The 229,979-nt window shown below is 72.0% G+C and carries 183 protein-coding genes, 3 tRNA genes and 9 pseudogenes (1 of these 195 only partly in view); 91 read left to right on the top strand and 104 right to left on the bottom strand.

Features of this window, described 5'->3' with window-relative positions; translation table 11 throughout:
• Positions 1-526 carry the 5' portion of an ectoine/hydroxyectoine ABC transporter substrate-binding protein EhuB gene (ehuB, locus tag AC27LF_RS03175; RefSeq protein ID WP_479655960.1) on the bottom strand. It extends 392 nt beyond the left edge of the window, so 526 of the gene's 918 nt are visible here — the first part of the coding sequence; it begins with the start codon at positions 524-526; its stop codon lies off the left edge, out of view.
• Positions 527-564: 38 nt separating this feature from the next.
• On the opposite strand from ehuB, the gene AC27LF_RS03170 reads away from it, so the two are divergent.
• Positions 565-1,080 carry a DUF3830 family protein gene (locus AC27LF_RS03170; RefSeq protein WP_479655961.1) on the top strand — a complete coding sequence of 172 codons (516 nt, stop codon included), beginning with the start codon at positions 565-567 and terminating at the stop codon, positions 1,078-1,080.
• Here AC27LF_RS03170 and AC27LF_RS03165 read toward each other — a convergent pair.
• Positions 1,061-2,449 carry an amidase gene (locus tag AC27LF_RS03165; protein ID WP_479655962.1) on the bottom strand — a complete coding sequence of 463 codons (1,389 nt, stop codon included), beginning with the start codon at positions 2,447-2,449 and terminating at the stop codon, positions 1,061-1,063. The two genes, AC27LF_RS03170 and AC27LF_RS03165, sit on opposite strands and share 20 nt — an antisense overlap.
• 14 nt (positions 2,450-2,463) lie before the next feature.
• Positions 2,464-3,411, bottom strand: a complete 948-nt coding sequence (locus tag AC27LF_RS03160; protein WP_479655963.1) for a D-2-hydroxyacid dehydrogenase — start codon at positions 3,409-3,411, stop codon at positions 2,464-2,466.
• Between the two features lie 176 nt (positions 3,412-3,587).
• On the opposite strand from AC27LF_RS03160, the gene AC27LF_RS03155 reads away from it, so the two are divergent.
• The 3 genes from AC27LF_RS03155 to AC27LF_RS03145 all read left to right on the top strand — a co-directional run bounded on the left by AC27LF_RS03155 (position 3,588) and on the right by AC27LF_RS03145 (position 6,604).
• Positions 3,588-4,373, top strand: a complete 786-nt coding sequence (locus AC27LF_RS03155) for a maleate cis-trans isomerase family protein (protein ID WP_479655964.1) — start codon at positions 3,588-3,590, stop codon at positions 4,371-4,373.
• Positions 4,370-5,101: a maleate cis-trans isomerase family protein gene (locus AC27LF_RS03150; RefSeq protein ID WP_479655965.1), complete on the top strand. Its 732-nt coding sequence runs from the start codon at positions 4,370-4,372 to the stop codon at positions 5,099-5,101. The genes AC27LF_RS03155 and AC27LF_RS03150 overlap by 4 nt, the downstream gene beginning before the upstream one ends.
• Positions 5,102-5,515: 414 nt before the next feature.
• Positions 5,516-6,604, top strand: coding sequence for an LLM class flavin-dependent oxidoreductase (locus tag AC27LF_RS03145; protein WP_479655966.1), 1,089 nt, complete (start codon positions 5,516-5,518; stop codon positions 6,602-6,604).
• On the opposite strand, the gene AC27LF_RS03140 is transcribed toward AC27LF_RS03145, so the two are convergent.
• Positions 6,583-8,427: a putative bifunctional diguanylate cyclase/phosphodiesterase gene (locus AC27LF_RS03140; protein ID WP_479655967.1), complete on the bottom strand. Its 1,845-nt coding sequence runs from the start codon at positions 8,425-8,427 to the stop codon at positions 6,583-6,585. The two genes, AC27LF_RS03145 and AC27LF_RS03140, sit on opposite strands and share 22 nt — an antisense overlap.
• 358 nt (positions 8,428-8,785) lie before the next feature.
• Here AC27LF_RS03140 and AC27LF_RS03135 point away from each other — a divergent pair, with 358 nt between their 5' ends.
• Entirely contained in the window at positions 8,786-9,997 is a 1,212-nt protein-coding gene (locus AC27LF_RS03135) for a M6 family metalloprotease domain-containing protein (RefSeq protein WP_479656173.1), read from the top strand.
• Positions 9,998-10,177: 180 nt separating this feature from the next.
• On the opposite strand, the gene AC27LF_RS03130 is transcribed toward AC27LF_RS03135, so the two are convergent.
• The 7 genes from AC27LF_RS03130 to AC27LF_RS03100 all read right to left on the bottom strand — a co-directional run bounded on the left by AC27LF_RS03130 (position 10,178) and on the right by AC27LF_RS03100 (position 16,709).
• A tRNA-Lys gene (locus AC27LF_RS03130) sits at positions 10,178-10,251 on the bottom strand.
• Positions 10,242-10,916, bottom strand: coding sequence for a bifunctional DNA primase/polymerase (locus tag AC27LF_RS03125; protein WP_479655968.1), 675 nt, complete (start codon positions 10,914-10,916; stop codon positions 10,242-10,244). The genes AC27LF_RS03130 and AC27LF_RS03125 overlap by 10 nt, the downstream gene beginning before the upstream one ends.
• Before the next feature lie 70 nt (positions 10,917-10,986).
• Positions 10,987-11,358: a hypothetical protein gene (locus AC27LF_RS03120; protein WP_388719011.1), complete on the bottom strand. Its 372-nt coding sequence runs from the start codon at positions 11,356-11,358 to the stop codon at positions 10,987-10,989.
• A 228-nt stretch (positions 11,359-11,586) separates the two neighbouring features.
• Complete coding sequence (locus tag AC27LF_RS03115) at positions 11,587-12,936, bottom strand: AAA domain-containing protein (protein WP_479655969.1); 1,350 nt, start codon at positions 12,934-12,936, stop codon at positions 11,587-11,589.
• Positions 12,933-14,522, bottom strand: a complete 1,590-nt coding sequence (locus tag AC27LF_RS03110) for a hypothetical protein (RefSeq protein WP_479655970.1) — start codon at positions 14,520-14,522, stop codon at positions 12,933-12,935. The genes AC27LF_RS03115 and AC27LF_RS03110 overlap by 4 nt, the downstream gene beginning before the upstream one ends.
• Positions 14,513-15,718, bottom strand: a complete 1,206-nt coding sequence (locus AC27LF_RS03105; protein ID WP_479655971.1) for a hypothetical protein — start codon at positions 15,716-15,718, stop codon at positions 14,513-14,515. Before AC27LF_RS03105 ends, AC27LF_RS03110 begins: the two co-directional genes overlap by 10 nt.
• The gene (locus tag AC27LF_RS03100) at positions 15,672-16,709 is read right to left on the bottom strand and encodes a phosphatase PAP2 family protein (protein ID WP_479655972.1); all 1,038 of its coding nucleotides are present in this window, start codon (positions 16,707-16,709) and stop codon (positions 15,672-15,674) included. Before AC27LF_RS03100 ends, AC27LF_RS03105 begins: the two co-directional genes overlap by 47 nt.
• Positions 16,710-16,913: 204 nt before the next feature.
• Between AC27LF_RS03100 and AC27LF_RS03095 the strand changes: the two genes are divergently transcribed.
• Positions 16,914-17,510 (top strand): histidine phosphatase family protein, encoded by a 597-nt coding sequence (locus AC27LF_RS03095; protein WP_479655973.1) that lies wholly within the window; start codon positions 16,914-16,916, stop codon positions 17,508-17,510.
• Between the two features lie 6 nt (positions 17,511-17,516).
• Here AC27LF_RS03095 and AC27LF_RS03090 read toward each other — a convergent pair whose 3' ends face one another.
• Positions 17,517-18,971: an NsdA family TPR-like regulatory protein gene (locus AC27LF_RS03090; protein ID WP_479655974.1), complete on the bottom strand. Its 1,455-nt coding sequence runs from the start codon at positions 18,969-18,971 to the stop codon at positions 17,517-17,519.
• A gap of 254 nt (positions 18,972-19,225) precedes the next feature.
• On the opposite strand from AC27LF_RS03090, the gene AC27LF_RS03085 reads away from it, so the two are divergent.
• Both AC27LF_RS03085 and AC27LF_RS03080 read left to right on the top strand, forming a co-directional pair.
• Positions 19,226-19,612, top strand: a complete 387-nt coding sequence (locus tag AC27LF_RS03085) for a hypothetical protein (protein ID WP_479655975.1) — start codon at positions 19,226-19,228, stop codon at positions 19,610-19,612.
• 952 nt (positions 19,613-20,564) lie between these two features.
• Entirely contained in the window at positions 20,565-21,434 is an 870-nt protein-coding gene (locus AC27LF_RS03080; RefSeq protein ID WP_479655976.1) for a spermidine synthase, read from the top strand.
• A 343-nt stretch (positions 21,435-21,777) separates the two neighbouring features.
• Here AC27LF_RS03080 and AC27LF_RS03075 read toward each other — a convergent pair whose 3' ends face one another.
• Complete coding sequence (locus AC27LF_RS03075; RefSeq protein WP_479655977.1) at positions 21,778-22,326, bottom strand: hypothetical protein; 549 nt, start codon at positions 22,324-22,326, stop codon at positions 21,778-21,780.
• 98 nt (positions 22,327-22,424) lie between these two features.
• Between AC27LF_RS03075 and AC27LF_RS03070 the strand changes: the two genes are divergently transcribed.
• From AC27LF_RS03070 to AC27LF_RS03045, 6 genes are all read left to right on the top strand, one after another.
• Positions 22,425-23,129, top strand: coding sequence for a response regulator transcription factor (locus AC27LF_RS03070; protein ID WP_479655978.1), 705 nt, complete (start codon positions 22,425-22,427; stop codon positions 23,127-23,129).
• A complete protein-coding gene (locus AC27LF_RS03065; RefSeq protein ID WP_479655979.1) occupies positions 23,126-24,499 on the top strand; it encodes a sensor histidine kinase in 1,374 nt (457 codons plus the stop codon). The genes AC27LF_RS03070 and AC27LF_RS03065 overlap by 4 nt, the downstream gene beginning before the upstream one ends.
• Before the next feature lie 172 nt (positions 24,500-24,671).
• The gene (locus AC27LF_RS03060) at positions 24,672-26,126 is read left to right on the top strand and encodes a glycoside hydrolase family 18 protein (RefSeq protein WP_479655980.1); all 1,455 of its coding nucleotides are present in this window, start codon (positions 24,672-24,674) and stop codon (positions 26,124-26,126) included.
• Positions 26,127-26,302: 176 nt separating this feature from the next.
• Positions 26,303-27,199: a hypothetical protein gene (locus AC27LF_RS03055; protein WP_479655981.1), complete on the top strand. Its 897-nt coding sequence runs from the start codon at positions 26,303-26,305 to the stop codon at positions 27,197-27,199.
• Positions 27,199-29,334 carry a bifunctional serine/threonine-protein kinase/ABC transporter substrate-binding protein gene (locus AC27LF_RS03050; RefSeq protein ID WP_479655982.1) on the top strand — a complete coding sequence of 712 codons (2,136 nt, stop codon included), beginning with the start codon at positions 27,199-27,201 and terminating at the stop codon, positions 29,332-29,334. Before AC27LF_RS03055 ends, AC27LF_RS03050 begins: the two co-directional genes overlap by 1 nt.
• Positions 29,335-29,344: 10 nt before the next feature.
• A complete protein-coding gene (locus AC27LF_RS03045; protein WP_479655983.1) occupies positions 29,345-31,519 on the top strand; it encodes a bifunctional serine/threonine-protein kinase/ABC transporter substrate-binding protein in 2,175 nt (724 codons plus the stop codon).
• 114 nt (positions 31,520-31,633) lie between these two features.
• Here AC27LF_RS03045 and AC27LF_RS03040 read toward each other — a convergent pair whose 3' ends face one another.
• From AC27LF_RS03040 to AC27LF_RS03025, 4 genes are all read right to left on the bottom strand, one after another.
• Positions 31,634-33,061: a GH1 family beta-glucosidase gene (locus AC27LF_RS03040; protein WP_479655984.1), complete on the bottom strand. Its 1,428-nt coding sequence runs from the start codon at positions 33,059-33,061 to the stop codon at positions 31,634-31,636.
• Between the two features lie 145 nt (positions 33,062-33,206).
• Entirely contained in the window at positions 33,207-34,109 is a 903-nt protein-coding gene (locus AC27LF_RS03035; protein WP_479655985.1) for a carbohydrate ABC transporter permease, read from the bottom strand.
• Positions 34,106-35,131 carry a carbohydrate ABC transporter permease gene (locus AC27LF_RS03030; protein ID WP_479655986.1) on the bottom strand — a complete coding sequence of 342 codons (1,026 nt, stop codon included), beginning with the start codon at positions 35,129-35,131 and terminating at the stop codon, positions 34,106-34,108. Before AC27LF_RS03030 ends, AC27LF_RS03035 begins: the two co-directional genes overlap by 4 nt.
• Positions 35,128-36,456, bottom strand: coding sequence for an ABC transporter substrate-binding protein (locus AC27LF_RS03025; RefSeq protein ID WP_479655987.1), 1,329 nt, complete (start codon positions 36,454-36,456; stop codon positions 35,128-35,130). Before AC27LF_RS03025 ends, AC27LF_RS03030 begins: the two co-directional genes overlap by 4 nt.
• 331 nt (positions 36,457-36,787) lie before the next feature.
• On the opposite strand from AC27LF_RS03025, the gene AC27LF_RS03020 reads away from it, so the two are divergent.
• The 7 genes and pseudogenes from AC27LF_RS03020 to AC27LF_RS02990 all read left to right on the top strand — a co-directional run.
• Positions 36,788-37,843 (top strand): LacI family DNA-binding transcriptional regulator, encoded by a 1,056-nt coding sequence (locus AC27LF_RS03020; RefSeq protein WP_479655988.1) that lies wholly within the window; start codon positions 36,788-36,790, stop codon positions 37,841-37,843.
• A 298-nt stretch (positions 37,844-38,141) separates the two neighbouring features.
• Positions 38,142-38,879: a dienelactone hydrolase family protein gene (locus AC27LF_RS03015; RefSeq protein WP_479655989.1), complete on the top strand. Its 738-nt coding sequence runs from the start codon at positions 38,142-38,144 to the stop codon at positions 38,877-38,879.
• A gap of 65 nt (positions 38,880-38,944) precedes the next feature.
• Positions 38,945-39,557 (top strand): annotated as a pseudogene (locus tag AC27LF_RS03010) (RNA polymerase sigma factor).
• Positions 39,554-40,522 carry a CU044_5270 family protein gene (locus tag AC27LF_RS03005; RefSeq protein WP_479664845.1) on the top strand — a complete coding sequence of 323 codons (969 nt, stop codon included), beginning with the start codon at positions 39,554-39,556 and terminating at the stop codon, positions 40,520-40,522. The pseudogene AC27LF_RS03010 and the gene AC27LF_RS03005 overlap by 4 nt, the downstream one beginning before the upstream one ends.
• Positions 40,503-40,736 carry a hypothetical protein gene (locus AC27LF_RS03000; RefSeq protein ID WP_479655990.1) on the top strand — a complete coding sequence of 78 codons (234 nt, stop codon included), beginning with the start codon at positions 40,503-40,505 and terminating at the stop codon, positions 40,734-40,736. The genes AC27LF_RS03005 and AC27LF_RS03000 overlap by 20 nt, the downstream gene beginning before the upstream one ends.
• Positions 40,726-41,295 carry a hypothetical protein gene (locus tag AC27LF_RS02995; RefSeq protein WP_479655991.1) on the top strand — a complete coding sequence of 190 codons (570 nt, stop codon included), beginning with the start codon at positions 40,726-40,728 and terminating at the stop codon, positions 41,293-41,295. The genes AC27LF_RS03000 and AC27LF_RS02995 overlap by 11 nt, the downstream gene beginning before the upstream one ends.
• A gap of 344 nt (positions 41,296-41,639) precedes the next feature.
• Positions 41,640-41,876: pseudogene (locus AC27LF_RS02990) on the top strand (transcriptional regulator); the annotation flags it as partial.
• Here the strand turns inward: AC27LF_RS02990 and AC27LF_RS02985 are convergent.
• A complete protein-coding gene (locus AC27LF_RS02985) occupies positions 41,857-42,507 on the bottom strand; it encodes an HAD family hydrolase (protein WP_479655992.1) in 651 nt (216 codons plus the stop codon). The pseudogene AC27LF_RS02990 and the gene AC27LF_RS02985 sit on opposite strands and share 20 nt — an antisense overlap.
• Positions 42,508-42,903: 396 nt before the next feature.
• Here AC27LF_RS02985 and AC27LF_RS02980 point away from each other — a divergent pair, with 396 nt between their 5' ends.
• Complete coding sequence (locus AC27LF_RS02980; protein WP_479655993.1) at positions 42,904-43,140, top strand: helix-turn-helix domain-containing protein; 237 nt, start codon at positions 42,904-42,906, stop codon at positions 43,138-43,140.
• Positions 43,141-43,164: 24 nt separating this feature from the next.
• On the opposite strand, the gene AC27LF_RS02975 is transcribed toward AC27LF_RS02980, so the two are convergent.
• From AC27LF_RS02975 to AC27LF_RS02950, 6 genes are all read right to left on the bottom strand, one after another.
• Entirely contained in the window at positions 43,165-44,295 is a 1,131-nt protein-coding gene (locus AC27LF_RS02975; RefSeq protein ID WP_479655994.1) for a methyltransferase domain-containing protein, read from the bottom strand.
• A gap of 23 nt (positions 44,296-44,318) precedes the next feature.
• Positions 44,319-45,182, bottom strand: coding sequence for a radical SAM protein (locus AC27LF_RS02970; protein WP_479655995.1), 864 nt, complete (start codon positions 45,180-45,182; stop codon positions 44,319-44,321).
• A gap of 191 nt (positions 45,183-45,373) precedes the next feature.
• Positions 45,374-45,532: a hypothetical protein gene (locus AC27LF_RS02965; RefSeq protein WP_479655996.1), complete on the bottom strand. Its 159-nt coding sequence runs from the start codon at positions 45,530-45,532 to the stop codon at positions 45,374-45,376.
• On the bottom strand, positions 45,529-45,726 hold the full coding sequence (locus AC27LF_RS02960) for a hypothetical protein (protein WP_479655997.1): 198 nt from the start codon (positions 45,724-45,726) through the stop codon (positions 45,529-45,531). Before AC27LF_RS02960 ends, AC27LF_RS02965 begins: the two co-directional genes overlap by 4 nt.
• Positions 45,723-46,055, bottom strand: coding sequence for a hypothetical protein (locus tag AC27LF_RS02955; RefSeq protein ID WP_479655998.1), 333 nt, complete (start codon positions 46,053-46,055; stop codon positions 45,723-45,725). Before AC27LF_RS02955 ends, AC27LF_RS02960 begins: the two co-directional genes overlap by 4 nt.
• The gene (locus tag AC27LF_RS02950) at positions 46,052-46,267 is read right to left on the bottom strand and encodes a hypothetical protein (protein WP_479655999.1); all 216 of its coding nucleotides are present in this window, start codon (positions 46,265-46,267) and stop codon (positions 46,052-46,054) included. The genes AC27LF_RS02955 and AC27LF_RS02950 overlap by 4 nt, the downstream gene beginning before the upstream one ends.
• Positions 46,268-46,439: 172 nt before the next feature.
• On the opposite strand from AC27LF_RS02950, the gene AC27LF_RS02945 reads away from it, so the two are divergent.
• Together AC27LF_RS02945 and AC27LF_RS02940 are read left to right on the top strand one after the other, a co-directional pair.
• Positions 46,440-47,192: a DUF6879 family protein gene (locus AC27LF_RS02945; RefSeq protein WP_479656000.1), complete on the top strand. Its 753-nt coding sequence runs from the start codon at positions 46,440-46,442 to the stop codon at positions 47,190-47,192.
• 19 nt (positions 47,193-47,211) lie between these two features.
• On the top strand, positions 47,212-48,072 hold the full coding sequence (locus AC27LF_RS02940; RefSeq protein ID WP_479656001.1) for a helix-turn-helix domain-containing protein: 861 nt from the start codon (positions 47,212-47,214) through the stop codon (positions 48,070-48,072).
• Between the two features lie 433 nt (positions 48,073-48,505).
• On the opposite strand, the gene AC27LF_RS02935 is transcribed toward AC27LF_RS02940, so the two are convergent.
• Complete coding sequence (locus AC27LF_RS02935; protein ID WP_479656002.1) at positions 48,506-48,865, bottom strand: hypothetical protein; 360 nt, start codon at positions 48,863-48,865, stop codon at positions 48,506-48,508.
• Positions 48,866-49,000: 135 nt separating this feature from the next.
• On the opposite strand from AC27LF_RS02935, the gene AC27LF_RS02930 reads away from it, so the two are divergent.
• Positions 49,001-49,318: a PadR family transcriptional regulator gene (locus AC27LF_RS02930; RefSeq protein WP_479656003.1), complete on the top strand. Its 318-nt coding sequence runs from the start codon at positions 49,001-49,003 to the stop codon at positions 49,316-49,318.
• A 26-nt stretch (positions 49,319-49,344) separates the two neighbouring features.
• On the top strand, positions 49,345-50,265 hold the full coding sequence (locus AC27LF_RS02925; RefSeq protein WP_479656004.1) for a hypothetical protein: 921 nt from the start codon (positions 49,345-49,347) through the stop codon (positions 50,263-50,265).
• Between the two features lie 841 nt (positions 50,266-51,106).
• Here AC27LF_RS02925 and AC27LF_RS02920 read toward each other — a convergent pair.
• The 4 genes from AC27LF_RS02920 to AC27LF_RS02905 all read right to left on the bottom strand — a co-directional run bounded on the left by AC27LF_RS02920 (position 51,107) and on the right by AC27LF_RS02905 (position 54,165).
• A tRNA-His gene (locus AC27LF_RS02920) sits at positions 51,107-51,179 on the bottom strand.
• A gap of 134 nt (positions 51,180-51,313) precedes the next feature.
• Entirely contained in the window at positions 51,314-51,919 is a 606-nt protein-coding gene (gene orn / locus AC27LF_RS02915; protein WP_479656005.1) for an oligoribonuclease, read from the bottom strand.
• A gap of 143 nt (positions 51,920-52,062) precedes the next feature.
• Positions 52,063-53,265, bottom strand: a complete 1,203-nt coding sequence (locus AC27LF_RS02910; protein ID WP_479656006.1) for a helix-turn-helix domain-containing protein — start codon at positions 53,263-53,265, stop codon at positions 52,063-52,065.
• Positions 53,266-53,643: 378 nt separating this feature from the next.
• Positions 53,644-54,165, bottom strand: a complete 522-nt coding sequence (locus AC27LF_RS02905; RefSeq protein ID WP_479656007.1) for a hypothetical protein — start codon at positions 54,163-54,165, stop codon at positions 53,644-53,646.
• Positions 54,166-54,470: 305 nt separating this feature from the next.
• Here AC27LF_RS02905 and AC27LF_RS02900 point away from each other — a divergent pair, with 305 nt between their 5' ends.
• A complete protein-coding gene (locus tag AC27LF_RS02900) occupies positions 54,471-54,998 on the top strand; it encodes a universal stress protein (RefSeq protein WP_388719075.1) in 528 nt (175 codons plus the stop codon).
• 300 nt (positions 54,999-55,298) lie between these two features.
• Positions 55,299-55,865 carry a GPR1/FUN34/YaaH family transporter gene (locus AC27LF_RS02895; RefSeq protein WP_479656008.1) on the top strand — a complete coding sequence of 189 codons (567 nt, stop codon included), beginning with the start codon at positions 55,299-55,301 and terminating at the stop codon, positions 55,863-55,865.
• Between the two features lie 92 nt (positions 55,866-55,957).
• On the opposite strand, the gene glmS is transcribed toward AC27LF_RS02895, so the two are convergent.
• Both glmS and AC27LF_RS02885 read right to left on the bottom strand, forming a co-directional pair.
• Positions 55,958-57,775: a glutamine--fructose-6-phosphate transaminase (isomerizing) gene (gene glmS / locus AC27LF_RS02890; protein WP_479656009.1), complete on the bottom strand. Its 1,818-nt coding sequence runs from the start codon at positions 57,773-57,775 to the stop codon at positions 55,958-55,960.
• A 51-nt stretch (positions 57,776-57,826) separates the two neighbouring features.
• On the bottom strand, positions 57,827-58,084 hold the full coding sequence (locus AC27LF_RS02885) for a hypothetical protein (RefSeq protein WP_479656010.1): 258 nt from the start codon (positions 58,082-58,084) through the stop codon (positions 57,827-57,829).
• A gap of 164 nt (positions 58,085-58,248) precedes the next feature.
• Between AC27LF_RS02885 and AC27LF_RS02880 the strand changes: the two genes are divergently transcribed.
• A complete protein-coding gene (locus tag AC27LF_RS02880; RefSeq protein ID WP_479656011.1) occupies positions 58,249-59,814 on the top strand; it encodes a purple acid phosphatase family protein in 1,566 nt (521 codons plus the stop codon).
• An 860-nt stretch (positions 59,815-60,674) separates the two neighbouring features.
• Here the strand turns inward: AC27LF_RS02880 and AC27LF_RS02875 are convergent.
• From AC27LF_RS02875 to AC27LF_RS02825, 11 genes are all read right to left on the bottom strand, one after another.
• Positions 60,675-61,529 carry a DUF4429 domain-containing protein gene (locus AC27LF_RS02875; RefSeq protein WP_479656012.1) on the bottom strand — a complete coding sequence of 285 codons (855 nt, stop codon included), beginning with the start codon at positions 61,527-61,529 and terminating at the stop codon, positions 60,675-60,677.
• Positions 61,530-61,556: 27 nt separating this feature from the next.
• Complete coding sequence (locus AC27LF_RS02870; protein ID WP_479656013.1) at positions 61,557-63,326, bottom strand: IucA/IucC family protein; 1,770 nt, start codon at positions 63,324-63,326, stop codon at positions 61,557-61,559.
• Positions 63,323-63,847: a GNAT family N-acetyltransferase gene (locus AC27LF_RS02865; protein WP_479656014.1), complete on the bottom strand. Its 525-nt coding sequence runs from the start codon at positions 63,845-63,847 to the stop codon at positions 63,323-63,325. The genes AC27LF_RS02870 and AC27LF_RS02865 overlap by 4 nt, the downstream gene beginning before the upstream one ends.
• Positions 63,844-65,121 (bottom strand): lysine N(6)-hydroxylase/L-ornithine N(5)-oxygenase family protein, encoded by a 1,278-nt coding sequence (locus tag AC27LF_RS02860; RefSeq protein WP_479656015.1) that lies wholly within the window; start codon positions 65,119-65,121, stop codon positions 63,844-63,846. Before AC27LF_RS02860 ends, AC27LF_RS02865 begins: the two co-directional genes overlap by 4 nt.
• Entirely contained in the window at positions 65,105-66,571 is a 1,467-nt protein-coding gene (gene desA, locus AC27LF_RS02855; protein WP_479656016.1) for a lysine decarboxylase DesA, read from the bottom strand. The genes AC27LF_RS02860 and desA overlap by 17 nt, the downstream gene beginning before the upstream one ends.
• Before the next feature lie 171 nt (positions 66,572-66,742).
• Positions 66,743-67,597, bottom strand: coding sequence for a siderophore-interacting protein (locus AC27LF_RS02850; RefSeq protein ID WP_479656017.1), 855 nt, complete (start codon positions 67,595-67,597; stop codon positions 66,743-66,745).
• A 26-nt stretch (positions 67,598-67,623) separates the two neighbouring features.
• The gene (locus AC27LF_RS02845; protein ID WP_479656018.1) at positions 67,624-68,664 is read right to left on the bottom strand and encodes an ABC transporter substrate-binding protein; all 1,041 of its coding nucleotides are present in this window, start codon (positions 68,662-68,664) and stop codon (positions 67,624-67,626) included.
• A 160-nt stretch (positions 68,665-68,824) separates the two neighbouring features.
• A complete protein-coding gene (locus AC27LF_RS02840; protein ID WP_479656019.1) occupies positions 68,825-69,985 on the bottom strand; it encodes an acyl-CoA dehydrogenase family protein in 1,161 nt (386 codons plus the stop codon).
• Between the two features lie 5 nt (positions 69,986-69,990).
• Positions 69,991-70,935 (bottom strand): hydroxymethylglutaryl-CoA lyase, encoded by a 945-nt coding sequence (locus AC27LF_RS02835; protein WP_479656020.1) that lies wholly within the window; start codon positions 70,933-70,935, stop codon positions 69,991-69,993.
• Entirely contained in the window at positions 70,932-72,953 is a 2,022-nt protein-coding gene (locus AC27LF_RS02830; protein ID WP_479656021.1) for an acetyl/propionyl/methylcrotonyl-CoA carboxylase subunit alpha, read from the bottom strand. The genes AC27LF_RS02835 and AC27LF_RS02830 overlap by 4 nt, the downstream gene beginning before the upstream one ends.
• Positions 72,954-72,967: 14 nt before the next feature.
• On the bottom strand, positions 72,968-74,584 hold the full coding sequence (locus tag AC27LF_RS02825) for a carboxyl transferase domain-containing protein (RefSeq protein WP_479656022.1): 1,617 nt from the start codon (positions 74,582-74,584) through the stop codon (positions 72,968-72,970).
• 95 nt (positions 74,585-74,679) lie between these two features.
• On the opposite strand from AC27LF_RS02825, the gene AC27LF_RS02820 reads away from it, so the two are divergent.
• The 3 genes from AC27LF_RS02820 to AC27LF_RS02810 all read left to right on the top strand — a co-directional run bounded on the left by AC27LF_RS02820 (position 74,680) and on the right by AC27LF_RS02810 (position 77,517).
• A complete protein-coding gene (locus AC27LF_RS02820) occupies positions 74,680-75,282 on the top strand; it encodes an SACE_7040 family transcriptional regulator (RefSeq protein WP_479656023.1) in 603 nt (200 codons plus the stop codon).
• A 137-nt stretch (positions 75,283-75,419) separates the two neighbouring features.
• Complete coding sequence (locus tag AC27LF_RS02815) at positions 75,420-76,577, top strand: acyl-CoA dehydrogenase family protein (protein WP_479656024.1); 1,158 nt, start codon at positions 75,420-75,422, stop codon at positions 76,575-76,577.
• 61 nt (positions 76,578-76,638) lie between these two features.
• Positions 76,639-77,517: an acyl-CoA thioesterase gene (locus AC27LF_RS02810; RefSeq protein WP_479656025.1), complete on the top strand. Its 879-nt coding sequence runs from the start codon at positions 76,639-76,641 to the stop codon at positions 77,515-77,517.
• A gap of 254 nt (positions 77,518-77,771) precedes the next feature.
• On the opposite strand, the gene AC27LF_RS02805 is transcribed toward AC27LF_RS02810, so the two are convergent.
• From AC27LF_RS02805 to AC27LF_RS02795, 3 genes are all read right to left on the bottom strand, one after another.
• On the bottom strand, positions 77,772-78,236 hold the full coding sequence (locus AC27LF_RS02805) for a hypothetical protein (protein WP_479656026.1): 465 nt from the start codon (positions 78,234-78,236) through the stop codon (positions 77,772-77,774).
• A gap of 111 nt (positions 78,237-78,347) precedes the next feature.
• Positions 78,348-79,145 (bottom strand): phosphatase, encoded by a 798-nt coding sequence (locus AC27LF_RS02800; RefSeq protein ID WP_479656027.1) that lies wholly within the window; start codon positions 79,143-79,145, stop codon positions 78,348-78,350.
• A gap of 63 nt (positions 79,146-79,208) precedes the next feature.
• Entirely contained in the window at positions 79,209-81,545 is a 2,337-nt protein-coding gene (locus AC27LF_RS02795; RefSeq protein WP_479656028.1) for a helix-turn-helix domain-containing protein, read from the bottom strand.
• A 219-nt stretch (positions 81,546-81,764) separates the two neighbouring features.
• Here AC27LF_RS02795 and AC27LF_RS02790 point away from each other — a divergent pair, with 219 nt between their 5' ends.
• From AC27LF_RS02790 to AC27LF_RS02780, 3 genes are all read left to right on the top strand, one after another.
• Positions 81,765-83,225 (top strand): sodium:solute symporter family protein, encoded by a 1,461-nt coding sequence (locus AC27LF_RS02790; protein WP_479656029.1) that lies wholly within the window; start codon positions 81,765-81,767, stop codon positions 83,223-83,225.
• A gap of 56 nt (positions 83,226-83,281) precedes the next feature.
• Positions 83,282-84,241 carry an agmatinase gene (gene speB, locus AC27LF_RS02785; RefSeq protein ID WP_479656030.1) on the top strand — a complete coding sequence of 320 codons (960 nt, stop codon included), beginning with the start codon at positions 83,282-83,284 and terminating at the stop codon, positions 84,239-84,241.
• A 209-nt stretch (positions 84,242-84,450) separates the two neighbouring features.
• A complete protein-coding gene (locus AC27LF_RS02780) occupies positions 84,451-86,136 on the top strand; it encodes a thiamine pyrophosphate-binding protein (RefSeq protein ID WP_479656031.1) in 1,686 nt (561 codons plus the stop codon).
• Between the two features lie 15 nt (positions 86,137-86,151).
• Here AC27LF_RS02780 and AC27LF_RS02775 read toward each other — a convergent pair whose 3' ends face one another.
• Together AC27LF_RS02775 and AC27LF_RS02770 are read right to left on the bottom strand one after the other, a co-directional pair.
• Positions 86,152-86,505 carry a peptidase inhibitor family I36 protein gene (locus AC27LF_RS02775; protein ID WP_479656032.1) on the bottom strand — a complete coding sequence of 118 codons (354 nt, stop codon included), beginning with the start codon at positions 86,503-86,505 and terminating at the stop codon, positions 86,152-86,154.
• A gap of 180 nt (positions 86,506-86,685) precedes the next feature.
• Positions 86,686-87,489, bottom strand: a complete 804-nt coding sequence (locus AC27LF_RS02770; protein ID WP_479656033.1) for an endonuclease I family protein — start codon at positions 87,487-87,489, stop codon at positions 86,686-86,688.
• Positions 87,490-87,751: 262 nt separating this feature from the next.
• On the opposite strand from AC27LF_RS02770, the gene AC27LF_RS02765 reads away from it, so the two are divergent.
• The 5 genes from AC27LF_RS02765 (at position 87,752) to AC27LF_RS02745 (ending at position 96,323) form a co-directional block, all read left to right on the top strand.
• Positions 87,752-88,612: a serine hydrolase gene (locus AC27LF_RS02765; RefSeq protein ID WP_479656034.1), complete on the top strand. Its 861-nt coding sequence runs from the start codon at positions 87,752-87,754 to the stop codon at positions 88,610-88,612.
• A gap of 53 nt (positions 88,613-88,665) precedes the next feature.
• Entirely contained in the window at positions 88,666-89,691 is a 1,026-nt protein-coding gene (locus AC27LF_RS02760) for an esterase-like activity of phytase family protein (RefSeq protein WP_479656035.1), read from the top strand.
• A 691-nt stretch (positions 89,692-90,382) separates the two neighbouring features.
• The gene (locus tag AC27LF_RS02755) at positions 90,383-94,138 is read left to right on the top strand and encodes an ABC transporter ATP-binding protein (protein WP_479656036.1); all 3,756 of its coding nucleotides are present in this window, start codon (positions 90,383-90,385) and stop codon (positions 94,136-94,138) included.
• A 253-nt stretch (positions 94,139-94,391) separates the two neighbouring features.
• Positions 94,392-94,769 carry a hypothetical protein gene (locus tag AC27LF_RS02750; RefSeq protein WP_479656037.1) on the top strand — a complete coding sequence of 126 codons (378 nt, stop codon included), beginning with the start codon at positions 94,392-94,394 and terminating at the stop codon, positions 94,767-94,769.
• A 120-nt stretch (positions 94,770-94,889) separates the two neighbouring features.
• Entirely contained in the window at positions 94,890-96,323 is a 1,434-nt protein-coding gene (locus AC27LF_RS02745) for a S28 family serine protease (protein WP_479656038.1), read from the top strand.
• Positions 96,324-96,675: 352 nt separating this feature from the next.
• On the opposite strand, the gene AC27LF_RS02740 is transcribed toward AC27LF_RS02745, so the two are convergent.
• The 4 genes from AC27LF_RS02740 to AC27LF_RS02725 all read right to left on the bottom strand — a co-directional run bounded on the left by AC27LF_RS02740 (position 96,676) and on the right by AC27LF_RS02725 (position 101,964).
• Entirely contained in the window at positions 96,676-98,502 is a 1,827-nt protein-coding gene (locus AC27LF_RS02740) for a glycoside hydrolase family 3 protein (RefSeq protein WP_479656039.1), read from the bottom strand.
• Positions 98,503-98,641: 139 nt separating this feature from the next.
• Positions 98,642-99,439, bottom strand: a complete 798-nt coding sequence (locus tag AC27LF_RS02735) for a sugar phosphate isomerase/epimerase family protein (RefSeq protein WP_479656040.1) — start codon at positions 99,437-99,439, stop codon at positions 98,642-98,644.
• 18 nt (positions 99,440-99,457) lie between these two features.
• Entirely contained in the window at positions 99,458-100,408 is a 951-nt protein-coding gene (locus tag AC27LF_RS02730; protein WP_479656041.1) for a bifunctional helix-turn-helix transcriptional regulator/GNAT family N-acetyltransferase, read from the bottom strand.
• 512 nt (positions 100,409-100,920) lie between these two features.
• Positions 100,921-101,964 (bottom strand): LacI family DNA-binding transcriptional regulator, encoded by a 1,044-nt coding sequence (locus tag AC27LF_RS02725; RefSeq protein ID WP_479656042.1) that lies wholly within the window; start codon positions 101,962-101,964, stop codon positions 100,921-100,923.
• Positions 101,965-102,332: 368 nt separating this feature from the next.
• Here AC27LF_RS02725 and AC27LF_RS02720 point away from each other — a divergent pair, with 368 nt between their 5' ends.
• Genes AC27LF_RS02720 through AC27LF_RS02710 form a run of 3 tightly spaced genes read left to right on the top strand, consistent with a single transcriptional unit; the run spans position 102,333 to position 105,477 of the window.
• On the top strand, positions 102,333-103,484 hold the full coding sequence (locus AC27LF_RS02720; protein ID WP_479656043.1) for a Gfo/Idh/MocA family protein: 1,152 nt from the start codon (positions 102,333-102,335) through the stop codon (positions 103,482-103,484).
• Entirely contained in the window at positions 103,481-104,632 is a 1,152-nt protein-coding gene (locus tag AC27LF_RS02715) for a dihydrodipicolinate synthase family protein (RefSeq protein WP_479656044.1), read from the top strand. Before AC27LF_RS02720 ends, AC27LF_RS02715 begins: the two co-directional genes overlap by 4 nt.
• On the top strand, positions 104,629-105,477 hold the full coding sequence (locus tag AC27LF_RS02710) for a sugar phosphate isomerase/epimerase family protein (RefSeq protein WP_479656045.1): 849 nt from the start codon (positions 104,629-104,631) through the stop codon (positions 105,475-105,477). Before AC27LF_RS02715 ends, AC27LF_RS02710 begins: the two co-directional genes overlap by 4 nt.
• 160 nt (positions 105,478-105,637) lie before the next feature.
• Here AC27LF_RS02710 and rbsD read toward each other — a convergent pair whose 3' ends face one another.
• From rbsD to AC27LF_RS02685, 5 genes are read right to left on the bottom strand one after another with little or no spacing between them, the layout of a single operon-like run.
• Positions 105,638-106,027, bottom strand: coding sequence for a D-ribose pyranase (gene rbsD / locus AC27LF_RS02705; protein WP_479656046.1), 390 nt, complete (start codon positions 106,025-106,027; stop codon positions 105,638-105,640).
• Positions 106,024-106,926: a ribokinase gene (locus AC27LF_RS02700; protein WP_479656047.1), complete on the bottom strand. Its 903-nt coding sequence runs from the start codon at positions 106,924-106,926 to the stop codon at positions 106,024-106,026. The genes rbsD and AC27LF_RS02700 overlap by 4 nt, the downstream gene beginning before the upstream one ends.
• Positions 106,927-106,974: 48 nt before the next feature.
• A complete protein-coding gene (locus tag AC27LF_RS02695) occupies positions 106,975-108,927 on the bottom strand; it encodes an ABC transporter permease/substrate-binding protein (protein ID WP_479656048.1) in 1,953 nt (650 codons plus the stop codon).
• The gene (locus tag AC27LF_RS02690; protein ID WP_479656049.1) at positions 108,917-110,455 is read right to left on the bottom strand and encodes a sugar ABC transporter ATP-binding protein; all 1,539 of its coding nucleotides are present in this window, start codon (positions 110,453-110,455) and stop codon (positions 108,917-108,919) included. The genes AC27LF_RS02695 and AC27LF_RS02690 overlap by 11 nt, the downstream gene beginning before the upstream one ends.
• Positions 110,452-111,486, bottom strand: a complete 1,035-nt coding sequence (locus tag AC27LF_RS02685) for a LacI family DNA-binding transcriptional regulator (protein ID WP_404033626.1) — start codon at positions 111,484-111,486, stop codon at positions 110,452-110,454. Before AC27LF_RS02685 ends, AC27LF_RS02690 begins: the two co-directional genes overlap by 4 nt.
• Before the next feature lie 132 nt (positions 111,487-111,618).
• Here AC27LF_RS02685 and AC27LF_RS02680 point away from each other — a divergent pair.
• Positions 111,619-112,564: pseudogene (locus AC27LF_RS02680) on the top strand (IS630 family transposase); the annotation flags it as partial.
• 61 nt (positions 112,565-112,625) lie between these two features.
• On the opposite strand, the gene AC27LF_RS02675 reads toward AC27LF_RS02680, so the two are convergent.
• From AC27LF_RS02675 to AC27LF_RS02660, 4 genes and pseudogenes are all read right to left on the bottom strand, one after another.
• The gene (locus AC27LF_RS02675) at positions 112,626-113,003 is read right to left on the bottom strand and encodes a nuclear transport factor 2 family protein (RefSeq protein WP_479656050.1); all 378 of its coding nucleotides are present in this window, start codon (positions 113,001-113,003) and stop codon (positions 112,626-112,628) included.
• A 296-nt stretch (positions 113,004-113,299) separates the two neighbouring features.
• Positions 113,300-113,554: a hypothetical protein gene (locus AC27LF_RS02670; protein ID WP_479656051.1), complete on the bottom strand. Its 255-nt coding sequence runs from the start codon at positions 113,552-113,554 to the stop codon at positions 113,300-113,302.
• A gap of 78 nt (positions 113,555-113,632) precedes the next feature.
• Positions 113,633-114,558 (bottom strand): annotated as a pseudogene (locus tag AC27LF_RS02665) (hypothetical protein).
• 173 nt (positions 114,559-114,731) lie between these two features.
• Positions 114,732-115,145, bottom strand: coding sequence for an ATP-binding protein (locus tag AC27LF_RS02660; RefSeq protein ID WP_479656052.1), 414 nt, complete (start codon positions 115,143-115,145; stop codon positions 114,732-114,734).
• A gap of 230 nt (positions 115,146-115,375) precedes the next feature.
• On the opposite strand from AC27LF_RS02660, the gene AC27LF_RS02655 reads away from it, so the two are divergent.
• The 5 genes from AC27LF_RS02655 to AC27LF_RS02635 all read left to right on the top strand — a co-directional run bounded on the left by AC27LF_RS02655 (position 115,376) and on the right by AC27LF_RS02635 (position 120,523).
• Positions 115,376-116,227 (top strand): helix-turn-helix domain-containing protein, encoded by an 852-nt coding sequence (locus tag AC27LF_RS02655; protein ID WP_479656053.1) that lies wholly within the window; start codon positions 115,376-115,378, stop codon positions 116,225-116,227.
• Between the two features lie 8 nt (positions 116,228-116,235).
• Positions 116,236-116,430 (top strand): DUF397 domain-containing protein, encoded by a 195-nt coding sequence (locus AC27LF_RS02650; RefSeq protein WP_479656175.1) that lies wholly within the window; start codon positions 116,236-116,238, stop codon positions 116,428-116,430.
• A gap of 8 nt (positions 116,431-116,438) precedes the next feature.
• A complete protein-coding gene (locus AC27LF_RS02645; RefSeq protein WP_479656054.1) occupies positions 116,439-116,648 on the top strand; it encodes a DUF397 domain-containing protein in 210 nt (69 codons plus the stop codon).
• A gap of 135 nt (positions 116,649-116,783) precedes the next feature.
• Entirely contained in the window at positions 116,784-119,036 is a 2,253-nt protein-coding gene (recD2, locus tag AC27LF_RS02640; RefSeq protein ID WP_479656055.1) for an SF1B family DNA helicase RecD2, read from the top strand.
• A 197-nt stretch (positions 119,037-119,233) separates the two neighbouring features.
• The gene (locus AC27LF_RS02635) at positions 119,234-120,523 is read left to right on the top strand and encodes a citrate synthase (protein ID WP_479656056.1); all 1,290 of its coding nucleotides are present in this window, start codon (positions 119,234-119,236) and stop codon (positions 120,521-120,523) included.
• Between the two features lie 898 nt (positions 120,524-121,421).
• Here the strand turns inward: AC27LF_RS02635 and AC27LF_RS02630 are convergent.
• From AC27LF_RS02630 to AC27LF_RS02620, 3 genes are all read right to left on the bottom strand, one after another.
• Positions 121,422-123,740 carry a heavy metal translocating P-type ATPase gene (locus AC27LF_RS02630; protein ID WP_479656057.1) on the bottom strand — a complete coding sequence of 773 codons (2,319 nt, stop codon included), beginning with the start codon at positions 123,738-123,740 and terminating at the stop codon, positions 121,422-121,424.
• 114 nt (positions 123,741-123,854) lie between these two features.
• Entirely contained in the window at positions 123,855-124,094 is a 240-nt protein-coding gene (locus AC27LF_RS02625; RefSeq protein ID WP_479656058.1) for a heavy-metal-associated domain-containing protein, read from the bottom strand.
• Positions 124,095-124,343: 249 nt separating this feature from the next.
• Entirely contained in the window at positions 124,344-124,607 is a 264-nt protein-coding gene (locus tag AC27LF_RS02620; protein WP_479656059.1) for a hypothetical protein, read from the bottom strand.
• A gap of 240 nt (positions 124,608-124,847) precedes the next feature.
• Between AC27LF_RS02620 and AC27LF_RS02615 the strand changes: the two genes are divergently transcribed.
• The gene (locus AC27LF_RS02615; protein WP_479656060.1) at positions 124,848-125,891 is read left to right on the top strand and encodes a zinc-dependent alcohol dehydrogenase family protein; all 1,044 of its coding nucleotides are present in this window, start codon (positions 124,848-124,850) and stop codon (positions 125,889-125,891) included.
• Between the two features lie 150 nt (positions 125,892-126,041).
• Here the strand turns inward: AC27LF_RS02615 and AC27LF_RS02610 are convergent, their stop codons facing one another.
• Both AC27LF_RS02610 and AC27LF_RS02605 read right to left on the bottom strand, forming a co-directional pair.
• Positions 126,042-126,242, bottom strand: a complete 201-nt coding sequence (locus tag AC27LF_RS02610) for a helix-turn-helix transcriptional regulator (protein WP_121888636.1) — start codon at positions 126,240-126,242, stop codon at positions 126,042-126,044.
• A 349-nt stretch (positions 126,243-126,591) separates the two neighbouring features.
• The gene (locus AC27LF_RS02605; protein WP_479656176.1) at positions 126,592-127,518 is read right to left on the bottom strand and encodes a sugar phosphate isomerase/epimerase family protein; all 927 of its coding nucleotides are present in this window, start codon (positions 127,516-127,518) and stop codon (positions 126,592-126,594) included.
• A gap of 129 nt (positions 127,519-127,647) precedes the next feature.
• Between AC27LF_RS02605 and iolC the strand changes: the two genes are divergently transcribed.
• The 8 genes from iolC to AC27LF_RS02565 all read left to right on the top strand — a co-directional run bounded on the left by iolC (position 127,648) and on the right by AC27LF_RS02565 (position 139,535).
• Positions 127,648-128,598, top strand: a complete 951-nt coding sequence (iolC, locus tag AC27LF_RS02600; RefSeq protein WP_479656061.1) for a 5-dehydro-2-deoxygluconokinase — start codon at positions 127,648-127,650, stop codon at positions 128,596-128,598.
• A 182-nt stretch (positions 128,599-128,780) separates the two neighbouring features.
• Entirely contained in the window at positions 128,781-129,659 is an 879-nt protein-coding gene (locus AC27LF_RS02595) for a Cgl0159 family (beta/alpha)8-fold protein (protein ID WP_479656177.1), read from the top strand.
• Between the two features lie 7 nt (positions 129,660-129,666).
• Complete coding sequence (gene iolB, locus AC27LF_RS02590; RefSeq protein ID WP_479656062.1) at positions 129,667-130,491, top strand: 5-deoxy-glucuronate isomerase; 825 nt, start codon at positions 129,667-129,669, stop codon at positions 130,489-130,491.
• Positions 130,488-132,371: a 3D-(3,5/4)-trihydroxycyclohexane-1,2-dione acylhydrolase (decyclizing) gene (iolD, locus tag AC27LF_RS02585; RefSeq protein ID WP_479656063.1), complete on the top strand. Its 1,884-nt coding sequence runs from the start codon at positions 130,488-130,490 to the stop codon at positions 132,369-132,371. Before iolB ends, iolD begins: the two co-directional genes overlap by 4 nt.
• A 14-nt stretch (positions 132,372-132,385) precedes the next feature.
• Positions 132,386-133,888, top strand: a complete 1,503-nt coding sequence (mmsA, locus tag AC27LF_RS02580; RefSeq protein WP_479656064.1) for a CoA-acylating methylmalonate-semialdehyde dehydrogenase — start codon at positions 132,386-132,388, stop codon at positions 133,886-133,888.
• A gap of 373 nt (positions 133,889-134,261) precedes the next feature.
• On the top strand, positions 134,262-135,662 hold the full coding sequence (locus AC27LF_RS02575) for an APC family permease (protein WP_479656065.1): 1,401 nt from the start codon (positions 134,262-134,264) through the stop codon (positions 135,660-135,662).
• A gap of 130 nt (positions 135,663-135,792) precedes the next feature.
• Entirely contained in the window at positions 135,793-138,675 is a 2,883-nt protein-coding gene (locus tag AC27LF_RS02570) for an alpha/beta fold hydrolase (protein WP_479656066.1), read from the top strand.
• Complete coding sequence (locus AC27LF_RS02565) at positions 138,672-139,535, top strand: ABC transporter permease (RefSeq protein WP_479656067.1); 864 nt, start codon at positions 138,672-138,674, stop codon at positions 139,533-139,535. The genes AC27LF_RS02570 and AC27LF_RS02565 overlap by 4 nt, the downstream gene beginning before the upstream one ends.
• A 97-nt stretch (positions 139,536-139,632) precedes the next feature.
• Here the strand turns inward: AC27LF_RS02565 and lacZ are convergent, their stop codons facing one another.
• The gene (lacZ, locus tag AC27LF_RS02560; protein ID WP_479656068.1) at positions 139,633-142,794 is read right to left on the bottom strand and encodes a beta-galactosidase, LacZ type; all 3,162 of its coding nucleotides are present in this window, start codon (positions 142,792-142,794) and stop codon (positions 139,633-139,635) included.
• A gap of 261 nt (positions 142,795-143,055) precedes the next feature.
• Between lacZ and AC27LF_RS02555 the strand changes: the two genes are divergently transcribed.
• Entirely contained in the window at positions 143,056-144,975 is a 1,920-nt protein-coding gene (locus tag AC27LF_RS02555; protein WP_479656069.1) for an AMP-dependent synthetase/ligase, read from the top strand.
• A 105-nt stretch (positions 144,976-145,080) separates the two neighbouring features.
• On the opposite strand, the gene AC27LF_RS02550 is transcribed toward AC27LF_RS02555, so the two are convergent.
• Both AC27LF_RS02550 and AC27LF_RS02545 read right to left on the bottom strand, forming a co-directional pair.
• Positions 145,081-145,488 (bottom strand): rodlin, encoded by a 408-nt coding sequence (locus AC27LF_RS02550; RefSeq protein ID WP_404029892.1) that lies wholly within the window; start codon positions 145,486-145,488, stop codon positions 145,081-145,083.
• 337 nt (positions 145,489-145,825) lie between these two features.
• A complete protein-coding gene (locus tag AC27LF_RS02545) occupies positions 145,826-146,236 on the bottom strand; it encodes a rodlin (protein ID WP_479656070.1) in 411 nt (136 codons plus the stop codon).
• A gap of 264 nt (positions 146,237-146,500) precedes the next feature.
• Here AC27LF_RS02545 and AC27LF_RS02540 point away from each other — a divergent pair, with 264 nt between their 5' ends.
• The 3 genes from AC27LF_RS02540 (at position 146,501) to AC27LF_RS02530 (ending at position 148,205) form a co-directional block, all read left to right on the top strand.
• Positions 146,501-146,911: a rodlin gene (locus AC27LF_RS02540; RefSeq protein WP_479656071.1), complete on the top strand. Its 411-nt coding sequence runs from the start codon at positions 146,501-146,503 to the stop codon at positions 146,909-146,911.
• A gap of 297 nt (positions 146,912-147,208) precedes the next feature.
• Positions 147,209-147,436: a chaplin gene (locus AC27LF_RS02535; protein WP_479656178.1), complete on the top strand. Its 228-nt coding sequence runs from the start codon at positions 147,209-147,211 to the stop codon at positions 147,434-147,436.
• A 121-nt stretch (positions 147,437-147,557) separates the two neighbouring features.
• Entirely contained in the window at positions 147,558-148,205 is a 648-nt protein-coding gene (locus AC27LF_RS02530) for a chaplin (protein ID WP_479656072.1), read from the top strand.
• Between the two features lie 457 nt (positions 148,206-148,662).
• Here the strand turns inward: AC27LF_RS02530 and AC27LF_RS02525 are convergent, their stop codons facing one another.
• The 3 genes from AC27LF_RS02525 to AC27LF_RS02515 form a co-directional block, all read right to left on the bottom strand.
• Complete coding sequence (locus AC27LF_RS02525; RefSeq protein WP_479656073.1) at positions 148,663-149,577, bottom strand: SH3 domain-containing protein; 915 nt, start codon at positions 149,575-149,577, stop codon at positions 148,663-148,665.
• Positions 149,578-151,326: 1,749 nt separating this feature from the next.
• A complete protein-coding gene (locus AC27LF_RS02520) occupies positions 151,327-152,463 on the bottom strand; it encodes a tetratricopeptide repeat-containing glycosyltransferase (RefSeq protein ID WP_479656074.1) in 1,137 nt (378 codons plus the stop codon).
• Between the two features lie 63 nt (positions 152,464-152,526).
• Positions 152,527-153,939, bottom strand: a complete 1,413-nt coding sequence (locus AC27LF_RS02515; RefSeq protein ID WP_479656075.1) for a DUF2079 domain-containing protein — start codon at positions 153,937-153,939, stop codon at positions 152,527-152,529.
• A gap of 594 nt (positions 153,940-154,533) precedes the next feature.
• Between AC27LF_RS02515 and AC27LF_RS02510 the strand changes: the two genes are divergently transcribed.
• Entirely contained in the window at positions 154,534-154,824 is a 291-nt protein-coding gene (locus AC27LF_RS02510) for a hypothetical protein (RefSeq protein WP_479656076.1), read from the top strand.
• Positions 154,825-155,178: 354 nt separating this feature from the next.
• Positions 155,179-155,679, top strand: a complete 501-nt coding sequence (locus AC27LF_RS02505; RefSeq protein WP_479656077.1) for a DUF5949 family protein — start codon at positions 155,179-155,181, stop codon at positions 155,677-155,679.
• 220 nt (positions 155,680-155,899) lie between these two features.
• Here the strand turns inward: AC27LF_RS02505 and AC27LF_RS02500 are convergent, their stop codons facing one another.
• From AC27LF_RS02500 to AC27LF_RS02490, 3 genes are all read right to left on the bottom strand, one after another.
• Positions 155,900-156,859 carry a D-2-hydroxyacid dehydrogenase family protein gene (locus tag AC27LF_RS02500; RefSeq protein ID WP_479656078.1) on the bottom strand — a complete coding sequence of 320 codons (960 nt, stop codon included), beginning with the start codon at positions 156,857-156,859 and terminating at the stop codon, positions 155,900-155,902.
• Positions 156,860-156,998: 139 nt separating this feature from the next.
• Complete coding sequence (locus AC27LF_RS02495) at positions 156,999-157,562, bottom strand: TerD family protein (RefSeq protein ID WP_479656079.1); 564 nt, start codon at positions 157,560-157,562, stop codon at positions 156,999-157,001.
• 505 nt (positions 157,563-158,067) lie between these two features.
• The gene (locus AC27LF_RS02490; protein ID WP_479656080.1) at positions 158,068-161,247 is read right to left on the bottom strand and encodes an AfsR/SARP family transcriptional regulator; all 3,180 of its coding nucleotides are present in this window, start codon (positions 161,245-161,247) and stop codon (positions 158,068-158,070) included.
• 534 nt (positions 161,248-161,781) lie between these two features.
• On the opposite strand from AC27LF_RS02490, the gene AC27LF_RS02485 reads away from it, so the two are divergent.
• Together AC27LF_RS02485 and AC27LF_RS02480 are read left to right on the top strand one after the other, a co-directional pair.
• Complete coding sequence (locus tag AC27LF_RS02485) at positions 161,782-163,038, top strand: hypothetical protein (protein ID WP_479656081.1); 1,257 nt, start codon at positions 161,782-161,784, stop codon at positions 163,036-163,038.
• 482 nt (positions 163,039-163,520) lie between these two features.
• A complete protein-coding gene (locus AC27LF_RS02480; RefSeq protein ID WP_479656082.1) occupies positions 163,521-164,120 on the top strand; it encodes a transcriptional regulator in 600 nt (199 codons plus the stop codon).
• Here the strand turns inward: AC27LF_RS02480 and AC27LF_RS02475 are convergent.
• The 3 genes from AC27LF_RS02475 to AC27LF_RS02465 all read right to left on the bottom strand — a co-directional run bounded on the left by AC27LF_RS02475 (position 164,030) and on the right by AC27LF_RS02465 (position 168,967).
• Positions 164,030-166,171 (bottom strand): ATP-binding protein, encoded by a 2,142-nt coding sequence (locus tag AC27LF_RS02475; RefSeq protein WP_479656083.1) that lies wholly within the window; start codon positions 166,169-166,171, stop codon positions 164,030-164,032. The two genes, AC27LF_RS02480 and AC27LF_RS02475, sit on opposite strands and share 91 nt — an antisense overlap.
• Before the next feature lie 288 nt (positions 166,172-166,459).
• Entirely contained in the window at positions 166,460-167,002 is a 543-nt protein-coding gene (locus AC27LF_RS02470) for a DUF6023 family protein (protein WP_479656084.1), read from the bottom strand.
• 792 nt (positions 167,003-167,794) lie between these two features.
• Positions 167,795-168,967 (bottom strand): hypothetical protein, encoded by a 1,173-nt coding sequence (locus tag AC27LF_RS02465; protein ID WP_479656085.1) that lies wholly within the window; start codon positions 168,965-168,967, stop codon positions 167,795-167,797.
• A 157-nt stretch (positions 168,968-169,124) separates the two neighbouring features.
• On the opposite strand from AC27LF_RS02465, the gene AC27LF_RS02460 reads away from it, so the two are divergent.
• Entirely contained in the window at positions 169,125-169,274 is a 150-nt protein-coding gene (locus AC27LF_RS02460; protein ID WP_479656182.1) for a hypothetical protein, read from the top strand.
• Between the two features lie 50 nt (positions 169,275-169,324).
• Here AC27LF_RS02460 and AC27LF_RS02455 read toward each other — a convergent pair.
• Positions 169,325-169,417: pseudogene (locus tag AC27LF_RS02455) on the bottom strand (hypothetical protein); the annotation flags it as partial.
• A gap of 329 nt (positions 169,418-169,746) precedes the next feature.
• Here AC27LF_RS02455 and AC27LF_RS02450 point away from each other — a divergent pair.
• The 4 genes and pseudogenes from AC27LF_RS02450 to AC27LF_RS02435 form a co-directional block, all read left to right on the top strand.
• A pseudogene (locus AC27LF_RS02450) lies at positions 169,747-169,980 on the top strand (helix-turn-helix domain-containing protein); the annotation flags it as partial.
• A 158-nt stretch (positions 169,981-170,138) separates the two neighbouring features.
• Positions 170,139-171,119 (top strand): helix-turn-helix domain-containing protein, encoded by a 981-nt coding sequence (locus tag AC27LF_RS02445; protein WP_479656086.1) that lies wholly within the window; start codon positions 170,139-170,141, stop codon positions 171,117-171,119.
• On the top strand, positions 171,107-171,568 hold the full coding sequence (locus tag AC27LF_RS02440; protein WP_479656087.1) for a cupin domain-containing protein: 462 nt from the start codon (positions 171,107-171,109) through the stop codon (positions 171,566-171,568). The genes AC27LF_RS02445 and AC27LF_RS02440 overlap by 13 nt, the downstream gene beginning before the upstream one ends.
• Entirely contained in the window at positions 171,565-172,479 is a 915-nt protein-coding gene (locus AC27LF_RS02435; RefSeq protein ID WP_479656088.1) for an NADP-dependent oxidoreductase, read from the top strand. The genes AC27LF_RS02440 and AC27LF_RS02435 overlap by 4 nt, the downstream gene beginning before the upstream one ends.
• Before the next feature lie 63 nt (positions 172,480-172,542).
• Here the strand turns inward: AC27LF_RS02435 and AC27LF_RS02430 are convergent.
• Positions 172,543-173,182: pseudogene (locus AC27LF_RS02430) on the bottom strand (transposase family protein).
• A gap of 179 nt (positions 173,183-173,361) precedes the next feature.
• Between AC27LF_RS02430 and AC27LF_RS02425 the strand changes: the two are divergent.
• Both AC27LF_RS02425 and AC27LF_RS02420 read left to right on the top strand, forming a co-directional pair.
• Positions 173,362-173,676 (top strand): DUF6980 family protein, encoded by a 315-nt coding sequence (locus AC27LF_RS02425; RefSeq protein WP_479656089.1) that lies wholly within the window; start codon positions 173,362-173,364, stop codon positions 173,674-173,676.
• Positions 173,677-173,899: 223 nt separating this feature from the next.
• On the top strand, positions 173,900-174,358 hold the full coding sequence (locus AC27LF_RS02420; RefSeq protein ID WP_479656090.1) for a hypothetical protein: 459 nt from the start codon (positions 173,900-173,902) through the stop codon (positions 174,356-174,358).
• A 45-nt stretch (positions 174,359-174,403) separates the two neighbouring features.
• On the opposite strand, the pseudogene AC27LF_RS02415 reads toward AC27LF_RS02420, so the two are convergent.
• Together AC27LF_RS02415 and AC27LF_RS02410 are read right to left on the bottom strand one after the other, a co-directional pair.
• Positions 174,404-174,799: pseudogene (locus AC27LF_RS02415) on the bottom strand (IS701 family transposase); the annotation flags it as partial.
• 71 nt (positions 174,800-174,870) lie between these two features.
• On the bottom strand, positions 174,871-175,245 hold the full coding sequence (locus AC27LF_RS02410; RefSeq protein WP_479656091.1) for a VOC family protein: 375 nt from the start codon (positions 175,243-175,245) through the stop codon (positions 174,871-174,873).
• Between the two features lie 694 nt (positions 175,246-175,939).
• Here AC27LF_RS02410 and AC27LF_RS02405 point away from each other — a divergent pair.
• Positions 175,940-176,368: a hypothetical protein gene (locus AC27LF_RS02405; RefSeq protein ID WP_479656092.1), complete on the top strand. Its 429-nt coding sequence runs from the start codon at positions 175,940-175,942 to the stop codon at positions 176,366-176,368.
• A 248-nt stretch (positions 176,369-176,616) separates the two neighbouring features.
• Here AC27LF_RS02405 and AC27LF_RS02400 read toward each other — a convergent pair.
• Positions 176,617-176,692: transfer RNA gene (locus AC27LF_RS02400), tRNA-Arg, on the bottom strand.
• A 320-nt stretch (positions 176,693-177,012) separates the two neighbouring features.
• Here AC27LF_RS02400 and AC27LF_RS02395 point away from each other — a divergent pair.
• The 7 genes from AC27LF_RS02395 to AC27LF_RS02365 all read left to right on the top strand — a co-directional run bounded on the left by AC27LF_RS02395 (position 177,013) and on the right by AC27LF_RS02365 (position 187,007).
• Positions 177,013-178,620, top strand: coding sequence for a dynamin family protein (locus AC27LF_RS02395; RefSeq protein WP_479656093.1), 1,608 nt, complete (start codon positions 177,013-177,015; stop codon positions 178,618-178,620).
• Positions 178,621-178,623: 3 nt separating this feature from the next.
• On the top strand, positions 178,624-180,951 hold the full coding sequence (locus tag AC27LF_RS02390; RefSeq protein WP_479656094.1) for a GTPase: 2,328 nt from the start codon (positions 178,624-178,626) through the stop codon (positions 180,949-180,951).
• A 774-nt stretch (positions 180,952-181,725) separates the two neighbouring features.
• On the top strand, positions 181,726-182,190 hold the full coding sequence (locus AC27LF_RS02385) for a single-stranded DNA-binding protein (protein WP_479656179.1): 465 nt from the start codon (positions 181,726-181,728) through the stop codon (positions 182,188-182,190).
• Between the two features lie 299 nt (positions 182,191-182,489).
• Entirely contained in the window at positions 182,490-183,956 is a 1,467-nt protein-coding gene (locus tag AC27LF_RS02380) for a Cys-Gln thioester bond-forming surface protein (protein ID WP_479656095.1), read from the top strand.
• Positions 183,957-184,207: 251 nt separating this feature from the next.
• Complete coding sequence (gene ettA / locus AC27LF_RS02375) at positions 184,208-185,872, top strand: energy-dependent translational throttle protein EttA (protein WP_479656096.1); 1,665 nt, start codon at positions 184,208-184,210, stop codon at positions 185,870-185,872.
• Between the two features lie 2 nt (positions 185,873-185,874).
• The gene (locus AC27LF_RS02370; RefSeq protein WP_479656097.1) at positions 185,875-186,336 is read left to right on the top strand and encodes an acyl-CoA thioesterase; all 462 of its coding nucleotides are present in this window, start codon (positions 185,875-185,877) and stop codon (positions 186,334-186,336) included.
• Entirely contained in the window at positions 186,333-187,007 is a 675-nt protein-coding gene (locus AC27LF_RS02365) for a DUF8185 domain-containing protein (RefSeq protein WP_479656098.1), read from the top strand. Before AC27LF_RS02370 ends, AC27LF_RS02365 begins: the two co-directional genes overlap by 4 nt.
• A gap of 140 nt (positions 187,008-187,147) precedes the next feature.
• Here the strand turns inward: AC27LF_RS02365 and AC27LF_RS02360 are convergent, their stop codons facing one another.
• The 4 genes from AC27LF_RS02360 to AC27LF_RS02345 all read right to left on the bottom strand — a co-directional run bounded on the left by AC27LF_RS02360 (position 187,148) and on the right by AC27LF_RS02345 (position 195,411).
• The gene (locus AC27LF_RS02360; protein WP_479656099.1) at positions 187,148-188,104 is read right to left on the bottom strand and encodes an ABC transporter ATP-binding protein; all 957 of its coding nucleotides are present in this window, start codon (positions 188,102-188,104) and stop codon (positions 187,148-187,150) included.
• A 34-nt stretch (positions 188,105-188,138) separates the two neighbouring features.
• The gene (locus AC27LF_RS02355) at positions 188,139-191,018 is read right to left on the bottom strand and encodes an FtsX-like permease family protein (RefSeq protein ID WP_479656100.1); all 2,880 of its coding nucleotides are present in this window, start codon (positions 191,016-191,018) and stop codon (positions 188,139-188,141) included.
• Position 191,019: 1 nt separating this feature from the next.
• Positions 191,020-194,307: an ABC transporter permease gene (locus AC27LF_RS02350; RefSeq protein ID WP_479656101.1), complete on the bottom strand. Its 3,288-nt coding sequence runs from the start codon at positions 194,305-194,307 to the stop codon at positions 191,020-191,022.
• A 690-nt stretch (positions 194,308-194,997) separates the two neighbouring features.
• A complete protein-coding gene (locus AC27LF_RS02345; RefSeq protein ID WP_479656102.1) occupies positions 194,998-195,411 on the bottom strand; it encodes a globin in 414 nt (137 codons plus the stop codon).
• Positions 195,412-195,486: 75 nt separating this feature from the next.
• Between AC27LF_RS02345 and AC27LF_RS02340 the strand changes: the two genes are divergently transcribed.
• A complete protein-coding gene (locus AC27LF_RS02340) occupies positions 195,487-196,482 on the top strand; it encodes a methyltransferase domain-containing protein (RefSeq protein WP_479656103.1) in 996 nt (331 codons plus the stop codon).
• Positions 196,483-196,593: 111 nt separating this feature from the next.
• Here AC27LF_RS02340 and AC27LF_RS02335 read toward each other — a convergent pair whose 3' ends face one another.
• From AC27LF_RS02335 to AC27LF_RS02305, 7 genes are all read right to left on the bottom strand, one after another.
• On the bottom strand, positions 196,594-197,937 hold the full coding sequence (locus tag AC27LF_RS02335; protein ID WP_479656104.1) for an FHA domain-containing protein: 1,344 nt from the start codon (positions 197,935-197,937) through the stop codon (positions 196,594-196,596).
• A gap of 62 nt (positions 197,938-197,999) precedes the next feature.
• Entirely contained in the window at positions 198,000-199,346 is a 1,347-nt protein-coding gene (locus AC27LF_RS02330) for a vWA domain-containing protein (RefSeq protein WP_479656105.1), read from the bottom strand.
• Positions 199,347-199,445: 99 nt separating this feature from the next.
• On the bottom strand, positions 199,446-200,843 hold the full coding sequence (locus AC27LF_RS02325; protein ID WP_479656106.1) for a PP2C family protein-serine/threonine phosphatase: 1,398 nt from the start codon (positions 200,841-200,843) through the stop codon (positions 199,446-199,448).
• 3 nt (positions 200,844-200,846) lie between these two features.
• Positions 200,847-203,591 (bottom strand): serine/threonine-protein kinase, encoded by a 2,745-nt coding sequence (locus AC27LF_RS02320; protein ID WP_479656107.1) that lies wholly within the window; start codon positions 203,589-203,591, stop codon positions 200,847-200,849.
• Positions 203,588-204,919 (bottom strand): coiled-coil domain-containing protein, encoded by a 1,332-nt coding sequence (locus AC27LF_RS02315; RefSeq protein ID WP_479656108.1) that lies wholly within the window; start codon positions 204,917-204,919, stop codon positions 203,588-203,590. The genes AC27LF_RS02320 and AC27LF_RS02315 overlap by 4 nt, the downstream gene beginning before the upstream one ends.
• A 169-nt stretch (positions 204,920-205,088) precedes the next feature.
• Positions 205,089-206,132, bottom strand: coding sequence for a glutamate ABC transporter substrate-binding protein (locus AC27LF_RS02310; protein ID WP_479656109.1), 1,044 nt, complete (start codon positions 206,130-206,132; stop codon positions 205,089-205,091).
• A gap of 13 nt (positions 206,133-206,145) precedes the next feature.
• The gene (locus AC27LF_RS02305; RefSeq protein ID WP_479656110.1) at positions 206,146-207,588 is read right to left on the bottom strand and encodes a tetratricopeptide repeat protein; all 1,443 of its coding nucleotides are present in this window, start codon (positions 207,586-207,588) and stop codon (positions 206,146-206,148) included.
• Positions 207,589-208,096: 508 nt separating this feature from the next.
• On the opposite strand from AC27LF_RS02305, the gene AC27LF_RS02300 reads away from it, so the two are divergent.
• Complete coding sequence (locus tag AC27LF_RS02300) at positions 208,097-208,639, top strand: NUDIX hydrolase (RefSeq protein WP_479656111.1); 543 nt, start codon at positions 208,097-208,099, stop codon at positions 208,637-208,639.
• On the opposite strand, the gene AC27LF_RS02295 is transcribed toward AC27LF_RS02300, so the two are convergent.
• A complete protein-coding gene (locus AC27LF_RS02295; RefSeq protein ID WP_479656112.1) occupies positions 208,636-209,967 on the bottom strand; it encodes an NsdA family TPR-like regulatory protein in 1,332 nt (443 codons plus the stop codon). The genes AC27LF_RS02300 and AC27LF_RS02295 overlap by 4 nt on opposite strands.
• Positions 209,968-210,125: 158 nt before the next feature.
• Between AC27LF_RS02295 and AC27LF_RS02290 the strand changes: the two genes are divergently transcribed.
• The 3 genes from AC27LF_RS02290 (at position 210,126) to AC27LF_RS02280 (ending at position 212,558) form a co-directional block, all read left to right on the top strand.
• Positions 210,126-210,551, top strand: a complete 426-nt coding sequence (locus AC27LF_RS02290) for an ATP-binding protein (RefSeq protein ID WP_479656113.1) — start codon at positions 210,126-210,128, stop codon at positions 210,549-210,551.
• 451 nt (positions 210,552-211,002) lie between these two features.
• Positions 211,003-212,097 carry a radical SAM protein gene (locus AC27LF_RS02285; RefSeq protein ID WP_479656114.1) on the top strand — a complete coding sequence of 365 codons (1,095 nt, stop codon included), beginning with the start codon at positions 211,003-211,005 and terminating at the stop codon, positions 212,095-212,097.
• Positions 212,010-212,558 (top strand): class IV adenylate cyclase, encoded by a 549-nt coding sequence (locus AC27LF_RS02280; protein ID WP_479656115.1) that lies wholly within the window; start codon positions 212,010-212,012, stop codon positions 212,556-212,558. Before AC27LF_RS02285 ends, AC27LF_RS02280 begins: the two co-directional genes overlap by 88 nt.
• Before the next feature lie 275 nt (positions 212,559-212,833).
• Here AC27LF_RS02280 and AC27LF_RS02275 read toward each other — a convergent pair whose 3' ends face one another.
• From AC27LF_RS02275 to AC27LF_RS02240, 8 genes are all read right to left on the bottom strand, one after another.
• Positions 212,834-213,817 carry an N-acetylglucosamine kinase gene (locus AC27LF_RS02275; RefSeq protein ID WP_479656116.1) on the bottom strand — a complete coding sequence of 328 codons (984 nt, stop codon included), beginning with the start codon at positions 213,815-213,817 and terminating at the stop codon, positions 212,834-212,836.
• Positions 213,808-215,073, bottom strand: a complete 1,266-nt coding sequence (locus AC27LF_RS02270) for a 6-phospho-beta-glucosidase (RefSeq protein WP_479656117.1) — start codon at positions 215,071-215,073, stop codon at positions 213,808-213,810. The genes AC27LF_RS02275 and AC27LF_RS02270 overlap by 10 nt, the downstream gene beginning before the upstream one ends.
• Before the next feature lie 4 nt (positions 215,074-215,077).
• Positions 215,078-215,971, bottom strand: a complete 894-nt coding sequence (locus tag AC27LF_RS02265) for a carbohydrate ABC transporter permease (RefSeq protein WP_479656118.1) — start codon at positions 215,969-215,971, stop codon at positions 215,078-215,080.
• A gap of 2 nt (positions 215,972-215,973) precedes the next feature.
• A complete protein-coding gene (locus AC27LF_RS02260) occupies positions 215,974-216,915 on the bottom strand; it encodes a carbohydrate ABC transporter permease (RefSeq protein WP_479656119.1) in 942 nt (313 codons plus the stop codon).
• Positions 216,916-216,932: 17 nt separating this feature from the next.
• Positions 216,933-218,276 carry an ABC transporter substrate-binding protein gene (locus AC27LF_RS02255; RefSeq protein WP_479656120.1) on the bottom strand — a complete coding sequence of 448 codons (1,344 nt, stop codon included), beginning with the start codon at positions 218,274-218,276 and terminating at the stop codon, positions 216,933-216,935.
• Between the two features lie 134 nt (positions 218,277-218,410).
• Positions 218,411-219,622: an ROK family transcriptional regulator gene (locus AC27LF_RS02250; RefSeq protein ID WP_479656121.1), complete on the bottom strand. Its 1,212-nt coding sequence runs from the start codon at positions 219,620-219,622 to the stop codon at positions 218,411-218,413.
• A 133-nt stretch (positions 219,623-219,755) separates the two neighbouring features.
• On the bottom strand, positions 219,756-220,004 hold the full coding sequence (locus AC27LF_RS02245; protein ID WP_479656122.1) for a PDDEXK family nuclease: 249 nt from the start codon (positions 220,002-220,004) through the stop codon (positions 219,756-219,758).
• Between the two features lie 149 nt (positions 220,005-220,153).
• The gene (locus AC27LF_RS02240; RefSeq protein WP_479656123.1) at positions 220,154-221,248 is read right to left on the bottom strand and encodes a mechanosensitive ion channel family protein; all 1,095 of its coding nucleotides are present in this window, start codon (positions 221,246-221,248) and stop codon (positions 220,154-220,156) included.
• Positions 221,249-221,598: 350 nt separating this feature from the next.
• On the opposite strand from AC27LF_RS02240, the gene AC27LF_RS02235 reads away from it, so the two are divergent.
• The 4 genes from AC27LF_RS02235 to AC27LF_RS02220 all read left to right on the top strand — a co-directional run bounded on the left by AC27LF_RS02235 (position 221,599) and on the right by AC27LF_RS02220 (position 225,203).
• Positions 221,599-222,135 (top strand): HNH endonuclease, encoded by a 537-nt coding sequence (locus AC27LF_RS02235; RefSeq protein WP_121888680.1) that lies wholly within the window; start codon positions 221,599-221,601, stop codon positions 222,133-222,135.
• 436 nt (positions 222,136-222,571) lie between these two features.
• Positions 222,572-222,817 carry a hypothetical protein gene (locus AC27LF_RS02230; RefSeq protein WP_479656124.1) on the top strand — a complete coding sequence of 82 codons (246 nt, stop codon included), beginning with the start codon at positions 222,572-222,574 and terminating at the stop codon, positions 222,815-222,817.
• Positions 222,818-224,896, top strand: coding sequence for a 4-alpha-glucanotransferase (gene malQ / locus AC27LF_RS02225; RefSeq protein ID WP_479656125.1), 2,079 nt, complete (start codon positions 222,818-222,820; stop codon positions 224,894-224,896). It begins immediately after the preceding gene.
• Positions 224,897-224,951: 55 nt separating this feature from the next.
• On the top strand, positions 224,952-225,203 hold the full coding sequence (locus tag AC27LF_RS02220; protein ID WP_479656126.1) for a hypothetical protein: 252 nt from the start codon (positions 224,952-224,954) through the stop codon (positions 225,201-225,203).
• A 234-nt stretch (positions 225,204-225,437) separates the two neighbouring features.
• On the opposite strand, the gene pepN is transcribed toward AC27LF_RS02220, so the two are convergent.
• On the bottom strand, positions 225,438-228,005 hold the full coding sequence (gene pepN / locus AC27LF_RS02215) for an aminopeptidase N (protein ID WP_479656127.1): 2,568 nt from the start codon (positions 228,003-228,005) through the stop codon (positions 225,438-225,440).
• A 112-nt stretch (positions 228,006-228,117) separates the two neighbouring features.
• Between pepN and AC27LF_RS02210 the strand changes: the two are divergent.
• A pseudogene (locus tag AC27LF_RS02210) lies at positions 228,118-228,588 on the top strand (DUF1203 domain-containing protein); the annotation flags it as partial.
• 165 nt (positions 228,589-228,753) lie between these two features.
• Here the strand turns inward: AC27LF_RS02210 and AC27LF_RS02205 are convergent.
• The gene (locus tag AC27LF_RS02205; protein ID WP_479656128.1) at positions 228,754-229,770 is read right to left on the bottom strand and encodes an aspartate-semialdehyde dehydrogenase; all 1,017 of its coding nucleotides are present in this window, start codon (positions 229,768-229,770) and stop codon (positions 228,754-228,756) included.
• Positions 229,771-229,979: the final 209 nt, after the last annotated feature.

Genomic DNA, 229,979 nt, shown 5'->3' with positions numbered 1-229,979 from the left:
CGGTGGCGAACTTGGCCTTCTTCGCGACGACGTCCTTGTAGTCGTGCAGCCCTTTCGGATTGCCCTTGCGGACGATGAAGGCGTCGAGCATCTGGAATTCGGGATCGGCGAAGATCACCTGTTCGCAGCGGTCGGGGTTCACGGACATCCCGGCGGCCACGATGTCGAACTGCTGCGAGTTCAGTCCGGGGATCAGCGAGCCGAACTCGGTCGGCACCGGCTGCACGGCGTCCACACCGAGCCGTTTGAAGATGACCGTCGCCAACTCCGGTGCCTCACCGGTCAGCCGGCCGTCCTTGTCGATGTAGCCGAAGGGTATTTCGCCGGCGATCCCGAGCCGGACGACGCCCTGCGCCCGCAGCCGGTCCAGCAGGTCGCCGCCGCTCGTCGCGGACGCCGTGGCGACGCGTGAGCAGCCCGCCGCGCCGAGCGCGCCGAGGGCCGCCACGCCCGCGAGCACCGCCCGCCGGCTGCGTCTGTGCCCGTACCCGGTTGTGTGTACGCCGTTCCCAAGTGGTGGAGCCATGGCCGCGCGGCTACCCGGGACCACACGACTTATGCACCATGGATTCCATGACGGATTCCACGACCGCCCGATTCCTCGAAGTGTCGCTGGTCGAACGGGATGTCCGGTGCACGGCCCGGCTTCTGGACGACCGCGCTCCGCTCACCTGCGCCGCGGTGTGGGACGCCCTGCCGCTGTCGGGTGACGTCTATCACGCCAAGTACGCGCGCAACGAGATCTACGCCCTCTTCCCGCCCCTCGCGGCGTCCGAGCCGCCCCTGGAGAATCCGACGGTCACTCCGATCCCCGGTGACCTCTGCTATTTCTCCTTCGCCGGCGCGGAACTGGGCACGCGCGCCTACGGCTACGACCGCGAGGTACGCGCCGGCGCCACCCTGGTCGACCTGGCCCTGTTCTACGAGCGCAACAACCTGCTGCTCAACGGCGACGTGGGCTGGGTGCCCGGCACCGTCTGGGGCGAGGTCGTCGACGGACTCGACCGGATGGCCGAGGCGTGCAACGACCTGTGGCGGTCCGGAGCGGCGGGGGAATCGCTCAGCTTCCGCCGCGTGTGAGCCCGGCCGTGTACAGCGTGTGGGCGGCGCGCAGCACCAGATCGTCCCGGTGCCGGGCCGCGACCAACTGGAGACCGATCGGCAGCCCCGCGCCGTCCGTCCCGACGGGCACGGTCGCGGCCGGCTGCTGGGTGAGGTTGAACGGGTACGTGAACGGCGTCCACCCCGTCCAGCGCCGGTGGCCCGAGCCCTTCGGCACCTCCGCGCCCGCCTCGAACGCCGTGATCGGCAGGGTCGGCGTGACCAGCAGGTCGTACCTCTCGTGGAAGCGGCCCATGCGCCGGCCGAGGTCCATGCGGACGTCCACTGCGGCCAGGTAGTCCAGCGCGGAGAGGCGGGCGCCCGCCTGGCAGATCTCGCGCAGCCCGGGGTCGAGCAGCGCCCGCCGGTCCGGCGGCAGCCCCTGCACCACCCGGGCGGCGCCGCTGAACCACAGGGTGTGGAAGGCGTCCACCGGGTCCGCGAGGTCGGGGTCTGTCTCCTCGACGTACGCGCCCGCGTCCGCGAGCCCGGCCACCGCCCGCCGCACCGCCGCCGCGACCGCAGGACGCACCGCCACCTGACCGCCCAGCGACGGCGAGTACGCCACCCGCAGCCCGTGCACGCCCTCGCCGAGGGCCGCCCTGAAGGGGCCGGGCGCCGCGGGCAGCGCCGACCAGTCCCGGGCGTCGGGCCGGCCGATGACGTCCAGCAGCAGCGCCGCGTCCGCCGCGTCCCGGGTCATCGGGCCCACATGGGACAGCGTGCCGAAGGCGCTCGGCGGATACAGCGGCACCCTGCCGTACGTCGGCTTCAGCCCGAAGATCCCGCAGAACGCGGCCGGGATGCGCACGCTGCCGCCGCCGTCCGTGCCCAGCGACAGCGGGCCCGCGCCGAGCGCCACCGCCGCCGCGCTGCCGCCGCTGGAGCCGCCCGCGGTGCGGGCGGGGTCGTACGGGTTGCGGGTCACCCCGGTCAGCGGGGAGTCGGTGACCCCCTTCCAGCCGTACTCGGGTGTCGTCGTCTTGCCGATGAAGACCGCGCCCTGCTCGCGCAGCCGGGCCACCGACGGCGCGTCCTCGGCCCACTCGCCGTCCGCCGGTACGGTCCGCGAACCCCGCAGGGTCGGATGGCCGCGCAGCAGCAGGATGTCCTTGACCGTCACCGGCACGCCGTCCACCAGGCCCGTCGGCTCCCCGCGCCGCCACCGCCCGGCCGACTCCCGGGCCCGGGCCAGTGCCTCCTCGTCCAGGAGCCGGACGAAGGCGTTCACCTCCGGCTGGATGCGCGCCGCCCGCTCCAGGGCGGCGGCGGTGGCCTCCACGGGGCTGAACTCGCCCGTGCGGTAGCCGTCGAGAAGTTGTACGGCGGTCAGGTCGGTCAGCTCCATGCACCCTCCCGGGGTCAGTGACCCGGTACGTATCCGCGCTTCTTGTCGACCACGTTCACCAGGGCCCGGCCGGCCGCCCACCGCTCGTACAACTCCACGAACTGGGAGCCCAGTTCGTCCCGCCAGCCGACCGTGTCGCCGCTCATGTGCGGGGAGACGATCAGCCCCGGCAGCCGCCACAGCGGGCTGTCCGGGGCAAGCGGCTCCGTGGCGAACACGTCCAGGGCCGCGCCCGCGATCCAGCGCCTGGACAGCGCCTCGGCAAGTGCTTCCTCGACGACCAGCTGCCCGCGGCCGACGTTGATGAAGTGCGCCGAGGGCTGCATCACACCGAAGCGGCGGGCGTCGAACATGCCGTGCGTCCGCTCGGTCAGCGGGGCCGCCGCGATCACCCAGTCCGCCCGCGCGATCAGCCGGTCCAGGTCGTCGGGGCCGTGTATGCCGGTGCGCGGGACGCGGCCGACGACCGCGGGCGTCACCTCCAGGGCCTTGAGCGTACGGGCGATGGTCCGGCCGATCGGCCCGGAGCCGACCACGCACGCGCGCGTGCCCGCCAGCCGCCGGGCCTCGCGGTGCCGCCAGGTCCGCTGCCGCTGGAGGTCCAGGGTGCGCGGGAGGTCCTTGGCGACGGCCAGCACGAGCGCCGCCACGTACTCGGCGATGGGCCGGTCGAAGATCCCGCGCGCGTTGGTCACCACGGTGTCCGACTCGGCCAGCTCCGGGCACATCAGATGGTCCACGCCCGCGCTCGCCGTGTGCACCCAGCGGGGGCGCGGGCCGCCGCCCGGCCAGGCATCGCGCACCGCGTACGAGGCGAAGTCCCACACCAGCAGGACGTCCGCCGTCGGCAGCAGCCCGGCCAGCGTGCGTGCGTCGGCGTGCACGACGCGGGCACGGCCGGTGAGCCGGCCGAGGCGGGGCGGCGGGTCGGCATCGAGCACGAGGAGCGTCGGTACGGACATCGACACACCGTTCTTCCGGGGTCCGTGGGGACTGGGGGAGGGGGCTGGGGGAGGGCGTCTGACATGGGCGGATTGACCACGCTCGCACCCGAACCTACCTTCGTCAACACGGGCGCACCCGCACTGTGTTGTTCCTCGTCGTCCGCCCGTTTTCCCCCGTGAGGCCGGTGTCTGCCATGGACGTCTCCTTTCTCGGCGGTCCCCGCCCGCAGCGCGGTGTCGGCGTGGTCGCCCCCTTCGACTTCGCGCTCGACCGGGAGCTGTGGCGCTGGGTGCCGGACGAGGTGTCGCTGCACCTGACGCGGACGCCGTATGTGCCGGTCGAGGTGAGCCTCGACCTGGCCCGGCTGGTCAGCGAGCACGAAACCCTCGGCGAGGCGGTCCGCGCGCTGACCGCCGTCGAACCCGAGGTGGTGGCCTACGCCTGCACGTCCGGCAGCTTCGTCGGCGGGATCGCCGGGGAACGGGCGATGGGGGAGGCGATGGTCCGGGCCGGCGCGGTGCCTGCCGTGACGACGTCCGGCGCGCTGCTGGAGGCCCTGGCCGAGCTGGGGGTGCGACGGGTGGCCCTGCTGACGCCGTACACCGAGTCGGTGACCCGCGCCCTGCGGGACTATGTGGCCGAGGCGCGGGTCCGGGTGACCGGGTGCGTCTACATGGGGCTGACCCGGTACATCTGGCGGGTGCCGTACCGGGACGTGGCCGCGATGGCGCGCCGCGCCGCGCGGGCGGGCGGCGCCGACGCCCTGTTCATCTCCTGCACCAACCTGCCCACGTACGACGTGATCCCCCAGCTGGAGGCGGAGCTGCGCATCCCCGTGCTCTCGGCCAACCAGGTCACGATGTGGGCGGCGCTGCGCCGACTGGGTACCCGAGCGGTAGGGCCGTACCAGGCGCTGCTGGACGAGGCGGCGCGCGGATGGCCCGTACTGCCGGAAGAACAGCAGGAGGGCTGGACATGACCGCACTCGGATTCCTCTACCCGGGGCACTCCGCCGAGGACGACTATCCGCGCACCGAGCAGCTCCTGGGCAGCGACATCCGGGTGGAGCTGGTCCACACCGACATCGGCGAGGACGCGCACCGGGTGGACGCGCTGCGGCGGATGGGGGCGCCGAAGCGGCTGGCGGCGGGCGTCGAGGCACTGCGCCTGGCGGGCGCGGAGGCGGTCGTGTGGGCGTGCACCAGCGGCAGCTTCGTGTACGGCTGGGAGGGCGCCCACGAGCAGGTACGCTCGCTGGCCCTGGCCGCGGGCATGCCGGCCTCCTCGACGTCCTTCGCGTTCGTGCACGCGCTGCGCGAGATCGGGGCGCGGCGGGTGGCGGTCGGCGCGACCTATCCGGACGACGTGGCCGAGCTGTTCGCGGACTTCCTGCGGGCCGCGGGCGCCACGGTGACCTCGGTGCGGCCGTCCGGGATCATCACGGCCGCGGAGGTCGGCGACTGGGGCGAGCGCGAGCTGTTCGACCTGGCCCGGCGGGCGGACCGGGCACAGGCGCAGGCGCTGCTGCTGCCGGACACGGCCCTGCACACGGTGGCCCACCTGCCCGCGCTGGAGAGGGAGCTGGGCAAGCCGGTCCTCACGGCCAACCAGGTCACGGTGTGGGAGGCCCTACGCCTGACGGACCGCAGGGTGAACGCCCCCACCCTGGGCTCCCTCTTCACCCACGAACCCATAGTCCAAGCCTGACCCCCCCGTCCCGGCCCGAGGCCCCGAAGGGGGCGCGGGGAACTGCGCGCCCAGCCACAACGTGGCCGCACCTGATGGACGGCAGGTGTCCCCCGAAGGGGCGCGGGGAACTGCGCGCTCAGCCACTACGGCGCCGCACCTGATGGACGACAGGTGTCCCCCGAAGGGGGCGCGGGGAACTGCGCGACCAGCCACAACGGTGCCGCACCTGATGGACGACAGGTGTCCCCCGAAGGGGCGCGGGGAACTGCGCGACCAGCCACTACGGCGCCGCAGCCACAACGGTGCCGCAGCCAAGGACCCGCGCCCGGGTGCACCGGAAACCGACCGGCCACGGCGATCGGGAATAAAACGGAGACTGCCTCCCGTTAACCCCCGGAGGACAGCGCACGGCGACATTCAGGAGGCACCACCGTGGCGGCAGACGAGATCCGGGGGACGGCGCACGGAACCGCCCCCGTCCCCCTCTCCGTACTGGATCTGGTGACCGTCGGGACGGGCAGCACCGCCACCGACGCGCTGCGCACCGCAGTCGAGCTGTCCCGGCTCGCCGAGGCGCGCGGCTTCCACCGGTACTGGGTCGCCGAGCACCATTCCATGCCGGGCGTCGCCTCCTCCTCGCCCGCGGTGATCCTCGCCCACCTCGCCGCCCACACGGAACGGATCCGGCTCGGCTCGGGCGGGGTGATGCTGCCCAACCACGCCCCCCTGGTCATCGCGGAGCAGTTCGGCACGCTGGAGGCGCTGGCGCCGGGCCGGATCGACCTCGGCCTTGGACGTGCGCCGGGCACCGACGGGGCCACCGCCGCCGCGCTGCGCCGCACCGACACCCTGAACGAGGGCGCCGACGACTTCCCGCAGCAACTGGCGGAGCTGACCCGGTTCCTGGACGACGACTTCCCCGACGGCCACCCCTACCGGCGTATCCACGCCGTTCCCGGCCCGGTGCAGGCCACCGCGCCCGGCGGTGTCCAGTCCCCGCACCGCCCGCCCGTCTGGCTGCTCGGCTCCTCCGGTTTCAGCGCCCGTCTCGCGGCCCTGCTCGGCCTGCCGTTCGCCTTCGCGCACCACTTCTCCGCGCAGAACACCGTCCCGGCCCTCGACCTGTACCGGGAGAACTTCCGGCCCTCCGACGTCCTGGACGAGCCCTACGCCCTGATCGGCGTCTCCACCCTCGCCGCGGACGACGAGCGGGAGGCACGCCGGCAGACCCGGGCGATGGCGCTGAACATGGTCCGGCTGCGCACCGGCCGCCCCGGCCTGTTCCCGGACCCGGAAGAGGCCGAGAAGCACGAATTCAGCCCGATGGAGGAGGAGTTCGTGCGGTCCTGGACGGGCAACATCGTGCACGGCGGCGCCGACGAGGTGCGCGCGGGACTGGACGCGCTGCACAAGCGCACCGGCGCCGACGAGTTGATGCTCACCTCGCACGCGCACCGCGGCGATCTGCGGCTGCGCTCGTACCAACTGATCGCGGACGCCTACGGGTTGCCCACCGCGTAGGACTGCGTCGACAGCAGTTCGGAGATGCGGTCCGGCGGCACCGGCCGGGAGTAGAGCCAGCCCTGGCCGGTGTCGCAGCCGATGTGCCGCAGCCGGGTCGCCTGCGCGGACGTCTCCACGCACTCGGCGGTCACCGTGAGCCCGAGCCGGTGCGCCAGCTGGATCATCGCCTCGACCACGACCTCGTCGGCCGGATTCGGCCGGTCGCCGGGGTCGTCGTACTGGAAGCCGCGTACGAACGAGCCGTCCAGCTTGAGGACCGACACCGGCAGCCGGCTCAGATACGCCAGGTTCGAGTAGCCGGTGCCGAAGTCGTCGATGGCGATCCGCACCCCCATGTCGCTCAGCGCCTGCAGGGCCTCCAGCGGGCGGCCCGCCGACCCCATCACCGCCGACTCGGTCAGCTCCAGCTGCAACAGGTGCGGGGCGAGGTCCGTGCGGGCGAGGGCGTCCGCCACATCGGCCACCAGGTCGGAGTCCCAGACCTGGCGCACCGCCACATTGACGCTCACGAAGATCGGCGGCTCGTCCGGGTGGTCCAGCTGCCAGCGGCGCGCCTGCCGGCAGGCGGTGACCAGCGCCCAGCGGCCGAGCGGCACGATCGAGCCGTCCTCCTCGGCGAGTCCGATGAACCGATTCGGCGTCAGCGTGCCGAACTGCGGGTGGTGCCAGCGGACCAGCGCCTCGACCCCGCGCAGCCGGCCGTCCTCCATGCCGACCAACGGCTGGTATTCCAGGGCGAATTCGCCGCGGTCGATGGCGGGGCGCAGGGCGGAGGAGAGGGCCTGCCGGGTCATCCGGTGCGCGTTGCGCTCCGGGTCGAACAGCGTCCAGCGGCCCTTGCCGTCGGCCTTCGCCCAGTACAGGGTCGTGTCGGCGGCCTGCATCAGGCCGGTGGCCGTCGTACCGGCCGTGTGCCGCTCGACCACGCCGATGGAGGCCGTCAGCGACAGCCGCCGGCCCGCGAGGTCGAAGGGGGCGCGGAGCGCGGTCAGTGCCGACTCGGCCAGCTCGGCGAGTTGGTCCGTGCCCGTCGAGTCCTCGACGAGCAGGGCGAATTCGTCGCCGCCGAGCCGCGCCACCAGCGGGGTGCCCGCCCGCCCGCTCCCGGCGTCGTCCGCGATCTGGGTCAGCCGCTCCGCGACGGCGGCCAGCAGCCGGTCGCCGACCCGGTGGCCGAGGGTGTCGTTGACCGCCTTGAAGCCGTCGAGGTCCAGGTAGCACAGTCCGACCCGGCCGGTGCCGCCCTGCTCGTAGGTGTCCGCCTCCAGCGCGGCCGTCAGCCGCTCGAAGAACAGCGTGCGGTTGGCCAGCCGGGTCACCGGGTCGTGCATCTGCAAGTGCCGCAGCCTGGCCTGGAGTTCGCGGCGGGCGCTGATGTCGGCGACGGAGAGCAGGACGCCGTGCTCGGCCTCGCCGAGCGGGGTGACGGTGACCTGCGCCCACACCGCGCGGCCGTCGGGCTGTTTCAGCCGCCGGGTGCAGCGCAGCTTCGCCTGCCGGCCGCGCAGCACCTCGCGGTAGGCGTGCCAGGCACGGGCGTCGGAGGTCAGGTCGACCAGGTCGGCCGCGACGCGTCCGGTCAGCGCGGCGGCGTCGGTGCCGAGCAGCGTGCCGAACGCCTCGTTGGCGCTGACCACCCGGCCGTCGCGGTCGACGATCGCCATGGACAGCGGGGCCGCCGCGAAGACCGAGCGGTAGGCGTGCGCCGGCGATCCGGCGGTCGGTCGCCGGGCACCCGAAGGCATACTGTTGTCACTCTCTGTGACGGCGGACCGGTCGAGGTCTGCCGCGGGCGTCGGCCCTTCGGACGTTCCGCTCACCGCTCGCTCCCGCAGTGCCACTCGATCTCTGTCCGTGCAGGAAAGTGTGCCGATCATAGAGGCTGGCCCGAGGGCCTTCCAGCCGACTTCCAGTGTCCCCGATCGACCCACGGTTCCGACAGATCGTTTCTGCCCGTGCCTGGACGAGTTCTTAGGGCCCGCGACCGCTTGTGACGTTCCGTGAGTGATTTGGGGCGTAGGCCATTCGAGGGTGTGACGGGTACTCACTCTTCTGGTGCAGACAAACAGGGCGTACTGGAGCAAAATCCCACAGGCTGGGTGCGGTGTCCGTGCAACCGCACCCGGAGGTCTCCCCTTGCCGCCCCATCTGCGCAGTGCCGCCGCCGTGTTCACCACGATGTCGGCGCTCGCCGCGACGTCGATCCTCACCGTCCCGTCGGTGGCCGAACCGTTCTCCACGACGCCGTGCGCCCTGCACCGGACCGACGCGCACCACTCCGAGGGAGTGGACACCTGGAACTCCTCCTATCCGCGCCCCACCCGCCCGCTCGACGCCGTGCTGGTGTTCCTCTCGTTCCCGGACTCGGCCCCGCGCAGCACGCCCGCCGAACTGGCCGCCGACCACTTCCCGGCCACCAGTCGCTTCTTCGAACAGGTCTCCTACGGCAGGTTCACCCTGCACCCGCATCCGCTGAAGCGCTGGATCCGCATGCCGCGCCCCTCGACGTCGTACGTCATAAGGCGTGACTGGAGCGAGGCGCAGCGGGCCGCCTATCTGCGGGACGCGTTCGCGGTGGCCGACCCGGACGTCGACTTCTCGCGCTACGACATCGTCTACTTCGTGGCCGATCCGGACGCGCCCGGCGTGGACTCCGACGCGACGAAGGTCGTCAACCTGGACACCCCGGTGCGGGTGGACGACACGGACGTACGCCGGGTCGTCACGGTCTTCGAGGAGCATCCGCCGGACCGGCTGGTCCTCGCGCACGAGACCGGGCATGTCTTCGACCTCCCGGACCTCTACCACCGTCCGGTGGACGGCAAGGGCGACTGGGACACATACGTCGGCGACTGGGACCTGATGGGAAGTCAGTTCGGGCTGGCGCCCGACCTGTTCGCCTGGCACAAGTGGAAGCTGGGCTGGCTGGATCCCCGCCAGGTGGTGTGCGTACGGGGGGCCGGGCCGACCCGGCTGACCCTGGAGCCGCTGGCCGCCGGTGAGCCGCCGGACGCCGGGGCCGCCGGGTCGCCGGCGTTCGGGCTGGGCGGCGGGGTGAAGCTGGCCGTCGTGCGCACCGGGGCCGACAGCGCGCTGGCCGTGGAGGCGCGCGGGCCCGCCGGGAGCGATCACGGGGTGTGCCGGCAGGGTGTGCTGGTGTACCGGGTGCACAGCGGTGCGGCGTCCGGAGGCGGCCCGATCGAGGTCGTGGACGCCCATCCGGGCACCGAGGCGTGCTGGGAGGGTTCGGTCTATCCGCCGCTCGCCGACGCCCCGGTCGCGCTCGGCGAGACCTTCACGGTGCCGGGGGACGGTGTCCGGGTGGAGGTGGAGGACCGGACGGTGTCCGGCGCCTGGACGGTGAAGATCACACCGAGGGTCAAGGGCTGAGCCGGGCGAAGAGGAGAGCGGTGAGGCCCCGCAGGGCGGGCCGGACGGTGCGGTCCTGGTGGGGCGTGCCGGGCGGCGCGGGGCCTGGTGAGGCGGGGCGGCCGTGTGGGACGGCCGTGGCGGAAACAGAGATGGCGAGGGGTTCGCGGGTGATGCGAACATGCCTCGCCATCGTCGTCGTGCGCCGCCAGGGACTCGAACCCCGGACCCGCTGATTAAGAGTCAGCTGCTCTAACCAACTGAGCTAGCGGCGCCTGCTGACGTCGTAGACCTTAGCACCCTGGTCGGCGGGAGGAAAAATCGATATCCGCACGGTTTCCCGGGCCGCCCGGACCGCCGCCCAGAGCATCACCTCGGGGCGGGGCAGCCACGGGTGCCGGGTGTCGGGGGCGACCAGCCAGCGGGAGCCGTCGCGGGCGGCGGACCCCTCGCCGTCCGGGGCGCGCAGGGCCGGTACGGTCACCGCGTCCCCGGCACCGTGGCACAGCAGCGGCGGCACGCCCCAGGTGCGGCCGTGGCAGCCCCATTCCTCCCAGGCCAGCAGTGAGGGCAGGCGCTGGGCCGTGCCCGGGGCGGCGAACAGAAGCACCCGGCCCCGCAGGACCGCGACCGGACCGGACCCCGGGCCCTCGGCCCACAGCCGGTCCAGCATCCGGCGACCGAAGATCGCGGGTGCGTTCACCACGTCGAAGGCGGTGCCGCAGGGCAGGACGAGCGGGGCGTCGGGCCGCTCCTCCCACAGTGCGAGGGTGCTGCGAGGATACGTTCCTGCGGAGGCGAGCCAGGCGGCGCCGTCGGTGGTGACCTCCCGTGTGCTGTTCATGGCCCCTAGATCTACCGCCCGTGAAAGTTCCGTCGCTGTGAGTTGCGGAAATTCGGGGACGGCAGGATGGAAGGGGGGTATCTTGCCACCTGGCATATGCGGTGGTGCAGGGGTGGTGACGGGGTGGTGGCGGTTCGGTGGCATCGGCCCCCGGCGTCGCCGGGCGTCACACGGGATCGGCGGTGCCGCGGCCCTCGGCGTCGGCCCCGCGCATCAGGTCCCGGCCGAACTCCACCATCTTCTTCGCGTAGTCCTCGGTCCACTCCGCACGCTCGGCGATGTCCGCGGGCGTCAGCCGGTCGAAGCGGCGCGGGTCGGCCAGCTGGGCCGCCGCGATGGCCTGGTACTCCACGGCTCGGTCGGCGGCGGCGCGGAACGCCTGGGCCAGCTCGGTCGCGCGCGCCAGCAGGGCTCGGGGGTCGTCCATCGACTCCAGGTCGAAGAAGTGCTCGGGATCGGCGACCGCCGCCACGGGCTCGAAGAGCAGGGGCGCGGGGCGTAGCCGCGGTTCGTTCCGACGCGGCGTGGGCTCCGCCATGTCTCGTCCTCCTCGTACGTCTTCCTGGGCCGCCCCTCAGGCTGCACCCCCTCCATTCTCCCCCGCCCCCCACAACCCCGTAACGCCCACACTTCCCCCCTCGCCACCCCGGCCCCCGCCCAGAGCGGTCACGGCCGCGCGCGGAGCGCCGCGCGCCCTTGTGGTGCACGCCACCGGAAACCGCCCCCTCGCCTACCTCGGCGAAGCGGGTCCCGCTACCGCGACCTGTCATGGCTGCCAGGGGACTCGGTGTTCCGTCAGATGGGACAGTACGGCGTGGTTGGCTTCCCAGCCGTCCGGGAACTTGACCAGGGTGCCCAGCTGGACCGGGTCGGTTGACGGATATTCGTCCAGGAGCTCGGCCACGCCCGCCCGGCACACCACGATGCAGGCGTGCCGGTGCCGGGAGGCGAGCACGCACAGGCGGCCCGTCTCCAGGTGGAAGGCGGTGGCGTCGGGGCGGCCGGACAGCGGGTGGAGCACCACCGTGACGTCGTACTCCCGGCCCTGCAACCGGTTCGCCGTGTCGACCGTGACGTCGGCCACGCCCAGCTCGGCCAGCGCCGCCCGTACCGCCGCCGCCTGGTCCCGGTGCGCCGTGCCGACGGCGATCCGGCCCGCGGTGAGTGGGACCGGCCCCTTGCCGCGCTCGGAGGTCGCCGCGCCCCCGCGGTCCAGCAGCCGGCGCACGACCGCGGCCACCGCCCGTACCGCCTCCGGATCCGTGCGCGGTGTGTGCCGGGCGGGCAGTTCCAGCAGGCCCCAGCCCGAGGCAGCCGCCTCGTCGATCACCCGGTCGGGTCCCGAGCCGTCGGACGGCACGGCGAAGACGAGCCCGCGGTCGCCGTGGTCCGTGCCGCTGCGGAACGGCGTGTACGGATAGAACGCGTCCGAGATCAGGGGCGCCGCCGAGGCCGGCAGCCGCCAGGACACCGGCAGCCGGTGCTGCGGCAGTTCGGGGTTGTGCGCGAGCAGCGTCGTCACCGCGGACGCCGACGGGTCGTACGACAGCCCCGCCCACTGCTCGCTGCCCACGATCGCGAACGGGTCCAGCTGGCCCGGGTCGCCCACGAACAGCGCCCGTTCGAACAGGGCGGCCACCGCGAGCAGCGCGTCCGAGCGCATCTGGTACGCCTCGTCGACGATCGCGTGCCGCCACGGCTCGTCCACCGTGACATGCGCCCATTTCGCGGCCGTGGACAGCACCACAGAAACGTCGGCCAGGTCCGCCGCCTTCGCCGAGGTGCGCACGTTCGGCAGCTCGTCCAGCGCCTTGTCGTACGGGTCGGCGTCGCTGCTGTGCAGTCGGCCCACGGGCAGCTCGGGGTTCTTCTCGGCGAGCCGCAGGACCAGATCGTCGACCTGCGCGTTGGTCTGCGCGACCACCATCAGCGACCGCCCGGCGTCGGCGAGTTCGAGCGCGGCACGGACCACGAGCGTGGACTTGCCCGCGCCGGGCGGGGAGTCGACGACCACGCCCCGGTGCTCGCCGTGCACGGTGTCGTTCAGGATCGCCTCGGTGGCCCGGGCCGCGGCGGCACCGGGGTCGAAGGTGCCCGCCGTCCTGGCCGCGGTCACAGTACGTCCTCCTCGGTGACGGGATCGGCGGCCTCCGGCACGGCCTCGCCGGGCGGCCCGCCGTGCGTCCACGGGGTCCGCTCGGGGTCGGGCAGCTTCGCCCCGCCGCGCTGGTCGTGCTCGAACAGCGTGAAGCACAGCCGGTCGCCCTTCTCCGGCACGGACCCGGCCTCGGGCTCCTTGCCGCGGCCCATCTTGTCCAGGACGCGCAGCACGATCAGCCCCTCGCCCTCGTATTCGACGAACTCCGCCGACTGCGGTCTGCCGCCCAGCGAGCGGTACGCCTTCGCCCGCTCCCCGAGGTGCGGACGGTCGTCCGTGCGGACGGTGACCAGCGGGCGCGGACTGGGCCGCTTCCCCTCGCTGTACGCCATGACCACATCCGTGACCTCGCCCGCGAACGCCTCCCCGGCCAGCCGCCGGCCGGCCATCACCAGCGGGTCGTCGAGCGCTTCCTGAGCCTCAAGGCGGGCCTGTTCGCGCTCCCGCGCGGCCAGCTTGTTCGCCGCGGTGACCGCGTCGTCGCGGCGCGGCTGCGGGGGCTCGCCGGCCCGCACCCGGTCGCGGTGGCCGGTGAACGACCAGCGGTCCCGGGTCCACCGCTCCTCGACATGCGCGCCCTCGGGCAGCGCCCGCAGCAGGTCGAGTCCGCGCCACACGGCGTCCCAGGTGGGCCGCGTACGGCTCTCGACCAGGGCGTGGATCTCCCGTTCGGCTGCCGTGACCGCACGGAGCCGTGCCTCGGCCTCCAGGCCGTCCTCGGCGGCGGCCAGCGCCGTGCGGGCGCGGTGGTGGCGCTCGATGGCGGGGGCCAGCAGCCGGTTGTCGAACGCCGGGTCGGTGGCGGGGCCCGCGGGCGGGTGCAGCAACTGCCCTGCGGTGTCCCGCGCCCGCTCCACCCGCTCGGCCGCCGCGGCGCCCGACTCGCCGTCGGGCGGATCGATCCAGGCCAGCAGCGCGCCCAGGTGCTGGTCCTCCAGGCTGGACTGGCCGGTCGACCAGTGCCGGGCCAGCACGTCGGTCAGCGCGAGCAGCAGCGAGGAGCCGGGCACCCGGGCGCGCTCCCCGAAGTGGGTCAGCCACCGGCCGAGCAGCGGCACCCGCGGCGGCGCGGGGTACGGCGCCTGCGGATCCTGCTCGGCCGTGCGGCGAAAGCGCGTGGAGCGGCCCAGCAGCCGTACGAAGTCGACGCCCGCGCGGCTCGGCACGATCAGCTGGGGCGCGTCCGCGCACAGCTCCGTGACCACCTTGACCCGTTTGCCGCTCTCCGGGTCGGTCTCGGTGCGCTCCGCGTCCTCGACCCGGTCGGCGTAGCCGTCGAGGTACGGCAGGACGACGTCGGCGAGTTCGGCGAAGAAGGCGAAGCGCAGATCACGGTCGCGCGGCTGCGGCACGACCAGCAGCCGGGGCGCGTCACGGTCGGTGCCGACCAGGGCGCCGAGCGGGGCACCGGCCTCGCCTGCGGTGGTCAGCGGCACGAACACCAGGGGCCGGTCGGACAGGTGACGGTGGCGCACGGTGGCGGCGGGCCGGGCCCGGCCGCAGCTCACGGCCTCCAGCCGGCCGAGGGCGGCGATCAGCGACAAGGGGCCACCTCCCGGCCGGCCCGCGCTCCGGGAAGCGCCGACTCGCCCGAGGCGGCCTCGCCCGGTGCCGACTCGGCCGCTGCCGCCTCGCGCAGCGCCTCCGTGCGCAGGGCCGCCGCACGGCGCAGCGCGGCGACCGCCGGATCGTCCGGGTCGCCGCTCGCGCCCCGGGCCGCCGACAGCACGTCCTCGACCGTGGCCAGACCGCCCAGCTCGGCGCGCAGCGGACGGCCGAGCGCGGTGACCGCGCCGGCCGCGCGGGAGCGTGCCCGGCAGTGGAAGGCGAGTTCGCAGGCGGCCAGGCACTCGGGCGCGTACGTCGCCGGCACCGAGTCGACCGCGGCCGTCAGCTCGGCGGCGGGCCGGTCCAAGGCGAAGCAGGTGCCCTCGGGCAGGGCGTCGGCGATGTCCTGGATGCGGGTGAGCCGGGCCAGCTGGCGGGCGGTGACGGCGCGCTGCTTGCGGACGTCGACGGCACAGGCGGCGGGCAGGTTGGAGAAGTCCTTGGGGCAGACCAGGAGGATCCGGTGGCGCACCCGCGGGGCCGGGTCGAGGCGGGCGGCGACCTCCTCAAGGGCCAGCACGTACACCGCGGCCTGCCGGGCGGCGGCGCCCACCTTCGCCGGGTCCGCCGCGCCGTCCAGCATCGGGAAGGACTTGATCTCCACGACGGACCAGCTGCCGTCCGGGTGCACGACCACCGCGTCCGGTTCCAGGAACGTGGCGGAGCCCGCGACGTCGAGCGCCAGCATCGGATGGTCGAGCAGCGTCCAGGTGCCCGGGGCGGCCGTGGCCTCGCGCAGCGCCAGCGCCGTACGGGCCGTGCGCCCCTCGGGGCCGATCGCGGACAGATCGGGGACGGCGGCCTGCCGCGGCGGCTCGGCGGCCGGATCCAGCGCGGTGTGCACGAGCCGCAGCAGTTCGGCGCCGTCGTCGGCCTTCACCCGCGCCTCGAAGGCGTTGCCCCGGGTCAGGGCGAACTGGGACTGGCCGAAGACGGCCGGCGCGCCCAGCGCCTCGGCCAGCGCGGTCTTGTCGATCCCGGCGCTGTCCAGGATCGCCCGCCTGCGGCAGCCCGGGTTCGCGGCGAGCGCGGCGAGGGCGCGCGCGTCCAGCGCCTTGGCCGGGACGTCGGGGCCGCCGCGCAGTTCAGCGAGTCTTCCCCAGACTCTCGACTTCGCCGGGGTGGGGGACATCCCAGTCCTGACGGCCGTCTCCCGCGTCCCCGGGGGAGCCGTCCGGCCCGGCTCCGGACCCGAGCCGATCCTCGCGCTGCCGTGGAAATCGTTCACCCGTCGAAGTCTGGCATCCGCCACCGACAATCGGGGAACCAGCGCCGCCGGAGCGGCCCGTGACGGCGGGGGCGGCCGGGGCGAACCTGGCCCGCAGCGCGTTCTGGGCCTGGGCCACGGCCGGCGCGAGACGGGCCCGCGCCGCGGCGACGGCCCGCGTCACATACGGCGCGAGCAGCAGCCCGGCGCCCATCACGACCGCGCCCGCGACCGCGTCCAGCAGATAGTGGTTGGCGGTGCCCATGACCACGATCGTGGTCAGCAGCGGATAGACCACGCCGAGGACCTTGGTGAGGCGGGTGCCGCCGTACCGCCACAGCATCACCCCGCACCACAGCGACCAGCCGACGTGCAGGCTCGGCATGGCCGCGTACTGGTTCGTCATGCTGCCAAGACCGCGCGGGGCGCTGGCCTGGCCGCCCCACCAGCCGTACGAGCTGTACTGGGCCATCGTGTCGACGAACCCGTGTCCCGGCGAGAGCAGCCGGGGCGGGCAGGTGGGCAGCAGGGTGAAGCCGATCAGGCCGATGAACGTGGACGTCATCAGCCAGGTGCGGGCCGCGCGGTAGTGGGCGGCACGGAACCGGAAGACCCAGATCAGGATGACCGGCGTGACCAGGTAGTGCAGGGACGCGTACCAGAAGTCGGCGGGCACCCCGAGCCACGCCTCGCGCGTGAACAGCCGGTTGAGCGGATGCTCGGCGTTGATGCGCAGGAACTGCTCGATGCGCAGGATCGCCAGCCCGTGGTCGACGGCGGTCGAGACGTCCCCCCGGGCGAGCAGCCGGCCGGCCGAGTAGCAGCCGTACACCAGCAGGATCAGCGGCAGTTCGGTCCACCACCGCAGCCGGAGCCGCGAGAGCACCCCGGTGCCCGGTGTCTCGGTCTGCGGCATCCGATCGCCCTCCCCCTCTTCCCGCGCGGCGCCCCGCGGGCCGACCGTGCCACTTTACGGTGTACGTGGTCCGCCCGTGCGGGGGGCGTTCCAGCACTCAAAGACGCTGTGATCGCCCGCCGGGTTGCCCCCGCCTGGCGTGCGCGATGATGGACGGGTTCCGCTTCGGCGGCCTCCCGCCGCCCGTCCCGAAAGGTCCCCCTCATGGCACCGCGCATCCTGTTGGCCCGGCACGGACAGACGCAGTGGTCGCTGTCCGGCCAGCACACCGGCAGGACCGACGTGCCGCTCCTGGAGGAGGGGCGCCGGGGCGCCAAGCTGCTCGGCGAACGGCTGCACCGGGCGCCCCTGGAGGGCCTGCCCGGGGCCGAGGTGCGCACCAGCCCGCTGGCACGCGCGCGTGAGACCTGTGAACTCGCCGGGTTCGGCGAGCGGGCCGATGCCTGGGACGCGCTCCTTGAATGGGACTACGGCGCCTACGAGGGCATGACCCCCGCCGAGATCCAGGCCGTCCGCCCGGGCTGGCTCATCTGGCGCGACGGCGTCCCCGAGGGGGAGAGCCCGGCCGAGGTGACGGCCCGCGCGGACGAGGTGGTGGCCTGGGCCCGCTCGGCGGACCGCGACGTCCTGGTCTTCGCCCACGGGCACATCCTGCGCTCCATAGGGGCGCGGTGGCTGGGCCTGCCCCTGGACTTCGCCGCACGCATCCGCCTCAACCCCACGTCCCTGTCGGTCCTCGGCTGGGCGTACGGCGAACCGGCGATCGACAGCTGGAACGACCAGGGGCATCTCGCCGAGTGAGCGCCGTCACACACCGCGCGGCAGTGCGGCGTGCCGCTCCAGGAACTCCGAGACCCCGAAGGCCCCGCGGTGCGGCAGCAGCACGCGTGCCGTCCCGGCCAGCATCGTCTGGATGCGGGACGACTGGACCTGGTCCAGCAGCTCAAGGACCCGCAGCCCGGCCTGCGCGGCCTCGTCGGGCAGGCCCCCGCGCGCGAGGTCGTCGGCCAGTTCCGCCGTGTACAGGGCGATGTTCCGGGTGAAGTGCGGGTCCTGGAGCCGGGCCGCGCGGCGCGCGTGCCGGGCCGCGCGCGGCCAGTCGCCCAGCGTCGACCAGCACTGGGCCTCAAGCCCTTCCAGTTCGGCCTCTCCGTAGAACGTCATCCACTCGGGGTCGGCGTCCGAGCGGCCTCGCGCGAAGAGGGCGTGCGCGCGGGCCAGCGCCTGTTGGCAGCCGGTGCGGTCGGCGAGCCCGGCCCAGCCGCCCGCCTCGCGCAGCGCGAGCAGCGACATCAGGCGCGCGGAGCCGAGCGAGCGCCCCGCCCGCTGCGCGGCCTGCGCCGCCCGCACCGCCTCGCGCGGCCGTCCGGCGTCCCGCGCGAGGAACGCCGTGTTGCAGAAGGCGTGCGCCTCCAGGGCCGGGTCCCCGGTCACCCGGGCGGTCGCCAGCGCCTCCGCGTAGTGCGAGCGCGCGTCGTCGAAACGGCCGGAGTCGTGCGCCAGCCAGCCCACCGAGATGGCCAGTTCACCGGCGCCCGAGTGCAGCCGGTCGACCGTGGCCTGCCGGGTCGCACCGGCGTCCAGCAGCGCGTACGCGGCGCGCAAGGGGGCCGCCGCGCGCCGGTAGAGGCCGTCGGCGCCGTGCCGGTCGTCCAGCAGCCGGATCCGGCGGACGGCCTCTTCGAGGGCGGCGGCCTCCGCCGATCCGGCGCGCCGCGGCGGCCGGTCCGCGGGCGCGGCCGCGGCGTCGATGGTGAGGCCGAAGGGCCCCAGGGCGGCGGCCACCGTGGCGCCCCCGCCGGTCATGAATGCGCGACGCAGCACGTCGCTCTCCTCGTGGTTCTCGTGCGTCTCGTACGGGTTCTGCGGGTCCTGCGTGTCATACGGCTCGACGGCCGCCCCCGTGGCACCCGCGGCGGGCACCGGGTCGGTGCCGCGCGAGGGTGCCGGGTTCCCGGCCGGGCGTGCCCCGCGTCCGCGGACGGACGACCGGGGCGCGAAGCCGAGGTCGGCGAGCGTGCGGCCGGGGAACATGTGCAGGAACACCCGTTCGTACGCGTAGTTCGGGCAGCGGATCTCACCCGCCTCCACCCGGCCGACGTAGCGCGCGTCACAGCTCACCCGCTCACCGATCTCGCGAGCGGCACGCCGTACCAGCGCCGCGAACTCGGCGGGTGAACGCCGGCCGCGCAATCGCCGGAAGGCGAGGTTCGGCCGCGGTGGCCGATCGGGCTGTGACGAGGTCACCGTTGACGACGCCATGGCCGGGGGGTCCTCTCTGCGAACCGTCGAACCATGCCGGATCCGAGGTGAGTTGTGCGTGTGGCATCCTGTTCCGGCGAGCAAGAACGTACCGGTTGTGACGGTCCCGCCACGCAGTGTTTGGCTACAAATCGGATATCTGCCCCACGATCTGCCATGAACTGCCATCCTTTGCGGCGGACTTGCGCGTAGCTGTTGACGCTCTGCCGCGTTGAACCGGGTGGACTGCAGGAGGCTGCGTGGTGGAGGCCGGGATGGAGACCAGCCGGAGCAACGATCCTTGTACCTCGTCGCGAGCGGCGTGCGACCTCGTGACGGTGCCGACCCGGCAGGGGTTGGAGGCCGTCGACATCCTTCGGCGGGGGGCCGCGGACGGCGTGGGCCCCGTGCTGCACGACGACGGGGGCGGCACCCTCGGCTTCCTCGTGCCGCCCGGCACGGCGGCCGCCTGGGACGTCCCGGGCAGCACCTGCACCGAGACCGACGGGCGCGGCCTGAGCCTGAACCCCGAGCCCCCGGTGGAGGGTTCGGACTGGCTCGTACCCCCCGGCGAGGCCGACCCCGCCACGGACCCGACGATGCTGCGCCGCGCCCTCGGGGAGGCGGCCCGCCTGATCAAGGCAGCGGACAGCTGCCGCTGAACGCGCCGCCGCCGGGGCGGGTTTGGGCCGCCGCCCGCCCACCCGGCGGCCCGCAGCGGCCAACCTTCGGCGTGAACGCCCGCCGTCGGGGTTGGTCTGCGTCGTCGCCCGACTGCGTGGCGGACCACGGCGGTCGACCTTCGGTGTGAACGCCCCGCCGTTGGGGCTGGTCTGCGTCGTCGCTCCCCGGCGGACCGCAGCGGCCGGCCTTCGGCGTGAACCCCCGCCGTCGGGGCTGGTCTGCGTCGTCGGCTGACTGCGCGGCGCCCCGTGGCCCGCAGCGGCCGGCCGGCCAGCGAGGCCGACCTCGCTACGGACCCGACGGTGCTGCGCCGCGCCCTCGGGGAGGCGGCCCGCTTGATCAAGGCGGCGGACAGCTGCCGCTGAACACGTCGCCGTCGGGGCGGGTTTGCGCCGCCGGCCGACAACGCGGCGGCCTCTGTGGACCGCGGGGGGTGGCCTTCGGTCGGACCCCGGGGCGGGGCGGCCTTCCGACCGACCCCCGGTCCGCCCAGTCCCGCCGCCGGTGGCACCGTGGCCGGGCGGGTGGCGCTGCCCGCGCGTCTTCGGGCACCCGCGTCGTCCGTACCGGGTCGCCGGACGCCCGCACCGGGCCCCCGCGGTGTGCACACTGGGCCCCTCGCCAGCGCGTGCACCGGGCCGGTCGCTGTGCGCGTACCGGGCCCTCGCGGTGTGCGCACCGGGCCCATCGTCGGCGCGTGCACCGGGCCGGTCGCTGCTCGTGCACCGGGCCAGTCGGTGTGCGCGTACCGGGCCGGTCGCGCGGTGTGCGCAGCCGTGGTGAGGGTGCGCGTCCCGGGCGGTTGCGGCGTGCGCACTGGGCCGGTTGCGGCTTGCGTGCCCGTGGTGGAGGTGTGCGTAGTGGTCGGCGCCCGCGGGGGCCGTGTGGGCGGCGCGTCCGTGGTCGGTGGGTGGCTGCGAGAATGAGGGGGTGGGCAGGGCAAGGAATTCTCGGCGCGGGGCGGCGGCCGCCGATGCCGTCGCGGAGAGCGTCGACGGCGGGCTGGCGCAGCTGATACCCGACCCGGACCGCGGACGGGCCTGGACGCTGCTGATCGACGGGGCCCCGCAGTCGCACGTCGACCTGGACGACCCCACCCACCTCTCCTTCGAGTACCAGCGCCGGCTCGGACACGTCGTCGACCTGGCAGGACCGCCCGGAAAGCCGCTGCGCGCCGTGCACCTCGGCGGCGGCGCCTGCACCCTCGCCCGGTACGTCGCCGCCACCCGCCCCCGCTCCACCCAGCAGGTGGTCGAACGCGACGCACGCCTTGTCGAACTCGTCCGCGGAAGACTGCCGTTGGACCCGGCCGCCCGGATCCGCGTGCGCTCGACGGACGCGCGCGCGGGCCTCGCCAAGGTCCCGGACGGCTGGGCCGACCTGATCGTCACCGACGTGTTCAGCGGCGCCCGGACCCCCGCCCACCTCACCTCGACCGAATTCCTCGACGAGGTCCGCCGCGCGCTGGGCCCCACCGGCGTCTACGCCGCCAACCTCACCGACGGCCCACCGCTCGCACATCTGCGCGGCCAGATCGCCACAGCCGCCGCCCGGTTCGCCGAGGTCGCGCTGGTCGCCGACCCGGCGGTGCTGCGCGGCAAACGGTTCGGCAACGCGGTCCTGATCGCCGCCGACCGCCCGCTGCCGGTCGCCGAACTCACCCGCCGTACCGCCTCCGACCCGCACCCCGGCCGGGTCGAACACGGCAAGCCGCTCACCGACTTCACCGGCGGCGCCACCCCCGTCACGGACGCGGCGGCAACGGCTTCCCCACCCCCACCCCCCTCAGCCTTCCACTGACCCCTGCGGTTCCCGTCCGTGGCCGAGCCGGCGGCTTCGCGTCGGTCGAACTCGTCGGGCTCCGGGCCCGGTTCCTGGTGGCTTTTGTGCGGGCGGACCCGATGCCTCCGTGCCCGGCGAACTCGCTGCCCCCGCCTCCGCCGCCCCGCGGTCCCCGCGTCCGCCTCCCCGCGTACGCCTCCCGCGGTCCCCGGTCCGCGCCGACTTGGCGGTCGGCCGCTGCGATCGGTCGGTCCGGTGGACTCGGCGCCCTGTCAGCTCGACGGTCTCGGTGGCGGGGCGGCGCGGCACTGCGTTCGCGGGGCCGTCAACCGCCGTGCTCCGGCGGCCGAGCCGGCGGGGCTCAGTAGGTGCCGATTTCCACGCGGGGCGGGCCGTCATGCCATGTGCAGAAGACCGATACCCGGTCCGCGCCGCGGGTGAATTCCACGCGGATCCAGCTCTCCGTCTTCCACACCTGCATCGACCACCCCGTGCCCGGGGTCGCCGAGACCAGGGACGCGCTCGTCTCCCCAAGGTCGAACACCGCACGCCCGCCGTCGGTGTCGTAACCCCTGACCCGGCCGGCGGCGGTGGGGGACGGCGACGGCGTGGGACTGCTCGGCGCGCTACGGGCGGGCGCCGGCGTGCGCCGCGCGGAAGCGGAAGGCGTGTCCGACGGCGTGCTGGGCGGCTGCCGAGCGGGCGTCCGCGAGGGGGACGGCGGCCGTGCGGTCGCCGGCACCAGCGGCTTCGCGCCCTGCGTGGTCGCGTCGGCCGCCGTGATGGGCAGGGCGCGGGGCGGGTCGTACGCGGTCCCCGCCATCACCGTGTGCACCCCCCACCACGACAGCGTGACCGCCGCGCCCGTGGCGAGCGACCACGCCAGTACGTGTACGAGTCCTCTGCGCATCGTCGGCCATACTGCCCCACCCGCCCCACGGACCGCACCCGGCGGGAGTTGTCCACAGGCCCCGGACCGCGTGGGCCGCATGGCGTACGGTGCGGCGCATGGCAAGTGTGCTCGTGGTCGAGGACGACCAGTTCGTACGCTCGGCGCTCATCCGGCACCTGACCGACGCCTCGCACACCGTGCGCAGCGTCGGCACGGCGCTGGAGGCGCTGCGCGAGGTCGCCCATCTCCGCTTCGACGTGGTCGTCCTCGACCTCGGACTGCCCGATCTGGACGGGTCCGAGGCCCTGAAGATGCTGCGCGGCATCACCGACGTACCCGTGATCATCGCCACCGCCCGGGACGACGAGGCGGAGATCGTCCGGCTGTTGAACGCGGGCGCGGACGACTATCTGACCAAGCCGTTCTCGGTCGACCACCTGTCCGCGCGCATCGCCGCCGTCCTGCGCCGGGCCCGCGCGGCCCTGGCCGGCGCCGCACCGCCCTCCGTGCTGCGCGTCGGCGGTCTGAGCGTCGACCCGCTGCGCCGCCAGGCCGAGTTGGACGGCGTACGGCTCGACCTGACCCGCCGCGAGTTCGACCTGCTCGCCTTCCTCGCCGCCCGGCCCGGCGTCGTCGTACCCCGCAGGGAACTGCTCGCCGAGGTCTGGCAGCAGTCGTACGGTGACGATCAGACCATAGACGTCCATCTGTCCTGGCTGCGCCGGAAGTTGGGGGAGACGGCCGCCCGGCCGCGCTATCTGCACACCCTGCGGGGCGTCGGCGTGAAGCTTGAGCCGCCGGGAGGGGGGTCCGCGCCATGAGGTGGGCCCTGGTCAAGGTGTGTCTCGCGGTCACCACGATGGTCGTGGTCGCCTTCGCCGTGCCGCTCGGACTGGTCATCAAGGAGATGGCCCGCGACCGCGCCTTCTCCAACGCGGAGCGCGAGGCCGCCGCCCTCGCCCCCGCGCTGTCCATCACCACCGACCGGGGCAAGCTGGAGCGGGTGGTGGCCTCCGCGGGCTCCGACTCCGGGATGGCCGTGCACATACCGGCCGTGGACGGCACCGCCGCCGTCGACATCGGCCGGCGGCGCGCCGCCGACCGGGACATCGGCACCGTGCGCCGGCTGGGCCGTGCCTCCACCACCGAGGTGCCGGGCGGTTCGACGCTGCTCCAGCCGGTCGCGCTCAGCTCGGGTGCCATCGCGGTGGTGGAGGTGTTCGTCCCCGACTCCGACGTCGGCAAGGGCGTCGGCACCGCCTGGGGCGTCCTCGCCGCGGTCGGCGTCGCCCTGGTCCTCGGCTCGGTCGCGGTGGCCGACCGGCTCGGCGTGCGGATGGTGCAGCCGGCGCAGCGGCTGGTCGAGGGCGCGCACGAGCTGGGGGAGGGCAAACTGGGGGCGCGGGTGCCCGAGGACGGGCCGAACGAACTGCGGCTGGCCGCGGTCGCGTTCAACTCCATGGCCGACCAGGTCGTCCAGCTCCTCGCCAACGAGCGGGAACTGGCCGCGGACCTGTCCCACCGGTTGCGCACGCCCCTGACCGTGCTGCGGCTGAACGCGGCCTCGCTGGGCGAGGGGCCCGCCGCCGACCAGACCCGGGCCGCTGTCGAGCAGTTGGAGCGCGAGGTCGACACCATCATCCGCACCGCGCGGGATGCCAAGCCGCAGACGGCCGCGGCCGGGCCGGGAGCGGGCTGTGACGCGGCCGAGGTGGTCCGGGAGCGCATGGCGTTCTGGTCCGCGCTCGCCGAGGACGAGGGCCGCAAGTGGCGGGTGGCCGGGGTGGAGCGTCCGGTGCGCGTCCCGGTGGCCCGCGCCGACCTGGCCGCCGCGCTCGACGCGCTGCTCGGCAACGTCTTCCGGCACACCGCCGAGGGCACGGCGTTCGCGGTCGACGTGCACAACGGCGAGGACGCGGTGATCGTGCTGGTGTCCGACGCGGGCCCCGGCATATCCGACCCGGAGGCGGCGCTGGCCCGCGGCCGTGGCTCCGGCAGCGACGGCTCGACCGGACTGGGTCTGGACATCGTGCGCAGGCTCGCCGAGTCCACCGGCGGTGACGTGCGGATCGGCTCGTCGGTGCTGGGCGGCACCGAGGTGCGCCTCTGGATCCAGCTGGCCGGGCGGGAGCCGGTGCGCCGAGGACACCGCGGCGCGGTCCGCCGCCGAAGACGCCCGGCCGTGCACTGACACGCCCCCGCCCGTCCCCGCTCCCGGCCTCGACCTTTAACCGCCCCCGATGCCTTCCTTAAGCGCACCCTAAGAACCGCAACGCCCGTCCGGATCAAGTACTTTGCCCGATTCCGGCTCGCTAGCGTGCTGCCGCACCCACCCCCCGCGAACAGCGAAGGCAGGCACGCGCATGAGCACGCACCGGCGCAGGATCACAGGCGGGCACAAGGCGTTGGGCGGTCTCGTGGCGGCAGCGGCGGTCGCCGGCGGTGCCGTCCTGCTCACCGGCACCGCGCAGGCGGCCGGCGTCGGCGCCGCGTACACCAGGACCAGCGACTGGTCGACGGGATACACCGCGCAGTACGTCGTCACGAACAACAGCGGCGGGCCGCAGCGGGACTGGACGCTGGAGTTCGACCTGCCGGCCGGCACGAAGCTCGGCTCGCTGTGGAACGGCGAGTCGAGCGTGAACGGCCGGCATGTCACGGTGAGGCCGCCCAAGTGGCAGACCGACGGCCTGGCGGCCGGCGCATCGCTCACCGTCGGTTTCGTGGTCAACGGCACGGCCGACCCCACCGGTTGTCTGATCGGCGGGGCGAAGTGCTCGGCGGACGGGGCCGCGACGCCCGAGCCGAGCGGCCGCCCGAGCCACGCACCCACCCCGACCGCGACGCCGTCCTTGCCGGACCGGGCGACCCCGCCCGCCACGGGCGGCCCGTCCCTGTCCGGGAGCACCGGCACCGGCACGGCCGCCGGCGCGGGCTTCGCCCCATACGTCGACACCTCCCTGTATCCGGCCTTCGACCTGTCGGCGAGCGCCGCGGCGACCGGAGTGAAGGACTACAACCTCGCCTTTGTCACCGACGGCGGCGGCTGCACCCCCAAGTGGGGCGGCGTGACGGACCTGTCGGGCGACGGCGTCGCCGCGCAGATCGGCGCCCTGCGCGCCGAGGGCGGCGACGTCCGGGTCTCCTTCGGCGGCGCCTCCGGCTCCGAACTGGCGACGACCTGCACCTCGGCCGACGCGCTGGCGGCGGCGTACGGCAAGGTGGTGGACGCGTACGGGCTCACGAAGGTCGACTTCGACGTGGAGGGCGGGGCGCTGCCCGACACCGCGGCCAACACCCGGCGCGCCCAGGCCATCGCCCGGCTCCAGGCCCGGCACCCCGGCCTCGACGTCTCCTTCACGCTGCCCGTGATGCCCGAGGGCCTCACCCAGGACGGCGTGAACCTGCTGGCCGACGCCAGGTCCAACGGCGTGCGCATCGGCACCGTGAACATCATGGCGATGGACTACGGCGCCGCGTACAGCGGTGACATGGGCGACTACGCCGAGCAGGCGGCGACCGCGACACAGGCGCAGATCAAGAGCGTGCTCGGCCTCTCGGACGGCGCGGCGTGGCAGGCGGTCGCGGTCACCCCGATGATCGGCGTCAACGACGTCTCCTCCGAGGTCTTCACGGTCGACGACGCCGCTCAGCTCGTCGACTTCGCCACATCAAAGGGCCTCGGCGGGCTGTCCATGTGGTCCGCGACCCGCGACAAGCAGTGCGCGGGCGGCAGCAGGCCCACCGCCGACGCCACCTGCAGCTCGATCGTCCAGGACCCGTTCGCCTTCTCCAAGGCGTTCGCCGCCTACCGCTGACCCGAGCCCCTTCACCACCGCCCGACCCGAGGCCCTTTGGGGACACGGGGGCGGCGCCCCGGCCGGCATCCCCCCACCCGGCCGGGGCGCCGGTATGTCCGCGGTCGTGATCGGATCGTACTGACGGCCCGCGAAGTCCACGGGGATAATGGGGCCTTGTGTGGTGGGGGAGATCCTTGCGAAGCGGCGCCGCCGCGCTCGTGTGCGGGCTGCTGCTGGCCGGGTGCACGGAGTCCGGCGGGCCCTCGGCGACCGGCCGTCCGTCGGCGTCCCGAACGGCCGGGGGCGGCGCGGCGCCGAGCGGTTCCGCGACGGCATCCGCCGAGGGCCCGACACAGCGGGCCGACCCGGCGAAGCTGCCGGCGACCGCCGGGGCCGCGCGGGCGCTGATCCGCCGGGTGATCGCCGACGAGGGCACCGTCGGCGACGGGGCCAGGCGCGGCACGCCGTACGAGAGCGACCCGGGCACCTGGGCCGTGCTGGGCGAGGACTGCACGTGGCGCCGCGCGGCACTGCGCGGCGACGTCCTGGCCAACCTGCGGCGGAACTTCGAGGTGCCGGGGGCCGACGGAGCGGCCGGACTGCGGCTGTCGGCGGAGGTCACCGTGCACCGCACGACGCTCGACGCCGCCTGGGAGCAGGCCCGGATGCAGGAGGAGGCCATCCAGTGCCCGGAGCAGACCCTGCGCGCCGGCGAGCGGCTGACCGGCCTGACCTCGTCCGCGTACGCCTGGGGCGAGGGCAGCAACACCTACAGCGACGACTCCCTGATCGAGAGCGGCCGGTGCGTGGGTGAGACGCGTGGCGGCCCGCGCCCGTACTGGTGGATCCAGGCCACCTTCGGGCCGGTCGTCGTCAGCGCGTCCCTGTGCGGCGGCACGGAGCGGGCGCGGGACGCGTCCGTGGACCTGGTCCAGACGTACTTCACGCGGATGCTGCGGAACGTGAAGGACGGGATCGCCCGCCCGGCGGGCGCGCCCGCACCCACCGCGTCCGGCCGCCCTCCCACCGCGTCCGGCCGCCCGCCCGGCGCCCCCGCGCCCACCGTGTCCGGCGGCCAGGGAGGCGCGTGATGGAGCGACTGCTGCCCTCCGACCCCTCCCGACTGGGCGACCACCGGCTGCTCGGCCGGCTCGGCTCCGGCGGCATGGGCGTGGTGTACCTGGCGCGCACGACCGACGGGGACCTCGCCGCCGTCAAGGTGATCAAGGCCGAGTACGCCGACGACCCCGAGTTCCGTGAGCGGTTCCGCCGCGAGACGGCCGCGGCGGGGCAGGCCCGCAGCCCCTGGGTGGTGCGGGTGACCGGCGCCGACACCGAGACCCCTGCGCCGTGGCTGGCGACCGCGTTCGTCCCCGGCCCCTCGCTCGCCGAGGCCGTCGCGGAGTGCGGACCGCTGCCGGTGCCGGCGGTGCGGGTGCTCGGACATGTGCTGGCGCGGGCGCTCGAAGCCGTCCACGACGCGGGCCTGGTGCACCGGGACGTCAAACCGGGCAACGTCCTGCTGGCCCTCGACGGCCCCCGCCTGATCGACTTCGGCATCGCCCGTTCCACCGCCCCCGGCGCGACCGCGCTCACCTCGGACGGCGTGGTCGTCGGCACGCCCGGCTTCCTCTCCCCGGAGCAGGCACAGGCCCGGCCCACGGGCCCGGCGAGCGACGTGTTCTCGCTGGGCTGCGTCCTCGCGTACGCGGCGACCGGCCGCCTCCCCTTCGGCACCGGCCAGGCCGACGCCCTGCTGTACCGCACCGTGCACGACCGGCCCGACCTGGACGGAGTCGAGGACGACGGGCTGCGCGCACTGCTGACACGCTGCCTGGCCAAGGAGCCCGCCGAGCGGCCCACGCCGGCCGAGGCCGCCGCCGCCCTCGCCGACAACGCCCCCGCCGACCCGGCCGACTGGCTGCCCCAACCGGTCGTCCGCATGATCGCCGACCGGTCCGCCCGGCTGCTGGCGCTGCCCGAGGTGGAGCCCACCGAGGCGGATGCCGCGCGGCGCGGCGGCACCTCCCGGCGGCGGCTGCTGTCCCTGGCGGCGGGCGGCGCCGTGCTCGTCGCGGCCGGCGGCGGCAGCGCGCTGTGGGCGGCGCTGCGCGACGGCGGCGAGCGGCCCGGCACACCGGCCGGCCGGCGGTGGACGATCGGCGTCCAGGCCGATCTGAGCGGGCCGCAGCAGGCCGCGGGCCGGGCCCAGGAGCGGGCGGTGCGGCTGGCCGTCGACGCGTTCAACTCCCGCGCGGACCGACCCTTCACGCTCACCGTCGAGTCCGTGGACGACCGGGGCAACACGGCCGGCGCGCGGGCGGCGGCCCGCCGGCTGACCGGCGACCGCGATGTGCTCGCCGTGCTCGGCCCCACCGGCTTCACCTCCGCCGCGGCCTGTCTGGCGTCGTACGAGAACGCCGGGCTGCCCCTGCTGACGGTGTCCGAGCTGTGCCTGTCCGCACCGGACTCCGCCCAGGTCCTCGACCCGCGGGTCTACTTCCGCTGCACCCCGGCCAACATGGTCGGCGGCTATCTCACCGACGCCGCGCTGGCCGGCCTGGGCGCCGAGCGGCCCGGCGTGCTCATGGACCGCGCGGGCAGGCTGACCGGCCGGGAACCCGTCCAACTGGCGTACCGCATGGCCGCCGGGTTCAAGCTCGACCCGTACGTGCGGATCGTGCCCGCCGCCGCGCCGGACCCGGCCGCGGTCGTCGCCGACCTGCTCGCCCACGGCATCGACGGCCTCTACTACACCGGCACCGCCGAACGGGCCGCGCTGGTGGCGCGGGCCCTGGCCGAACGCGGCTTCGACGGGCCGCGGTTCCTCGACACCCCCGCCGCCACGGACGCCTTCACCGCCCGCGCGGGCGAGGCCGCCGACGGCTGGCAGGCCCTCACCTCGTTCGCCGCCCCGGACGCCCCCGCGGTGCGGGCCTTCGCCGCCGCGTACCGCGAGCGCTACGGCGCCGCCCCCGGCATCTGGGCCGCCGAGGCCCATGACGTCGCCCGCCTCGTCATCGACCGGCTCACCGCCGTCGAGCGGAGCAAGGGGCGGCGGCCCAGCCGCGGCGAACTCGCCGCGGCCCTGCGCACGGCCGACTACAAGGGGGCGGCGGCCACGTACGCCTTCGAGAAGGACGGCACGTTCAAGGGCGGCCGGCTCAGCCATCTGCGGGTGTCCGGCGGACGCTGGCGGTACGTCGGCCCGGTGCCGCTCACCTGAGGCGGCGGCGATGCGGGCACTGACGGCGGACGACCCCGCCACGGTCGGCGGGCACCGGCTGCTGGCCCGGCTCGGCGCGGGCGGCATGGGCGTGGTGTACCTGGCGCGCAACCGGGGCGGGCGGCTCGTCGCGCTCAAGGTGATCCGCGCCGAGCATGCCGCCGAACCGCAGTTCCGGGCCCGGTTCCGGCGCGAGGCCCGGCTGGCCGCCCGGGTGCGCGGCCGCTGGGTCGTGCCGGTCACCGACGCCGACCCCGAGGCCCGCGAACCGTGGCTGGCCACGGCGTTCGTGCCCGGGCCCACCCTGGCCGAGGCGGTGGCCGGGCACGGCCCGCTGCCCGCGCGGGCCGTGCTCACCCTCGGGCAGCGCATCGCCGAGGCGCTGGCCGACGTGCACGCGGCCGGGCTGGTCCACCGGGACGTCAAGCCCGGCAACATCGTCCTCGGCCGGGACGGGCCCCACCTCATCGACTTCGGCATCGTCCGCGGCGGCGGAGCCACCGCGCTGACCGCGCCGGACGCGGTGATCGGCACTCCCGGCTACCTCTCCCCGGAACAGACCCGCGCCTTGGGCGACGACGTCGGCCCGCCGAGCGACGTGTTCTCACTGGGCTGCGCCCTGGTGTACGCGGCCTCGGGCCGGCCCCCGTTCGGCGGCGGCGACCCGGCCACCGTGCTCTACCGCACCGTCCACGAGGAGCCGGACGTCCGCGGACTCGACCGGCTGCCCGGCCCGGCGCGCGCCGCCGTCACCGGCTGTCTCGCCAAGGACGCGGCCCTGCGGCCCACGGCACCCGACCTGAGCGCGGCCCTGGCCGCCGCGGGCAGCCGCCGTGACCCCCGTGAGAGCGGGCAACTCGACGACTGCGGTGACTGGTTGCCGCCCGCACTGGTGCGGCTGACGGCCGCGCGCGCCGCCCAGGCGCTGGACCCGCCCCCGCGCCCGCCCGGCGCCGCCGCGGGCGCCGGTGCCGCCGCCGAGGACGCCCCCGTGCCGGGCCGCCGCCGGTTCCTGGCCGTCGGCGCGGCGGCGGGCGGTGCGCTGCTCGCCGGGGGCGCCGGGGCGGCCGTCCTGCTGCTGCGCGACGGCTCGGGCGGCGGCACGGCACCGCCCGAGCACACCATCGGCCTGCACGGCATCGGCCCGGACCAGGAGCGCGGCGCCCGGCTCGCCGTCGCCGCGCACAACGCGGGCACCGGCATCCGGTTCCGGCTCGCGCTACGGGCCGTCGACGGCGGCCAGCGGGCCGACGAGGCGGCCCGCGCGGCCCGGCTGCTGGCCGCCGACCCGGCGGTGCTCGCGGTGCTCGGTCCCACCACCGCCGCGGCGGTGCATGCGGCGGCGCCGGTGTACGGGGCCGGCAATCTGCCGGCGCTGTTGGTCTCGGCGACCGCCACCGCGCGGGACGCGGCCCGGGTGCGCTCCCTGTGCGTGACCCGGGTCGGCGACGACGCGCTCGGCCTGCCGCTGTCCGTCTATCTCACCCAGGCCCGTCCGTCCCGGCGCACCGCCGTCGTGGAGGACCTGGCCGCCGGGCCCGCGGGGCGCGAACTGGCGCGCATGATGGCCGCGTTGCCGCCCGGCGGCGGCGCCACGACCCGGCACCCGGTGGCCGCGGACCGGACCGACTTCCGCGCGGCCGTCGCCGACGCGCTGGCGACGCGGCCGGATGCCGTCGTGTACGCCGGCACCTCGCCCACCCGGGCCGCCTCCTGCGCCCGCGCGCTGCACGGGGCCGGCTTCACCGGCGCCCGCGTCGCCGTCGAGCCCGTGCTGCGCGGCGCGTTCCTGGACGCGGCGGGCGCGGCGGCCGACGGCTGGGTCATCGCCACCCCCTACGCCGAGCCCCGGTCGATGAACACCGCCGCCGCCCGCGCCTTCACCACCGCCCACCGCGACCGCTACGGCGCCGAGCCGGCGCGGTGGGCGGCCGAGGCCCATGACGCCGTCGTGCTGATCGCCCGCACCCTGGACGCGCTCGGCGGCGGCCCGGACCTCACCCGGGGCCAGGTCGCCGAACGCCTGTTCCGGACGCCGGTCCAGGGCGTCGCCAAGCCGATCCGCTTCGACACCGCCCGCGCCCTCGACGACACCGACGCGAGCTTCCTCTACGGCGCCGCGTCCGGCCGCTTCCACTTTCTGAACCGCTACGACCGTGTCACCCACCCGTTCACCTCCAGGTGAAGTACGCCGCGGTCCGACAGCGCCCCCGAAGGGGCGCGGGGAACTGCGCGACAAGCCACAACGGTGCCGCAGCCAACCGACGACCCATCGCGGCAAACCCAGCGGAGCGCGCCGTCAGACGCCGTCCGTCGGCGGCAGTGCGCCGAACCGGGCGGCCTGCCCGTACCAGCGGGCGCTCGACTTCGGTGTCCGCTCCAGCGTGGCGTAGTCGACGTACACCGCGCCGAAGCGCTTCTCGTAGCCGTACGCCCACTCGAAGTTGTCCATCAGGGACCACAGGTAGTAGCCGCGCACGTCCGCGCCGTCCGCGATGGCCCGGCGGACCGCCGACAGATGGCCGTGCAGATAGGCGATGCGCTCCGGGTCGTGCACCCGGCCGTCCGGGTCCGGCTTGTCGTCGTAGGCGGCACCGTTCTCCGTCACGTACAGCGCGAGGTCCGGGGCCTCCCTGGAGTAGCGCATGATCAGCTCGTGCAGGCCCGTCGGGTCGATCGTCCAGCCCATCTCCGTCCGCTCGCCCGGCGTCTGGTGGAAGGCCACGCCGTCCGCGGCCGGCCAGGGCGAGTGCTCGCTGGTCCCGTGTCCGTCGGCACGCGGCCCGGTCGCGTCCGGTCTGGCCGCCGAGACCAGCGTGGGCGTGTAGTAGTTGAGGCCCAGCGCGTCCAGCGGCTGGTGGATCGCGCGCAGGTCGCCGTCCCGGACGTAGGACCAGTCGGTGACCGACGCCGTGTCCCGCAGCAGCGTCTCCGGGTACGCCCCGTGCAGCACCGGGCCGTGGAAGATGCCGTTGGCCAGGTCGTCGATCCGGCGGCCCGCGGCGAGGTCCGCCGGGTCCTGCGAAACGGTGCGCACCACCGAGGAGTTGAGGCTGATCGCGATCGTGTTGCGGGCCGGCAGCACCGTACGCAGGGCCGAAGTGGCCAGCCCGTGTGCCAGGTTGAGGTGGTGCGCGGCGCGCAGCGAGGCCGCCGGGTCGGTACGGCCCGGCGCGTGCACCCCGGAGCCGTAGCCCAGGAAGGCGCTGCACCAGGGCTCGTTGAGGGTGATCCACTGCTCCACCCGGTCGCCCAGGGCCTCGCCGACGATCTGCGCGTACTCGGCGAACCGGAGGGCGGTGTCCCGCTCCGGCCAGCCGCCCGCGTCCTCCAGTTCCTGCGGCAGGTCCCAGTGGTAGAGGGTGAGGGCCGGCTTGATGCCGGCGGCCAGCAGTTCGTCGACCAGACGGCGGTAGAAGTCCAGGCCCACCTGGACGGCCGGGCCCCGGCCCGTCGGCTGCACCCGCGGCCAGGAGACCGAGAACCGGTATGCGTTCAGGCCGAGGCCGGCCATCAGCGCCACGTCCTCGCGGTAGCGGTGGTAGTGGTCGACCGCGATGTCACCGGTGTCGCCGCCGGCCGTCCTGCCGGGCGTATGGCTGAAGGTGTCCCAGATCGAGGGGGTGCGGCCGTCCTCCCGTACCGCCCCCTCGATCTGGTACGCGGAGGTCGCGGCGCCCCAGAGGAAGGCGGGAGGAAAACTCACGGAGGTAACGGGCTCAGGCATGGAAGCGCTCCCATCGAGTGGTCGTGGAGACCGGTGGGGTGGTGGAGAGAAGTAAGTGAGGGGAGGGGCGGGGAGGGGGGTCCGGACGGGGCACGGGGGCCGGGGCGGCGGTGGCCCGGCCCCCGGGGCTCCGGGGTCCGTGGGGTCAGCCCTTGATCGCTCCCTGCATGATCCCGCCCACGATCTGCTTGCCGAACAGCAGGAAGGCGACCAGCAGCGGCAGCGTGCCGAGCAGCGCGCCCGCCATGATCACCGCCTGGTCCGGCACATAGCCGGTGCCGAGCGAGTTCAGGGCGACCTGCACGGTCGGGTTCTGCTGGTTCAGGGCGATGATCGGCCACAGGAAGTCGTTCCAGGCGAACACGAAGGTCAGCAGGCCGAGCACGGCCATCGCCGGCCGCGCCGCCGGGAACACCACGTGCCACACGACCCGCAGACTGCTCGCCCCGTCCACCCGGGCCGCCTCGATCAGCTCGGTCGGCAGCGCCTGCACCAGGTACTGCCGCATGAAGAACGTGCCGAACGCGGTCACCAGGCTGGGCAGGATCACCGTCTGCAACTGGTTCGACCAGCCCAGGTCCGACATCCACAGATACAGCGGTACGACGGCGAGCTGCGGCGGGATCATCATGGTGCCGATCGTCAGCACCAGCAGCAGGTTGGAGAACCGGAACCGCAGCTTGGCGAAGGCGAACCCGGCGAGGGTCGCGAACAGCACCGTGCTGACCGTGATCGTGCCCGCCACGATCAGCGAGTTGACCATGGCGGTGCCCAGCCCCGCCTCGTCCCAGGCGGACTGCAGGTTGGAGAACAGATTGCCGCCGAACCACAGCGGCGGCGGGGTCTGGGCCAGCCGCCGGTCGGTGCGGGAGGCCGCGACCGCCGTCCACACCAGCGGCGCCAGCGAGACCAGCGCGAAGACCGTCAGGACGACATAGGTGACCGGACCCGCGTGCAGTTGCTTGCCCGCGCCCATCACCCGGCGCCGTCCGCGCCCCGGCCGCTTCGTGCCCGCGCCGCCCGGGAGGGTGAGTTCACTGGTGGTCATTGGGACTTCCTCAGGCGTCGGGTGAACAGCATGTTGATCACGGCGACGATCACCAGGATCAGGAACATCGACCAGGCGATCGCGGACGCCTTGCCCAGGTTGCCGATGATCCAGCCCTGGTCGTACATGTACAGGCCGAGCGTCTGGTACTGGTGCTCGGAGCCGCCCTTGGAACCGCTGACCCCGCCGAACAGCAGCGGCTCGCCGAACAGCTGGGTCGCGCCGATGGTGGAGACGACCACCGTGAACAGGATCGTCGGCCGCAGCTGAGGGATCGTCACATGACGGAACTGCTGCCAGCGGTTGGCGCCGTCGATCGCCGCCGACTCGTACAGGTCGGTCGGGATGGCCTGCATCGCCGCCAGATAGATCAGCGCGTTGTAGCCGGTCCACCGCCAGATCACGATGGAGGACACCGCGAACTGCGAACCCCAGTCCGACTCACGCCAGTTGACCGGATCCACACCGAAGAAGTGCAGGATCCAGTTGACCATGCCGCCGTCCCACGAGTACAGCAGCGTGAACACCAGCGTCGCCGCGGCCACCGAGGTGGCGTACGGGGTGAGCATCACGACCCGCCACACGGTCGAGCCGCGCAGCCGGTAGTTCAGCAGGTGCGCGAGCCCGAGCGCGGCCAGCAGCTGCGGCACGGTCGAGATCACCCCGATGGTGAAGGTGTTCTTCAGGGCGTTCCAGAAGAAGTCCGACGACCACAGGTTCTGGTAGTTGTCCAGGCCCGCCCAGGTCTGGTGGTCCAGCGACGACAACTGCACGTCGTGCAGCGAGTACCAGGCCGTGTACAGCAGCGGGACCAGCGAGAAGGCCCCGAAGAGTATGAAGAAGGGGGCGATGAACGCGTACGGCGACGCCTTCATGTCCCAGCGGTAGAACCGGCTGCGCCAGGAGTCGGCGCCCGCCGGCGCACCGCGACCGTGAGCGCCCCGGGCCGCGCCCGGCTGGGAGCCGGGCGCGGCGTCGGCACTCGACGCGGGCTGCGCGAGAGCCTGCTTGGAGCTGGTCACTGGCCGAGCACGTCCTTGATCTCCTTGGTGGCGGCGTCCCAGCCCTGCGTCGGGTTCTTGCCCTTCTGCTCCACCTGGAGGATGCCGATGTCGGTGATCGCGGAGTTGATCGGCTGGTCCTTGATGCCGAAGTACTGCGTCGGGATGGTCTTCGCCGAGTCCGCGAAGATCTGCGTGATCGGCGCGTCGGAGAAGTACGCCGTGGTGTCCGCGGCCGGCTTCAGGCTCGCGTACGCCGACGGGGTCGACGGGAAGCTGGCCTGCTTGGCGAAGACCTTGGCCTGCTGCTCGGGCGCGGTCAGCCACTTCGCCAGGGCGATGGCCTCCTTCTGGTGCTTGCCCGCCGTCGGCACGCCGATGAAGGAGCCGCCCCAGTTGGCCGCGGTCGGGGCCGCCGCCACGTCCCAGTTGCCCTTGCCGGAGTCACCGGACTTCTCCTGGATGTAGCCCATCATCCAGGCCGGGCAGGCCACCGTGGCGAAGGTGGCGTTGGCGAAGCCCTGGTCCCAGGGCTTGTCGAACTGCTTCAGCTTCGCGGACATGTCGCTGGTGGCCACGGTCATCGCCACGTCCCAGGACGTCTTCACACCCGCGGACTTGTCCCAGACGACGTTGCCGCCGTCGTCGTAGTAGCGCTCCTTCGCGCCGCCGAGGGCCGCGTTGTAGACCGAGGAGGCGGAGTCCACGAACTTGGTGCCGGACGGCGCCTTCTTCATGTACTCCTTGCCCAGCTCGACGTACTTGGCCCAGTCGCCCTTCCACTGCGCGGCGAGCTTGGTCCGGTCCGTCTCCAGACCGGCCTTCTTGAACAGGTCCTTGCGGTAACAGATCGCCATCGGGCCGATGTCCGTGCCGAGCCCGATCGTCTTGCCGTCCTTGGTGGTGGCCTGGGCCAGCTTCCAGTCAAGCCACTGGGACTTGTCGACCTCCTTGCCGAGGTCCACGAACTTGTCGGCCTGGGTCTGCACGGCCTCGGTGATGTTGCCGACTTCGATGGCCTGGATGTCATCGGTGCCGGAACCGGCCTGGAGCCGGGTGAGCACCTTGGGCCAGTAGACGTCGGTGCGGGTGGTGACGTTCTCCTTGATGGTGATGTCGGGGTGGAGCTTCATGTACTCGTCGTAGAGGCCGGCCTGCTTGTAGCCGAAGACACCGAAGGTCCCGATGGTCAAAGTGGTCTTGCCCGTGCCGTCGCCGTTGCCGCCGCCCGATTTCGACGAACCGTCGTCGGAGTCGTTGGCGCAGCCGGCCAGCACTCCCGTAGTCAGCGCGGCGACGGCCGCGAAGGCCACCAGCCTGCGGGACCGGCGGGTACTCGTGCGCATTGAGTCCTCCTGTTGCCTGACGTGCCGACCCCCCGGCCAACTGCTCTGTTGGGCCCGTTCGTACTCGCTGCGGCTCGGGCGGGGAACGTGCGGGACGTGTATGTGTCAGGTACTGTGGGAGCGCTCCCACAAGTGATGAGTTGAAGAGTCGTCGGTTCGAGCGGGGGTGTCAAGGGAGCGGACGCGGCCAAATGCGTTCAGTTATCTGCCTGTTAACTAATTCCCACTCGTCCCACCGGGACCGTCATGGCACCGGTGCACGGCCGGCCCCGCACGCGGGGGCTGTTACATTCCACACCAGGCAGATTGCCGGTCCAGAGAGGCGGAGGCCATGGCAAGCCACGGAACGCGGGGGCGCAGTGGCCGTCGGCCGACCCTTGAAGAGGTCGCCGCACGGGCCGGTGTGGGCCGTGGCACGGTCTCCCGGGTGATCAACGGCTCGCCCCGGGTCAGCGACGCCACCCGCGCGGCCGTGGAGGCGGCCGTCGCCGAGCTGGGGTACGTGCCGAACACGGCGGCCCGCGCGCTCGCCGCGAACCGCACCGACGCCGTCGCCCTGGTCGTCCCCGAGCCGGAGACCCGGTTCTTCGCGGAACCGTACTTCTCGGACATCCTGCGCGGAGTGGGAGCCGAACTCTCCGACACCGAGATGCAGTTGCTGCTGATCTTCGCGGGCAGCGACCGCGAACGGCAGCGGCTCGCCCAGTACCTCGCGGCACACCGCGTGGACGGCGTGCTCCTGGTGTCCGTGCACGCCGACGACCCGCTGCCCGATCTGCTGGCCCAGTTGGAGATCCCGGCGGTGATCAGCGGCCCGCGCTCCGCGGCGGAGACACTGACCTCGGTCGACTCGGACAACTACGGCGGCGCCCGCTCGGCCGTCGAGCATCTGCTCGCCCGCGGGCGGCGCACGGTCGCCCACATCACCGGCCGCCTCGATGTGTACGGCGCCCAGCGACGCGTCGACGGCTACCGCGACGCCCTGCGCGACGCCGGCCACCCGGTGGACGAACTCCTCATCGAATCAGGCGACTTCACCGAGGGCGGCGGCCGGCGCGCGATGGCCCGGCTGCTGGAGCGCGACCCCGGCCTGGACGCGGTGTTCGCCGGTTCGGACGTCACCGCGGCCGGCGCCCGGCAGGTGCTGCGCGAGGCGGGCCGCCGCATCCCCGACGACGTGGCCCTGGTCGGCTACGACGACTCGGCCATCGCCCGCCACATGGACCCGCCGCTCACCAGCGTCCGCCAGCCCATCGAGGAGATGGGCCGCGCCATGCTCGACCTGCTCCTGACGGACATCGCCGACCGCCGCCCCGCGGTCTCCCGCGGCCTGGAACGCCGGCACGCGGTCCTCCCGACGGAACTGGTCATCCGCGCATCGTCGTGACCACGACGAACGTCTTGGTGACCAGGACGAACGACGGCGAGCCGCCCCGACGAACGACCCGCGCCGAGGGCGGGCGCGCCGGGTGGCTCGGTCCGCGTGTGGCCTTGTGGAACTCCTCGCGCCCTCGTCAACACGTTGGCGGACCACGGCGGCCGCTGCTAACTTTCCGGAGGCCGTGCGAGAGAACGAGGAGGTGGTACCCGTGAACGTATCGACATGGGTGCTCCCCTCCGGGGTCACGGTCGGGCGATAGGTCGTCCGGGAGCGCCGTTCCAGAGCACTCCCGAAAGGCACGACCATGCGATTCACTTCCGAGCAGCGCCTTGACGACGGCGTCCTCGAACGCGAATTCACCCTCGGCGAGATCCCCGGCGTCCTGTGGACGCCCGGATCCGCACCGGCCCCGCTGATCCTGATCGGCCACCCCGGCGGCCTGCACAAGCGGCTGCCCAGGCTGGTCACCCGAGCCCGGCTCTACGCGGCGGAGTACGGCTTCGCGGTGGCCGCCATCGACGCCCCCGGATGCGGCGACCGGCCCCGTTCCGCCGCCGACGAGCGGTTCCGCACCGACCTCCGCCGGGCGATACAGGCCGGCGAGCCGGTCGACGGGATCGTCGACGCCTTCATCGTCCCGCTGGTCGACAAGGCGGTCCCGGAATGGCGGACCACCCTGGACGCCCTCCTATCGCTGCCCGCGATCGGCGGCCCGGTCGGATACGACGGGATGATCGCCATCGGCATTCGGCTGGCGGTGGTGGAGCCACGCATCTCGGCAGCCGCCTTCTTCGGCCAGACGTTCGTGCCCGACACCCTGCGCGAGGAGGCCCGGCAGGTCGCCGTCCCCTTGCAGTTCCTCATGCAGTGGGACGACGAAGGGATGGAACGGCAGCCGGTCCTGGACCTGTTCGACGCCTTCGGCACCAAGGAGAAGACGCTGCACGCCAATCTGGGCGGGCACACCGGTACCCCGTGGTTCGAGGCGGACGACGCGGCCCGGTTCTTCGCCCGGCACCTGAAGCGAGGCCGGGCCCAGTGAGGTGGCGGTATTGAGGTGATGTACGCCACTGGAACTCACCATCAGGTGCTGGACAGCCGACAGGAGTGACCACAGATCTGCGAACCCGGATAAGAGCCGGGGATCCCGACGCCTTCGCGGCCCTCTTCGACGCCTACGCACGCGGTGTACAACCACGCGTTCCGGTTGACCGCGGACTGGTCCGTCGCGGAGGACGTCATGTCCGCGACCTTCCTGGAGGCATGGCGGTTGCGCGGGAAGGTCGACGCGGAAGGGGGGTCGCTGCGGCCGTGGTTGCTGAGCATCACCACCAACGTCGCCCGCAACCATCGCCGCAGCAACCGGCGCTACCGGGCCGCGGCTGCCGACATCCGCGACCATGCCGATGAGGTGGCCGGCCAGGTGGACGACCGGCGTCGTATCAGCGCCACGCTGACCACTCTCGGCGCGCTGAAACGCCCCGAACGCGAGGTCCTTGTCCTGTGCCTGTGGGAGGGCATGGAGTACGTCGACGCCGCGCGCACCCTCGGCATCCCTGTCGGCACCGTCCGCTCCCGGCTGTCCCGGGCTCGCAGGAGACTGTGCAGACTCGCCGACGCGGAACTGGCGGGAGACGAACGGGAACTCGCCGCACCGCCTCGACAGGTAAGAGGCGATCGCGCAAACGCGGTCCGGTCCGCACGGAAAGGAATCCGATGAACGCCAGTCCCTCGCCGCATCCGGCCGAGTGGCAGGAGACCGAAGACCTCCTGCCACCGGTGGAGCGGGATCTGCCGGCGGGCCGCCATCAGTTCCGCAAGGAGCGCCTGATGGCCCAGGTCCACGACGACCACCGCCCCCGCCCGCCCTCCAAAGCGGCGCAACCGGTTCCTGCGCCCGGCGATCGTCCTGCCCGTGGCGGCGTGCGCCCTGGCCGGCGCGATCGCCGCCGGTGGCCTGCTCACCGGACGGGACGCCGATACCGGTCCCGGCGTCGCCACCGGTCCCGTGCTGACCACCGATCGGCACCGCCAGCGCGAGCGGTACCACCACGCTGCTCGACCGGACCTCCCTGGCTGCACCGGAGGCAGGTCTGGCCGTCGATAGGCGGAAAAAAGGGCTGGCTGATCGAACCGGGCAAAAGCCCCGACGGAGGCGAGACTCTGGACTCGCCGTACGCCGGCGCGGGGGCGTACAACGACCTCGTCATGCTGTCCACCGACCCCGACGCGCTGCTCAAGAAGATCTACGAGGACAGCAAGGGCCAGGGCAACAGCCCCGATTACGCGGTCTTCGAGATGATCGGGGATCTGATCGGGGAGTCGTACCCGCCCGCCGCGCTTGAGGCCGCTCTCTACAAGGCCGCGGCCAAGATCCCCGGCGTGGTCACGGTGGACGACGCGGTCGACGCGGTCGGGCGCCACGGGGTGGCGGTGGCCAGGCTGGACGAGGTCAGCGGCGAGCGCACCGGGTCCGCGCCCATCTGGCCGAGGGCCAGGGGCGTGAAGGCGCCTGTCCCGGGCGCGCGCTGGGCTTTCTGCGTTCGGTTGCGTATGGGTCACTCTTCAGAGGGAACTCGTTACAATCTGCGCCGAGAACTGGAAACGATCTCGGTGGGCAGGGCAGGGTGGTTAGGACACGCCGTCATTGTTGGGGGGACTAGCTGTGAGCATCTACACGCATAGCGCATGTGAGTCGGCACCACCTCCTGAGGAGATCAGCGACGAGGACGCCCAGCGCATCTTCGACCAGACCGCCCGTCGCAAGCTGGGCATCAGCGGCGAGGAGTTCCTGCGTCGCTGGGACGCGGGACGATTCGCGAACCTCTCGGAAGAGAATCCCCGGGCCCAGGAGGTCGCACTGCTGATCCCCCTCATCCGCGCGGCCGATGCCCGGTAGGACCCCAAGAGCCGCCGTCGATGCCTTCCTAAACCCGCTGAATGAGTCCACCTGCTCCGTCCTGCCTGTCAGCTGGGCGTACCACCGTCCCAAGGGCGGCCCGGAGATCGGTGGCCGCTACACCGCGGTGCTGAACTGGGGGCAGCCTGTACAGGTGGCGGGACTGCCGGTCGAGATCGACGGACTGATCTCGTTCACGGTGGTGGAGCAGGACATAAACAAGCGCGGCGAACGAGTCCCGGCCAGCCAGCGGTACAAGATCAGCACGAAGGCCTACTACTACACGCTCAACCGTCCCGGGGGCGCCGAGATCGCGGCATACCACTGGCACCCCGAGTCCAAGAGCGACATCGACTACCCGCACTTGCATATCGGTAGTGGAGAACTCAGCCACGATGCGGTGCTTTCACGCCGCAGCCACATGCCCACCGGCCGCGTCGCCTTCGAACACGTCCTCATTCAGCTCAACGAACTGGGCGCCGAGCCCGTCCGTAAGGACTGGGAGAGCGTCGTGATCCGCAACTTGGAGATGTTCAAACAGTGGCGCACATGGCATTGAATCGCCGCGGCAAGACGCCCCGCCAGTTCAACGGTCAGGTTCGTCTTCGGGTCCGAGTCGGCGCGCTCATCCGTCCCTCCTGGAGACAGTCCCCGTGAGGCCCCCTCCGTGCCGTTCGACATGGCCACCTACAGGTGGATCGAACAGGGAGGGGTACGCCTCCCCGCTCCTGGACACTCTCATCCGCATCGCCGACGCGATCGGCGTTCCACTCGCCGACCTCGTGCGGTGACGGGCCGCCCCGCGCTGGTCGCGGCTACAGGGTGGCGGTCCGGGACCCTCGGGCGAGGATGGTGGTGCCGTCCGGGTCGATGGTGACTCGGGCGCCGTAGACGGGGGCAACATCCGTCATCCTCGGCGACCTCGCCGCCGTCGAGGCCGCGGCCGGCGACACGGAGGCAGCATGCCGGTACGCCGTGCGTGCGCTCGACCAGCTGGAGCGGACCTGGTACGCGATGGGCCTGGACCGGATCCGCGAGGTGCGGCGCACGCTGGCACCGCACCAGCACGAGCAGTGGGTGCGCGACCTGGACGATCGGCTGTACGACTGGTCGACTACCGTCAGCGCTCTCGCGCGTTGAACCGGCCGATCTGCCCGGACAGCTCCAGAAGGCTCTCGACCCGGAAGGTCGGAAGCTTCTGCGCGGCCTCGCTGTTCCACTGGATCGTGGCCCAAGGGCCCCGGCGCAAGAGCGCGGTGTGCATCCCGGCTTGGCGGGCGGGGCGGATGTCGTTGTCCACGCGGTCGCCGACGTACAGCATCTCGCCGGGCTCCGCGGGCACGACCTCGGCGACGCGGTCGAAGAACGCCCGGTCCGGCTTGCTGGCACCCCAGTCGTCGGACGTGCCGATCAGGTCCACGTCGTTGGAGAACAGCTCGCGCAGGATCCGGCCCGCACGGACCGTCTGGTTCCCGGCGATGCCCAACCACAGCCCGTCGGCCCGGAGCGCGGTGAGCGCGTCTCGGACGTCCGGGTACAGGTCTGCCTCGCCGAAGGTCTCCGGCTGGCCCGCCTCAGCGCGGCGCTCGCGTTCGGCGTACAGGTCGAAGCCGGGCCGGAACTCCTGGAAGGTGTCACGGTAGTCGCGGCCTTGGGTGATGACAGCGCCGAACATGGCGTGGAAAGTGTGCCGGGATACGCCGAGCCAGTCGGCCCAGGCGCCGTATTCGCCCAAGGGCCGACCTGTTCTCCAGGTCGGCCCTTGGGCCATCAGGGTGAGTGACGGGACTCGAACCTGATTCTTGAGCATATTGTGACCTGCAACGATGCCCTGAATGCGGACAAATGGATGACATTCGATGTCGTTCGATGTCGCTGAATGACGCTGGATGCGGGTCGCTGTTCCCGTGGGAACAGGCGGCAATGGGCGGGGTGGAGGTCGCCGTGCGACTGAGTCGAAAAGCGCCCAACCGTGATCACGAAAACGTGCAGCGCCCCCGCAACCCGCGGGGGCGCTGCTGCCCTCACCCCGTCCGCCTGGGGAGCAAGCCGGGGGAGGGTGTCTGTGGGGTGGGGGCTGCTCGGGGCATGCCCACTCGCATTCAAGATCACACAAATTAGGGTCGACCCTAATCCCTTTTGATCATGATGTCGGGAGCGTGGACGCGTGTCACGCCCCACCCCGCCCGACGACCGGGTCATTGCCCGCCGCCGCCAGGTGGGGGAGCAGATCCGCCGCGTTCGTGAGGCACACAACCTGACCCAGGTCGAGGTGTGCGGCAGGAGTGGGATCGACATCGCCACCTACAGCCGGATCGAGCAGGGACACGCGTCGCCCCTGCTGGACACGCTCATCCGCATCGCCGACGCCATCGGCGTGCCCCTCGCCGATCTCGTGCGGTGACGGGCTGGCCCGCGCTGGGTGGGGCTAGAGGGTGGCGGTCCAGGAGCCTCGGGTGAGGGTGGTCGTCCCGTCCGGGGAGATGGCCACCCGGGCGCCGTAGACGGGCAGCGCACCGGACCGGTTCAGGCGGTGGCGGATGCGTTCCAGCTCCGCCCACAGCCGCCGAGGTCCGCCTTCGTGGACGACCGGCGAGTCGAGGAACCCGGTTGCTGTGGCGCGGGCCCATGAGCCGTCGGGGTAGAGCAGCCACACCGTGCGGGCGTCGCCGTCTTCGCGGACCCGGTACTCGATGCCGGGGAGTTTCAGTTCCAGCATCGACATGACGTCCCATGTGTCCTGCGGGTTGAGTAGTGGGTAGCGGCTGGTGGAGGTCTCTTCTCCCTCGCCGTCGCCTGCCTCCTTCCATACGGATTCGTCGGGGTGGTCGTAGTCGTCGCCGTGTCGGGTCCGCATGAACCCGGCGCGGTCCCACTCGATGCGGCCGATGGCGCCGCCGTCCGCGTTCTTGTCCGCGGTGAGGATCAGCCCGGTGCCGGCGATCGTGGTCACGAGTCGGCCGGCGGGCCGCAGGGCTCGCAGCCAGGAGACTGGGACGGGCCGCACGGACACGGTGGAGACGATCCGGTCGTACTCGCCGGGCAGCGGCCCTGTGATGTCGCAGACCTCCATCCGTGGGTTCTCGCCATGGAGTGCGAGCCGGTCGGTGGCGAGCTGCACCAGGTGCTCGTCGATGTCGATGCTGGTGACCTGGCCGGCGCCGAGCCTGGCGCACGCGAGAGCGGTACCGTATCCGGTGCCCGTGGTGACGAGGATCTGGTCCTGGTCGGAGATCATCGCGTGCCGGTACATCCGTACGACGAGGCTGGGCAGCGTCGACGACGAGGTCGGCTGACCGGCGGTCAGAACATCGCCGTTGCTGGCGTTGTCGGCGTGGTGGGCTTCGACCCGGGTCACGAGCGTCTGGTCGCTGTAGGCGGCCTTCAGCCACGCGGCCGGGTCGTCGGGCCCGGTTCGTAACCTCCATACCTCGCCGTCCGGTTCCCACCAGCGGGGAACGAACTGGTGCCGCGGCACTCTGGCCACAGCTGCGTGCCAGCGGGACTCGGGCCGTACGACCTCGTGCGCCAGGCGCCGGGCCGGCGGTTGCCACTTCATCGCTTCACTGCCCTCTCGTTGGCCTAGTCGTAAGCAGGGTCGCAGGCTTCCGTGTTCGACGGGTCGCAGTCGTTGGAGTCGTCGGGCGTGCACGCTGCCGACGCCGTCCGCCGCGGGATGCCGGCCGCGGTGTCCGCCCACCGCTTCCCGGCGAACACCGCGGTGAGCCCGTGGGTCTTCGCGTTCCCGGTGTCCAGGAAGCGGCCCAGCACGCACGGAGTGACCGTCCCGTCGGTCATGACCGCGGCCCGTCCGTCCGCACAGCGCCCGCACAGGTCCTTGGTGCTCGGGACGTGGACCTCGCCCCGGCCCACGCTGCGGACCCGGTCCGTGTTCACCGTGCGGACCCCGAGCGCCAGCAGCTCCTCGCGGGCCTGCGCGGTGCGCTGCCCCTCGAACACCTCGACGATGCCGACCTGCAATGGGATACCCCGCTTGACGGCCTGGACGATGTTCGCGCGGGTCGCGCCGTGCGAGCCCTTCCGGCCGGTGACCCGCTCGTGCTCGTCGGCCAGGTCGCTGTAGTACGACGTCGCCAGCGATACTCGCGGTTGCTCGAACAGGGCCCAGTGCTCCAGTTTGACGCGGTACAGGTTGCTGTAGACCTGGACCGCGAGGCCGAGGGCCAGGGCGCGGTGCACCAGTGCCTCGAAGTCGGGGTGCATGGTCGGCTCGCCGCCGATGAACTGGACCTTCTTCACGCCGATCTCGGCGGCCTCGCTGATGAGGCGTTTCCAGTCGTCGGCCGTCATGCTGCCGTGGCCCTCGGTGGGGCCGGCCTTGGCGTAGCAGAGGGACGGACAGGTGAGCTGGCACCTGCCGGTGATCTCCAGCTCCAGGAACTCCGGCACGGTCTGCCGGGTAGGTGCCTCGGGGGCGGTCGTCATCGGCGTTCTCCTCAGGTTCGCGGGACTTCCTTGCGGCCCGGAGCGAGGCGAGTCGTCGTGGGGAGCACGATCCATGCAGTCCCCGCTCCGGGTCTCTGACCTGCCCGATGGCCGCGGCCGGAATGTCATCCGGGGCCACGGGCAGGGGCCGCCCGCCCCGAGTGATCACGGGGCACGGGACGGGCGACGGCTCACGGGGTGCGCTGCACTGGTGCGGTTTGCTGCGGCATTTTCGGGCACCGGCCGCCCGGGTGGGTGTACACGGCCGGGGCGGCGCCGGTCGGGCGCAGCGAGGACACCTCGTCGGCCGAGCCGTGGATGGGCTTGTCGCAGCGGCGGCAGAACTTCACGAGCCGCCTCCCTCGGCCGGGGCCTGGTCGGCGAGCGGGGTCAGGTGGTGCTTCTCCCGGCACCGGCCGCACGCGTAGTGAGCCGGGGCGCCCGGGCCCGAACCGGCGTCCGCTGGGACCTGGATCAGCAGGCGGTCGGTGGCGATCAGCCGGCACCAGGAGCACAAGCCGACGCCGCCGGCAGTAGTCGTCATCGGCGGCAGTCCCTCACCAGCCGGTACAGGCTGCGGCCGACGACGCAACTGGCTGCGGTCTCTGCTGTCTTGCAGAGGTCGCACAGGGGCGCGTGGGCGAACAGGCCGCGGTGCGCGCGGTCCGCGGTGCACTTCCGGCAGGCGCGCGGGAAGCGGGTGCCGTCCGCCGCCTGCTGCTCGCCGAGATCGACAGCCGTCTCGATCGTCAGAGACTCGCCGCCCCACACGCACACGCGGCCGGCGGCGCGGTCCTCGTCCAGGTCGTCCAGGTCGGGCAGCGCGAGGACTTCCAGCACCTCGGGCGGGACCTCTGTGGCTGTTCTGCTCATGCTGCTGCTCCTCGCTGGAGTGCGTCGGCCAGTCGCATGGCCACGTCCGCGCGAACGCGCCCGAGTTCGACGAGGGCGAGGGCGGGTGTCGCCGGATCCACGGACAGCGACGGCAGCACGATCCCGGCCTGATCGAGTGTCGCCCGCAGCGCTTCCACGGCGGTGAACGGATCGACGCTCACGGCGTCGTACAGCTCGCCTCCTTGGGCCATGAACAGGACCGTACGGAGCGCTACTTGGAGGAGGCGAGACGGTTTTCTTGATTTTTCTCGCCCTCTCGCTTGCCTCCCTCGTTTTTTCTCAGAAGGGTGGAGGGAACACGTAGCCCCGCGCCCTCAGCGTGGGGATGCTGGGGTGGTCAGTCCCCGATGAAAGGACCTGGTCATGGCCCGACGGCTGCGTTTCAACGGCACGGGCAGCGGCGAAGGCAGCTGCCCCGCTGTGCACGAAGACCTGGACAGCGGCGAGATCATCGTGCACGGTCCCCGGCTCACGGACCCCCAGGACCTCGCCCAACTCCAGCACATCGACGAGGACGAGATCCCGATCGTGATGCCGCGCAACACGTTGATCGACTTCGGACCGCGGGAACGGGACACAGAGCCGCGCATCCTCCGACCGGAACAGTTCGCCCGACTCTTCGAGAACTTCCAGCACAGCGCCTGGCACCTTGAGATGCGCCGGCGCTACGCCGTGGACGAGACCACCGACACCTACGCCCAGTTCACGCGCGGCGAGGCGCCCACTTGGGACCTGGAGACGTCGTGGAGCCAGACGATCCGAGCAAAGACCCAGGACGGCGCGTACGTCGGCCGGGTCCGGATCGTCGACAACCCTCCGACGACCGGGCAGCTCTACCTCCTGGCGCACGCCGAGAAGAACGCCGCCCTCGGCGAAGACGTACGCAACATGTGGCGGGCGGACGCCGAACGGGTGAACCTGCCGAACGAAGACTTCTGGATCTTCGACTCCCACATCGTCGCCCTATGCCTCTTCGACGATGACGACAACCTCACCGGCGCCGAGCTGATCACCGAACCCGCACGCGTCAACCAGTACAACCGGCTGCGCGACGTAGCACAGCACTACGCCGTCCCCTACGAGCAGTTCAAGCCCCAAGTTCACGTCGAGGAGTAGCAGAAGCGAGTATGTACCGGTGAGCACGGACTACCAGAAGGCACGCGAGGCACTGGGGCTGCGGCTCCGGGAGCTTCGGCTCACGGCCCCTGACGGCCGGCTCACCGGTACAGCACTCGCCCGGACGCTTGGCTGGCCCAACTCCCGAATCTCCAAACTGGAGCTGGGCAAGCAGACCGCCACACCCGAAGACCTGCGCCAATGGGCACAGGCATGCGGCCAGCCCGAGGCGTACGAGGAGCTACGGGCCCGGCTCGCCGGCTTCGAATCGCACATCCGCTCCTGGAAGCGGCAACTCGGCGCCGGCCACCGGCCGGTCCAGGACGCACACAACGAGGCCCAAGCCAGCTCCACCGTGCTCCGGGCCTGGGAGTCCTCATGGGTCGTCGGAGTCCTCCAGACTCCCGACTACGCGCGCGCCGTCCTCACCCGATCCGCCGAACTCCACCGGTCACCCCGGGACATCGAGGCATCCGTACGAGCCCGCATGAAGCGGCAGGAACTCCTCTACAGCGGGGGCAGGCACTACCACATCCTCCTCTGGGAACCAGTACTCCGGTCCCTCGTCTGCTCGCCCTCCGTGCTTGTCGCCCAACTCGATCGTCTCGCCGGTGTCATCGGAATGGACACCGTGGAGCTGGGGATCGTGCCGCTCGCTGCGTCGATGAAGGTCCCGCCCGGCACCGGGTTCTGGATCTATGACGAGCGCCAGGTTGTCACCGAGGTGTGGCACGCCGAGATGTGGCTCGACGACGCCGACAGCATCACCCTCTACCTGCGCACCTGGAACACGCTGCGCGAGTCGGCGGTCTACGGCCCGGACGCCCAGAATGTGATCAACGCGGCGCGGCGCTCACTGAACCCGCGGCATGCCTCGTAGGCGCCTGGAAGGGCAGCCGAGCCATCCCCCACTGATGGCTCCGGGCACCACGAAACGCCCCCTGCACAGCACAGCCCCGCGTGGCTGTGCTGGGGCGTGGGCATCCCTGCGGCGTGAGGGCGGCCCGGAAGCTGGCCGAGCCATCCCCATACGCACAGTATGCGCGCCAGGCTCCCGGGCCACATGTGGATCTGGTGGGTGGGGCCCCTGCAGGCGCGTGTCAGGGAGAGGCCCCACCCCTGGCGTGACCTGCTGGGAGCCCCGGCGACCACGCCGCAGCAGCATGGTGACCGCTCGGCACAGCAGCGGTCCACCGGGAAGCGGCCCATCGGATGACGGATCGGATGCACACGACGCATGACCGACCCCAGACACAACGAAGCGCCCCCTTTACCACCCGTGTGCCGGGGGTACAGGAGGCGTGGTCGGTCTCCTACTCTTCCGTGGCTGGCTCCTCGGTTCCGCCCTCGTCGGGCGTGGGCGTGGCGGGTCCCTCGGTTCCAGTCCCTTCGGCTGCGGTGACGGGTTCCTCGGTTCCTGTTTCCTCGCCCGTGGTGGTCGCGGGCTCTTCAGGACTCGTCTCCGCCACCTCGGCGGTCGGCTCCTCGCCCTCAGCGGGGACAGCCTCAGCCGTGGCTGGCCCCTCTGCGGGGGTGGTCTCCGCCTCTTCCGCCGCAGTGGGCTCCCGCGCGGCGTCGCTCATGTGCTCACCGCCTTCCCGTACTGGCAGGTGGGAAAAGGCCCAGGTGACGCCTGGCCGGGCGACCGTCATGATGCGGGATTCACTACTCATGATGTCACTGAAATCGCACCCTGACCGTCGTGACGCCGACCCGGCGGGGCGACCGAAGCGCGCCGACAGGACCCTTTTTGACTCGTACTCGATACATGCTTGCGTTTCGTACTCGATACATGCTCCACTGGTGGTATGACGAACATCCGGCTCACCAAGCCGACGATCGCCGTCCTGGAGGCCCTGCTCTCTGTGACGGACGACAGTCAGGCCTGGGGCCTCAGCATCTGCCGAGACACTGACCTCGGGCCCGGTACCGTGTACCCGATCCTCGACCGACTGGAAGAACGCGGCTGGGTCTCCAGCAGGAACGAGTCCGCACCCCATCCTGGGCGCCCTCCACGTCGTTACTACTCTCTTACGCACTCGGGGCGCACGCTTGCTGTGGGCGCTCTTGACGCCCGACGGGCCCGGCAGCGAAGCGTACTGCGATGGGCGGGCGGCCAGGCATGAGGGTAAGACTCCAGGTGGCCCGAATCGTGAAAGCCGTCCCTGAACTGTGGCTCTTTAGAGCGAGCATCGCCGTCAATGCGGCATTGGTTGCGGTGAATTTGCTCTTCACTCGCAGTGGCCCGGGGCCAGCGCGGCTTTTCTTTTTTACTCTATGCTCCCTCACGCTTCTGTTGCTCCTCGTCAATTGGAAGCCGTTCACGGCCTACTCCAAGGCAGCTCATCGCGTGTTCGCGGAATACGAAGCTGTTAAGGACATGACGGCAGAGGCGATTTCCATGCTGAAACACGCAGAGCAGAAACTGACTGAGTCTGAAACGGCGCAAGATTTTCGCGAGAGGGAGGCAGCTGCGGAAGAAGCTCGGGCCACCCTTGAGAGACTGCGCATCCTTACCCCCGTGCTTGAGCCAAGGGTCGATACAATCAGGGACGAATTGAGTCTAATCAAGGCTCTTTGGGAGCAGATGCCCCACAGGCGCGCGGCTGCTTGGGCACGGCGAAGCCTCCAGAGGCGACTGGTAGTGACCCTCACAGCCTTTGCGCTGACCGTCGCTGGCCAGCGGGCGGCCCGAATGCGTAACACTTGGATGGCCGATCTCGTTGGCGCTCCAGAGGAGGGCCTGACCCTTAGTGGCTGGGGCCAGTTGCGCCACTCCGCAGGTCTCGTGGTTGCGGCTGTCCGAATGCGTAGCGGGGCTCTGTGGGAACCACTGTGGCGCCCGGTCGACTGGCTTCTGACTTCCGAGTCGAGGAAACAGGCGGCGATCGCACTCGCGGTCGGCCTCCAGGCCATCTACATCCACAAGCATGATGGCCTCTATAGCCTTCTTACCGAAGGGTGGGGGTGGTGCGCCGGCTGCGCCGTGGCTCTTCATTTCTTCTTCCGGTGGCTAGGCAAGATCCGCGGCATCGAGCTGGCAGCCGCAGAGCGCGGGTCCGCTGATGAGTAGTGCGATGCTCCTCGTTCCATTGCCTGCCTGCAAAACGCCCGCCGTCACCCCCGCGTACAGCGGGTCGCCGGGGCACGCGGTTGCGTAGCCGTCGCGGTGGCCGCCGACCTCGCTGCCGGCAGCGCCACCTGACCGGAGCCACTGGATGGCGTCGACCAGACCGTCCAGCAGAGCATTGGTCGGCTGCACGAGGCCGGACGATCCGACCATCGCGCACACCGCGTAGTCCTTGGCGTTCAGGCTCTGGTTGCCGTTGGCGCCCGTCTTGCGGTGCAGGCCGAAGACGTACCCGTGGGGGCAGACGACCGCGTTGTACGCGATGTCGCTGTAGTCCTCCTTAACGTTGGCGTCGCCGGCACCTGCAGCACGCGCGGGTCGGTGTGCCGGATCAGGGACAGATGCAGGCGGATGTCCCGCCGATAATCATCCTTGGTCCGCTCGTCAACACCGTTGAGACGGTCCACGTAGCGGTAGCCGTAGTCGACCAGGGGCACGTCTCCCGGGACGGCTGGGGTCTCGACGAATCCCTCGCCCGGGACCCAGCCGTGCGGCCACCGGTTCCCGTGGGCTTCGACCAGCTTCTTGAACTGCTCGGCCTGCGCCCGGCCTTCGGTCGGGTCCTCGCTGCCGAAGCGCTCGTTTTCCCAGGTGCCGCCGCGCCCGCCCTGAGCCGGCGGACTTGGTAGGTAATGGTCCCGTCCTTGCTCTTGCGCTCCCTGATGCTCGCCATAACGGGGAATGTAAGGGCGTTTCCAAGATCGTGTGTGGCCACGGTTTGGCCGAGCGCGGAAGCATGACGAAGGGCTGACCTGTTTTCCCAGGTCAGCCCTTGATCGTTCAGGGTGAGTGACGGGACTCGAACCCGCGACATCCTGGACCACAACCAGGTGCTCTACCAGCTGAGCTACACCCACCATGACCGGCGGTTACTGTGTGGAATCCCCGACCGGCCGAGAAAAAGTGTACAGGGTCCGAAGGGGTGCTCGCGCACGGCTTTCGCGGCGCCCCCTGCCGGCAGTGCTCGACCGTTCCGCCGTACCGCCGGTGGCTAGCGCGTGGCGGGCAGGACGTGCTTGGCCGCGATCGACCGTGCGGTGTCCGAGTCGGGGCCCGGCTGGGGAACGAAGATGGCCTCGCGGTAGTAGCGCAGCTCCGCGATGGACTCGCGGATGTCGGCGAGCGCGCGGTGGTTGCCGTTCTTCTCCGGGCTGTTGAAGTACGCGCGCGGGTACCAGCGGCGGGCCAGCTCCTTGATGCTGGAGACGTCCACGATCCGGTAGTGGAGGTAGTCCTCAAGGGTGGGCATGTCGCGCAGCAGGAAGCCGCGGTCGGTGCCGACGGAGTTCCCGCACAGCGGGGCCTTGCCCGGCTCCTTCACATGCTCCCGTACGTAGGCCAGGACCTGCTCCTCCGCGTCGGCAAGCGTGGTGCCGCCGGCCAGCTCGGCGAGCAGCCCGGACGCGGTGTGCATCTGCCGCACCACCTCGGGCATCGTCTCCAGCGCCGAGTCCGGCGGACGGATGACGATGTCCACCCCCTCGCCGAGTACGTTCAGCTCCGAGTCGGTGACCAGGGCGGCCACCTCGATGAGCGCGTCGTCGGACAGCGAGAGACCGGTCATCTCGCAGTCGATCCACACCATGCGATCGTTCATATGCCTAACCTTACGGCCCGTAGCCGCCTCCGGTGCCGGTCGTGCGCGGGCTCACGGCGAGCCGCCGCCGATGCCGCCGACACCGAGCGGGGTCCGGGGCAGCTCCCCGGACCCCGACCCGTCACATCCGACCCGTCAGCGCGTCACGCGCCGGTGCGCGGTCCCGGCAGGCTCATCGCGGCGGTGCGCCGCGACTGCATCGGCACGGCGCTCTCCGGGTGCAGCAGGGCGGGCACCGGTCCGACCGGCCCGGCGAGTCCGGCCGCCCCCGGGCCCGCGGCCCCCGGCTGCGCCGCCGCGGGCTCCCCGTCCCCCGGCCGGTCGCCCTGCGGCCTGCGCGCCCGGTAGGCGGCGCGGTAGGCGGCGGGGGACGAGCCCAACTGGCGGCGGAAGTGCCCGCGCAGCGCCACCGGGGAGCGGAAGCCGCAGCGGCCCGCGACCTCGTCCACCGAGTAGTCCGACGTCTCCAGCAGACGCTGGGCCTGTAGCACGCGCTGGGTGATCAGCCACTGCAGCGGCGCGCTCCCGGTCAGCGAGCGGAAGCGGCGGTCGAACGTACGGCGGCTCATGTACGCGCGCGCGGCCAGCGTCTCCACGTCGAACTGCTCGTGGAGGTGTTCCAGCGCCCAGGCGACGACCTCGGCGAGCGGGTCGGCGCCGATCTCCTCTGGTAAAGACCGATCGAGGTAGCGCTCCTGACCGCCGCTGCGGCGCGGCGGGACCACCAGGCGCCGGGCGAGCGCGCCGGCCGCCTCGTTGCCGTGGTCCGTCCGCACGATGTGCAGGCACAGGTCGATCCCGGCGGCCGTCCCGGCCGACGTCAGTACGTCGCCGTCGTCGACGAACAGCTCCCTGGGATCGACGTGCACCGACGGATAGCGCTTGGCCAGCGTCGGCGCGTACATCCAGTGGGTCGTGGCCGGCCGGCCGTCCAGCAGGCCCGCGGCCGCCAGGACGAACGCCCCGGTGCACAGGCCCACGATGCGGGCGCCTTCTTCGTGCGCGCGGCGCAGCGCGTCCAGTGCCTCCTCGGGCGGAGGCGAGGTGATCGATCGCCAGGCCGGCACGACGACCGTGCCCGCGCGTGAGATCGCTTCCAGGCCGTGTGGCGCGGTGAGTTCGAGGCCCCCTGTGGTCCGCAGCGGGCCTTCCTCACCGGCGGCCACCAGCAGCCGGTAGCGCGGCACTCCGGCGTCCTGGCGGTCGATACCGAACACCGAAAGCGGTATGGAACTCTCGAAGATGGGGCCGCCGCTGAACAGCAGCACCGCGACGATCTCCTTGCGGCGTCGCCCGGAGAGTTTCCGGACCGCGGCTTCCGGCGCGGCAGTGGAGTCGTGGCTCATCCTGCTAAGCCCCCCTCGGTGGTCGCGGCTCCTCGGTTGTGTCGCTCCTGCACGTTTCCCCTCGGTCCTGCACGAGTCCCCCGCCGTAAGACAGTCAAGATCGAATCTACTGTGTCCCGCGGTGCCGCGGTGACCAGTTCCACATGCGGCACATTGTCGACATGACAACTTGGCGTAAAGCATTCGATCACGAAGCGTTGCACTCGTGGGCCGTGCAGGGAAGTGCGCCTCGTGGCGGTGGCCAATCCGCGTAGGGTGCGCAGGGCGTTCGAGACCCTTTCCGTGCAGGTGGAACGGGGGTTGGGGGGTGCTCGGCGTACGGCCTTGACGGGATCCGGAAGTTGGCTGAAAAGCAGCGGGCGCGTGCGCGGAAACCGGTCAGCCGACCGGTGTACCGCCCCGGGTGTGACGTCCGCCTCTTTGCGCGGCGCACCGTTCGGAGCGGCGCAGCAGGACGCGGCAGGCGGCGGTCACGGCGGCGAGGCCGAAGGCGGTGCCGGCGGCGCCGGCCAGCGAGGTGCCGTACCAGAGGAGTACCACCGGGACCAGGAAACAGCTGAAGGCCGCCCAGCGGACGACATCGGTCGCCGTGTCGGCGGCGGACGCCGACGGCTGTGCGGTCTGCGCGGACGGTGCGGTCTGTGCGGGCGGCGCCGGTGGCGTGCGGGGCGCGGGTGATACCGCCGGTGCCTGTGATACCGCCGGTGCCTGCGGTGCTGCGGGGGCAGTTGGGGCATACGGGGTGTACGGCGTGTACGGCGGGTACGGCCCCGTGCGGCGCGACCGGCCGGAACGGAGGCCCGGGGCGGGCCCCCGGTCCGGGGCGGGCCCGGCGGGCGGGGCGGGCGCGGCCGGCGGGGTCGCGCGGTGGGCCCCGGAACGGATGGCGGGTCCGGACATGCGTGCTCCCTGTGGCGTGGCTCACGCTGATCAACGCGTAGTCGCACGGTCGGTCACTGTGGGCGTGGCCTGCGTCGGTCACGTAACGGAATCCTGTATGAACCGCCTGTACAGCGCACCAAGCATTGCGTTACGGGCGCACCCTCGTGCATGCTCCCTGGAACCCCGCGGAGCCCACGCGGGATCTGGGCTAAGGAGGCGTGCCGCCGTACCCTTGGGGGTATGGGGTCGGGAAGATGTTTCCCGGACACAGCTCCGCCGCACATTGCCGTCCCACCCACGAGGATCACAACGCCGAGACACCCATGGCCGGTCACGAATTCTTCGAACCCGCGGACCGCAAGCGGCCCGTCGCCGACCCCACGGCGGCCGAGCCCCTGGCGGCGGAAGAGTCACGCCCCTCCTGCGACCCCGCCTTCAAGCACGGTGTCGTCGTCGGCTTCGACGGCTCCACCTCCAGTGAGCGCGCCCTCGCCTATGCGATCGGCATGGCCCACCGCTCCCACTCGGGTCTGATCATCGTCCATGTCGCCAACCGGCTGCCCACCACGGTGTGGGCGGGCTGCGAGCCACCGGTCTTCGTCGATGTGCCCGATCACCGCACCGAGGTGCTGGGTCTCGAACTGGCCTGTGCGGACTATCTGGCCGAGGTGCCCTGGATCCTGGTCGAGCGCGGTGGCGACATCTGCCACGAACTCGAAGAGGTGGGGCGGGAGTACGAGGCCGACGCGATCGTCGTCGGCTCCACGCACGGCATCGTGGGCCGGATCTTCGGCTCGGTCGCCGGCCGCCTGGCCAAACGGGCACAACGCCCCGTGGTGGTCATTCCCTAACCACCCCAAGCCCGCCGACGCCCGCGGCCCGTGTCTCGATGTCCGCTTCCGTGGCACGTCTTCCGTGGCACGTCGTCAACTTGCCGTGTTTCAGCGCCGACCTCCGCGTGATGTCGTCAACTCGGCGCATCGCGCCGCCCGCTCTCGCGTACCGTCGTCAACTCTGTGGTCGTGGCGGCGGCTTGTCCTCGTGCCGGGATGGGCGGTGGGTGAAGATACCGGCGCGTAGAGGTGTTTGTGCTCTTGTGAAGGGCATATATCGGTCACCGCACAACTGCACATGCATGAAGGGAGCCCGCCGTGGACAACGACGTCTCTGCGGGAAGCACCACCACGGTCGTCGGCCGACTCGCCCTCGGTGTCACCCTGTTGGCCTTCGGGTTCGGGTACACCGATGTGATCGACGGTGTGACGGCCTCCGATGCCGTGTCACTGGCCCACTACGTGGGCGGTGTCGCGCTCTTCGTCGCCGGACTGCTGGCGTTCCGCGACCGGGACACCGCCACCGGTACGGCCTTCTCGGCACTCGGTGCCCTCTGGTTCACCTGGGCCGTCTCGGCGGGCACCCAGGTGTCGGACAACGCCGCCGGACTCTTCCTGCTGCTGTTCGCCCTCGTGACGCTCACGCTCGCCCTGGCGGGCCGTGATCCGCTCACCCAGGGCACCTACGGACTGTTCTTCGTCTCCCTGGTCCTGCTCGCCATCGCGCGGTTCGCGGCCAACGGCAGCCTCGCGAAGGCCGGCGGCTGGTTCGCCGTCGCGGCGGGCGCGGCGGCCTGGTACGCGGCGACCGCGGCCTTCGCCCACTGGCCCACGGCACTTCCGCGCCGTGCCGCTTCCGGCCGGGGGGTGACGGCCGCCGGCTGAGCACGCAGCGGCACCGAAGGGACCCCCACGTGACGGGCGGTACACGTGGGGGTCCGCCGCGCCCCTGCGGGCGTACCGGCGTGCGGCCGTGCCTACTCCACCGTCACCGACTTCGCCAGGTTCCTCGGCTTGTCGATGTCGCGGCCCAGGGCCTTCGCCGTGTGATAGGCGAGCAACTGCAGCGGGATGCCCATCAGGATCGGGTCCAGCTCGTCCTCGTTCTTCGGCACGACGATGGTCCGGTCGGCCTTCTCCTGCTCCTGGTGGGCCACCGCGAGGATCGGGCCGCTGCGGGCCTTGATCTCCTCAAGGGCGGCCCGGTTCTTCTCCAGCAGATCGTCGTCCGGCACGATCGCGACCGTCGGCAGGGCGGGCTCGATCAGGGCGAGCGGACCGTGCTTGAGCTCCGAGGCGGGGTATGCCTCGGCGTGGATGTAGGAGACCTCCTTGAGCTTCAGGGATGCCTCGCGGGCCACCGGATAGCCCCGGACGCGGCCGATGAAGAGCATGGAGCGGGCCTCGGCGTACCGCTCGGCCAGTTCCTTGATCTCCTCCTCCTGCTTCAGGATCTCGGTGATCTGCTCGGGCAGCCTGCGCAGGCCCTCGATGATCCGCTTGCCGTCGCGCACGGAGAGGTCGCGGGTGCGGCCCAGGTGCAGGGCGAGCAGGGCGAAGGCGACCGTGGTGTTGGTGAAGCACTTGGTGGACACCACGCACACCTCGGGACCGGCGTGCACATACATGCCGCCGTCCGCCTCACGGGCGATCGCCGAGCCGACGACGTTGACGATGCCGAGCACCCGGGCGCCCTTGCGCTTCAGCTCCTGGACGGCCGCCAGCACGTCGTAGGTCTCGCCGGACTGGGAGACCGCGACGTACAGCGTGTCGGGGTCGACGACGGCGTTGCGGTAGCGGAACTCGGAGGCGGGCTCGGCGTCGGCGGGGATGCGGGCCAGTTCCTCGATCATCTGGGCGCCGATCATGCCCGCGTGGTACGAGGTGCCGCAGCCGAGGATCTTCACCCGGCGGATCTGGCGGGCCTCGCGGGCGTCCAGGTTCAGCCCGCCGAGGTGCACGGTGGAGAAGCGGTCGTCGATGCGGCCGCGCAGCACCCGGTCGACCGCCTCGGCCTGCTCGTGGATCTCCTTGTGCATATAGGTGTCGTGGCCGCCCATGTCGTACGACTCGGCCTCCCACTCCACGGTGGTCGGCTCGGCGGTGGTGCGGGTGCCCTCGGTGGTGTAGGTGCGGAAGTCGTCGGCCTTCAGGGTGGCCAGTTCGCCGTCGTCGAGGGTCACGATCTGGCGGGTGTGGGCGACCAGCGCGGCGACGTCGGAGGCGACGAACATCTCCTTCTCGCCGATGCCGAGCACGACCGGGGAGCCGTTGCGGGCCGCCACGATGCGGTCGGGGAAGTCGGCGTGCAGGACCGCGATGCCGTAGGTGCCCTCGATGACGCGCAGCGTCTCGCGGACCTTGTCCTCCAGCTTCTCGGCCGCCGAACGGGCGATCAGATGGGTGAGCACTTCGGTGTCGGTCTCGGAAAGGAACTCGACGCCGTCCGCCTCCAGCTTGCGGCGCAGGTCGGCGGCGTTGTCGATGATCCCGTTGTGCACGACGGCGACCTTGTTGTCGGCCGACAGATGGGGGTGGGCGTTCACGTCGGAGGGGGCGCCGTGCGTGGCCCAGCGGGTGTGGGCGATGCCGGTGGTGCCCTTGAAGCGCGCCGGGACCTTGGCCTCCAGGTCGCGTACCCGGCCCTTGGCCTTGACCATCTTCAGGGCGGGCGCCTTCGGGGCGGTGACGACGATGCCCGCGGAGTCGTAGCCGCGGTACTCCAGGCGCTGGAGGCCCTCCAGGAGCAGCGGCGCGACGTCACGCTTCCCGATGTATCCGACAATTCCGCACATATAGCAGATATCCCTCTGTCCGTGGCCGGTCGGTCGGCCGGCCGTCGGTTCTCAGCCGTAGACGATGCGCCGCAACTGCCTGAGCGTCAGCTCGGGCGGTGCCACCGCTCGGTACCTCAGGTCCGCCCCGATCCGTTCGAAGATCGTCGCGTTCACCAGGCCCTGGGCCTGGAGCTCGCGGTGGCGGCGACGGACGTAGTCCTCGGTCGTCTCGTCGAAATAGGCGAGCACGTCCTGGACCACCCGCAGCGCCTCGCCCCGGTTGAGCGTCGTGGATCGCGTCAGGTGATCAACTAGTTCGTCGTGCACCCGATGATCCTGAGGTATCGGGGACGGTTTCGCAAGAATTCTGCCCGAGATCGGGCAGGGGGCTGTTGAAACTCTTATGGGACGCTGTTTGCGAGCTGTCCATCCGGCGTCTTGGATGCGGTTGCCCGGGGAGACGAGTTTCAGACGCCATGGACATTCCACGCATGGGAGTACCCGAGCAGCTGGCCGCGCGCATGAGCATGGCCGAGCAGCACGAATACCTGCGCGCCAGGTTCTCGCGGCGCACGATGATCAGGGGCGGCGCGGTCACGCTGGGCGCCGTCGCGGGCGGCGCCTTCATCCAGGGGGCCACCGCGCAGGCGGCCGTCCCGACCCAGCGCACCGCACCGGCCACCGAGAGGGTCGACGGCGCCCACGTCGCCCCCTTCGGCCGCCACCTCGCCTACGGCAACGACCCGCGGACCGAGATCACCGTGTCCTGGCAGGTGCCCGTCGCCGTCAAGAAGCCGTTCATCCGGATCGGCGCCCACCCCTGGGACCTCTCCCGCACGATCGACGCCGAGGTCCGCGCCCTGTACACCCCGGCCGGCGTCGGCGCCAGCGGCGACCACACGCAGTACTACGTGCACGCCAAGCTCACCCATCTGCGGCCCGGCAGCACCTACTACTACGGCGTCGGCCACCAGGGCTTCGACCCGGCCGAGCCGCACCTCGCGAGCACCGTGGGCACCTTCACCACCGCCCCCGCGCACAAGGCGCCGTTCACCTTCACCGCCTTCGGCGACGAGGGCGTCGGCTACCACGGCCTGGCCAACAACGCCCTGATCCTCGGCCAGAACCCGGCCTTCCACCTGCACGCCGGTGACATCGCCTACGGCGACCCGGCCGGGCAGGGCAAGTCCACCGACACCGGCTTCGACTCCCGCGTCTGGGACCAGTTCCTCGCCCAGACCGAATCCGTCGCGAAGTCCGTGCCGTGGATGCCCGCGTACGGCAACCACGACATGGAGGCGTGGTACTCGCCCAACGGCTACGGCGGCGAGGACGCCCGCTGGACCCTGCCGGACAACGGCCCCGACAAGAAGAACCTGCCGGGCGTCTACTCCTTCGTCTACGGCAACACCGCGGTCATCTCCCTCGACGCCAACGACGTCTCCTTCGAGATCCCGGCCAACCTCGGCGTCTCCGGTGGCACCCAGACCAAGTGGCTGGAGGGGCAGCTGCGGAAGTTCCGGACCGCCAAGGACATCGACTTCATCGTCGTCTTCTTCCACCACTGCGCCTACTGCACCTCCACCGCGCACGCCTCGGAGGGCGGGGTGCGCCAGGAGTGGGTGCCGCTGTTCGAGAAGTACACCGTGGACCTGGTCATCAACGGCCACAACCACCAGTACGAGCGCACCGACGTCCTCAAGGCGGGCGCCGTCACCAAGAAGCTGCCGATCGGCGGCACCGCGTACCCCGAGACCGAGGGCGTCGTCTATGTGACGGCGGGTGCGGCCGGCCGCAGCCTGTACGCGTTCAGCGCCCCGCTGTCCTACGAGGGCCACCAGAACGAGGTCGACTCCGTGGCCTCCTTCATCAACACCAAGGACGGCAAGCAGAACGAGACGGTCACCTGGTCGCGCGTGCGCTACCTCGACTACTCGTTCCTGCGCGTGGACGTCACCCCGGCCGCCAAGGGCCACCACGCCACGCTGACGGTACGCGGCATCGCCGAAACCGGCGCCCAGATCGACCACTTCACGGTCTCCCGCAGGGCCAAGTAACCAGCGGCGCGCCCAGAAGGCAGGGCGCACCACTCACCCACCTCCCGGCCCCGCCCCGCCCCGAACTGGCACCACCGGCTGTCTCCGGGGCCGGGGCGGCGCCTTCTGGCGTCTGCGGGCGCTGTCCCTGGCGGCGGTCTGGTGCCTCTGGTGTCGGACCGGCACCACCCGGCCCCGCCGGGGCCGGAACGGCTCTTCCTGGTGCCGCCTGGTGCCGCCGGTGTTTCCCGGTGTGGGGCCGGTGGCTCCGGGGGGCCAGGATGGCGCCTTCTGGTGTTTTCGGGCGCCGTTCCGGGCGGCGGGGTGGTGCCTACGGTGTCCGGCCAGCACTGCCCGGCCCCTCCGGGGGGGCGGTATGTCATCGCTCGGCGTCTCCGGGGCCGGAATGGCGCTTCTCGGCACTGCCTCGGCGCCGGCCCGCCCGCTGCCCGCCTCCGGTGCCGGGCTCCGCCGGGTGTTTTCGGGGCCGGGGTGGCGCCTTCTGGTGTTTTCGGGCGCTGTTCCGGGCGGCGATCTGGCACCTCCGGTGTCCGGCCGGCACCGCCCGGCGCCTCCGGGGCGGTGAGTTATCGCCCGGCGTCTCCGGGGGGCGATGTCGCCCGGCCCCCGCCGGGGCCGGTGCGTCATCGCTCGGCGTCTCCGGGGCCGGAACGGCGCTTCTCGGCGCCGTTTCGGCGCCGGGCCGGCCGCCGTCCGCGTCCGGTGTCGGGCCGGCACCCGCTCGGCCTCGCCGGGGCGGTGCGTTGTGGCTCGGCTGCTGCCGGTGCCGGTCGGCTGCGTTCGGTTTCCGCGGGGTGGCGCCCGGGTCCGGTGGCCGTATGGGGCGGCCTCGCCGTTGGGTCGGTGGCTCGGGGTGGTGGTCAGAGGTGTTTGAGGATCGCTTGCTTGGCCATCGTGAACTCCTCGGTCGTCAGGGTGCCTGAGCGGTGCAGGTCGCCCAGTTCGCGGAGCCGGCGCAGGAGCGCGTCGTGGTCGTCCGCGGGCGTCGGCGGCTCGTGAACGGCCTGGCCGGACGCCGACGGGTGGGGCAGGCGGGCCTGGACGGCGGCGGCGACCAGGGCCATCAGCGGGTCCCTCTTGAAGCCCCACAGTTCCACGGCGTGGGGGTCGTACTTGGGCGGCGCATCGGTGGCCGCGCCCCGCACGCTGAAGCGCAGATGCCCGTTGTCAAGACCGGCGGCCGGCTGCCACTCCACGCCGGTGATGTCGGCGACGGCGAGGGTACGGGCCCCGGCGGCGGCCTTGGCGTCCTCGGTCTTCCAGTTCCACTCAAGCCGCACCCGCTCCCCGTCGAACGCGGCCGTGCCGTCCCCGGCGGAGACCGACAGCGGCACGGACGGGCCGGGCAGCAGGAAGCCGGTCACCGGCCCGTCCGGCACCCGGTTCAGCAGCAGGGCGGTGCGGACCTCGTCCGTGACGTACTCGGCGACGCCGTACCGGTCCGGTTCGACGGTGAGCCGGTAGGGGTCGTGCGGTTCGGTGAGCCGGCCGCCGGTGGCATGCAGCAGCGGATCGGCGCCGTCACGCAGCCGAAGCCGCAACCGGCCCGACTTCTTGCCCTGTTCGAAGGAGATCCCAGCCAGCGCGGCCAGCGGGACCACCACTTCACCCAGGGTCCGCCGGAGCAGGCCGACGCTCTTGTCCCGCCCCGGGGTCAGTCGGAGGGCGTCGCCGTCGAACACCCACGTGCCGTCCTTCTGGAGGATTTCCGCCATACGGGGATTGTTCCACCGCTCGTGCGGTCAGAGCCCCGCGATGGGGTTCCGCAGGCTGCCCACGAGCTGGAGCGCGCCCGAGGGGTCCGCGAGGTCGAGCATCTGCCGGTTGTTCCGTAGCTGGAGCCGGTTGAGGCAGGACAGGGCGAACTCGGGGGCGAACATATCGTACTGCCGGAATTTGTCCGCGAGTTCGGGCGCCGAGTCCTGATACTCGCGGACGACCTCCGCGACCGTACGCCAGAAGTCGTCCTCCTCCAGGACGCCTTCGGCGGCGAGGTGCGCGGCGAGGAAGCGGAAGAAGCAGTCGAAGACGTCCGTGAAGATCGACAGGAGTCTCTGCTCCTCGGGCACGTCGACGCGGATGCGCCGTACCTGAGGCGGCAGCGCCGCGTCCGGGTCCATGACCGCGATCTCCTCGGCGATGTCCTTGAAGACCGCGCGTTGCACGACGCCGTCCTTCAGGACCAGGATCACATTCTCGCCGTGGGGCATGTAGACCAGGTCGTAGGCGTAGAAGCTGTGCAGCAGCGGGGTGAGGTAGGCCCGCAGATAGCGGCGCAGCCACCGCGTGGGCGTGAGCCCCGACCGTTCGATCAGCGCACCGGCGAAGGAGGCGCCCGTGTGGTCCACGTGCAGGAGCGCGGCCATGGTGGCGAGGGTTTCGCCGTCCTGGAGGGCGGGCACCGGGCTCTCCCGCCACAGCGCGGCCAGCATCTTGCGGTACGGCGAGTAGCGGTCCGTGGCCCGTTCGTACTCCAGGTGCCGGTAGCCGACGGCCGCCCGCTCGCGGATGACCGACAGGCCCGTCGCCTTGAGCACCGGGTCGTTGTCGATGAGCTGGGCCAGCCAGTCGTTGATCGCCGGGGTGGCTTCCATGTAGGCGGCGGACAGTCCGCGCATGAAGCCCATGTTGAGGACGGACAGCGCCGTCTTCACATAGTGCTTGTGCGGGTGGGAGGTGTTGAAGAAGGTCCGTATCGACTGCTGGGCCAGGTACGCGTCGTCGCCCTCGCCGAGGCAGACCAGGTGGCCGCGGGCCACCTCGGCGGCGAAGGTGACGGTGAGCTTGTTCCACCACTGCCAGGGGTGGACGGGGATCAGCAGGTAGTCGGCTGGGTCCAGACCCCGGTCGGTCAGCCGGCGTTCGAACCGGTCGACGGTCTCCTCGCCGAGTTCCTGCCGTACGAAGGACGCGTACTCGATGCCGGCACCGGCGGTGAACGCCGCCCGGGAGCGGTGCGCGGCGAGCCAGATCAGCCGGATGGGGCTCGCGGTCTCCGGGGCGTAGGACAGGTATTCGTGGATGCCGAAGCCGAGCCGTCCGTTGTTGGCGACGAAGCAGGGGTGACCCTCGGTCATGCCGGTCTCGATGTCCTGGAAACCGGCCCGTGCCAGCTGCGTCGAGGTCAGCTGCGGTTTGGTGAGCTTGTAGCAGGTGCCGGACAGGGTGGAGGAGATCTCCTCCAGATACACCGGCAGGACCTCGTCGCTCAGGCCCAGCGACTGACGCAGTTCGGTGCAGAAGTCCAGTGCGTCGAGCGGGAGTCGGTCGCCATCGCGGTGCCGGGTGAGGGAGTCGGCGTCGATCTGCCAGTGGTCGAGGGCGCGGCGTACGGCGGTGAAGCGGTAGCGGGTCAGCCCGTCGTCGCTGCGCACCACGTACCCGTCCCCGTCCGGTTCGGGGGTGATCAGCCGTTCGTGTGCGAACTCGGCGAGGGCCTTGCGGACCAGCAGGCGGTTGGCCCGCTCCCAGCGTTCGGGGGAGAGGTGGGCCACGGCGTCGGCGAGGCTCATGCCGGCACCGCCCGCTGGAAGCGTTCCCGGGTGCAGAAGCTCAGCAGGGCCCGCTTCTCCGGCTTCTGGATCTCCCGTTCGGGCACGAATCCGACGGCTTCGTTGAGGGCGTGCACGGCCTTGTTGCGCACGTCCGGCTCGACCACGATCCGGGCGGTCGCCGGGTCCTCGAAGAGGTGCGCGACCACGGCGGTGATGACGGCCCGGGTGAACCCGTGCACGGGGGTGTCGGTGGCCGGCACCAGGAAGTGCATGCCGACGTCACCCGGCTCGGGCTCGTACAGGCCGGTCAGTTCGCGGTGGACCGGGTCGTAGCGCTCCATGAGAAAGGCGGGTTCGCCGCCGAGCAGGCCCAGCAGGGCCTCTTGGTGTTCGTCGGCCGCGATCTCCATGTAGGCACGCTCGACGTCCTCCAGTTTCGCGTCCTGCATCATCCAGAACGCGGCCTTGGGATGGGTGACCCAGCCGTGTAGCAGTTCGGCGTCCTTGAGCGGGTCGAGCGGGCGGAAGGTGAAGTTCATACGGCAAACTCCTGGAACGCGATCGTCTTCTCGACCGGGTAGTACTCCGTGCCGAGCAGTTCGCGGATGATGCAGCTGTTGCGGTACGGGCCCATGCCCAGGTCGGGGCTGGTGATGCTGTGGGTGTGCACGCCGCCGTTCTGCAGGAAGACGCCGCGGCCGGTCACGTCGATCGCGTAGTTGCGGGCGATGTCGAGGTTGCCCTGGGTGTCGTAGCGCAGCCGGTCGCGGACGGGCTTCAGGAACTCGGGTTCGGCGTACCGGTAGCCGGTGGCGAGGACGAGTCCTTCGGAGCGCAGCTCGAAGTCCTTGCCCTGCTCCTGCTGGCGGAAGGTCAGGGTGTAGCCGCCGTCCCGGTAACTCGCTTTCTCCAGGGAGGAGTTGGTGAGCAGCCGGGTGGGCACGGGGCCGCCGACGTTCTTCTGGTAGAGCAGGTCGAAGATGTCGTTGATCAGGTCGCCGTCGATGCCCTTGTACAGGCCCTTGTGCTGGGCGGCGAGGCGGTAGCGGGTGGCTTCCGGCAGCGCGTGGTAGTAGTCGATGTACTCCGGGGAGGTCATCTCCAGGGTGAGTTTGGTGTACTCCAGCGGGAAGAAGCGCGGTGAGCGGGTGACCCAGTTCAGCCGGTAGCCGTGTACGTCGATCTCGCCGAGCAGGTCGTGGTAGATCTCGGCGGCGGACTGCCCGCTGCCCACCAGCGTGATCGACTCCTTGGCCTGCAACCGCTTCTTGTGCTGGAGATAGCGGGAGGTGTGCAGGAAGTCGCCGCCCAGGTCCCGGCAGGCGTCCGGCAGGTGCGGCGAGGTGCCGGTGCCGAGCACCAGATGGCGGGCGCGGAAGGTCTCGCCGGCCTGGGTGTGCACCGCGTACACCCCGTCGTCGTACGTCACTTCGGTGACCGTCGTGCCGAAGCGGAGGCTGCTCAGTCTGCTCGCGGCCCAGCGGCAGTAGTCGTCGTACTCGACCCGCAGCGGGTAGAAGTTCTCGCGGATGTAGAACGAGTAGAGCCTGCCCTTGTCCTTCAGGTAGTTGAGGAAGGAGTACGGGGAGGTGGGGTCGGCGAGGGTGACCAGGTCCGACATGAACGGGGTCTGCAGATGGGCGCCGTCGAGGAACATCCCGGCGTGCCACTCGAAGTCGGGCTTGGCGTCCAGGAAGACGCCGTCGAGTTCGGCGATGGGCTCGGTGAGGCAGGCCAGGCCGAGGTTGAACGGGCCCAGGCCGATCCCCACGAAGTCGTAGGTCTTGGCGGGGTTTTCAGGACGCGCGGTCAAGGGACTCTCCCAGGTACTGCTCGGCGTGGCCGGCGATCAGATCGAGGACGGCGGCGATGTCGTCCGTCGTGGTCTCGGGGTTGAGCAGGGTGAACTTCAGGTAGTGGCGGCCGCCCACCTTGGTGCCGGCGACCACCGCGTCTCCTGAGGCGAACAGGGCCTTGCGGGCGTACAGGTTGGCGCGGTCGATCCGGTCCGGGCCGGTGACGGCCGCCGGGATGTAGCGGAAGACGAGCGTGGAGAGCGCGGGCTGGACGACCACGTCGAAGCGGGGGTCGGCGGCCAGCAGCCGCCAGCCCTCCCGGGCCAGGTCGCAGACCTGGTCGAAGAGTTCGCCGATGCCGTCGGCGCCCATGGTGCGCAGGGTCATCCACAGCTTGAGCGCGTCGAAGCGGCGGGTGGTCTGCAGGGACTTGTCGACCTGGTTGGGGATGCGCTCCTCCGCCATGCGCCGCGGGTTGAGGTAGTCCGCGTGATAGGTGGCATGCCGCAGGGTGGCCGCGTCCCGGACCAGTACGGCGGACGAACTCACCGGCTGGAAGAAGGACTTGTGGTAGTCGACGGTGACCGAGTCGGCGCGTTCGATGCCCTCGATGCGGTCCCGGTACTTGACGGAGGCGAGCAGCCCGCAGCCGTAGGCCGCGTCCACGTGCAGCCACACCCCGTACTGGGCGCACAGTTCGGCGATCTCGGGCAGCGGGTCGATGGACCCGAAGTCGGTGGTGCCGGCCGTGGCGACGACGGCCATCGGGGTCAGGCCGTCCCGCTCGCAGCGCTCCAGTTCGTGGGCGAGGGCGACGGTCCGCATCCGCTTGTCCTGGTCGACGGGGACCGGGATGACGGCGTCCTGGCTCAGACCGAGCAGTTTCGCCGACTTCTGCACGCTGAAGTGGCTCACCTCGGAGGCGAGGACCCGCAGGCCGGCGAGCGAGGTCTGCTCCTGCAACCCGGCGGGCTCCGGCTTGGACTCCTCACGGGCGAGCAGCAGCGCCTGGAGGTTGGACTGGGTGCCGCCGGAGGTGAACACGCCGTCGGCGGCCGGGCCGAGGCCGATGCGGGCGGCCGTCCAGTCGATGAGTCTGCGTTCGATGAGGGTGCCGCCGGCCGACTGGTCCCAGGTGTCCAGGGAGGAGTTGACGGCGGACAGGACGGCCTCGCCGAGCACCGCCGGGATGACCACCGGGCAGTTGAGGTGGGCGAGATAGCGGGGGTGGTGGAAGTAGACCGCGTCGCGGAGGTAGATCTCCTCCAGTTCGTCGAGCACGGCGGTGGTGTCGGGCAGGGGCCGGTCGAGGTCGATCCGCTCGATGCGCGGGGCGAGGGCGTCGACCGTGACGCCGGTGAACGGTCGCTCGGTGGTGGCGAGCCTGGCCGCCACCCGCTCGACTCCTTCGGTCACGGAGCGGCGGTAGTGCTCCGCGGTGAGGTCATTGAGCAGGTGCGAGCGCATGTGGGGGTCCTCCGGGGGAACGGTCCGTGCGGGACGGGGAGAGGGACGGAGTCGCGCGAGCTGAACTTAGGTTAGCCTAACCTAATTTGCTGTGCTGAATCCTCGCCCCTCCCGTGACCGCCGTCACTTCAGACGCGGTTGCTCCGCCCCTGACCGGCCTCTGCTCCGCCTCTACTCGGCCTCGCGCAGCTGCTCCTCGCTCAGGCCGCGGCGCCAGTAGCCGACGAACGTGACGCGTCGGCGGTCGAGCCCGCGCTCGCCGACGAAGTGCCGGCGCAGCTCCTTGACCCGGCCGGACTCGCCGGCGATCCAGACGTAGGGCTGCCGTGCGGCGGGCAGTCGCGCGGCCCGCAGGGCGTCGACGGCGGTGGGGCAGACCTCGTCCTGGACGAGCCAGGTGATGTCCGCGTCCGCCTCGGTCGCCACGTCCTGGACATCGCCGGCGTGCGGCACCTCAAGCCAGGCGCGGACGCGCAGACCGGCCGGCAGGGACTCCAGGACGGCCGTGGCGGCGGGCACGGCGGTCTCGTCGCCCCACAGCACGACCAGGTCGGTGTCCTCGGGCGGGCGGAAACGGATGGCACGGTTGTCGGCGACCACCGGTCCGAGGACCAGGACACGGTCGCCGGCCGCCGCCGTGGCGGCCCAGCGCGAGGCGGGGCCCGCGGGGACGGCCGCGCCCGGCTCGATGCCGTGCAGCACGAAGTCGATGTCGATCTCGGTGGTGTGGCCGAGCGCGTCGCGGCGCAGCGCGCGCAGCGTGTAGGAGCGCATCACCGCCCGTACGTCGTCCGGCAGTTCGCGCCAGGCCGGCCACCAGTTGTCGCCGAGGTCCAGCGGGACCACGGGCTCGCGCTGTCCCGGCCGGGGCAGGAACAGCGACAGTGACTGGTCGTGCCCGTGGGACCGGAAGTCGCGCAGGCCGGGCCCGGCGAAGCCGACCCGGACGAGAGACGGCCCCAGCCGCCTCGTCCGTACGACCTGGAGGGGGAAGAAGCGGTACGGGGCGGCCAGGGCCGTCGTCATGGGGGCTCCTGAGAGTCAGGGGCGGATCAGCTGACCTTCTTCGCCTTCTCGATGGCCTCGGCGAGGTCGTCGAGAAGGGCGACGCACTTGTCGTACGACAGGATCGGCTCCGGGTTGCGGGAGATGACCTGGCCGGCCTTGACCGCGGGGAGCTTCTGCCAGGTGGGCTTGGTGATGTCGGCGGGCTGGACGGCCGAGGTGCGGTTGTCCATCATGATGATGTCCGCGGCGTACTTGTTGACGTTCTCCCAGCTCAGCGACTCGTACCAACCGCCGCCCTGGGCCTTCGCCTTCTCCGGCGGTTCGACGAAGTCCACGCCGAGGGCCTTGAAGTACTCCAGGTCGATGGAGAGGTTGGTACCGGAGACATAGAACAGGTCCTGGCTCGCGGAACCGGCCAGCACCTTGAGGCCGGGCTTGGCCTTGGCGGCGGCGCGCAGCCGGCCGGCCGCCTCCTCGAACCGCTTCTTGGCGTCGGTGACCTTGCTCGACGCGGTGTCGGCGCCCAGGGACCCGGCGAGCGCCAGCATGCGCTGCAACGGCTCGGTGAGTTGGCGGTCGTAGACCGAGATGCCCACGCTCGGGGCGCCGACGGCCTCGATCTTCTTCTTCGACTCGTCCGGCACGTACCAGAGGGTGCCGGCGTCGTCGAACATGGTGGAGATGAGCACGTCGGGGGCGAGGGCCGCGTACTTCTCTATGTTGAACTGGCCCCACTCGTTGCCGAGGACGGTCAGCTTGCTGACGTCCATGTCGCCGGCCTGGACGTCGGCCTTGCCGTCCTTGGTGGTGGTCGGCCCGAACACGCCCTTGACCTGGATGCCGTAGTCGTACAGCGCGGCGGCCACGCCGACGAACGCGACGATGTTCGCCGGGGTCTTGTCGGCCTTGGCGGTCTGTCCGCGGTCGTCCTTGAAGGTCCAGGGGCCGGACGCGGCGCTCGCCCCACCGTCCGAGCCGCCGCTTTTCGTGTCGTCGCCGCAGGCCGCGAGCACGGCGCCGAGTCCGAGGGCGCCGCCGGCTGCGAGCAGTCCACGACGGGAGAGGGCGGATCTGGCGTTCGACATGGGCGTGCTCTGCCTTCGTGCTAGGGATCACTGGACCTAAGTCACGATTAGGTTAGCCTAACCTCAGAGTCATCCCAAGGGGCGGTACCGGGTGCCCTCCGCCGCACCGGGCCCGCGACCGGGTGCGACCGGGTGTGGCCGGGGACACCCGGTCGCCGGATCAGCCCGCCAGGCCCAGCTCCCGCGCGATCAGCATCCGCTGCACCTCGCTCGTGCCCTCGCCGATCTCCAGGATCTTGGAGTCGCGCCACATCCGGGCCACCGGGTACTCGTTCATGAAGCCGTAGCCGCCGTGGATCTGGGTGGCGTCGCGGGCGTTGTCCACGGCGATCGTCGACGAGTACAGCTTGGCCAGCGCGGCCTCCTTCTTGAACGGGTCGCCCGCCACCAGCCGGCACGCCGCGTCCCGCCAGGCGAGGCGGGCGGTGTGCGCCTTCATCTCCATGTCGGCGATCTTGAACTGGATGGCCTGGTTGGCGCCGATCGGCCGCCCGAAGGCGTGCCGCTGCCTCGCGTACCTCACCGACTCGTCGACACAGCCCTGCGCCAGACCCGTCGCCAGCGCCGCGATGGCGATGCGGCCCTCGTCGAGGATCCGCAGGAACTGCGCATAGCCACGGCCCTGTTCGCCGAGCAGGTTGGCCGCCGGGACCCGGACGTCCACGAACGACAGCTCGCGGGTGTCCGAGGCGTTCCAGCCGACCTTCGAGTACGGGGCCGCGACCGTGAAGCCCGGCGTGCCGGACGGCACGATGATCGCGGAGATCAGCGGCCCGCCGTCCGGTTTTCGGCCGGTCACCGCGGTGACCGTCACCAGACCCGTGATGTCCGTGCCCGAGTTGGTGATGAAGCACTTCGAGCCGTTGATCACCCATTCCCCGGTGTCCGCGTCCAGCCGGGCCGTCGTGCGCGTCGCACCCGCGTCCGAGCCGCCGTCCGGCTCCGTGAGCCCGAACGCGCCCAGGATCTCGCCCGCGCACAGCCGCGGAAGCCATGCGCGCTTCTGCTCCTCGGTGCCGAACAGATGGACCGGCATGGCGCCCAGCGACACCCCGGCCTCCAGCGTGATGGCCACGGACGAGTCGACCCGGGCCAGCTCCTCCAGGGCCAGACCCAGCGCCAGGTAGTCGCCGCCCATGCCGCCGTACTCCTCAGGGAACGGCAGCCCGAACAGGCCCATACGGCCCATCTCGCGGACGATCTCGTACGGGAACTCATGCCGCTCGTAGTAGTCGCCGATCTTCGGCGCCACCACGTCGTGCGCGAACTCCTCCACCGTGCGGCGGAGTTCCTCCAGCTCGGGGCTGAGACGGTGGTCCATGCTGATCACTGGTCCTTGTGGGAGAGGGCGCGGACGGTGCGGGACGGGCTCGGCCGGCCCAGCTGCTCGGCCATCCACACGCTCGTGGCGGTGAGACGGCCCAGGTCGACCCCGGTCTCGATGCCGAGGCCCTGGAGCATCCACACCAGGTCCTCGGTGGCGAGGTTCCCGGTGGCGGACTTGGCGTACGGGCAGCCGCCCAGGCCGCCGGCCGAGGCGTCGACCGTCGTGACGCCGTGTTCCAGCGCCGCGTAGGTGTTGGCGAGGGCCTGGCCGTAGGTGTCGTGGAAGTGCACGCCCAGCACGTTCGTCGGCACGCCCTCCTCGTTGAGCGCGGCGAGGAGTTCCAGGACGTGTCCCGGGGTCGCGACGCCGATCGTGTCCCCGAGGCTCAGCTCGTCGCAGCCCATGTCCACCAGCGTCCGGCACACCCGTACCACCTGGTGCACGGGGACCGGGCCCTCCCACGGGTCGCCGAAGCACATGGACACATAGCCGCGCACATGCAGGCCCTCGTGCTTCGCGTGCCCGACGACCGGCTCGAACACGGCAAGCGACTCGTCCAGCGTGCGGTTGAGGTTGGCCTTCGCGAAGGACTCGGTGGCGCTGGCGAACACCGCGATCCGGCGGGCGCCCAGCGCCAGCGCCCGGTCCAGGCCGCGCCGGTTGGGCACGAGCACCGGCAGCGCCACCCCGCGCAGATCGCCGAGGAGCGGGAACAACTGCTCCGCGTCGGCCAGTTGGGGCACCCACTCGGGGTGCACGAAGCTCGTCGCCTCGACGGTGGTCAGGCCCGCGTCGGCCAGCCGGTGGATGAACTCCGCCTTGACGCCGGTCGGCACGGCCGACTTCTCGTTCTGCAGCCCGTCGCGCGGGCCGACCTCGTGGATCCGCACCCGCTGGGGCAGATCCTGCGCGGGTACGACCATCGGCAGTCCCGGTGCGGTCATTCCTCCGCCTCCTCGTGCGGCGCGACCACGGCCAGCACCTGGTCCATGGCGACCGTGCTGCCGGGCCGTACGTCCAGTTCGGTGACCGTGCCCGCGTGCGGGGCCGCGACGACGTGCTCCATCTTCATCGCCTCCACCACCAGCAGGCTCTGGCCCGCGGTCACCTCGTCGCCGACGGCGACCTTCACGACGGTGACCGTGCCGGGCATCGGCGCGGTGAGCGAGTCGGCGCCCGCGAGCCCGGCCCGGGTGAGGGAGGCGGCCACCGGATCGTGATCCCGTACCTGCCAGGCGTCGCCGTCGCGGCCCAGCCAGGTGCCGTCCGGCAGAGCGGCGAAGCTGTGGACGACGCCGTCGAGCCGGATGGAGAACCGGTCCTCGCCCGCCTCCGCCCCCGGGAGGCGGCCCACGGACGCCGTCAGCGGCGTGCGCGCCCCGTCCGGAAGCACCTCGGTCGCGCCGTCCGGCGTGCGGCGCACGCGCACGGCGACGGGCTCGTGTCCCGGGACCCGCAGATGGTGCACCGTCCAGGCCCGCTCGCCGCCCAGCCGCCAGCCGTCCGCCGCGGAGAACGGGTCCGCCCAGCCGGCTTCGGGCGCGGCGCCCAGCGCCGCCTGGCGCAGCAACGCCGCCGCCGCGTAGACCTCCGCGGGCACCTGGCCGGGCAGCAGGTCGGCCACCGCCCGCTCGACCAGCCCCGTGTCCAACTCGCCCGCCGCGACCGCCGGATGGGCCAGCAGCCGGCGCAGGAAGCCCGCGTTGGTCGGCACGCCCAGCGTGACCGTCTGCGCCAGGGCCGCGCGGAGCCGGCGCAGCGCCGTGCGACGGTCCGGCCCGTACGCGATCACCTTGGACAGCATGGGGTCGTACCGGCTGCCGACCTCCGTGCCCTCGCTGAGCCCGGAGTCGGTGCGCACCCCCTCGCCCTGCGGCTCGCGCAGCCGCAGCACCGTGCCGCCCGACGGCAGGAACCCGCGCGCGGGATCCTCCGCGCACAGCCGGGCCTCGATCGCGTGCCCGGTCAGCCGGATGTCCCGCTGCGCGAACGGCAGCGGTTCGCCCGCCGCGACCCGCAGCTGCCACTCCACCAGGTCAAGACCGGTGACCAGTTCGGTGACCGGATGCTCCACCTGGAGCCGGGTGTTCATCTCCATGAAGGAGTACGCCGCCGGGTCGCCGCCCGGCACGATGAACTCCACGGTGCCCGCACCCCGGTAGCCGCAGGAGCGGGCCGCCCGCACGGCCGCCGCGCCCATCGCCGCCCGGGTCTCCTCGTCGAGGAGCACGCTCGGTGCCTCCTCGACCACCTTCTGGTGCCGGCGTTGCAGCGAGCACTCGCGCTCGCCGAGGTGCACCACAGTGCCGTGCGCGTCGGCCAGGACCTGGATCTCGATGTGCCGGGGCCGCTCGATCCAGCGCTCCACCAGCAGCGTGTCGTCACCGAAGGAGGCGCGGGCCTCGCGCCGGGCGGCGGCGATCTCGTCGGCGAGCGCGCCCGCCTCCCGTACCAGGCGCATGCCCTTGCCGCCGCCGCCCGCCGAGGGCTTGAGCAGCACCGGCATCCCGATCTCACGGGCGGCCTCGGCGAGCTGGGCGTCGGACAGACCGCTCCCGCTGGAGCCGGGGACGACCGGCACCCCGGCCGCCCGCACCGTCTCCTTCGCGCGGATCTTGTCCCCCATGAGGGCGATGGCGTCGGCCGGCGGGCCGATGAACACCAGCCCCGCCCGTGCGCAGGCCCGCGCGAAGTCCGCGTTCTCGGCGAGGAAGCCGTACCCCGGGTGGACGGCCTGCGCGCCCGTGCGGGCGGCGGCATCCAGGAGCCGCTGCACGGACAGATAGCTCTCGGCGGCCGGCGCAGGACCGAGCCGCACCGCCGTGTCGGCCGCGCGCACGTGCCGCGCGTCGGCGTCCGCGTCGGAGAACACCGCAACCGACCGCACGCCCAGCGCGCGCAGCGTGCGCATGACGCGCACCGCGATCTCACCGCGGTTGGCCACCAGGACTGTCTCGAACATCGTCTTCGGTCCCCTCACATCCGGAAGACGCCGAACCGCGGCTCGCCCAGCGGGGCGTTCGCGCAGGCGGTCAGGGCCAGGCCCAGCACCTGCCGGGTCTCCAACGGGTCGATCACGCCGTCGTCCCAGAGCCGGGCGGTGGCGTAGTAGGCGTTGCCCTGCCGCTCGTACTGCCGGCGGATCGGGGCCTTGAAGGCTTCCTCCTCCTCGGCGGGCCAGGACTCGCCGCGCGCCTCCAGTTGGTCCCGCTTGACGGTGGCGAGGACGGAGGCGGCCTGCTCGCCGCCCATGACGGAGATCTTGGCGCCCGGCCACATCCACAGGAAGCGCGGGGAGTAGGCCCGGCCGCACATGGAGTAGTTGCCGGCGCCGTAGGAACCGCCGACGACCACGGTCAGCTTGGGCACGCGCGTGCAGGCGACGGCGGTGACCATCTTGGCGCCGTGCTTGGCGATGCCGCCGGCCTCGTAGTCCCTGCCGACCATGAAGCCGGAGATGTTCTGCAGGAACACCAGCGGAATCCCGCGCTGGTCGCACAGCTCGATGAAGTGGGCGCCCTTCTGGGCGGACTCGGAGAACAGGATGCCGTTGTTGGCGACGATCCCCACCGGGTGGCCGTGGACCCGGGCGAAGCCGGTGACCAGGGTCTGCCCGAACTCCGCCTTGAACTCGGCGAACCGCGAGCCGTCGACCACGCGCGCGATGATCTCGCGGACGTCGTAGGGGGTGCGCGGATCGACGGGCACCGCGCCGTAGAGCCCGTACGGGTCCACCTTCGGCTCGACGGCCGGCCGGACCTCCCAGGGCAGGGGCCCGCGCGCGGGGAGCGTGGCGACGATGCCGCGGACGATCCGCAGGGCGTGCGCGTCGTTCTCCGCGAGGTGGTCGGTGACGCCGGACACACGTGCGTGGACCTCGCCGCCGCCCAGTTCCTCGGCGGTGACGACCTCGCCGGTGGCGGCCTTCACCAGCGGGGGGCCGCCGAGGAAGATGGTCCCCTGGTTGCGGACGATCACCGCCTCGTCGCTCATCGCCGGGACGTAGGCGCCGCCCGCGGTGCAGGACCCGAGGACGGTGGCGATCTGCGGGATGCCGGCGCCCGACATGCGCGCCTGGTTGTAGAAGATCCGGCCGAAGTGCTCACGGTCCGGGAACACCTCGTCCTGCATCGGCAGGAAGGCGCCGCCGGAGTCGACGAGATAGAGGCAGGGGAGCCGGTTCTCCAGGGCGATCTCCTGGGCCCTCAGATGCTTCTTGACCGTCATCGGGTAGTACGTGCCGCCCTTGACGGTGGCGTCGTTGGCGACGATCACGCAGTCCCGCCCGGCGACCCGGCCGATCCCGGCGATCACCCCGGCCGCCGGTGCCTGCCCGTCGTACATCCCGTCGGCCGCGAGCGGGGCCAGTTCGAGGAACGGCGAGCCGGGGTCCAGCAATGTGTCCACGCGGTCCCGCGGCAGCAGCTTGCCGCGCGCGGTGTGCCGGGCCCTGGCCCGCTCGCCGCCGCCGAGCCGGGCCGCGGCCAGCTTGCCGCGCAGTTCCTCGGCGAGCGCGCGGTGCGCCTCCTCGTTGGCCCGCCAGGCCGCCGACGCGGGATCCGCCGCGCTCGTCAGCTCCGGTGCCTCCAGCATTCTGCGGTCCCCTCACCCAGTGGTCGACTGTTAATGAGCGTTAACCATTTCTCCTAGGTTAACGAGCGCTAACCCGGCTGTCTAGAATTGCTGCCATGGTCACCAGAACCGGCGCCCCCGGGCGCCGCGAGCAGATCCTCAAGGAGGCCGCCCGGCTGTTCGCCGAGCGCGGCTTCCACGGCGTCGGGGTCGACGAGATAGGGGCCGCGGTCGGCATCAGCGGCCCCGGTCTGTACCGGCACTTCGCGGGCAAGGACGCGATGCTCGCGGAGCTGCTGGTCGGGATCAGCGGACAACTGCTGACCGGGGCCAAGCGGCGCCTGGCGGAGGCCGACGGCGCGGCCGGCCCCATGGCGGTCCTCGACTCCCTCATCGAGGGCCACATCGACTTCGCCCTCGACGACCGCCCCCTGATCACCCTGCACGACCGGGAGCTTGACCGCCTGCGCGACAGCGACCGCAAACTGGTGCGCCAGCTCCAGCGGCAGTACGTGGAACTGTGGGTCGAGGCGCTGCGGGCGGCGTATCCGGGGCTCGCCGAGCCGGCCGCGCGCTCCGCGGTCCACTCGGTCTTCGGCCTGCTGAACTCGACCCCGCACCTGGGCCGGCCGGGCTCCCTGCCGGGCCGCGCGACGACCGCGGCCCTGCTGCACCGCATGGCCCGCGGGGCGTTCGCGGCGGCGGGCGCGCACGGATAGCGACCGCTACCCGGCCGGCAGCGGCGGCCGGGCGTGATGCGGGTTACCCCCGGGACGCCCTGGACGGGGCCCGTACTCGTCGGTACCGTGGTCTGAGCAAGCGCTTAGACATGCCTGAGGTACGTGGAGGTGGCGGCGTGCGCCGTACGGTGTTCAACGAGGATCACGAGGCGTTCCGGGAGACCCTTCGCGCCTTCATCGAGGCCGAGGTCGTGCCGGTGTACGACGAGTGGTTCGCCGCCGGCCAGGCCCCGCGCGAGTTCTACTACAAGCTCGCCGAGCTGGGCCTCTTCGGCATCAACGTCCCCGAGGAGTTCGGCGGCGCCGGCCTGGAGACGCACAAGTTCGAGGCGATCCAGTACGAGGAGACGGCACGCGCCGGCGTGACCTTCGGCGGCTCCGGCGTGCATGTGCTGCTCGCCCTGCCGTACCTCAAGATGCTCGCCACCGACGAGCAGAAGAAGCGCTACCTGCCGAAGTTCGTCTCCGCCGAGGAGATGTGGGCCATCGCGATGACCGAGCCCGGCACCGGCTCCGACCTCGCGGGCATGAAGACCACCGCCAAGCTCTCCGAGGACGGCACGCACTACGTACTCAACGGCGCCAAGACCTTCATCACCGGTGGCGTCCACGCCGACCGCGTCATCGTCTGCGCCCGCACCGCCGCGCCCAGCGCCGAGGACCGCCGCTTCGGCATCTCCCTCTTCGCCGTCGACACCAAGTCCGAGGGCTACTCCATAGGCCGCAAGCTGGACAAGCTGGGCCTGAAGACCTCGGACACCGCGGAGCTGGCGTTCGTCGACGTCAAGGTGCCCGTCGAGGATCTGCTCGGCCAGGAGAACAAGGGCTTCTCCTACCTGGGCGCCAACCTGCCCTCCGAGCGCTGGGGCATCGCCTTCGGCGCCTACGCGCAGGCCAAGGCGGCCGTCCGGTTCGCCAAGAGTTACGTCCAGGAGCGCACCGTCTTCGGCAAGCCGGTCGCCCACTTCCAGAACACCAAGTTCGAGCTGGCCGCCTGCCAGGCCGAGGTGGACGCCGCCGAGGCGGTCGCCGACCGGGCCCTTGAGGCACTGGACGCGGGCGAGCTGACCCCCGCCGAGGCCGCGAGCGCCAAACTGTTCTGCACCGAGGTCGCGCACCGCGTCATCGACCGCTGCCTCCAGTTGCACGGTGGCTACGGCTATATGAACGAGTACCCGATCGCCCGCCTGTACGCGGACAACCGCGTCAACCGCATCTACGGCGGCACCAGCGAGATCATGAAGACGATCATCGCCAAGGACATGGGCCTGTGAGGACACGGGCCCGCAAGGGCCTCGGTAAGTCCACGAAAAGATCGCAGGATACAACTGGCTCATGAGTCAGGCACTTCAGTCCCTGCTCGATCTGCTCGACCTGGAGCGGATCGAGCAGGACATCTTCCGCGGCCAGTCCAGCGCCGCTGTGGTTCCGCGCGTCTTCGGCGGGCAGGTTGCGGCCCAGGCGCTGGTCGCCGCCGGGCGCACGGTACCGGCCGACCGGCACGCGCACTCCCTGCACGCCTATTTCCTGCGGCCGGGCGACCCCGGCGCCCCCATCGTCTACACCGTCGACCGCATCCGCGACGGCCGCTCCTTCACCACCCGCCGGGTGGTCGCGATCCAGCACGGGCAGCCGATCTTCCACCTCTCGGCGTCCTTCCAGACGTACGAGGAGGGACTGGAGCACCAGGCGCCCATGCCCGCCGCGCCCGACCCGGAGACGCTGGCCACCGCCCAGGAGCGGCTGCGCGGCTACGCACACCTGGACGCGCGGATCGTGGAGAAGTTCCAGGAGGCCCGCGAGGCGGTCGACCTGCGCTACGTCGACGAGCCGCCCTACGGCAGCTACGGAGTGCCGCGGGAGCCGCACTCCCAGGTGTGGTTCCGCACCAACGGCAAGCTGGACGGCGACATCGACGCACCCCTGCTGCACGTCGTGCTCGCCACCTACGTCTCCGACATGACACTGCTCGACTCCGTGCTGCTCGCGCACGGCCGCGGCGGCTGGGCCGTCGGCGATGTGGTCGGGGCCTCGCTGGACCACGCCATGTGGTTCCACCGGCCGTTCCGCGCCGACGAATGGCTGCTGTACGACCAGGAGTCGCCGTCCGCACACGGCGGGCGCGGGCTCGGCCAGGCCCGCATCTACACCCAGGACGGCCGGCTCGCCGTCTCGGTGATCCAGGAAGGCGTGGTCCGTGTGCCCAGGGGCTGAACGCCTGGGCGTACGGCCCCTGTCGGCGTCAAAAGGACTTTGATTCCTGCCCGAGGTGCCGAACCCAGAGGGCCGGGCTAGGCTGAATGGCGAGCCGCAAAAGAGGGCACGCCCCGTGCCGTTGAAGTTCCCGAGACGCGGAACTCCGGTCGTTGATCTCGCCCACGCGTATCGCGTGGCCCGACCTGGCGGCATCGGTGCCGAGACGTGCCTTCATATCAGAGCGGTGAAGCCAGAGACCGCGCCGCACCTCTTCATACCACTGCGGTTGCGGCCATCCACTCGCCGGCCCCGAAAGTGGCGGGCGAGACGATGGAAGGAAAGGCAATCCCATGCGAGCACAACGCGCAAGGCGTCTCCTTGCGGTGTCCGCTGCCGGCATCCTGATGGCCGGCGGCGCCGCGATCGGCGCAGCGGGTACCGCTTCGGCAGCCCCGGCGCACGTCAACTCCGGGTACTCCAGCAACGACCACGGCGGTCATGGTGGCTACGGCGGTCATGGTGGCTACGGCGGTCATGGTGGCTACGGCGGTTACGGCGGTCACGGTGGCTACGGTCACGGCGGCTACGGCCATGGTGGCTACGGTCACGGTGGCTACGGCCATGGCGGCTACGGAGGCCACGGCGGCTACGGCGGCCACGGTGGTTACGGCGGTCACGGCGGTGGCGGTCACGGTGGCGGAGGCCACGGCGGTGGCGGTCACGGTGGCGGCGGTCACGGTGGCGGAGGCCACGGTGGTGGCGGCGGACGCTGACCGTCCACGCACACAGCGCGATGTGCGGCTCCTCACCGGGGCCGCACATCGCGGCGTCTGGGGACCGTCGGTCCGTCAGTCGCCCTTGCCCAGGCCCGCTTCCGTCAGCAGATAGGCCGTCATCGGGTCGTAGTAGCGCGGGCTGAGAACGTGATCGTCGAGCGGCACCGCCACTTGGAGCGTGCCCTCGGACTCGGCGAGGAACAGCGCCGGGTCGTTGCAGTCGGCGTACCCGACGGAGTCGAGCCCGTGCTGCGCGGCGTAACCGGCCCAGCCGTGGTCGGCGACGACCAGGTCGGGCAGCGGACGGCCCGCACGCTCAAGTCCCGTCAGAATGGCCCGCATCGGCTCGCCGGAGTGGGTGTGCCACAGCGTGGCGCCGTGCTCCAGGACGGCGACGTCCGCGAACTGCATGACATACCCCTCGTCCGTCTGCAGCCCGTCCGGGATGACCACGACCTCGCAGCCGGCGGTGCGCAGCGCGGCGGCCGTGGCCCGGTGCACGTCGAGCAGTCCGCCGGGGTGACCGGTGGCGAACAGCACCCGCTGCCCGCCGTCGGCCGCCTTGCGCAGCCGCAGCGCCAGCCGGTCCAGGGCGTCGACCGTCAGCTCGGGGTCGATGGTGTCCTGTCCGTACCGGTACTCCGGGTCGTCGTTGACGCCCACCCGCTCCGCCATCACCGCGAGCACGTCCTGCTCGTCCTGCCAGCGGTCCCCCAGCTCAAGCCCGAGCCAGAAGTTGCGGTCGCCGTTGGCCAGCTTGCGGTAGTGGGAGAGGTTGTTCTCGCGGGGAGTGGCGACGTCGCCCGCGATACGGGTGCTCACTAGATGGTCGACTAGCTCGGCGCGGCTGGGTGTCCCGGGTATCGGCATGCCTCCCATTGTGAGGCAGCGGGCGGCGCGATTCCCCTGGCGTATCGCACGCTGGGACGCGGGTCACTCACCGTGTTTCAGCGCGAACCACAGCTCCATGCGGACATCGGGATCGTCGAGGTCCGCGCCGAGCAGCGCCGCGCACCGGCCGATCCGCTGCCGCACGGTGTTGCGGTGCACACCGAGCGCGACCGCGGTGCGGTCCCAACTGCCGTGCAGGGAAAGCCAGCTGCGCAGGGTCTCGGCGAGGGCGGGCCGGCCGGCGAGCGGCGCCAGCAGCTCGCGTGCGAACCCCTCCGCCTCGTCCGCCGGGACCAGTCCCGCAAGGCCGGCCCGGCCGCCGTGGCGGACCAGCGCGGTAGCGGTGACACGGGCCCGGGTCAGGGCGCGGGCCGCCTGGGCGTCGGCGGACGGCCACTCGTGCGGGGCGGCCGGGGCGCTGACGCCGAGGGTCCAGCCGGGCTGCGGGGCGGGTTCGCGGTCGGCCGGCACCAGCACCCGTACGACGTCACGGCCGACGTCGACCAGCGCCGAACCCAGGGCCGCGCCCAGCGCGGAGCCGGCGACCGCGTCCGGCGGCTGGGTCTGCGGGCGGGCGTGCACGACGAGCCACCGCCCGTCGCCCAGCAGCGGCGCCACGTCCTGCGGTGCCGCGCCGAGCAGCAGCCGGACCAGCGCCGCGGAGCGTGCCGCCCCGGCACCGCTCTGGTGCTCCCCGGTGAGCAGCGACAACAGGACGGCGGCCACGGAGGCGATGGCGTGGTCCCCGGCCTCCCGCCCCGGCACCGCGACCCCGAGCACAAACCCCTGCCCGTTCCCCAGCGAGTACGCGGCAAGACGGGTCCCCCCCACCGCATCGGTTGCGGAAGCCGGCCCACCCCGCCCCCCGCCCAGCTCCCCAGCACCGGTACCGCTACGGCCGACTGCGGAGACGGCGGTGCCGCTACGGCCGGGTGCGGGCGCGTCGGTGGCGGCGCGGCCGGGCGTGGAGGTGGTGATTGTGGCGGTGGTGGGTGTGGGGGTGTGGGTGGCGGTGTGTGTGCGGCCCAGGTCGGCGGCTTGGGCGGGGGTGGCCGGTTTGGGCGCGGCGTGCGTGACGGGGCCGGTACCGCCGGGTGCGGGTGCGGCGGTGGTGGCGGGGCCGGGCGTGGTGGCGGTGGGCGTGGCCGTGGTGGGTGTGGTGGCGTGGTCGGCGGAGTATGCGCGGCCCCGGTCCGCGGCTCGGGCGGGGGCAGGCGGTTTGGGGGCGGGCTGCGTGACGGGGCCGGTACCGCCGGTGGCAGGCGCGGCGGTGGCGGTGCTGGGTGTGGAGGCGGTAAGAGGTGGGGGTGTCTGGTCATCGGTGCAGGTGCGGACCGGGGTCGCGGCCCCTGCGGAGGCGGTCGAAGGAGCCGCCTCCTCCGCGGGCGCCCGGCGCCCGGCGTCCGGAGCCGTGGGCGCAGGGCCCTGGCCGGCTGGTTCGGGGGTGCCGGGTGTGGGGGTGGGGTTCTGGTGTGTGGGGTCTGGGGCCGGACCGGTCGGCTCGGGTGTCCGGGTCCCTGGGGCTGGGCTGCCCGGGGTGGTGGTCCGGGTCCCCGGGGATGGGCTGGCTGGCTCGGGGGGCGGGGACATCGGGGATGGGCTGCGCGGGTCGGCGGTCCTGGACATGGGGGCCGGACCGGTCGGCTCGGGTGTCCGGGGTCTCGGGGCCGGTGTGCTCAGGGGCGGGGTGTTGCGGAGGGGGCGTACTACCTGGGTCAGGTGGGTCAGGGCCGTGTCTATGTCTTCCCTGGGGGGCCGGCCGGCCGAGGCGATTTCCGTGCCGTCGGGACCGTACAGGCATGCCCGGCCGCCCAGCCGCTGGGCCAGGCGGCGCAGCACCGCGGGGACCGGATCGGGGCGGGCCGCCGCGGACGCGAGGCTCTGCTGGGCCTCCGTGACCCGGCGCAGCTCGGCCAGCCGGGCCTGGGCCATGAGCTGCCAGACCGCCCGGGCCACAGCCGAGAACGTCGTCTGCGGCGGTACCTCGACGAGCGGCAGCCCGTACGCCTCGCAGGCCGCGACCAGCGCCCCCGGCACCGTGTCGTGCACCGGTGCGACGCCGAAGCCCAGCGCCGCGCCGCCCGCCGCCACGATCCTGGACACGTAGGCGTCGAAGTAGTCCCCCGCCCCCGCTCGACCAGGGGCACCCCCGTCCGCCTCGGGGATGTGCACGCCCGCGGTCAGCAGCAGCTCGCCACCCAGCAGATACGGATAGGGGTCGGACATCTCGGAGGTGTGCGCCCAGTGGATGGCGACCTGGGGCCCCGACGGCCCGGCGATCTGCCGCAGGGCCAGGTCCTCCCGGGCCAGCAGCGCCGCCAGCGGGACCGGCGGGGTGGGCGGGACCGCCGGCGCGGCCGGTGCGGACCTGTCCGGCATCGTGTGCGTTCCCTCCACTCCGGCGCCGTCGAATGGATGAAACGTACACTTCGCAGTCGCTTTCCGGCCACCTAATGTCGGTCCGGACCGGCAGCCGCGGGTACCGGCGTCTGTCCCCGTGATCCGCTGCCGGCGTCCCCGCTCCCGGAAACCCGCTTCCGGGACACCCCACTCGTCTCCGCACGACACGCCACCGACCGTGCGCGAAGGAGGGCCCACATGGCCGTCGACTACACCGTGATCGTCGTCTATCTCGTCGGCATGCTGGCCATGGGCTGGTGGGGCATGCGCCGCGCCAAGTCGAAGAGCGAGTTCCTGGTGGCCGGCCGCCGCCTCGGACCCGCCCTGTACTCCGGCACCATGGCGGCGATCGTCCTCGGCGGCGCCTCCACCATCGGCGGTGTGGGCCTCGGCTACAAGTACGGCCTGTCCGGCGCCTGGATGGTCTTCACCATCGGTCTCGGCCTGCTCGCGCTGAGCGTCTTCTTCTCCGCCCGCATCGCCCGCCTGAAGGTCTACACCGTCTCCGAGATGCTGGACCTGCGCTACGGCGGCCGGGCGGGCGTCATCTCCGGCGTCGTGATGTGGGCGTACACCCTGATGCTCGCGGTGACCTCGACCATCGCCTACGCCACGATCTTCGACGTCCTCTTCGACCTCAACCGCACCGTCGCGATCGTCCTCGGCGGCTCGATCGTCGTCGCGTACTCCACGCTCGGCGGCATGTGGTCCATCACGCTGACGGACATGGTGCAGTTCGTCGTGAAGACGATCGGTGTGCTGCTGCTCCTGCTGCCCATCGCGGTCGTCAAGGCGGGCGGCTTCTCCGCGATGAAGGCCGAGCTGCCCACCGGGTACTTCGACCCGCTGGGCATCGGCGGCGAGACGATCTTCACCTATGTCCTGATCTACACCTTCGGCATGCTCATCGGTCAGGACATCTGGCAGCGTGTGTTCACCGCCCGCAGCGACCGGACCGCCAGGTGGGGCGGCACCGTCGCCGGCACCTACTGTCTCGGCTACGCACTCGCGGGCGCCGTCATCGGCACCGCGGCCAAGGTGCTCTACCCCGAGCTGGGCAGCCCGGACGACGCGTTCGCGACCATCGTCAAGGACGAACTCCCCATCGGCGTACGCGGGTTGGTGCTGGCCGCCGCCCTGGCCGCCGTGATGTCCACCTCCTCCGGCGCGCTGATCGCCTGTGCCACCGTCGCCAACAACGACATCTGGTCCCGGCTGCGGGGCATGACGCGCCGTGCCCCGGACGCGCACGACGAGGTCAGGGGCAACCGCGTCTTCATCCTGATCATGGGCGTCGGCGTGATCGGCACGGCCATCGCGCTCAACGACGTCGTCGAGGCCCTGACCGTCGCCTACAACCTGCTCGTCGGCGGGCTGCTCGTCCCGATCCTCGGCGGGCTGCTGTGGCGGCGCGGCACCGCGCAGGGCGCCCTCGCCTCGGTGATCGTCGGCGGCCTCGCCGTCATCGGTCTGATGGCGTCCTTCGGCATCCTGGCCAACGAACCCGTCTACTACGGCCTGTTGTCCTCCCTGGTCGCCTACCTCGTCGTCTCCCTGCTGACGAAGCCGACCGACGCCGCCGTGCTCGCCGCCTGGCGGGAGCGCCTTGCCGGACGGACCCCCGAACGCGCCTCCGAACCCGTCCCGGCTCACCAGTAGAGTCACCGGCAAAGCAGTACATGCGCGAACAAGCGCAGGAAAGAAGGCATTTCACCATGAGCAGCAGCGAGACGCCCCGCGGCCCCGTCGACTCCTCCCGCGTCCCCCGGTACGCCGGACCCGCGACGTTCGCCCGGCTGCCCCGCCTCGACGAGGTCGGCACCGCCGATGTCGCCGTCGTGGGCGTGCCGTTCGACTCCGGTGTCTCCTACCGGCCGGGTGCCCGCTTCGGCGGCAACGCCATCCGTGAGGCGTCCAGGCTGCTGCGCCCCTACAACCCGGCGCAGGACGCCTCCCCCTTCGCGCTCGCCCAGGTGGCCGACGCCGGTGACATCGCCGTGAACCCGTTCCACATCAACGAGGCCGTCGCGACCATCGAGGCGGCGGCCGACGAACTGCTCGGCACCGGCGCCCGGTTGATGACCCTCGGCGGCGACCACACCATCGCGCTGCCCCTGCTGCGCGCGGTCGCGAGGAAGCACGGCCCGGTGGCCCTGCTGCACTTCGACGCCCACCTCGACACCTGGGACACCTACTTCGGCGCCGAGTACACGCATGGCACCCCGTTCCGCCGCGCCGTCGAGGAGGGCATCCTCGACACCTCCGCGCTCTCCCACGTCGGCACCCGCGGCCCGCTCTACGGCAAGCAGGACCTCAGCGACGACGAGAAGATGGGCTTCGGCATCGTCACCTCCGCGGACGTCTACCGGCGTGGCGCCGACGAGATCGCCGACCAGTTGCGCGGGCGCATCGGCGACCGGCCGCTGTACGTGTCCATCGACATCGACTGCCTCGACCCGGCGCACGCGCCCGGCACCGGCACCCCGGAGGCGGGCGGCATGACCTCCCGCGAGCTGCTGGAGATCCTGCGCGGCCTGGCGTCCTGCAACCTGGTGTCGGCGGACGTCGTCGAGGTGGCGCCCGCGTACGACCACGCCGAGATCACCTCCGTGGCCGCCTCCCACACGGCCTACGAGCTGATCACCCTGATGACCCGCCGGATCGCGACGGCGTAGCTCCGCTGGTTCGGCCGCGTTGGGTTGTTGTTCGGCTGCGGCGGTGTGGTGGCTGGGCGCGCAGTTCCTCGCGCCCCTTTTGGGTGGTGGCTGTCGTGGTTTGGCTGCGGGGGTGTGGGGGCTGGTGGCGCCCACGCGGCGGAGCCGCATATCGATACAGCCTCGCGCCCCCTTCGGGGCGCCCGATTCGTCAAGGAGACCGAGCCCCAGTGACGCACGACCATGACCTGGTACTCCGCCCGACGCCCGCGCAGACGGCGGCCGCCCTCGACCCGCCACCCGGCCGCAACGGCGGCGACCTGGTCGTGGAGACCCTGGCCGGGCTCGGCGCGACGACCGTGTTCGGGCTGCCCGGCCAGCACGCCCTCGGCATGTTCGACGCGCTGCGCCGCTCGGACCTGCGCTACGTGGGCCTGCGCGTGGAGAACAACGCCGCGTTCGCGGCGGACGCGTACGGCCGGATCACCGGCGAGGCCGCGCCGTTGCTGCTGTCGACGGGGCCGGGCGCGCTGACCTCGCTCGCCGCGCTCCAGGAGGCGGCGGCGGCCTCCGCGCCCGTCCTCGCCATCAGCAGCCAGGTCCCGACGGCCGGGCTCGGCGGCGGCCGGCACGGCTATCTGCATGAACTCCCGGATCAGGCGGCCTCGTTCCGGGGCGTGGTCAAGTCGGTCCACACCGTCCGCGCCCAGTCCCAGATCCCGTCCGCCGTCGCCGCCGCCTGGAAGTCGGCGCTGACCGCACCGCACGGCCCGGTGTGGGTGGAGATCCCGCAGGACGTACTGCTGGCACGGACGGCCCTGCCGGTGGTGACCGCGCTGGACGCCACCCCTGACGAACTGGTCCCGCGGCCCGAACTGACGGCGCTGGCCGCCGATCTGCTCGCGCGTGCCGCCCGCCCGGCGATCATCGCCGGCGGGGGAGTGGTCCGCGCGGACGCCGCAGGCAAGCTGCTGCGGCTGGCCGAGCGCCTGGACGCCCCGGTCGTGACGACCTTCGGCGGCAAGGGCGCCTTCCCGTGGGAGCATCCGCTGTCCCTCCAGTCGTGGCTGGAGGACCGGCACACCACGGACTTCCTGGAGGACGCGGACGTCCTGCTGGTGGTCGGCTCCGGGCTCGGTGAACTCTCCTCCAACTACCACACGTTCGCGCCGCGCGGCCGGGTGATCCAGATCGAGGCCGACCTCGGCAAGCTGGAGGCCAACCACCCCGCCCTCGGCATCCACGCGGACGCCCGGCTCGCCCTCCAGGCACTGCTGGAGACGGTGGCGGAGCGCACGGACGCCGCGGCGCCGCGGCGGGTGCGCGACCTGCTCGCCAAGGTCGCCGACCGCATCGCCGGCCAGGAACTCACCCTGGAACAGGACGTGCTGGCCGCGGTCCGCCGGGCCCTGCCGGCGGGCGCCCCGTCCTTCTGGGACATGACGATCCTGGCCTACTGGGCCTGGTCGGCCTTCGACGCGCAGGCCCCGAACACCATGCACTCGGCGCAGGGCGCAGGCGGTCTCGGCTACGGCTTCCCGGCCGCCCTCGGTGCCGCCGCCGCCGACCCGGGCCGTCCGGTGCTGGCGGTCTCGGGCGACGGCGGCGCCCTCTACTCGATCGCCGAGTTGGCGACGGCCCGCCAGTACGGTCTGAACGTCACCTGGCTGATCGTCGACGACGGCGGCTACGGCATCCTGCGCGAGTACATGACCGATGCGTTCGGCCAGGCCACGGCGACGGAGCTGACCCGCCCCGACTATGTGGCGCTCGCCGGGTCCTTCGGTGTCCCGGGGGTGCGCACCAGCCCCGAGACCCTGGAGGCGGACCTGGCGCAGGCGCTCGCGTCACCGGGGCCGTCGGTGGTGGTGCTCCCCGCGGTGCTGCGGATGTTCGCGCCGACGCACCTCGGCTGAGGGCGTCGGCTCGGGTCAGCAGGCGCCCGGGCCGACGCCGTCCATGCGGCCGCCGAAGTCCCCGAGGTAGCGCGAGCGCCAGTCGCCCTTGAACACGTCCCGCTTCTCGACGGGTGACCAGTTGATGAAGCAGGCGCGGGTGCCCGCGACCGCGGAGCCGACGTGGTCGTGCAGGCTGGGCGGCATGTCGCGGTAGCCGCTGCGGGAGGTCCACTCCCAGTAGGAGCCGCCGAAGCCCTCCTTGCTCCAGAAGCACACCGATCCGTCAGGACAGGACGGGACGGCGGCCCGGGCGGAGGCCGACTGGGCGGGCAGCAGCAGGGCGGTCAGCGCGAGGGCGACGGCGAGGGACCAGGAACGCGGCTTCATACGGCTCTCCGAGAAGGCGAGTTGGGGCGCCCCGGCCGAGCGGCCGGGGCGCCCTCATGCTCGGGTCCGGGCTCCGGGACACGCCCGGACCGCAGAGCGGTCTCACCGGTGTGGGCGAAGTAGTCGTTCAAGCACACACGGCGGCGGGAGCCCCGGCCACTCGGCACGGCCGCGAGGCGCCTACCAGATGGCGTCCACCCACTCCGGGTGGTCCACGAACGGGTTCCGGTTGTGCTGGTAGGAGTCGTAGATGACCTGGTTGCGGCGTTCCTCGAAGGCGTCCGGCGGGTCCTCGTCGTTCCACCGCTTCAGGACCGACAGCTTGCCCATGTACGGGGTGCTGCCGTTGTTCACCTTGTCGTCGGGTTCGAGGTCCGCGAAGCCGTCGCCGCCCTCGTAACGGACCGCCATGTAGAGGATCATGCGGGCCACGTCGCCCTTGACGGCGTCGCGTGGCTCGAAGGAGTCCGCGTCGGTGCGGCTGCCGCCGGAGTTGGTGAAGGTGCTGCCGCCCTCGTCGAAGTCCTTGTTGCTGCGCGTGGAGTTGACCTGGACGTCCTCGGGCCGGATGTGGTGCAGATCGGTGCCGGGGCCGGTCGAGGTGGTGAGGTTGCCGTGCGAGATCGCCCAGACGTGTTCGCGGTTCCAGTCGCCGACGTTGCCGCCGTTGAGGGTCTTGCCGCGCGAGATGCCCGAGTACAGCAGGACCACGTTGTTGCTGTTGTTCGGGTCCTGGTCGGTCACCTTCAGCGCGTCCCACAACTGCGCGTAGGACAGCTTGCTCTGGCTGCTGATGATGGTGTGCAGGGCGGACTTGAGGCTCGTGCCCGACTTGCCGACCGCGTTCTTGTAGTACGTCGTGTCGTACGCGGTCGTCGTCGCCCGGGCCGGGGTCGCGGTGAGGGCGGGTGCGGTGAGCGCGACGAGGACGGTGGCCGTCGTCAACGCCACTGTCCTCCAGTGGCGCAGGGGTGTCGCCGGCATCATGTGGGGTCCGTTCTACGCGGGTTGAATGGAGGCGGCACCCTGTAGAGTGACATGGACATGTAGTGGCCGTGGTGTACGGGGGGTGTCGGTTGCGTGACGGGATACGGCACGTCCTGCCCGCCACCGGCCCAACGGCCCCCGGCCCCAAGGCTTTTCGGGGGCGGCCGGTGGGCGCTGGCGCCGGGGATTGCGAAGGATTTGCCCTACGGGTGGGCCGGCGCGTACAACCATTTGTTCGAAGCCGTGAGTCAACAGGTACATGACTCATCCGATATCCAGGCGCGCCGCGGTACTGGCCGCGGGCGTCGGCGCCGCGGTGCTCGTACCGGGCCTCGTCGTCGCCGCCCCGGCGTCCGCCGCGACCACGCCCACGGTCAGCTGCACGTCGGCCAAGGCGGGCCTCGCCGCCAAGTTGAAGAAGGACATCACGGCCGCCCTCGCCACCCGCAAGGGCACCGTCGCCGTCGGCCTCTACGACCGGACCTCCAAGACGACCTGCACCCTGCGCCCCTCCACCGCCTACGACTCGGCCAGCGTCGTCAAGGTCACCGTCCTCGCCACGCTGCTGTGGGACGCGAAGAAGCACAACCGCTATCTGACCGACCGCGAGGTCACCCTCACCAAGGCCATGATCACCAAGTCGGACAACGACGCGACCAGCAAGCTGTGGAAACAACTGGGCCTGACGAAGATCAAGGGCTTTCTGTCCGCCGCGAAGATGACGCAGACCAAGCCGGGCGCGAACGGCTACTGGGGCCTGACCCAGATCACCGTGACCGACGAGCAGAAGCTGCTCAAACTCGTCACCGCCAAGAACACCGTGCTCAGCGACAACTCCCGCGCCTACATCCGCAAACTGATGGGGCAGGTCGTCTCGTCGCAGCGCTGGGGCACCCCGTACGGCGCGCCCTCCGGTGTCTCCGTGCACGTCAAGAACGGCTGGCTGCAACGCTCCACGCACGGCTGGCGGGTGCACAGCGTCGGCACTTTCGACGGCCGCGGACACGACTACATGATCACCGTGCTGACCCACGGCAACAGCACGATGAACTACGGCATCAGCACCATCCAGGGCGTGGCCAAGGCCATCCACAAGGACCTCGCCGCGGCCGGAAGTTGAGCCTTCACCGCGCGGATCCCGCGGCGTCACCGAACTGCCCTACGGTGACGCCCATGCGCATGAGAACCGCACTCGCCACCTTCACCGCCGTGCTGGCGGCGGCCACCTGCCTGACCGCCGCGGGGACCGCGGGAGCGGCCCCCGCACGGGGCAACGCCTGCTCGCCCGCCGTCCTCGTCGACCGCTTCTCCGACGCGCTCGACAAGACGACGTACGAGGGCACCTTCGTCGGCAACTTCTCCGCGCTCGCCGTGGACCGGGACGGCTCCCTCGCCGCACTCTCCGACCGCTCCGCGCTCTTCGGTCTTGACGCGAAGACCCTGAGGCCGACGTCGGTCGTCCCGCTCGCCGACGAGAAGGGCGGCCAGCTGGACTCCGAGGGCCTGGTCGTGGACCGCGACGGCACCCGGCTGGTCAGCTCCGAGACCGAGCCCTCCGTGCGCCGCTACTCCCGCGACGGCCGCATCCTCGACCGGCTGCCCGTGCCGTCCGCCCTGCTGGTCGCCCCCGCGGGCCGCGCCACCAACAACCTGACCTTCGAGGGCCTGACCCTGCTGCCCGGCGGGCGCACCCTGCTCGCGGCCATGGAGGGCCCGCTGTCCGGCGACGCCGCCGACACCGTCCGCTTCCAGACCTGGCAGCGGACGAAGGGCGACCACTTCCGGCTCTCCGCGCAGTACGCCTACCGCACCGACCCCGGTCTCGGCGTTCCCGAGGTCCAGGCGACCCCCGACGGCCGGCTGCTCGTCCTGGAACGCGGCTTCACCGCCGGCGTCGGCAACACCGTCCGCCTCTATCTGGCCGACCCGCGGCACGCCACCGACACCGCCGGCGTCGAGAACCTGACCGGCCAGAAGGGCGTACGGCCCGTCAGGAAGACCCTGCTGGCCGACCTCGCCGACTGCCCGTCCCTGGGCGCCACCGCCAAGCAGCCCCAGCCCAACCCGCTCCTCGACAACATCGAGGGCATGGCGATCACGGGCCGCGACCGGGGCCGCCTGAAGGTCGTCCTGGTCAGCGACGACAACCAGAACCAGGCCCAGACGACCCGCGTCTATTACCTCCGCGTACGCGTCTGACCCACCGGCCCACGGTCACGATCCCCGTGTCCGGGCCGGCCGGGCTTCCGGCCCGGATGAGGGTGGGTTCGTCTGACCGGGGTGCGAGCTGATGGAGCCACGCGGCTCATGCACCGCCCGCTGCCCCCGCTCACGGCGGTGCCGGTGCCGGTGCCGGGTGTCGTGGTGCCGGCCGCCGCCGGCACGCCGGCATCGCGCCGGTCGGGCCGCACCGACCCGCCCGGCCGCCGCACCCCCGGGGGCCCTGGGGGTGCGCCCCGTAGAGGCGCGGGGAACTGCGCGGCCGGCCACGGGCCCCTGCGGGGAGCCTTGGCCGTCGTCCGGGTGCGGGGGCGTGGTGGTTTTCGCGCCGTTCCCCGCGCCCCTTGGGGCGTGCATCCGCTGTCGTCCGGGTGCGGGAGCGTCGTGGTTTCTCGCGCCGTTCCCCGCGCCCCTGCGGGGGCGTACTCGCCGTTGTTCGGGTGCGGGTGTGTTGTGGTTTCTCGCGCCGTTCCCCGCGCCCCTTGGGGCGCGCACCTGCCGTGCTCGCTCACCCCTGTGCCTTCGGATCGGCTGTGTCCCTAGCCCCTCCCAGCCATCCGCACCCTCGATTCGGTCGAACCCAGCGGAGCGGTTTGTTGCGGGGGGATGAAATCCGGTGCGGGCGGTGTTGGGGTGTTCCGGATGACCGGGACCAGTGGGAGGCGGCGGCGTGGCAGCGGAACGGGGATGGGCCGGACGGCTGATCGGGTACGCCTGGCGTCACCCCAAGGACGTCGTCCTGGCACTCGGCTCCTCCCTCGCGGGCATGGCCGTCATGGCGCTGGTCCCGCTGGTCACCAAGGTGATCATCGACGATGTGATCGGCGACCACAGCCGCCCCATGGCCCCCTGGGCCGGCACTCTGATCGGCGCCGCCGTGCTGGTCTACGTCTTCACCTACATACGCCGCTACTACGGCGGCCGGCTCGCCCTCGACGTCCAGCACGACCTGCGCACCGAGATGTACGAGACGATCACCCGGCTCGACGGCCGCCGCCAGGACGAGCTGTCCACCGGCCAGGTGGTCGGCCGCGCCACCAGCGACCTCCAGCTGATCCAGGGCCTGCTCTTCATGCTCCCGATGACCATCGGGAACGTCCTGCTCTTCCTGGTCTCCCTGGCCGTCATGGCCTGGCTGTCGCTGCCGCTGACCCTGATCGCCCTCGCCGTGGCCCCCGCCCTCGGCTGGATCGCCCGGCGCAGCCGCTCCCGGCTGCACCCCGCCACCTGGTACGCGCAGGCTCAGGCCGCCGCCGTCGCGGGCGTCGTCGACGGCGCCGTCACCGGCGTACGCGTGGTCAAGGGCTTCGGCCAGGAGGAGCAGGAGACCGGCAAGCTGCGCGACGTCGGCCGCCGGCTGTTCGCCGGGCGGCTGCGCACCATCCGGCTGAACAGCAGGTACACGCCCGCGCTCCAGGCCGTCCCGGCCCTCGGCCAGGTCGCCATGCTGGCCCTCGGCGGCTGGCTCGCCGTACGCGGCCACATCACCCTCGGCACGTTCGTCGCGTTCTCCACCTACCTCGCGCAGCTGGTCGGCCCGGTCCGCATGCTCGCCATGGTGCTCACCGTCGGCCAGCAGGCCCGCGCCGGCACCGAGCGGGTCCTGGAGCTGATCGACACCGAGCCGAGCCTGCGCGAGGGCACCAAGACCCTGCCCGCCGACGCCCCCGCGACCGTCGAGTTCGACGACGTGTCCTTCGGCTACGACCCGCTGCACCCGGTCCTGCGAGGACTCAGCTTCGAGATCCGCCCGGGCGAGACGCTGGCCGTGGTCGGCTCCTCAGGCTCCGGCAAGTCGACGGTCTCCCTGCTGCTGCCGCGCTTCTACGACGTCACCCACGGCGCCGTCCTGATCGGCGGCCATGACGTGCGCGAGCTGACCTACGACTCCCTGCGGGCCGCGATCGGCCTCGTCCCCGAGGACTCCTTCCTCTTCTCCGACAGCGTGCGCGCCAACATCGCCTACGGCCGCCCGGACGCCACCTTCGAGGAAATCGAGAAGGCCGCCCGCGCCGCCCAGGCGGACCGCTTCATCGCCGAACTGCCCGACGGCTACGACACCAAGGTCGGCGAACACGGCCTCACCCTCTCCGGCGGCCAGCGCCAGCGCATCGCCCTGGCCCGCGCCCTGCTCACCGACCCGCGGCTGCTGGTCCTCGACGACGCCACCTCCGCCGTGGACGCCCGGGTCGAGCACGAGATCCACGAGGCGCTGAAGCAGGTCATGACGGGCCGGACCACCCTGCTCATCGCCCACCGCCGCTCCACCCTCGGCCTCGCCGACCGCATCGCCGTCCTCGACGCCGGCCGGCTCGCCGACATCGGCACCCACGACGAACTCCAGGAGCGGTCCGCCCTCTACCGCCGCCTGCTCACCGACCCCGACGAACTCGGCGGCGTCTCCCCGGGCCACGCCCGGCCCGCCGCGCCCCACGAGGACACCTCGGTGCGCGAGGAACTGGACGCCGAGTTCGACGCCGAGCGCGGTGTGACCCCGCATCTGTGGAGCGGGGACCGGGACCCCAAGGACCCCAAGGACCCCAAGGACACAGCCCTCGCGGGCACCCCGGCCACCCCCGAACTGCTCGCCCAGGTCGAGGCGCTGCCCCCGGCGACCGACACCCCCGACATCGACGAGGCGCACGCCGTACGGCCCGAGCAGTCCTACGGCCTGCGGCGCCTGCTGCGCGGCTTCGGCCTGCCCCTCCTCGTCAGCCTGCTGCTCGTCGCCGTCGACGCGGGCATGGGACTGCTGCTGCCGATCCTGATCCGGCACGGCATCGACCAGGGCGTCAGCCGGATGGCGCTCGGCGCCGTCTGGGCGGCCTCGCTGCTCGCCCTGGCCGCCGTCCTCGTGCAGTGGGCGGCGCAGATCGGCGAGACCCGGATGACCGGGCGCACCGGCGAACGCGTCCTGTACTCCCTGCGTCTGAAGATCTTCGCGCAGCTCCAGCGGCTCGGGCTCGACTACTACGAGCGGGAGCTGACCGGCCGCATCATGACCCGGATGACCACGGACGTGGACGCGCTGTCCACGTTCCTGCAGACCGGCCTGGTCACCGCGTTCGTCTCCGTCGTCACCTTCTTCGGCATCATGGTCGTCCTGCTGGTGATCGACGTACAGCTCGCGCTGGTCGTCTTCGCCACCCTGCCGCCGCTCGCCCTCGCCACCGTGTTCTTCCGCCGGGCCAGTGTGAAGGCGTACGAACTGGCCCGCGAGCGGGTGTCGGTGGTCAACGCCGACCTCCAGGAGTCGGTGTCCGGGCTGCGCATCGTGCAGGCCTTCCGGCGGGAGCGGGACGGCGCGCGCCGGTTCGCCGAGCGCAGCGACAGCTACCGCGGTGCCCGTATCCGCGGCCAGTGGCTGATCTCCGTCTACTTCCCCTTCGTCCAGCTGCTGGCCTCGGTCGCCGCGGCGGCGGTACTGATCGCGGGCGCGGGCCGGATCGAGGCGGCCACTCTGACCACCGGCGCGCTGGTCGCCTACCTCCTCTACATCGACCTGTTCTTCGCCCCCGTGCAGCAGCTGTCCCAGGTCTTCGACGGCTACCAGCAGGCGTCCGTCTCCCTCGGCCGCATCCAGGAACTGCTGCGCGAGCCGACGTCCACCGAGTCCGCCGCCGCGCCGCTCGACGTGCTCTCGCTGCGCGGGGACATCGCCTTCGAGGACGTGCACTTCGCGTACCGCAGCGACGGGCCCGGCACACCGGGCGAGGCGGCCCTCACCGGGATAGACCTGCGGATACCCGCCGGACAGACCGTCGCCTTCGTCGGCGAGACCGGGGCCGGAAAGTCGACCCTGGTCAAGCTGGTGGCCCGGTTCTACGACCCCACCAGCGGCCGGGTCACGGTCGACGGCACCGACATCCGCGCCCTCGACCTGGCCGCGTACCGCCACCGCCTGGGCGTCGTCCCGCAGGAGGCGTACCTCTTCCAGGGGACCGTGCGCGACGCCATCGCCTACGGCCGTCCCGACGCCACCGATGCGGAGGTGGAGGCCGCGGCCCGTGCGGTCGGCGCGCACGACATGATCGCCCGGCTCAGCGGCGGCTATCTGCACGAGGTCGCCGAGCGCGGCCGTAACCTCTCCGCCGGCCAGCGGCAGCTGATCGCGCTCGCCCGCGCGGAGCTGGTCGACCCCGATGTGCTGCTGCTCGACGAGGCCACGGCCGCCCTGGACCTGGCCACCGAGGCCCAGGTCAACCAGGCCACCGACCGGCTCGCGGGCCGCCGTACGACGCTCGTCGTCGCCCACCGGCTCACCACCGCCGCACGCGCCGACCGGGTCATCGTGATGGACCACGGGCGGGTCGCCGAGGACGGCACCCACGAGGACCTGCTGGCCCGCGGCGGACGCTACGCCGACCTGTGGCACACCTTCATCGGCCACACCGAACCGGAAGAACCCCTGGGCGTAACCCCCTGACCCCACCCGCCGGGCGACCGCCCACCCCACGGTGCCGCCCGCCACCGCTGTGCGGCGTGCCGCTGTCGGCTGACGGGCATTGCCGTGTCGGGGCCGGACGCCGTTTGCAGGGGTATCGGTGGGTGGATCGGTGGGGGTGTCGGGGGGTGGATGGGGGTGCGGGACAGGCAACCGTCCGACGCTTGTCGTGCGTCCGTACATCAGTACGTTCGGTGGCCGGGACAGGGGAGGGCCGACAGTGGGCAGTGGTGCGATGCGCAGGCGGCTGGCGCTCGGCGTGGCCGTGCTGGCCGCCTCCGGGGTGCTCGCCTTCGCGGCGCCCGGTGGCGCGCTGGCGGCGTCGGAGGGAGCCTGCGCCGGGCGCAAGGTGAAGACCCTGCCCTTCTCCACCGGCGCCGTACACGTCTACAAGCGCAACGGCTACGTCTGCGCGGTCACCCTCCCGAAGCGGCCCGGCACCAAGCGCATGATGTCGGTCAGCGTGCAGGCGCGCGGCAACCGCCCGGTGGTGGACGAGGGCCGCTACGCCCACCGGGCGGGCCCGGTCACCGTGCACGCAGGCCACCGCTGCGTGTGGGTGAAGGGTGCGGTGGCCCGCGGCTCGGTGAGTTCCGGCTGGATCCTGTGCTGACCCCACCGGACCCCGGCCCACCGACCCCCGGCCCACCGGCCCCGCCGACCCGATCCCCCCTGGTGTGAAGCGAGTTGCTCCGATAGCTTCCGGCGCACATCTGTTTCACAGGGAGGGTGCATGCGCAAGGCGCTCAGATGGCTGCTCGCGCTCACGGTGTTCATAGGCACGCTGAGCACGGCGGGCGCGGCCACCGCCGCCCCGTCGGCCACCACCGACGGCACGGACATCAAGGAAAGGCTCCTCGCCGTACCGGGCATGAGCCTTGTCGAGGAGAAGCCCTACCCGGGCTACCGCTTCTTCGTCCTCACCTACACCCAGCCGGTGGACCACCGGCACCCGTCCAAGGGCACGTTCCAGCAGCGGATCACCGTGCTGCACAAGGACGTCTCCCGCCCGACGGTCTTCTACACCGGCGGCTACAACGTCTCCACGAGCCCCGGCCGCCGCGAGCCGACCCAGATCGTGGACGGCAACCAGGTCTCCATGGAGTACCGGTTCTTCACGCCGTCCCGCCCGTCCCCGGCGGACTGGTCCAAGCTCGACATCTGGCAGGCGGCCAGCGACCAGCACCGCATCTTCACGGCCCTGAAGAAGATCTACCCCGCCAACTGGCTTGCCACGGGCGGCTCCAAGGGCGGCATGACCGCCACCTACTACGAGCGTTTCTACCCGCGCGACATGGACGGCGTGGTGGCGTACGTGGCCCCCAACGACGTGGTCGACAAGGAGGACTCGGCGTACGATCGGTTCTTCGCGACCGTCGGCACCAAGGAGTGCCGGGACCGGCTGAACGGGGTCCAGCGGGAGGCGCTGGTGCGCCGTCAGGCCCTGGAGAAGAGGTACGCGGCGTACGCCGCCGACAACGGCTACACCTTCGGCACCATCGGCAGCCTGGACCGCGCCTACGAGGCCGTCGTCCTCGACTACGTCTGGGGCTTTTGGCAGTACAGCGGGCTGTCCGACTGCGACACCGTCCCGGCGGACGCCGAGCACGCGAGCGACCAGGAGATCTGGGACTCCGTCGACACCATCTCCGGGTTCTCCGCCTACACCGACCAGGGCCTGGAGCCGTACACGCCGTACTACTACCAGGCGGGTACGCAGCTGGGCGCGCCGACGATCCACTTCCCGTACATCGAGAAGAAGTACATCAAGTACGGCATCCAGCCGCCCCGGAACTTCGTGCCCCGGTCCATCCCGATGACGTTCCAGCCGAACGCGATGCGTGACGTGGACACCTGGGTACGCCACCATGCGACGCGCATGCTCTTCGTCTACGGCCAGAACGACCCGTGGGGCTCCGAGCGGTTCCGCCCCGGCCACGGCGCGCGGGACTCGTACGTGTTCACCGCGCCCGGTATGAACCACGGCGCGAACGTGGCCGGTCTGGTGGCCGACGAGAAGGCGCTCGCCACCGCCCGCATCCTGGACTGGGCCGGCGTCGCCTCCCCGGCGGTCGAGGCGGACCCGTCGGCGGCCAGGCCGCTGGCCCGCTTCGACGCCCGCCTTGACGTCCGCGACGTGGAACGCGAACCGGCACTACGCCCATGACACCCGGTGCCGCGCCCACCCCACAGCCGGCGGGCGCGGCACCCCAAAGGGGCGCGGGGAACGGCGCGCCCAGCCACGACGCCGCCGCACACGACCGCCGACGGTTGACGCCCCAAAGGGGCGCGGGGAACGGCGCGATCAACCACGACGCCGCCGCACACGACCGCCGACGGTTGACGCCCCAAAGGGGCGCGGGGAACTGCGCGATCAACCACGACGGTGCCGCACAGGACCGACGACGGTTGGCGCCCTGAAGGGGCGCGGGGAACTGCGCGACCAGCCACGGCGGCGCCGCACGCGACCGGCGGCGCCGCACGGCCAAGGCGCAGCGCGGCCAAATCCAGTGAAGCGCTCAGTAGGACAGGCCGTACCCGATAGGGAACAGCACCCGACCCGGGTCGTCCGCCCGCTGCACCGGTACGGGCAGCCTGCCCCGCGGCGCGACGCGTCCGGCGATCACCCGGGCGGCGGCGCGCAGTTCCACGTCGGTCCAGGAGTACGTCGCCAGGAAGCCCGGTACGGACGGAAGGTGCGCGACGTCGTACGGATTGCGGACGGCGACGGCGACGACCGGCTTCCCGGTGGCGAGGAGCTGTTCGACGAGGGACGTCTGCGCGCCGCCCGCCGAGACGTTGTACGTCGCGACGATCACCGCGTCCGCGTCCCGCGCGGCGGTCACCGCCTTGGCGATGGTGGCGGCGGAGGGCGCCGTGCCGGTGGACAGCGCGGTGGCCGTGAAGCCCAGTTCGGTGAGGGCGGCGGCCAGGACACCGGTGGGCGGGCCGGTCGTACCGGACGGGGAGGCCGGATCGGCGCCCACCACCAGGAGCCCGCGGTGGGTGCGGCGGGACAGCGGGAGGATGCCGCCCTCGTTGACGAGCAGGGTCGTCGTGCGCTCGGCGATCCGGTCGGCGGCGGCCAGATGCGCGGGCGTGCCGACGGTGCCGCCGACCCGGTCGGGGTCGGCGTACGGGTGATCGAACAGGCCGAGCCGGGCCTTGAGCCGCAGGATGCGCAGGATCGATTCGTCGAGCCGCGCCTCCGTGAGTTCGCCGCCGCGCACGGCCTCCAGTACGGCGTTCCAGGCCACGTCGAGCCTCGGCGGGTTGAGCAACTGGTCGACGCCCGCCTTCAGCGCGAGCACCGGCACCCGGTCGTCGCCGTACTTGGTCCGTACGCCCTCCATGCCGAGGGAGTCGGTCACCACGACCCCGTCGTAGCCCAGTTCCCCGCGCAGGATGCCGGTGAGGATGGGACGGGACAGGGTCGCCGGGTCGCCGGAGTCGTCCAGCGCCGGGAACTGGATGTGCGCGGTCATGACCGAGTCGATGCCGGCCCTGATCGCGGCGCGGAAGGGTGCCGCGTCCAGCGCCTCCCACTGGTCCCGGCTGTGGGTGATCACGGGGAAGCCGTAGTGGCTGTCGACGGCGGTGTCGCCGTGCCCGGGGAAGTGCTTGGCGGTCGCCGCGACCCCGGAGGACTGATACCCCGTCACCTCGGCCGCCACCAGAGCGGCCACGGCGTCCGGGTCGGCCCCGAAGGACCGTACGCCGATGACCGGGTTGGCCGGGTTGACGTTCACGTCGGCGTCGGGGGAGTAGTCCTGGTTGATGCCCATCGCGCGCAGTTCGGCGCCCGAGACGCGGCCCAGAGTGCGGGCGTCGGCGCGGGAGCCGCCCGCGCCGACGGCCATCGCGCCCGGGAAGAGGGTGGCGGGTCTGCCGACCCGGCAGACGATGCCGTGCTCCTGGTCGGTGGCGATGAGGACGGGCAGCCCGCGGGGCCGGTCGAGGGAGGCCCGCTGGATGCCGTTGGACAACTCGGCGATCTGGCGCGGGTCCTTGGTGTTGTGCGCCCAGGTGAAGTAGATGATCCCGCCGACGCGGTACTCGGCGATCAGCTCGGCGGCGGTCCGTACGCCGATCTCGCTCAGGTTGGCGTCGATGTCGCCCTGGTCCGGGGCGGTGGCCGAGTGACCGTACACCCGCATGACGAAGAGCTGGCCGACCTTCTCCTCCAGCGTCATACGGGAGATGAGGGCGCGGAGCCGTTTGTCGCCGCGGGCGGCGTCGGCGTGCGCGGTGCCGCCGACGGCGAGGGCGGCGGTGATGCCCGCGGTCGCGGCGAGGACCGTGCGTCTGGCGGGCTGAGCGGTGTTTCCCGTGCTCGTGTCGGGCACGTGCGCTCCTTCCGGAGGGGGATCCGTGGAGATGCGGGGGGTGGACCACTGAAGGAAACTTCCGAGGATTCACCAATATCCGGGAAGTTTCTGCCAGTCAAGGGAACGCACAGCACCCGCCGCGATCACGGACGTGCCGCTACGCCGCCTCGCTCAGCAGCCGCGCCAGATGCGCGCGGCCCGCGCCCAGCAGGCCCGGCAGCGGCGCGGCCGACTCGTACCAGCGCTTCTCGTACTCCCAGCACAGCCAGCCGTCCCAGCCGAACCGGCACAGCACGTCGACGCACTCGGTCAGCGGCAGCACCCCGGCGCCGAGCGGAAGCGGGGTGGTGTCGTCGGCCGAGGCGATGTCCTTGACCTGGACGTAGCCGAGGTACGGGGCGAGCGCCCGGTAGGTCTGCGAGGGCTGCTCGCCGCCCAGCCAGCTGTGCATCACGTCCCACAGCGCACCGACCTGCGGCTGCCCGACCGCGCCGAGCACGCGGCTCGCGGCGGCCCCGGTGCGGTGCGAGTCATGGGTCTCCAGCAGGATGCGCACCCCGAGGGCCGCGGCCTGCCCGGCGGCGGCGGAAAGCCGTCGGACGGCGGTGACGTCGGCGTCCGCCGCGGGCTGGTCGCCCCCGCCGGGGAAGACCCGCACGAACGGCGCGCCCAGGTCATGGGCGAGTTCGAGCAGCCGCCCGATCTCGGCGAGCACGGGCTCGTCGGCGCCGGGCGCGGCGACCCGCGCGTACCCGGCGAGGCCCAGCACCTCGACCCCGGCCGCCCTGAACGCGGCGGCCGTCTCCGCCCGTTCGGCGGGTCCGAGCCCCGGATGCACCGGTTCCTCCGGATGGGCGCGCAGCTCGACGCCGTGGTAGCCGTGCGCGGTCGCGAGGGCCAGCACCTCGGACAGGGGCAGCCCGGGAACGCCGAGGGTGGAGAAGGCGAACTTCATGACCACGGACCTTACTGGTCACGCTCCGGTTCCGCGCAGATCCAGCCGCCAGTCCTGCCCGTTCAGGTCGCGGCCGAAGGAGCGGTGCGGCTTCTCGGCGACGAGCACGAAGCCGTGGCGCTGGTAGATGCGCCGGGCGGCGGTGAGCACGTCGTTGGTCCACAGCACCACGTCCCGGTAGCCGACCTCGCGCGCGAAGTCCACGACGGCCCGCACCAGCCGGTCCCCGACCCCGAGCCCGCGCGCCTCCGGTTCGACGAGGAGCAGCCGCAGCCGGGCGGTGGCGGGCGCCTCGTCCCGTACGCACATGACGCAGCCGACGGGCCGTCCGCCGCGGTCCTCGGCGATCCACACCCGCTCCAGATGCGGGTCGTGGTCCGCCGCGAAGTCGGCGACGATGCGGGCGACCAGACCCTCGTAGTCGGAGTTCCAGCCGTACTCGGCGGCGTACAGCGCGGCGTTGCGCTGCACGATCCAGCCGAGGTCACCCGGGCGGGGCTCGCGCAGCGTGATGCCCTCGCGGCCGGCGGGGCGGGCGGGGCCGTGGCCGTCCGGGCCCAGGATGCCCTGGATGGTACGCATCGCCTCCGCGAGCCGCGGCCGGTCGCCGGGGTCGACGGAGCCGAGCAGGGAGCCGACGCTCTCCCGCGCCCGCTCATCGAGCAGGTCCGCGGCCTCCCGGCCCCGCGGGGTGAGGCTGACCCGCCGGCGCCGGGGGTCCTTCGCGGACGGGGCACGCTCGATCAGCCCGTCCTGCTCGAACTTGTTCAGAATCCGGCTCAGATACCCCGCGTCCAGCGACAGCTCGCCGCGCAGATCGGCGGCGTCCGTACGGGATGAGTGCGCGAGTTCGTACAGGACGCGGGACTCGGTGAGGGTGTACGGGGCGTACAGATGGCGGCCGTAGTCGAGGGCGCCGATGAGATTCGTGTAGAAGCGGTTGAAGGCACGGATGTCCTGGACGGTCATGAAGCGCCCCCGATGATCCGACCTCCGGGCACCCCCGAAGGCTCCCGATACTTGACTCAGTCAGAAATACCCTAGCCCACCACCCCACCCCCGTCCATGCCCGCCCCAGCCAAGCCCCACCGCACTGAGGCAACGCCCCAAAGGACCACGGGGCTGTATCGAGCGGGGCTGTATCGATACGCGTCTCCACCACAAGGGCGCGATCAACTACGACGGCGCCGCACACGCCCGGCGGCGGTCGCGCCCCGAAGGGGCGCGGGGAACTGCGCGCCTAGCCACGATGGCGCGGAGGCCGACTGACGACGGTTCGAGCCCCGAAGGGGCGCGGGGAACTGCGCGATCAGCCACGACGGCGCGGAGGCCGACTGACCACGGTTGCGCCCCCAATGGGCCGCGGGGCTGTATCGATACGCGGCTCCGCCGCGCGGGCGCGATCAGCCACGACGGCGCCGCAGTCGGCCGGCATGACCAGGCCCACGTCGGACAGACCGGTCAGCCGCCGAAACCGAGCGTCAGCGTGGCGCGGCCGTAGACCCCCGAACCATCAGCTCACCCCGGATCGTCGCGATCCCCCCGTGCGGCGCCTCCTCGCGCCCCATCGCGATACGCCCCGCCCGCGCGCCGGCCTCGGCAAGCGGCAGCCGGACCGTAGTCAGCGCGGGCACCGCGTCGATGCTGAACGGCAGATCGTCGAAGCCGGCCACCGACACGTCCTGCGGAATGCGCAGACCGGACTCGCGCAACGCCGCGCACGCGCCGAGCGCGACGGAGTCGTTCGCGGCCACCACCGCCGTCAACGAGGGGTCCCGGCGCAGCAGTTCCCGCGTCGCCTCGTAGCCGGCACGCCGGTCGTAGCGGCCGTGCACCGTCCAGCCCGGATCCGCGTCGACACCGGCCGCGGACAGCGCCGCGTGATGGCCTTCGAGCCGGTGCCGGGTGGTCGTACGCTCCTGCGGCCCCGCGATATAGCCGAGGCGGCGGTGGCCGAGGCCGATGAGGTGTTCGGTCAGTTCCCGGCCGCCGCCGCGGTTGTCGAAGGTCAGGGCGACGGCGTCGGTGTCCGGCGCCGGCGGGCGCCCGCACAGCACCACCCGCGTACCCGCGGCGCTCAGCTTGCGCAGCTTCGCCGCGACCGCGGCCCCGTGCGTGGCGTCCTCGACGGCGCCGCCGGTGAGCACCACCGCGGCGGCGCGCTGCCGCTGCAACAGCGTCAGATAGGTCAGTTCGCGCTCCGGCGACCCGCCGGTGTTGCAGACGACGGCCAGCCGTTCGCCGCCGGCGCGCCCGCCCGGCCCGCCGATCTCGTTCTGGATGGCGCTCGCCATGATGCCGAAGAAGGGGTCGGCGATGTCGTTGACGAGGATGCCGACCAGGTCGGAGGTGGCCGCGGCCAGCGCGCTCGCCGGCCCGTTGAGGACGTAGTCCAGTTCGTCCACGGCGCGCAGCACCCGCTCCCGGGTGGCGGCGGCCACCGGGTAGTTGCCGTTCAGCACGCGCGACACCGTCGCGGGCGAGACCTGGGCGCGGGCCGCCACGTCCGCCAGGGTCACCGTCATCTCGTCGTCCTCCGGTCGCGCATGTCGTCGTCAAGGGGGCTGCGGTGCGCCCTGCGCCGGCGCCCCCGTGCGGGTGCGGTGCACCCGTGCCCCGGGCGCCCGGGAGCCCGTCCCGTGCGGTCCATCCCCGTCCGGTCCGGCCCCCGCCTGGCGCGTCGGCCCCCGAGCAGACCATACGGCCGGCAGACCCGCCCGTTCGCCCCCTCCGCCACCGAACCGTGGACACGCCCTTGTAGGGACCACTGGTCAGAGGCTAGCTTCTCCACGGATAGAAAGCGCTTGCTGAACCGGCGTGCGTGCCGGGCGGGCGACCGCGACACACGGGAAGTACGCGAAGACGGGCCTCGGATGCCCATGAAGGGACTGACGTGACACGCAAGACGGTGCGTATCGCCATGAACGGCGTGACCGGGCGCATGGGCTACCGCCAGCACCTCCTCCGGTCGATCCTCGCCCTGCGCGAGCAGGGCGGACTCGACCTCGGCGACGGCACCGTGCTGTGGCCCGAGCCGATCCTCGTCGGCCGCCGCGAGCCCGCCCTCCGGGCGATCGCCGAACGGCACGGCCTCGACGAGGTCGCCACCGACCTGGACGCCGTCCTCGCCGACCCGGCCGTCGACATCTACTTCGACGCCCAGGTGACCTCGGCCCGAGAGGAGGCGATCAAGAAGGCGGTCGCGGCAGGCAAGCACATCTACACCGAGAAGCCCACCGCCACCGGCCTCGACGGCGCCCTGGAACTGGCCCGCCTCGCCCAGCGCAAGGGCATCAAGCACGGCGTCGTCCAGGACAAGATCTTCCTGCCCGGCCTGCTCAAGCTGAAGCGGCTGATCGACGGCGGCTTCTTCGGCCGTGTCCTGTCGGTGCGCGGCGAGTTCGGCTACTGGGTCTTCGAGGGCGACTGGCAGCCCGCCCAGCGCCCCTCCTGGAACTACCGCGCCGAGGACGGCGGCGGCATCGTCGTCGACATGTTCCCGCACTGGGAGTACGTCCTGCACGAGCTGTTCGGCCGGGTCACCTCCGTCCAGGCCCTCGCCGCCACCCATGTCCCGCAGCGCTGGGACGAGCGCGGCAAGCCCTACGACGCCACGGCGGACGACGCCGCGTACGGCATCTTCGAACTGGAGGGCGGCGCCGTCGCCCAGATCAACTCCTCCTGGGCGGTGCGCGTCAACCGCGACGAACTCGTCGAGTTCCAGGTCGACGGCACCGAGGGCTCGGCCGTCGCCGGCCTGCGCAAGTGCCGCGCGCAGCACCGCTCCGCGACCCCCAAGCCGGTCTGGAACCCGGACCTCCCCGCCACCGACGACTTCCGCGGCCAGTGGCAGGAGGTCCCCGACAACGGCGAGTTCGACAACGGCTTCAAGGCCCAGTGGGAGCTGTTCCTCAAGCACGTCTACGCCGACGCCCCCTACCACTGGGACCTGCTGGCCGGCGCCCGCGGCGTCCAACTCGCCGAACTGGGCCTGAAGTCCTCCGCGGAGGGCCGCCGCATCGACGTACCGGAGATCTCGCTGTGACCATCCGACTCCCGGACGCGCACGGCGCGTTGCGCACCTACGAGCCGCGCACCGAGCCGCTCGCGCCGACCCCCGGCACCCCCTTCACCTCCCGTACGGTCTTCTCGGCGGCGCACGTCGTCGCCGACCCGTACGCCGACGTGTCCCCCGACTCGCCTGCCGCCGTCGACTGGGACGCCACCCTCGCCTTCCGCCGCCACCTGTGGTCCCACGGTCTCGGCGTCGCCGAGGCGATGGACACCGCCCAGCGCGGCATGGGCCTGGACTGGGCGGGCGCCGCCGAACTCATCCGGCGGTCCGCGGCCGAGGCGAAGGCCGTCGGCGGCCGGATCGCCTGCGGCGTCGGCACCGACCAGCTCACCGGCGGCTCACTCGCCGCGATCCGCGCCGCCTACGAGGAACAGCTCGCCGTAGTCGAGGAGTCGGGCGCGCAGGCCATCCTGATGGCCTCACGGGCGCTGGCCCGGACCGCCACCGGACCCGAGGACTACCTGGACGTCTACGGCCATCTGCTGCGCCAGGCCGCCGAGCCGGTGATCCTGCACTGGCTCGGCCCCATGTTCGACCCCGTCCTCGACGGCTACTGGGGCTCGGCCGACCTGGACGCGGCCACCGACACCTTCCTGGAGGTCATCGCCGCCCACCCCGACAAGGTCGACGGCATCAAGGTCTCCCTGCTGGACGCGCGGCGCGAGGTCGAGCTGCGCCGCAGGCTCCCGCAGGGCGTGCGCTGCTACACCGGCGACGACTTCCACTACCCGGAGCTGATCGCGGGCGACGAACGGGGCTTCAGCCACGCGCTGCTCGGCATCTTCGACCCGCTGGGCCCGCTGGCGGCCCAGGCGGTCCGGGCCCTGGACACGGGGGACACGGCGGGCTTCCGCGCCCTCCTCGACCCGACCGTCGAACTGTCCCGGCACCTCTTCCAGCCGCCGACCCGCTTCTACAAGACGGGCGTTGTCCTGCTGGCCTGGCTGGCCGGTCACCAGAGGCACTTCACGATGGTCGGCGGCCTGCAGTCGGCCCGTTCCCTGCCGCACCTGGCCCGCGCCTACGAACTCGCCGACGGCCTGGGCCTGTTCCCCGACCCCAAGCTGGCCGAGGAGCGGATGAAGGACCTGCTCGCGCTGTATGGGGTGCAGCGATGAGCGGCACGAACGGCGCGGACCTCGCGCGTTTCTCCATCAACCAGATGACCGTCAAACAGCTGTCGCTGCCCGAACTGGCCGAGGCGTGCGGCGCCTCGGGCGTCAGCCGCGTCGGCCTGTGGCGCGAGCCGGTCCAGGCGTACGGCGTCGAGGCCACCGCCAAGCTGATGCGCGACGCCGGGCTGGCCGTGTCCACCCTGTGCCGCGGCGGCTTCCTCACGGCGATCGACGCGGACGCGCGGGCGGCGGCCCTCGCCGACAACCGCCGGGCCGTCGACGAGGCCGCGGCCCTGGGCACGGACACCCTCGTGCTGGTCTGCGGCGGACTGCCGGCCGGCTCCCGTGACCTGCGCGGCGCCCGCGAGCGGATCGCGGACGCGCTGGCCGAACTGGGCCCGTACGCCAAGGCCCACGGCGTACGGCTGGCCATCGAGGCGCTGCACCCGATGTACGCCGCCGACCGCTGCGTGGTCTCCACCCTCGCCCAGGCCCTGGACCTCGCCGAACGCTTCCCGGCCGACCAGGTCGGCGTCACCGTGGACACGTACCACATCTGGTGGGACGACACGGCGCCCGAGCAGATCGCCAGGGCCGGCGCGGGCGGCCGCATCCACACCTTCCAACTCGCCGACTGGACCACTCCGTTGCCCGAGGGCGTGCTCAACGGACGCGGACAGATCGGGGACGGCGCGATCGATATGCGGGAGTGGCTGGGGTACGTGACGGCGGCCGGGTACACCGGGCCCATCGAGGTCGAACTCTTCAACGAGGAGCTGTGGGCACGCGACGGTTGCGCGGTGCTGACCGAGACGGCTGCGTTGTTCTTGGACCATGTGGTGCGCTGACGGCGTGGAGGTGCGCGGCCTTTGAGAGTGCCGCGATGTGCCGTCGGGCGGCTGCGGCGGCGTCGTGGCTGGTCGCGCCCGCGCGGCGGAGCCGCATATCGACACAGCCTCGCGCCCCCTTGGGGCGCTGTTGCACCGCGGCCGGCCTTCTCGGACCCGGTCAGAAGAACACCCCGCAGTGCAGCAGTACGTTGGCGTATGGGCTGGCCTCGCCGGTGCGGACGATCAGGCGGGCGGTCTCGGAGAGCTGTTTGAGCCGCGCGTGCGGGACCAGGGTCAGCTCGGGGAAGCGCCCGTGGAGCAGGGCGAAGGCGGCCGGGTTGGCCGTACGCGCCTCGTCGGCCGCCGTCGCCCCCTCCACCACCAGCTCGTCGAGCAGCCCGTCCAGCACCTCGGCGAACGACGGCACACCGGCCCGGAAGGCCAGGTCCACGACCCGTGGGCCGCGGGGTGTCGGCATCCCGGCGTCGCACACCAGCACCCCGTCGCCGTGCCCCAACTCGGCTATCGCACCGGACAGGTGACGGTTGAGAATGCCCGCCTTCTTCACAGCGCGTCGACCTCCTGCGCGGTCGGGAACGACTCCTGGGCACCCCGCCGGGTGACGGCCACCGCGCCGACCCGGGCCGCGTACCCGGCGGCCTCGGCCAGTGCGGCGCCCGCCCCGAGCCGCCAGGCCAGCGCCGCCGTGAACGCGTCCCCGGCGCCCGTGGTGTCCAGGGCCGCCACCGGCACCGCCGGCACCCGGACGACCCCGTCGGCGTCGGCGACCAGAGCGCCCTCGGCGCCCAGGGTCACCACCACCGACCGGGGGCCCTTCGCCAGCAGGATCCGCGCCCAGTCCTCGGGCCGCTCGCCCACCCGGCCCCCGCCCAGGATCACCCGTGCCTCGTGCTCGTTGACGATCAGCGGGTCGCAGGCATCCAGCACCTCCTGCGGCAGCGGACGCGGCGGGGACGGGTTGAGCACGAAGCGGCCCTTCGGGGCCAGGTTCCGCACCACCTCCACGACCGTCTCCAGCGGGATCTCCAACTGTGTGGAGACCACCCGGGAGGCGTGGAAGAGGCTGCCGGCGGCCCGTACGTCCGCCGGGGTCAGCCGGCCGTTGGCGCCCGGCGAGACCACGATGCTGTTGTCGCCGGACGGGTCCACGGTGATCAGCGCGACCCCGGTGGGCGCGCCGCCCACCAGGACGCCCACCGTGTCCACGCCCGCGGCCCGCTGGGAGTCGAGCAGCAGCCGCCCGTACGCGTCGTCGCCGACCCGGGCGAGCAGCGCCGTACGGGCCCCGAGCCGGGCGGCGGCGACCGCCTGGTTGCCGCCCTTGCCGCCGGGGTGGACGGCCAGGTCGGAGCCCAGCACGGTCTCTCCGGCCTCCGGGCGGCGCTCGACGGAGATCACCAGGTCGGCGTTGGCCGATCCCACGACCAGAAGGTCGTAGTCGTACATCAGATTGGCTCCCTGTGCGGTGGGGTGAGGCGCGGTCGAGGCGTGGTGTCAGCCGGTGAACCCGTTCACGTTCTGCGCGGTGACGACCTTCACCGGTACCTTCACGGTCTCGTCGATCTTCTTGCCGTCAAGTGCCTTGAGGGCGTTGTCCACCGCGATCCTCCCCAACTGGGTGGGCTGTTGGGCCACGGACGCGTACAGCGTGCCCTTCTTCACGGCCGCCAGCCCGTCCGGGGTGCCGTCGAAGCCGACGACCGAGACGGACCGGCCGGCCTTGGCGCCCAGGGCCTTGATCGCGCCGAGGGCCATCTCGTCGTTGGCGGCGATGACGCCCTGCACGTCGGGGTGGGCCTGGAGCAGGTTCGACATCACGTCGAGGCCCTTGGTGCGGTCGAAGTCGGCGGGCTGCTGGGCCACGACCTCGATGCCCGGATAGGACTTGAGTCCCGCGGCGAAGCCGGCGGCGCGCTCGCGCGCGGCGGAGGTGCCGGCCTGGCCCTGGAGGATCACGATCTTCCCGTTGCCGCCGAGCTTTTCGGCGATCGTCTTGGCGGCGAGTTCACCGCCGGCGACGTTGTCGGAGGCGACCAGGGCGTCGGTGCGGGCGTTGTTGACGCCGCGGTCGACGGCGATCACGGGTATCTTCGCCCGGTCGGCCGCCTTCACGGAGTTGCTTGCCGCGTCCGAGTCCACCGGGTTGACGATGATCGCGCCGAGCCGTGAACTGGTGAAGTTCTGCAGCTGGTTGGCCTGCTGCGAGGCGTCGTTCTGGGCGTCGGTGACCGTCAGGTCCACCCCGAGCCGCTTCGCCTCGGCCTGGGCGCCCGCCCGGATCTGCACGAAGAAGGGGTTGTTGAGGGTGGACAGCGACAGGCCCACCTTCGGGTTGCCGCCGCCGGCGGACCCGTTGTGCAGGAAGGACGTCGCGCCGACGATCGCCACGGTGACCACGGCCGCGAGCGTGTACGTCGCCGCCTGCCGGCCCCTGTCGCCGCCGCCCGTGCCCGCGGCCTGCGGGCTCGCCCCCGCCTTGCGGCGCACGGTGTCGAGCAGCACGGCCAGCGCGATGACCACGCCGATCACGACCTGCTGCCAGAAGGCGGACACGGACAGCAGGTTGAGGCCGTTGCGCAGCACCGCCAGGATCAGCGCGCCGATCAGTGTGCCGGACGCCTTGCCGGTGCCGCCCGCGAGCGAGGCGCCGCCGATGACGACCGCGGCGATCGCGTCCAGTTCGTAGCCGTCGGCGGCCTGCGGCTGCGCGGAGGACAGCCGGGAGGCGAGCACGACGCCCGCCGCGGCGGCGAACACACCCGAAAGGGCGTAGATCGCGAGCTTCTGCTTCTTGACGCGCAGACCCGACAGGCGCGCGGCCTCCTCGTTGCCGCCGATCGCGTACATGGAGCGGCCGATGTAGGTACGGCCGAGCACGAGCGCCGCGATCAGTCCCATGACGACCATGACCAGCACGGGCACCGGCAGCCAGCCGCCCAGCGTGTCGCCGAGGTGCGAGACGGAGTCGGGGAAGGGGATGGGGGAGCCCTGCGAGATCACCAGGGACAGGCCGCGGCCCACCGACAGCATGGCGAGTGTCGCGATGAACGGCGGCAGTTTGCCGTACGCGATCAGAAAGCCGTTGACCAGGCCGCACGCGATGCCGGTGGCGATCGCGAGGAGCACGGCGAGGGCGACCGGCACCCCGTGCTGGGTGGCGCTCCAGGCGAGGACCGTGGCCGACAGCGCGGCGACCGAGCCGACCGACAGGTCGATGCCCGCCGAGACGATCACGAAGGTGACACCGAAGGCGAGGATCGCGGTCACGGCCGCCTGGACGCCGATGTTGAGCAGGTTGTCGGTCGTCAGGAAGTCACCGGACAGCGCCGACAGGGCGATGACCAGGACGATGAGCGCGGTGAGCGCGCCGTTGTCGAGCAGGAGGCGGCGCAGGCCGCCCGGGGCGCCACTCGCGCCCGTCCTGCTGTTGAGCGTGTCAGTGGCCACGAGCGGCCTCCGTTTCGGTCGTGGGAGTCGTGGGGGCGGTGGGAGTGCTGACGGCGAGCGCCATCACGGCGTCCTGGGTGGCCTCGGCCGCCGCGAGTTCGCCCGCGATCCGGCCCTGGGCCATCACCAGCACCCGGTCGCTCATGCCCAGTACCTCCGGCAGATCGCTGGAGATCATCAGGACGGCGGCGCCCTGCGCGGTCAGTTCGTTGATGAGCTGGTAGATCTCGACCTTGGCGCCGACGTCGATGCCGCGCGTCGGCTCGTCGAGGATGAGCACCTTGGTGTCCGCGAGCAGCCACTTGCCGATGACGACCTTCTGCTGGTTGCCGCCGGAGAGCGTGCGCACCTGCTGCCCGAGGCCCGCCATCCGCACGCCCAGCTGCCCGGCGATCCGCTCGGCCGCCCGGTGCTGCGCCTTCCGGTCGACGAGCCCGGCACGGGTCGCGGACCGCATGGTCACCAGGCCGAGGTTCTCCTCGACGGACGCGCCGAGCACCAGGCCCTGGCCCTTGCGGTCCTCGGGCACGAGCCCGATCCCGGCCGCCATCGCCGCGTTGACGTCGTGCCGCCGCAGCGGCGCACCGGCGACCCGCACGTCCCCCTTGTCGTAGGGGTCGGCGCCGAACACGGCCCGGACGACCTCGGTGCGGCCGGCGCCGACGAGCCCCGCGATGCCCACGACCTCGCCGGCGTGCACCTGGAAGCTCACGTCGTGGAAGACGCCGTCGCGGGTGAGTCCGTCGACGGTGAGCAGCGCGGCCCCCGCGCCGGCGCGCTCGCGCGGGTACTGCTGCTCGATGGAGCGGCCCACCATGAGCCGCACCAACTCGTCCTCGGGCGTGCCGGCCGGGACCTGACCGACGCTCCTGCCGTCCCGGATGACGGTCACCCGGTCGCCGAGCGCGGCGATCTCCTCCAGGTGGTGGGTGATGAAGACCACGCCGACGCCGTCCTCGCGCAGCGTGCGCACGATGCCGAAGAGCGTGTCGACCTCCTCCGAGGTGAGCACCGCGGTCGGCTCGTCCATGATCAGCACGCGCGCGTCCAGGCTGAGCGCCTTGGCGATCTCGACCATCTGCAGCCGCGCGATGCCGAGTTCGCGTACACGCGCGCGTGGCGAGACGTTCACGCCCACGCGCGCGAGGAGGACTTCGGCGTCCGCCTCCATCGTCCTGCGGTCGATCATCCCGAAGCGGCGCGGCTGGCGGCCCAGGAAGATGTTCTCGGCCACCGTCAGATCGGGCACCAGGTTGAACTCCTGGTAGATGGTGGCGATGCCGAGGCGTTCGGAGTCCTGCGCACTGTGGATGCGGACCTCCTCGCCGCCGACCAGGATCCGGCCGGCGTCGGGGCGGTAGGCGCCGGAGAGCATCTTGATCAGCGTGCTCTTGCCCGCGCCGTTCTCACCGAGCAGCACATGCACCTCGCCGCGGCGCAGGTCGAAGTCGACGCCGTCGAGCGCGACCACGCCGGGGAAGGTCTTGCGAATGCCCTCGATGCGCAGCAACTCGTCCGGGTTGCTCACGGCTGGCTCCTGTTCGTTGCGGGGGACGGCTCCTGGGGGGCGGGCTCGCCGCACGAGCGGCGCACGACGAGCCGGGCGGCGAGGGTCACGGACTCGGGGGGCCGGCCCTCGATGCGGTCGACCAGGGCCCGTACGGCGGCTCGGCCGAGGTCGCCCGTGGGCTGGGCGACCGCGGTGATCGGCGGGTCGGTGTGCACGAACCACGGGATGTCGTCGAACGCGGCCAGCGCGAGGTCGTCCGGAACGCGCAGGCCGCGCGCGCGGACGGCGTCCAGCGCGCCCAGCGCCATCAGGTTGTCCGCGGCGAAGACGACCTCGGGCGGCTCGGGCAGGTCGAGGAAGCCCTCGGTGACCCGCCGCCCGCTCTCGGCCTGGAAGTCGCCCTGGCCTATGTAGGCGTCCGGGAGGGGGATTCCGTACTCGGCCAAGGCGGCCCGGAATGCCTCGACGCGTTCGCTGCCGGTCGTGGTGGCCGCGGGCCCCGCGATGATCGCGAGCCGTCGGTGCCCCAGCGCCTGCAGATGGGCGACCAGATCCCGGATCGCCGCGCGCCCGTCGGCCCTGACGACCGGCACGTCCACGCCCGGGATCCACCGGTCGACGAACACCATCGGCGTGCCCGCGCGGACGGCGTCCAGCATCAGCGGCGAACCGCCGTCCGTCGGCGAGACGAGCAGCCCGTCGATCCGCCGGTCCCGCAGGGTCCGCACATGGTGGTCCTGGAGGTCGGGCCGCTCGTCGGCGTTGCCGATGATGACGCTGTAGCCGAGCGCGCGGGCCTCCTCCTCGACGGAACGGGCCAGTTCGGTGAAGTACGGGTTCAGTACGTCGCTGATGACCAGGCCGAGGGTGCGCGTCTGGTCGGTGCGCAGGGAACGGGCGACGGCGTTGGGCCGGTAGCCCAGGCGGTCGACGGCGGCCAGCACACGCGTGCGTGCGTCCGCGCTGACCGACGGGTGATCGTTCAGGACACGCGAGACCGTGGCGACGGAGACCCCCGCCGCGGCGGCGACGTCCTTGATGCTCGCCATCGCCGTTCCACCTCCTTGTGGACATGCATGGAATCGATTACATCGACGCGTACGGAGGATTGGAATCGATTACACAAGTCACGCGCAAGCCCCGAACCCCCTCCGAAACCCAATCGTGACCCGGACCCCCTGGGGTGCCGAGGGCCGGTGCGCTACCGGCGCGCGACGATGCTGCCGGCCTCGGCCGGCGGGAACCGGGTGCCGGTGATCGCCCAGCTGGTCCAGGCCGACGAGGACACCGTCCGGGACGTGATCCACCGGTTCAACGAGATCGGCCTGGCCCGCCCGGGTCCTCGCTGGGCGGGAGGCCGCCCCCGCCGACTCAGCCCTGACGAGGAGGACTTCGTCATCCGGGGGCCACCACCCTCCCCACCAGGCTCGGCCAGCCCTTCACCCGCTGGCCGTTGCGCAAGCTCGCCGCCTGCCTGCGGAAAGTGCACGGACGTGTCATCCGCATCGCCCGTGAAGCCTTACGGTGCCTGCTGCGGCGCCGCGGCATCACCTTCCAGCGCACCAAGACCTGGAAGGAGTCACCCGACCCTGATCGCGACGCCAAGCTCGACCGGAACGAGCAGGTGCTGGACCGCTTCCCGGACCGGGTCTTCGCCGTCGACGAGTTCGGCCCCCTGGGGATCCGGCCCACCGCAGGCTCCTGCTGGGCGAAGCAGGGCAAGCCAAACCGGCTGTCGGCGACCTACCGCCGCACCCACGGCGTCACCTACTTCCCCGGCTGCTGCTCCGTGGGCGACGACCGCCTGTGGGGCGTCAACCGCCGCTGCAGGGGCACCGGCAACACCCTGGCCGCGCTCAAGTCGATCCGCGCCGCCCGACCCGACGGGCCCCGATCTACATCATCCTGGACAACCTCTCCGCCCACACCGGCGCGGCCATCCACCGCTGGGCGAAGAAGAACAAGGCAGAGTTGTGCTTCACCCCGGCCTGCGCTTCCTGGGCCGACCCGATCGAGGCCCACTTCGGCCCGCTGCGGCAGTTCACCCTGGCCAACTCACACCACCGCAGCCACCCTGCGCAAACCCAGGCGCTGCACCGCTACCTGCGCTGGCGCGACACCAACGCCGAGCCGCCCCCGAACGCCGACGGGGCAAGTTCAGGAGAAGGACAAGCGACAGAAGGATGACTCAGGAGGCGAACGGCTCGATCTCCCCCGCGAAGACGATGATCTGGTCGATGAGGCTCCGTCGCAGATGGACGACATCCGTTCCCGCCAGGCGCGGGCCTCCATCAGGCGTGGTGAAGACCCACTGGTACCGGGCCCATTCGTCAGGCATGTCCACCGCTGAGCAGCGCACCATCGTGCCGGTCCCCGCCGGGTGGCGTCGGATGTCCAGCACGAACCGCTCGACCGCCCCGATTCCTTCGCTGCGACCCAACGGCCCCCAGAAGACCACGTCTGAGGTCAGGGCCTGAGAGAGCAGGGCAGTCACATAGCTGTCGTCCGAGGCGTTGAACGCGGAGATGAACGTGTCGATCGCGGAGCGTGCGGTCTCGTCCTGCATGTCCCAGTAATACCAGACGTTTCGCGTGCGCTCGCCCCACCGCGCAAGCTCCGAGCCGCCTTCCGATCACGGTGAACCTTCCCGGTCACAGCGCTGGACGGGTGCACTGACAGCGCCTGTGACCGAGCGGCTCACGCAGGTGCCTGAGAGAGTGGGGCGAAGGCGTGCTGTTCGTCGGAGTGCTGCCGTGTCCGGAGGAAGTGGTGGAGTTGCCCGAGGAAGCGGTCGAGCAGGCGGCGCTGAGCCGACGTGCGCCCCGGTGCCGCGAGTAGCGGGCGGCCCGAGATTCCCCCGGCTCAGTCCTGAACGAACAGTTCGTCGGCGCTCGTGGCATGGACGGATCGTCGGCCCCAGGCGTCGAGTTGGTCGAGGTCTGCGCAGGCGTTGACCCGGTCACGGACGGCTTGCGATACCGGGATTCCGCGCGACCTCAAAATGAACAGGATCGCGTCACGCGCCGCTTGGAGACGGCCTTCTTTGCGGCCTTCTTCACGCCCTTCTTCGCGTACCTGTTCGGCGAGCGGGTGTCGCCAGAAATACTGGATTGCCATGATCAAGTCCCCCGACGTGTGCTTGGTGGTTGACGATGCGGGCCACCCGTGCCGCGGGCGGCCCGGCGGGTCACGTACTCACTCTTGGGTGAAGAGTTCGGCGGTGTTGGTGGCGTGCATGGCTCGCTGGGTCCAGGTGTCGAGTTGGTCGAGGTCCGTGCAGGCGTTGACCCGGTCGCGGACTGTGTCGGGCACGGGGATCCCGCGCCATTCGAGGATGTTCAGGACCGTCTTGCGGGACCTTTCGATGTGCCCCTCTACACGTCCTCGTTCGAGACCTTGTTCGATGCCTTGCTCGATGCCTTCTTCACGCCCTTCTTCCCGCACCTGTTCGGCCAGCGGGTGTCGCCAGAAGTACTGGATCGCCGTCATCAAGTCCCTCCACATCTTCTTCGCCTGGGGATCGGCCAGGCATGAGTCGACGAACTGCACGAAGACCGCGGCACTGTCGGAGTCGACGGTCCGCAGGGCGGCTGCCAGGGATTCCAGTATGACGGCGGCCTGCGGTCCCCGCCCGTGTGTCATCGCCGACAGCACCGCAAGGGGTACGTCCCGCTCGGCCTGCCGTTCATCCGCGATCACCGGCACGTTGTCCGGCCCCAGCACCAGCGGCCGTACGGTCAGCGACTCCCAGCCGGGGAAGCCGAACCGGATGGGCTTCGACGCCCACTTGGCCGTGGCGCTGTTCTGGGTGATGACGATGAGCACGGGCTCACAGCGGTACTTCTCATACAAGTACGACAGGTAATAGGGCCAGCTGCCCCGCTTCCGGTCGTCCGCCTTCCCCTGCGACTCGACCACGAGAAGGAAGGTCCCCTCGTCCGTCTCCGCCCGATGTCCACGCGCCGCTCGACGGGTTCGATCTCTGTGAGGTCCACGTTCAGCGCGGCTATCTCCCGGGGCTCGGGGAAGGGCACGTGCAGCACCCGTTGTAGCGCCCGGGTCAGCAGGGCCGGATCCTTCTGGAAGATCCGGTGCAGCGCCTCATGTGACGAGCCGACCATCAGCTCTCCTTTCCGTACGACGAGATCAACGAGCCGGGCCGCAGCGTCGGCACGGCCGGACGCGCCGTAGATCGTCTTCGCTGTGTCGCGGCCGACCCTCCCGCGCCCCCCGCCGCACTCCCGCGCCCCCTCGCGGCGCTTTGCCCACCGCATCGGGTTCTCGCCGCCCCTCCTCAGGCCGCCGCGAGTTCGCACCACACGTACTTGCCCCGGTTGCCGTGCCTGGTCAGGGGCTGCCAGCCCCAGAGGTCGGCGCAGGCCCGGACCAGCGCGAGCCCGCGGCCGTCCTCCGACTCGGTGGCCTGGTCCAAGGGGCGTGGCGGTTCGGGGGGTTCGGGGTCGGCGTCCCATGCCCCCAGTCGCAGTACGCCCGCCGACCAGCGCACGCGCAGGGCGGCCGGCCCCTTCGTGTGCCGTACGGCGTTGGAGACCAGTTCGGTCGCCAGCAACTCCGCGACGTCGACCAGGTTGATCAGGCCGTGGACGGTCAGGATCAGGCGGAGGGTGCGGCGGCTGACGGTGACGGCGCGCAGGTCGTTCGGGATGTACAGGCAGTACTCCCAGGGTTCGGGCACGTTTTCGGGCATGCGTCAACTCCGGCTCGGTGGTGGGGTTCGGAGCGCTGCGAGTGGGGCGGGCGGTGGCATTGCCGCAACCGTCGTGGCAGGACGGAGCGCTTCCGGTGCCCCGGAATTTCCGCAGCGTGTGCGTCGCGTCACCGACGGTAGGTCTATAAGTTCATGTCTCGCAAGTCGGTCGCGTAATCTGTCGCCTGAACGAGTTGCGCTCGCAGGCGCGTTGAGTCGAGGAGTGTCAGATGGCGCTGAGGCGCGAACCAACGGCCCGGCAGATGCGTCTGGCTGTCGAACTGCGCAGACTCCGGGAGGCGGCAGGCCTGACCGCACGCGAGGCGGCAGGGCTGCTAGGAGTGGGCTCCGCCCAGATCAGCCACATCGAATCCGCGCTCGCCGGTGTGAGTGAGAAGCGGCTGCACCGTCTTGCGGACCACTATGTATGCACGGATGAGGCATTCATCAAGGCTCTGATCGCCATGGCCGCCGATCGGACTCAGGGGTGGTGGGAGGAGTACCGCGGAGCCTTGCCCACACCCTTCCTTGACCTCGCTGAGCTGGAGCACCATGCCACGTTCTTGCGAGAAGCTCAGTTCCTGCACATTCCCGGTCTCCTCCAGACGGAGGATTACGCCCGTGCCGTCTACGCCTACCGAGTGCCTGAACTTCCCTGTGAAGAGCTTGAGTTGCGTGTCAGGCACCGGATGCAGCGCAAGGTCATCCTGGAAGACCCGCGCCGCACGCCGTACGAAGCCGTCGTGCACGAGGCGGCGTTGCGCATCATGGTGAGTGACCGCGGTGCCATTCGATCCCAACTCGCCCGTCTTCTTGAACTCTCCGAAGCCGATCACATCACTGTCCGCGTCATCCCTTTCGACCTAGAGGGCTTTGCCGGCGCCGCGAGTGCGATGACGTACGCAGGTGGCTCCGTGCCCAAGCTGGATACGGTCGTACGGGATGCGCCTCACGGCGCCGCCTTCGTTGACTCCGAAGCCCAACTCGGTGCGTTTCGAACGCTCTTCCGTAAAGTGGAGGCCGCGTCACTTGACCCTGAACGGTCACGCGACTTCATCCACAGGTTGATCAAAGAGCTGTGAGGCACCTCATGGACACCCTCGACAACTGGCGCAAGTCGTCCTACTCGGGCCCCGGCGACGGTGACTCCTGCGTGGAAATCGCACACCACCGCACCCGAGTGGGCATACGCGACTCCAAGGACCGCGCCCACGGCCCCCTCACCTTTCCAGCCCCCGCCTTCTCGGCCTTCCTCGAAGCCGTGAAGTCGCGTCCCACCCCCTGAGGGAGACGGTGAGGCATCCCTTGAGCATCCCCGGCAACTGGCGCAAGTCGTCCTACTCCGGTGAGGGCGACGGCAACGACTGCGTCGAGATAGCGAACTCGCCCACCCACATCGCCATCCGCGACTCCAAGAACCGCGCCCACGGCCCCCTCACCTTCCCCACCCCCGTCTTCACGGCCTTCCTGCAAGCCCTCAAGGAGCAGCACCCCCGCCCCTGAACACCCCCCCGCTGGCAACTGCTCGCCGGGATCGTGCGCCCGGCGCAGAAACCACGTCGGCCCATAGACCCAGCACAGCCCCACCGCGCACCTCCGCGGGCGGCGCTGTCACAGGTCGGCGGTACGGTCGGAGGCATGGTGCAGCAGGCGGGGAACCCCACCGAGCGGAAGCTCGCCGTACTCGAAGGCGTGCTGGAGCGGATCACGTACGCCAACGAGGACAACGGCTACACGGTCGCGCGCGTCGACACCGGCAGGGGCGCCGGCGACCTGCTGACCGTGGTCGGTGCGCTGCTCGGCGCGCAGGTGGGCGAGTCGCTGCGGATGGAGGGCCGCTGGGGCTCCCACCCGCAGTACGGCAAGCAGTTCACCGTGGAGAACTACACGACCGTCCTGCCGGCCACCGTCCAGGGCATCCGCCGCTACCTCGGCTCGGGCCTGGTCAAGGGCATCGGCCCGGTGTTCGCCGACCGCATCACACAGCACTTCGGACTGGACACGCTGCGGATCATCGAGGAGGAGCCCAAGCGGCTGATCGAGGTGCCCGGCCTCGGCCCCAAGCGCACCAAGAAGATCGCAGACGCCTGGGAGGAGCAGAAGGCGATCAAGGAGGTCATGCTCTTCCTGCAGACCGTCGAGGTCTCCACGTCCATCGCGGTGCGCATCTACAAGAAGTACGGCGACGCCTCGATCTCCGTGGTCAAGAACCAGCCGTACCGGCTGGCGGCGGACGTGTGGGGCATCGGCTTTCTGACCGCCGACAAGATCGCCCAGTCCGTGGGCATCCCGCACGACAGCCCGGAGCGCGTCAAGGCGGGCCTCCAGTACGCGCTGTCCCAGTCCACCGACCAGGGCCACTGCTTCCTGCCCGAGGAGCGGCTGATCGCGGACGCGGTGAAGCTGCTCCAGGTCGACACCGGCCTGGTCATCGAGTGCCTTGCCGAACTGGCCGAGCCGCCGCAGGACGGGTCCGACCCGGGCGTCGTACGGGAGAAGGTGCCCGGACCCGACGGCGGCGAGCCCGTCACCGCGGTCTACCTCGTCCCCTTCCACCGCGCGGAACTCTCCCTCGCCGCCCAGCTGCTGCGCCTGCTGCGCACCGACGAGGACCGGATGCCGTCCTTCCGGGACGTGGCCTGGGACAAGGCCCTGGGCTGGCTCAAGGGGCGCACCGGCGCCGACCTCGCGCCCGAGCAGGAGGCGGCCGTGCGGCTGGCGCTGACCGAGAAGGTCGCCGTCCTCACCGGCGGCCCCGGCTGCGGCAAGTCCTTCACGGTCCGCTCCATCGTGGAGCTGGCCCGCGCCAAACAGGCCAGGGTGGTGCTGGCGGCTCCCACCGGCCGGGCCGCCAAGCGGCTGGCCGAGCTGACCGGCGCCGAGGCGTCCACCGTGCACCGGCTGCTGGAGCTGAGACCGGGCGGCGACGCGGCGTACGACAAGGACCGCCCGCTCCAGGCCGACCTGGTCGTCGTGGACGAGGCGTCCATGCTGGACCTGCTGCTCGCCAACAAGCTGGTCAAGGCGGTGCCCCCGGGCGCCCATCTGCTCTTCGTCGGGGATGTGGACCAGCTGCCCAGCGTCGGGGCCGGCGAGGTGCTGCGGGATCTGCTGGCCGACGGCAGCCCGATCCCGGCCGTCCGTCTCACCCGGGTCTTCCGGCAGGCCCAGCAGTCCGGCGTGGTGACCAACGCGCACCGCATCAACTCCGGGCAGCACCCGGTCACCGACGGCATGAAGGACTTCTTCCTGTTCGTCGAGGACGACACGGAGGCGGCCGGACGCCTCACCGTGGACGTGGCCGCGCGCCGCATCCCGGCCCGGTTCGGCCTCGACCCGCGCCGGGATGTGCAGGTGCTCGCGCCGATGCACCGCGGCCCGGCCGGCGCCGGCACCCTCAACGGGCTGCTTCAGCAGGCCGTCACGCCGGGCCGTCCCGACCTGCCCGAGAAGCGGTTCGGCGGCCGGGTCTTCCGTGTCGGCGACAAGGTGACCCAGATTCGCAACAATTACGAGAAAGGCGAGAACGGCGTCTTCAACGGCACCGTGGGCGTGGTCACCTCGCTCGATCCGGTCGACCAGCGGCTGACGGTGCTGACGGACGAGGACGAGGAGGTGCCGTACGAGTTCGACGAACTGGACGAGCTGGCGCACGCGTACGCGGTGACCATCCACCGCTCGCAGGGCAGCGAGTACCCGGCGGTGGTGATCCCGGTCACCACGGGCGCGTGGATGATGCTCCAGCGCAATCTGCTGTACACGGCGGTCACCCGGGCCAAGCGGCTGGTCGTCCTCGTCGGTTCGCGCAAGGCGATCGGCCAGGCGGTACGCACCGTGTCGGCCGGCCGGCGGTGCACGGCCCTCGACTTCCGGCTGGAGCTCCGAAAATGATCGATCAATTGAGTCGGGAAGGTCACAGAGCCCTTCCAGACGGGCCGGCAACGGGGCAGGATGAGCAGGTTGGCGGCACTGAGTGCCGCCAATAAGCCCAATGGTCGACCCCGAGTGCACTCTCCTGAGCCAAATGGGGGATGGTAGAGACAGTCAGGGCACCTCGAAGATGAGGCACTACGTCGGTGAGGGAAGACGTGAGCGACAACTCTGTAGTACTGCGGTACGGCGACGGCGAGTACACCTACCCGGTGATCGACAGCACCGTCGGCGACAAGGGCTTCGACATCGGGAAGCTCCGCGCCCAGACCGGTCTGGTGACTCTGGACAGCGGTTACGGCAACACGGCTGCCTATAAATCCGCCATCACCTACCTCGACGGCGAGGCGGGCATCCTGCGCTACCGCGGCTACCCGATCGAGCAGCTGGCCGAGCGCTCCACGTTCCTGGAGGTGGCGTACCTGCTGATCAACGGTGAGCTGCCGACCGTCGACGAGCTGACCACGTTCAAGAACGACGTCACCCAGCACACGCTGCTGCACGAGGACGTCAAGAACTTCTACACGGGCTTCCCTCGCGACGCCCACCCGATGGCGATGCTGTCCTCGGTCGTCTCGGCGCTGTCCACGTTCTACCAGGACAGTCACAACCCGTTCGACGAGAAGCAGCGCAACCTCTCCACCATCCGGCTGCTCGCCAAGCTCCCGACGATCGCGGCGTACGCCTACAAGAAGTCGATCGGCCACCCGTTCGTCTACCCGCGCAACGACCTCGGCTACGTCGAGAACTTCCTGCGTATGACCTTCTCGGTGCCGGCGGACGAGTACCAGCTGGACCCGGTCGTCGTCTCCGCCCTCGACAAGCTGCTGATCCTGCACGCGGACCACGAGCAGAACTGTTCGACCTCCACGGTCCGTCTGGTCGGCTCGTCCCAGGCCAACATGTTCGCCTCGATCTCCGCGGGCATCAACGCGCTGTGGGGCCCGCTGCACGGCGGCGCCAACCAGTCCGTCCTGGAGATGCTGGAGGGCATCCGCGACTCCGGCGCCGACGTCGACACCTTCATCCGCAAGGTGAAGAACAAGGAGGACGGCGTCCGCCTGATGGGCTTCGGCCACCGGGTCTACAAGAACTTCGACCCGCGCGCCAAGATCATCAAGGCCGCCGCGCACGATGTGCTCTCGGCCCTCGGCAAGGAGGACGAGCTGCTTGACATCGCCCTCAAGCTGGAGGAGCACGCCCTCTCCGACAGCTACTTCGTCGAGCGCAAGCTCTACCCGAACGTGGACTTCTACACCGGTCTGATCTACCGGGCCATGGGCTTCCCGACGGAGATGTTCACCGTCCTGTTCGCCCTCGGCCGGCTGCCGGGCTGGATCGCCCAGTGGCAGGAAATGATCAAGGAGCCGGGGTCCCGCATCGGCCGTCCGCGCCAGATCTACACGGGCGTCGTCGAGCGCGACTTCGTGCCGGTCGAGGAGCGCTGACACCTGCCGGAGCGCTGAGTGCGCTGACACCTGCTGCTGTGAAGGATGCCGTGGCCCCGGAGGGTCGCGGCATCCGGTCTTCTCCCGAGTCGGCGCCGCCCTTTTTGCCGGCGCCCAGCAGGGTCACCGCCCCAAAGGGGCGCGGGGAACTGCGCGACCGGCCACAGTGGCGCCGCACCCGCCGGACGAAGTCTCCGAGGCACCCCCCGAGGCGCCCCGCCCCCGGCGGCACAGCCAGACCCCGCCGAGGTTTTGTATGTGTGGGCCCGGGCTGCCCGCAAAGCGCGACGGATCCGCGGCCGAAGCCCGTGCCGACTCCGGGCCACTCGCCGCCAGGGGCCCCGGCGGCGAACCGAACGCTGAAAAGCAGAAGGCGCCCTGGAACGCCGGTCCCCCCACGGGCCGACGACCAGGGCGCCTTCCCGTGTCCCGGTGCGGATTCCCCCCACGGGATCCGGCCGGGCGCTTGCGAAAGCAGCGCCTGAATCGCTGCATGAGCACAACGAGCAAAACCCGCCGCACTCCAGTGATGCGGTGCGATCTGCCGGGACCCGCACGATCGGAGTGGCCGCTCAAAGCTCCCCGCTGCACGTGCCCCGGCAACGCATCTCTGAGGAAGTCCCCCAAGACATCCTCAGATGCCGGCCGACGCCCCCCAAGACGTCGACTGACATCGCCAACTTAGACCGTCGAACCCCTTCGATGGTTACGTTCACATCACTGTGATCTGCGTCTCTTGCATATGTCCCTAAAATACGCAAGAGCCCCAATATGGCGATCGGGGCTCAAGCGTAAGGATGATGCGCGAGCCTTGTGAAGAGCTTATGTGAGGCTCGCGCCGGACTCTAGGGGCACTCTTACTTCGGCCCCGACCTACTGTGGGTAACTTCGGCAGGACTCACCGGAACCGCCGCAGCCGCAGGCTGTTCGTCACCACGAACACCGACGAGAAGGCCATCGCCGCCCCGGCGATCATGGGGTTCAGCAGTCCGGCAGCCGCCAGCGGCAGCGCGGCCACGTTGTAGCCGAAGGCCCACACCAGATTGCCCTTGATCGTGGCCAGCGTACGCCGGGACAGCCGGATGGCGTCCGCGGCCACCCGCAGATCCCCGCGCACCAGCGTCAGATCGCCCGCCTCGATCGCCGCGTCCGTGCCGGTGCCCATCGCGAGACCCAGATCGGCGGTGGCGAGCGCCGCCGCGTCGTTGACGCCGTCACCCACCATGGCCACGGTCCGCCCCTCGCGCCGCAGCCGCCGTACGACATCGACCTTGTCCTCGGGCAGCACCTCGGCGATCACCTCGTCGATCCCCACGGCCTCGGCGACGGACCGCGCCACCGCACTGTTGTCCCCGGTCAGCAGCACCGGCCTGAGTCCCAGCGCCCGCAGCTCCCGTACGGCCTCGGCGCTGGTCTCCCTGACCGCGTCGGCGACGGCGAGGACCCCGCGCGCGGCTCCGTCCCAGCCGGCCACGACCGCCGTACGGCCGTTCCTCTCGGCCTCGGCCACCGCACGGCCCAGCCGCGGCGGCAGCTCGTCGAACAGCCGCCCCACGACCACCTCACGGCCCTCGACACGCCCGCGTACGCCCCGCCCCGGGACGTTCTCGAAGTGCTCGGCCGGCGGCAGCGTCCCGACCCGCTCCTCGGCGCCGGCCGCGACCGCTCGGGCCACCGGATGCTCGGAGGCGTGCTCCAGGGCGCCCGCGAGCCGCAGCAGCTCCTTCTCGTCGGTCCCCTCGGCGACGTACACCTCCTGGAGGGTCATCCGGCCGGTGGTGACCGTGCCGGTCTTGTCCAGGACGACGGTGTCGACGCGGCGCGTGGACTCCAGGACCTCCGGGCCCTTGATGAGGATGCCGAGCTGCGCGCCCCGGCCGGTGCCGACCATCAGCGCGGTGGGCGTGGCCAGGCCCAGTGCGCACGGGCAGGCGATGATCAGCACCGCGACGGCCGCCGTGAAGGCGGCGGCCGTGTCGCCCGTGACGCCGAGCCACACCCCGAACGTGGCGGCGGCGATCAGGATGACCACCGGGACGAACACCGCGGAGACCCGGTCGGCGAGCCGCTGCACCTCGGCCTTGCCGTTCTGGGCGTCCTCCACGAGCTTCGCCATCCGGGCCAGCCGGGTGTCCGTGCCGACCCGGGTGGCCTCGACGACCAGCCGGCCGCCCGCGTTGACCGTGGCACCGGTGACGGCGTCGCCGACGCCCACGTCCCGCGGCACCGACTCGCCGGTCAGCAAGGACTGGTCGATCGCGGAGACCCCCTCGACCACGGTGCCGTCGGTGGCGACCTTCTCGCCGGGGCGCACGACGAAGCGGTCGCCGACCCGCAGCCGCGCCACCGGCACACGCACCTCGCGGCCCTCCCGCAGTACGGCCACGTCCTTGGCGCCCAGTTCCATCAGCGCCCGCAGGGCGGCGCCCGCCCGCCGCTTGGCGCGGGCCTCCAGGAAGCGGCCCAGCAGGATGAGGGTGACGACGCCGGCGGCGACCTCCAGATAGATGGTGGAGGCGGAGTCCATCCGGGCGACGGTGAACCGGAACTCGTCGTGCATGCCCGGCATGCCCGCGTCGCCGAGGAACAGCGCCCACAGCGACCACCCGAACGCCGCCAGCGTGCCGACCGAGACCAGGGTGTCCATGGTGGCCGCGCCGTGCCGGGCGTTCGTCCAGGCGGCCCGGTGGAACGGCAGTCCGCCCCAGACGACGACCGGCGCGGCCAGGGTCAGCGAGAGCCACTGCCAGTTGTCGAACTGGAGCGCCGGGACCATGGCGAGCAGGACCACGGGCACGGCCAGCAGGGCGGAGCCGAGCAGCCGCCGGCGCAGCGCCGTCGACTCGGGGTCCTCGGGGGCCTGCGGCGGTGCGGCCGTGTCGGGCGGCTGCGGTGGCGGGGGTTCCTCGGCGGTGTACCCCGTCTTCTCCACGGTGGCGATCAGATCGGCGACCCGGACCCCGTCGGCACAGCTGATCTTCGCCTTCTCCGTCGCGAAGTTCACGGTGGCGGTGACGCCGTCCATGCGGTTGAGCTTCTTCTCGACCCGGGCGGCGCAGGAGGCGCAGGTCATGCCCCCGATGAGCAGGTCGACCTCGCGGACGGCCGCGGGTTCGCCGGTCGCGGGGGGCCTGGTTGCTTCGGGGGCCGTGGTGGCTGTGGCTGCTGTGGGGGGCGTGGTCGTCGCCGCGGTGGGTCCCGTGGTGGTGCTGGTCATGTCCGGACTCCAGACAACGGACCGGGCCGTACGGATCCAGTGTCGGCTGGTCGGTACGGCCCGGACGGGGAGGGGTGTCTCAGCTCTGCGTTCGAGTGTTCGGGCCGTGCGGGCTCAGGCCGTGCCGACCAGTTCGAAGCCGGCCTCGTCGACGGCGGCGCGTACGGCCTCCTCGTCGAGCGGCGCGGCGGAGACGACGGTGACCTCGCCGCTGGACGCGACGGCCTTCACCGAGCTGACGCCGGGGATCTCCGAGATCTCCCCGGAGACGGCACCCTCGCAGTGTCCGCAGCTCATTCCGTTCACCTGGTAGACGGTCGTGACGGAGTCCCTGTTGTCGGTCTGGGCGGTCATGGCATTGCTCCTCGTCCGTGGCAGGTGGGGCCGATGAGTCCCACAGTGGGGCCTGCGTCACCCAGAGTATACCCCTAGGGGGTACATCCGAGCCCGGGAACCCGCCCACAACCCCGTTGGCGGCGACCGCCCTCTCAGGCACCCCGACTCGCTCCACCGCCCGCACCCAGCCTCACTTCCCCTCGCGCCCCTGCCCACCGGGCGAGCGTGTTGTGTGCCCTCGGCGCGGCTCACCGCCGGCGGTCAGGCTCATGTCCGGTCGCGGCCGTGTCCGTCGGGTGAGCGCAGGGCCAGTGCGGCGCATGCGAGGGAGCCGCCGAGCAGGAGCAGCGTGGGCAGTGAGGCGGCCTTCTGTGCCGCGTACCCGATCAGGGCGGCCGGCACCAGCAGGGCGGGGGCACCCCACAGCCGGCTCCGCCACCGGCCCCCGCGCACCCGGCGGCGGGGCGGCGGGGACCGCCGCGGGCCGGGGATGCGGGCCCGGGGTGGCCCGGGCGGCGGGGCGTGGGTCACGACAGGTCCCCTCGGAGGCGATCTACCCGCACCCTATGCAGAGCGCCCCCACCCCGCAGTCCGAACCCCACCCCGACAGCCGACACCCAGCCGCAGCTGATCAAGGCCAGGTAGCCCCCGAAGGGGCGCGGGGAACCGCGCGCTCGACCCCCGCCCAGCCGCAGCCGGCCGACGACGCATCATGGGATCCGCCCCAAGCGGAGCGCAGTCGCAGATGAGCCGGTCCACAAGGAGAGAAACATGCGGGCTGTGGTGTTCGAGCGGTACGGAGAGCCCGCCGAGATCAAGGAGGTGCCGGACCCGCAGCCGGCGGAGCACGGCGTGGTGGTGCGCGTAGCGGCGACCGGCCTGTGCCGCAGCGACTGGCACGGCTGGATGGGCCATGACCCGGACATCACCTTGCCGCACGTACCCGGTCATGAACTCGCCGGGACTATCGAGGCGGTGGGCGCCCGCGTCACCGGCTGGCGTCCCGGCGACCGGGTCACCGTGCCCTTCGTCTGCGCCTGCGGGAGCTGCCCGGCGTGTGCGGCGGGCGACCAGCAGGTGTGCGAGCGGCAGACCCAGCCCGGCTTCCACCACTGGGGTTCCTTCGCCGAGTACGTGGCGCTCGACCACGCCGATGTGAACCTGGTCCGCGTCCCCGACGGGATGTCCTTCGCGACCGCCGCCTCCCTCGGCTGCCGCTTCGCGACGGCCTTCCGCGCGGTGGTGCAGCAGGGCCGGGTGGCGGCGGGGGAGTGGGTCGCGGTGCACGGTTGCGGAGGCGTGGGCCTGTCGGCGGTGATGATCGCGGCGGCGTCGGGCGCCCGGGTGGTCGCCGTGGACGTGTCGCCCCGGGCCCTGGAGCTGGCGCGTGCGTTCGGCGCCGCGGCGTGCGTGGACGCGGCGGGCACGGCGGACCCGGCGGCGGCGGTGCGCGAGCTGACCGGCGGCGGCGCCCACCTGTCCCTGGACGCCCTCGGCTCCCCGGCCACCTGCGCCGGCTCGGTGGCCGGGCTGCGCCGCCGCGGCCGGCATGTCCAGGTGGGCCTGCTGCCCTCCGCGGACGGCGCCACCCCGGTTCCCATGGCCCGCGTCGTCGCCCTGGAACTGGAGATCTTCGGCAGCCACGGCATGGCCGCGCACGCCTATCCGGCGATGCTGGAGCTGGTCCGGGCGGGGATGCTGCGCCCCGACCGGCTGGTGACGGCGGCGATCCCGCTGGAGGCGGCACCGTCCGCGCTGGCCGCGATGGGCACGGCACCGGGTTCGGGGGTGACGGTCATCGAGCCTTGGTCCTGAGGCCCGCCCATACGCGGACGCGCGGCGCGGTCCGACGGCGAGGGCGACCGCCGCGAACCGGCGGGACCGCCCCCACGCGGGCGGGCGGCATCCCGTGTTCCTCGGCGCACGGTGCCCCGCCCGGAGGCGGGGCACCGCGGAGGGTGCCGGTCAGTTCTGGCGTCTGCCGCGGTTGCCGGGACGGGAGGCCACCCAGGCGCGGACGGTGTCCGCGTACCAGTAGGGCTTACCTCCCTCCACATGGTCGGGCGGGGGTAGCAGCCCGTGTTTGCGATAGGACCGTACGGTGTCCGGCTGCACCTTGATATGTGCCGCGATCTCCTTGTAGGACCAGAGCCTTCGGTCGGTCATGAGTCGCACCTCCCTGCGCGCGCCGCGGCGGCGACCGGGACGGCCGTCGGGGGAGCCGGGCGCTGCGCTGGCGATCACCACGCCTGTGTCCGGTCAACGACGCACAGTGAGTGCGAGGAAGGGGCTGTCGACCGGATGTGACCGAGAGCCCGCGTATGCGCGACATGTGTGACAGGGCGGAGGCGTTTGTGACACGGCCGATGCAAAGGCGTCGCCGGTTCGGGTGGCCGCGACGGCGCGGTCCGGTGCGGGGGCGGGCCGCGTCGGCCCGGCGGTCCCGTGGGGAGCGACCAGCCACGATGGTGCCGCAGCCGGCCGATGGGACAGCGCGGCACTCCCAGCGGAGCGCTCAGGCCCCGCAGGACCTCAGGAAGGCCCGGGTGCGCTGGGCGATCGGCAGCGGCCGGTCCGGTTCGCAGGGGTACATGTCCTGCTCGACGATCGCGAACAGGTCGACGTCCAGCCGCGCCGCGGCCTGAAGGACCGGGCCGAGCGCGGGCACGCCGGACGGCGGTTCGCACATGACGCCCTTGGCGACCGCGGGCCCGAACGGGATGCCGTCGGCCCGTACCTCGGCGAGGATCTGCGGGTCCACCTGCTTGAGGTGCAGATAGCCGATGCGCTCGCCGTAGGTCTCGATCAGCTTGACGCTGTCTCCGCCGCAGTACGCGTAGTGCCCGGTGTCCAGGCACAGCGACACCAGGGAGGAGTCGGTGCCGTCGAGGAAGCGGACGACGTTCTCCTCGCTGTCGATGTGGGTGTCGGCGTGCGGGTGGACGACGATCTCCAGGCCGTAGCGTTCGCGCACCTCGCGGCCGAGCCGTTCGGTCAGCGAGGTGAGGTTGCGCCACTGCTCGGGGGTCAGCGTGTCCGGCTCCAGCACCTCGCCGGTCTTGTCGTCGCGCCAGAACGACGGGATGACGACCAGGTGCCGGGCGCCCATGGCCTGGGTGAGGGCCGCGATGTCGGAGACGTGCGCCCAGGTGCGGTCCCAGACCGCCGGGCCGTGGTGCAGGCCGGTGAAGACGGTGCCGGCCGACACCTTCAGACCGCGTCGGGCGGTCTCCTCGGTGAGGACGGCCGGATCGGTCGGCAGATAGCCGTAGGGGCCCAGTTCGATCCACTCGTAGCCGGATGCGGCGACCTCGTCGAGGAAGCGCCGCCAGGGCACCTGCCGGGGGTCGTCCGGGAACCACACGCCCCAGGAATCGGGGGCCGATCCGACCCGGATGCGGGAGAGGCCGGGGACGGGGGACTGAGGTGACATCGACGTCATGGCCGCCAGGGTGCGGGTCACGGAAGGGGGTGTCAAGCACTCGTCCGAATGTCCGGACAAAACATTGACAGGGTTCCCGGTGCGGGACTACAAACCGGGGGAGAGCCGTGTGCCGAAGAAGGGAAGCCGATGGCGTACGACCTGATCACCATGGGGCGGATCGGAGTGGATCTGTATCCGTTGCAGACGGGCGTGCCGCTCGCCCAGGTGTCCTCCTTCGGCAAGTTCCTCGGCGGGTCGGCGACGAACGTCGCGGTCGCCGCGGCCCGCCTCGGCCGGAGCACCGCCGTGATCACCCGCACCGGTGACGACCCGTTCGGCGCCTATCTGCACGAGGCCCTGCGCGGCTTCGGCGTCGACGACCGCTGGGTCACCGCGGTCCCCGGGCTGCCCACCCCGGTCACCTTCTGCGAGGTCTTCCCGCCGGACGACTTCCCGCTCTACTTCTACCGGCAGCCCAAGGCGCCCGACCTGGAGATCGACGCGCATGACCTGGACCTCGACGCCGTCCGGGAGGCCCGCGTCTTCTGGGTCACCGGCACCGGCCTGAGCGAGGAGCCCAGCCGCACGGCGACCCTGGCGGCCCTCGCGCACCGCGCCAAGTCCGGCACCACGGTCTTCGACCTCGACTGGCGCCCCATGTTCTGGTCCGACCCGGACACGGCACGCCCGTTCTACGCGGAGGCGCTGCGCCACACCACCGTCGCCGTCGGCAACCTCGACGAGGTGGAGGTGGCCACCGGGGTCCGCGAACCGCACGCCGCGGCCCGCGCGCTGCTCGACGCGGGCGTGGAGATCGCCGTCGTCAAGCAGGGACCCAAGGGCGTCCTCGCCGTCAGCAGGAGCGGCGGGTCGGCCGAGGTGCCGCCGCTGCCGGTCACCGTCCTGAACGGACTGGGCGCCGGTGACGCCTTCGGCGGCTCCCTGTGCCACGGCCTGCTGGCCTGCTGGGACCTGGAGACGATCATGCGGCACGCCAACGCGGCCGGCGCCATCGTCGCCTCCCGCCTGGAGTGCTCCTCGGCGATGCCCACCCCGGACGAGGTCGCCGCCGCGCTCGCGGCCGGAGCGGTGCTGTGAGGGCCGGCCGGGTCACCGGCGCCCACCCCGAGGGCCCGGACGGCGGCGGCGCCCACCCTGACGGCGCGAACGGCGGTGGCGCCCACCCCCAAGGCCCGAGCGGCGATGCCCACCCTGACGGCGCGAACGGTGGCGATGCCCACCCCGAGGGCCCGAGCGGCGGCGGGCACGCGCGCGTGGACGTGTCCGCGCTGGTGCGCACCCGCACCCGCCACCCCGAGGCGGTGGCCGAGGCGGCGGCCCGCCGCCCGCGCCGCCCGCTGCTCGGCGAGCACGGCCGGCTGATGATCGTGGCCGCCGACCACCCGGCCCGCGGCGCCCTCGGCATCGGCGACCGCAGGCTCGCCATGGCCAACCGTGCCGACCTGCTGGAGCGGCTGTGCCTCGCGCTGTCCCGCCCCGGTGTGGACGGGGTCCTCGCGACCGCCGACATCCTCGACGACCTGCTGCTGCTCGGCGCCCTCGACCACAAGATCGTCATGGGCTCCATGAACCGCGGCGGGCTCCAGGGCGCCTCCTTCGAACTCGACGACCGCTTCACCGGCCACCGCCCCGAGGACATCGAACGGCTCGGCTTCGACGCGGGCAAGCTGCTGCTGCGCATCGACTACGCCGACCCGGGCTCGCTGACCACCCTGGAGTCCACCGCGCGCGTCATAGACGCGATGGCCGAGCGCCGGCTGCCGGTGTTCGTCGAGCCGTTCATCAGCCGCCGCACGCCCGAGGGCCGGCTGCGCAACGACCTGTCGGCGGAGGCCGTCACCCGTTCCATCGCCATCGCCTCGGGCCTCGGCGGTACGTCCGCCTACACCTGGTTGAAGGTGCCGGTCACCGAGCACCCGGACGACATGGCCGACGTCATGGCGACCTCCACGCTGCCCGCCGTGCTGCTCGGCGGCGAGGTCGGCGGCACCCCCGCGGACCAGGAGGCGGCGTACGAGAAGTGGCGCGGCGCCCTGCGCCTGCCCACCGTGCGCGGCCTGGTGGTCGGCCGCTCGCTGCTGTACCCGGCGGACGGCGATGTGGCCGCCGCCGTGGACACCGCCGTAGGACTGCTGTGAGGGCCGCATGACCAGCAAGGACCTGTATCTGCCGCAGGGCTCGACCGCGGGCGCCCAGTACGCCGTCGACATCGGCCCCGAGCGGGCCGGTTGGGCCCACAGCGGCCTGCGCGTCGTCGAACTGACCCCGGGCGGCACCCATATGTTCACCACTGGTGACAGCGAGTGGATCGTGCTTCCGCTCAGCGGCGGTTGTACCGTGCAGGTGGAGGACGAAGAGTTCCAAATCCGGGGCCGGGAGAGCGTGTTCGCCTCCGTCTCCGACTTCGTGTACGTACCCCGGGACGCCCGGGTCCAGATCGCCTCCGGTGCGGGAGGCCGCTTCGCCCTGGCAGGAGCGAAGTGCGAGCGACGACTCCCCGCCCGCTACGGCCCCGCGCCGGAGGTCCCCGTCGAACACCGCGGCAGCGGCACCTGCTCCCGTCTGGTGCGCAACTTCGCCGCCGCCGACGTGTTCGACTGCGACCGGCTGATCGCCGTGGAGGTGATCACGCCGGGCGGCAACTGGTCCTCGTACCCGCCGCACAAGCACGACGAGCACCGGCCGGGCGAGGAGTCCGAACTGGAGGAGATCTACTACTTCGAGATCGCCGGTCCGAACGGTCTGGGATATCAGCGCGTATTCCCTTCCCGTGAGGGCGGCTCCGACGTCCTCACGGAGGTCCGCACCGGCGATGCCGTCCTCGTACCCGACGGATGGCACGGCCCCTCCATCGCCCAGCCCGGGCACGACATGTACTACCTGAACGTCATGGCGGGTCCGGGCGGGACGCGGGAGTGGCGGATCCGCTTCCATCCAGACCACGTAGAGAGCACAGAGGGGTACCGATGACCTCAACGACGCGGCTCACGGTCGCGCAGGCGCTCGTCCGCTTCCTGTCCGCCCAGTACACGGAGCGGGACGGCGAGCGGCACCGGCTCATCAGCGCCACCTGGGGCATCTTCGGGCACGGCAACGTCGCCGGTATCGGTCAGGCGCTCGTCGAGTACGCCGCCGACATGCCGTACCACCAGGGCCGTAACGAACAGGCCATGGTGCACGCGGCGGTCGGCTACGCGCGCCAGTCCGGCCGGCTGTCCACGCACGCGGTGACGACGTCCATCGGCCCGGGCGCCACCAACCTCGTCACCGGTGCCGCGCTGGCCACGGTCAACCATCTGCCGGTGCTGCTGCTGCCCGGTGACGTGTTCGCCGCCCGCCCCGCCGACCCGGTGCTCCAGCAGCTCGAAGTCCCGTACGCGGGCGATGTGTCGGTCAACGACAGCCTGCGCCCGGTCTCCCGGTACTTCGACCGGATCACCCGGCCGGAGGCCCTGATAGCGTCCGCGCTCCAGGCCGTGCGGGTCCTCACCGACCCCGTCGAGACCGGCGCGGTCACGCTCGCCCTTCCGCAGGACGTCCAGGCGGAGGCGTACGACTGGCCCGAGGAGTTCTTCGCCGAACGGGTGTGGACGGTGCGCAGGCCGCAGGCCGACCCGGCCGAACTGGCCGCGGCGGTACGGGCCGTCCGCGCGGCCCGGCGGCCCCTCGTCATCGCGGGCGGCGGCGTCCACCACAGCCGGGCCGAGGCCGCGCTCGCCGCGTTCGCCGAGGCCACCCGCGTCCCGGTCGCCGCCACCCAGGCCGGCAAGGGCGCGCTGCGCTGGGACCATCCGCAGGACGTGGGCGGCGTCGGCCACACCGGCACGGCGACCGCGGACGAACTGGCCCGCACCGCCGACCTGGTGATCGGCGTCGGCACCCGCTACACCGACTTCACCACCGCGTCCGGCACCCTCTTCGAGAACCCGGACGTCCGCTTCCTCAACCTCAACATCGCCGCGTACGACGGCCACAAGCTGGCCGGGCTGCCGCTCGTCGCCGACGCCCGGGACGCGCTGCGCGCCCTCACCGGGGCGCTCGGGGAGCACGGGTGGCGGGTCGCCGACGCGTACGTCGCCGAGTACACGGAGGACAAGGAGCGCTGGGAGCAGCGCGTCGACGCCTGCTACGAGGCCGACGAGCCGGACGTCCGGCCGACCCAGCCGCAGGTGCTCGGCGCGCTCGACGCGATCGTCGACGAGTCCGACATCGTCGTCAACGCGGCCGGCTCCCTGCCCGGCGATCTGCACAAGCTGTGGCGGGCGCGGTCGCGGGACCAGTACCACCTGGAGTACGGCTACTCGTGCATGGGCTATGAGATCCCCGCCGCCATCGGGGTGAAGCTCGCCGCGCCCGACCGGCCGGTGTGGGCGCTGGTCGGCGACGGCACGTATCTGATGATGCCGACCGAGATCGTCACGGCCGTCCAGGAGGGCATCGCGATCAAGCTGCTGCTGGTGCAGAACCACGGCTACGCCTCCATCGGCGGGCTCTCGGAGTCGGTGGGCGGCGAACGGTTCGGCACCGCCTACCGTTTCCCGGCCGAGGACGGCGGCCACACGGGCGCCCCGCTGCCGGTGGACCTCGCCGCCAACGCGGCCAGTCTCGGCATGCGCGTGCTGCGCGCCAGGACCGTGCGGGACCTGCGCGAGGCGCTCGTGAAGGCGCGGGCCGCCGACACTCCCACATGTGTCTACGTGGAGACCGAAACGGCCGACACTGTGTCGGGCGCGCCTCCGGCGCAGGCCTGGTGGGATGTTCCTGTGGCCGAGACCGCGACCCGACCGTCCGCGGTCAAGGCGCGTGAGCTGTACGAACGGCACGTCTCGACCCGACGCCGCCATCTGTGAAGGAGTAACCGGGCATGACGAAGATCGTCAACCACTGGATCGGCGGCAAGACCGTCGAAGGCGCCTCGGGGACGTACGGGCCGGTCACGGACCCGGCGACCGGGGCGGTCACCACCAAGGTCGCGTTCGCCACCGTCGACGAGGTGGACGCGGCGGTCGCGGCGGCCAAGGACGCCTTCGCGACCTGGGGCCAATCCTCGCTGGCCAGGCGCACGGAGATCCTGTTCCGCTTCCGCGCGCTGCTGGACGCCCACCGCGACGAGATCGCCGCCCTGATCACCGCCGAGCACGGCAAGGTGCACTCCGACGCGCTCGGCGAGGTCGCCCGCGGCCTGGAGATCGTCGACCTGGCGTGCGGCATCAACGTGCAGCTCAAGGGCGAGCTGTCCACGCAGGTCGCGAGCCGCGTGGACGTGGCCTCGATCCGGCAGCCGCTGGGCGTCGTCGCGGGCATCACGCCGTTCAACTTCCCGGCGATGGTCCCGATGTGGATGTTCCCGATCGCCATCGCGTGCGGCAACACGTTCGTCCTGAAGCCGTCCGAGAAGGACCCGTCGGCATCCGTCAGGATCGCCGAACTGCTGGCCGAGGCCGGGCTGCCGGACGGCGTCTTCAACATCGTGCACGGTGACAAGGTGGCCGTGGACCGGCTCCTGGAGCACCCGGACGTCAAGGCCGTCTCCTTCGTCGGCTCGACCCCGATCGCCCGCTACATCCACACCACCGCCGCCGCGAACGGCAAGCGCGTCCAGGCCCTGGGCGGCGCCAAGAACCACATGCTGGTGCTGCCGGACGCCGACCTGGACGCGGCGGCCGACGCGGCCGTCTCCGCCGCCTACGGCTCAGCGGGCGAGCGCTGCATGGCCATCTCGGCGGTCGTCGCGGTCGGTGCGATCGGCGACACGCTGGTGGCGAAGATCCGCGAGCGCGCCGAGCGGATCAAGATCGGCCCCGGCAACGACCCGACGAGCGAGATGGGCCCGCTGATCACGGCCGCGCACCGCGACAAGGTGGCGTCGTACGTACGGGGTGCCGCCGCCGAGGGCGCCGAGGTCGTGCTCGACGGCACCGGGCACACGGTCGAGGGCTTCGAGGACGGCCACTGGATCGGCATCTCGCTGCTCGACAAGGTGCCGACCGGCGCGAAGGCGTACCAGGACGAGATCTTCGGCCCCGTCCTGTGCGTGCTGCGCGTCGACACGTACGAGGAGGGCCTGGCCCTCATCAACGGCTCGCCGTTCGGCAACGGCACCGCGATCTTCACCCGGGACGGCGGCGCCGCCCGCCGCTTCCAGCTGGAGGTGGAGGCGGGCATGGTCGGGGTGAACGTGCCGATCCCGGTCCCCGTGGGCTACCACTCCTTCGGCGGCTGGAAGGACTCGCTCTTCGGCGACCACCACATCTACGGCAACGACGGCACGCACTTCTACACCCGCGGCAAGGTCGTCACCACCCGCTGGCCCGACCCCGCCGACGCCCCCGCCGGCGTGGACCTCGGCTTCCCGCGCAACCACTGACCCACCCCGCCGCGCGCCCCGCCCTCCCGGACCTCGACACCGCGGAGGGCGGGGCGTCGGCATACCCGGATCCGGTACGTCCGGATGTCCGGACAGCGGACGTCCTGACGTTTTTTTGACGCGGTGCCTGCGATTCCCGTACGGGCCTCTTGCGCGGAGGGGACGGCCGGGAGGTGCCGGTTACGCGATCAAGCGGCCTCTCGATCTACGAATTCCGTAGGTAAACGGCTATTGACGTGCTGGTTTTCGTTGAGATTCCATCAGCGCCGGGAGCGACGAAGAGATGCGACACGAAGAGATGGACGACGCGAGCCGCCGGAGGCGATAACGCTCCCGCCCCACCACTCCGCACGAGTCCGATCGGAACCGCTCCATGACCGACACGCTCCGCCCTGTCGAAACCGGCGCCCCGCAGGAACCGGCCGACAGCCCCCAGCAGCTCAAGCGTTCCATCGGCGTCGTCGGCGGCACCCTGCTGACGCTCTCCTGCGTGACGCCCGCCTCCACCCTGTTCGTCGTGGTCCCCGACCTGTTCGGCTCGCTCGGCACCGCCACCGCCCTGACGATCGCCATCGGCTCCCTGCTCTGTATCGCCGTGGCGTTCTGCTACTCCGAGCTGGGCACCCTCATCCCCAGCGCGGGCGGCGAGTACGCCATGGTGTCCACGATGGCCGGACGGCTCGCCGGCTGGCTGGTCTTCGTGCTCTCCCTGCTCGTCGTGATGATCGTGCCCCCGGTGATCGCGATGGGCACGGCCGACTACCTCGCCCCGGTCGTCCACCTCGATCCGGCCATGACCGGCGCGGGCGTGATGCTGCTCGCCACCCTCGCCGGCCTGCTCGACCTGCGCGCCAACGCCTGGATCACCGGCATCTTCCTGGTCCTTGAGGTCATCGCCGCCGCCCTGGTCGCCCTGCTGGGCTTCGCACACGGCCACCGCGGACTCGGCAGCCTCACCTCCCTTCAGGTGGCCGGCCCCGACGGCCACACCGACACCGTGACCGCCATGCTGGTCATCTCAGGGCTCGCCATCGCCCTCTTCGTCACCCAGGGCTTCTCCACCGCCGTCTACCTCTCCGAGGAACTGGAGAACCCGCGCCGCAACGTCGCCCGCACCGTCCTGGCCACCCTCGCCATCTCCGCCGTGATCATCCTGGTCCCGGTCGTCGCCATCACCCTGGGCGCCTCCGACATCGAGCAGCTGACCGGCGGCGACATCGGCGCCATGGTCACCGCCTGGTCCAACTCGGCCGTCGGCACCTTCGTCAGCCTCTGCGTCGCCCTCGCCATCATCAACGCGGGCATCGTCATGGTCATCCAGAACTCCCGCGTGCTGTTCGCCTCCGCCCGCGACAAAGCCTGGCCCGAACCGGTCAACAACGTCTTCTCCCGGCTCGGCCGCTTCGGCTCCCCCTGGGTCGCCACCCTCGCCGTCGGCGTGCCCGGCGCGCTGCTCTGCTTCGTCAACCTGGACACCCTGTACGGCGTCACGGGCGTCTCCGTGACCGGCATGTACCTGCTGGTCGCGGTCGCCGCCCTGCTGGCCCGCCGCGGCCCGCACCGGCACACGCCCGCCTGGCGCATGCCGCTGTGGCCCGCGATGCCGGTCCTGCTCATCGCCGTCCTGGCCTACGTCCTGAGCACACAGGAGACGGTCTATCTGCTGTGGACCGGCGGCATCATGGCCGCCGCCACCCTCTACTGGGCCCTCTACCTGCGCCCGCGCCGCGACACCCGCTGGCTGGTGTCGATCCCGGAGGACACGCGGACCTGACCGCGCCGGCCCGAACCCGGCGCGTACCACGTCCGCGGTATGCCGGAACGGGCCCGTACTCCCCGGGAAGGTGCGGGGGTTCCGACCGGTGGCTGCATCGGTTGTCGGTGGCGGCCCGTACCGTTGAGCCATGGATCTTCGACTGCCCGGCCGGCGCGGGCTGTTCCGGGGGCCGCGGCGGCTGTGGACCGCCGCGGCCGCCCTCGTGGTGCTCGCCGGCGCCGGCACGTGGACGGCCGTCGCCGCCGACGACCCGCCCCGGGTGCACCGGACCGACCAGGTCATGACCATGGCCGACGGGACACACATCGACACCTCGTACTTCACCTCGGCCGCCGCGGGCCGCCGCCCGGCCGTCCTGCTGGCGCACGGCTTCGGCGGCAGCAAGGACGACCTGCGCGGCCAGGCCCAGGACCTGGCCCGCGACGGGTACGCGGTGCTGACCTGGTCCGCGCGCGGCTTCGGGAAGTCGACCGGCAGGATCGGGCTGAACGACCCGCAACGCGAGGTCTCCGACGTCTCCCGGCTCATCGACTGGCTGGCCGAGCAGCCCCAGGTCCGGCTCGACAGGCAGGGCGACCCGCGCGTCGGCGTGGCCGGCGGCTCGTACGGCGGCGCGATCTCCCTGCTCGCCGCCGGACACGACGACCGGGTGGACGCCATCGCCCCGGCGATCACGTACTGGAACCTGGCGGACGCGCTGTTCCCGAGCGGCGTGTTCAAGAAGCTGTGGGCGGGGATCTTCTTCAACACCGGCGGCGGCTGCGCCAGGTTCGAAGCCACGCTGTGCGCCATGTACGACCGGATCGCCGAGTCGGGCAGGCCGGACGCCGCCGCCCGCACCCTGCTGGAGCAGCGCTCGCCGTCCGCCGTCGCCGACCGCATCAAGGTGCCCACGCTCCTCGTGCAGGGCCAGACCGACTCCCTGTTCACGCTCGCCCAGTCCGACGCCGCCGAGAAGGCGATCCGGGCGAACGGCGCCCCGGTCGACGTCGACTGGATCGCGGGCGGCCATGACGGCGGCGACATGGAGACGGACCGCGTACAGGCGCGGGTCAGGGCCTGGTTCGACCGCTACCTCAAGAACGACAAGGGAACCGACACCGGTCCGGCGTTCCGCATCACCCGCACCGGAGGCGTCGACTCCACCAACGGCACGGCCCTGCAGCGCGGCGCGAGCGCCGACACCTACCCCGGCCTGGCGGCCGGCCGCCGCTCCCTCGCGCTGACCGGCGGCACGCAGCGGGTCGAGAACCCGGCCGGGGCCAGCCCGCCGGGCGTCTCCGCGCTGCCCGGCCTCGGCGCCGCGAGCGGGCTCGGCGGGCTGTCCGCCCTCGGCGTCGGCGTCTCCCTCGACTTCCCCGGCCAGTACGCCGCGTTCGAGTCGGCGCCGGTCGCCTCCGATCTGCGCATCACCGGCTCCCCGACGGTCACCGTTCATGTCGCCTCAAGCCGCGACGACGCCGTGCTGTTCGGCAAGGTGTACGACGTCGGACCCGGCGGCAGCCGGCCCGTGCTGCCCGCGCAACTGGTCACCCCGCTGCGCGTCGAGGGCGCGAGGTCCGGCAAGGACGTCACGGTCACCCTCCCGGCGATCGACCACGACGTGCAGAAGGGTCACCGGCTCCGCCTGGTCCTCGCCTCCACGGACCTCGGCTATGCCTCACCGGCGGCCCCGGCGACCTACACCGTCTCCCTGAAGGGCGACCTGAGCGTGCCGACGGCCCCGGGCGTGACGACCGCGGCGGCGCCGCTGCCGTCCTGGGTGTGGTGGCTGCCACCGGCCGCCGCCGTGCTGGCGCTGGCCCTGCTGCTGACCGCCCGCCGCCGTACCGCGGTGTCCGAGCCCGATCCCGCCCTGGCCGACGTCCCGCTGCAGATCACGGACCTGAGCAAGCGGTACGCGAAGTCGGCCGACCGGTACGCGGTGCGGGAGCTGTCCTTCCGCGTCGAGAAGGGCCAGGTGCTGGGGCTGCTCGGGCCGAACGGCGCGGGCAAGACGACGACCCTGCGCATGCTGATGGGCCTGATCACCCCCGACGACGGAGAGATCCGCGTCTTCGGCCATGCGATCCGGCCGGGCGCGCCGGTGCTGTCGCGGGTCGGTGCCTTCGTGGAGGGCGCGGGCTTCCTGCCGCATCTGTCCGGCCGCGAGAACCTGGAGCTGTACTGGCGGGCGACCGGCCGTCCCGCCGAGGACGCACACCTGGACGAGGCCCTGGAGATCGCCGGCCTCGGCGACGCGCTCGCCCGCGCGGTGCGCACCTACTCGCAGGGCATGCGCCAGCGGCTCGCCATCGCCCAGGCCATGCTCGGGCTGCCCGACCTCCTCATCCTCGACGAGCCGACCAACGGCCTCGACCCGCCGCAGATCCGCGAGATGCGCGAGGTGATGATCCGCTACGCGGCGGCGGGCCGCACGGTGATCGTCTCCAGCCATCTGCTCGCCGAGGTCGAACAGTCCTGCACCCATCTGGTGGTGATGGACCGGGGCCGGCTGGTCCAGGCAGGCCCGGTGGGCGAGATCGTCGGCTCGGGCGAGACGCTCCTCGTCGGTCTGGCCACGGACATCACGGACCCCCTGCTCGAAAAGGTGGCGGCACTGCCGGGAGTGGCATCCGCAACCCGCGCGGACGGCGGCCTGCTCATCCACCTGACCCCCGCGCACCCGCCCGCGCACCCGTCGGCGGACTCGACGGCGCTCCCGTCCACGGACGCGGCCGGGCGCCCTCGTGCGGAGTCGACCGCGGACACGCCCGTGCGCGCGCCCGCGGACCCGGCAGGGCAACCGGCCGCAGTCCTGACCGCGGACCCGGCAGGGCACCCCTCCGCAGACCTGCCCGCGGACCCGTCCGTGCCCCCGGTCGGCGGCGGACGCTCGTCGGAGAGCGAGCCGGAGGCCGCCGCGCGGCTTCTCGTCGAGTTGGTCCGGCTCGAAGTCCCCGTCGTTTCGCTCGGTCCCCACCGCCGGCTGGAGGACGCCTTCCTCACCCTGATCGGAGGTTCCGCATGAGTGCGCTCGCCGAGCCCGTCGAGGTGGCCTCCGGCTACCGCGCGGGGCACACGCTGCCGCTGCGGGTCGAACTGGTCCGGCAGCTCAAGCGCCGCCGCACCCTCGTCATGGGCGGCATCCTCGCCGCCCTGCCGTTCGTCCTGGTCATCGCCTTCGCCATCGGCGGCAACCCGAGCGGACGCAACGGCCAGGTCACCCTGATGGACACCGCCACCGCGTCCGGCGCCAACTTCGCCGCGGTGAACCTGTTCGTGTCGGCGGGCTTCCTCCTCGTCATCCCGGTCGCCCTGTTCTGCGGGGACACGGTCGCCTCGGAGGCGAGCTGGTCGTCCCTGCGCTATCTGCTCGCCGCGCCCGTGCCCCGGGCCCGCCTGCTGTGGTCCAAGCTCGCCGTGGGGCTCGGGCTCAGCCTGGCCGCGATGCTGCTGCTGCCGCTCATGGCCATCGCCGTCGGCACGGCGGCCTACGGCTGGGGCCCACTGGAGATCCCCACCGGCGGCGCGCTGGACCCGGGTACGGCGGCCCAGCGCCTCGTGGTGGTCGTCGGGTACATCTTCGTGTCCCAACTGGTCACCGCGGGGCTGGCGTTCTGGCTGTCCACGAAGACGGACGCGCCGCTCGGCGCGGTCGGCGGCGCGGTCGGCCTGACCATCGTCGGCAACGTCCTGGACGCGGTGACCGCCCTCGGCCACTGGCGTGACTTCCTGCCCGCGCACTGGCAGTTCGCCTGGGCCGACGCCGTGCAGCCGCGCCCCGAGTGGTCCGGCATGATCCAGGGCACCGCGATCTCCATGACGTATGCGCTCGTGCTGTTCGCCCTGGCCTTCCGCGGGTTCGCCCGCAAGGACATCGTCTCCTAGATCACCGGAGGACCACCCACCGGCCTCGAAGCGGGCCCGCTCCGTGCCCGCTTCGAGGCCCATCCGCAACTCCGCTGACCGCCGGGGCCGGGCGCGGCTATGCGTCCGCGGGCCGCAGCCGGTACCCGTAGGCGTACGTCCGCCCGGCGTGCAGCAGGTACGGCTCCAACGGCGCGGCGCCCCACGAGTTGATGCCGCCGACGCCCATCTGCCGGTGGTTGACCAGCAGCACCGTCTCGGCGCGCCTGGTCAGCTCGTGCGGGTGCCGCGGCCCGTCCAGGTCGGCCGGCGTGTGGTGCAGGGCGCTGGTCTCCAGCAGGGCCTCGCCGTCCGCGGGGTCGGCGACCACCCGCAGCCCGGCACCGGTGCGTCCGGTCAGCGACAGCCACCGCACATCGGTCTGGTTGCCCGTCTGCTGCGGCCGTACATACGGGGCGACCTGCGCGTCGACCGTGGAACGCCAGCGCCCCACGAACGCGGACGCCTTGCGGTCCTGGTAGTTCTCGTGCGGCCCGCGCCCGAACCACTCCAGCCGCTCCGCGCCCGCCGGCACCCGCATCAGCGCGCCCACCACGGGCAGGTCGGGCAGCCCGGCGGGGGCGTCCAGCGTGTGCCGCACCCGCACCTCCCCGTCCCCGCGCACCCGGAACACCGTGTGCCAGGCGGAGGCGTGCGGCGCGGTCGGCAGCGTGCAGGAGACCTCGACGACGACCTCACCGGGCGCGGGCTGCTCGGCCCGCACCGCGGTCACCGTCCGTCGCGCGCCCGCGTCCCGCCAGGTCAGCGAGGTCTTGTGGAAGTTGCGGCCGATGTCGTTGTCGGTCGGGCCGCGCCAGAAGTTGGGCACAGGCCCCTCGGCGAGCAGCGCCCGCCCCCGCCAGGTGTACGAGGCGAGGGTGCCGGACGCCTTGGCCAGCACCACCTCCACGTCCCGCCCGCGCACCCGCACCTCGGCGTCGGTCTCGGTGAGGGTGAGGTCGCCTTGGGCGGGGGAGTCGTCCGGTGCGGGCGCGGACCAGTCCAACGCGAACTGTTCGGCGGCCACTTCGTGTCCTGCGCCCGCCCAACCGGTGGCGTCGCGCAGCACGAAGGAGAGGCCGAGGAAGTACTCGGCGCCGGGCTCCGGCGCGGCGGGCCTGCGGCAGGGGACGCGGACGACGCGCTCCGCGCCGGGCCCCACCGCGGGCGCCGGCAGCGTGCCGTGCTGCACCGTCGTACCGTCACGGGTCACGGCCCACCGCAGCTCGTAGCCGTCCAGTCCGCTGAAGAGGTGCTTGTTGCGCACCCGTACGGTCCCGGCCGCGAGATCGTCCGCGGTGACCGCCACCGGCTGGTAGCACTTCTTGATCTCGATCAGCCCGGGGTGGACCGCGCGGTCCGCGGCCACCAGCCCGTTGCAGCAGAAGTTGCCGTCCGTCGGATAGCCGGGGTGCCAGTCACCGCCGTACGACAGATAGGTGCGCCGCGAGTCGCCGGGCACCGGCAGCCGGACGGCCTGGTCGACCCAGTCCCAGACGAACCCGCCGTGCAGGTTCGGGTAGCGCTCGAAGACCTCCCAGTACTCCCGGACGTTGCCGCCGCTGTTGCCCATCGAGTGGTTGTACTCGCACAGCAGGAACGGCGTGGGACTGCCGGACCTGCCGTACGCCTCGACGCCCGCCGGGCTGGTGTACATCTCGCTGTGCAGGTCGGCGACGGCGTTCATGCCCTCGTAGTGCACGGGGCGTGCGGCGTCCCGGGTGTGCACCCAGTCGGCCATGACCTGGAAGGTGTCGCCGTGCCCGGCCTCGTTGCCGAGCGACCAGACGACCACGCTCGGATGGTTCTTGTCCCGTTCGACCATCGAGCGCAGCCGGTCCACGCAGGCGTCGGTCCACTCCGGCAGCGAGGCGGGCACGGTGTCGCGCACCCCGTGCGTCTCCAGGTTGGTCTCGTCGATCACGTACAGCCCGTACTCGTCGCACAGTTCGAGCCAGCGCGGGTGGTTGGGGTAGTGCGAGGTGCGGACGGCGTTGATGTTGTGCTGCTTCATCAGACGGATGTCCTGGAGCATGCGTTTCTCGTCGACGGCCTGGCCGCGCTCGGGGTCGCTCTCGTGGCGGTTGGTGCCGCGGAACATGAGGGGCTTCCCGTTGAGGGTGAAGGTCCCCGGCCCGTACTCGACCTGGCGGAAGCCGACGCGGGTGCTGTGGATGTCGACGGCCCGGCCACGGGCGTCGGCGAGCGTCACCACCAGCGTGTACAGGTTCGGCCGTTCCGCTGACCACAGCGCGGGCGCCCGCACCGCGCCCTTCAGGGACACGGTTCCCTCACCGGCCGGCTCCGCGAGGCCCAGCACCCGCCGCCCGCGCGCGTCGAACAGTTCGGCGCTCACCCGGTGGCCCGGGACCCCGCCGTCGCCGTCGCCCCGGTCGCGCACCGTGACGTCGACGGTGAGGACGGCGTCGCGGTAGGCGGAGTCCAGCGCGGTGTGCACGAACAGGTCCTGCACATGCACCCGGGGGATCGAGTACAGGTACACGTCCCGGAAGATCCCGGACAGGTCGATCATGTCCTGGTCCTCCAGCCAGCTGCCGTCGGACCAGCGGTGGACCTCCACGGCCAGGGTGTTGGTGCCCGGCCGCAGATACCGGGTGACGTCGAACTCGGCGGGCGTGTAGCTGTCCTCGCTGTAGCCGACCCGCTGCCCGTTGACCCACACGAAGAACGCGGACTTGACGCCCTGGAAGGACAGCAGGGTGCGCCGGCCCGACCAGGTCCCCGGCACGGTGAAGGCGCGGCGGTAGGAGCCCACCGGGTTGACGTCGTGCGGTACTTCGGGCGGCGCTGGCGTCTCGTAACCGATCCACGGATACCTGATGTTGAGGTAGATCGGCTCGGGGTACCCCTCGATCTCCCAGTTCGAGGGGACGGGGATGCGGTCCCAGCCGCCGTCGTCGTAGCCGGGCTCGTGGAACCCGACGGGCCGCTGGTCCGGGTTGCGCGACCAGCGAAAGCGCCAGTCGCCGTTGAGGGAGCGGTGGTACGGCGACTCCTGGAACCGCCCGCGCAGCGCGTCCGCGGCGCTCGCGTACGGCACCAGCCGGGCCCGCGCCGGCTCGCGGTTGACCTGGAACACCCGCGGGTTCGCGTCCCACGGGTCGCCGTCGGCGGCGAAGGCACGCTTCTGCGCGGCGAAGGCGGCCCAGCCGGCCAGTGCGCCCGCCGTAAGGACGGTGCGCCGGCTCGGTCGGTTCAGGGGGGCTCTCTCTGCACTCATACGGCGGCTCCGAACGCAAGGCATCAAGAAACGCCAGCATCGAACGGAACCGCTCACCACACAAGGGTGCGGTCGGCTCACCGAACCCGGATGGCGCAAAGAGATTGACGTATCGTCAGGCTCTGAAAAACTACCGGCAAGTACGTTCGGCAGCACTCAGCACTCAGCACTTCAGCACCTGAGCACTTCAGCACTTCCGCATCAGCACCTCAGTGCTTCGGCACTTCAGTACTTCCGCACGAGCCGCGACCGGGAGCCGTCATGGGCGTACGCAAGGATCTGAAGCGGGCCAGGAAGCGCACCGACCTGGCGTCCCGCGCGCGGGTGGAGCTCGTCAAGGACGCGCGAGGCATCGTCCGCGAGGTCCGCACCTCCGCCCTGGTACCGGCCGTGACCACCGGCTCACTCGCCGACCTGCCCTTCAGCAACGCGGCCGAGGCCCCCGACGCCGTGGTCATGCGCCGCCGCGGGCAAGGCGGCTGGCACCCGGTCACGGCGGCCCGCTTCGCCCGTGACGTCACCGAAGCGGCCAAGGGCCTCATCGCGGCCGGCCTCACGGCGGGCGGCCGGGTCGCGATCATGTCCCGCACCCGCTACGAGTGGACCGTCCTGGACTTCGCCGTCTGGGCGGCCGGCGGCGTGACCGTCCCGGTCTACCCCACCTCCTCCGCCGAGCAGGTGGAGTGGATCGTCCGCGACTCCGGCGCCCGCCATGTCGTCACCGAGACCGCCGAACACACCGCCACCGTGCTCGCCGGCACCGCGGACCACCCCGAACCCCCGCGCGCCTGGACCCTCGACGAGGGCGCCCTCGGCCGGCTCGCCGACCTGGGCCGGGACGTCCCCGACGCGGACGTGGCCAAGCGCCGCGCGGCTCTGACCCCCGACACGGTCGCCACGATCTGCTACACCTCCGGCACCACCGGCCGGCCGAAGGGCTGCGTCCTCACCCACGCCAACCTGCACGCCGAGGCGGCGAACACCGTCCACCTGCTGCACCCCGTCTTCACCGAGGTCACCGGCCAGACCGCCGCCACCCTGCTCTTCCTGCCGCTCGCCCACATCCTCGGCCGCACCCTGCAACTCGCCTGCCTGATGGCCCGCATCGAGACAGGCCACTTCCCCAGCGTGAAACCCGCCGAACTCCGGCCGGTGCTCAAGGAGTTCCGGCCCACCTTCCTCGTCGGGGTGCCCTATCTGTTCGAAAAGATCCACGACACGGGCCGGGCCACCGCCGAACGGATGGGCCGCGGGACCTCCTTCGACCGCGCCGACCGTGTCGCCGTACGCTTCGGCGAGGCCGCCCTGCGCCGTTTCCTGGGCACCGGCAAGGGCCCAGGACCCGGCCTGTACGCCGCCTGGGCCCTGTACGACCTGCTGGTCTACCGCCGGGTCCGCAAGGAACTCGGCGGCCGTGTGCGCTACGCCATCAGCGGCGGCTCCCCGCTCGACCGCAACCTCAACCTGTTCTTCTACGCGGCCGGCATCCTCGTCTACGAGGGCTACGGGCTCACCGAGACCACGGCCGCCGCCACCATCGTGCCGCCGCTCGGCCCCCGCCCCGGCACCGTCGGCCGGCCGATCCCCGGCGCGGCCGTCCGGATCGCCGACGACGGCGAGGTGCTGATCAAGGGCGGGCTGGTCTTCGGGGCGTACTGGAACGACCCGGCGGCCACGGACGCCGTCCTCGCCGGCGACTGGTTCGCCACCGGAGACCTCGGCTCCCTCGACGAGGACGGCTATCTGACCATCACCGGCCGCAAGAAGGACATCCTCGTCACCTCCGGCGGCAAGAACGTCTCCCCGTCCGTCCTGGAGGACCGCCTGCGCAGTCGGGCGCCGGTCGGCCAGTGCCTCGTCGTCGGCGACAACCGCCCCTTCGTCGCCGCCCTGGTCACCCTCGACCCCGAGGCGGTCGCCCACTGGCTGTCGGTGCGCCGGCTGCCCGCCGACACCCCGGTCAAGGACCTGGTCCGCGACCCCGGCCTGCGGGCCGAGGTGCAGCGTGCCGTCGACTACGCCAACGAGGCCGTCTCACGGGCCGAGTCGATCCGTGCCTTCGCCCTGGTCGAGGGAGAGTTCACCGAGGACAACGGGCTGCTCACACCGTCCCTGAAGGTCAAGCGGCAGGCGGCCACGGCGGTCTACGCGGCCGAGATCGAGGCGCTGTACGGCGGCTGACGCGGCGGCACTCGCGCCATGGGCACCGCGGGCTCCGGCGCGCCCGGCGGACACACGAAGGCGGGCCACCGGGAACCGGTGACCCGCCGCGGCGGAGCGGACCGCTCAGCCGTTGCCCGTGCCGTTGCCGGACAGGGCCGAGATGTCGTCCAGGATGTGCGACAGCGGCTCGTCGCCCTTGGCCTGGGTCGAGTTCTCGACGCACTGCTGGTTCTGCGGCGACGACAGGACGGGCACGTCCTGGACGGCGACCGGGACGAGACCGACGACCGAGCCGACGTTCGCCTTGGCCGGCAGGCCGACGCAGGGCTTGTTCAGGGAGCCCTGGACCAGCGAGAGCTGCGGGCTCATGTCACCGAAGGTGGCCGAGTTGCCGAACTCCGACTGGGCGCCGACGCCGCTCGCGGACGTGGTGCCGGTGTCGTTGCCGATGGCCAGGGCCTGGGGGGCGGCCGCGCCGGCGAGGCCGGCGACCGAGGCGGCCACAGCCGCGGTTGCCCACAGCTTCTTCATGTTCGTTCCCTTCGAAAGGCGGACTCCGGGGACGGAGTTGCATGATCGTCAACTGGGCCGCACCGGCCCGGGTTGCGGGCTGTGCCTCGAACGGACCAGCGCGATCCGATCAGCGGACCAGTGCGTCCTGGACACCGGACCGGCCCGGCCAGTTCAGGGGAGAAACGTCCCTGCGTATCCCCGTCCCGTAACCGGTCGTGCGTCCCTGTCCGTAGCCGGCCGCGCGTCCCCGTTCCGTGACCGGTCGTGCGTCCCTGTTCCGTGACAGGCCGACGGGCCGCCGGATCTCCGGCGGCCCGCTGGGTAAGCCCGGAAGGGGCTTAAGAGGTGTCCCGGGTCAGCCGTTGCCCGTGCCGTTGCCGGACAGGGCCGAGATGTCGTCCAGGATGTGCGACAGCGGCTCGTCGCCCTTGGCCTGGGTCGAGTTCTCGACGCACTGCTGGTTCTGCGGCGACGACAGGACCGGGATGTCCTGGACGGCGACCGGGACGAGACCGACGACCGAGCCGACGTTCGCCTTGGCCGGCAGGCCGATGCAGGGCTTGTTGAGCGAGCCCTGGACGAGCGCCATCTGCGGGCTCATGTTGCCGAAGGTGGCGGAGTTGCCGTACGCCTGCGAGGCGCCGTTGCCGCTCGCCGAGGTGGTGCCGTTGTCGTTGCCGATGGCCAGAGCCTGCGGGGCGGCGGTGGCCGAGACGCCGACGACGGAGGCGGCGACCGCGGCGGAGGCCAGAACCTTCTTGATCACTTGCGATTCCCTTCTGAAGAAACCCCGTCCACCGGAGTGCCCTGGTTCAACTGAAGAGACCTCATCCGGTTCCTGGTATTCACTCCGATGGCCGACATGTGGGGCCGCCGGGAATGCGCCGGGTGACCCTCCCGGGTGGTGCGTTAATTCCGCCGCCGCCGGACGATCCGATCGAGTGACGTGCCGCAACCATTCGGCTCGTGGCGGGTTGATGCGGGGCAGGAACATGCGTCTTGGCCATGAGGCCGGGAAAGGAAAGCGAAAATGCTGAAGAAGGCAATGTCCGTGGCGGCGGTCGCCGCGTCCGTCGTCGGTGCGTCGGCGGCGCTCGCCCCGCAGGCGCTTGCCATCGGCAACGACACCGGCACCACCTCCGCCAGCGGCGTCGGCGCCCGGGAGGCGTTCGGCAACCAGGTGACCGGGGGTGACCTGAGTCCGCAGACCACCCTGGTGCAGAGTTCACTGAACAAGCTCTGCGTCGGCCTGCCGGCCAAGGCGAACGCCGGCTCGCTCGTCGGCGCCGTCCCGGTCGCCGTGCAGGACGTGCCCGTCCTGTCGTCGCCGCAGAACCAGCAGTGCGCAGAGAACTCGACCCAGGCCAAGGGCGACGAGCCGCTGTCGCACCTCCTGGACGACATCTCGGCCGTGTCGGGCAACGGCACCGGCAACCACTGAGCCGACCCCGTGGAAAGTCCGCCCGGGCCGCGCGCCGTTTCCCGCGCCGCCGCCCGGGCGGACTTTTTCCGTGAAATCCCTGTGCAACCCGAAGTCCATCGCTCAGCCGAACTGTTTCCTCTCATGCGTCAATGTTGTGAAGGCGTTCGAGTGAATTACCGGATGACGCGCGTTCTGTAGTTTCTTCGACCGTCTATCCCTCGTTCTACAACCTGCCGGTCATGGTGCGAGCCGTTCAAGCTGTGCTCGCTCGGTTTCGGCCGTCATAGGGGCATGACCGCAGAGAAGGGAAAGTTCATGAAGAAGAGCGCTGCCGTCGTCGCGGGCGCGATCCTGGCTCTGGGCGCCGCCGCCCCGGCCTTCGCGGACTCCGGTGCCGAGGGCGCTGCCGTCGGTTCCCCCGGTGTCCTGTCCGGCAACGTCGTCCAGCTCCCCGTGCACGTTCCGGTGAACGCGTGTGGCAACACCGTCAACGTCATCGGGCTGCTGAACCCCTCGTTCGGCAACACCTGCGCCAACGACTGACGTCACCCGACATCACGCGCCGGCCCTCGGGCTGTGCAGCGGCCGGCTCCGGACCGTTGATCCTTGGGTTCTTCGTTCCGGGGTCGGCCTTCCCACTTCTTCAAGCAGGAAGACAACGAGATTGCGAAAGACCCTGAGCAGGGGAATGGTCGTGGCCGCCGCCGCGACGAGCGTTCTGTCCCTGTGCGAGATCGCCGCCGTCGCCGACTCGGACGCCGCCGGCACCACCTCGGGCTCCCCGGGTGTCCTGTCCGGCAACACCGTGCAGGCGCCGGTCCATGTCCCGGTCAACGTCTGCGGCAACACCGTGGACGTCGTCGCCTTGTTGAACCCGGCGTTCGGCAACTCCTGTGTCAACGGCGCGGGTCGGGCCGAGCAGGCCACCCCCGGCATTCCGGGGCAGGTCGGTCCCGGTGACAGCGGCGCCCAGCAGACGCCTCCCCCGACGAGCGTGGTGAGCACCCCGCCCGTCGCCCGTCCGCCGGCTCCCCGGCCGCCCGCCCCCGCCGAGCAGATCCGGTCCGAATCGCCGGCCGCGGAGGGGACGCACGACACCTCCTCGACCGGCCCCACCGGCTCGACGGGCTCGACGGGCTCCATCGGCCTGACCGGGCGGCAGTCCGGGCTCGTCCCCATGGGTGACGAGTCCCGGCCTGCGCTGGCGGAGACCGGCAGCGCGACCACGCTGGCGGCTTCCGCCCTCAGCGCCGCGCTCATCGCGGGCGGCGTGATCCTGTACCGGCGAGGCCGAGCCGTGTCCGTCCGGTAGCCCCGTAGGACGCCGGACGCGCGAGCGCCCGGCACCCGCACCGCATGCGCCGGCCGTCCTCCCGCTCGGGAGGGCGGCCGGTTCGCGTTCCGGCCGCCTGGCCGCGCCTGATCCGGCCTGATCGGGCCCCTGTTGGCCGGGTCGTCCCGGGTCGGCCCGTGCCGGCCGGGTCGCCCCGTGTCCATCGGGCCGCGCCGTGTCGCCGGCGTCGGAAGGCCGTTCCCTGCGCGAGGGCGGGTCGTCCTGACGGACCGACGGTCATGCCGTCCTCGTCGCCCCGTTCAAGGAGCGTCAGTACATGGAAGAACGTGAAAGAACGTGGAAGAACATGGAAGAACCGGGACACGAAAACGGTCCGTGCCGCCCGCTGTGGAGGCGGACGGCACGGACCGGCAGTAGGACCACTCAGTCACCAGGGTGAGCCTGCGACGTCCGTGGTCTTCCTGGGATCAGTCGGCTACTGGCAGACCGACTGGACGGTGAAGGTCGCGGCGTTCGCGCCCCCGTTGACGACGGTGACCGTCCAGGCGGCACCACCGATGCCCGACAGCACATTGAGCGGACCGGTCCCCGAGGTCTGGGTCACACCACCCCAGACGGCCGTGGTCCCGACGGGGCACGTGGGACCGGTGAACGTGCCGGTGGCACCGGCGGCCAGGGTCTGCGCGGTCGAGCTGAGGACCTGCGCGCCGGGGCCGGTCGGGCCGGTGGCTCCGGTCGGTCCGGTGTTGCCCTGCACGCCCGGGAGCCCCTGGATGCCCTGGATGCCCTGCGCGCCCGTCGGCCCGGTGGCTCCGGCCGGCCCGGTCGGGCCGGTGTTGCCCGGGACGCCCTGGACGCCCTGGATGCCCTGGATGCCCTGCGGCCCCGTGGGTCCGACGAGACCCTGCGGTCCGGTCGACCCCGTGGGGCCGGTCGGCCCGGTGGCCCCCGTGGCACCGGTCGCACCGGTGGCACCGTTGAGGCCGTTCAGACCGGCCGGCCCGGTCGGACCCGTGTTGCCCTGGACACCGGGGATGCCCTGGATGCCCTGCACGCCCTGCGGACCCGTCGGGCCGATGAGACCCTGCGGTCCGACCGGACCCGTGGGGCCGGTGGCGCCCGTGCCGGTGGGGCCGGTCGGGCCCGTCGGGCCCGTGGGACCGGTGGGGCCCGGAAGGTCCGTGCACAGCGGCACGTCGGACGCGGCGACGAAACGGGCGGTCACCCACCCGCTCTGGTTGGCGAGCTTGTACCACCAGATGTTCCCGTCGACCGACTGGCCCGCCTCCTGGCACAGCAGCGAGATGCTCGCCCCGAAGGGGAACGAGCCCAGGCTCGGCGAGTCCGACGTCGGCAACTGGCGGATGTTCACGCCGGTCTGCGCGGTCACGACTCCCGTGACCGCCGCGCGAAGGTTCCTGTGATCTGCTTTCTGTCCGGCTCGCAGCGCGATCCGGTCTGCCTGCGCGCCGGTCTGAGCGTGAGCCCGGCCCGCGAGAGAGGGTGTGTGCGCCGCAGCTGGGCCGCACAGACCCAAGGTAAGGCCGAGGCTCACTGCTCCGAGAACCAGCGACGAGGCGCCGCCGGTCTTAAAAGCCCCATGCACCAAAACCCACCGTGCCTTTCGTGACAAAACTGAGGGAGATGAGGTGCGAGCAGCAAACTGCATATGACGCCCGCAAATCCAGGCAACTCGGTTTAAATGGGCTGAAAGTGGCACATAGATCACTCAGAGAGTCTGCATTTAATCGGCTTATCGCCACCGCGTGCGACGGGAGGTATGCCGCCCCGCGGCGCGCCTCAAATGCCCCGGAAATCAGGGCGATTCCCGGCCGGGCCGCAGCATGGCCTCCCGGCCGCCCCCCGGCCGCTTGTCCGGCCGACAGCTTGCGACCTACGGCAACCGACCGCGACCCAGAACCGCCACCGGCGACCGCCGGCTTGCGGCGCGCGGCCGGTCGTTTGCGCCCGCGACCGTCACTCGCGGCCTGAGGCTTTCGACCAGTGGCCTGCGACCGGTCACCTGCGGCTTACGGACCTGCGGTTTACGGACCGGCGGCCTGCGACCGACAACTGGCGACCGCGCCCCAGGACCGGCACCGACGGCTTGCGGCCGGTGGTCAACGGCTTGTCGCTTGCTTGCGATGGCGTGCCGCGAGGTGGTGTGGGGGAGATCAAGGTTCCGGAACTCGCGGGTCTGGGGCGGTGGTTGTGCAGGGTCGGGTGCTCGTCCCGGCCCAGCAGGGCGCCTTGCCGGTTGGTGCTCCGGCACAAGCCGCCGTGCACCTCGAACCGGAGGGGCGACAGCTTGATCCTCTACACCACGTCGCGGGACACCACCTGGCTTGTGACCAGCGGCCTGCGGCCGGCGACCGGTGGAACCGGTAGGTCAGGGGCGGTGGTTGTGCGGGGTCGGGTGCTCGTCCCGGCTCAGCAGGGCGCCTTGCCGGTTGATGCCTCGGCACAAGCCGCCGTGCACCTCGGACCGAATGGCCGACAGCTTGATCCTCTACACCACGTCGCGGGACCCCACCGCGCTTGCGGCTTGCGACTGGCCACCGCCAGCCTGCGGCCGGCGACCCGCAACCGGCACCGGCCACCGGCGACCGGTGGTTTGCGGCCACCGGCGACTGGTGGTTTGCGATCTGCGATCGGGGACCGCTCACCGCCCACCGGACGCCTGCGGCCTGCCACCCGCGACCCGCGATCGGTGGTCTGCGCTCGGCCCCGGCCCCCGTCCAGCCGTCCAGCCGGCCACCGGACGCCTGCGGCCTGCGGCCTGCTATCGGCCACCGGTGCCCCGCCACCCGCGACCGGCCACCCGCGACCGGCCACCCGCGACCGGCCAGCGGCGACCCGCGACCCGCCACCCGCGGCCCCAGCCACCCGCGACCCGCGACTGGTGGTCTGCGATCGGCCGGCGGCGACCCGCGGTCCGGCACCCGCGGCCTGCCCCCCGGCCACCCCCACCCGCGATCGGCCGCCCGTGGGCGGTGGTCGGTTGCCGTGGTCGGCCGCCGGGGACGTGTGGGGGGACGGGTGAGGTGGCCGGGGTGTGGGGGGAGGGGTTTTGGGGCTTGAGCTGCTGGTCGGGGCGGGGGGCTCGTTGGGTTGTTGTGCTGTCGGAGGGGGCGGCGGGTCAGCCGGAGTTCGCGGTCTTGGGGTGTCGCTTGGCCTTGCCGGCCCCGAGGGCGTGGGTCGGCTCCGGGATCGTGGCGAGTTTGCGTACGGCGAACTCACGGTTGACCAGGGTCTGCGCGCGATGGGCCGACGGCAGGTCGGGCATGGCGAGCAGGCGGTCGCAGGCATGGAGCGCACCCTTGAAGTCGCCCACCCAGTAGGCCGTGATCGAGAACTCGCACAGCAGGCCCCACCGGTACACCCAGGGCTGGGTGAACAGGATGTCGTCCGGCTGCTCCTTGTCCAGGCAGGCGACGACGATCGCGTGAGCCATGTGATGGCGGCCCACGGCACGCAGCCGCGAGGCCAGCTCGTAACACGCTTCCAGCCGCTGCGGACGTGACTCCCAGGCCCGGGTCAGCGCGTCAAGACCGGCGGGCAGATCACCGGAATCGGCGTGCAGGACCCCGACTTGGAGCAGGGAGTAGTAGACCTCCTCTGCCCAGCCGCCCATCGAGGCACGGCGTTCGTACAGCTTGATCGCCTCGGCGGTGTTGCCCATGTCGCGCATGGTCTGGGCCAGATAGAAGACCGTACGCGTGTTGCTCGGGTCGCGTTCCATCTCGGCGCTGAGCAGACGTGCGTCACGCTCGAACTTGTCGTGCCGCGAGCCGCCGTCCGCATGGTCCTCGACGACCAGCGCGTCAAGGTTCTCCTGCGTTTCGTTCCCGTCCGCGGTGAGGAATTCGTGAGTGACGCCCTCGTACCGCCATGGGAGATCGCCCCGTACCAGGCGCCTGATCCGGTACTCCATGGCCCCTTCGTGCCGGAGCATGTACGCGTCTGCCGTGAGCCGGGGCAGCGGGCCGTCCTTTCTGAGGACGTGGTCCGCGTCCAGGAGCAGCAGATAGTCGGCCTTGCCGCGGGCGTGCCGGATGTTCAGGGTGCGGTTGTGCCCGAAATTCACCCAGGGTTCCTCATGGAGTTCGCCCGGAACTCCGTCGAGGGCGCCGCGGATCAGTTCCTGGGTTCCGTCCGTCGATCCGGTGTCGGAGATCACCCAGGTGTCCACCACATCGCGCACGGACGCCAGGCATCGCTCGATGACTCCCGCTTCGTTCTTGACGATCATGCAGAGGCAGATGGAGGGCTTCACGACAGCACCACGCTCCTGTGTTTCCCGGTACGGGTCATGGGTCGGACCTGTCCCACGGCGGAATCAGCCTTTGTGCTTGGAGGCGTCCAGATCGCCGGAGACCGGTGTGCGTTCGGGCCGGTGGGTGAGGTGCAGCAGGACAAAGCCGTCGCGGTCGGCCACGGTGCTGTATCCCTGGGCGCGTGCCTGGTTCAGCATGGCGCGTTCCGCTTCGAAGGTCAGGGGCCACCGCCAGCGTGCCGCCACCCAGGTGTCCACCATGATCCACTGGGGGGAGGGGCGGCTGACCGGATAGCCGTAGAGACTGACGCTCGTACGGTTGGTGAGTTGGGGAACCAGATAGGTGGACGCCTGGACCGTGGCGTTGTCGGGGATCTTCTTCATCAGGCTGTGCGCGACGGCGACGCGCGGATCCGATCGCCAGGTGGCCGGGCTGAAGAGCTGCCAGAAGGGGAAGCTCGGCAGGATCGCGAGGGTGATCGCGGCCGACGCGGCGAGATACCGGCGCAGGCTGCCGTGCCCCGTGCCCCGTCGCACCAGCGCGTCGACGAAGGCGGCGAAGACGATGGGCATCACGACCAGCGAATAGTGGTAACCGGTGCCCCAGTGGACGTAGTTGTTCGAGAACAGACGCCAGACGAGCGTCGGCACCGCGACCCACAGCAGCGGGGAACGCACGGCCAGGAACACGGTCGGGGCCAGCACGAGCGCGAGCGTCGACAGCTTGGTCTGCGGGGTGACGAGACCCACCGTGCTCCGGTACAGCAGGTCCAGCGGCCCGCTGCCCGCGCCCGAGGTGCCCGCCGGAGATTCCGCCAGGAACCAGTACGCGAACGAGCCGTTCGGGTTGAAGGCCGGCAGGACCACCAGCAGCGCCAGCAGCGTCCCGGCCACGCCGACCGCCGCGGTCACGAAGCCGAGCCTGCGGGTCCCGCGCCAGGCGATGACCAGGCCGATCACGCCGACCGTGAGCCCGAGGTCCTCCTTCACCAGCAGCAGCGGCAGCGCCCAGCAGGCCGCGGCGGTCGGCCGGTTGCTGCCGAGGGCGGCGAGGGAGAACGCGAGCAGCGGGGCGGCGAAGGCGACTTCATGGAAGTCGAAGCCGACGGCGCTCGCGATGCCCCAGGAAAGCCCGTAGCAGGCACCGATCACCGCGCCCGCCAGGGAGCCCAGGGCCCTGCGCGCCCAGAGCGCCAGCGGGACCACGCTCAGCGCGATCAGCGCGGCCTGCACGACGAGCAGGGTCGCCGCCGACCGGTGCAGCAGGTAGAAGGGGGCGACAAGAGCCAGGACGGGCGAGAGGTGATCGCCGAGGACGGGGAAGCCGGGCCCCTTCAGTTCGGAGACGGGCAGATGTCCGTCCGCGTACGAGCGGACGACCTGCTCGAAGATCCCCAGGTCATAGCTGTTGGAGAGCATCCGGTGGTGGATGCGCAGCGAGACGGCCGTGTACACGAGGAACAACGCCCCGGCCATGGCCCAGACCCACCATGCGCCGTCGAACCGGCTCCTGTGCGGCGGTTCGGCGACCGCTTTTCGGCCGGCGGACGACTGTTGTGACGGGAGGGCCGGACTGAGGCTGCTGGACGGTGCTTGCATGGGACCTCCCGGAGGGCCGACGTGGAGAGGTCCCTCAAGATGCCAGGAATGCCTGACTCTTCGCTCTTGTCCAAACTCGGATACGGCGACAATCCACCGAATGGCCGCAAATGCGTGCTTCAGGATGGTTATGTCCCATGGGGTCGATCACTCCACGGCCGGCCGCCTCCCGTGGCATTCCACGGGAGGCGGCCGGTTCGCGTTCCCCCGCACGGGGGTGGCCGGCGTCATCGGCGTGGTGTGTCCCCGACAGGTGGCCCCACCAGGGATGACGCAACGGGCACAAGCGGCGGTCCGGCCGTCGGGCCGGCCGACGTACGGGCCGGTCCGACGGCCGCGGCACGTCCGGCGCACCGTGGTCGGGGGGATCTCATATGTCTTGCGCCGACGGGGTTTCCGGCCCGGCCGGGCATCGTTGGGCACGGCGTCAGACATTCCCGAGGTGACGTGAGTCGCCGAGAAAGGAACACGATGAAGTCCCTGAAGGCTGCCGCTGTCGTAGCCGGTTCGGTGGCCCTCGCCGGCGTTGCCGCGCCCGCGTTCGCCCAGACCGCCGCCGACCTCACGCCCACCAGCCTCAACGGCGCCGTCGACACGCTCACCAGGGGTCCCCTCACCGTGCAGGACGCGATGCCGTTGCGGCACCAGTCGAGCGCGCTCGACACCGAGAACAAGGGGTCCGTGCTCAACACGGTGAAGGGCGCGACCGCCGCCCTGAACCAGCACAGCCCGCTGCTCGGCGGTCTGCCCCTGCAGAGCTGAGCCGACCGGTCGCCCGCGCGGCGTTCGCGGGACGTCGGAGGGCCAGTGCTCGGCGAGCGGCAGGGCGCCGCGGCTGTGTCGCCCACAGGGCGCCGATGCGGCGGCGCCGCCGTGACAACCCGCACCGCACAGGCCGGGGGCCCCGGAAGGCGTCGCGAGGTCGTCGGGAGATGTCACGAGGCATCGGAAGGCGTCGGGATGCGTCGGGGTGCGTCGGGACATGTCGCGGGACGTCGGGAGGCGTCGAGCGGCGTTGAGCGGCGTCCCTCGTTCGTGTGGCCACCCCGTGGCCGGTGGGCCGCTCGGGTGAGAAGCCGGCCGGCGGCGCGCGGGCCCGTCGATAGGGTCGCGCGGGTGACCTCAACCACAACCGAAACCCGCCCTTTCCGCCTGGCCGACCTGGGCACGCTCGTCGTGCTCGCCTGGAGCGGAGAGGCCACCGACGGAACCGACATGCCCTATCTGCTGGCGTACTCCCTCGGGGACGCGGAGGGCGGCGGGGCGACGACGTCCGCCGCCGTCGAGCGGCTGCTGGAGAACAGCGGACTGCCGGTCGGCGGTGACCTCGTCGACGGCTCCGCCAGGCCCAGCCTGCCCGTCACCCTGCTCGTGCAGGCCGGGCAGGCCGTCGTCACCCTGCCGCAACTGAACGCCCAGTGCCCCGCGCCCCCCGAGTGGCTTGCCGCCGTCGCCCAACGCGGCTACGCCTACCTGGTGTTCACCACCCGCCCCTGGCCCGAGGCACGGCCCGGCGCGCCCCTGACCCCGCGGCAACTGGCCGCCTTCGTCGGCGCCGAGGAGACCCTGAGCGCCGCAGCACACGTCGTCCTTCCGGCCCGCAGCCTGCGCGGCTGACCAGCTCTACGGCCCCGCGCCCTTTCGGGGCGCTGTCGCACCGCAGCGGACTTCACCGGACCTGCTCAGGGCGCCCCGCGGACCGGCGTCGAAGACCTCGGACCGGCCGGCCCATGCCACGCACGGGCGCCACCACGCCCGGCACGCTCCCCGTCCCGACGCCACAGGACCGAGCGGCGCGCCTACGGTCGGCACGTGGGTGGCGCACGGTCGTGCGGGGTCAGGGCAGACGGCGGATCGGGGCGTCCGTCAGGTATGCCTGGATGTCCTCGATCGCCTGGCCGTAGTACGTCGCGTAGTTGGCCCGGGAGACATAGCCGAGGTGGGGCGTCGCCAGCAGTCGGGGCGCGGTGCGCATCGGGTGGCCGGCCGGCAGCGGCTCGATGTCGAAGACGTCGACGCCGGCGCCCGCGATCCGGCCCTCACGCAACGCCGCCAGCAGGGCGTCCTGGTCGACGATCGCCGCGCGGGAGGTGTTGATCAGATACGCGGTCGGCTTCATGAGCGCGAGTTCGGCGGGTCCGAGCAGACCGCGGGTGCGCTCGCCGAGCGCCAGGTGCACGGAGACGAAGTCGCCCCCGGCCAGCAGGTCCTCCTTGGTGTGGGCGAGTTCGACCCCCACCTCCTCCGCGCGCTCCCGCGTGAGGTTCTGGCTCCAGGCGGTGACGCGCATGCCGAAGGCGAGGCCGATCCGGGCCACCTGGCCGCCGATGCGGCCGAGTCCGAGCAGGCCGAGCGTGCGGCCGTGCAGGTCGGCGCCGACGCTGGACTGCCAGGGACCGCCGGTGCGCAGGGCGTTGCTCTCCTCGACGATGCCGCGGGCGAGGCCGAGCAGCAGCGCCCAGGTCAGTTCGACCGGCGGGGTCGAGGAACTGGCCGTACCGCACACGGTGACGCCGTGCGCCTCGGCCGCCGCGTAGTCGATGACGCTGTTGCGCATGCCGGTGGCGACGAGCAGCCGCAGCCGCGGCAACCGGGCGAGCAGTGAGCCCGGGAACGGGACGCGTTCGCGCAGGGTGACCACGATGTCGAAGTCGGCGAGGGCCGCGGCGAGGGCGTCCTCGTCGGCGATGTGCTCGCGCAGCGGGACGACCTCCACCCGGTCCGCCAGCACCGACCAGTCGGCCGACTCGACCGCCACACCCTGGAAGTCGTCCAGCACCGCACAGCGCAGCCGCATCCGTCTCTCCCTCTCCGCGTCCCGGCCGCTCGACTGTACCCGCGCCGGTCAGCACCGCCGCGGGGACGGTACGGCGGGGCGCGGCCGGCCGGGGTCAGGCGTGCCGGGGTCAGGCGTGCCGGGGTCAGGCGTGCCGAGGTCAGGCGTGCCGGACGGCGCCCATCTCCCGCATGAAGGCGGCCGGATCGCTGTCGGAGCCCTGGATCATCTCGTACAGCTCCCACTCGCCGTCGTCGTTCCTGACGAACTCCACCACCGTCGTCGCGGTCGAGTCGGCCACCTGGGAGAAGTCTTCGGCCACCAGCTCCCGGTAGCCCTCGACGACCACCACCCCGGCGTTCGACATGTCGCCGAACGTACGCGGGACGGGGTCCTGGTGGATGACGACGCCCACGACCACCCGTCCATAGGCGGACGCCAGCCGCTCCACCTCCAGGACCATCACCTCCACGAACCCGAAGCCCTGGCCGGTCTGGCTGTGCCGGGTCATGTTGATGGTGCCGTCCGGTGACCTGCTGTCGTAGTGCACGACGTACTCCGGGCGACCGTAGGGGTCGTCCACGGAGTAGGTCGCGGCAACGATGTCGAGATGCCGGGGCGCCTCGCCCAGGGGACTCGGGTCCCACTTGAGCCGTACCTCGACCTTCCCCAGCCCTTTCCCGGCAAGCCTCACCGAACGTCCCTCCCTGCGCCGAACCCTCATACGGGGACCGCCCCCGCCCCCTCAAGTATGGTCCCTGACCAGCCTTTTGACGCTCCCTTAACGGGATCCGCCCGTCCGGTTCACCGGGCGACCGCAGGGAGAAACGAAGGCCGGCCGTCCAGAGATCCGGACACATCGATTCGCAATCGTGACCATATCGAGCGCTCGGGCTCCCGGCAGCCCCCGACCTGCATCCAACCATCCCAAGAGTTGTGGTCATTGGGCTTGATCCGGATATGCTCTGGGCCCATCGGGATCATTCGCATGCGCGTTCGCATTTTTGCAGATGCGTATCGACTTTCCGTGCGCGTTGGATGCCCACTCGCACGCCGAAACGGTCCTCCATGTGCCCGGCGTGCTCGTACCACAGCTCAAGGAAACGATTTGCTGAAGCTTTTGAAGTACTACCTCGTCGCGCTGCCCGTCCTCGGTTCCGCCTTCGTGGTCGTGGTGGTGGACCGCTGGATGTGGTGACCTCAGGGTCCGGCCGCTCCTGGGCCGTGGCTCAGGAGCCGGTCGGCTCGTGGTGGGCCAGCAGCCGGAGCAGCTTCTCCGCTTCCGCGTCGGCACCCAGGCGCCGGTAGAGGGCGACCGCCTGTTCGCCGTACCGCCAGGCCCGTTCGGAGCCGCGCGGAGACAGGAAGGCGGTCCTGGCGAGTCCCGCGAGCGCATGGGCGGAGCCCAGCGGGAACTCGACGCTCCGCGCCACGTCGAGGGCCCGCTCGTAGCTCTGGGAGGCGATGTCGAGCCGTCCCGACTCCCGGTGGACGTCCGCCGCCCCGATCAACGCCCGCAGCGTCTCGTACTTGTTGTCGATGCTGGTCGCGACCTGTTCCGCCATCGTGAGGTGCAGCAGCGCCTCGCCCCTGCGTCCCGCTTCGGCGTGCGCGAGCCCCATGCTGATCAGCACGTCGGCCTCGCCCAGGACATCGCCGCCGGCCCGGTGCGCGGCAAGGGCCCTGCGGTAACAGGCGAGCGCGCGGTCCGTCTGCCCCGTCGCCTGATGCACCGCCCCCAAGTTTTTTTCCAGAATGCCCAGTTCCTGTCTGCCTCCGTGCTGGCGCATCAGGACGAGTGAGCGTTCGTAGCAGTCGCGGGCGTCGGCGTAGCGCCCCTGAAGGCTGTGCAGTTCACCCCGGTTGTTCAACGCCTGCGCCACCCCGTACGGATCGGGCAGCGTCTCGTAGAGGCCCTGCATGAGCTGGACCCGGTGCAGGGCTTCGTCGTACTGACCCGCGTAGAACAGTGCCGCTCCCTGCACATTCAGGCACTCGGCCTCCCCGGATCGGTCGCCGGCCTGCCGGTACAGCGCCAGTGACCGTTCGAGGACGCGCATGGCCGTGCCGCCGTGCCCGGCGGCGAGTTGGGCGCGGCCCGTCTGGAGGAGCGCGTCGGCGCGGCCGTGGGCATCGTGCAGACCCTCGTAGATCGACAGGGCCTCGGCCGCGCAGCGTAACGCCTCGCCGTGGTTGCGCTGCGCCAGCAGATCGGCGCGGTCCGTCAACGTGCGGGCGAGCGCGGACCGGTCGCCCGAGACGCGCAGCACCGGCACCGCCGTGTCGAACAGGCCGGCCGCCATGTCCCGTGTCTCCCACAGTTTCAGGGAGCGTGCCAGAACGCTCGGGAACAGCGCGGCGTACTCGGGGTGCCGGTCCGCCGCGGTACGCGCGACCGCCAGGAGGTTGGCGTGCTCCACGGTGAGCCACACCTGGGCCTCGTCCGCGTCGGAGAACTCGGGGGCGTAGCGGGACTCCTTCCGCGCGCTCAGCGGAACCGCCCTGCGGTGCGGGCGGGCGCGGCGGTCGGCCCGGTGCGCGGCGGTGAGGTGGTAGGCGATCAGCCGGCCGACCGCCGTGTGCCGGGCCGCGTCCGGATCCGTACGGGCGCCGGTTTGCAGACCGAAGGCCCGGGTCAGGTCGTGCAGCCGGTAGCGCCCGCGTACCGGCTCTTCGAGCAGGCTTGAGTCCAGCAGTTCCTCGACGCACCGCTCCAGCAGCCCCGCCTCGCGCCCGAGGTCGGGACCGGCCAGTGCCGCCGCCGCCCGCAGGGTGATGTCGGGGCCGGGGTGCAGGGCGAGACGGCGAAACAACTGCCGTGCCGGTTGGCCGAGTTCCGCGTACGACAGCCGGAAGACCGCCGTGATCAGCTCGTCGAACTCGGTGAGCGGGTCGGTCGCCCGGGTCAGCCGGTCGAGCAGGTCCTGGAGGGCCCACGCGGCACGGTGCCGGAAACGGCTCGCCAGCAGTTGCAGGGCCAGCGGATGGCAGCCGCACGCGTCCACGACCCGTTCCAGGGCTTCCGGCTCGGCGGACGTGCGCGAGGCGCCGACGATCAGGGTGAACAGGGTGGCCGCCTCCGCCCTGGACAGGGCCTCCACCGGCACGGACGCGGCGCCGGCGAGCCCGGCAAGCCGGCTCCGGGTGGTCACGATGGCACGGCAGCTGGGGGTGCCCGGCAGCAACGGGCCGACCTGGCCCGCGTCCCGCGCGTTGTCCAGCACCACGAGCGCACGCCGGCGTGCCGTCCACTCCCGCCAGCGGGCGGCCCGCTCGTCCAGGGTGTCCGGCAGCTCGCCCGACCATCCCGCCGAGTGCAGCAGGATGGCCAGGGCCTCGGCCGGGTCCAGCGGCCTACGGCTGCTGTAGCCGCGCAGATCGACGTAGAACTGTCCGTCGGGATAGGCCGCGCACAGCCGGTGGGCCGCGTGCACGGCGAGCGCGGTCTTGCCGATGCCGGGCATGCCGTGCAGGACGGTGACCGGCAGGGCCTTCGCCGCGCCGGCCGCGGCCGGGGAGGCGGCCAGCAGCAGGCGCAGCTCGGCGGCCCGGCCGGTGAAGTCCTGGGTGTCCCGCGGCAGACAGTTACGGGGCTCGGGCTCAGGGGCCGGCGCCGCCGCGGCGGGGACGTGCTCCGCGGGCGGGAGCAGCAGCGAGTCGTCCTGTTCGAGCATGCGCAGATGGAGCCCCTGGAGTTCCGCGGCCGGCTCGATCCCCTGGCTCTCGCGCAGCTTCGCCCGGGCGTCCCGGTACACGGCGAGCGCTTCGTCATGCCGCCCCGAGCGGTACAGGGCCAGCATGAGTGTGCCGATCACCCGCTGCGCGAAAGGATTCTGCGAGGCGAGTTCCTGGAGTTCGCCGACGAGGTCGGCGTGTCGCCCCGCCTCCATCTCCAGGACGATCCGCTCCTCACGGACCCTGCGGTGGTCCTCGATCAGCCGGGCGCGTGTCGACTGCGCCCAGGAGTTGCCGGCGAACTCGGCGAGCGGTTCGCCGCGCCACAGGGACTCGGCCGTTCGCAGCAGGGCGATGGCCGTGGCACGCTCGCCCCGCGCCGCCGCGCCCGCCGCGTCCGTCCGCAGGCGCTGGAATCGCAGCAGGTCGATGGCCTGCGGATCGGCCCGCAACTGGTACAGCCGGGGCGAGGGCCGCTCCACGCGCGCCCGCTCCTCGCCCACCGCCCGGCGCAGCCGCCCCCGCAGCCGGGAGAGGTAACTGTGCAGGGTGTCCAGGGCCGTCGGCGGCGGCTCTCCGTTCCATACGCGGTCCATCAGCGTGTCCACGGAGACCGGTTCGCCCCGGGCGTGCAGCAGCGCGGCGAGTACGCAGCGCTCCTTCAGCGATCCGAGGGGGTACTGCTGTCGGCCGTGCCACAGCTCAAGGGGTCCCAGAGCAAGAAGTTCCACCATCACTCCCGGTGGGTGCGCAATGGGTGTGCTTCTTCCTGCCGGCTTCGGCGGTGCCCGCAGAGGTGTGCGGTACTCCGTTCACTGTTCTGCGCTTGCCCGGGGTGGAGACAGGGGCGCACTGAAGCGCGGCGGGCGCACGCGGTGACCGACGACGGCTTGGGCAGCGCCGATCGTGGTTTCGGCTGTGCCGACGACGGCTTGGGGCACGCCTTCGGTCGTGCCGACGACGGTTTCGGCTGTGCCGGCGACTGGGCCGCGCCGATTGCGGTTTCGGCTGTGCCGGCCAGGGCCTCGGCCACTCGGGCCACGGTCTTGGCCGCCCGTCGAACGCGGTCTTCGCCGCGCTGTGGGGGACAACGGTGGTCACCGGTGCTGGGGTTGTGCCCGGGCCGCGTCGGTGCCACGGGAGTGCAGGATTCCTGCAAGCCCGCCGTCCAGCCACCCGGGCACCCCCTCGTCATGGGCCGCGGACGGCCGTCACGGGCCGAGCATGGCCGCGGTCAGAAGGCAACGGGGAACCGGGGGAAATCAACGATGAGCGTGACAGTGCCCGAGCCGCACTGGCGGCATGTGCCGGTGCGGCTGGACGTCGAGCGCTGGGCCACCCGCCGCACGCGCAGGCGGGTCCTGGTCGTGGTGCACACGGTGATAGCCGGACACCGGCTGCTCGACGCCGTACGCGTACTGGAGGGCGACGTCCGGGTGCAGACCTTCTTCACCCAGGCACCCGACGTGTTCAGCAACGGAGTGGCCGCGTTCCTGGACCAGTTGGGTGGCCTCGTGCTGCCGTGGAGCCAGGCGGTGCACACGGACTTCGACCTCGCGCTGGCCGCCAGCCACGGCAGCCTGCACGAACTCCAGGCACCGGTGGTCGTGCTCCCGCACGGCGCCGGCCACAACAAGATCACTCCGGCCGGGCGGAACGGTCGCCCGGTGGCGGGGCGCGGTGTGTACGGTCTCAGCAGGCAGCGCCTGGTACGGGACGGCGCGATCGTGCCGGAGGTGATCGTACTGGCCCATCACGAGGAGCTGACCAGGCTCGGCCGCGAATGCCCGGAGGCGCTGCCGGTGGCGGAAGTGGTCGGCGATCCGTGCTTCGACCGCATCGCCGCCAGCCTGCCCTCCCGCGCGCTGTACCGCGACGCCCTCGGCGCCACGGCCGGGCAGCGGCTGGTCCTCGTCTGCTCCACCTGGGGGCCCGACTCGCTCCTGGGGCAGGGCTGGGAGGTCCTGGAGCGACTGGTCGCGGAGCTGCCCCGGGAGGAGTTCCGGGTCGCCGCGCTCCTGCATCCGCACGTCTGGACGGCGCACGGCGACTGGCAGGTCCGCTCCTGGCTCGCCGGACTGGCGCGCTCGGGGCTGACCCTGGTCAGTCCGTACGGGGACTGGACCGGGGCTCTCGTCGCCGCCGACTACATCGTCGGCGACCACGGTTCGGTGTCCCTGTACGGCGCGATGACAGGTGTTCCCGTGTTCATGGCGGGACGGCCCGACGCCGACGTGGATCCGGGCTCACCGCTGGCGGAACTCATGTCCTTCGCGCCCCGGCTGCGCGGGGACCGCCCGCTGCTTCCGCAGCTCAAACGGGGTTCCGTGACCGGTCGTTCGCATCGGTACGAGCGGGTCGCGGCGCGCATCTCCTCGGAACCGGGGCGGTTCTCCCGCAAGATGCGCACCCTGCTCTACCGCAAGCTGCGCCTGCGGGCCCCCAGCACGCGCACGACCACGGAACCGGCCCGACTACCGCTGACGGTGCGCTACGACGAGCCGGGCCGGGTGGCGGCGCCATGACGCGGCCCTTGGGCGTGGAGTTCCGGACGGTGGTCGCGGGGGCGCTGGTGTCTTGGGCGGGGGAGCCGGGGGCGCTGGTGCCTTCGGCGGTGGTGTCGGGGGCGCTCGTGTCTTCGGCGGTGGTGTCTTGGGCGGGGGACTCGGGGGCGGTGGTGCACCGGGGCGAGATCTCCCGCACGGCCGTGTCCCAGACGCGGGGCTCCAGCTCGGCGGGGTTCCGGGCGGGGGTCTCCAGCTCGGCGGAGTCCCGGACGGGGGCCTCAGGCCCGGCCGTGTCCCAGACGGGGGCTTCCGGCACGGCCGTGTCCCAGCCGGGGTTCTCTAGTTCGGCGGGGCTGCGGACGGGGGCCTTCCGCACGGCCGTGTTCCGGGCGGGGGCTTCCGGTTCGGCGGGGTTCCGGGCGGGGGCCGCCAGCCCGGCCAGGTCCCGGACGGGGGCCTCCGGTCCGGCTGTGTCCCGGGCGGGGGCCTTCGGTTCGGCCGTGTCCCGGGCGGGGGCCGCCAGCCCGGCCAGGTCACAGACCGGGATCTCCCATTCGCTGCTGTTCTGGGGTGTGGAGTCGTCCGGTCCGGTACGCGATCCTGGCAGGGGTCCGTTCCGGGTCCGTACCGTGCTGCTGAATCCGTACTCCAGGGCCGGGGCCGGGATCGGGGCCGAGCCCGTGACCGTGGACGAGCATGTGCGGGTCAGCCTTCCGGCGGGAAAGCGGTGGGCTCCGCTCGGTGACGTCCTGGTCGGGCCCGGCGCGGGGGCGGCGCGCGCCGCCGAGACCGCGCTGTCCCATCCCGGCGCCCTGGTGGTGGCGGTGTACCACGGCCGTCGCTGCTGGCTGCGGCTCGGCCCGGACGGAACCGCCCTGGACCTGGAAGCCCGTGGACCCGGGCAGCCGGCGGAGACATGGGGGACGCTCGCCTCCCTGGCCCACGCCTGGCTGGTGGCCGGGCTGCCCGCCGCGGAGTTCGGGTCGGCCCGGCTGTGCCTCCTGCGGGGTCAGGTCCCGGACGTGCCGCCCGCCAGCCGCCGCAGCCGGCGCCTCGCGGACTCCGCTTCCTCCGACTGCGTACGGCCCACGGAGGAGTAGAGGTCCAGCGCCTCACGGTAACCGTCCTGGGCGGCGCGGGTCTGCCCGCGCCGCTCGGCGACCTCGGCCAGCCCCGCCACCGCGCGGGCCATCTCGTAGTGCGCGGCCATGCCGCGCAGTGCCGCCAGCGCGGCGGCCAGCTCCTCGTCCGCCTGATCGAGTCGGTCCAGACGGAGGTGGGCGCGGCCGAGGAGCGTGCTCGCGCGGGCGGCGTTGTAGGGATCGCCCGCGTCGCGGAGCGCGGCGTGCGCGGCACGGGCGTGCTGCACCGCCGCTTCGGGCTGCCCCGCGGACAGCGTGACATCGGCGAGGTTCAGCCGTGCCAGGGCCCCGGCCCGCCGGTCGCCGCACGCAGGCAGCTCCACGGCGGCGCTCCGGAACAGGTCGGCGGCCTCGGCCGGACGGCCCAGCCGCTGGAGCGCGAGCCCCCGGTAGTTGAGGGTGCGGGCCTGGCCGAGCCGGTCGCCGCGCCGCAGAAACAGCCGCGCCGCGCGTTCGAACATCTCCAGGGCGCGTGCGTGGTTCCCGGCACCGAGCTGTCCGATCCCACCCGAGGTCAGCATCCGGCACTCAGCCGCCGTGTCCCCGAGTTCCGCTGCCGCCGCAAGACCTTCCTCGTGCGCCGCCTGCCAGTCGTCGTAGAACTTGCGCCGCAGGAAGAGGGGCCACATCGCGTCGGCGAGCTGCCAGCCGACGGTCGGGAAACCCGCGGAGCGTGACCGGCGGATCACCGCCATCAGACTGGGCAGCTCACGCTCCAGCCAGTCCAGGGCCGCCTCGGCGTGGTCGCCGACGTCCGCGGTGACCACCGGTCCGGGGCCGTAGTCCCGGGCCATCGTGCGGTGCTGGGGGTCGATGATCTCCTCGGCGCGCGTGGCGCTCGCCAGATAGTGGTCGGCGATACGGCGCAGGATCAGCGCCCTGTCCTGCGGGGTTTCCTCCTCCGTCGCCTTCGCGGTGGCGTGCAGCCGTACGAGATCGTGGAAGCGGTGCCGTCCCTCGCCGGCGTCGAAGAGCAGGCTCGCGTCGTGCAGCGTCTCCAGCAGCTCCGCCGCGTCCCACTCGCCGGCGAGGACCGCCTTTGCCACCGGACCGCCGAACTCCGCGGCGGGGTGCAGCCCCAGGCGCCGGTACAGCAGGGCGGCCGGCCGCGACAGGGCCCGGTACGACAGATCCAGCGCCGCGCGCACATCGTGGTCGCCGTCGATGGCCAACGCCTCCAGCCGGTCGTGCTCCTCGGTGAGGGCGCTGACCATCGTCGTGATCCGCCGCCCCGGACGGGCCGCGAGCCGGGCGCCGGCGACCCGGACGGCCAGCGGCAGCCCGGCGCACAGCTCGACCAAGGTGCGTGCGTCGTCGGGCTGTTCGGCCACCCGCCCGTCGGCCAGGGTGTCCGCGAGCAATTCCACGGCGGCCTCGGGTGCCAGCGACTCCAGATGGACCGGAAAGCAGCCGTCGACGGTCAGTCCCGGCAGACGGTGGCGGCTGGTCACCGCCGTCACATTGCCGTTTCCGGGCAGCAGGGGGCGTACCTGGGCGGCGGTCGCCGCGTCGTCGAGCAGCACGACGAGACGCAGGTCCGCGGTCAACGACCGGTACAGCGCGGTCCGTTCGGCGAGCGCCGACGGCACCTGCTGCGCGGGGACGCCCAGGGCCCGCAGAAAGCGTCCCAGCACCTCTTCCGGGAGCGCGGGACCGCCCGGCGACTGGGCGCCCAGGTCAGCGTGCAACTGGCCGCCGGGGAAGTGCGGGCGCAGCGTGTGCAGCCAGCGCAGCGCGAGGGCGGTCTTCCCGACCCCGCCCAGGCCGCTGACCGCGGTCAGCGCGGGCCGCTCCTCTTGCGCGGCACGGACCCGGTGCCGTTCAAGCGCCGCCAACTCCCGGGATCTGTCGACCATGTGCACGGACGGCGGCAACTGCCAGGGCGTCCGACGGGCGGCGCCCGGTTCGGCGGCGATGTGAATGCCGCCGTACACCGCTCCTGCCTGGACGGCCGCGCCGTGCACCGTGCCGCTCAACTCGTTCCGTGCCGAGAGCTCATGGCCCCGCACTGCTGCCCCCTAAGCCGCGGTAAGTACCGATTCCTCGGATGGAGCCTTTCCGTACACGTAGTCGATACCCATGCGCCCGGACAACAGCGCCGGGGGTTGGCCGAGCGGCGCACCGCCCTCAGACGCGTGGCAGCGTCCCGCCTCGGCCCCGCGCCGGCTCCTACGGCACCCTCGGCGGCGGGAGCACGGCCTGGGCCCCGGCCTTCGGGTCAGGCGCGGCCGGGACGACGGGACTCGGCACCGGCTGCTCATCGCGCGTCACGCCAGGAGCGCTCGGATGCGGCCGCATCAGATGGCGTCGATACGCCAGGCGATCCCGCCGCTCGAACCCTTGGTGCGGTCGACGTCGATACGTATGGGCTTGTGCACCGTGATGCGCCGCTGGACCACCGACTGGTCGCAGGGGACCGGTGTCTGCGCTCTCTCCGGTGTCTGTGTGCTCTCTGCTGTCACGGTGCTTGCTGAGGTGCTTGCCGATGTCATGGCGAGGCGCGCGCTGCCGCTGCCGAAGCAGATCAGGCTGAGCCGGTAGGTCCTGCCCGCGCTCAGGGCGGGCTCGGTGTGGATGCCGTCGCTGACGCGCTCCGAGCCGGCTTCGACCATCTGCCCGTCCATCTGCCCGTCGTCGACGGCGGCCAGGGCCGCCTGGGCCCGCTCGGCGAGCTGCTGCTCGGACGGCCCGGCGGAGGCATGAGACGTGCTCGGCGTGGTGGGCGGCGACGCCGTCCCCGACGCGTCGCCTTCGCTGCCCGAGGTGCAGGCGGTGAGGAGAAGCGCCGAAGCGATCAGAGCACATCCGACGCCCGAAGCCCGCGGAACCAAGTGGACCATGACGAAGTTCCCCCAGCGTGAGCGCCGACACCGAACGGCCGGAACGGTCCAGGAGACGGTACTCCAGGGTCAGCTTCCCAAGGGCGGCCAGGGGTGTACCCGGCCGATCCCGCGGCCCCCGGACGTCGCCTGGGGGACAAGGCGCGCGAGGCGGTGCGTACGCCGTTCGACTACGAATGTCCCGCAGGTGGGCGCGTCCATGACCGCCGTCCCACCTGCCTGACCCGGTGGTTGCACATCGACGTCCCGGCCGGCCCAGGTCGCTGGCTGGACGGGCACCGGTGTGCCGGTGCCGCCGGCTGGGAACCGCCCCGGCCCGCAACGGCCGGAACCGTAGGCAGGGCCCGCGCGGTACCCGCACGGGGGAGCGCGCCGCTCGCCGATGTCGGGCGGATCGATACGGCCGCGCCGTGACGGTCGCTCCCGCCCGGTGCTACCGGTCGTGCAGGATCTGTCCTCCCTGGACGGCGTCCATGATCTCTTCACCCGGACATGAAAGAGCCCCTCACGCGTTTGGGCAGGTGAGAGGCTGTATGCGCCCCGGCAGGAGCCGCAATCAAGGGCTGGTCGTGGCGCACCCTGTGTGACCTGCGGAGATTCGCTCGTGGTGACCATGTCGGGGCATCTGCCGAAGACGCGGGTCAGTTGACGCGGTGATCACACTGCACTGGGCGGATCGCTGCGCAGGTTCGAGTCCTCGACGGGGAACCAAAAGATGGGAACGGGCGCGACCTGCCGTTTTGCGGGGGGATGGGCGACGGTGGAGGCGACGTATGTCTTGCCGTAGGGGCGTCAGGGGGTGGGGAGCCCAGCGGCGTCAAAGCGGTCCATCAGGGAGGGTTTGCCGTGGTGGGCTTCGCGTAGTGTGCCGATGCGTCGCTCGAAGTCGGCGGTGGTGCCGGTGCGGGAGTGGACATCGCGCAGGTCGGTGAGGAGGGCGACCGCGATGTCGTACGGGCCGGGTTTCTTCTCCGCGATCAGTTTGTCGACGTCCTGCCACGCCCGCTCGGTGTCCTTGGCGAGCCGGGCCAGGTGCGTGTCCCGGGCGCGGGAGCTCTCCATGGCCCGTGCCCGTGCGGCGGCGGCCTTCTCCTCCGTCTCCCGTCGGGTGCGTTCGACGCGATGGAGGTGGGCGGCGTCCAGGAGCCCGGCGGCGGAGCGGCGCCCGTCGGCGGTGCGCGGGCCGGGCAGGCGGTCTGAGTGGTGGCCAGCAAGGAGAACTGGTCCGGGCTGTGGGGTGACCCCGAGTGCGGCGTCCAGCAGCAGAGCGTCCTTCTCCTCGACGGGGAGTGCGGTGATGTAGGCGGCCAGGGCCGCGCGGTCCGTGGCCGTCTGCGGAGCGGGGGCACTTGCTTGGGCGGCGACGGCCAGGAGGTCGGCGTCCACACGCAGGAAGTCGGCCAGGGCCTGCTGGGGTCCGGTGAGTGTGGCCAGCCCGGCGGGCACGGGGGGCTCGACCTCGCGGGCGTACTCCTCTTCGTCGTCCTCGGCCAGCTCCCACAGGCCCAGCGCGGCGAGCCAGGCCACGTACAGCCCTCGCAGGTCACCGGCGGCGAGTTCGGTGCGCAGCCCGATGAACGCGGACAACGAGAAGGAGGATTCGAAGTCCCACTCGCCGCTGTCTTCCGGCTCCAGACAGAAGTCGAGGAGGGTGTGCCCGGAGCGCGTCCACACGCGCAGCGATTCCTCCAGCGCGTAGGGGGCTGCGGCCTTGGTTGTGAGCAGGGCGGCGGGCAGACGCAGGAGAAGGCGGCGGCTGCCCCAGTTGGCGTAGTAGAGGTGGGCGTCGTAGAACTGCTCGACCATCTTGGTCGTATCGCCCCGGAAGTCGCCCCAGTGGTACTCGTTGGTGAAGCTTGTCGGGGTGATCCGGGCCCGGGTGGACAGCGCCCGCACCTCTGCGAGCTGGTCCTCGCTCAGCGGGCGGTCGATGGCCAGGAACTCGTAGTACTGGTACTCGCTCACGGCCTGGCACCTTACCCACCACGGCCAGCGGGGTCACGTGGTGGGATGAGCGAGGAGAACGGCCTGGCCGCGCCGACGGCGAGGTGGACGGCCTGCGTCGGGACCGCGTCGCGGTCAATGGTCGGCCGCTGTCGCGGCGTGCCTCACGGCGTTTGTCGTGTTGTTCGGGCTCGTGGACATCCTGCGTCCGGGCCTGGGCCGGTACGTGGCGGACGCCCTGGCCACGGGGACCGCCTCGACGGTCGCCCTGACCGTCTTCGCCTTGGTCGATCGCTCCAGCGGACGCCACAATGACGCGGCAGGCTGACGCCGGCACTGCGATCCCGTCTGGAACTTCCAGGCGATCGCGTCGATCACCTCTCGGTGGTCCCGCCACCGGCCACCCCGCCGCGGCGTCCGATCTGGGAGTAGCGGCTCGATTCGCGCCCACTGCGTGGCCGCCAACGGCACGCACGAACAACGACCGGCGGGGCTGGTTGGAACGGTGCAGCTGTCAGGTGGTCGGCCCAGTGCGGAGCTGCCGCACGTCCCGCACGAGCGTGTACGAAGCACTGAGGAAGATCACGACTCCAGCTACGGGCCAGAGGACCGACGCCCCAGAACGGTACTCACGAACGGCAAGAACGAGCAGCATCACGGTGGCGAAGACGCCCAAGGCTGAGATCAGAGCACTGATGCGGTGAGTCACGCGGACATCATCAACGACAACCTCGGCCAGCGGAAGTGATCCAAACGAACCGGCCTGGCTACACCTACAGCCTGGCCAGTTCCGCAAGCTCGTGCGCGTCGTGGCGCAGCGCGGCGGGGACGAGATCGCCGTCGGCCGCCCTGGCCGGCAATGGCGACTGGACCTAGCCGACCGCGTGCTACTGGTCGCCGCCTACTGGCGCACCAACCTCACGATGCGCCAGATCGGACCGCTGTTCGGCGTCTCGCACTCCGCCGCCCATCGCGTGATCGACACCCTGGGCCCGCTACTGGCACTGGCCCCGATCCGGCGCACCGATTCCGATCTCGGTGCTGCGCTCACCGTTCGGCCGTCGGTCGCCGGCGCGACCGAGCCGTCCACCGCGTGCACCAGAGCCTGGTAGAGCAGATGCGGGCCGGCGCCGCTGTAACCCCCCGGCCGAACACCGTGTCTGAGCAGAAGTGTCGCCGTTATCGTTGACCGGTGATCGGCAATTTTGAGTCGTTCCAGGACGAGCTGGCCGCCAGCGGGTTTCCGCCGCTGGTCAACAAGCTGGCCGGGGCCGGCTTCCGGGGCCGGATCGCCACCCGCGACCTCGGGCCGCTGCGGCTGGTCTCCCTCGACACGCCCAAGAGCGCCTGCATCGGGCGGGAGCGCGACGCCTGCGACGGCGAGAACCTGGCGGTCAAGGTGATGACCCGGGGCCGGACGCGGATCGGGCAAGGGCGCGGCGACGCCGAACTCGGGCCGACCGACCTGGTACTGCTCGATCCCACGCGTACGCTCCGGTTCGAGAGCACCGCCGCAGCGCACGTCACCATCCTGGTTCCGCGCCGGGAGCTGCGGATCCGGCCCGCGCAGATCGACCGGCTCATCGGCGTACGCATCGACGGCAACCACGGCCCGGGCGCTCTGGTCTCCGTGCTGGCTCGGGAGTCGGCGCGGTCGGCGACCGGGTTGCGCGAGGCGGAGGCGCTGCGGTCGGCGGCGGCCGTCGTCGAGCTGATCGCGGTCGCACTGGAGGCCCGGCTCGGCGACGAACAACCGGCCCCGGACGAGTGGCTGCGGAACCGGATCACCGGCTACATCGAGGCGCGGCTGGCCGACCCCGATCTGTCCCCGACCGGCATCGCCGCCACCCACAACATATCCGTACGCCGCCTGCACAAGCTGTTCGAGGACCAGCCGCTCACCGTCGCGGCCCTGATCCGCCGTCGCCGCCTGGAGCGCTGCCGGGCCGAGCTGACCGGCAGCGGACGTACGGTCACCGCCGTGGCCGCCCGGTGGGGATTCTCCGATCCCACCCATTTCAGCAAGCTCTTCAAGGCGACGTACGGCTACAACGCCAGCGCACTGGTGACCAGCAACCGTGCACAGACGACCAAGACGCGCACAGCCGGCCCGGACAAGGATGGTGGTGACCAAGGCAGGCAACAGCAAGAGGAGAAGTCGTGGCGAAGGTAAACATCGTCCGCCCCGGTGAGGGCGAGATCCTCGGCAGCGGGGCGCAGCAGATCCGCATCCTGGAGAACGGCGAGCACACCGACCACCGGCTGGGGTTCGCCGAGGTCACCATTGCGCCGGGCACCCCGAGCCCGTTGCAGCATCGCCACGCCCAGCATGACGAGGGCTTCTACGTGCTGGCGGGAACTTTCCGGTTCACCGTCGGCGAGGACCACTACGACGCCGGGCCGGGCACCTGGGTCATCGTGCCGACCGGGGCGCCGCACACGTTCGCCAACGTCGGCGACGAGAACGCGGTCATGCTGAACACCTTCACGCCGGACCTGTATGTGCAGTACTTCCGCGACTTCAAGGCCATGATCGATTCCGGGCAGCCGGTCAACGCCGAGACCATGCAACCGCTCTGGAAGAACTACGCCACCGAGATCTCGGACGAATACGCCTCGTGAAGCGCCTTCAATACGACCGCTACGGCGGCCCGGAGGTGATGCGGCTCGCTGAGTTCGAGCCACCACGCCCGGGTCCGGATGAGGTTCTCGTCCGCGTCCGAGCGGCGGCTTCCAACGCGCTGGACTGGAAGATGCGCAACGGCGAGATGAAGCTGATGACCGGCCGCTCCTTTCCCCGGGCGATGGGGCACGACTTCGCCGGAGTCGTCGAGGCGGTCGGCGCCGGCGTCACCCGGCTGAAGGCCGGCGACGCGGTACTCGGCGTGGCTCGGTTCCGGCAGGCGGGGGCGTTCGCCGAGATGGTGACGGCCCCGCAGAAGGCGGTCGTGCTCAAACCGGTGGACCTTTCGTACGAGCAGGCCGCCGCCCTGCCGACCGTGGGCGTGACCGCCTACCAGGCCACGGCGGAAATCCGGCCCGGGCAGGCGGTCTTCGTCAACGGGTGCCTGGGCGGTGTGGGCCGGGCCGCCGTCCAGTTCGCCCGGGCGCGGGGAGCCTCGGTCGCCGGCAGCTGCCGCAACCCTGCGGCCGACGAGGCCCGCGAGCTCGGCGTCGAACCGGTCGTGGGTTTCGGCTTCGACCCGGCCGCCCTCGCGGAACGGTTCGATCTCGTCCTCGACACGCCCGGCATGCTTCCCTTCGCCGCGGCCCGAACGCTGCTGAAGCCCGGCGGAACCATCGTCGACATCGTCCCAACCCCGGCCAAAATGATCAGAAGCGCACTGCCCGGCCCGTTCCGGGCGATGATGGGCCGGCCGGTGACCGCCGACCTGGAGGAGGTGGCCCGGACCCTGCGCCTGCCCATCGCCCGTACAGTCTCGTTGGCGGAGGCGATTCCCGCCCTGACGGAGCTGGAGCGCGAGCAGCGCCCGAAGGGCGGCAAACTGGTCATCGCCATGGCCGGAAGCTGAGCCCAGCCGAGCTGAGGGATGTCTCGTGACTGCTCTTGGCAGTGACCACTGACCGACTCGCGGTCAGCCCGTAAGGGCGATGTTGTGCAGGTGGGCGATGCCCGAGGCGGTGTCGGCCAGGGTGCTGGCCGCGTGGCGGTAGTCCCGCAAGGTTTTCCAGCACTTCATCCGCGCCGGCGCATGTTCTACGCGGGCGCGGACCTTGCGGTGGATGGCGTTGAGATCTTCCTGCCAGTCGGTCAGTGTCCCGTCGGCGGGTTTACGGCAGGGCATGATCACGCCGGGGTTGCCCTGGTAGCCGCCGTCAGCCATCACCGGACGCCCGGCCAGTTTCTGGTCGATGCCGGAGGTGCGGTAGACGGTGCAGTCGTTGCGGTTGCCCGGTTGTGGATCGCCGGTGGCGATGGCCAGGCGGGTGTCGGCGTCGATGGCCACCTGCACAGTGGCGGAGTAGCGGTAATTCTTGCTGGGTGCGGCCAGTGGTGGTCACGAGTGGGACCAAGGTTCCGTCGACGATGGCGGCCTGGTCGATCCGGCGGCGCCGGATCGGGGCCAGTGCCAGTAGCGGGCCGAGGGTGTCGAACACGCGATGGGCGGCGGAGTGCGAGACGCCGAGCCGGAACGGGTCATACACCCGGGCCCAGGGCCCGTACCGCTCGGGTACGTCCCGCCACGGGACGCCGGTACGGGTGCGAAACCGAATGCCATCCGATCAGCTGCCGCCGGGTCCATATCGGTGGACGGCCCGGTTTCTTGCCCTTCGGTAACAATGGCTCCAGCCGTGCCCACTGCGTATCCGTCAGATCTCTACGTGCCATCCGGTGATCATCACAGACCGTGATCTACTTCGGGGAAGGTGCCGATGGATGAGAAGCCGAGGTCATGACCCACCACTGCTGCGAGGCGATGAGCCGCCACGTGAACGTGCGCTGCGACCAGCACAACGACCCCTTCGCCTGCCCGGACGCTTTGATCGACTTCAGTGCCAAGTTCCAGGAGTACGGTCTGATCATCCACGACGGTGGCACATCGAGCATCACCGTCCACTTCTGTCCCTGGTGCGGACGGCGTCTCCCCAAGTCACAGCGAGACCGATGGTTCGACGAACTCGAACGCCGTGGGATCGATCCGTGGGAGGACGAAATCCCTGCCGAGTTCCAGGACGACCGCTGGCTTGCCGCCCTACCCCGGGACTGACCAACCAACAGCCTCTCAAGTCACTTCCGATACACGCTTTAGCACGCTTTAGCACAGTAGCCATATTCGGCTCATCCGGCCGGGTTGGAGCGTTTGGCCGGTGCATAGAGAACTCCATGATCTTGGGGGGAGCAATAGTCAAGACCCGTGGTCTGGATAGCTTGTGTCCCTGTGCTCGCCGAGGCGATGACGGGTTTCACCTGGTGTCTGTAGCATCACGGGCATGCCCGGTATGTGGATCGGTCTCGACGCCGCTGCCCGGCGGAGGAATTGGTGGTGGACCGGGTTCTTGACGCTGGTCTGCGTCGGCGCGGCGGTAGCGGTGGCACTGTCTGGGCGGGCGGCGGATCGATGGTGGTGGGTTGGCGGCGTCGCCGGGTTCTGGCTGGTCGGGTTCTTTTACATGATCAACCGTGGATACGGTCGGACACTCCTCACGCCGAATGGGATGGAGTTCCGCACCTTCGTCAGTCGCAGATCGGTCCCGTGGTCCGAGATCGCCCGGATTGAGAAGCGGCGCCACCAAGCGCGCAGTGGTGAGTGGTGGGACGTGTGCGCCGTGCGGGTCCGTGGTCGGGCGCTCACGGTTCCGGGCGTCTTCACCAGCAGGAGGTGGGATGCCGACTTCGAGGAGAAGTTGGCGGTGATCCGCGAGTACTGGTCCCGCGCAGTCGTCGGTTGATGGTGCTCAGGCCGCGGTGGCTTCGGGTCGCTCCACAAGTTGTCCGTCACCGGTGACCCAGCCGACGGGGTGTCCGGCGTCCAGGAAGCGTTCGATCATCGTGCGGGCCAGTTCCGGCTTGGTCGCGAAGACGGTGTCCTCGCCGAGCCCCGCTGCCCGGCAGCGATCCGGGTCGCATGTCCAGGAGCGCGGGATGTACAGCTCCCGGTCCACCGCCGCGTGTCCCCGGGCGCCGGCGTAGACGAGGTAGACGGCGACCTGGGAGTTCTCGATCCGCCCGGCCGTTCCGGCGTACTGGCGCTGGACCCCGACCGTGTGGGTGCCCTTCTTCACATCGCCGGTCTCGTCGACGACCAGCACCGCTGCCTCGTCGTGGAGGTGCTTGACGACGTATTCGCGCACGTCATCGCGGATGGCGTCGGCATCCCGCTGTGGCCTGCGGCCACCGTCTCATTGTCAGTCCACACAACTCACGATGATCAACGGTGGCCGCACCCCTGCGGTGTCTCCTGTCAGTCCCGGACGAGACAGAACGGGTGACCTGCCGGATCCGCGAAGATGCGCCAACTCCGCTTCCCGTCCCCCTCATCGAGGAGTGAGGCGCCCAGATTGAGGACGTCTTCCTGAGCTCGGTCCAGGTCCTCGACACTCAAGTCGAGGTGAAACTGCTGGGGCCGAGCGGGATCCGGCCACCGTGGTGGCTGATGACCTTCCACCCGCTGGAAGGCCAGCACGAGCCCGTCGGTGTGGAGCGTCGCCCAGCCGTCGCCGAGCGACCACCGCGGATCCGGCTGGTTCACTACGCCGCCGAGAAGCGACTGGTAGAACCGGGACAGTTCAACGACATCGGCACAGTCCAACACCACACACTGCAGCTTGGCGATCACGAAGGCCAGCGTCTCACGCCGCCTGATCACGATCTCAGTTGGAGTACTAGACCACAGCTGTGGCGGGTGGATAGCGCTGAGTTGGCCAAGCTGAGTGCTGCGGATCGGTGCGGAGCGTAGCGCGGATCACCGGCGACATCGCATCAGGCCACCTTGCTGAACAGATATCGGGCGGTGGAGCCGCGTGACGCGTTGGGTTGGGCTACAGAGAGCGGCTTGCTTCCTGCCCTTGCTCAGCTGTATGCGGCGATTTGATCGAATGCGTCGCTGCCACCTGTCTTCTGGGCATGCCCATGTATAGAGGTTCCCCGCTCAGTGCCACGATCCGCACTACTCCATGCTCATTTGCCGATCATGCGCTGCCAAGAGGTTGCCGGTTCGACTCCTTGCACGCATGGACGTTCATGAAAAGCGCAGCGGCGGCGCGAGGCAATCAAATTTCGAGAACTGGCTTGCTGATTGCGAGGATCGCCCTTGACGGAGGGCACGTTCGACGTCCGGATATTCAACATCGAGGCCCGCAAGCGCCAGAAGGGGTGCACCTACAGGGTCGTTTGGTCAGTCAACCGGCGCAAGCACAGGCGAGTTCGTGGTGCACAGGGCTGAGCCTGAGGTAGGCAGTCAGTGGACTGACACCGGCGACGTACACGAGGAGCGGGCCCTCAAGGGACGGGCAGAGGGCGATACTCGCTCGGTGCCGGTTCACCCGGACGTCGTGTTCCTCCTGCGAGCGGTCATCGACAAGTACAAGCTCAAGCAGGATGGACTCCTGTTCCCCGGCGAGCGTGGCGGGCCCCTGGCCGGCTCCGTCTACAGGCGCGTATGGAGCAAAGTACGCGAGGCGGTGCTTACGCCGTACGAGTACACATCCCCCGCAGGAAAGCGCGTTTACGACTGCCGTCATACCTGCCTCACGGGATGGCTGAACGCCGGCATCCCCCCAGCGCAGGTCGCCGAATGGGCCGGCAACGGTGTGGCCGTGCTTCATGCGACCTACGCCCGATGCGTTACGGGGCAGCTCGCGAACTACCAGAAGCAGATCGAGGCGGTCCACCCGGTAACGGCGCGAGTAGCGCCGGTGCCTCCTCTTGCCGGCGTGGCGCGGCCCGGCACGTCTCGGTAGCTTCGCGTAGCGGTCCGTGGCTCATGGTGATGGGTCACGGACCGCTTGTGTGACTGGAGGCTCCGCTCGGGGAGACCGAGGGCCCGATCCCTGGGGGAAGCATGGGGGACAGATACCCGTAGAGACCCGGGTTCAGCCGGTGTCAGCCGGAACTCGGCAGGGTCGACGCCCTCAACCGGATCAACCTGCAAATCCGGCGCGTACCCCATCTGACCAGCGGGAATACCCTCCCGCGGGAGGGTGGTGACTGGCGCCCCCGGCAGGACTCGAACCTGCGGCCAAGCGCTTAGAAGGCGCCTGCTCTATCCACTGAGCTACGGGGGCCGGTGTGGTGGCCTCGTTCGTGGTGCCCGGGTGCGGGCCGATCCGTGACGTTGCCGGGGACAAGGATAGGGCTCCCGCATCCTTGTCCCTGTTGCTTCGCCTCCGTGGCTCAATGTGGAGGTTCGGTGAAGCGGTCCTGATAATCGCAGGCAGGTGCGAATCGTGCATCGCTTTTGGCGCCTCGCGCACCGGGTGTTGTGCACTCGTTATGCCTGAGCTGTGCCCGTGTCCCAGTCATCCCTTCCGCCCGTTGTGTCCTGTCGGCACGCAGGCAACGCCATATGCTTCAGAATTCCCCTAAAATTGGGCATTCTTCGCATGTGGTGACCTTGGACGTACGGCCTCAGCTGCTCGACGCACTCTCCGCCCTGCGCGACCGTGTCGCCGCCGCACGCTTTCCGCTGCCCCTGGCGGGGGCCCCACGCGCGCGTGCCAACCGCGACGAACTGCTCGCCCAGCTCGACGACTACCTGGTGCCCCGGTTGCGCAGCCCCGAAGCGCCCCTGCTGGCCGTCGTGGGCGGGTCCACCGGCGCGGGCAAGTCGACGCTGGTCAACTCACTCGTGGGGCGGCGGGTCAGCGAGGCGGGCGTGCTGCGGCCGACCACCCGGACCCCGGTCCTGGTGTGCCATCCGGAGGACCATCACTGGTTCAGCGGGATGAGGGTGCTGCCCGCCCTCACGCGCGTGTGGGTGCCCCAGCAGGACCCGGGGGACGATCTGCTGCTCCCCGGCGAGGACCCCGCGCGCGTCCTGCGGATCGAGACCGCCGAGAGCCTTCCGCGCGGGCTCGCCCTGCTCGACGCCCCCGACATCGACTCCCTGGTCGCCGACAACCGCGTCCTCGCCGCCGCGCTGATCTGCGCCGCCGACATCTGGATCATGGTCACCACGGCCGCCCGGTACGCCGACGCCGTGCCCTGGCACCTGCTGCGCACCGCCAAGGAGTACGACGCCACCCTGGTGACCGTCCTCGACCGGGTGCCCCACCAGGTCGTCTCCGAGGTCTCCCGGCAGTACGGCGCCCTGCTCACCAAGGCCGGCCTCGGCGAGGTACCCCGCTTCACGGTGCCCGAGCTGCCCGAGTCCGCCTGGGGCGGCGGCCTGCTGCCCGCCAGCGCGGTGGCCCCGCTGTGGAACTGGCTCGCCCACCAGGCCCAGGACCCGGGCGCCCGGCAGCACATCATGGCGCGTACGGCGTACGGCGTTCTCGACTCGCTGAAGAAGCGGATGCCCGAACTGGCCGGCGCCGCCGCCGCCCAGTACGCGGCGTCGGTGCGGTTGGTCACCGCGGTCGACAGGGCGTACGAGACCGAGCACGCGCGCGTGCGGGGCCGGCTGAACTCCGGGACCGTGCTGGCCGGGGACGCGCTGAAGCGCTGGCGCGCCTTCCCCCTCGACTGCACCGCGGGTGAACTGCTCGACGCCCTGGTGGGAAGCCTGGCCGCGCTGCTGCTGTGCGCCGTCACCGCCGCCGACGAGCGCGTCGACGAGGCATGGCGGCGCGAGCCGGCCTCGACCGCACCGGGGCTCGCCGAGCGCGACACGTCACCGGAGAGCGCCGAGCACCGGATCGGCCTCGCCGTACGGCGATGGCGGCGCGAGGTCGAGGAGTACGCCGAGGAGGAGGTGCGCGAGCTCGAACGGAGCGTCGCGCCCGACCCGGAGGTCGTCGCGGCCCTGACCGCCACCGTCGTACTGGGCGGGCGCCGGGCCAGGACCGCCGGTGAGGGCCTTGCCGACCGCCTGGGCGCGCACCGCGCGACACGGCTGCGCGAGCGCGCCGGAAACCGGCTGGCCGAGTACCTGGACCGGGTCATGAACAGCGAACGCGAGCGCCGTCTCGCCCCGCTCGACGTCCTCGATGTCCACCCCGAACCCCAGGCCGAACTCATCGCCGCCCTGTCCGTACTGCAGAAGGAGAGGTGACCGGTGACCGCCGTCACTGACCAGGACCACACGGAGCACACCGATCACACCGGCGACACGGCCTCGCGGAAGGCCGCTCCGGGCACCGAGAAGCCTGAGAGCGGCCCTTCTGCGGAGCCCGGGAACGCCGTCCCCGGAGCGGACGCGGCCGAGACCGGTCACTCCGAAGAGGGCGGCGAGGCGGAGCGGGCCCGGAGGCGGGACGCCGACTCCGACCCCGAAACCGGCTCCGAATCCGGCACCGGCGCCGACACCGCCTCCGGCTCCGGCTCCGGCTCCGGCGACGGTGCCGGGCACGCGCGCGTGATGGACGATCCTGGAGGGCACGTGCGTGTGACGGATGAACCTGCGGACCACGCGCGCGTGGCCGACGAGACCGCCGCCTCGGGGGCCACGGACGCCGCTGACGCCAGGGGATCCGCGGGCGCCGGGGAGTCCGCGGGCGTCAGAGCATCCGCCGACGTCAGGGAGGCCGCGGGCGCGAGGGATTCGGCCCGTGGCATGGACGCCACCCGGTCTCCGGACCCCAGCAGTCCCATGGGCCCCGCCGGTCCGACCGACTCCCCGGGCCCCGGCGCCGCCCCGGAGCCGACGGGGGGCACGGAGTCCGCGGAGGGCGCGGACTCCGCGGGCGCCTGGGACGACGGGCTGATCGCGCGGCGCGTGGCCGAGACCGCCGACGCCGAGCAGCCCTCCCTGGTCGAGCCCCGCGCGTCGACCCCCCAGACCCCGGCGGCACTGGCGTACGACGGCCCGCTGCGCTCGCGCCTGGACGCCCTGCGGGAACTGGTCGGGCTCTCCCGCACCCGGCTCGACAGCGTCACCCTCGCCGAGGCGGGCCGGGTCCTGGACGAGGCGGCGGCACGGCGCAAGCTCTCCGGGCAGCACACCGTCGTCGCCATCGCGGGCGCCACCGGCAGCGGCAAGTCCCAGTTGTTCAACACCCTCGCCGGGGTGACCATCTCGGAGACCGGGGTACGGCGGCCGACCACCGCCGCGCCCATCGCGTGCAGTTGGAGCGACGGCGCGGCAACCCTCATCGACCGGCTGGGCATCCCGGGACGGCTGCGCAGGCGTCCGCTGCAGAGCCCGGAGGCCGAGGCGCAGCTACGGGGACTGGTCCTGATCGACCTGCCCGACCACGACTCGGCCGCCGTGCAGCACCGTGAGCAGGTTGACCGCATCCTCAAGCTCGTGGACGCGGTGATCTGGGTCGTCGATCCGGAGAAGTACGCGGACGCCGTCCTGCACGAGCGTTATCTGCGGCCCTTGGCGGGACACGCGGAGGTCATGTTCGTCGTCCTCAACCAGATCGATCGGCTCCCCGGTGAGGCCGCCCACCAGGTACTCGATGATCTGCGCCGGCTGCTGGACGAGGACGGGGTCGCCCTCGGCGAGCACGGCGAGCCGGGCGCGACCGTGCTCAGCCTGTCCGCGCTCACCGGCCAGGGCATCCCCGAACTGCGCGAGGCCCTTGGCCGGTTCGTCATCGAGCGCGGCGCGGCGGCCCGCCGTATCTCGGCCGACGTGGACGCCGCGGCGGCCGGGCTGCGGCCCGTGTACGCCACCGGGCGGCGCTCCGGGCTCACCGAGGAGGCGCGGGAGGAGTTCTCCGCCCGGCTCGCGGACGCCGTGGGCGCCACGGCGGCGGGCGAGGCCGCCGAACGCGCCTGGCTGCGCAACGCCAACCGGGCCTGCGGGACGCCCTGGCTGCGGTTGTGGCGCTGGTACCAGAAACGGCTCGACGCGCCCACCGGGCGGCTGCTCGTGCGTACCCAGGCGGACGAGGAGGCCACGGCGCGGCAGCGCGTCGAGCAGGCGGTGCGCACGGTGTCGGACCGGGCGTCGGCCGGGCTGCCCGCGCCGTGGGCGCAGGCGGTGCGCGAGGCGGCCGTACGGGGCTCCCAGGGGCTGCCCGAGGCGCTGGACGAACTGGCGGCACGGACCGGGCTGTCGCCGAGCAGGCCGCCGCGGCCGGGCTGGTGGCCGGCGGCCGTGCTGGTCCAGGCGGCCATGACCCTGCTCCAGATCGTGGGCGGGCTGTGGCTGGTCGGGCAGATCGTCGGGATCATGGCGCCGAATCTGGGCGTGCCGGTGCTGCTGATGGTGGCCGGCATCGTGGGCGGGCCGATCGTCGAGTGGAGCTGCCGGATGGCGGCGCGCGGGCCCGCACGACGGTACGGGCAGGAGGCGGAACGCCGATTGCGCGAGGCCGCAGCGGGCTGCGGCCGGGCCCGGGTACTGGACGCGCTGGCCGCGGAACTCCTGCGCTACCAGGAGGTACGGGAACAGTACGCCCGAGTCACCCGAGCCCCAGCGGGCGTGGGGTGACCCGACGTCGGCCACCGGCGCATCGGCAGGCAGCGGGCGCGGCCGGCACCGGTGGGCGACGGCGCGTACCGGGAGGCGCCACCGACAGGCCCGGTAGGCGGTGGGCGTCGCTGGGTGGTGGCGCGTAGCGCACCGGCAGGCCCGGCAGACGTCGGCGCATCGGGGTGCATGTGGCGGGCATCGGCGGGTGGTGGCGTGTGTCGGCGGGCGGCACCGGCGGGTTCGGCGGACGTCGGTGAGCGGTGACGGGTGGCGGGGCATCGGGGTCCCGGCAGGCAGCGGTGGTGTGGCGGTGGGGTGGCGGCAATTGCTGGCAGGCACCGGCAGGCGGTGGCGGACGGCAGTCGGCGGCGGCGCGGCGGGCGGTAGGTGACTCGTGACCCCGTGGGACCCGTGACCGTGTGGGACCCGTGAGCCCGCAACCCCCGAACCCGCAGCCCCTGTCCTCGCAGCCCGCAACCCCCGAACCCGCAGCCCCTGACCTCGCAGCCCCCGATCCGCTCCCGCAGTCCCCGTTGGTCCGTGCCCAGCTGATACCGCAGGGCCCGTGGATGCACAGCGCAGCGTCGATCACTCGTTTGGGGGTGGGGGTTTTCCACAGGCGGCCGGTGGTCCACAGCGCTCAGCGGGGTCGGTCCGGCGGAGGCAGTCTGGGTTCCGCGGCGATCGCGACGCACGGAAGGCGTGCGGCCGACGCCGTGGACGCTGCCGTACGGGACGGGCCCGTACGCGTATCCGCCGGGCGCGAGCGACCGGGCGGGGGAGGGGTTCATGATGAACGAGACGATGGTGTGCGTGGTGGGCAACGTGGCGACGCAGCCGGTGTACCGGGAGCCGGCGGCAGGCCCGTCGGCGCGGTTCCGGCTGGCGGTCACCTCGCGCTACTGGGACCGAGAGAAGAGCACCTGGGCCGACGGACACACCAACTTCTTCACGGTGTGGGCCAACCGCCAGCTCGCGGTCAACGCGGCGGCCTCGCTGAACGTGGGCGAGCCGGTCGTCGTACAGGGCCGGCTGAAGGTGCGTACGGAGGCGCGCGAGGGGCAGCAGGGCCGGGTGTCCGCCGACATCGACGCGGTGGCGATCGGCCATGACCTGGCCCGCGGCACGTCGGCCTTCCGGCGGGCCGGCAAACCGGAGCCGGCGGCGCCGCAGCGACCGGAGCCCAACTGGGAGACACCTCCGGGGGAGTCCGCCCCGCCCGCCCAACGACCCTCGGAGACAGCCGCCGTGACATGACGTCGCTCACGGCGAGGGACGCGGCCCGGCCGCGTCGCCCACGGCCCGGCCGAGGCCCCCGAGGCAACCGCACCTGGTCGCCGATGAGCCCCCACCACCGGGTGGATTTGTCGATAAGCCCTGCTCGCGACGGGTCCTGGCGATAACGATTCCGAGTCGGATCGGCCGTCCGGCCAGCTGACCGGCCAGCCGGGTTGCGACTGATCTCTAGGATGCCGGGCGTAGCCCCCGGGGCTGTTGATTCTGCCGGTGGGACCGCTCACCCCCACGTCAACGGGTCCTGCTCGAAAGGGAATTCTGTGCTTGCTGCGTTCTCTCGGTTCTGTGGCACCTCCACGCCCGCGCGTCGGCGAGGCCCGTCACGGCTCGCCGCCGCGACGCTGCTGACGGGGCTCGTGGCGGCCGGTGTGCTGTCGGGTGCCGGGGTGGCCGCCGCCGGCGAGGAGGCACAGGGCCAGGGCGGGGCGACCGCCACGCTGGGCGGCCTGAAGACGTACGGAGAGGCCGTCATCCACGGCGACGGCGGCGACCTGAAGGTGGCGGCGGGCCTGTTCGAGATGTCCGTCGAGGGCGGCGGCATGCTGCAGACGTACTGCGTCGACATGCACAACCCCACCCAGAAGGACGCCAAGTACGAGGAGACGCCCTGGAGCGGCACCTCGCTCGGCACCAACAAGGAAGCCGGCAAGATCCGTTGGATCCTGCAGAACTCCTACCCGCAGGTGAACGACCTCGCGGCACTGGCGAAGCGGGCGGGCGTCGGCGGCCTCACCGAGCAGGACGCCGCGGCCGGCACCCAGGTGGCCATCTGGCGCTACTCGGACGGCGCCGACGTCGACGCCGTCGGCGCGCGGGCCGAGAAGCTCGCCGACTACCTGGAGAAGAGCGCCCGTGACATGGCGGAGCCACGGGCCTCGCTGACCCTGGACCCGCCCGCGGTCTCCGGCCACCCGGGCACGCGGCTCGGCCCGGTGACGGTGCGCACCAACGCGCGGGGCGTCACCGTCGTCCCGCCGGCGGACGCCGCCACCAGCGGCGTCCGGATCGTCGACGGGAACGGCAAGGTCGTCACGTCGGCGAAGAACGGCAGCAGACTGTACTTCGACGTCCCCGAGGACACCGCCGCGGCCACCGGCGGGGCGACCTCACCCGCGCCGGGCGGGGCCAGCGGGACCGCCGCGCTCACCGCCCAGGCGTCGACCACGGTGCCCGTGGGCCGCGCCTTCGCCTCCGAGAGCCGCAGCCAGACCCAGATCCTGGCCGGCTCCAGCGAGTCCACGGTCTCCGCGACCGCGAGCGCGACCTGGGCGGAGAAGGGCCCGATACCGGCGCTGTCGGCCCGCAAGAACTGCGCCGCCGGCGGTGTGGACATCAGCGCCGCCAACACCGGCGACAAGCCCTTCACCTTCGAGCTGATGGGAGGCGAGCACACCATCCCGGCGGGCGCCTCGCGCACGGTGACCATCCCGCTCCAGGAGGACCAGCCCTACGACTTCACGATCACCGGGCCGAACGGTTTCTCGCAGCGCTTCACCGGCGTCCTCGACTGCAAGACCCAGGGCAGCGAGGCCGGAATGTCGACCCAGACCCTGGCCGAGCCCAGCCCGGCCACGGTGGGCGGCGCCTCCGGCGGCACCACGAACCTGGCCGCGACCGGCGGCTACAGCGCGACCCCGGTGATCACGGGCGTGGCCATCGGCCTGGTGGTGATCGGCGGCGCGGTCCTGGTCCTGCTCCGCAGGAGGGAATCACCGACGGCCGACTGACCACCACGGCCCGACCCCGTCCCGTTCCTTGAAAACTCCACAGAGCCCAACCGAAACGACCACCACGGCCGCACCCCGCCCCGCCACCGGGCCGGCCCCGGAAGGCGCGCACCCCGGGGCGGCCCCGCCGCCACCAGCGAACCCCCAGGTCAGGGCACCCCGGTCACACGGGTTTCCGCCTGGGGGTGGCGGTACGGCAAGATGGGCTGTATCTGCCCACTGCCAGATTTCAAGCTGCCGGACGGTTTCTCTTGGCTGAGTTCATTTACACCATGCGCAAGGCGCGCAAAGCGCACGGCGACAAGGTGATCCTCGACGACGTCACCCTGAACTTCCTGCCGGGTGCCAAGATCGGCGTCGTCGGCCCGAACGGTGCCGGTAAGTCGACCGTGCTGAAGATCATGGCGGGGCTGGAGCAGCCGTCGAACGGCGACGCGTTCCTCTCGCCCGGCTACACCGTGGGCATCCTGCTCCAGGAGCCCCCGCTGGACGAGAGCAAGACGGTCCTGGAGAACGTCCAGGACGGCGTCGCCGAGATCAAGGGCAAGCTCGACCGGTTCAACGAGATCGCCGAGCTGATGGCGACCGACTACTCGGACGCGCTGCTGGAGGAGATGGGCAAGCTCCAGGAGGAGCTGGACCACGCCAACGCCTGGGACCTCGACGCCCAGCTGGAGCAGGCCATGGACGCCCTGGGCTGCCCGCCCGGGGACTGGCCCGTCACCAACCTCTCCGGTGGTGAGAAGCGCCGCGTCGCGCTCTGCAAGCTCCTCCTTGAGGCCCCCGACCTGCTCCTGCTCGACGAGCCCACCAACCACCTCGACGCCGAGTCGGTGAACTGGCTGGAGCAGCACCTGGCCAAGTACGACGGGACCGTGGTGGCCGTCACCCACGACCGGTACTTCCTCGACAACGTCGCCGGCTGGATCTGCGAGGTCGACCGCGGCCGGCTGCACGGCTACGAGGGCAACTACTCCAAGTACCTGGAGACCAAGGCCGCCCGCCTCAAGGTCGAGGGCCAGAAGGACGCCAAGCGGCAGAAGCGCCTCAAGGACGAGCTGGAGTGGGTGCGCTCCAACGCCAAGGGCCGGCAGGCCAAGTCCAAGGCGCGTCTGGCCCGCTACGAGGAGATGGCCGCCGAGGCCGAGAAGATGCGGAAGCTGGACTTCGAGGAGATCCAGATCCCGCCGGGCCCCCGCCTGGGCAACGTGGTCGTCGAGGTCAGCGACCTCAACAAGGGCTTCGGTGACAAGGTCCTGATCGACGGCCTGTCCTTCACCCTCCCGCGCAACGGCATCGTCGGCGTCATCGGCCCCAACGGCGCCGGCAAGACCACCCTGTTCAAGATGATCCAGGGGCTGGAGACGCCGGACTCCGGTGACATCAAGGTCGGCGAAACCGTCAAGATCTCCTACGTCGACCAGGGCCGCGCCAACATCGACCCGAAGAAGTCGCTGTGGGAGGTCGTGTCCGACGGTCTCGACTACATCAACGTCGGTCAGGTCGAGATGCCGTCCCGCGCCTATGTCTCCGCGTTCGGCTTCAAGGGCCCGGACCAGCAGAAGCCGGCCGGTGTCCTCTCCGGCGGCGAGCGCAACCGGCTCAACCTGGCGCTGACCCTCAAGCAGGGCGGCAACCTGCTGCTCCTCGACGAGCCCACCAACGACCTCGACGTGGAGACCCTGTCCAGCCTGGAGAACGCCCTGCTGGAGTTCCCGGGCTGCGCCGTCGTCGTCTCCCACGACCGCTGGTTCCTGGACCGTGTCGCCACGCACATCCTCGCCTACGAGGGTGAGTCGAAGTGGTTCTGGTTCGAGGGCAACTTCGAGTCCTACGAGAAGAACAAGATCGAACGGCTCGGCCCGGACGCCGCGCGTCCGCACCGCGCCACCTACAAGAAGCTGACCCGGGGCTGACCTTGCGGCACATCTACCGCTGCCCGCTGCGCTGGGCGGACATGGACGCGTACGGCCACGTCAACAACGTGGTCTTCCTCCGCTACCTGGAAGAAGCCCGTATCGACTTCCTGTTCCGCCCGGACAAGGATTTCCAGCAGGGGTCCGTGGTGGCGCGCCATGAGATCGACTACAAGCGGCAGCTGGTCCACCGGCACGAGCCCGTGGACGTCGAGCTGTGGGTGACGGAGACCAGGGCGGCGTCCTTCACCCTGGCCTACGAGGTGAAGGACGGCGAGCAGATCTATGTCCGTGCCTCGACGGTGATCGTGCCGTACGACTTCGAGGCGCAGCGCCCGCGCCGGATCACCGCGGAGGAACGGGAGTTCCTGCGGGAGTACATGGATGACGCCGACGCCGACACCGCCGCCGAGGACGACGGCGAGGACAAGGGCGAGAACGAGGAGGAGGCCGTCGCCGCATGACGGTGCTCCACCTGGCCGACGACGGGGAGGCGGCGGATCTCGCGGCCTTCCTGTCCCGGTTGCTCCACTACGACCGTGGCGCCGCGGTGCGGTTGCAGGCGGCGGGAACGGCCCTCGCGGTGTTCGGCCGCCCGCCGTCCTTCGAGGTGCTGGCGATCCGCGCGGTGCGGCTGGCCAAGCCCTACGAGAACGGGCTTGAGGTCACCCTCGATGTGACCGTGTCCGCCGGTGAGCTGCTGGAGTCCGTGGACGAGTCGGCGGTCACCGCCGCCGTTCCCGCGGCGGTGACCGGACCCCCGTGGGCGGGGGTGCTGCCGCCGCGCGGCGGATGGCGCCCGGAGCCGGGTCTGCCCGCGCCGGACGCGCTGCGCACGCTGGTCGCCGCGGCCGTCGCCGAGTTCCGCACCCGTTCGGGGGAGCTGGCGCCGCAGCGGCGGACACGGGCGGAGCTGGACCGGATCGGGCGGGACATCTGGTCCCGTACGGTCGCCGGGACCCCGCTGCCGATACGGGCCGTGCACGCGGCGCAGTCCCTCGGTTTCCTGCGGCGCCGGGGTGCCGTGGAGGCCGGGTTGTTCTCGTCCGGGGCCTGGCTCAGGCTGCGGACGCCGTACGGATCGGTCGCCGTGCGACAGGCGGGCCTGGGAGCGCTCGACGTCAGCGTGCGCTGACCTCTCCGGGCAGCGGCAGTCCGCCGGCGGGGCCCAGTCCGTTGCGGTTCGGCGCCCTGGAGAGGCGCGGGGAACTGCGCGACGGCCACGGCGGTGCCGCGGACGGCCGACGGCGCAGCGTGGCACTTCCGGCGCGGAGTTCAGCGGTCCTGGCTGTCGTCGGGCCACACGCCGATGTGGTCCGGTTCCAGTTCCAGGGCGACCCGGTCGCGCATGCCCAGGGCCTCGGTGTACTCGGCGGGGAGCTGGAGACGGCCGGCGCGGTCCAGCATGGCGTACTCGCGGGCGACCACCGTCTCATGGCCCGTGGCCGCGTCGATCTCGCTGCGGCGCAGGACCTCCGTGGAGGTGCGGCCGTCCCGGATGGCGACCGTGCGCCGGACCTCGTCGGCCACCGCCTGGTCGTGCGTGACGATGACGATGGTGGTGCCCAGCCGTTCGTTCGCGGTGCGGAAGGCGTCGAAGACCTGCGCGGCGGTGTGGGAGTCGAGCTCGCCGGTGGGCTCGTCGGCGAGCAGGACCGCGGGCGAGTTGGCGAGCGCCACCGCGATGGCGACGCGCTGCTGCTGGCCGCCGGACATCTGCTGCGGACGGCGGTCGCGGCAGTCGGCGACCTCCAGCAACTCCAGCAGCTCCAGGGCGCGTTCCGCGCGGGCGCGGCGGCGCGGGCGGGTGCCGGACAGGCTCAGCGGGAGGGCGACGTTCTGGGCGGCGGTCAGATAGGGCAGCAGATTGCGGGAGGTCTGCTGCCAGACGAAGCCGACGACGTCGCGACGGTAGGCGAGGCGGTCCTTGGCGGTCATGGCGAGCAGGTCACGGCCGGCGACCCGGGCCGCCCCCGCGGTGGGGGTGTCCAGGCCGGCGAGGATGTTCATGAGCGTGGACTTGCCGCTGCCCGAGGCGCCGACCAGTGCCATCAGCTCCCCCTCGCGGACCAGCAGGTCGAGGCCCTGGAGCGCCTGCACCTCGACGCCGTCCGTGGAGAAGATCCGGACGAGCCGGTCGCAGGTGATCAGGGCGTCGTGGCCGTAGGCCGGGCGGTTGCGGGCCTCGGTGACCCGGTCCGCCAGCTCGGTGAGGGTGGGATTGGTGGTCATCGCGTCTCCCGCACGGTTGACAGGCTGGCTCGGCTCATCGCGCATCTCCCGCCCTCAGTTCCCGCACCGACCCGCGTCTCCCGGTCCACCACGCCTGCACGGCGGCCACCCCGACCGCCGTGACCAGCACGATGAGCGCGGGCACGGTCAGCGCCAGCGGGTCCGTGTACAACTCGGTCCTGCCGGCCGATGAGCCGGCCGAGGGGAGGGCGACGGCGGTCAGATCGATACCGGGGGACAGCAGCCGGATCGCCGCCCAGCCGGTCAGCGCGCCGCCGGCCGCGGCGAGCAGGGCCTGGGGCAGGGATTCCAGGACGAGCAGGCGGCGGGCCTGCGCCCGGGTCAGGCCCATGGTGCGCAGGCGTGCGAGGAGCGCGGCGCGTTCGGGGGCGGCGCGCAGCAGGGCGAGGAGCAGGGCCAGTACGGCATAGCCGGCGCCGGCCGCCACCGCCGCCGTGTAGACGTGCTCGGCACCGGTCTGCAGGGGCGGGTCGGCGTAGCGTGCCCGCTCCTGTGCGCGCACCCGCACGCCCGCGGTGGGGCCCGCCGCCCGGGTCAGTGCCTTCGCGTCCACGTGGTAGCCCGTGACCAGCAGGGCCGTCGTGCGGGCCGCGGCGGCGCTGAGCCCGGCGCGGTCCACCACGAGGAAGCCGTCGCCGGTCACGGCCGGGGTACGGTCGCGGACGACGGTGATCCGGACGGAGACGGTGGTGCCGTCCTCCAGCCGTACCGGGAAGGGGCGGTGGGTGCCGTACGCCTTCGCGACGGACGGCGAGGCCAGGGCGGGCAGCGGCCCGCCGGCCGCGGGACGCCTGAGCCGGTCGGCGTCGAAGGCGCCGAGGCCGGTGTGGGCCGCCAGCGCCCCGTATCCGGCCGGATCCACCCCCGCCAGCGGTATCGGGGTCTGCTCGTCGAGCGGCTTCGCCTGGTAGCCGATGCCCGCTTCGGTGACGGCGCGCACTCCGGACACGCCGCGCACCCGGTCGGCGACGCCCGACGGCAGCGGTCCCTCGGACTCCACGCGGGCGTCGGCGCCGACGGTCAGCAGGGCGGCCCGGTCGCGGGCCTCGTTCACGCCCGCCAGTACGGAGCCGCCGAACGCCGCCGTGGTGAGCGCGGTCAGCAGCGCCAGCAGGGGCAGTACCGCCGAGGCCGAGGTGCGGCCCGCGCGGGCCAGGGACAGGAAGCCCACCGCGCCGCGCAGCCGTCCGGCCGGGCGGGCCAGCCGGCGCAGCAGGAACGGCAGGAGCCGGACCAGCACCAGCGCCGCGATCACCCCCACCAGCACCGGTGCGACCGACACCAGCTGATCGCCGGAGGGGCCGTCCGCCGACGAACCCGACGTGCCCCGTCTGCGCAGTGACTCCACCGCCGCAGCGGCAAGGACGAGCAGCGTCAGCTCCGCGACCGTGCGCCGCCGGGACGGACGCGTCGTCACCATGTCCTCGCGTGGTCCGGCGACCCGTACGAAGCGGTGGGCGAGCGCGGCGCGCACCGGAAGCGCGGCGCAGGCGATGACGGTGACCGCAAGGGCGGCGGCGACCGCGTACGAGGTACGGCCCTCGGGGACCACGAGGAGCGCGGCGGCCAGGCCGAGCGCACCGGCCGGTACGGCGACGGCCGCCGTCTCCGCGCACAGCCGCCCGGCGAGGCCGGTCAGGGAGGCGCCACGGGCGCGCAGCAGGGCGGCCTCGGCGCGGCGCCGGTCGGCGGCGAGCGCGCCCGCCATGAGGAGGACCACGGCGGCGACCGTCGCGGTGCCGAAGGCGGCGACGGCGACCAGTGGCGCGGTGCCCGCGCGCAGCTGGGAGAAGGAGATCAGGACGCCGTCGAGGCCGGTGGTCACGCTGGTGCCGGGGCCGGTGAGGGTGCGCACATCCTGTAGGCCGGGGCCCGACTCCAGGGTGGCGACGGCGGACTTCAGACGGCCGAGGTCGCCGGCGTGGAGGCGGTGCGGGTCGGGGGCCAGATACCAGTAGCACAGCGGGTCCCCGTCGGTGCCCAGGAGGGCGGGGGCGGCTTCGGGAGCCAGCAGCAGCGCGCCGAGCCAGTACCAGGAGCGGTCGGGGCCCCCGGTGGGCAGGGCCACCAGGCTCGGGGTGCGCAGCAGGGGGCGGGTCGACCAGTACCCCCCGGCGGCCTCGCGCGGGGTGACGATGCCGGTGACCCGGACGGCGAGCGGGGCCCGGCCCACGGCCGGCACATGGATGACCGAACCCACCTCGATGTGCAGGCTCTTGGCCGTGGTGGCGGTGACGGCGGCCTCTACGACGGGGGTCGTCGCGCCCACCGTGCCGGGCGTGCGCGGCAGGCGGCCCTCGCGCACCGTGGCATGGTCGGCGAGTCCGCTCTGCGCGACCAGGGCGACCCGGGCGGGCACGCCGCTCGGGCGGGGAATCCAGGGGTCGGGCACTTCCAGGTTCTTGTTCAGGGTCACGCCGTACGCGGACTGGGCGCGGTCGAGGGCCAGCGCTTCGGGGACGGTGTCGAGCAGCTTCTCGTACCGGTCTCGCAGGGCGCCGGGCAGCAGGGGCGCGGCCAGCTCCTCGGGGGACGGCGCGCCGGCGATCTGGGGCGCGGTGATCTGGACGCTGGTGCCCTCCGGGCGGGCCTGCTGGAAGGAGCGCCGCAGCCCCGCGTCCTCGTACCGGTCGACCGCGCGCGGGAAGGCGGCGGCCAGGCACGCGGTCAGCGCGACCAGCAGGGCGAGCGCGAGCGCGGCGAGCGGCGCGGCCCGCAACCGGGTGCGCACCCAAGGAGCGACCACGGACGACGCCTTGCCGCGCCCGGAAGACCGCTTGTTCCCCCTGGCCTCCCCCTCAGCCACCTCGTCCCCCTCAGCCACCTCGTCCTGCTCCGCCGCACTGTTCTCGGCGGCCGCACCACTGTGCTCGGAGTCGTGTTCGGAGCGCATCTCATTCACCTCCCTGGTCGCGCAGCGAGGTCGCCGGGTCCGCGCGGCGCAGGGCCAGCGCGGCCGTGACGAGCAGCGGCGTCGCGGCGACCGCGGCGAGCAGCGACACCACGCGTCCCGGGGGCAGTTCGACCAGCAGGGTCGGCACCGGCCGGGTGGCCTCGGCGGTCAGGACGATCAGCGGGAGGACGGCCCGGGTCAGCACGGTGCCCAGGGCGACCCCCACCACCAGGGCCAGGGCCACCAGGACGCTCTGTTCGGCGGCGATCGTCCGGGCCAGTTGGCGGCGCGGGGCGCCCAGGGCGCGCAGCACCGCGAACTCGGCTCCCCGCTCCCGCAGCGACCCGGCCGCGCTCACCGCGAAGCCGACCGCGGCCAGCGCGGCAGCCACCACGGCCGCCGCCGCGAAGGCGGCCTCCGGCCCCGCCCCGAACGGATCGTCCCGCAGCTCGGCGGCGATCTCGTCGCGCACCACGACCTGTCCCGGGTCGACGTCCGGCATCGCCCGCACCGCGGCGGCCACCGAGGCCGCGTCGCCCGGCGCGGTCCCCAGCCACCACTCGGTGGGCGTGACGCTCTCGCCGTACCGCGCCTGCAACGCCCGGTTCACGGACCGCAGATCGAGCAGCAGGGCGCCGCCGTCGCGCTCGGCGGAATCCGTCGGGTCCGCCGTGGTGGGCAGTGCCCGCACCGACCGTGCGATCCGCACCGGCAGGCTCTGCCCGGCGAACGTCACCTGCACCCGCTGCCCCTCGCGGGCGCCCGCCGACGTCAGGAAGCGGTCGGTCGCCAGCGCGGTGACCTCGGGCGCCGTGGGCTGCGTCACCTGGAGCCGGATCGTCACGGTGGCGATCGACCAGCGGGTCCGGTCGGGGGTGTAGCCGGTGCCGTAGTCGACGGTCAGCGGCGCGGTGCCGGTCACCCGCGGGCGGGGCGGGAGGGTCGCCGCGTTGGTGGAGGAGGTGGCTCCGATGTCCACCGAGGCGGTCCAGTCGGCGGACAGGGACACCGGCCGCGTCCGCCCGTCGCCGCCGACGGCGGTCAGTCCGGAGACGGTCAGCCGGTGCCGTTCGGCCTGTCCGGGCTGGGCCATGTCGAGCTGGAGCCCGGTGAGGGTGACCGGGCCGGGCGCGGCGTCGAGTTCGAGGGTCAGGGTGTGCGGGCGGCCGTCGGCGGGCAGCCGGCCGAACGGCAGCCGGTAGGGCACGCCGTACTGGTCCACGAGGGTGGCCGTCACATCCGTCGTGGTCCGAGAGCGGGGGGAGCCGGCCACGGTCGCCCGCAGGCGCAGTCCGGTGGTGTCCGCGGGGATGCGGGCTCCGGCCGAGGAGCCTTCGGATGTCAGCCCGGACAGCAGCGGCCGGACCGGCTCGTCGGCCAGGTCGTCGCGCATCAGGACGGTGCCGGCCGCGTGCGCGGTGTCCAGGGCGAGCACGGTCGCGGTCCGGTCGCCGGACATCGGCTGCTCGGTGCGTACGGCGGGGGCGGCCTCGCGTACGCGGGGGAGGTGCGCGTAGGTCTCGGTGCGGCCGAGCCCGCCGTCACCGGCGCCCAGCACCCGCACCGGCACGCCGGCCCGGAAGTCGGCCTGGTCGTCCTGCGAGCGGTTCCATGAGGCGCCCTGCCCGATCGCCAGCATGCCGAGCGCGATGGCGAGGACCAGCAGCAGCACCGGGCCCGCGCCGCGCATCGGGCGGCGGCTGAGCTGCCAGCCCGCCAGCGCCGCGGGCAGGCCCCGGCCGGCCGCCGCCCGGCGTTCCGCGAGCCGGGCCACCGGCGGCAGCAGCCGCAGCGTCAGCACCGTGCCGGCCAGCAGCGCCAGAGCGGGCGCCGCGACCAGCAGCGGGTCGATGCCGAGGCCGCCGGACGCGTCGGTGCCCACGGCACCGGAGGTGTGCCGGCTCAGCTGCCAGTACGCCACCCCGGCCACCACCAGCAGGCCGACGTCCGCACCGGCCCGCACCGGTCCTGGCAGCGCGCCGCGGCGGACACGGGCCCAGCCCCGGCCGACGGGCTCCGCGCCGGTCCTGGTGCCGTCGCCGCCGTCCGTCAGCGCGGGTACCGTCACCGCCAGCGCGCAGCCCAGCGCCACGCAGCACGCCACCAGCCACACGCCGGCCCGCCTGCCCGCGGGCGCGTCCAGGTGCAGGCCGATCCTGGCCAGCGCGCCCTGCCCGGCGAGCAGCCGGGTGAGCGGGCCCGCCAGCAGCGGCGCGCAGACCGCCGCGGGCACCGCGAGCAGCAGGGCCTCCGCGGCGGCGAGGCCGGCGAGCCGGAGGCGCGAGCCGCCGCGCGAGCGCAGCAGCCGGGTCTCGCCCGCGCGTTCGGCGCTCAGCAGCCGGGCCACGAGCAGCAGCGCGTAGCCGGCGAGCAGCACCAGTTGGAGGGCGACGATCAGCAGGGTCGACCGGGAGACGAGCAGGGAGCGGTCGATGCGGTCCAGGGTGTCAGGGAGCGAGGTGGCCGAGGACATCACCCCGCTCAGCCCGTGCGGTCCGCGCAGCGAGGCGCTGCCCGCCCGCGCCGCCGTGCGCAGCGCGTCGATCCGGTCCGTCGTCAGCGAGCCGAAGTCGGCCGTGGCCTGCCAGGCGGACGGGCCTGCGCTCACCGCCGGGCCGTCGAGGACGGCGGAATCGGCGAGCAGCGGTCCGTACGTGGTGAAGGCGGACGTCCTGACACCGCGGCCGAGCAGGTCGTCCAGCCGCCAGTAGGGGGCGGTGGCCGTCGCGGGCCGGTACAGCCCGGTGACGCGGACGTGCGCCGGCGGGCCGCCGAGCCGGTCGGTGAGGGTGAGCCGGTCCCCGGCGCGCAGATCGAGCAGCCGGGCGGAGGACTGGGGCAGCGCCACCTCGATCTCACCGGAGGCCGGCCGCGGCAGCCGCCCGGAGACCAGACGGACCTGGGTGCGGTCGAGCGCCGCGAGGTAGGTCAGGTCCGGGTCGCCGGCGCGGTCGGCGGGGGGCTGTACGGAGCGGGGCAGGGCGTACGGTCCCGAGCGCACCAGCGTCCGTACCGTGACCGGCAGCCCGTCGAAGGTCTTCTCGGCCGCCTTCCGTACGGTCGCGTCGGCGGCGGTGCGCCGGTCCGCGGGCACGTCGGCCTTGACGATCAGTGTGGTGTCGGCGGCGGTGCGCGGGTCGTCCAGGGCGTGGCGCAGGGCGGCGTCGCCTATCGCGCCGGAGTAGGCGGTGAGGGTCGCAAGCACCGCCGTGGTGAGCAGCACGGTGAGCAGAGCGGCGGCGAGCAGCAGGCGGTGCGCCCGTGCACGCAGAACGACGAACCCCGTCACCCGGCCCCCGTGTAGTCCGTTTCTCCAGAACAACTCCGGCGATGCTGTCAGAGGGGGGCCACTCGGGTAAGCGGTTGTGAACAGGGCTTGACCGGATTGTGATCGGATTTCGGTGTCGCCTGCCCGGAATCCGCGCGTCGTCGCGTCCGCGGGCTTGGCGGCGTACACGGAGGGGCCGGGCCTACGCGGAGGGGCCCGGTCGCCCGTCCGGGCCTCTCCGGCTCGCGGCGCGGGGACGGCCGCGTGAAGATCGGTTCACGGAGATGAGACGCGGATCGGCTCGCGTGGACCGGCCGGCTTGGTCGGTCCACGCGGGGCGCTCCGCTGTGGTTCGGCCCCTGCTGTGGTTCCGCCTGACCTGTGATGGTGCCCTGTGGATCGACTCACGTCGGTCAGCTCGTGCCCGGGCGTCGGGTGCGGCGTCGTTGTGGCTGGGCGCGCCGTTCCCCGCGCCCCTTTGGGGCGCGATTGGCCGGCGGCCTTTTTGGTTCGGCCCGACCTGTCTGGACGACTCCGCTGTGATGGTGCCCTGTGGATCGACTCACGTCGGTCAGCTCGTGCCCGGGCGTCGGGTGCGGCGCCGTCGTGGCTGGGCGCGCCGTTCCCCGCGCCCCTTTGGGGCGCGCGGACCCGTTGGAACGCCCCGCAGGCAGGTCCGCTGGGGAGCAGGGCGCTGGGGTGAGGCGGGGGTCAGTCGGGGGTGTTGATCATGGAGGCTGCCGCGTAGGTCAGGTAGTTCCACAGTGTGCGCTCGTGGTCCTCGGTGAGGCCCAGGTCGTCGACGGCCGCCCGCATGTGCTTCAGCCAGGCGTCGTGCGCCGCCCGGTCCACGGTGAAGGGGGCGTGCCGCATGCGCAGCCGGGGATGGCCGCGGTTCTGGCTGTAGGTGGTCGGGCCGCCCCAGTACTGGATGAGGAAGAGGGTCAGCCGATCCTCGGCGGGGCCCAGGTCCTCCTCCGGGTACATCGGCCGCAGCAGCGGGTCCTCGGCGACACCCTCGTAGAAGCGGTGCACCAGCCGGCGGAAGGTCTCCTCCCCGCCGACCTGCTCGTAGAAGGTCTGCTCCTGAAGCGTGCCGCGCCGAATCTCATTCACGCCCCCCATGGTCTCAGACGCGGTGACCGAGGACTCCGGTCCTAAGACCTCGCCTCCCACGGCCCCTCGCCGCACAGTGGACATATGGGTGCGCACACACTGGGGTGGGATGACCGGGACATCGCCGAGCCGGCCGGTTCGGCGCTGGCCGACCTGGTGCGCGAGATCGACGCGAGCGGGGCCTGGGCCGAGGACCCGGTGTGGCGGGAGGCGTTCGCGGCGGTGCCCCGGCATGTGTTCGTGCCGTACTACTACGTCGGCGTCCGCGGCGGCTACGAGCGCCGATGGGGCGGCAGCCCGGATGCCCGGGACCGCGAGCGCTGGCTGCGCGGGGCCTACGAGGACGTTCCGCTCGCCACGCGGGTGCGCGACGGGCAGCTGATCTCCTCCAGCAGCCAGCCCTCGCTGATGGCGACGATGCTCGTCGCCCTGCGGGTGGAGGCCGGCCATCGGGTCCTTGAGGTCGGCACGGGTTCCGGGTACAACGCGGCGCTGCTCGCCCACCGGCTCGGCGACGACGACCTGGTCACCACCATCGACCTGGAACCGGAGATCACCGAGTCGGCCCGGCGGCACCTGGCCGCCGTCGGGCACCGTCCGGTCGTGGTGACCGGCGACGGCGCGCGCGGTGTCCCCGCCCGCGCACCCTTCGACCGGATCATCGCGACCTGCGCGCTGTCCTCGATCCCGCCCGCATGGCTCGCCCAGTGCCGTCCCGGCGGGCGGATCCTGACGCCGTTCGCGGGCGGCCTGATCGCGTTGGCCGTGCGCGACGCCCGGCACGCCGAGGGCCATTTCCTGGCCACGCCCGCCTATTTCGTGCCGCTGCGCGGAACGGGCGGGCCCGAGCCGGCACCGGTCCCCCTGAGCGGGGTCCCGCACCTGGCCCGCGACGACGAGCTGTTCCGGTTCCTGCTGGCGCTCGGCCGCGGCAGCCTCGACCCCGAGGAGGCGTACGCGATGTGGCGGCGCGAGGGCATGCCGGGCCGTGAGCGGTACGGCGTCACGGTCAGCGGCGACCGCGCCTGGGCCTGGCTGGACGACCCGGCGGGGCCCTACGCCTGGCCCCTGCCGGGCTGACCGGCCCCGCGGTCCGGCTGCCCGACGCTCCCGCAGGGCCGGGCCGTCAACTCCGCCTGGCCGGGCCGTCGACCCAGCCGACCGGGCCGTCGCCTCCGCCCGGCGGGGCCGTCAGCCTCGTCGGATGGTGATGGTCGTCCAGGCGCCCACGTGCACCCGGTCGCCGTCCTGCAACGGCACCGGCACAAAGGGCTGGATCGGGTCCTCGGAGCCGTTGACCGTGGTGCCGTTCGTCGAGTTCTGGTCGACCACCGCCCAGTTGCCGTCCGGCTGCTGCACCAGGACCGCGTGCTGGTGCGAGACGCCCGGGTCCTCCGGCGGCACCGACAGGTCGATGTCGGGGGTGTCGCCGGTGGAGTGGCGGCGGCGGCCGATGGTGATCTGGTTGCCCGCGAGGGTGCGCTGCTGCTCGGGCGAGTACGCGGGCAGGTTCAGGCCCGCGGCCTCGGGGCCCGAGCGCTGCATCATCGCCATGAAGTACTCGCGGTCCGGGCCGATGGTCGCCGTCCAGGTCGCCGGCTGCCGCGGCGCCTGCGGGAAGCCGGGCGGGGACTGCGGGGAGCCGGGCTGCGGGTAGCCGTACCCGCCGCCCTGACCGGCGCCGCCCGGTCCGGGCGGCGCCGGGGGTCCGGGCGGGCCGGAGGACGACGGCGGGGAGATCACCCAGTCGTCGCCGCCGAAGGAGGGCCCGCCGGCCGGCGGGCGGCCGGTCTCCTGCGGGAAGGCGGGCGGCGCGGGCTGCTGGAACGCCTGCGGTGCGGCGGTGGCGCCGGGAGCTGCGGGCGGGGTCGGGCCGGGCGGCGGCGGCACCGGCCGCGCGGGGTCGGCGCCGAAACCCGGTGCGCCGGGCGGCGGGGGCGGGCCGCCGAAGCCCGCGGGGCCGCCGGCACCCTGGCCGGGGCCGAAGCCCCCCGGAGCGCCGGGACCGGGGCCGCCGGGACCCGGTCCGCCCCGCTCGCCGCCGAACGGCGTCGGCCCGCCCCGCTCGCCGCCGAACGGCGTCGGTCCGGACGGCTCGCCGCCGAACGGCGGGCCCGGCGGGATCGGTTCGGCCGGCCGGTTCATCTGGGACGGGCGCGAGCCCTGGTACTCGTACGAGTCGTCGGCGCCGTAGGACTGCCCGGGCGGCTGGAAGCGGGGGGCCGGCGCGGGCGGGCGCGGGGCGGCCGGGGTGTACGAGGTGGCCGTGTTGGTGAGGAAGTTCCACCGGCACTCCTCGCAGAACGGCGCACCGCCCTCGCGCGGTGTGCGGCACTGCGGGCACAGCTCCGGCTCCGGGTCCGGCACGGCGGCCAGATGCGGGCGTCCGGGAGCGCCCGGCGCGGGCGGCGGGAACCCGTAGCCGCCGGCCGGGGGCGGCGGGGGCGGCGGAGGCACGGCACCGGCCATGCGGTGACCGCAGACCTCGCACCAGTCGTCGGAACCCGACTGGTGTCCGTTCGGGCAGGTCGGCATGTCGGCACGTCCCCCTCTCTGTCAGGGTCTTGTCTTCAGGGTCTTCCTGAGGTCGTGTTACGTCACTTCTTTACACGAACAGTCTTTGTGGACCGTGTTTCGAGCGTCATCTCGTCGGCCTCCTCGACCCTCGCCTTCAGTCGCACAGTACCCGTCGCGGCATCGACCACGTCCACTACCTTCGCAAGCAGTTTCGCAGTATCCGCGTTCCCGGAGGCACTGGCCAGTTGAACCGCCCTGCCCAGTTTGGCCGTTGCGCCATCCATATCGCCCGCTTTGCGTAGATCGAGCCCCTGTTGGATGACTTGTGCCAGCTCCGCTTGACCGGTGTAGTGGGCGACCTGAGGGTTGATCGAGGTGGACGCGGCCATGTCGTCGGTCCATACCGCCCGTATCAGTCCCTGGCTGCCCAAGTTCTGTGCGGCGCCGCCGGGTTGGGGGAGGACCAGGGAGACCCGGGCGGCCAGCATCTCCTGGCCGACGGCGGCGGCCGGCACCTCGACGCAGAGGTGGTAGTCACGGGACTCGTCGCCCCAGGAACCGGTGGGGTAGTCCCCGGCGCGCGGGCCCGCCTCGGTACGGCGGTCGGTCAACTCCTCGACCGTCGGAGCGACTTGCTTGACGAACCGGATGGTCGTGCCGACCGGGGTCCACACTCTGAGGGCGACGTCCGCGACCTCCTTGCCCATCGCCGTCTCCATCATCCGCGTGAAGTCGGCGGCCAGGCCCGACGGATCGGCGACGATGTCGGCGCTGCCGAGCAGCGCCGAGGCGATCGATGTGACTTCTTTCACTTCCCAGTCGGTGCCCACGCCTCGCGCGTCACAGGTGAAGCGCCCGGCACACGCATCGAGCGCGGCCGTGAGGTCCTGCGGCGACTCGTGTTCGTTGCGGCCGTCGGTGAGCACGATGCCGTGCCGGATGGCGACGTCCACCGAGGACAGCAGGCGGTCGGCGAGCCGCAGCCAGGTGCCGATGGCCGTGCCGCCGCCCGCGCTCAGCCTGCGCAGCGCCTGCTTGGCCTGTTCGCGGGTGGTGGCGTCGGCGACGGCGAGCCGGCCGTCGCCCGGGTAGACCTCCTTCGCGACGTGCGTGCCGCCGATCACGGCGAAGTGCACGCCGTCGCGCAGGGTGTCGATCGCGGCGGCCGTGGCGTCGCGGGCGTTGCGCATCTTGGTCGGCGGGTAGTCCATCGAACCCGAGCAGTCGACCATCAGGGCCACCGCGGCGGACGGCCCCTGCCCGGGCGAGTACAGGTGGGGAGCCGTGACCGCGCTCCCGACGGTGCCTCCGCCGGTCGCGGTCACGGTCACGATCGCGTTGACCTCACGGCCGCCCTCGGGCAGGTACTCGTTCTGGTACACGTCCACCGAGAACTGCGGCACGTTCGACTTCGAGAAATTGGCCATGCCTACTCTGATCCCCCTCTGAACCCACGGTGCGCGTGGGCGGCGACTCGACTGCGGACCGTCCCCACGGTCCGCCGGGGCCTCCCCGTCCGCGGCCCCTCAGGCCGATCCTGCCCCCTGCGGCAGCGCGGGGAACGGCACGACGGCCACTGTTACGTTGTCGTGGCCCCCACCGTCCAGGGCGTGACCGACCAGCACCCGGGCGCTGTGCAGGGGACGCACGGCGGCGTCCAGGGGCACCGCCTCGGCCATCTCCTCGGCCGTCTCCGCGTAGTTCCACAGGCCGTCCGTGCACACCACCACGACGCCCGGCCGGTCCGGTTTGAAGGACGCGGTGTGCGGCTCCAGTTCGTAGGCGTCCGCGCCGAGCCAGCCGGTGATCGCGTGGGCGCGTTCGTCGGCGTACGCCTCGGCCTCGGTCATCAGGCCGGCCGCGACCATCTGCGCGGCCCACGAGTCGTCCTCGGTGAGCCGGGCCGAGGGCGCGCCGCGGTCCACGGGCACCCAGTAGGCGCGGCTGTCGCCGACCCAGCCGACCACCAGCAGCCCGGAGGTGACCACCGCGCCGACGATCGTGCAGGCCGGGGCGTTCTGGTGCGGGGCGTGCTCGCGGGCGCCGGCGGGCTCGTCCGCCAGCGCGTTGACGGCCTGTGCGGCCGCGACGATCGCCTCGTGCATCGCCTGCTGCGGATGTGTGCCCCGCGGCAGGGCGGCCAGCAGCGCCTCGCCGGCCGCCTGCGAGGCGGCGAGCGACGCCTCGTCGGGGCGGGTCGCCGAGGACACGCCGTCGCAGACGACGGCGAGCGCCGCGGGCGAGCCGTCGGGCAGCGCGGTGTGGCCGACGGTGAAGGCGTCCTCGTTGCGGTGGTGCCGCAGTCCGCGGTCGCTGACCGCGGCGATGGGGCCCGACTCCCGTTCCATGTGGTCGCGTTCGCGCGGCTGGGCATGCCCGCAGTTCTCGCAGTAGCCGTCGTCGTCGACCCGGCCCGCGCGGCAGGCCACACACACCTGCGCGGCCTCCGCGGGCGTGGCGGGCTCGGCGGCCACCCGCGGATCCGGCGCCTGCAGCCGGTACTCCTCGGGCTCCTGCGGCCGGTACTCCTCGGGGTCCGGCGGCCGGTACTCCTCCGGCTGCTGCGGCCGGTACTCCTCGGGCTGCTGCGGCCGGTCGAACCGCACCCCCGGCGCGGGGGGACCGGCGGCGGGCACGGGCGCGCGCAGCGGGGAGCCGCCCGAGTCGGTGCCCGGCAGATCGGTCGGCAGATGGACCGCCGCGGGCGTGCCGGAGCCGTCCGTGCCGGGGGCGACGGGCCAGGCAGCGGAGTCCGTGGCGGACCGGCCCGAGGCGTCCATGGTGAGCGTCGGGTGGTCCTGCGGCAGGGCGGGCACCACCGAGAGGTCGTACCCGCACGCACCGCAGAACCGGTCACCCGGCTCGACCGGCTCCGCGCAGTTCGGGCACTTCGGCAGCGCGGCCCGCTGGGGCATGTGCGACATCAACTACACCCACGTCCGAGGGCGGTAACGGTTGGCCCGTTCCACCAGGTCGATCCTCTCCTCGCCGCCGGGCGCGAGCCGGGCCAGCGTGCGGTACGAGCGCTCCAGGCCGAAGCGCAGGCCCCGTTCGTCCAGGTCGTTGCCGAGCAGCACCCGCCCGCCGGCGGCGGGCCCGGCGGAAGCCCGGCCCCCGGAGAGTATCCAGTCCAGCGCGCAGCCGAGTACTTCGGCCGACAACTGCTCGCGGCGCGCCGGGTCGAGACCGTACGCGTCCAGGGCCTCCACCTGGCCCGCGGCGGCGGTCAGGTCGTCCAGGAGGGGTACGTCACCGGCGCTCGCCGTGCGCTGCCGCAGCCGAGCGCGTACGGCGGCCACGCGCGCCGCCGTGTAGTGGATGGACGACTCCGGCACCGACTCCAGGGTACGGACCGCGCCGGCGCGGTCCACGGCCGCCAGCTGGACGCGGGCCAGGCCGAAAGCGGCGCTCACATAGCTCGGATCGGTCGACCACACCAGGCGGTAGTACTCGGCGGCGTTGTCCAGCTGGCCCAGCACCTCCGCGCACAGGCCGAGCGCGAGCTTCGGCGCGGCTTCGCCGGGGAAGGCGTCGTAGACCGCGTCGAAGGCCAGTGCGGCGCCCTCGTAGTCGCCGGTGACCAGCGCGGTCACCCCGTGGTACCAGACCACCCGCCAGTCGTCGGGCCGTTCGCCCGCCAGCTCACCCAGCGCGGTCAGCGCCGTCGCGAAGTCGCCGTTCTCCAGCCGGGCGCGTACCTGGCGCAGCCGGGTCTCCACGGTCTGCTGCGGCGCCGCGGCCAGCGCGGTGATCAGCTCGCCCGGCGCGGAGGCCAGCAGGCCCGCCAGGAAGCCGGCGTTGGGGTCGGCCGGGTCGACGTGCGGCACGGGCAGGGCGAGGGCGGCGGCTGGGGTGTTGACCGGGCGGACGATGCCGGACGCGGCGCCCGGGACACCGGCGGCGACCGAGACCACCCCGCCGGCCTCCGGGGCCGTACCGACGGCGCCCGGGGCCGCGCCAAGCGCGCCAGGGGCCGCCCCGATGGCGTCCGGGGCCGCCCCGAGGGCGGTCGAGGCGGTGCCGCGAGCTGCCGCTGTGGTGCCGAGGGCCGCCGGTGCGGTGCCGAGGGGCTGCGGGGTCCCCACGGGGGACGGGAGGGGCACCCCGTCGACACCCCCGCCGCCGGACAGGGCGCCCGCCGCGGACCTGCGGCCACGCCGCCCGGCCGGCACCGCCCGCGCCCCCAGCCGCGACACATCCCCGGTCAGCCGCGGGAACAACTCCGTGTCCGTGACCTTCAGTTCGGGCCCGAACAGCGTCGAAAGCGCGGGCCGCGCCCGGCCTGTCTGGAGGGACACCACCTCGCGCAGCACGCCCGTCAGCTGCTCGGCCATCTCCTGCGCGGAGGCGAACCGGCGGGCCGGGTCCGGGTCGGTGGCGCGCACCAGCAGCCGGTAGAAGGACTCGTAGCGCCGGAAGACGTCGATGGTGTCGGGGTCCGGCAAAGAGTCCCTGAAGACGTTCGTGTAGCCCTGGAAGTCGAAGGTCAGCACGGCCAGCGTACGGCCGACCGTGTACAGGTCGGAGGCGACCGAGGGGCCGACCTCCGCGACCTCCGGCGCCTGGTAGCCGACCGTGCCGTAGATGGCCGACTCGTCGTCGTCCATCCGGCGCACCGCGCCCATGTCTATCAGCTTGAGCTGGTCCTCCGTCTGGATCGCGTTGTCGACCTTGAAGTCGCAGTACAGCAGGTTGCGGCTGTGCAGGTGGCCGAGCGCCTCCAGGGCCTCGATGCCGTAGGCGCACGCCTGCTCCACCGGCAGCGGATCGCGTCTGCCCTCCGGGGTGCGGCGGGCGTTGGCGATCTCCTTGAGCGACTTGCCGCCGACGTACTCCATGACGATGTAGCCGTCGAGGGAGCCGGTGCGCTGGTCCAGATGCTCCACGAAGTTGTAGATCCGCACGATGTTGGCGTGCTCGATCTCCGCGAGGAAGCGCCGCTCGGAGATCGCCGCCTCCATCGCGTCCTGGTCGCCCGTGTCGAGCAGGCCCTTGAGGACCACCCAGCGGTCGGAGACCGCGCGGTCCACCGCCAGATAGATCCAGCCCAGACCACCGTGCGCCAGACATCCCACGACCTCGTACTGGCCGTGCACGACGTCGCCCGTGCGCAGCTTGGGCACGAACGAGTACGGGTGCCCGCACTTGGTGCAGAAGCCCTCCGTGCGGCCCGGCCGGTCGCCGCGGGCCCGCCCCACCGGCGCCCCGCAGTCCGAACGCGAGCAGAACCGCTTGGGCTCGGGCACCTGCGGGTCCTCCAGCACCATCGCCCGCGGATCGGGCCGCGGCACCTGCGGCACCGCCACCAGACCCGCGCCCAGCCGGCCGCGCCCGGACGACGCGGCGGAGGAGCCGGAGCTGCGCACCGACACCGAACGGCCGGTCGCCCGGCCCGACAGGGCGCGCGAGAGCCGTCCCGACACCGAGCGCCGCGACCTCGACGACTGCGACGACGTACGCGAACTGCCGCCGCCCGCATCGGAACGTGCGCTGCCCGCTGAGCCCGAGCCGCGGCCACCGGCGGTGATCCCGGTGGGCGGCGAGCCGACCGTCCCGGTCGCCGACACGACCGGCGCGAGCCCGCAGGTGTCGCAGTACAGCTCGCCGCCGCCCACGTCCTCGTAGCTGCCCTCGCAGGACGGCCGTTGGCACGTCTGTCCCGGCTGACTCATGGCTGGCCGTTCCCCCTCCGGTCCCGCGGACCGCCCTGCTCCGGCACCCGCGCCGCGGCGAGCTGTTCGGCGGCGGCCCGCTGGTAGCGCAGCACCGCCTCCTCGGCGACGCGCAGATCGCACGGCGCGCTCCACAGCATGCGCCGCGCCGCGTCGTACCGCTCGACCAGCAGCGGGTCCTCGGCCAGCCCGTGCCGGGCGACCTTCGCCTTGTACGCGTCGAGCCGGCCGCGCAGCTCCGCGCGGACCGCGAGCGGCGCGGTGACCGCGGTGAGCGAGTCGCGGGCGCGCAGCAGTTCGTCCTCCGCCTTCTGCTCCAGCGACTCAAGCAGCGGGGACAGCCGGTGCCACTGGGCCTGCCTGCGGTACTCGGCGGCCGTCGCCAGCTGCTCCTGGAGCACGGTCGGCGGCCCGCTGACCACCGGCACCTCCGTCGCCGCGATCTTCGCCAGGACCTCGCCGCGCGCGGTGCGCGCCTCGGCGAGCGTGCGGTCCGCGCGGGACAGCACGTCCCGCAGCTTGATCAGCCGGGCCTCCGCGTCCTGACGCACCGTCAGCACGGCGTCGATCTCGCGGCGCACGTCCTCCAGGGCGCGCGCCTCCCGGTCGTACACCGTGGTGTCCGGCCGGCCCCCGCCCGGCGCCGAACTGCCCTGCGTGGGAGCCCAGAAGGCCAGCGGGTCGGAGACGACCTCCTCGCGCAGCCGGGTCAGTGTGCGGGTGATCCGCTCCAGGTCGTCGCCCGCCGGGTGCTCGCCGGGGCGCACACCCACCGAGTGCGCCAGCTTGCGGGTGCGCTGCAGTTCCGCGGCCAGCAGGTCGATCCGGGCGGGCAGCGCCGACCAGACAGCGTCGGCGGCGACGACCATGTCCAGCGAGGACGCGTACAGCTCGTTCATCCGGTCCACCAGGCCGGCCAGGCTGAAGCTCTGGCTGAGCCGGCCGGGGCCGGTCAGGGCCGGCGCGTTCGCGCTCGCCGCGGCGCTGCCCGGGACCGTGACGGACTCGCCGCGCAGCAGCTCGGTCAGCTCCACCAGGTCCTCGCGGCTGGACCAGCGGCGCCGGGCGCGGATCTCCCGGGCGGTGCGCAACGCGGCCGTGTACGCGTCGAAATAGGCCCACAGCAGCGTGATCGACGCCTCCGCGGCCGACCAGCGTTCCCTGGTCGTGCCGGTCAGCTCGGCGCCTTCGAGGAGTCTGCGGCCCGCGTGGTCCTGGAGGGCGAGGAGCGAGGTCTCGATCGCCTCGTGCTCCGCGCCGAGCCGCGCCAGCGCACGGTCCACCTCGTCCCGGTCCATCACCGGCCCGGCGGGGTCCGTGACGCCCATCGATCACCTCTCGCTGCTGTGTGGTCCTGGTCTCTGCCGGAAGTGTTCGGTCGTTCGAAGTACTTCGAAGTACTCGGTCGTCAGCGGTTGTTCTGTCGTTCGGTCGTTCGGGGCCGTTCGGCGTTGTCCGGTCGAAGGTCTGCCCAAAGACCGGCCCGCCGATGCCCGGTCAGCTGTCCCGCAGATACTGCGGCGCGGGCGGCTTCGACGCTGCCGCGTCCTTCCCCAGTGTCGCCGACAGCCACTCGTCGTACGACCTCTGCCAGCCGTCCGCGCGGTAGTCCACCAGGATCCGGTTGACCCGGCGTACCAGATCGTCGGCGTCCTTCTTCATCGCCACGCCGTAGTACTCGGTGGTGAACGCGGCTCCCTTCAGTTCGACCGTGGGGTCCTGGGCGGCCTGGCTCGCGGCGAGCGCGCCGTCGGTGACCACGGCGTCCACTTGGCCGAGCTGGAGCCGCACCAGGCAGTCCAGCTGGTTGGGCACGGTGACGGAGATGTCGGCGGAGGCCGGCAGCCGACCGTTCTGCCGGTCCTGAGCCAGCTTGGCGTACGCCGTCGAACCGGTCGCCGTGCAGATCCGCCGGTGTGCCAGCGAGTCGTCGTACCCGGTGATCGACGACGACTTGGGCGCCAGCACCTGCTGACCGGTCTTGAAGTACGGCGCGGAGAAGGCCACTTCGGACAGCCGGTCGCAGGCGATGGTCATCGTGCGCACCACCATGTCGACCCGGCCGTCCTCGATGGCGGGGATGCGCTGGTTGGTCGGGATGGCCTTGAACTGGACGGCGTCCCGGTCGCCGAGTATGTCCTCGGCGATCCGGTGCGCCAGGTCGATGTCGAAGCCCTCCAGTTCCGCGCCCTCGGTGTTCGGGTTGCGGTAGCCCCAGCGGTAGCTGTTCTGGTCGACGCCGACGATCAGCTTCCGCTTGGCGCCCTCGCGGGCCTTGATGGCGTCGATGGTGGGACCGTCCGCGCCCGACGGGGACAGCGTCTGCTTCTCCGGGTCCTTGCAGTCCTCGGCCCGCGCCTGGCTGCCGGCGGCGACGTGCCCCGTGCCGGGGTGCCGCGCGTCGTTTGGGGCGTCGGTCGACTGGGTCAGCGGCAGCAGCAGGACGGACGCCAGCGCCAGGGCGCAGCCGGCCGCCATCGCGCCGACCCCGCCCCAGCCCCGCAGCGAGGCCCGGCGACCGCGCTCCACGCGTGCGTTCATCCTCACGCCCCTCTCACCGGTACTCCGAAAGCCGGCGCCCGATGCCGAGCACCGCGCCCGACGCGCCGAGGACGGCGAGGGCCGCGGCGCCGGCGGGCAGGAAGCCCATCGCGTGCAGGCCGTCGCGCGCCGACCGCCTGAACTCTCTCTCCTCGTGCTCAAGTGCCGTCCGCAGGTTGTCGTCCACGCTGTCGAAGCACTCGCCGGTCGCGTCCTTGTCGCCGATCACCTTGTCCAGGGCCTGCTGGTAGTTGCCGTTCTCGTCTTCGGCGCGGACCGAGTCGTGGCGCTGCCGCCACACCGCCATGTCCGCCTCGGCCGCGGCCACCGGCTTCCCGCCGGCGGTGTCGTCGGCGAGCCGCCGCGCCTCGGCCAGGCGCTTGCCGAGGTCGGCGATGTCCCGGTCGAAGTCGTAGTAGTACCTGTCGTACGTCTTCTCGCCGACCTTGACGGTGTCGGCGCCGCGGGCCACCAGGCTCAGGTTCTCGTTGCCGCGGGCCTTCAGGGAGGCGATGCGGGCGTCGTGCAGCGCGTTCAGCGAGCGGACGCCGTGGTCGTAGGAGCCGTTGAGGCCCGCCCTGGCGACGGAGTGCCCCACCAGCAGCCAGAGCAGGACGACCACGGCGGCGCCGGTCGCGGCCACCAGACCGTGGTTGAGGACGCGGTTCGTGCGCCGGTACGTGCGGTGCTGGGCCCAGGCCAGCGCGCCGAGCGCGACGACACCGAGGGCCATCGCCGCCCACGGGTAGGGCGTCGCGTCCCCGTAGTCGGCCTTCAGCCGCTCGTTCTCCGACGTGTACAGCTCCTCGGCCGCGGGCAGCATCTGGTCCTGCATCCTGCTGTTGGCGAGCCGCAGATAGGCGCCGCCCACCGGGTAGCCCTGCCGGTTGTAGACACGGGCCCGCTCGATCAGTCCCTTGTACTCCGGCAGCAGCCGGTTGAGCTTGGCTATGGCCAGCGCGGAGGGTGACTCGGGCTCCGAGTTGGCGGCGGCCCTGACCAGTTTCTCCGCCGCCGTTTGGATGTCCTTCTCGTACCGGCTGCCGGCGGCGGCGGTCTCCTGGCCGCCCGCCAGGAAGCCGCTGGAGGCCGCCGTGTTGGCGTCGGCGAGCGAGCGGTAGATGTCGGCCGCGTCCGAGCTGAGCGGCTGGCTGCGGTTCAGTACGTCGTCGGCGGCGGCCGCGCGGTCGTAGGTCTGCCAGGCGGTGACCGCGCCGAACGCGACGACCAGCAGGGCGATCACGGCACCGATGATGCGCAGCCGGCCCGGTTCGGTGGTCGCGGCGGCGCGCAGCCGGTCGACGCCCTCGGCGAAGGCGGTGCGGCGGGCCGGGGCGGAGGGGGTGCCGGGCGGTACGGGGGACGCCGGTCGCGGTGGCACGGCGGGCTGGGCGGGCAGGCCGGGGGCCGGGCCCGCTCCCGGTGGCGCCGCGCTGCTCTTTGGCGGGTGTGTCACCTCGACCTCCCCCATGGTCATCCGTCGCCGCCAAGTATCGCCGCAGGGACCGACATCCGCACCGGCCTTCACTGGATCTTGATCGGACCCCAGCGGTTGCCTCCGGCCATGGCGCCGAGTTCTTCACCACCCCTTGCCCATCAACACGCCCCGCGAACCAGCCCGGTTCCCCACCCCCGCCGGGTCCCTGACGGGGCCGCCAACGCCAGAGGAAGGCGTTCGGGGCTCTGAACTCCACCGGGGAAGCGCGGGTTTCTGGCCGGGGGTGGTGGTTCTGGCTGCCGGCCGGTGGCGCAGGAACAGAACGGACGCGCAGGGCGCCGGCCAGGGGCAACACTCCACGGTCGGCCGCACGCCTTGCGGCGGTCCCAGCGGGCTGACGGCACAGGTATGGATGGCGACTCCGGTCGGACCACGCGAGCACCGGCCGGAAGTCGTTGACGGGGCAGACGGCTTCTCGTCCAAGTGACATTCTTGGAGCTGCACGGCGGCGAAAGGGAGTTGGCTCATGCGGTGGACGGTGCATGGCGAGCGTCAGATCTACAGCAACCCGTGGGTCAATCTCTGGCTCGTGGACGTCCAGCAGCCGGACGGCCGACGCTGGGAGCACCATGTGGTCCGGATGCGGCATCTCGCCGTCGCCGCCGTGGTGGACGAGCAGAAGCGGGTGCTGATGATGTGGCGTCATCGGTTCATCACGGACACCTGGGGCTGGGAACTGCCTATGGGCCTGATCGAGGCCGACGAGACCCCGGAGCAGGCGGCGGCTCGTGAGGTGGAGGAGGAGACCGGCTGGCGGGTGGAGGGTCTGAAGCCTCTGGTGTACGCGCAGCCGGCGAACGGCATCACCGACTCGGAACATCACGTCTTCCGTGCCGAGGCTGCCGCCTATGCGGGCCCGCCGACCGAGTTGAACGAGTCGGACCGTATCGAGTGGATCCCGATGTCCGAGATCCGCGGCATGATCGACCGTCGCGAGGTGGTCAGCAGCGGAAGTCTGGTCGGGCTGCTGTACCTCCTGCTGGATGAAGCCACCAGCGCTACGAGTTAGCCGAGCACTTCGCGCATGCGCTGCTCGAATGCGATCACCGGTGTCTCGCTCGCGTAGGGGGCGAGACGCTGGTGGAACTCGTGGACATGGCCCGCGACCCGTGGTGAGTCGAGGGACGCGCTGAGCCGCAGTGCGAGTCCGGCACTGTGGCACGCGGCATCCAGCTTGCCCTGCTGGAGCTGGGCCGTGGCCAGCCAGAAGGCATGGAAGGCCCTGCCTCGCTGCTGTGCGCCCGTTTCCCGCCGGAGGCCCTCGGCGATCAGTGGCTCGGCGCGTTCTGACTCGCCCAGCTTGGCGAGCGCGATCCCGGTGTCGACGATCAGTTTTGTCTCATCGAAGTAGCGCACCCAGGAAGGTGCCTCGTCTTCGTGGCCGCGGGCTTGCTCGTATGCGTCCCGGGACCGTCCGATGGCCTGGTGGCAGAAGGCGGCGTCGCGGAGCGCGGCATGGGCGAAGGCTTCCCGCATGTGGAGCATCGACATCACCAGCGGCTGCCCGCCGGCGGATCGGGCGCTGTCCTGGGCCTTGCAGGCCAGGGCCACCGCGTCCATGAGCTGCCCGTCGTACGTTGCCTGCAGGCTCATGCAGGACAGGACGTTGGCCATGAAGAGGTAGTCGTCCTGACCGTGCGAGAGCCGCAGGGCCTGCGTGAAGTGGGCGCGCGCGGTGCTGTACTGGCGGGCATCGAAGTAGGCCCACCCAGCGAGGCGGGCGAGCTCGGCCGCGAGTGACTGAAGATCGTGGCGCAGAGGAGCGCGAACGCCGCGCATCATCTGCGTCACGTATCGAAGGTGCCCCACGACGGCCGGGCGCAGGGCAGCGCCGCCGTGCTCGTCGTCACGGCGCCAGTAGTCCTCGACCGATGACCGCAGGGCGAGGAGCGTCGACCGCGTCACTCTTCCGTCGGCGAGCGTCAGCAAGTCCTCAAGACCACCGTGGGATTCGGCGTCAGGTGCCTGCTCGGTGTCGGCAGAGGTCTCGGATGTCAGCGCCGAACGGCTCGGGAGGTGGTCGCGCGGCGACGTCGCGGGAGCCGGGACCTCCCAGGGCCTGTGAGCAAGTCCGAGCATGGCACCGGGGATACGCAATCCGTCGGCGACCCGTTCGATCACATCGATGTGGGCGATTCCGCGCCGCCCCGACATGATTTCCCCGACCCGGCTCGGCGTCATGCCGCACAAGGCGGCCACGCGGGACGGATAGATGCCCGCCTTCGTCTTCACGAGGTGAAAAACCTTCGCGAAGTCGCGCTGGCGACAAGCACGCCGCCATTCGGGGCTGGCGAGTAACTCTGGCGGGAGTCCTCGATGAGGCTGGGGTCCAGGCACATGCGCTCCTCTGCCGCTTCAGGCGGTCGCGTCTGGCGATTGGTCAGCCGCTCCGGATGTTACCCACGTTGGGTAACCACCGTGACCTGATGACGTGATGGCCTCTCGCGGTGAGCTGGTCCTCCAACCGCCCGCGATGAGAGGACGCGATGTACGCGATGGCCACGCACGACCAGCAGACCGCCCAGAGATGGCACATGCAGTTCAGTTCGACCGCCGTGTGCGTCTCCCTCGCCCGGCACCAGGTGGAGAAGACACTGCGTGACTGGGGATACGTACTCGACGACATCGACCGGGTCGTCCTGGTCTCCAGCGAACTCGCGACGAACGCCGTGCTACACGGACACTTCCCCGGGCATCCCTTCGAAGTCGCTCTGACCTCGACGGACCATAGCTGCCTGATCGAGGTGTCGGACGGAAGCCCCCGCACTCCGATGGCACTGCGTCCTGCGGCCGAGGAGGAACACGGTCGCGGGCTGCCGCTCGTCAGCGCCCTGGCCGTACGAGTCGGCCACCGTGCGCGCCAACCGACGGGCAAGACGGTGTGGGCCCAGATCCTGCGCACGTCCTGTGGACCACGATGAGACGGCCCCCCCCACACACGTCCCGCGGCACGCGCACGAGCTACCGCCCCGTCGAGATCAGCCCCGGACCCGCCGGCGGTGGGAGGCGACAGCCGTGATGCGCGTCGTCGGCCGCTACGCCGGAGTCCTCTTCAGCATCGGCATCAACGCATCAAGCGGCCTCGTCGTCGGGCTGGCACTTGCAACAGCACCGACTCCACAGACCGGTCCGCCCGAGGCGAATACCCGCACCGCGGGTCGGCTTCCCCCGGGCCCACCTGGGGCGGACCCTCCCCCCTCCGTCGGCTGCCTATGAGCGAGCTCGGCAGCCGGCGGAGGGCCACCCGCCCGCTTCCCACCCAAGGACCGCCAACCCGCCCACGGGGCCGCCCTGTTCTCAGCGTGGGACGCGCCCTGCGCGCCGCGGGCCCTCGTACCGCGATCCGCTTCGAACCGACAAGAGGTACGCCGAGTGATCCAGCACCCAGCTCTGGAGAACATCGACCGCGCAGTCCCGATCTCGGTCACCACTGACCGCACCCTCAGAGTCAAGGTCATCGACTCTTGCGGCATGACCTGCACTTTCTGCCACAACGAGGGCACCCCCGTCAGCATGGACAACCGCGATCACACCGCCGGAGCATTCACCGGCTCGGGCAGCTCCGGACGCGTATCGATCTACGTGGCCACCAACGGCGCCGGCTTCCTCAGCGCACCCGTCTTCCCGGACGAGTCCTTCCGCCGCGCACTGGACCAACTCCAAAACGCCCTCGGAATCAACGAAGTACACCTGACCGGAGGCGAGCCGACCCTGCACCCCCGGCTTCCCGAGATCGTGGCCACGGCCAGAGAAGCCGGCTACGCGGTGAGTATCACCTCGAACGGTGAGAACGGGGCCCGGATACTGCCCAGTTGCGCCCTGGCCGGACTCGGGCGCGTCAACTTCTCCGTCTTTGGAACGACTCCCGAAGAACTGGCCCAGGTGCAGCACGTCCGGTACCGGAACAGGACGCTGGCTCAACGGAAGATCGCAGCACTGGACGAGTCGATCAGGCTCGCCATGGAGCTTGGCGTGGAGGCACGCGCGAACGTCGTCCTGCCGCACCGAGACCATGTGCCGCGTATTCACAGCCTCCTCGCCACATACTCCTCCTCGCTTTCCGTCCGGATCCTCTCCTCCCTGTCGGAGGGCAACGAGTCCCTCAATGCCATCGATCTCCTCCTCGACGAGCTCGGCGCCGAACTCGAAGAGGTTCGCCTCATCGCGGGCACCTCGGGCTTCCGCATGTCCTACCGGCTGCCCGCCGGCCGTCCGCTCGTGGTCAAGCACATACGGACCGTAAGACTGCCGACAACCTGCGCCGACTGCCGGTTCAACAACAGCAACCGGCGACGCCTGCGACGAGATCGTCAGATTACGGGAGAGCGACCTCCGAGACATGACCGCCTAGAAACCGATCACCAGGAGTACAGACAGCGATGGCCCAGCACGAATACGAGGCGAAATTCCTCAGCATCGACGTCGAAGGGGTACGCGACCAACTCCGCGCCGCCGGCGCACAACTAGCCTTCGACAAGACCATGTTCACCCGGCTCATCTTCGAGAACGACGCGGTCCAAGGCGAACAGTGGCTGCGTCTGAGGGACGAAGGGGGCAAGACGACCCTCACCCTGAAGCAGGTCAGCGACGCCACCACCATCAACGGCACCACCGAGATCGAGATCGAAGTCAACGACCTCGACAAGACAGCCGAGCTCCTCGCCGCCCTCGGGCTGCGCCAGGTCCGATACCAGCAGAACTACCGCGAGGAATGGCAGCTCGGCGACATCACGTACGATCTCGACACCTGGCCCGACCTCCCCACCTTCATCGAGGTCGAAGGCCCCTCGGAAGAGGCGGTCCGCAAGGCCGTCGCGGCACTCGGCTTCGACTACGAGCAGGCCCGCTACGGCAGCATCGACCTCATCTACAAGAGCGAACTGAACCGGGACATCCTCGCCGAGCCAACGCTGCTCTTCGCGGAGTAACCGACGCGCAGCGCGAGGGCCGTCGTCCTCGGGGGTGGCGGCCCACCTGCATGTCCCAGTCCTCAGACCGAGGCTCAGCTCCAATCCATCGATAGATGTGGGTTACCTCCGCCAGTGGCAACTCATCCCCTGGCCCCCCCGACCCAGCCGGCCCCAGGACGTCCCCGCGACCGGGGCCGGGCAGCCGCCCCGAAGGGAACGGTGCGCTCGGCCCGGTGGCGTCGGGGTTGGCCATGGTGGGGTGGTGCCTCCGCTGTCCGTCTTGGGGTGCCGTATCAGGGGGTCGGGGGGCGTTGCCAGTGGGTTTTTGTGCGGGCCTGGGTTTCGTAGGGGGCGTTCAGGTGGTCCAGGCCCAGGAGGGCCGCGCCCAGGACCGGGCTCGCCGTCACCACCCGGGGCACCGCCTTCGGCGCGCGTGCCGCCAGCAGGTCCCGTACGCCGGTGTCCAGCCGGGCGTGCCCGGCGGTGAGGACTCCGCCGCCGAGCAGCACCGGGACCTCCTCGTCCAGCAGGTCGAGCCGGCGCAGCGCCACCGTCGCCATGGTCACCACCTCGTCGGCCAGCCGGTCCACGATCGACCGGGCGACGGCGTCTCCCCGCGCCGCCGTCGCGAACAGCACCGGGGTCAGCTCGTGCCGGCGGCCGTACTCGACGCGTTCCAGGTGCAGCGCCTCGATGAGCGCGTACATGGAGTCCAGGCCGAAGTGGGCGGGCAGGGTGCGGGCCAGCAGGGTCGGCGCGCCGCGCCCGTCCTCCGCGCGTGCCGCATGCCACAGTGCCTCCTCGGCGAGCGCCCAACCACCGCCCCAGTCACCGGAGATGCGGCCGATCGCCGGGAAACGGGCGGTGCGGCCGTCGGGCCGCATGCCGACGCAGTTGATGCCCGCGCCGCAGACCACCGCGACGCCGCGCGGCTCGGCCACGCCCGCCCGCAGGATCGCGAAGGTGTCGTTGCGCACCGCCACCGTGCCGCCCCACGCGCGCGCGTGCAGCGCGGCGGTCAACTGCTCCTCCTCCACGGGCAGATCGGCGTTCGCCAGACACGCCGAGACATGCGCGACGCGGGTGACGCCCGCGGCGGCGTAGGCCCGCGCGACCGCGTCGGCGATCGCGTCGACGGCCGTGCTCACGCCCACCGCGGGCGGCCGGAAGCCGCCGCCGCGGGCGGTGGCGAGGACGGTTCCGTCCGCCGCCACCACCGCCACGTCGGTCTTGCTGTTGCCCGCGTCGATGGCGAGGACGCTTGCGGTCAGGCCCACGCGAGATGCTCCCGGTTGTGCGCGATCAGGCGGTCGGTGAGGTCGTCGGCGTACGCGTACTGGCCGATCAGGGGGTGCGCCAGCAGCGCCGCGAACACCCGCTCGCGGCCGCCGTGCAGCGCCGCCCGCAGGGCCAGCTCCTCGTACGCCGTCACGTTCGCCACCAGCCCCGCGTACAGCGGGTCGAGCGGCGGCACCGGCAGCGGCACGGGCCCCTTCGGTCCGACCGCCGCCTGCACCTCGATCACCGCGTCGTCGGGCAGGAAGGGCAGCGTGCCCCGGTTGTGGGTGTTCACCACCTGGTACGGGCTGCCCGCGCCGCCCAGCAGCGCCGCCGCCAGGTCCACCGCGGCCTCCGAGTAGTAGGCGCCGCCGCGCTTGGCGAGCAGCGCCGGCTTCTCGTCCAGGGCGGGGTCGCCGTACATCTCCAGCAACTGCCGTTCCATCTCGGCGACTTCGGCGGCCCGGGAGGGCTTGGTGCGCAGCTCGTCCACCACCGCGTCGTGCGCGTAGTAGTAGCGCAGGTAGTACGAGGGGACCACGCCGAGGCGGTCCAGCAGGGGCCTGGGCAGCCGCAGATCGCCGGCGATGGTGTCGCCGTGCCGCGCGAGCAGCCGCGGCAGCACATCCTCGCCCTCGGGGCCGCCGAGCCGCACTCCGGTCTCCCAGGTGAGGTGGTTGAGGCCGACGTGGTCGAGGTGGACGTCCTGCGGGGCGGTGCCGAGCAGGGCCGCGAACTTCCGCTGGAGGCCGATCGCCACGTTGCACAGCCCGACCGCCCGGTGCCCGGCCTGGAGCAGGGCGCGGGTGACGATGCCGACCGGGTTGGTGAAGTCGATGATCCAGGCGCCCGGGTTGGCGCGGCGGACGCGTTCGGCGATGTCGAGGACGACCGGCACCGTGCGCAGCGCCTTGGCGAGACCGCCGGCGCCGGTCGTCTCCTGGCCGACGCAGCCGCACTCAAGGGGCCAGGTCTCGTCCTGCTGCCGGGCTGCCTGGCCGCCGACGCGCAGCTGGAGCAGCACGGCGTCGGCGCCGTCGACGCCCGCGTCCAGGTCGGCGGTGGTGACGATACGGCCGGGGTGCCGCTGCCTGGCGAAGATGCGCCGGGCAAGACCTCCGACCAGCTCCAGGCGCTCGGCGGCCGGGTCGACCAGAACCAGCTCGGCGACGGGCAGCGTGTCCCTCAACCGGGCGAATCCGTCGATCAGTTCGGGCGTATAGGTCGACCCTCCGCCGACCACGGTGAGTTTCATGTCATCAACCCTTTACTCCGGTGAGCGTGACGCCCTCGACGAACGCTCTCTGGGCGAAGAAGAACACGAGGATCACAGGGGCCATGACCAGGACGGTCGCGGCCATGGTGAGGTTCCAGTCGGTGTGGTGGGCGCCCTTGAAGGACTCAAGGCCGTAGCTCAGGGTCCAGGCGCCGGGGTTCTCGGAGGCGTAGATCTGCGGGCCGAAGTAGTCGTTCCAGGCGTAGAAGAACTGGAACAGGGCGACGGCCGCGATGCCCGGCTTCGCCATCGGCAGCACGATGCGCAGCAGCGTGCGCAGTTCGCCGCAGCCGTCCACCTTCGCCGCGTCCAGGTACTCGTCGGGAATGGTCGTCAGGAACTGGCGCAGCAGGAAGACGGAGAACGCGTCGCCGAACGCCATCGGGACGATCAGCGGCCACAGGGTGCCGGACAGATCGAGCTGCTTCGCCCAGAACAGATACATCGGGATGATGATGACCTGCGGCGGCAGCATCATCATGGAGATCACCAGCATCAGCGACAGATTGCGGCCACGGAAGCGGAACTTGGCGAGCGCGTACGCCACCGGGAGCGAGGAGGCGACCGTCAGCACCGTGCCGAGCCCGGCGTAGATCAGCGTGTTCTTCCACCAGGTCAGGAAGCCGGGCGTGGCGAACACCGTGCGGTAGTTGCCCCATTCCCAGGTGTGCGGGATCAGGTCCCGGCTCAGCGCCTGGCTGTCGCTCATCAGGGACGTCAGCAGGACGAACACGAACGGCAAGGTGAAGAACAGCGCGGCGGCCACGCCGAGGCAGTGGACGCCGATCCACTCCAGCAGCGCCTGGCGCCGCGCGGCGCGCCGGGCGGGGGACTGGGGCGCGGGCGTCTTCAGGGGTGGGGCCGGTACCTGGGTCATGGTCAGTCACCTGCCTGGACGAGGCCGCCCCGGCGCCGCATCAGGAACGCGGTGAACGCCATCGACAGGGCGAAGAGGACGAGGGCGATCACACACGCGGAGCCGTAGTCGAAGCGCTGGAAGCCGAGGTTGTAGACGAGTTGGGGGAGGGTGAGCGTGGACTTGTCCGGATAGCCCGGTTCGAACTGGGTGCCCGCGCCCTGGATCACACCCGAGGCGACCTTCCCGGCGATCAGCGGCTGCGTGTAGTACTGCATCGTCTGGATCACGCCCGTGACCACGGCGAACATCACGATCGGGGCGATGTTCGGCAGGGTGACGTACCGGAAGCGCTGCCACGCCGACGCCCCGTCCAGCTCGGCCGCCTCGTACTGCTCTCTCGGCACGTCGAGCAGGGCGGCCATGAAGATGACCATCAGGTCGCCGACCCCCCACAGGGCCAGCAGGGTCAGCGCCGGCTTGGACCAGGCGGGGTCGTTGAACCAGCCCGGGGCCGGGAGGCCGGCCTGCTCCAGCAGCGTGCCGACCGGGCCGGTGCCGGGGTTGAGCAGGAAGGCGAAGGCCATCGTGGCGGCCACCGGCGGGGCGAGGTAGGGCAGATAGAACAGGGTGCGGAAGACGCCCGTGCCCGTCCTGATCCGGGTGATGAGCATGCCGACACCGAGGCCGAACACCACCCGGAGGGTGACCATCACGACCACCAGCCACAGGGTGTTGCGCAGGGCGGGCCAGAAGAGCGGGTAGTGCTCGAAGACATAGGTCCAGTTCTTCGTGCCGCTCCACGTCGGCGGCCGGAAGCCGTCGTAGTGCATGAACGAGAAGTAGACCGTCGAGATCAGCGGGTACGCGAAGAAGACCGCGAAGCCGATCAGCCACGGCGACATGAAGGCGAGCGTGCGCAGCGTCGCACGGCGGCGCTTCGAGGCGAGGGTCATGGTGCTCATGTCCGGCGAACCCCGTGCTACTTCGCCTGCTCGATGTCCGTGTCGATCTGAGCGGCCGTCTTCCTCAGGCCCGCCTTCAGATCGGTGGCCCTGCCGCTCTCGTACGCGTAGCCGAACTGCTGGATCGTCACGAGGTACACGCCGCCGTTGACGGAGGGGGGCGTCGTGGTCGAGTGCGGGTTCGCCGCGATGTCCAGGAACGTCTTGAACCGCGGGTCGTACGTCAGCTTCGGTGACTTGAGGGCGGCCAGCGTGGAGGGCACGTTGTGGATGGCGTTGGCGAAGCCCACCACCGCGTCCGTGTCGGTGGTCATGTACTTCACCAGCTCCCAGGCCGCGTTCTGCTTCTCGCTGGTGGCGGCGATGCCCGCGATGGTGCCGGTGATGTAGCCCTTGCCGTACTGGTCCGCCTGGTCGTCGGGTACGGGCAGCGGCGCGACGCCGATCTCGAAGTCCGGATCCGCGTCCTCGGCCATGCCGAGCCGCCACTCGCCGTCGAGCTGCATGGCCACCTGGCCGGTGTGGAAGGGGTGCTTGGGGCCCCATTCGTCGCCGAGCGTGGCGCGGAACCTCTCCAGCTTCTGGAATCCGCCGAGCGCGTCGACGAGCCGCTTCTGCAGCTCGAACCCGGCCTGGAAGGCGGGGTCCTCGGCGAGGTTCGACGTGCCGTCGGAGGCGAAGTACGTCGGTGAGAACTGCGCGAGGTAGTGCTCGGTGGTGGATTCCCAGCCGTGGTAGTTCGGCATGAAACCGAGCTGCCGGTAGCCGTCGCCCCGGGGGATCGTCAGCTTCTTCGCGTCCGCCTCGAACTCGCTCCAGGTCTTCGGCGGACTGGTGATGCCGGCCTTCTCGAACGCGGTCTTGTTGTAGTAGAGGCCGTACGCGTCGCCCAGCAGCGGCACCGTGCAGCGGTTGCCGTCGTACTGGGTGTACTCGTTCATGGCTTTCGGGAACGTCTTCTCCGGGTCGATGCCCGACGTCCGGAAGAACGGGTTCAGATCGATCAGCGCGCCGGACGAGCAGAACTTGCCCACGTTGTTGGTGGTGAAGGAGGAGATCACATCGGGTGCCTTGGAGCCGCCGGTGCGCAGCGCCTGGTTGATCTTGTCGTCGGTCATGTTGCCGACGACCTTGACGTGGATGGTGGGGTGGGCCTTCTCGAAGCCCGCGATCAGGGAGGTGACCGCGCGCACCTCGCTCGGCGCGCTCCAGGCGTGCCAGAAGGTGATGGTGGTCTCCTTCGAGGGGTCGTCGTCGGCGCCCGAACCGGTCTGGCCGGTACAGGCCGTGGTGAGCAGCGCCAGCGAGGCGGTGAGGGCGAAAGCCGTGTTTCGGACCACTCCGGGTATGGCTCGGGGCATGACGGGGTCTCCCTGGGGCGGGCGGTACGGGAAGGGGCGGTGCCGGACGGTGCGGTGCCGGATCGTGCGGTGACGCGGGCGCGGTGCTGAGGGCGTGGTGCTGAGGGCGTGGTGCCGCAAGGGCGGTGCGGAGCTCAGCGCGAGGTGTCGAAGACCTCGTCGCGGGTGGTGGCGAGGGCGCTCTCCAACGCGCCGCGCAGCACGGGGTGTTCCTGGACGTCGCCGACGACCAGACGCGGACGGGGCGCGGCCAGCTCCGCCAACTCGGCCTGGACGAGGGCGCGCAGCACCTCGCCCCCGGAGGTGAGGGAGGTGCCGCTGAGGACGACGAGTTCGGGGTCGAGGACGGCGACGAGCGAGGCGAGACCGGTGGCGAGCCGGGTGGCGTACGTCCGTAGCAGTTCCCGGTAGGGGCCGCCGGCGTGGTCGGCGGCACGGGCCACGAGCTGGGCGGCGACCTCCGCGTACGGCCCGCTCGGCACGTCCGTGATGCCCAGCTCCCGGGCCAGCCGGGGCAGGGCCTGGGAACCGGCGAGTTCCTGGTAGCCGCCGCTGTTGGCCTTGGTGACCTGACGCACCAGGGGCGTGCCCGGCACCGGCAGGAAGCCGACCTCGCCGGCGCCGCCGGTCCAGCCGCGGTGCAGCCGGCCGCCGAGGACCAGGGCGGCGCCCAGGCCCTCCTGGTTCCACAGGAGCACGAAGTCGCCGTGTCCGCGGGCCGCGCCGAGCCGCTGCTCGGCGATGGCGACGAGGTTGACGTCGTTCTCGTACTCGACCGGCATCGGGAGCGCCGCGGCCAGCTCCTCCAGCAGTGCCGGGGCGTGCCAGCCGGGCAGGTGGGAGGCGTAGCGCAGCCGGCCGGTGCCCGGATCGAAGGCGCCCGGCGTGCCGATGACCAGGCGGTGCAGGTCGTCGCGGGCCAGCCCGGCGGCCTTCACCGCGCCGTCCAGCGCGTCGGTCACCTGGCGTACGACGGGCTGTGCCGGGCGTCTGCCGGGGGTGGGCAGTTCGTACGCGCCGACGGTGCGTCCGGTGATGTCGGCGACCGCGGCGCGGATGCGGCCGGGGGTGACATCGAGTCCGGCGGCGTGCGCGGCGGTCGGGTTGACCGCGTAGAGCTGGGCGTTGGGGCCGGGGCGGCCCTCGCTGGTGCCGGTGGCCCGGACCAGTCCGGCCGCCTCCAGACGGGCCAGCAGTTGCGAGGCGGTCGGCTTGGACAGGCCGGTGAGCTTGCCGATCCGGGTGCGGGACAGCGGGCCGTGCTCCAGCATCAGGTCCAGCGCGGTGCGATCGTTCATGGCGCGCAGGACGCGCGGAGTGCCCGGCGTGCCGGCGGATCCTGCCATCTGTCTCGACACCTGCCCTTCCCACGGACCAGCCTTCCAGCGGCTCAGGTGTCATGTCCACCCGGCTACTGTTAGGAAAGTTTCCTGTTGGCTGGAAAGCTAAGCGTCCCGGGAAGGAGGCGTCAAGAGAGGGTCAGTCCGCGAGGAACGGGGTGGTGTCCAGAGCGGGGTAGGGGGCCGGGAGGGGAAGGGGCGAGCCCAGGTCGACCTTGTCCTCCTCGCTGTAGTACGCCTTGGCCGGGTCCTCGCCCGGAAGGACCGGGCCGCTGAGGCAGTGCGCCATGGCGGTGTCCCGGTTGATCAGGACGTACACCGGAACACCCGCGGCGGCGTAGGTGCGGAGCTTCGGGCTGGTGTCTGCCCAGTGGCTGCTCGACGTCACCTCGCCGGTTCTCCTTGTCGCGCTGGTGCCGGGCTGAGCCTCTGCGGGGTCCCCCGGCAGCACACTGCACGGCCCGCACGACGTGTGGTGCGGGAACGGCGGGCGCGTCACTCGAACGAGTGTGCTGAACCGATCCGCCTCCGGGCGCGCTACTTCGTCGGGGCGCGCGGGGGCGCGATCGGGGTCGCCGCCTCGGACTGGGGCGACCCGGCGTTGCCGAACGCCGACGGGGCCGCGACGGACGCCGTCGGGTCGGGTGCCGCGGGCTCCGCCGCCGCGGGCTCGCCGCCCACGATCCGGATGTCCGCCGCGTCGAACGCCAGCTTGACGCGCCAGCGCAGCTCACGCTCGACGGCAAGCGACTTGCCCGGCATCGTCTTGGCGGAGAGCCGGATCGTCATCGAGTCGACCAGGACGCTGTCCAGGCCGAGCACCTCGATCGGGCTCCAGAGCAGTTCGTTCCAGGGCTCCTCCTTGCCCATCCGCTCGGCGACCTCGGCGAGCGTGGCCCTCAGCCGCTCCAGGTCCTCGGTGGGCCGCACCGTCACGTCCACCCCGGCCGTCGCCCAGCCCTGCGACAGGTTGCCGATGCGCTTGACCTCGCCGTTGCGGACGTACCAGATCTCGCCGTCGGCGCCGCGCAGCTTGGTCACCCGCAGGCCGACCTCGATGACCTCGCCGGTGGCGACGCCCGCGTCGATCTGGTCGCCGACCCCGTACTGGTCCTCCAGGATCATGAAGACACCGGAGAGGAAGTCCGTCACCAGGTTGCGGGCGCCGAAACCGATCGCCACACCCGCGACACCGGCCGAGGCGAGCAGCGGGGCCAGATTGATCTGGAACGTGGACAGCACCATCAGGGCCGCCGTGCCGAGGATCAGGAACGACGCCACCGACCTGAGCACCGAACCGATCGCCTGCGAGCGCTGGCGGCGGCGCTCGGCGTTGACCAGCAGCCCGCTCAGCGCCGTCCCGTCGACCGCCTGGACCGTCCGGTTCATGCGGTCGATCAGCTTGGTGATCGCGCGCCGCACCACCACCCGCAGCACCGCCGCCACCACCAGGATGAGCAGCACCCTGAGCCCGATGGCGAGCCATGTCGACCAGTTCTGCTCGACCCAGCTGGCGGCGTTGGTCGCGCTCTCCTGGGCGTCCTGGAGCGTGGGCACCGTCGGGGCCGTCGACTCCGAGGGAGACGGCGACGGCGACGGGACGGCGGCCGTCAGGGCGGCGGACAAGGACACGGCGGGTACCTCCAGGTGCAGCGGTCTGCCTCCGGCCCGGCGGTCCGGGGTGGTCCGGGCGGTGCGGGACGCCGAATCCGCCGGGACCGCCGGGATCACGGGATGCTCACCGGACGGGCAGAACCAACACACTAACGGGGCATCGTGTGTGCGCCGTGCGTCCTGCGCGGGAGAGACCGGGCTCACGCGGGCTTGAACAGGCCGTGATCCGGGGGATGAATCCAGGTGTGGTCGAAAACACTCCCAGCCCGTTACCGGCACATGGTGGCGCTTTCACCAGGCATGAGGGGAGACTGGCTGCAGATCGTCCCGGCGCGAGCCACGCGCCGCCGGCGTACAAGGAGGCATCCGTGCCGCATGTCCTGGTCCTCAACGCGTCGTACGAGCCGCTCGGCGTCGTACCGCTCCGCCGCGCGCTCGTGCTCGTCCTCGAAAACAAGGCAGTCTGCCTTGAGGAGTCCGGCGCCTTCATGCACAGCGCAACCGTCACAGTCCCCGCACCCAGCGTGGTCCGGCTCAAGCGATTCGTGCGGGTTCCCTACCGGGGGCCCGTTCCTCTGACCCGTCGGGCGCTGTTCGCCCGCGACGGGGGCCGGTGCATGTACTGCGGTGGCGTCGCAACCAGCGTCGACCACGTCATCCCGCGCAGTCGCGGGGGCAAGCACGTCTGGGACAACGTGGTGGCCTCCTGCCGCCGCTGCAACCACGTGAAGGCCGACCGTCACCTGGTCGAGATCGGCTGGCGGCTGCGCCACAAACCCGCTCCGCCCACCGGCCTCGCCTGGCGCATCATCGGCACCGGCCATAGGGACCCGCGCTGGCTGCCCTACTTGCAGCCGTACGGCGCGGACGACGCCTTGGCCCGGATCGACGGCATTTCCGCCTGAGAATCCGGGCCTTCGCATACCCCCGTGGCCACCCCGGCCACGGGGCCCCAGCCACGCCCCCAGCCCCACCGGCCGCGCGCCCCGACCCTTCACAAGGCCCCACCTGCCCGACATCTCCTGCCCCGCCCCACGCGGTCGCCCGCCCCACGCGGTCGCCCGCCCCACGCGGTCGCCCGCCCCACGCGGTCGCCCGCCCCACGCGGTCGCCCGCCCCGCTCGGTATTCGTCCCGCTCGGTCCCGGCCGCGCCTGCCTCCCGCCGCCCGGACCCCGCCGCACTGCTCCCACCGGCCGGGAGCCCCACCAGAACCACCCCAGCTGCCCGCCCCCTGCTGCGCCGCCCCGTCTGCTTCGTTCGGCGTGGTGAGTGGCGGCGCGTGGGGTGGGTAGGGCTCGCGTTGTCCGTCGAAACCGTTGCCGCCGACAAGGAGAACGCCGTGCCCGCACCGGCTCACCTCTCGCTCCCGGCCCCCCGCAAACCCGTGCCCGGGCCGTCCGCCGAGCCCGACGACGTCCAGTTCTGCGTGTTCAGCGCGGAGGGCGCGCACGCCGAGACCCCGCTGACCAGCGAGCCACCGCTGCCCGACGCCGAGCCCCTGACCAGCGAGCCGCCACTGACCGACGGGGCCGCGCTGACCAGCGAGTCCGACGCGGTCGCCGACCCCTTCGGCCCGGTGCGGTAGATGGCCGAGCCCGGTCCGGCCGCCGCCCTCGACGAGGAGCTGTGCCGGCTCGCCGAGCTGCACGGAGTCGCCACCTCCTACCGCCCTGCCCCTGACCGCACGGTAGCCGCCTCCGCCTCCGCCGTCGTCGCCGCCTTGGCGGCGCTCGACGTCGACGCCGGCACCGGGCGGGCGGTCCGGGCCGCCCTCGCCGACCGCGAGCGCGAGCTGCGCACCCGGCTGCTGCCGCCGACGGTCGTGCACCGTACCGGCGCTCCGGGCCCCCTGGACGCCCTGCCGCCCGGCACCCGGCTGCGCGTCGACACCGAGCAGGGCGACACCGCCGGCACCGCCGACGGGCTGCCGGCCGGCGTCCACCGGGTGTCCGCCGCCGCCCCCGACGGCCGTACCACCGAGGCCCATCTGATCGTCGCCCCCGACCGGCTGCCCACCCCCGCCGGACGGTCCTACGGACTCCTCGTCCAGCTGTACTCGCTGCTGTCCCGGCGGTCCTGGGGCATGGGCGACCTGGGGGACCTGAGCGAGCTGGCCGGCTGGGCAGGACGCACGGCCGGCGTCGGATTCGTGCAGGTCAACCCGTTGCACGCGGCCGTACCCGGCAGCCCGACCGACCCCTCCCCGTACCGGCCGTCCTCCCGTCGCTTCCCGGACCCGGCACACCTGCGGGTGGAGGACGTACCCGAGTTCGCGTACGTCGAGGACCGCGACCGGGTCCGCGGACTCCTCGACCGGGCCGCCCGGCTGCGCGCCGCCGTGCTGGACCGGGGCGCGCTCATCGACCGGGACGCGGTCTGGCAGCTCAAGCGCGAGGCACTGGAACTGGTCCGGGAGGTGCCCCTGGCGCCGGGCCGGCGGGCCGCCTACGCCGACTTCCTCGCCCGGGAGGGCCGGGCCCTGGAGGACCACGCCACCTGGTGCGCGCTCGCCGAGGTGCACGGCTCCGACTGGCACACCTGGCCGCCCGAACTGCGCGACCCCCGCTCGTCCGGCACCGCCCGCGCCCGCACCGACCTGATGGACGGCGTCGACCTGCACTGCTGGCTGGCCTGGCTCACCGACACCCAGCTCGGCGCCGCCCAGCGCGCCGCCCGCGAGGCGGGCATGCCGGTCGGGATCGTGCACGACCTCGCGGTCGGCGTGCACCCACGGGGCGCCGACGCCTGGGCCCAGCAGGAGTACTTCGCCGCCGGAATGTCGGTGGGCGCACCGCCGGACGCCTTCAACGCACTCGGCCAGGACTGGGGCCTGCCGCCCTGGCGCCCGGACCGCCTCGCCCGCTCCGGGCACGCCCCCTACCGGCACCTGCTGCGTGCCCTGTTCCGCTACGCGGGCGCGGTCCGCATCGACCATGTGATGGGCCTGTTCCGCCTGTGGTGGGTGCCGCGGGGCGAGCCGCCGACGCGGGGTACGTACGTACGTCACGACGCCGAGGCGATGCTCGCGCTGCTCACCCTGGAGGCGTCCCGGGCCGGGGCCGTGGTGATCGGCGAGGACCTGGGCACCGTGGAGCCCGGCGTACGCGAGACGCTTCAGCGGCGCGGCCTGCTCGGCACGTCGGTGCTGTGGTTCGAACGGGACTGGGCGGGCGACGGACGTCCCCTCCCGCCCGACCGCTGGCGCGCCGACTGCCTCGCCACCGCCACCACCCACGATCTGCCGCCCACGGCCGCCCGGCTCACCGGCGAGCACGTCGAACTCCGCGACCGCCTCGGCCTGCTGACCCGCCCGGCCGCGCAGGAGCGGGCGGACGCCGCCGCGGACACGGGGGAGTGGCTGGACCTGCTCGCCCGCCTCGGGCTGCTCCAGGGGGCGCCGGGCGACCGCTCCCCGGCCGCCGAGGAGGCGCGGGTCCGGGCGGTCCACCGCTTCCTGCTGCGCACCCCGGCCCGTCTGGTCGGCGTCTGGCTCCCGGACGGCGTCGGCGACCGCCGCCCGCAGAACGTCCCGGGCACCTGGGACCAGTACCCGAACTGGCGGTTGCCCATCGCGGACGCGGACGGCCGCCCGGTGACCCTGGAGGAACTGACCGCCGCACCCCGGCTGCACGCCCTGCTGGAGACCCTGCGCAGCGGCGCGTGAACGGCTACGGCACCCCGGGCGCGGGTCACCTCCGGGCGTTCGCTACTTTTGCACCGTGGACAAGAAGAACGCCCTGCGCGCCGGCGCCCTGGCCGCCGGTACGACGCTGATGATGCTGCTCATGTCGTCCCCCGCGCTCGCGCTCACCCGCGACGACGGCGATGACCCCGGCACGGGCCTGAGCGTCATCGAGACGCTGGGCCTCTACGTGCTGGCCCCGCTGGCACTGTTCGCGGTCATCGCGGGCCTGGTCATGGTCCTCGACAAGTCGAAGCACCGAGTGACAAAGCCCAACGCCAAGGCCTGACCCCAGCACCAGACGCGCCCCGAAAGGGGCGCCGGAGCCGACCGACTGCTGTCACCCCCTTTACACCGGGGCGCACAGGCGCGCCCCGAAGGGGCGCGGGGAACTGCGCGACCAGCCACGATGGCGCCGCAGCTGATCGACGGCATGTCACCGAGCGGCCCCCGCCCACCGCAAGGTGGCTTGTAAGCGGCTTGGGCCCGGGCCACTTACAAGCCACCGGAGACCGCCGGAGGCCTACGCGTCCGCCGCCTGCGCGTCCAGCGCCCGCCGCACGCCCGCGCGGGACTCCGAGACGAGGCGCCGCAGGGCCGCGTTGGGCTCGGCGGAGGCGAGCCAGGCGTCCGTCCTGCGCAGGGTCTCCTCGGACACCTGGATCGACGGGTAGAAGCCGACCGCGATCTGCTGGGCGATCTCGTGCGAGCGGGCCGCCCAGATGTCCTTGACGACCTCGAAGTACCGCTCCGTGTAGGGCGCCAGCAGCTCGCGCTGGTCGCTCTGCACGAAGCCGCCGATCACCGCCTCCTGGACGGCGTTCGGGAGCTTGTCGGACTCGATGACCGACGCCCACGCCTCCGCCTTGGCCTCCGGCGTCGGACGGGCCGCCCGCGCGGTGGCCGCGTGCCGCTCACCGGCCGCGGTCTTGTCCCGCTCGTACTCGGCGGCGATCTCCGCCTCGTCGAACCGGCCGACCGCCGCGAGCCGTTCCACGAACGCCCAGCGCAGGTCCGTGTCCACGGCCAGGCCCGCCACGGTCTGCGTGCCGTCCAGCAGGCTCTCCAGCAGGTCCAGCTGCTCCGGTGTGCGCGCGGTCGCCGCGAACGCCCGGGCCCAGGCCAGCTGGTGGTCGCTGCCCGGCGCGGCGGAGCGCAGATGCGCCAGCGTGGCGTCCGTCCAGCGGGTGAGCAGCGCTTCGCGGGCGGCGGGGTCGGCGTACAGGTCGATCGCCAGCTTCACCTGCCGCTGGAGCGACTGCACCACGCCGATGTCGGACTCCTTGCCGATGCCGGACAGCACCAGGGACAGGTAGTCGCGGGTGGCCAGCTCCGCGTCCCGGGTCATGTCCCAGGCCGATGCCCAGCACAGGGCGCGGGGCAGCGAGGAGGCGAAGTCGCCGAGGTGGTCGGTGACGAAGGCGAGGGACGCCTCGTCCAGCCGTACCTTCGCGTACGAGAGGTCGTCGTCGTTGAGCAGGATCACGGCCGGGCGGCGCCGTCCGGTCAGCTGCGGCACGGCCGTCAGCTCGCCGTCCACGTCCAGCTCGATCCGGTCGGTCCGCACCAGCTTGCCGCCGGCCTCGTCGAGGTCGTACAGGCCGACCGCGATGCGGTGCGGGCGCAGCGTCGGCTCGCCCTTGGCGCCGGCGGGCAGCGCGGGGGCCTCCTGGCGGATCGCGAACGACGTGATGACGCCGTCGGCGTCCGTCTCGATCCGCGGCCGCAGGATGTTGATGCCGGCCGTCTCCAGCCACTTCTTCGACCAGGTCTTCAGATCGCGGCCGGAGGTCTCCTCCAGGGCGCCCAGCAGGTCGGACAGGCGGGTGTTGCCGTACGCGTGCCGCTTGAAATAGGTCTGCACGCCCGTGAAGAACTCGTCCATGCCGACGTAGGCGACGAGCTGCTTGAGCACGCTGGCGCCCTTGGCGTACGTGATGCCGTCGAAGTTGACGAGCACGTCGTCCAGGTCGCGGATCTCGGCCATGATCGGATGCGTGGAGGGCAGCTGGTCCTGCCGGTAGGCCCAGGTCTTCATGGAGTTGGCGAAGGTGGTCCACGCGTGCGGCCACCGGGAGTCCGGTGCGTGGGCCTGGCAGGCGATGGAGGTGTAGGTGGCGAACGACTCGTTCAGCCACAGGTCGTTCCACCACTCCATGGTGACCAGGTCGCCGAACCACATGTGGGCCAGCTCGTGCAGGATGGTCTCGGCCCGCATCTCGTAGGCCGCGTCGGTCACCTTGGACCGGAAGACGTACTGGTCCCGGATGGTGACCGCGCCCGCGTTCTCCATCGCGCCGGCGTTGAACTCCGGCACGAAGAGCTGGTCGTACTTCTCGAACGGGTACGCGTAGTCGAACTTCTCCTGGAACCACTCGAAGCCCTGCCGGGTCACCTCGAAGATCGCGTCCGAGTCCAGGAACTCGGCGAGCGAGGGACGGCAGTAGATGCCGAGGGGCACGCTCCGGCCGTCCTTCTCGTACACGCTGTGCACGGAGTGGTACGGGCCGGCGATCAGCGCGGTGATGTACGTCGAGATGCGCGGCGTCGGCGCGAAGACCCAGGTGTCGTCCTTGGGCTCGGGCGTCGGCGAGTTGGAGATGACGGTCCAGCCCGTGGGCGCCTTCACGGTGAACTGGAAGGTCGCCTTCAGGTCCGGCTGCTCGAAGGAGGCGAAGACCCGGCGGGCGTCCGGCACCTCGAACTGGGTGTACAGATACGCCTGCTCATCGACCGGGTCGACGAAGCGGTGCAGCCCCTCGCCGGTGTTCGTGTACGCGCAGTCGGCCACGACCCGCAGCACGTTGCGGCCGGTCAGCAGGCCGGGCAGCGCGATCCGGGAGTCGGCGAAGACCTCGGCCGGGTCGAGCGGGTCGCCGTTCAGCGTCACCTCGTGGACCGTGGGGGCCACCAGGTCGATGAAGGACTCGGCGCCCTGTTCGGCGACGTCGAAGCGCACCGTGGTCACGGACCGGTAGGTGCCTCCCTCACTCTGCGCCCCGGAGAGGTCGAGATCGACCTCGTAGGAGTCAACGGTGAGCAGCTTCGCCCGCTGCTGAGCCTCTTCGCGAGTCAGGTTTGTGCCAGGCACGCGGTCATCTCCTCGTTATGTGTGGGTTGCGCCATCCTTCCACGGGTCGTCCTCGCGACGCGATGTCCGGATCCCGCCGGTGACCGGGGCGGACGCGCGCCAGCCTGGGGGCATGACGACGTACACCGCCCGCCCCATCGGCCCGACGGCCCTGAAGGAACTGCGCTCCGTGGACGACGCGGGGCGCAAGACGGTTCCCCTGATCGACGACGAGGGCGGCGCGCCCCTGCGCTGCTGTCTGCGCCGCAGCGCTCCCGGCGAGTCGATCGCGCTCGTCTCGTACGCGCCGCTGCGCCGCTGGGCGGCCACGACCGGGGCCGAACCCGGTGCGTACGACGAGCAGGGGCCCGTCTTCATCCACGCCGAGCCGTGCCCCGGACCGGAGAGCGAGGGCCTCCCCTTCACCGGCGCCCACCGCACGGTCCGCCGCTATTCGTCCGAGGGGCACATCCTGGGCGGGCGGCTGGTCGAGGACCCGGAGGACTTCGCACCGGCCTTCACGGAGGCGTTCGCCGACCCGGAGGTGGCCTTCGTCCACGTGCGCGCGGTGGAGTACGGCTGCTTCCTCTACGAGGTACGCAGGGCTCAGCACCCGATCGGATCGGTGCCCCGGCCGTCCGTGGCGGAGATCGACGTGGCCCTGCGCAGGCACCTCGCCCTGTGAACCGTGCGAGGGGCCTGCGCAGGCATCTCGCCCTGTGAACGGTGCGAGGGTGCGCCCACCCGGTGGGCGCACCCTCGCGCGGGGTCAGGCCGTCAGCTCGGTGGCGACGAGTTCCGCGATCTGGACGGCGTTCAGGGCCGCGCCCTTGCGCAGATTGTCGCTGGAGACGAACAGGGCCAGGCCGTTGTCCACCGTCTCGTCGCGGCGGATGCGGCCGACGTACGACGGGTCCTGGCCGGCCGCCTGGAGCGGGGTCGGGATGTCGCTGAGGGCCACGCCCGGCGCCTGGGCGAGCAGTTCCGTGGCCCGCTCCGGGGACAGCGGACGCGTAAAGCGCGCGTTGACCTGGAGGGAGTGGCCGGAGAAGACGGGGACGCGGACACAGGTGCCGGAGACCTTCAGGCCGGGGATCTCCAGGATCTTGCGGGACTCGTTGCGCAGCTTCTGCTCCTCGTCGGTCTCGTTGAGTCCGTCGTCGACGAGGTTGCCCGCGAAGGGCAGCACGTTGAAGGCGATGGGGCGCTTGTAGACCTGCGGTTCCGGGAAGGCGACGGCCGAACCGTCGTGGGTGAGCCGGTCCGCCTCGCCCACCACCTTCTGGGCCTGCCCGTGCAGCTCCGCAACGCCCGCGAGGCCCGAGCCGGAGACCGCCTGGTAGGTGGCGACGACCAGCGCCTCAAGGCCCGCCTCCCGGTGCAGCGGCTTGAGGACCGGCATCGCGGCCATCGTCGTGCAGTTCGGGTTGGCGATGATGCCCTTGGGGCGGTCCGCGATCGCGTGCGGGTTCACCTCGGAGACCACCAGGGGCACGTCCGCGTCCCGCCGCCAGGCCGAGGAGTTGTCGATCACGACGGCGCCCTGGGCGGCGACCTTCTCGGCCAGCGCCCGGGAGGTGGCGCCGCCCGCGGAGAACAGGACGATGTCGAGGCCGGTGTAGTCGGCGGTCGCCGCGTCCTCCACGACCACGCCGTCCAGGACCGTCCCGGCGGAACGGGCGGAGGCGAACAGGCGCAGTTCGTCCAGCGGGAAGTTCCGTTCGGTGAGGATCCTGCGCATGACCGTGCCGACCTGTCCGGTGGCTCCGACGATTCCGACCCTCACGGCGACTCCCTCTGCGTGTGTGCTGTCCGCTTTATTGCGTTGTCGTGCGTTGTGGTGCGTTGTGGTGCGTTGTTGATGCGGTGTGTTGCTGTGTTCCGCTGCCTTCCGCCTGTGTGCCGCGGGCGCTGCCCGCGTGCCCGGCCCGGCGGCGGCCTTTCCATCATGCGGCCCGGCCCGGTCCGCGTGTCCACTTCTTTGCCCGGCGCGGC

The sequence above is a fragment of the Streptomyces diversicolor genome, assembly GCF_057537855.1.
Note: the sequence above shows the minus strand (reverse complement) of the source record. Positions and strands in the feature narration are given on the sequence as shown.

Bases quoted from the DNA above. Each gene is read 5' to 3' on its own strand.
- AC27LF_RS02735 (WP_479656040.1), bottom strand. From the start codon at position 99,439: ATGAAGTTCGCCTTCTCCACCCTCGGCGTTCCCGGGCTGCCCCTGTCC.
- AC27LF_RS02605 (WP_479656176.1), bottom strand. From the start codon at position 127,518: ATGACGTCGATGTCACCTCAGTCCCCCGTCCCCGGCCTCTCCCGCATC.
- AC27LF_RS02850 (WP_479656017.1), bottom strand. From the start codon at position 67,597: ATGACGACGGCCCTGGCCGCCCCGTACCGCTTCTTCCCCCTCCAGGTC.
- AC27LF_RS02875 (WP_479656012.1), bottom strand. From the start codon at position 61,529: ATGGCGGAAATCCTCCAGAAGGACGGCACGTGGGTGTTCGACGGCGAC.
- AC27LF_RS02945 (WP_479656000.1), top strand. From the start codon at position 46,440: ATGGCCCGACGGCTGCGTTTCAACGGCACGGGCAGCGGCGAAGGCAGC.
- AC27LF_RS03060 (WP_479655980.1), top strand. From the start codon at position 24,672: ATGAGCACGCACCGGCGCAGGATCACAGGCGGGCACAAGGCGTTGGGC.
- AC27LF_RS02260 (WP_479656119.1), bottom strand. From the start codon at position 216,915: ATGAGCACCATGACCCTCGCCTCGAAGCGCCGCCGTGCGACGCTGCGC.
- AC27LF_RS02930 (WP_479656003.1), top strand. From the start codon at position 49,001: ATGACGAACATCCGGCTCACCAAGCCGACGATCGCCGTCCTGGAGGCC.
- AC27LF_RS02750 (WP_479656037.1), top strand. From the start codon at position 94,392: ATGCGCAGGCGGCTGGCGCTCGGCGTGGCCGTGCTGGCCGCCTCCGGG.
- recD2 (WP_479656055.1), top strand. From the start codon at position 116,784: ATGGTGCAGCAGGCGGGGAACCCCACCGAGCGGAAGCTCGCCGTACTC.
- AC27LF_RS02900 (WP_388719075.1), top strand. From the start codon at position 54,471: ATGGCCGGTCACGAATTCTTCGAACCCGCGGACCGCAAGCGGCCCGTC.
- AC27LF_RS02320 (WP_479656107.1), bottom strand. From the start codon at position 203,591: ATGAGTCAGCCGGGACAGACGTGCCAACGGCCGTCCTGCGAGGGCAGC.
- AC27LF_RS02845 (WP_479656018.1), bottom strand. From the start codon at position 68,664: ATGTCGAACGCCAGATCCGCCCTCTCCCGTCGTGGACTGCTCGCAGCC.
- AC27LF_RS02385 (WP_479656179.1), top strand. From the start codon at position 181,726: ATGAACGAGACGATGGTGTGCGTGGTGGGCAACGTGGCGACGCAGCCG.
- AC27LF_RS02335 (WP_479656104.1), bottom strand. From the start codon at position 197,937: ATGCCGACCTGCCCGAACGGACACCAGTCGGGTTCCGACGACTGGTGC.
- AC27LF_RS02975 (WP_479655994.1), bottom strand. From the start codon at position 44,295: ATGAAGTGGCAACCGCCGGCCCGGCGCCTGGCGCACGAGGTCGTACGG.
- AC27LF_RS02265 (WP_479656118.1), bottom strand. From the start codon at position 215,971: ATGACCCAGGTACCGGCCCCACCCCTGAAGACGCCCGCGCCCCAGTCC.
- AC27LF_RS02570 (WP_479656066.1), top strand. From the start codon at position 135,793: ATGGATCTTCGACTGCCCGGCCGGCGCGGGCTGTTCCGGGGGCCGCGG.
- AC27LF_RS02830 (WP_479656021.1), bottom strand. From the start codon at position 72,953: ATGTTCGAGACAGTCCTGGTGGCCAACCGCGGTGAGATCGCGGTGCGC.
- AC27LF_RS02255 (WP_479656120.1), bottom strand. From the start codon at position 218,276: ATGCCCCGAGCCATACCCGGAGTGGTCCGAAACACGGCTTTCGCCCTC.
- AC27LF_RS02250 (WP_479656121.1), bottom strand. From the start codon at position 219,622: ATGGCAGGATCCGCCGGCACGCCGGGCACTCCGCGCGTCCTGCGCGCC.
- AC27LF_RS02345 (WP_479656102.1), bottom strand. From the start codon at position 195,411: ATGGGGGGCGTGAATGAGATTCGGCGCGGCACGCTTCAGGAGCAGACC.
- mmsA (WP_479656064.1), top strand. From the start codon at position 132,386: ATGACGAAGATCGTCAACCACTGGATCGGCGGCAAGACCGTCGAAGGC.
- AC27LF_RS02615 (WP_479656060.1), top strand. From the start codon at position 124,848: ATGCGGGCTGTGGTGTTCGAGCGGTACGGAGAGCCCGCCGAGATCAAG.
- AC27LF_RS02760 (WP_479656035.1), top strand. From the start codon at position 88,666: ATGCGCATGAGAACCGCACTCGCCACCTTCACCGCCGTGCTGGCGGCG.
- AC27LF_RS02270 (WP_479656117.1), bottom strand. From the start codon at position 215,073: ATGAAACTCACCGTGGTCGGCGGAGGGTCGACCTATACGCCCGAACTG.
- AC27LF_RS02880 (WP_479656011.1), top strand. From the start codon at position 58,249: ATGGGAGTACCCGAGCAGCTGGCCGCGCGCATGAGCATGGCCGAGCAG.
- AC27LF_RS02995 (WP_479655991.1), top strand. From the start codon at position 40,726: ATGCCCGGTAGGACCCCAAGAGCCGCCGTCGATGCCTTCCTAAACCCG.
- AC27LF_RS02835 (WP_479656020.1), bottom strand. From the start codon at position 70,935: ATGACCGCACCGGGACTGCCGATGGTCGTACCCGCGCAGGATCTGCCC.
- AC27LF_RS02820 (WP_479656023.1), top strand. From the start codon at position 74,680: ATGGTCACCAGAACCGGCGCCCCCGGGCGCCGCGAGCAGATCCTCAAG.
- AC27LF_RS02625 (WP_479656058.1), bottom strand. From the start codon at position 124,094: ATGACCGCCCAGACCGACAACAGGGACTCCGTCACGACCGTCTACCAG.
- AC27LF_RS02865 (WP_479656014.1), bottom strand. From the start codon at position 63,847: ATGAACTTCACCTTCCGCCCGCTCGACCCGCTCAAGGACGCCGAACTG.
- AC27LF_RS03160 (WP_479655963.1), bottom strand. From the start codon at position 3,411: ATGTCCGTACCGACGCTCCTCGTGCTCGATGCCGACCCGCCGCCCCGC.
- AC27LF_RS02800 (WP_479656027.1), bottom strand. From the start codon at position 79,145: ATGCCGATACCCGGGACACCCAGCCGCGCCGAGCTAGTCGACCATCTA.
- AC27LF_RS02555 (WP_479656069.1), top strand. From the start codon at position 143,056: ATGGGCGTACGCAAGGATCTGAAGCGGGCCAGGAAGCGCACCGACCTG.
- AC27LF_RS02910 (WP_479656006.1), bottom strand. From the start codon at position 53,265: ATGAGCCACGACTCCACTGCCGCGCCGGAAGCCGCGGTCCGGAAACTC.
- AC27LF_RS02730 (WP_479656041.1), bottom strand. From the start codon at position 100,408: ATGACCGTCCAGGACATCCGTGCCTTCAACCGCTTCTACACGAATCTC.
- AC27LF_RS03015 (WP_479655989.1), top strand. From the start codon at position 38,142: ATGCGATTCACTTCCGAGCAGCGCCTTGACGACGGCGTCCTCGAACGC.
- AC27LF_RS02290 (WP_479656113.1), top strand. From the start codon at position 210,126: ATGGCCACGCACGACCAGCAGACCGCCCAGAGATGGCACATGCAGTTC.
- AC27LF_RS02610 (WP_121888636.1), bottom strand. From the start codon at position 126,242: ATGACCGACCGAAGGCTCTGGTCCTACAAGGAGATCGCGGCACATATC.
- AC27LF_RS02905 (WP_479656007.1), bottom strand. From the start codon at position 54,165: ATGTCCGGACCCGCCATCCGTTCCGGGGCCCACCGCGCGACCCCGCCG.
- AC27LF_RS03155 (WP_479655964.1), top strand. From the start codon at position 3,588: ATGGACGTCTCCTTTCTCGGCGGTCCCCGCCCGCAGCGCGGTGTCGGC.
- AC27LF_RS02700 (WP_479656047.1), bottom strand. From the start codon at position 106,926: ATGTACGACTACGACCTTCTGGTCGTGGGATCGGCCAACGCCGACCTG.
- AC27LF_RS02365 (WP_479656098.1), top strand. From the start codon at position 186,333: ATGACGGTGCTCCACCTGGCCGACGACGGGGAGGCGGCGGATCTCGCG.
- AC27LF_RS02575 (WP_479656065.1), top strand. From the start codon at position 134,262: ATGACCGACACGCTCCGCCCTGTCGAAACCGGCGCCCCGCAGGAACCG.
- AC27LF_RS03120 (WP_388719011.1), bottom strand. From the start codon at position 11,358: ATGGCGGAGCCCACGCCGCGTCGGAACGAACCGCGGCTACGCCCCGCG.
- AC27LF_RS02775 (WP_479656032.1), bottom strand. From the start codon at position 86,505: ATGAAGCCGCGTTCCTGGTCCCTCGCCGTCGCCCTCGCGCTGACCGCC.
- AC27LF_RS02985 (WP_479655992.1), bottom strand. From the start codon at position 42,507: ATGGCCCAAGGGCCGACCTGGAGAACAGGTCGGCCCTTGGGCGAATAC.
- AC27LF_RS03105 (WP_479655971.1), bottom strand. From the start codon at position 15,718: ATGTCCCCCACCCCGGCGAAGTCGAGAGTCTGGGGAAGACTCGCTGAA.
- AC27LF_RS02425 (WP_479656089.1), top strand. From the start codon at position 173,362: ATGACCCACCACTGCTGCGAGGCGATGAGCCGCCACGTGAACGTGCGC.
- AC27LF_RS02515 (WP_479656075.1), bottom strand. From the start codon at position 153,939: ATGGCCGGGGCGTTGTTCCTCGTGTACACGGCCGTCTCGCTGCGCATC.
- glmS (WP_479656009.1), bottom strand. From the start codon at position 57,775: ATGTGCGGAATTGTCGGATACATCGGGAAGCGTGACGTCGCGCCGCTG.
- AC27LF_RS02770 (WP_479656033.1), bottom strand. From the start codon at position 87,489: ATGCCGGCGACACCCCTGCGCCACTGGAGGACAGTGGCGTTGACGACG.
- AC27LF_RS03135 (WP_479656173.1), top strand. From the start codon at position 8,786: ATGTCGGCGCTCGCCGCGACGTCGATCCTCACCGTCCCGTCGGTGGCC.
- AC27LF_RS03020 (WP_479655988.1), top strand. From the start codon at position 36,788: ATGGCAAGCCACGGAACGCGGGGGCGCAGTGGCCGTCGGCCGACCCTT.
- AC27LF_RS02950 (WP_479655999.1), bottom strand. From the start codon at position 46,267: ATGGCCCAAGGAGGCGAGCTGTACGACGCCGTGAGCGTCGATCCGTTC.
- AC27LF_RS03090 (WP_479655974.1), bottom strand. From the start codon at position 18,971: ATGGCGTCGTCAACGGTGACCTCGTCACAGCCCGATCGGCCACCGCGG.
- AC27LF_RS03075 (WP_479655977.1), bottom strand. From the start codon at position 22,326: ATGCGCAGAGGACTCGTACACGTACTGGCGTGGTCGCTCGCCACGGGC.
- AC27LF_RS03095 (WP_479655973.1), top strand. From the start codon at position 16,914: ATGGCACCGCGCATCCTGTTGGCCCGGCACGGACAGACGCAGTGGTCG.
- AC27LF_RS02360 (WP_479656099.1), bottom strand. From the start codon at position 188,104: ATGACCACCAATCCCACCCTCACCGAGCTGGCGGACCGGGTCACCGAG.
- AC27LF_RS03035 (WP_479655985.1), bottom strand. From the start codon at position 34,109: ATGACCACCAGTGAACTCACCCTCCCGGGCGGCGCGGGCACGAAGCGG.
- AC27LF_RS03070 (WP_479655978.1), top strand. From the start codon at position 22,425: ATGGCAAGTGTGCTCGTGGTCGAGGACGACCAGTTCGTACGCTCGGCG.
- AC27LF_RS02355 (WP_479656100.1), bottom strand. From the start codon at position 191,018: ATGCGCTCCGAACACGACTCCGAGCACAGTGGTGCGGCCGCCGAGAAC.
- AC27LF_RS02660 (WP_479656052.1), bottom strand. From the start codon at position 115,145: ATGCCCGAAAACGTGCCCGAACCCTGGGAGTACTGCCTGTACATCCCG.
- AC27LF_RS02470 (WP_479656084.1), bottom strand. From the start codon at position 167,002: ATGGTCCACTTGGTTCCGCGGGCTTCGGGCGTCGGATGTGCTCTGATC.
- AC27LF_RS03045 (WP_479655983.1), top strand. From the start codon at position 29,345: ATGCGGGCACTGACGGCGGACGACCCCGCCACGGTCGGCGGGCACCGG.
- AC27LF_RS02630 (WP_479656057.1), bottom strand. From the start codon at position 123,740: ATGACCAGCACCACCACGGGACCCACCGCGGCGACGACCACGCCCCCC.
- AC27LF_RS02565 (WP_479656067.1), top strand. From the start codon at position 138,672: ATGAGTGCGCTCGCCGAGCCCGTCGAGGTGGCCTCCGGCTACCGCGCG.
- AC27LF_RS02310 (WP_479656109.1), bottom strand. From the start codon at position 206,132: ATGAACGCACGCGTGGAGCGCGGTCGCCGGGCCTCGCTGCGGGGCTGG.
- speB (WP_479656030.1), top strand. From the start codon at position 83,282: ATGAGCAGCAGCGAGACGCCCCGCGGCCCCGTCGACTCCTCCCGCGTC.
- AC27LF_RS02710 (WP_479656045.1), top strand. From the start codon at position 104,629: ATGAGCGGCACGAACGGCGCGGACCTCGCGCGTTTCTCCATCAACCAG.
- AC27LF_RS03170 (WP_479655961.1), top strand. From the start codon at position 565: ATGGATTCCATGACGGATTCCACGACCGCCCGATTCCTCGAAGTGTCG.
- lacZ (WP_479656068.1), bottom strand. From the start codon at position 142,794: ATGAGTGCAGAGAGAGCCCCCCTGAACCGACCGAGCCGGCGCACCGTC.
- AC27LF_RS02960 (WP_479655997.1), bottom strand. From the start codon at position 45,726: ATGACGACTACTGCCGGCGGCGTCGGCTTGTGCTCCTGGTGCCGGCTG.
- AC27LF_RS02745 (WP_479656038.1), top strand. From the start codon at position 94,890: ATGCGCAAGGCGCTCAGATGGCTGCTCGCGCTCACGGTGTTCATAGGC.
- AC27LF_RS02300 (WP_479656111.1), top strand. From the start codon at position 208,097: ATGCGGTGGACGGTGCATGGCGAGCGTCAGATCTACAGCAACCCGTGG.
- iolB (WP_479656062.1), top strand. From the start codon at position 129,667: ATGACCAGCAAGGACCTGTATCTGCCGCAGGGCTCGACCGCGGGCGCC.
- AC27LF_RS03085 (WP_479655975.1), top strand. From the start codon at position 19,226: ATGGAGACCAGCCGGAGCAACGATCCTTGTACCTCGTCGCGAGCGGCG.
- AC27LF_RS02725 (WP_479656042.1), bottom strand. From the start codon at position 101,964: ATGACGGTGACCCTGGCGGACGTGGCGGCCCGCGCCCAGGTCTCGCCC.
- AC27LF_RS03050 (WP_479655982.1), top strand. From the start codon at position 27,199: ATGGAGCGACTGCTGCCCTCCGACCCCTCCCGACTGGGCGACCACCGG.
- AC27LF_RS03025 (WP_479655987.1), bottom strand. From the start codon at position 36,456: ATGCGCACGAGTACCCGCCGGTCCCGCAGGCTGGTGGCCTTCGCGGCC.
- AC27LF_RS03065 (WP_479655979.1), top strand. From the start codon at position 23,126: ATGAGGTGGGCCCTGGTCAAGGTGTGTCTCGCGGTCACCACGATGGTC.
- AC27LF_RS02765 (WP_479656034.1), top strand. From the start codon at position 87,752: ATGACTCATCCGATATCCAGGCGCGCCGCGGTACTGGCCGCGGGCGTC.
- AC27LF_RS03100 (WP_479655972.1), bottom strand. From the start codon at position 16,709: ATGCCGCAGACCGAGACACCGGGCACCGGGGTGCTCTCGCGGCTCCGG.
- AC27LF_RS02510 (WP_479656076.1), top strand. From the start codon at position 154,534: ATGAAGTCCCTGAAGGCTGCCGCTGTCGTAGCCGGTTCGGTGGCCCTC.
- AC27LF_RS02325 (WP_479656106.1), bottom strand. From the start codon at position 200,843: ATGTCGCACATGCCCCAGCGGGCCGCGCTGCCGAAGTGCCCGAACTGC.
- AC27LF_RS02870 (WP_479656013.1), bottom strand. From the start codon at position 63,326: ATGAGCCTCGCCGACGCCGTGGCCCACCTCTCCCCCGAACGCTGGGAG.
- AC27LF_RS02685 (WP_404033626.1), bottom strand. From the start codon at position 111,486: ATGGCGAGCATCAAGGACGTCGCCGCCGCGGCGGGGGTCTCCGTCGCC.
- AC27LF_RS02420 (WP_479656090.1), top strand. From the start codon at position 173,900: ATGCCCGGTATGTGGATCGGTCTCGACGCCGCTGCCCGGCGGAGGAAT.
- AC27LF_RS02490 (WP_479656080.1), bottom strand. From the start codon at position 161,247: ATGGTGGAACTTCTTGCTCTGGGACCCCTTGAGCTGTGGCACGGCCGA.
- AC27LF_RS02550 (WP_404029892.1), bottom strand. From the start codon at position 145,488: ATGAAGAAGCTGTGGGCAACCGCGGCTGTGGCCGCCTCGGTCGCCGGC.
- orn (WP_479656005.1), bottom strand. From the start codon at position 51,919: ATGAACGATCGCATGGTGTGGATCGACTGCGAGATGACCGGTCTCTCG.
- AC27LF_RS02795 (WP_479656028.1), bottom strand. From the start codon at position 81,545: ATGCCGGACAGGTCCGCACCGGCCGCGCCGGCGGTCCCGCCCACCCCG.
- AC27LF_RS02535 (WP_479656178.1), top strand. From the start codon at position 147,209: ATGAAGAAGAGCGCTGCCGTCGTCGCGGGCGCGATCCTGGCTCTGGGC.
- AC27LF_RS03165 (WP_479655962.1), bottom strand. From the start codon at position 2,449: ATGGAGCTGACCGACCTGACCGCCGTACAACTTCTCGACGGCTACCGC.
- AC27LF_RS02955 (WP_479655998.1), bottom strand. From the start codon at position 46,055: ATGAGCAGAACAGCCACAGAGGTCCCGCCCGAGGTGCTGGAAGTCCTC.
- AC27LF_RS03005 (WP_479664845.1), top strand. From the start codon at position 39,554: ATGAACGCCAGTCCCTCGCCGCATCCGGCCGAGTGGCAGGAGACCGAA.
- AC27LF_RS02825 (WP_479656022.1), bottom strand. From the start codon at position 74,584: ATGCTGGAGGCACCGGAGCTGACGAGCGCGGCGGATCCCGCGTCGGCG.
- AC27LF_RS02280 (WP_479656115.1), top strand. From the start codon at position 212,010: ATGGCCCAGCACGAATACGAGGCGAAATTCCTCAGCATCGACGTCGAA.
- AC27LF_RS02655 (WP_479656053.1), top strand. From the start codon at position 115,376: ATGGCGCTGAGGCGCGAACCAACGGCCCGGCAGATGCGTCTGGCTGTC.
- AC27LF_RS03150 (WP_479655965.1), top strand. From the start codon at position 4,370: ATGACCGCACTCGGATTCCTCTACCCGGGGCACTCCGCCGAGGACGAC.
- malQ (WP_479656125.1), top strand. From the start codon at position 222,818: ATGGCCGAGCCCGGTCCGGCCGCCGCCCTCGACGAGGAGCTGTGCCGG.
- AC27LF_RS03040 (WP_479655984.1), bottom strand. From the start codon at position 33,061: ATGCCTGAGCCCGTTACCTCCGTGAGTTTTCCTCCCGCCTTCCTCTGG.
- iolD (WP_479656063.1), top strand. From the start codon at position 130,488: ATGACCTCAACGACGCGGCTCACGGTCGCGCAGGCGCTCGTCCGCTTC.
- iolC (WP_479656061.1), top strand. From the start codon at position 127,648: ATGGCGTACGACCTGATCACCATGGGGCGGATCGGAGTGGATCTGTAT.
- AC27LF_RS02840 (WP_479656019.1), bottom strand. From the start codon at position 69,985: ATGGACCACCGTCTCAGCCCCGAGCTGGAGGAACTCCGCCGCACGGTG.
- AC27LF_RS02935 (WP_479656002.1), bottom strand. From the start codon at position 48,865: ATGAGTAGTGAATCCCGCATCATGACGGTCGCCCGGCCAGGCGTCACC.
- AC27LF_RS02495 (WP_479656079.1), bottom strand. From the start codon at position 157,562: ATGAGGGTTCGGCGCAGGGAGGGACGTTCGGTGAGGCTTGCCGGGAAA.
- AC27LF_RS02675 (WP_479656050.1), bottom strand. From the start codon at position 113,003: ATGCAGGACGAGACCGCACGCTCCGCGATCGACACGTTCATCTCCGCG.
- AC27LF_RS02540 (WP_479656071.1), top strand. From the start codon at position 146,501: ATGCTGAAGAAGGCAATGTCCGTGGCGGCGGTCGCCGCGTCCGTCGTC.
- AC27LF_RS02670 (WP_479656051.1), bottom strand. From the start codon at position 113,554: ATGGCAATCCAGTATTTCTGGCGACACCCGCTCGCCGAACAGGTACGC.
- AC27LF_RS02790 (WP_479656029.1), top strand. From the start codon at position 81,765: ATGGCCGTCGACTACACCGTGATCGTCGTCTATCTCGTCGGCATGCTG.
- desA (WP_479656016.1), bottom strand. From the start codon at position 66,571: ATGCGCTCGCACCTGCTCAATGACCTCACCGCGGAGCACTACCGCCGC.
- AC27LF_RS02650 (WP_479656175.1), top strand. From the start codon at position 116,236: ATGGACACCCTCGACAACTGGCGCAAGTCGTCCTACTCGGGCCCCGGC.
- AC27LF_RS03125 (WP_479655968.1), bottom strand. From the start codon at position 10,916: ATGCCAGGTGGCAAGATACCCCCCTTCCATCCTGCCGTCCCCGAATTT.
- AC27LF_RS02970 (WP_479655995.1), bottom strand. From the start codon at position 45,182: ATGACGACCGCCCCCGAGGCACCTACCCGGCAGACCGTGCCGGAGTTC.
- AC27LF_RS02315 (WP_479656108.1), bottom strand. From the start codon at position 204,919: ATGGGCGTCACGGACCCCGCCGGGCCGGTGATGGACCGGGACGAGGTG.
- AC27LF_RS02500 (WP_479656078.1), bottom strand. From the start codon at position 156,859: ATGCGGCTGCGCTGTGCGGTGCTGGACGACTTCCAGGGTGTGGCGGTC.
- AC27LF_RS02330 (WP_479656105.1), bottom strand. From the start codon at position 199,346: ATGGCCAATTTCTCGAAGTCGAACGTGCCGCAGTTCTCGGTGGACGTG.
- AC27LF_RS02485 (WP_479656081.1), top strand. From the start codon at position 161,782: ATGAGCGTGACAGTGCCCGAGCCGCACTGGCGGCATGTGCCGGTGCGG.
- AC27LF_RS02810 (WP_479656025.1), top strand. From the start codon at position 76,639: ATGAGTCAGGCACTTCAGTCCCTGCTCGATCTGCTCGACCTGGAGCGG.
- AC27LF_RS02340 (WP_479656103.1), top strand. From the start codon at position 195,487: ATGGGTGCGCACACACTGGGGTGGGATGACCGGGACATCGCCGAGCCG.